This window comes from Paraburkholderia sp. BCC1876 (assembly GCF_902833695.1).
Lineage (GTDB): Bacteria > Pseudomonadota > Gammaproteobacteria > Burkholderiales > Burkholderiaceae > Paraburkholderia.
The window spans coordinates 340,383-564,963 of record NZ_CADFGI010000005.1 but is presented as its reverse complement, the minus strand read 5'-3'; the positions used below and the strand labels follow the sequence as shown (position 1 = coordinate 564,963).

Genomic DNA, 224,581 nt, shown 5'->3' with positions numbered 1-224,581 from the left:
TCGACGACTGGTACGTTTCCTACGTCGAAAATCTATCCACGCAGGCCGTGGAGCAAGCCGTGGATTTTGCTTATATCAACGGCACGCCGGCTCGCATGACGCGCGGCGAGATCCTTCTGCATGTCTGCCTGCACGGTACCTATCATCGCGGCAACGCCGGGGTGATTCTGTTGAAGAACAACGTCATGCCGAATCAGGACCGCATGACAGACTTCCTTGAAACCGTCGCTTGAATGCCGTTGAGTCGATTGTCAAAACGGCTCATCCAATACGAGGAACGAGAAGAATGAATCCGCAACCACTTCATGATGGTCCGACGGCGCTTCACCTGAACGACACCTGTATCTTTCTGGCGCGAGACGGAACCGTGCGCTCCTATGCGAAAACCGCCGAGACCCTGAGGAAATCGGGCAGCGATCCCGAGTTGACAGACGGCCGCATGCTCGCGATGTTTCACGTGAGCAGCCCGCGTGACGTGCACTATCCGACCTGGGAAATGCACCCTGACGGAGACGAACTCCTCATTCTTGCGTCAGGTTCGCTCTCAGTGGAAGTGCGCAATGGAACGACGATACGCTCGGCGCGCTTGCCTTCGCAGGCGGCCTTCGTTGTGCCGGCCGCGCAATGGCATCGCCTGATCGTGCATGAACCGTCGGTGTTGATCGCTATCACGCCGCGCCGCAATACCGTTCACCGGAACTGGGAGGACGATGCGCGAGCGGCAGACTGAAGCAAGCCCGTGCGGACTCACCTGTCGCGGGAAAGCCGGGTCATACGCGTGAGCGTCGCGTCCTGAAACACGAAGTGATGGGCGAGCGCCGCGAACGTGTGTAATCCGATCAGCCAATAGGCGGCGTTACCGATCAGAAAGTGCGCGTTGTGAAGGAATTGATGGGCAACGGGATCGGCTCCAAACAGGCGGATGTGCCATCCGATGCCGGCGAGCGTCACGGCGTTCCCACCGGTATTGACCATCGCTATGCCGAGCAGAGGCTGCACGAAGATCAGCAGATAGAGCGCGAGATGCGTGAGCCGCGCCATGAAGAGCTGAACCGGCGAGTGCGTGAGTTCCGCGGGCGAACCGTGCCAGAGCCGCCACAGTAAGCGCAAAATCGACAGGCTGAGAATCAGCGATCCGGCCCAGATATGAACGGCGTTCCAGACGATGCGGCTATCCGATCCTTTCGGACCGCGTATTTCAATGGCAAAGAGCGCAACGACGATCAGTACCGCCGTCGCCCAATGGAAAAACATGGCGGGCTTCGAATAGGAAGGGGCGCGCTCGGACGACTGCATGGATTCACTCCTGGTGTTGAATGGCTGAAAGACCACGTGAGTGAAGCGCAGCAAGCGTAACAAGCGCCCAAAGCACTACCTTCGACACGATCACACCCGTCGTAAACGCCCATGTCGTTCGACTTATTCCAGCGGGATCGCAATCAGAAGGCGGCTTTTTTGTAATGGATTGTGTTGCGCAGGGAAACGCGTCAGAACGACTCGCCGACCATCGCTTCGCTTTTGCGCCAGAGCGCGGCAGCATGATCCGTGTCGAGCGCATAACGCCGAACGCCTTCGCTGATGGGCGTAATGACCACGTCGTCCGCAACGATTTCGCTGACGTGGCAGTTTTCGCAGTATTTGCCGCCCACCTCGTCGGCTGCCGCTACCACTGCGGTCCATACCGAGGTTGCCGCGCCTTGCGGAACTGTCTTGAACTGGAACGGCTCCTTGCCCTCCGACGCAAGCTGACTGTTGATGTTCTCCAGCATCGCGGTCAACTGGCCTTCGTCCATGTGGCGCGCCAGTTCCGTCATGATTCCGCCCGGATGAACGGCCGCTGCCCGCACACCGCGCGCCTTGTGACGTTGATCGAAGGCCACCGCAAAGAGGATATTCGCGGTCTTCGCGCGACCGTATGCGACGAACGGATCGTAGGGCGTGTGCTCGAAGCTGGGATCGTCGAGATCCACGTCCGCGAAACGATGCCCTGACGACGCCAGCATGACCACACGACCACCCGGGCGGATCAGCGACGCCACGCGATTCACGAACACGAAATGCCCCAGATGATTCGTGCCGAACTGCGTCTCGAAGCCGTCCGCTGTTTTGCCGAACGGCGTGGCCATCACGCCCGCATTGGCGATGATCACGTCGAGCGGTTGGCCTTGTGCGAGTAGCTTGTCGGCGCAAGCGCGAACGCTAGCGAGGCTCGCGAGATCGAGTTCGATCAGCTCGATATTGCCGCCTGCGGCCGTGGCCTCGCGTTGTGCTTCGGCGGTCGCCTGCTGCGCCTTTTTCAGGTCCCGGGCCGCGCCGATCACGTTCGCCCCACGCGCGGCGAGTGCCCGTGCCGTCTCCACGCCCAGCCCCGCGGAGACGCCCGTTACGAGAATTCGCTTGCCGTGAAGGTCGACGCCCGCGAGTACCTCGTCGGTCGTTGTGGTTGCACCCAATTTCTCAGTCATCTTTGCCGCTCCATCACAATAGAGTTGACGTCATTCCCTGCCCGGGATAAAACGGAGTGAGCCTCCGCTTTTAACTATACTAAACGGAGCCAGCCTCCGTTTGCAAGCACTCAAACGTATCGATGAACGAACCGACACCCAAAGAACGAAAACCCAGGGCGGACGCGCTGCGCAATCGCGAGCGCATTCTTGATGTAGCAAAAACGGCATTTACCCATGCGCAAGGCGAGATCAGTCTGGAGGAGGTCGCCCGCCAGGCCGGCGTTGGCGTCGGCACGCTATACCGGCACTTTCCGACGCGCGACGCCCTGCTCGAGAGTGTCTATCGTGCCGAGGTGGAGAAGCTGGCGGAGGAGGCGCGCAAGCTGATCGATTCGCTGCCGCCGCTCGAAGCGCTGCGCGCCTGGATGACGCTTTTCATCGACTACATTGCGACGAAGAAGATCATTGCGCCTGCGTTGAATTCGATTGTCGGCGGGCCGACCAAACTGTTCGAATCGTCGGGGGCGCAGATCATGGGCGCGATCCAGTCGCTGGTCGCGCGCGCCGTCGCGAGTGGTGATATCCGGGCGGATCTCGATCCGCTGGATCTGCTTCGCGCGCTCGTGGGCGTTTCAAATGTCGCGTCCGCGCCGGACTGGCAGCAGAGTGCCAAAAGGCTGATCGATATCCTGTTGCTCGGCTCGCGACCGCAGGATTAGTAGGGGTTTTCAAATCGATGCGCGGACAACCAAAGCGCGGATAGCGTCATGCGACGCGATGCTTTCACTCTGCGCGTCGCGTGGCTCGCATTGCCCAATAGCGTCGGTAGCCCGGACACGCTATGCTTTCTCGCCACCCTCCACGTGCGCAGAGGTGGCCTTTCGACCCGGCAGGCAAGCGCGCCCGCTCAGGTGGAACGCAGCTGGACCCAACCAGCAGTGCGCACCAACGAGTCAGCGATCCGCCGCCCGCCTGTATGCCATTGAGCCACCTGTTGTTAGCGGCCGAGCCGCCCCAGCTTGCACCGGGAATCGTACATAGCAATTTCAGCGTGCAGGGCGACGGCCGTCATAGCTTCCTCGCGTGGCAGGAGCGCATGAGTCCGGTCTACGACATTCAACCTGCCTCAAAGCGCGTCGACGAAACGTTCGACGCAGCGATGTCCCGCTACTCGATCGACGATCTCAGTTTTTTCCATTTCCGCACCGGTCCGAATCTGGCCGTACGCTCACTGGGACGCGTGTCGACGGAGAACATACGCGACGTTTCATTTAGCGTGTTTCTGGAAGGCCGGCCTGGTGAATTTGTGAGCGGCAAGCGAGCGCGCGACGCATCGCCCATCGCATCCGTGCCGAGCATTCTTGCGCTGGATATGGATCAGCCATGTGCCGTTCGGAGCTTTCATGGCCGGATATTGTTGTTCTTCGTGCCGCGCGCGCTGGTCGAAAAAGCCTTCCCCGACGCCGCGTCGCTGCATGGCCGCCGGGTCGAAGCGACAACGCCATTAACCCGCACGCTGATAGCGCATCTGATCGCGCTCAACCGGCAGATCGTCGGCCTGAGTAAAGACGACGCGCGTCAATCCTTTCTCACCGCGGTCGAATTGCTGGCCGCAGCATTTGGCCGGCAAGCGGGCCTATCCGGCAACGCGCGCGCGGCGGTGCGCGCCGCGGTGTACGGACAGGTGCGGCGCTATGTCGAGGCGCATCTGCACGACCCGGAGTTGTCGACGGAGCGCGTATTGGCCTCGCTGCATGTGTCGCGTGCCAGCGTGTACCGTCTGTTCGAGCATGAAGGTGGTCTGGCCACGTATATCGCCAGCCGCAGGCTGCGCATGGCCGCCGATGAACTGGTCCGCTTTCCGCATCTCGACGTGCGGGACATCGCGGCGGGACTCGGCTTCAACAGCGCATCGAGTTTCAACCGCGCATTTCGCCGCGCGTTCGATATCGCACCGCGCGATTTGCACGGCTATGCGCCATTACTCCGGCGAGAACGGGAAGGGTTGGCGCGTCATGCGACCTGGCCGACGACGAGCCAGGCGGCACACGCTACACATGTAGCACACGCGGCGAACGTTCACGCGTAAGCTGAACGTTTGACGCTCGCTGCAGCGGTGCTTATATCGTGGTTCGTGAGCTCGATTGCAGCGTCGAACTGCTGTCGCTCCTGCCCTGTACGATGAAATCCGTTGCCTGAAGCGCAACCGTGTCCGAACCGGCCACTGAACGCTTGATGCCGGCTCGCGCCAGAATGCGCTTCAAGAACTTATAGAAGAGTTCGAGTTGTCTTGCGTCCGTGGCTTTCGGCTCGAGATCGAATACATGCTCGAGCACACGGCGTGACACGTAGAAACGTTGCAGTCCGTGGACGATACGAACCTGGAAGACGACGCCGTCGCTGTTGTGCGGCACCGCTGCCCAAATGAGTGAATGACTACTCATGGAGCCCCCGTAGATCACAATCTTAAGTTCTGAAGCTGGTCAATCCATACTCGCACATCCAAATCGGAGAGCAGTATTTTTCAAAATTGTGACACCCCAAGATTTGACATTTTCACCACAGATTTTTATTGCAATGCAGCAAACAGTCTATAGACTCAATGATGAGCGACCGCATGGGTGCGCTCGCAGTTTTGCCACGACGGGAGAATGCGCCATGACGACGCTTCAGTCTTCATCCACTCCGACCGTCCCTGTACTGCACGTCTTCGAACAAGCCGGTGGCTGGCACTGGGGCATTACGATTCCGCGAGGTCTGGGAAGCGGATTCAAAGTGATCGCGTTCAGTGAGAGTACTTTTCCGGTTGAAGACGCTGCACGCACCGACGGGAGTCAGGTACTCGCCAGCCTTGAGGACACGGCGGCTCACAACTGACTCGTTCCGACACCTGTTCACCGGGAAAGCTGGGCCTGGCCCGCGATCTCCCGGTATTGGGAAAATTTCGACGTCTGCCCGATCCCGGGGTTGAAGCAGTTGCACGGATCGAGTTGCTGATAAAACGCCGCAAGCTGCGGTTTCGCGTGGTACAGGTGGCCCACGTTGTGTTCCGCCGGATATTCGGCGCCACGCCGGTCCAGCAGTGTCCACATCTTGTGTTCGACTTCCAGGCAGTCGTTGCCCTTCCTGACGATGTAGTCCTGGTGGAAGACGTGGCACAAGAAGTGCCCGTAATACAGCTTGATGACGATCGTTTCCTCGATCTCGGGCGGCAGCGTCTCGATCCAGTCGCGATCGTTACGGCGTAGCGCAATGTCGAGCGCGACGATGTCCTCGACCTCGCGGGTATGCACGGCACGATAACGGACGGCTGCGCCAGCGGCGGCGAAGCGATGCAGAAATGCTTTCGTGCCTTCTTCGTCGGTGCATTCGAAAAAACCACCGGTCGCTTTTGCAAAAAAATCCGAGAGAAACTCGCGCGTTTCGTCGACGCTGCCGGCCGCGACTTTCAGCATCAGGTGATGCTCGTATCTGTCGCGGTACTGTTTCATCCGTTGCGGCAGATGACTCGGGAACAGCCGGCTCGCGGCCTGCAACACGCGGTCGGTGAGATGCGAAGGCAGAAAGCCGAGACGATCGAATAGCGCGTCGAAGCGGCTTTTGAGTCCGAACAGCGCGGGCAGTCGCGACGTGCCGAGATAGTTGATCGCCAGAAACGTATCTTTGCCGTATTCCTCGGCAATATCGAAGGCGTCCCGATGGAGATATTCGCCCGAGATCGGCACGGCTTTGAAGTCGTGCAACGCGTGGCGGCGGATCTCGGTGAGTTCGTCCGGGCGGTTGGTGCCGATATAGAACACCTTCGCGTTCTGTTCGATCGGGAACGTGTCGAGCCGCACGGCAAACACCATCAGCTTGCCGGCCGAGCCTGACGCTTCATGGAGGCGCTGCGGGTCGGCGTTGAAACGCGCGGGTGTGTCGGCGTCGATCTCGCGGACGTGGCTCGCGTAGCCATGGTCGGATCCGGCGCCTGCGTCGTGCCGGACGTCGGCGTCCGAAAACGCGCTGCGCTCCAGACGCCCCAGGATATCCTCGGGCGTGTCGCCGAGTTCGATCCCGAGATGGTTCACGAATTGCAGTTTGCCTGCGGCATCCACCTGTGCGAATGCCGCCATTTCCGTATAGGCGGGCCCCCGCTGCACCAGCGCGCCCCCCGAGTTGTTGCAGACACCACCCAACACCGACGCCCCGATACAGCTCGAGCCAATCACCGAATGCGGTTCGCGGCCGAGGGGCTTCAGCGTCTTTTCCAGTTGATCGAGCGTGGCGCCCGGCAGGCAGACCACCTGCTTGCCGCCGTCGATCACCATCACCTTTTTCATGCGGCTCGTACTGACAATCACGATGTCGCGATCATAGTCGTCGCCGTCGGGCGTCGAGCCGCCGGTGAGTCCGGTGTTCGATGCCTGCGCGATCACGATTACGTTCGCCGCGATGCACGCCTGCAGGACTTTCCATTGCTCGACGATCGTGCCGGGCTGGACCACCGCGAGTGCCTTCCCTGCACCAAAACGGAAGCCCGTGCGAAAGCGCCGGGTCGCGGCATCGTCGGTCAAGGTGTGCTTTTTGCCGACGATGGCGCGCAGCTCGTTGATCAACGTATGGGCCACGTCGTCCCGTTCGGCGACTAGCGGTGTGTGCGCTGCGGACATCGAATTCTCCTCATAGGCGTTGGGTGTGACGCGTGTCGATTTCGTCCGATGGTTTGGGCTGCGACCTTTGAGCGCATCAGGTTGACACGAAGGTTAAAATCAGCCCGGTCATTAGTCCAATATCTTGAAGTCGCTATTTGGAGACGAAAAACATATGGAATTTCGCCAACTGCGTTATTTCCTCGCCGTCGCCGAGCACCTGCATTTCACCGACGCCGCGACCCATCTGGGGATAGCGCAACCCCCTTTGAGCCAGCAGATCCTGAAGCTCGAACGGGAAATCGGCACGCCGCTGTTTATCCGGCATCCGCGCCGAGTCGAACTGACTGAAGCGGGGCGGCTCTTTCGCGAACGCGCGCGGCGCATCATCGAAGATACGCAAGAGGCCTTCGTCGAAGTGCAGAACGCGGGACGTGGCGAAACGGGGCGGCTCTTGCTCGGCTTCGCGGGGTCGACGGTGTTTCATCCGGCCGTTGCAATAACCATGCAGCGCTATCGGCATGCGTACGAACGCGTGTCGATCAGTTGCGAGGAGAGCAACAGTTCGCTGCTGCTGGATAAAGTTGCCGAGCGGCAACTCGACGCCGCGCTCGTGCGCATGCCGCTGAACTGCCGGGATCTGATGGTCGAGCCACTCGTGGACGAAGACATGCTGGCCGTGTTGCCGGCGAACCATCGTTTGAGCCGGCGGCGGCGCATCAATCTCGCGGACCTGGCGACTGATCCGTTCATTCTCTTTCCGCGACCCATCGGCCCGGATCTCTACGATTCCATCATTGCCGCCTGCCAGGAAGCCGGCTTCGCGCCGTCGATCGGCATGGAGTCGCCGCAGATTTCATCGGCGGCGAACCTGGTGGCGGCCGGCTTCGGCGTTGCCGTGGTTCCCGCGTCGATCCGGCAGATTCAGGTGGAAAGCGTGTCATATCACGCGCTGCAGGGTAATCCGCTTTCGACGGGTATTGCGTTGATTCACCGGCCGCGCGAAAAGTCGCCGACCGTGCTGAACTTCGTCAGGATTTTGCGGCAGCAGCGAACCGTGGCGCGGACGCGGTGAGGCACATGTAAGCAGAGAATTTTTGATTCGTAAGCATGCGGCGTTCTGATCGTGCGTTGCCTGGATTAGCCTGGGTTTGCCTGGCGCAGGTTCGGAGTTTCCCTGGTGCGTTTTGCTCCGCTTTACCCTTTAGGACCTCGCGAAAAGCGTCGATAACGTAGAGACATGCCGGCATCGAAATCCCGTTCATCGATGGACCGGATTCGGTCGTCGTCGATCACACATGTCCGTCGTCGCGTTGCATATCGAGGTGAAACTATGGGAACGAAATGGCTGCTGGGCGTTTCAGTGGCGCTGGTGTCTTTTGCCGGGCTGCTGCATCCCGTTTCCGCGCGCGCCGACGGCCCGGCATCGGCTTATGGCAAGGGCGCTGCCGATGCCTCGCTCGATCCGGGCGAAGAGCGCATGACCGCCGACGAAGAGAACAACGCGCGCCTGAAAGATCTGAGCGATGCCTATCACAATGGCTACAACGCGCGGGCCAAGGAAGACGCCGAGACGTACACATCGTTGCGCGAGCAATTGAAGCGTCCGCCGAAGGCCGCCGCGGCGCAGGTCATGCCGCCGCTTCCCGAAGGCATGCCGGGCGATGAGGCGGCGCAGGTGACCTCCGTACAGAAGCCGCAGATAGCGCAGCGCGCGTTGCCGGCGCAACCGCAACCGCAACCGCAACTGCAGCTAATGCAACCGCAAGCACAACCGCAACCCCAGCCGCAATACCGCCAGGCGTACCAGCAGCCGCAATATGCGCCGCCACGGGCCATGCAGTATCAGCCGGCGCCGGAATACGCGGAAGCGCAGACCTACGCCGAAGCGCCGGCATACGCTGAAGCCGAGGACGAGTCTCCGCAGTATCAGCAGCCCGCGTATGTCGCGCAGGCTTACGGTGCGCCGCCTCAGGCGCCGCAGCGCGTCGAGTATGTGGCGATGGTTGGACAGCCCGCATACGTGCCGCAGCCGCCTCCCCAGGTCCTCGTGCAGCCGGTCATGATGGTTCGCCGCCCACAGGCCTACGCGGGATATCGGCGCGCTTATTGGGCGCGTCCTTATCGGCAACCGCGTCCGGTTCGCTACGGCTATTCGGTGCAGGCCGCCGACTATAGCGGATGGCAGTAAGCACCTGCTTCACGTTACACGTCCTGACACAGAGAGGCGACGGGGCGCATGCGGAGCGTCGCTTCGATGGCGACGCCTTCCGTCACTCGCTCGACAAACCTTCGTCACGTAAAACCTGCTGCACAGCGGGCCGGTTCCGCACGCGCTCGTACCACGCTTGCAGATGCACGAGCGGGGTGAAATCGATGTCGGCGTTGTACACCGATTTCATCCACGCGGCCTTGCCCCAACCGGTTAGCGCAAACAGATATGCGTCGGCGATCGTGAAGACCTCGCCCATCAGAAACGGCTTGTCCGATAGTTGTTTATCGAGCCACGCAAACCGGCTTTCGAGCTTCGGTTTCGCGGTGTCGACATACTTGCCCGCCGCAACGGCGTAGAGCAACGGAATAAAGCCTTTGTGGATTTCCGACGTCAGAAAGTTGAGCCACTCCAGAAGCCGGTATCGTTCCATGGTGCCGTGGCCCGGCGTCAAACAGGATGCCGGCCGTTGATCGGCCAGATACTGCGCAATCACCGGCCCTTCACGCAGGTAACTGCCGTCGTCCAGTTGGAGTAGCGGCACATAGCCCAACTCGTTCACGCCGTAATAGTCGGCGCCGCCTTCGATCAGATGCCTGCGCGCATCGACCTTGATCATGTCCGCGTGAAGTCCCGTTTCCTGCAGGACGATATGAATCGCCTGCGAACAACTGCCGGGTGCGTGATAGAGCTTCATCGGATTTTCTCTTCCAGGTAAATAGGGTGTTCTGCGCGCTGTCGCGGCAACGCGGCTAATATCCGGCAAGCGGGATAAAAAAGGAAGAAGGCAGAATATTGTGGTGAAGGTACAAAAAATATACTTACCGAGGACGGGCGAATGAAGAGCAGTGCAACCGGATGTTCGGTCGAGGAAGCCATGCGCCTGCTGGGCGGACGGTGGCGTTTGTTGCTGGTTTCCTATCTTCTGGATGGCCCCAAACGCTTCAACGATTTACGCAGGGACGTGCCCGGCATTTCGCAACGCATGCTGACTCTCGACCTGCGCGCGCTTGAAGAAGCCGGCCTCGTACTGCGCACGGTTTTTGCGGAGGTACCGGTTAAGGTCGAGTATCAGCTCACCGAAGACGGCGAACGTCTAAGGCCGGTTGTCGAGGTGATGCGGGACTTCGGCCTTTGGCTCAAAGCGCGGTCTGCGCTACTGGTTTGACGCGTTCGGCGGCTGTTCCGGCGCCGGTTTTGTCGGGCTCTCCCGGCGCGCAATTTAAAACGGACGTTCTTTTGATGAAGTGGAGACGGCGTTGCAAGCGCGTGAGGTTTCGCACCACGCGTGAAAACACGCACCGGCAGAGTGCACCGTGTCGCCGGCATTGATTGCCACCGCACGAACAGCCGGCGCCAACCATGGCACAGTGAGACATGAGCGGACCCGTCGGGGCATTACGATGAAATCGACTGTTTTCAACACGCTGGCGGCCATTGCGTCGCTAGGGGTCACTTTTGTTCCGCTGCCGTGCTACGCCGACGAGCTCGATCGGCAAATGGACTGCACATCGAGCCCGCATGAGTTCATCGGCGCGCTTCTGGACAACCAGTCCATCGACCCGAAACCCATGCGTATCGAAGCCAACTCGGTCAACTCGTTTCGCCCGACGCGCGGGACCAAATTAAGCGCGTTCGGCTTTCACGTCTACGCGGTGTTCGGCTATGAGCAGGACGAGCCGATGTTCAAACGGGGAAGCGGTCAACCCGTCAAACCCTCGACGTACGGCGTGGTGGTGACCGCGCCCGCCACGTCGGTCGAAGCGAGCGTGCGCCGTGCGGGAAGCGAGGCAACCGTTCACGAGGTGATTCCGTTTCTTCTCACGGCCGTCTATTGCAACGGGCATTGAGGTATTGACCTTATTGATGGGAAGCCGCGTTCTCCGAGCGGGCTCGCGTCGGTCCATGCACAGGGCCAACCTGGCGCATGTGCGAAGATAGTCATTGGAAACACCGCCTCCGAACGGTTATTTGCGAGGTGTGTTTTTCGCCCGGCGGAAACCGTCAATGACTGAGCATGGCCTATGAACTCCAATACCTCACATCGCGCCGACGGACCCGCGTGGATGCCTGTTGCGATTGCCGAAATTGGCGTCGCGCGTTTCCCGATCGGCGAGACGAATCCGCGCATCGTCGAGTACAACAATCACACCAACCTGGTCGGCTATGACGACAAGGTGTCCTGGTGTTCCTCTTTTATCAACTGGTGTCTGGCAGGCGTGGGCGTCGATGGCACGCGCTCGGCGTTAGCACGGTCGTGGCTCGAGTGGGGCGCGCCGCTTGAAAATCCCGTCTATGGTTGCATCGCCGTATTGACACGGGACGATCCTAGCAGTTGGAAAGGACATGTCGGTTTTTATGTTCGACATGACGCCGAGTCGATCTATCTGTTTGGTGGAAACCAACTGAACGAGGTTCGCGAGTTGGCTTATCCGCTGGCTTCGGTGCTCGGTTATCGGTGGCCGGCATAGATCCGACCGGGCCGGGGAGTGGGCGACGCCTTCTCAGAACGCGCGCTTCCCCCTCCCCAATTCAAACCCGACTCAAATCCCACTCAACCGCAAGCCGGCTTCGCCTTCTTGCACGCATCCGCAAGCTGCGGCGGCGGATCTTTCTTGAACACCGTCTTATAAGATTCAAGCACGTTCGACTGCACCACCGGCAACGATTGCACGCCGATCCACGCCGGCGGCGTCTGTCCGATCAGCGCTTTCATCATCGCCAATGCTTCGGCGACGCCCTGGTCATAAGGACGTTGCGAGCCCGTCGCCTTGAGCGGTCCGCCCTTGGCGATCTCGATCGCGGATTGCAGACCCAGATCGACCGTCGTCACGGGAATATTCACCCCCTGCGCGCGCATCGACGTCAGCGTGTCGAGCGCCGGCTGATCCCAAACGGCGAACAAACCCTTCACGTCCGGATTGCCCGTCAGAAAGTCGCCCGCGATCTGGCCGACCTTCGACGGATCGGTGAAGTCGACCTGCTTGATCTTCAGGTCCGGACGGTTCTTCTTCATCCAGTCGTTGACCGCCTTGGTGCGTTCTTTCGTGCTGAAGTAATCCACACCGAAATTCACGAGCCCGATAGTCGAGCCTTTCGGCACGCACGAGGCGAGCACTTTGGCCGCGATCTGGCCATTGCCTTCGCTATCGGCCGAAATCATCGACGCATATTGCTCCGGATGCTTCAACCCCGTCGGCACGTTGTCCATGAACACGAGCTTGATACCGGCTTCCGACACCTTCTTGTAGGTGGCGGCCGTCGCGGTGCCGTCGACCGGAATGGAAATGATCCCGTCCGGATGGCGCTGAATTGTGTTCTCGATATCGGCGATCTGCTTGTCGACCTGGTATTCGGCGGATGCCGTGCCGATCACTTCCACGCCGTACTTCTTGAGCGTGTCGGTAATCCCTTGCACCTGCAATTGCGACCAGTCGAGGTTCATGGTCTGCATCGAAATGCCGACCTTGAATTTACCGGCTTTGATCTTGGCGACGTCGGCGGCGCTCAGTTGCACGGCGTCCACTGAAGCGGCTTTCTCGCCATTCGGCCCCTGGCCGACAATCGTCTTCGGACCGATCGAACCGACCGGCAGGCTGGTCACGCATTGCGCGTAAGCCCCCGACGAAACCAGCGTTGCAACGGCGGCCGCTGCGAGGACGCCACCTAATACCCTGTTTGAGCCACGACGATGTTGCTTCATGATTCTCCTCCGTTGGTCTTCACGTTTGTATTACGGCTTAACCTGTCTCCTGCCATTCGCGGACAACACGCGGGCACATCGCGCGGTTTCCGCCCATCACGAGTGGTCGACGTGCCCTCGTCACTTCCTGGTAAACGCCACGGCCGCGACGATGATCGCCCCCTTGATCACCAGTTGCAGCGACGAACTAACGCCAAGCAGCACCAGCCCGTTATTCAGCGTACCGATGATGAGACTCCCCAGCAGTGTGCCGAGCACGAAGCCGCGGCCGCCGAACAGGCTGCAGCCGCCGAGCGTCACCGAGGCGATCACGTCGAGTTCGAGTCCTTGCACCACATCGGGCCGCGCCGCATGCGAGCGCGCGGACAGCACGAGCGCGGCGAGTCCGGCCAGCATGCCGGTGAGAATGAACGCCAGCGTGGTCACGCGGCGCGTGTTGATGCCGGAGTAGAGCGCGGCCGTCGGGTTGCCGCCGGCGGCATAGATCTGCCGCCCGAACACGCTGTAGTGCAGCAGCAGAATGCCGGCGATCACGGCCAGCACCGTCCAGATGATCGGCACCGGTACGCCGAAAAGATCGCCTTCGCCGAAGATCGCGATGAACGAGTCGTTGCTGATGATCACGGGATGGGTGGTCGTCACCATCAGCGCGAGACCGCGTGCGGCGCTCAAGGTGCCGAGCGTGACCAGAAACGAGGGGATGTTCAGCCGCGTGGTCAGCACGCCGTTCAGCGCGCCGACAATCGCACCGGTGCCGATGCCTGCAATCGCGCCGATCATCCAGTTGTCGCCCACATACGCCATGGCGAGCGCCGCCGACATGCCCGACAACGCGAGCGTGGAGCCCACCGACAAATCGATCTGCCGCGCAATGATCACAAAGGTCATGCCGATCGCGATGATCGACACGAGCGCGGTCTGCCGGCCGATATTGAGGAAGTTGTCGATGGAGAGAAACCACGGCGACGCGAAACTGAAGACGACCAGCAGAATCGCGAACGCGCCGTACAGCGCGTACGGGCGGTCGCCTTGCAGGAGAAGTTGCGCGATGCGCCGTGCGCGGCTTTTTTGCGGCAGTGAGGCTTGCCGTTCGGCCGTCAGCGGCGAGACAGATTCATTCATGTTGCGTGCGCTCCGGCGGAAGTCCCTGCGTGGGACTCGAAAGAAGAACGGGAAAGTTGGATCAGGTGATGCAACGCTTCGGCGTTGGCGAGTTCAGCGCGCGCAACGGTCTTGACGATACTGCCGTCCGCGACGATCGAAATCCGGTCGCACAGGCGCAATAACTCGTCGAGATCGGACGACACGACGAGCACGCCGGTGCCCGCTTGTGCGGCGTCGTGGACCACGCCATAGATTTCCTCGCGCGCGCCAACGTCCACGCCGACAGTCGGTTCGTCGAGCAGCAGCAACTTCGGGCGCGGATGATTCCACTTGGCGAAGACCACTTTCTGCTGATTGCCGCCGGACAGAAACTTGACGGGCGTCGACGAGCCCGGCGCTTTAACGGCGAGTTCTTTCATTGAGCGTTTCGCCTGCTGCTCGGCTGCTTGACTGCGCAACCATCCCCAGCGGGAAAATTGCGGCAGTCGCGGCAAGGTCAGGTTGCGTTCGATCGAATGCTCCAGCACGAGCCCTTCGAGGTGACGATCCTCCGGCACTAGCGCTACGCCGAACTGGATCGCGTCGGCGGGTGAGACGCGCGAGCGTGCAAGACCGTCGATCTCGACTGTCCCTGCCTCCACGCTTCTCAGTCCAAAGATGGTTTGCAGAATCTCGGTGCGGCCACTGCCGATCAATCCCGCGAGCCCATGAATCTCGCCGCGTTCAACGACGAGGTCGACAGCGCGGAGCCGGTCGTTGCTCACGCTGGAGAGCTTGAGCACTGCGAAGGCCGTAGCGTTAGAAGCCGTAGCAGGCGCGGCCATAGAAGAAGCCTCATCGCCAGCAACCTCTGCCTTTGCCTGCATGGCAGCGTGCTTCGGACCGACAATCGCCGCGACCAGTTGCTTCATATCGGTCTGCGCGGTCGAGAACATGCCGGCATTCGCCCCATCGCGAAAGACCGTGACGCGCTGCGAAATCCGGAACACCTCATTCAACCGATGCGTCACATAGATCACCCCCACGCCGCGATCCGTTACCGCGCGAATCGCGTCGAACAGAATCTGTTCTTCGCCCCCCGTGAGCGCCGACGTGGGTTCATCGAGAATCAGCACCCGCACGTGACCCATCAACGCCTTGCAGATTTCGGTCATTTGCCGGTACGCGAACGGCAATGCGCCGACCGGTGTTTTCGGATCGAGCGGAATACCATGCGAGCGGAGAAATTCGCTGACCTCGGCCATCAACTGGCGGTTCTTCACAAAGCCGAGCCGCGTGCGAGGCTCGCGCCCCAGCATCAGATTGGCGCCGACCGATAACGACTCGACCAGACTCAGGTCCTGATAAACCACGGCAACCCCCGCCTCGCGCGATCGCGCCGGCGAGTCGAATGCCACCTTCTGCCCATCGATTTCGATGACACCTTCGTCATAAGCGTGCACGCCGCTGAGGATCTTGATCAGCGTGGATTTGCCCGCGCCGTTCTCGCCGAGCAACGCATGGACCTCGCCGGGCAGCACGTCGAGGTTGACGCCGCGCAGCGCTTGCACGCCGCCAAATCGTTTGGTGACGCCCGCTACACGGATCAATGGAACCTGAGGCGATGACGCGGCCGCGACCGCAACCGGTTCACTCATCTGGCATGTCTCCTTCGTCAATGTCGACGATTTTCTTTTCTTTGTGTCGTGCGCTCGGAAAACTCCGAGTTGTGATGCTCGCACCATGATTTTGGTGCGTCAATAACATTCGTTGCAGGAAAACGGGCCTTCTGACCCGCTCATGTGAAGATTTGCTCGTAATGCTTGTTATGATTCTATCAATCGTTGTAGCATAAGTGCGAACAAATTGTCAGCGGCCGTTGTGCGCTGCGCCAAATTTCCGGATGTCTTATGCCTGAAGCTCCTTCGTTGTCTTCATCGGTCGTCGCGCTGCGCGGCGGGCCGCTCGTTCATCCCGTGCGCAATCCCGGCACGCCGTTCGACGCGTCGTGGCTGGACGGCTTGCGCGTCAATCAGTCCGCCGTCGAGCGGCGCACGGCGACGCTGGCCGCGCGCCGCACGGTCAAGAAAGACGCGCAGGCGGCGTGGTTGTTAAAGGCCGTCACCTGCATCGACCTGACCACGCTCAATGGCGACGACACCGAGGGCCGCGTGCGGCGTCTCTGTGCGAAAGCGCGCCAGCCCGTGCGCGCCGATCTTCTGGAAGCGCTCGGTATCGCGCCGCAGGGCATCACGACCGGTGCGGTCTGCGTGTATCACCGCTTTGTCGCGGCTGCCGTGGACGCGTTGCAAGGTAGCGGCATTCCGGTCGCGGCAGTGTCGACCGGTTTTCCGGCGGGCCTGATTCCCCATCCGCTGAAGCTGAAGGAGATCGAGGCGTCGGTCGCGGACGGTGCGATGGAAATCGACATCGTGGTCACGCGCGAATACGTGCTCACCGGCAACTGGCAGGCGCTGTACGACGAGGTGCGCGACTTCCGCGCCGCTTGTGGCCCCGCGCATCTGAAGACGATCCTCGCGACCGGCGACATTAAAACGCTCTCCAACGTGGCGCGCGCGTCGATGGTCTGCATGATGGCCGGCGCCGATTTCATCAAGACGTCGACGGGTAAGGAGGGGGTCAACGCGACGCTCGACGTGTCGCTCGTCATGGTGCGGATGATCCGCGAATACCAGGAGCGCACCGGCGTGCCGATCGGCTTCAAACCGGCGGGCGGCGTGTCGAACGCCAAGACCGTGCTGGCGTATCAGATCCTGATGAAGGAAGAGTTGGGCCGCGCCTGGCTCGAGCCGGCGCTGTTCCGTATCGGTGCATCGAGCTTGCTCGCCGATATCGAACGCCAACTCGAACATCACGTGAGCGGCCGTTATTCCGCTTTCAACCGTCACCCCGTAGCCTGAACAGAAGACCGATCCCATGAGCGTAGCCGAGTATTTTTCATCGATGGAGTACGGTCCCGCACCCGAGGACGATCAAGCCGCGCGCGCCTGGCTCGCGCGCCATGAGGCGGGCTTCGGGCACTTCATCAACGGCGCGTGGCATGCGCCCGCGGCCGGCGAACGTTTCGTTTCGCATGCGCCCGCCAGCGGTGAAATGCTGGCCGAAGTCGCTCAAGGCGACGCCGCCGACATCGACGCGGCCGTCGCCGCCGCGCGCGCCGCGCAGCCGGGCTGGCTCGCATTGGGCGGCGCGGGGCGCGCACGGCATCTGTATGCGCTGTCGCGCATGGTGCAACGTCATAGTCGCCTGTTCGCGGTGCTCGAAGCGCTCGACAACGGCAAGCCGATCCGCGAAACGCGCGATATCGATGTGCCGCTGGTGGCGCGGCACTTCCTGCATCACGCGGGTTGGGCGCAACTGCAGGACAGCGAGTTCGCCGACCATGCGCCTCTGGGCGTGGTCGGTCAGATCGTGCCGTGGAATTTTCCATTGTTGATGCTCGCATGGAAGATCGCGCCGGCGATTGCAACAGGCAACTGCGTCGTGTTGAAACCCGCTGAATACACGCCGCTAACAGCGCTCCTGTTCGCCGAACTCGCGCATCAGGCCGGCTTGCCGGCGGGCGTGCTGAACGTCGTCACCGGCGACGGCAGCACCGGCGCGGCGCTGGTCGAGCATCCGCAAGTCGACAAGATCGCGTTCACCGGGTCGACGGAAGTGGGTCGTCTGATCCGTGCCGCCACGGCGGGCACGGGCAAATCGCTGACGCTGGAACTGGGCGGCAAGTCGCCCTTCATCGTATTCGACGATGCGGATCTGGACGGCGCGGTGGAAGGTGTCGTCGACGCGATCTGGTTCAACCAGGGCCAGGTGTGTTGCGCGGGCTCGCGGCTGCTCGTGCAGGAAGGCATCGAAGCGCGCTTCATCGCGAAGCTGAAGCGGCGCATGGAGACGTTGCGCGTCGGCACGTCGCTGGACAAGAGCATCGATATCGGCGCGATCGTCGATCCGGTGCAACTCGAACGGATTCAGTCGCTGGTGGAAGCCGGGCGGCGCGAAGGCTGTGCAATCTGGCAAGCGGCCGATACGACGATGCCCGCCAGCGGCTGCTTCTATCCGCCGACGCTGGTCACCGGTGTTGCACCGGCCTCGACGCTTGCGCAGGAAGAGATCTTCGGGCCGGTGCTGGTGACAATGAGCTTTCGCACGCCCGACGAAGCCGTTGCACTCGCCAACAACTCACGCTACGGATTGGCCGCGAGCGTGTGGAGCGAAACGATTGGACGTGCGCTCGATATCGCGCCGCGCCTTGCTTGCGGGGTGGTATGGATCAATGCGACGAACCTGTTCGACGCGGCGGTCGGCTTCGGCGGTTATCGCGAGTCGGGTTACGGGCGGGAAGGCGGCCGTGAGGGCATCTACGAATATCTGAAACTGCGTGACTGGCTCAACCTTGGCAAGCGTCAACCGCTTGTTCGCGAAGCCGGCGCAGGCCGCTTCGAGCCGAGTTCGAACGTCGCATTGATCGACCGTACCGCGAAGCTCTTTATCGGCGGCAAGCAGGTGCGTCCGGACAGCGGCTATTCGCTGCCGGTCCACGCGCCGGACGGAACGCCGGTCGGCGAAGTGGGCGAGGGCAATCGCAAAGACATTCGCAACGCGGTCGAAGCAGCGCGAGCCGCGCAGAAGTGGTCGCAGGCGAGCGCGCATAACCGCGCCCAGGTGCTGTTCTATCTGGCGGAGAACCTCGCGGTTCGCGCGGACGAGTTCGTGCGGCAGCTCATGGTGCGCAGTGGCGCGACGGAAAACGCGGCGCGTGCCGAAGTCGACGCGTCGGTCACGCGCCTCTTCACCTACGCGGCGTGGGCCGACAAGTTCGACGGCGCGGTGCACACGCCGCCGTTGCGCGGCGTCGCGCTGGCAATGCATGAACCGCTCGGCGTGATCGGCATTGCGTGTCCGGACGAAGCGCCGTTGCTCGGTTTCGTTTCGCTGATGGCGCCCGCGCTGGCCATGGGTAATCGCGTGGTGGTGTTGCCGAGCGCGGCCTGTCCGCTGACGGTGACCGACTTCTATCAGGTGGCCGAGACCTCGGACGTACCAGGCGGTGTGCTGAACATCGTGACGGGCGAACGCGCCGCGCTGTTGCCCGCGCTTGCCCGCCATGACGACATCGACGCGGTCTGGTGCTTCGGCAGCGCGGAAGACTCGACGCTGGTCGAACGTGAATCGGTCGGCAATCTGAAACGGACCTTCGTCGATCATGGCCGCCAGTTCGACTGGTACGACCGTTCGAGCGAAGGCCGGCCGTTTCTGCGTCAGGCCGTGCAGGTGAAGAACATCTGGATACCTTATGGCGATTGACGGACAGCCTCGTTAAATAGCGTCCGCCAGGCGACCGACTGACCTGCACGCCAACCAGAAAATGGAGGAGACAACGTGCTGAAGAATCTGCAACTGCTACTCGATGCCGACGTGCCGTGCGCACGTCAGGTATCCGCCTTCGTGTCCCCGAGCCGAACCATGCAAGGGGAACGCGCATGAGTGTGAACAACTCGATCGAACGGCGCGGTCGCGTCGTGATTCTGGGTATCTACGTGACCGACCTGACGTTTCGCGCCGAGCGTATGCCGTTGATCGGCGAGACGATCGCCGGCTCCGCGTTCGCGATGGGGCCGGGCGGCAAGGGCTCGAATCAGGCGGTGGCCGCCGCGCGCGCCGGCGCCGACGTGGTGTTCTGCACACGTCTCGGCAACGACGCGTTCGGTGAAATCGCCCGCGCGACGTGGGCCAGGGAAGGCATTACGGCGCGGGCGTCGGTGATCGACGGCGTCTCGACCGGCGCAGCGCATATCTTCGTCGAGGACACGAGCGGCATGAACGCGATCATCGTCGCGTCCGGCGCGGCCGGCACGATGAATGCGGCCGACGTCGACGCGATTGAAGCGGACATTGCCGGTGCGCGAGTTTTCGTTACGCAACTGGAACAGCCGCTGCCGGCCGCGCGTCGCGGACTCGAAGTGGCGCGGCGGCACGGCGTCATTACCGTATTCAATCCCGCGCCCGCGTTACCGCTCGACGACGACATCTTTCCGTTGTGCGACTACATCACCCCGAACGAAACCGAAGCCACTGCGCTGACCGGCGTGCCGATCGCGAACGCCGACGACGCTCGCCGTGCCGCCGACATCCTGCTCGGCAAAGGCGTCGGCACGGTGATCGTGACGCTCGGCGAAGCCGGCGCGCTGTTACATTCGGCGACGCAATCCGTCTTCGTGCCGGCTTATCACTGTGGCCGCGTGGTGGAAACAGCGGGCGCGGGCGACGGCTTCACCGGCGGTTTTGCCGCGGCGCTCGCGCGTGGCGACGATCCGATCGCGGCACTGCGGTTCGGTTGCGCGTTGGCCGGTATTTCCGTTACGCGTCCGGGCACGGCGCCTTCCATGCCGACGCTGGATGAAGTAAATCGCGTATTGAATCAGTCGGCCAGCGACTCGCAGGCATCCTGACCGGCCCGTTGTGAACTTCGGCCAGCGCGTGAAGTTCATGAAGCATGAGGAGAGTGTTGTCACCATGAAGTCCTCGTTCACCGCAGCAAAACTGTTCGGCGACCGGCAACTGAATTTTCTGCTGATCGTCAACGTGCTCGTCGTGCTGATCGCGACGTGGCTCTCGCATGGTCAGTTCGTCGATATCGACAATCTGCAGTCGATGGGCGGGCAACTCCCCGAACTCGGTCTGCTCGCGCTCGGCATCATGCTCTCGATGGTGTCGGGCAACGGCGGTATCGATCTGTCCGGCGTCGGCCTGGCGAACCTGTCCGGCATGGTCGCGGCGCTGATCGTGCCGCATTTTGTTAATGGCGACAATTCGCCCGCGCTCTATACGTCGCTGTTCTGCGTGATCGTGGTGGTGATGGGATTGCTTGGCGGGCTGTTGAACGGCGTGGTGATCGCGCGGCTCAGGCTCACGCCGATTCTCTGCACGCTCGGCACGCAATTACTGTTCACGGGTTTCGCGGTGGTGCTTAGTAATGGCGCCTCGGTCCATGTGGACTATGTCGATCCGCTGTCGGATATCGGTAACGGTACGGTGTTTCAGGTGCCGATCGCGTTCTGCATCTTTATCGCCGCGGTGATCGTGCTCGGCTGGTTGCTCAGGCGCAGCCCGTTCGGCTTGCGTCTCTATCTGATGGGCACCAATCCCAAAGCGGCTTTCTACGCCGGCATTCCGCGTGCGCGCATGCTGATCACCACGTATGCCATGTGCGGCGTGCTCGCGTCGCTGGCCGGACTGATTAGCGCGACGCATACGTCCAGCGCGAAATGGGACTACGGCAACTCCTATCTGCTGATTGCGATTCTGATCGCGGTGATGGGCGGCGTGAATCCCGCCGGCGGTCATGGCCGCATCATCTGCGTGTTTTTTGCCGCGACGGTGCTGCAGTTTCTGTCGAGCCTGTTCAATCTGATGGGCGTCTCGCAGTTCTTCGGCGATTGCGCCTGGGGCTTTCTGTTGCTGCTGTCGCTCGCGTTTGCGAGTGGCGAGCGGGTGCGGACCATTTTCGGATTCGGCGGCGGGACGGGCGCAACGGGGTCAGGCCCAAGCCCAGGCCCCGGCGCCGCGCAGAAACGTTAGCGAGCGCCAGCGCGCTCGATCAGGGATTCAGTACACAGCGGACAACGAGCCCTGGCTGTCCGTCACGATTAAGTGGGCGACATCGAACGAATAAAGGAGACTTGGCATGAAACTGACTCGACTGAGCGCCGCGTTGACAGCCGGCGCGCTTGCGGTAGGCGTGATCGCGGCGGCGCATGCGGCGACCAATGAGACGATCGTGACCGTCGTCAAGGTGACCGGCATCAACTGGTTCAACCGGATGGACGACGGCGTCAAGCAATTCGCGAAAGACAATCCGGGCGTGACCGCCTATCAGACCGGTCCGGGCCGCGCGGATGCAGCACAGCAACTCAAGATCATCGAAGACCTGATCGCGAAGAAGGTCACGGCCATCGCCGTGGTGCCCTACGATCCGCCCACGCTCGAACCCGCGCTGAAGAAAGCGATGGATCGCGGCATCAAGGTGGTGACGCATGAGGCCGACAACGAAAAGAACACGATGGTCGACATCGAAGCGTTCGACAACACCGCGTACGGTGCGGGCCTGAACGAACGGCTCGCTTCCTGCATGCACGACGACGGCAAGTGGGCCGTGCTGGTCGGCTCGCTCGGCAGCCGTTCGCAGGTGCAGTGGGCCGACGGCGGGATCGGCAACGCGAAGGCCAAGTATCCGAAGATGGATCTGGTCGAGCCGAAGCTCGAAACCAATAACGACGGCGAGCGCGCGTACGAAGTCGCGAAAGAAGTGTTGCGCAAGCACCCGGACCTGAAGGGGTTCCAGGGTTCGTCGTCGCTCGACGTGATCGGCATTGGCCGCGCGGTCGAAGAGGCCGGCATGCAGGGCAAGATCTGCGTGTACGGTACGGGCCTGCCGACAGAAGCGGGCAAGTTCCTCGAAAGCGGCGCGATCAACGGCATTGCGTTCTGGGACCCGAAACTCGCGGGCATTGCAATGAACAAGATCGCGCAGATGCTGATCGACGGCAAGACGGTCGAGAACGGCGCCGACCTCGGCATTCCGGGTTACACGAAGGTCACCGTTGCGAAAGGGCCGGGTAAGGGCATTATCGTGCGCGGTCAGGGCTGGGTGAACGTCGACAAGTCGAACTACAAGCAGTATCCGTTCTGAGCGCGTTGCGCAGTTTGCCTTGTCGGTCACGGCGTCCTCAACGGACTTCCTGCGGGGACGCCGCAACAGTTTCACGTCACGATGAATCGCACCATGAATCAAGACGTATCTTCAGCTAGTTCCGACGCAACGCAGCCGTTTCTGCAGGTGGTCGGCGTACATAAGCGCTTCACCGGCGTGCATGCTTTGCGCGGTGTGAGCCTGTCGTTCGAGCGTGGCCAGATCTATCACCTGCTCGGTGAAAACGGCTGCGGCAAGAGCACGCTCATCAAGATCATCTCCGGCGCGCAGCCGCCTGACGAAGGCGAACTCGTGATCGAAGGCGTGCGTCATGCGCGGCTCTCCGCGCTCGAATCGCTCGCAGCCGGCATCGAAACCGTCTATCAGGATCTTTCGCTACTGCCCAATATGAGCGTGGCGGAAAACGTCGCGCTGACCGCCGAACTGGCCGGGCATGCGGGCAAGCTCGCCCGCACGTTCGACCGCCGCGCGCTGGCGCGCACGGCGGCGCGCGCGCTCGAATCGGTCGGCCTGCCCGGCGACGCCGGGTTTCAGGCGACGCTCATCGAACAATTGCCGCTCGCCACGCGGCAACTCGTGGCGATCGCTCGCGCGATTGCCAGCGAGGCGAAGTTCGTCATCATGGACGAGCCGACTACGTCGCTGACGCAAAAGGAAGTCGACAACCTGATCGCGGTGCTCGCCAATCTGCGCGCGCAGGACGTGACGGTGCTGTTCGTGAGCCACAAGCTCGACGAGTGCTACGCGATCGGCGGCGAAGTGATCGTGCTGCGCGACGGACAAACCATGGCACAAGGACCGATCGCGGATTTCACCAAGGCGCAGATCAGCGAACTGATGACGGGCCGCCATTTGTCCACCGAACGTTATCGCGAAGGTGCGGTAGGGCAGGACGTCGTGCTGGAAGTACGTGGCCTTACGCGTAGCGGCCAGTTCAACGATGTCTCGTTCGCGCTGCATGCAGGTGAAATTCTCGGCGTGACCGGTCTGCTCGATTCCGGGCGCAACGAACTCGCGCGCGCGCTCGCGGGCGTGGCGCCGGCGCAAACCGGGCAAGTCGTGCTCGACGGAAAGAGCATCAGGTTGCGCACGCCGTCGGACGCGAAAGATCATCGCATTGGCTATGTGCCGGAAGATCGCCTGAATGAAGGGCTATTTCTCGACAAGACGATCCGCGACAACGTGATCACCGCGATGATCTCCAGCTTGCGCGACCGCTTTGGTCAAATCGACCGGACACGCGCGACGGCGCTCGCGGAACAGACGGTGAAGGATTTGCAGATCGCTACGCCCGGTGTCGATAAACCCGTGCAGTCGCTGTCGGGCGGCAACCAGCAGCGCGTGCTGATCGGCCGCTGGCTCGCCATCGATCCGCGCGTGCTGATCCTGCATGGGCCGACGGTCGGTGTCGACGTCGGCTCGAAAGACATCATCTATCGCATCATGCAGCGTTTGTCGCAACGCGGGATTGGCATTATTCTGATCAGCGACGACTTGCCCGAACTGCTGCAGAACTGCGACCGCATCCTGATGATGAAGAAGGGCCGCGTGGCGAACGAATATCAGGCCGATACGTTGAGCGAAGCCGACCTGTACCACGCGCTGCTGTCGGAAGCGGCATAAGCACACACGCTGCAGAAAGGACGTCCTACTCATGAACTCGCGCATCCATTCGCGCATGAACCAGACCATGACCACACCGACCGTCGTCGAAGTCGCCCCGGAGGTCAAGCCGCCGAGCTTGCGAGCCAGACTCGCGCGTAATCCCGAGTGGTTCACCGTCGGGCTGATCGTGGTGACGTGCGTGATCGTCGGCGCGATCAACCCGCGCTTCTTTCAACTGGCCACGCTGTTCGATCTGCTGCATTCGGCCACCACGACATCGCTGTTTGCGCTGGGCACGCTGGTCGTGCTCGCGTCCGGCGGGATCGACGTGTCGTTCACCGCCATCGCCGCGCTGACCATGTACGGCATCACGAAAGCGGTGTTCGCGTGGTGGCCCGATGCGCCGTTTGCGCTGATCCTGATGACCGGCGGGATTGGCGGTGTGATGCTGGGCGTGATCAACGGCTTGCTGGTGCATCGGTTGAAAGCGCCTTCGCTGATCGTCACGATCGGCACGCAGTACCTGTATCGCGGGCTGTTGCTGACGTTCATCGGCACGTCGTTCTTCATGAACATTCCGCACAGCATGGATCGCTTCGGCCGCATTCCGCTGGTGTCTTTTCAAACGGCGGATGGTTTGCGCGCCGTGTTGCCCGTTTCCGTCGTGGCGCTGGCGGCGGCCGCACTCGTGACGTGGTGGCTGTTGAACCGGACGATGATGGGGCGCGGTGTCTACGCAATGGGCGGCAGCCTCGCGATTGCCGAGCGACTCGGCTACAACCTGCGCGCGATCCATCTCTTCGTGTTCGGCTATACCGGCATGCTGGCCGGCATTGCGGGCATTCTGCATGTATCGAACAACCGGCTCGCGAATCCGTTCGATCTGGTGGGCTCGGAACTCGATGTGATTGCCGCGGTGATTCTGGGCGGCGCGCGCATTACCGGCGGCACGGGGACGGTGGCGGGCACGCTGCTCGGCGTGGTGCTCGTGACGTTGATCAACAACGTGCTGATTCTGGTGGGCGTGCCGAGTACCTGGCAGAAGGTGATTATCGGCGCGTTCATTCTGATTGCCGGCACGCTGTTCGCGTTTCAGCGGAAGAATTGAATGCGGTGGTGTTGAACGCGGTTTGCCGCGCTTGCCGCTTGCCGCTTGCGACGCGACGCGTTATGACGCGCGCCGCGGCAAGCCGGCTTATTTACGCTTGCGCGGCGTTTGACCGGCTTCGGTGATGATCGAATCGAAGTCGTCGACCTGCGAGAAACGCACGGCCTTGACGACGCCGAACTTGCTCTTGTCCACTACCAGATGACGCTCCACGGCACTTGCCATGGCCGCCTGTTTGAGCGCGACTTCATGGAAATTCCAGCAGGTGACGCCGCGCGCGGTGTCTACGCCGCCCGCCGAGATAAACGCCTTGTTGATGCCCATGCGGCGCAGCATTTCCAGGCTTTCTTCCCCTGCGAATGAATCCGAAGAAGGAATGTAGACGCCGCCTAGCAGAATCATTCGCACATTCGGCTTGCGCCGCAAAATCTCCGCGACGTTCAGCGAATAACACACCACGGTCACGTGACGTTCAATGGGAATCAGCCGCGCCAACGTGGTGAGCGTCGTACCGCAATCGATAAACAGCGTTTCGTTATCGCCAATGAGACCCGCCGCCACAGCGGACGCTTCCGCTTTGGCCTGCGCGAAATGGTCTTTCTCTTCTTCGAGTGAGTAGCCGGCGTTATTCGGCACGTCCGTCGCGCTGACGATGTAGCCACCGAGATAGGTGAATCGTTCGGGACTGCCGGCGATGTCGCGGCGGACAGTCATCTCCGAAACGTTCAGCAGGCTCGCGGCGTCGCGCAAGCGCATCACGTTCTGCTTGGCCAGCGCTTCGGCGAGGGCGCGGAGGCGATCGGGTTTCAGCATGGAGTTCCTGTCGCGCGATGTGGGAGGTCGTTATGTTTTGTACGGTTTGATGGGAGAATTATAACAAGGTGTGTGGGTCGCGGCGAGGGCGATTATCAGATTGCCGACTGTTAAATGCGGGGCGATTTTGAATGAATAAACCGTCAACGCCGAACGGCCGGAATGGGCCGATTGGCGATGACGGTTCGGTAAAAGGACGTGACGTTTATTTTGCTGCGGCTGCGCGTTCTATTGCGGCGATGTCGATTTTTTTCATGGTCATCATGGCTTCCATCGCACGTTTTCCGGCTTCGCGATCGGACCCGGTGACGAGTTCGAGCAAGCGCCGGGGCGTGATCTGCCACGAAAAGTCCCAACGGTCTTTGCACCATCCGCAAGGCGCTTCCGCTCCGCCGTTGCCCACAACGGCGTTCCAGTAGCGGTCGGTTTCTTCCTGGGTATCCGTCTCAACCATGAAACTGATCGCCTCGTTCGGCTTGTAGTTGGGGCCGCCGTTCAGCCCCACGAAGCGCCGCCCGAGCACGGTGAACTCGACTGTCAGATCCGGGCCCTGGCCCACACCCGGCATAGGGGAAGGATGACCTGCGGTGACATGACTATCGGGGAAGGTCGCGGCGTAAAACTCCGCCGCCTCACGTGCTCTGCCTTGATCGAACCACAGGCATGTTACTAGCTCGGCCATTGCACTCTCCTTGTAGAAACTCGCACTATCGACTGGTTTCGAAGCAAGCGCCAAAGGTCCATATCGTCGAGACGGTTGGCACTCTTGCTGACACGATCCCGGTTGTCGAGTTCCTGATTTACGGAAAGTCGAGTCCCACCAGGTCCCGCTTGATCGCGACGCACTTTATCTCGACCAGCAAGCCCGCAACGGCGAGTTCGGATACGCCGATGGCGGTCCATGCGTATGTGCCTCGTGGGAACACGCGATTCTTGACCTCGCGGAATCCCGGCATATGCGTGCTCATTTGCACGTGGTACGTCGTCATGTCGACAACGTCCTCGAACGTACAACCGGCCGCTTGCAGTACTACGCGCAGGTTCTCCCAGCAGGCCAGAAATTGCGCCTCGGGATCGGCAATGACGTCGAGATCCGCTGTACGGCCAACCTGGCCGGCGCAGAAAACGGTGGCGCCGACTTTCACGGCGGGGACATAGCCTGCACGCTCGACAATGGGTTGCATCGTCGGCGGGATGATCAATTCGCGGTCTGTCATGGGTTTTTCCGTTGCCGGGTTGAGGCGGTGACTTGAGGTGTTTCGGATTGCGGTTCGTTAGTCTCTGGCGATCATCACTTTGTTCTCGTGTTTGACGCCGCCAAGCTCGAAGTACGTTACGCCGTCCTGCAGCATGCCGCGGGAGTGGTAAAAGGAAATGGCTTTCTCATTGTGTGAGTTGACCATCAGCCAGATTGCCCGATTGCCGGTTCTCTCCAGTGCAATGCTTCTGGCTTGTGTCAGTAATGCAGACCCGATACCGCAGCCGGCGAAAGAGGCCTGAATGTAGAGCGTTTCGATCTCGGTGGACACATCGGCATGGTGCGAATCTAAGCGCATGACGAGATAGCCGGCGAGATTGCCTTCTGCCTCGGCGATCAATAGAACCACTTGTGGGTCGCTTAATAGCGTGAGAACTTTTTCTGGCGTGAATGTCGTCAGCACATAGTGCGCGATGATCTCGGATACGCCACCTGCTGCGTAGGTATGTACCCACACCTGTGCGCCCAGTACCGCGATGCGTGCTGTGTCGGCCGGCTCGGCCGTTCTGATTGAATGCGTCGGTATCATCTTTGTTCTTTTGGGGTAACGCCGTACAGGCGGTTCGTCTGAGCGCTTGCTGACATTTCGTAATGTTGGAGTCTATAAATGGGTGACTGTCAAGCCGATTATTTTCCCCGCCAGTGAGACAGATCGACACAGAACATGTATTAATGACGTCGGCACGACAGTAGCGAAATCGGCTTGCAGGCATGAGCCGCCAGTTGAGACATGCAACTCGAGAGGAAACCATGAAAGTGGTTTTGAGTATAGCGGTCCGCACTTTTGTCACGACCAGCCTGGCTGGTGGTGCATCGGTCATCCAGGCGCAAAGCGTCCTGCCACCGCCGGCTCAGCCCTTCAAGGGCAAAATCGAGTTGCGCGCCAAAGACTCCAAAGTTGACTTTCCGCGCCAGACCACCGCGCCGGCCGGTGCCCCGAATATCCTGCTGGTTCTGCTCGACGACGTGGGCTTCGGCGCGGCCAGTACGTTCGGCGGTCCGGTCGATACGCCCACGCTCGAACAGCTCGCGCAGCATGGTTTGCGCTACAACGAATTCCACACCACGGCCATGTGCTCGCCGACACGCGCCGCGCTGCTATCCGGGCGCAACCATCATTCGGTCCACACCGGCCAGATCATGGAAATGGCGACGGGCTACCCCGGTTACGACTCGCTGGTAGGCCGCGATACGGCAGGGATCGGCGAAATCCTCCGGCAGAACGGCTGGAATACGGCCTGGTTCGGCAAGGATCACAACGTGCCCGACTGGGAAACGAGCCAGGCGGGGCCTTTCGACCGTTGGCCTACGGGCCTCGGTTTCGAGAAGTTCTACGGCTTCATTGGCGGCGACATGAACCAGTGGCGCCCGCTCCTCTTCGACAACACCACACCGATCGAACCGTATGTCGGCAAACCCGACTACAACCTCGACTACGACCTCGCCGATCAGGCGATCAAGTACGTCCAGACCCAGCATTCGATGGCGCCGGACAAACCGTTCTTCATCTACTACGCGCCGGGCGCCACGCATGCGCCGCATCATCCGCGCAAGGAGTGGGTGGACATGTACCGCGGCAAATTCGATCAGGGCTGGGACGTGTTACGTGAGCAGACGCTCGCACGTCAGAAGCAACTCGGTATCGTGCCGCAAGATACCGATCTGACTAAGCGCTCGCCCGGCATTCCGGCATGGAACAGTTTGTCCGCGGACGACCGGAAGCTCTATGCCCGCATGATGGAAATCTATGCCGGCTATCTGGAACAGACGGACTACAACGTGGGCCGCGTGATCAAGGCGATCGACGACATGGGGCTGTCGGACAATACGCTGGTGATTTATATCGTGGGTGACAACGGGGCGAGTGGGGAAGGCGGCGTGGGTGGTTCGACCAACCTCGAAGGTGCGATGAATGGTGTCGTGCCGACCACTGCGCAAATGCTGCCTAAGATCGAGGATCTCGGCACCTGGAAGACCTATAACCATTTCCCGGTTGGCTGGGCGCACGCGCTCGACACGCCGTTCCAATGGACCAAGCAGATTGCGAGTCACTTCGGCGGGACGCGTAACGGCATGGTTATTTCGTGGCCCGCGCATATCAAGGAAGATGGACAGATTCGCTCGCAGTGGCATCACGTGATCGATATTCTGCCCACCGTGCTGGATGTTTCTCACGTGCCGCAACCGGTCGAAGTCAATGGCGTCAAGCAGCGGCCGATTGAAGGCGTCAGCATGGCCTATACGTTCGATCAGCCGAACACGCCTTCAACGCGGCGCACGCAATATTTCGAGCTGTTCGGCAATCGCGCGATCTATCACGACGGCTGGATCGCCGCGACCACGCCGATCGCGCCGCCGTGGGCGACCGAGGTGCCGAATGTCGACGTGATCGACGGTTATAAATGGGAACTGTACGACGTCGACAAGGACTTCAGCGAAGCGCACGATCTCGCGGCGAGCGATCCCGCGAAACTGAAACAGATGCAGAAGCTCTTCTACAGCGAAGCGCGCAAATACAACGTGCTGCCGCTTGATAACGACCGCGTGATGCGCCTCAATCCGTCGAACCGGCCGAGTCTGACGGCGGGCCGCACGTCTTACACCTACTACGCGGGCACTAAGCGCATTCCCGAAGGGGTTGCGCCGGACATGAAGAACCGCTCGTGGAGCATCACGGCCAAAGTGGAGATTCCGAAGGAGGGCGCGCAGGGCATGATCGCGACGCTTGGTGGCCTGTTCGACGGCTGGGCACTGTATCTCGACGAAGGCAAACCGGTCTTCCACTACAACTTTGCCAACGCGGCGCATTACAACATCGAGGGCGCTGAGGCACTGACGCCGGGGCTGCATACGATCGTTTTCGATTTTAAGTATGACGGCGGCGGGATCGGTAAAGGCGGCCTGGGAACCTTGATGGTGGACGGCAAACAGGTCGCCCAAGGACGGATCGAGCACACCGTGGCGGTGCGTTTCACCATGAGCGTGGAGACGCTCGATATCGGCGAAGACACCGGCACGCCGGTGAATCTCAGCTACGACGTGCCATTCACCTTTACCGGCAAGATCGACACCGTCACGATCGATCTCAAGCCGCACGACGCGGCGTCGGCTTCGATGCAGAAGGAAGTCGAGCGCAAGGCGGCCGAGGCGGCCCTGTCGCGCGAATAGAACCCGCCATGATCGACTCGCACGCGGCAGACACACACGCATCGTCCGCCTTTTCCGACGCCGCGAAGCAGAGCTTTCACGCCATGTCGAAGCCGAGCGGCTCGGACTGCAATCTCGATTGCGAGTACTGCTTCTACCTCGAGAAAGAGGCGCTTTATCCGAGCGAGCGCAGACGGCGCATGAGTGACGATGTGCTCAGCGACTACGTGCGCAACTACATCGCGTCGCAGCCGGCCGGCCATGAGGTTGCGTTCACGTGGCAAGGCGGCGAGCCCACCTTGCTCGGGATCGACTTCTACAAACGCGCCATAGCGCTGCAAAAGCACTTTGGCGCCGGCCGCACCATCACCAATAGTTTCCAGACCAACGGACTGCTGCTGGACGATACGTGGTGCCAGTTCTTCGCCGATGAAGACTTTCTGATCGGACTATCGATCGACGGTCCCGCGGACATTCACGACGAGTACCGGATCACGAAGGGCGGCAAGCCGAGTCACGCGCTGGTGGTGAGTGCGCTGGAGCGGCTCAGGAAACATGGCGTTCGCTTCAACGTGCTCGCCTGCGTCAATCGACGCAGTTCGCGCGAACCGCTTAGGGTCTACGAATTCCTGCGCTCGCTGGGCGTGGAGTATGTGCAGTTCATTCCGGTGGTCGAACGGCGCGCGGATCCGGCCAGCGAGGCGATTGGACTCACGCTGCAGGGTCCCGGCGGGAAGGTGTTGCTGAAGGCACAACCGCATACGGCTGAGCGCCTGACGGACTGGTCCGTCTTGCCTGAGGACTACGGCAACTTTCTGAATGCGATTTTCGACGTATGGGTGCGTCGCGACGTCGGCCAATGCTATGTGATGAACTTCGAATGGGCGCTGGCCAATTACATGGGCGAACCCGGCGCCGCGTGCCACCATCAGCCGACCTGCGGCAACGCGGTCGTGGTCGAACACAATGGCGACGTCTATGCGTGCGATCATTTCGTTTATCCGGAATATCGCCTGGGCAATCTCTCCGAGGCGTCGCTGTCCAGCATGCTGGATTCACCGCAGCAAACCCAATTCGGCGAAGACAAACTCACGACGTTGCCGCAGCAATGCCGACAATGCAGCATGTTGCGCGGCTGCTGGGGCGGCTGTCCGAAGCATCGTTTTGCCGTGACGCGCGACGGCGAAGCGGGACTGAATTTTCTCTGCGCGGGGTACTACAGTTTTTTCTCGCACGTCGCGCCTTATTTGCGTGTGCTGGCGGAGTTGATTCGCAGCGGCCGGCCTGCGAGTGACATCGTCAAGGCGACGCTGATGGTGGTGGGCGATTCTGCTGCGGCGAAGACCTCCCGCGTTTAGCGTGGCGATCTGGACGGCCGGTTAGGCCGGCGAATCCGCCGGCCTATTGTCGCAAGTCCGCACGTTCACCTTCGCATTCGAGCCATGAGCGAAACAGCGCGACCAGTTCATCGGCCGACTTCTCATCCGGCACATACGTGCAATAGCTCCGCGACGCCAGTCGAGGACCGGCGAACGGTGTGACAAGCCGGCCGGCCGCGAGATCGTCGGCGATCAGCGCGGTCGGTCCCATCGCGATACCGATTCCATCGACGGCGGCTTGCAACGTCAGATAGAAGTGGTCGAAGGTTAGCGCCGCAGCCGGGGCGAGTGCGGCAATTTCTGCTCTCGCCAGCCAGTCCGGCCAAAGCCGCGGCAGGCTCGACGTATGCAGCAACGTGTGCTGCCGGATGTCTTCGGGTGTTTGCAGCGGCAGTCGCTGCAGCAGCGCGGGACTGCAGACGGGGATCCGCTCTTCGGCCAGGAATGGCCGCATCGAATAGCCGTAGAAAGTATCCGGGCCGCCGCGGATGATGACCTCATAACTCCCCGGCAGACTTTCCACCGGCTCGTTCGACGTTTCTACGTTGACGTCCACGCCGGGATGCGCAGCGCGGAATGTGGCCAGTCGCGGCACCAGCCACCGCAACGTGAATGTGGCGGGTGCGTTGACGGAGAGTGTTCGCGAGACCGGTTGAGGCAGACCGTATTTCGCGGTTGCTTGCGAGATGTGCTCGAACAGCGGACCGATTTCCGCCAGGTAAGCTCTGGCCGCCGGTGTCAGCGCCACGCGCCGGTTGTGCCGCTCAAACAGCAATGCGCCGAGCCATTCCTCGAGCAGGCGCACCTGCTGACTCACCGCGCCGTGCGTGACGTGCAATTCGGCGGCGGCGTCCTTGAAGCTGCCGAGCCGGCCCGCGGCTTCGAAAGCGCGCAGGGCATTGAGCGGAGGCAATAGCCGTTTCATTCGGAGTAGTTTATCTAACGCGAATTGCGAATTTATCTCAGTTGTTCGCGGGTCACAAGATAGATATTCTGTTTACTCGATTGAATCTATCCCTTCTTTTGTGGCCCGGAATTCGCATGCTGAGTTATACCGGCGGCTTCGTCCTCTTTGCCGCCTTGCTCCACGCGAGCTGGAACGCGATGTTGCACAGCAATCGCGACCGCTTCCTTTCCATGACGTGGATGAGTATCGCCATCGCAACGATCGCCACGCTCGCGGTGGTGTTCGTCACGCCGCGGCCGGCCGCCGCGGCCTGGCCATATATCGTCGCGTCGGGGTTCGTGCATACCTTTTACAACGTGACCCTCGTGCGCTCGTATCGCAGCAACGATCTCGCGCGGGCCTATCCGATTGCACGCGGTTCGTCGCCGCTGCTCGTCACGCTCGGCGCGGCGCTGTTCGCGCATGAAGCGATCGGCCTCTTGCATGTGCTGGGGATTGTGATGATATCGGGCGGCATCGTCGCGATTGCGCTGGACGGGAGTCGTGTTTCGCGCGCCGGTGTGCTGGCCGCATTGACGACCGGCGCGACAATTGCTGTCTATACCGTGATCGACGGTATTGGCGTGCGCCTGTCCGACGGCCGGGCACTCGCCTATACCGCGTGGATGTTTCTGTTCTATTGGCTGATGCCGGTACTGTTCGTCGCGATGCGAGGACTCGCGGCGTTGTGGGCGCCGGTGAGGGCGGAGCCTTGGGCGGTGAGCTCGTCGCTGGTCGGCGGCCTCGTGTCGATCGCGGCGTACGGCATCGTGATCTGGGCGCTGCAGTCGGGTGCGATGGGCGCGGTATCGGCATTGCGCGAAACCAGCGTGGTGTTCGCGGTGCTGATCGGTCGACTGTTTTTGCGGGAGACGGTCAGCGCAAAGCGCTGGCTCGCGTGCGTGGTCGTCGCGGCGGGGGCGGTGTGTCTGGGGCTTTGACATTGTCTGAAGCGCATGATGGGGTGCTCTTGCGTCAGCGTTTCGCTGAATGCTCGCAAACTCATGTCCCCTGGCGGCCATTCGAGGCGACAGGCCGGACCACTTCACAAGAAGGATGGCTTCATGCTCAAGAACATTGCAACCGGCCTGCTCGACGTTGTCTATGACGAACAGGGCGACCCCGGCGGATGGCCGGTCGTGCTGCTGCACGGTTTCCCCTACGACATCCGCGCGTACGACGATGTGTCGCCGCGCCTCACGTCACAAGGCGCTCGCGTCATCACGCCGTATCTTCGCGGATATGGGCCAACGCGTTTCCTCGCACCAGCAACCCCTCGTTCGGGTCAGCAGGCGGCGCTCGGGGCCGACCTGTTAGCGCTGCTCGACGCGCTTCAGATCGAACGGGCCGTCCTGGGTGGCTACGACTGGGGCGGCCGGGCAGCGTGCATCGTGGCGGCGCTGTACCCGTCACGAGCGCGAGGGTTGGTGTCGGTTAACGGCTACAACATCCAGAACATCGCCAAGGCCGTGCGGCCGGCCAGCCCTGAGAAAGAACATCGGCTCTGGTATCAATACTATCTGCATGGTGAACGCGGCCGGGCTGGGTTGACTGAGAACCGTCGCGCGTTCTGCCGGCTCTTATGGTCGTTGTGGTCGCCGACCTGGCGCTTTGACGATGCCACCTACGCGAGCTCGGCAGAGGCGTTCGACAATCCGGATTTCGTCGACGTGGTGGTGCATTCCTACCGGCACCGTTTCGGACTGGTCGAGGGCGATCCTCAGTTCGACGACATGGAGCGACGCCTCGCGGCCATGCCGTCGATCACCGTGCCCACGATCACACTCGAAGGAGACGCCGATGGCGTCTCGTCGCTGTCGGAAACCAAGTCGGATTCAAACCGTTTCACCGGACGCCATGAGAACCGCGTCGTGCCGAATGTCGGTCACAACCTGCCGCAGGAGGCGCCAGAAGCGTTCGCTAGCGCGGTGCTCGATATCAACGCCTGGGCCGATTGAGCCGCCGCCCTTCGCTCAGTCTCAGCCTGAATCACTATTTCATCGTCACGTGGAGGTTCGTTCAATGAATGCTGTTTCGCAGACCCCGTTGATTCTGATAACCGGTGGCGCTCGTGGCGTAGGCGCGGCGACTGCGCGGCTTGCTGCCGCGCGGGGCTACGACGTGGCGATAAGCTTCGTCTCCAACGAATCCGCCGCCCTTGCTGTGGCGGCCGATGTGGAAGCCGCCGGTCGACGCGCTTTAGCGACGCGCGCGGACAGCGCAGATCCTGAGCAGGTCGCTCAGCTATTCGCCGCGATCGACCGGAAGTTCGGCCGGATCGATGTGCTGGTGAATAACGCCGCGATCATTGCACGGCAGTCGCGGCTGGAGGATCTCGAATTCGCGCGGATGCAGCGCATTTTCGCGGTCAATTCGATCGGTCCGATCCTTTGTGCACAGCAGGCGGTGAAGCGGATGTCGCGTCGTCACAATGGTCGAGGCGGCGTCGTGATTAACGTCTCGTCGGCATCGGCCCGGCTCGGTAGTCCAAACGAGTATGTCGACTATGCCGCGTCGAAGGGCGCGCTTGAGACGTTCACCATCGGCTTCGCCAAAGAAGTCGCGCGGGATGGGATACGCGTCAACTGTATTCGCCCTGGACACATTTACACCGAAATGCATGCGAGCGGCGGAGAGCCGGGGCGGGTGGATCGTGTCAAAGACTCGATCCCCATGGGACGAGGCGGTCAACCCGAAGAGGTTGCGCAGGCGATTCTGTGGCTGGCGAGCGCCGAGGCTTCGTTCGTCACCGGCACGTTCCTCGATGTCACCGGCGGCAAGTGAGGTGAACGACAACGTGCGGCGTGCGACGTGCAGGGCTTTCATTGACGCAAGGTGTCAGGCATCTAAGCCCGGGTGCTCACGCGCGTTCCGCCACCCTCAGCAGTTGATCGAGAACCGGCGTGAGAAAGTGCACGCTCACGGCGTTGCCCTGTTCGATCGCGGCTGATAAAAGGCCGATGACCCAGAGCGACGCGTAGAAGCCCGTCGCGCGCCTGCGCTCGCCTTGCGGCGCCCAACAGCGTAGCAGCGCTTCGGCGTAGCGGCGGCCACGTTCCCCGACCAGCGTGTCGATGTGCGCGAGCGTCGTGCCCAGCACGAGCAGTGGATCGCCGTAGCACACCGAGTCGAAGTCGATCAGTCCGCTCAGTTCGTTGTCGTCCACCAGGACGTTCTTGATGGTCAGATCGTGGAGAAAGCAGACCGGGCGCAGTGTGTCGAAGTAGTCTTCGAGCGACGCGCGTACGAGGCCCAGTCGCGCGCGAAAGCGGTCGATCGGCGTGGCATCCGCACGCGCGAGTGTCGCGACGTGAGACGCAATCGGGGTAGGCTCGTCGAAGATCTCCGTCCAGCGTGCACGAGGCGCACGGGCGCCGATCGCGGTCCAGCCGAAACCACCCTGCGCGGGGGCGGGCAGTTGTTGCGCCACCCGGCACTGGAAGGTGATCACGGCTTCGGCAATCCGTTCGGCCTGCCGGGCATCGAGCGAGTCGAAGACGTAGAAGAGATCGCGGCCGGGCAGCCAGTCGAGCACCACGAAATCGCCACCCGTGGGCGTGGTGCCTTGGGCCAGCACGGTCTGCACCGGCAGGCCGAGGCCATGCAGCGCCGCGAGATTCGCGCCGGTGTGCAAGAACGTTTGAGCTTTGGGGCTGACGCGTACCGCCAGTGAACGGCCGCCGGCCATGTGGGCGCGGTACACCGTGTTGCTGCTGTGAGCGAACGCCTGGCGCTCGAGTCGCAGCGGCCGTTCGCCGTGTACGTCTGCGATGCATTGGGCGATTGCTGCATCGTCGTTGCCTGGCTGATCGCCCATCTTGCCGCCCGGTGTGCCTTGGTAGCGGCGTATTACAGCAGGCGGGGGCAGGGCTCGGCAATTGACCGATTATTGGAGAATGTTTCGGGCGTAACGGGAGAGGTAAGGTAGGTGGGCGTGTGCTGTTGGTGTTGTCATGCCGCGTAACCCGTCGAAATATTCTGGCTGAGTTTGTGGGGGCGTTGGTGAGGTTAGGCGGGGGGCGCTGATTCAACCGGTTTTTTTCAAGGGTTCCGACTTCACCCAAAGCAGACCGCCGCGACTTCTGACAGCGACGATTCAAAAATATTCGTAGCCGGCGAGGAGAGCGGAGCGCTCCTCCACGAGCCCCGAATAGGTTGCTGCCTATGAAGATGGATGATCGATGAATTGGTATTGGATTATCGCGTCGCGATATCCCAGGATGGTGCCGATAATAATCGCCAGAAACACAACGCCCAGAATGATTGGTTTTTTTGAGCGATGACGGATTCCGGCATCGAAGTAAAATAGGCTAAACGTTGTGACCAACCCCTGGCATGCCAGCGTCGCGAGATATCTCTTCAGGCTTATGCCGTGTTGATACGGCATCCAGTTTTCCCCCTCATTTATTCCAAGATTGAAATCAGTGGGTGTCAAATAATCATAGCAATACCAGGTCGCAATCGAGATCAACGGGACCATCAGACCGATAAAAATGTACGCGTATCGACCAACACGAGGATGAAGAACGCGCGTCATGAACGACTGGGCGATCTGGGATAGTGAAAATACAATAAATATTCCAATCGCCGCTACAAGGCTAAACAACGGCGGAGTTAAAATCATCATCAACACGGCGTTGCTTTTGGATCTGTTCGGATTTCCGTGGATAAAATCGATCAACACCAGGGAGGTGACAATAGATATGGACAAAATCAAGGCAGCGAAAAAGGCGATCCAAAGTAGGCTTTTTGTAAATAAATATCGCGTATCAGTTCCCTTCTCGCTTCTTGTATTCATATTTTGATCGAAAGAGTCGAACGTTATTTATCGTGACAATTATTGTTCCAGAAAAACAGAAAGTCGACATCTCGATCACATGTCGCCGTCTGGCCGCCCTCGGAATCCGACGACGGCCCGCGTGCGACCCATCAAGGGCGGCTTGACCGTCAAAAACGGCCATTTATAGCCCAAGTCCCTGCCCGCTGGCATTCCGGCCAGGCAGGCGATGCAGGGCGATCCAATATGCGCCGGCCGACCTCGCCGCCCAGATTGTGCGATCATTGCGCCCAAAGTCGACAATTGACGCGACGGAAGAGTCTTTGGCCCATGATCGAACCCCCAATCGGGCGCCCGGTATCGGATAGACCACCGTTGCACGTTGCCTGTCGAGTCACCGGTTAACGAGGAGTATTTGCAACATGGCAGTCCCAATTTCGCAGGCCTGGACGGTCGCTACCTACGTCCTGAAACAGAAGCTGATGCGGCGTCGTCGCTATCCGCTCGTCCTCATGCTCGAGCCGCTGATGCGCTGCAATCTCGCGTGTGCGGGATGCGGGAAGATTCAATACCCGGCGCACGTCCTGAAATCTGAGCTGACGCCGGAGCAATGCTTCAAGGCTGTCGAGGAATGCGGCACGCCGATGGTCGCGATTCCGGGCGGCGAACCGCTTCTGCATCCGCAGATGCCCGAGATCGTCGCCGGCCTCGTCGCGCGTAAGAAGTACGTCTATATGTGTACGAACGCGCTGCTCCTCGCGAAGAACCTGCACCTGTTCAAGCCGAGCAAGTACCTGTCGTTCTCGGTTCACGTCGACGGCCAGCGCGAGCATCACGACTTTGCGGTGTGCCGCGAAGGCGGCTATGACATCGCGATGGAAGGCGTGCGTGCGGCCGTGGCGGCGGGTTTCCGCGTCACGACCAATACCACCCTGTTCGACGGCGCCGATCCGAACAGCGTGCGCCTGCACTTTGACGAAATGATGGAAGCGGGCGTCGAAAGCATGATGGTGTCGCCCGGCTACACGTACGACAAGGCACCGGACCAGAAGCACTTCCTCGGCCGCGCACGTTCGAAAAAGCTGTTCCGCTCGATCCTGTCGAACCGGAAGAAAAGCTGGCGCTTCAACGCGTCGCCGATGTTCATGGAATTCTTGATGGGCAAGAAGGAGCTGACCTGCACGCCGTGGGGTATGCCGACGTACAGCATCTTCGGTTGGCAAAAGCCGTGTTACCTGCTTCAGGACGGCTACGCCGACACCTTCGACGAACTGATGGAAAGCGTGAAGTGGTCCGAATACGGCACCGAAAGCGGCAATCCGAAGTGCGCGAACTGCATGGTGCACTCGGGTTACGAGGCGAGCGGCGTGAACTACACGTTCGGTTCGTTCAAGGGCATGTTCCAGACGGTCAAGGCCATGCTGTTCGATCGCTACGAAGACCGCGAGGCGACCGAGATTCTCGCCGGCTGGAAGAAAACCACGCACGAAGTGCCGATTACGTTTATCCCGAAGGCGCAGCGCGCCGACGCCGCGAAGACTGAAGAAGTCCAGGCCGTCGCGCAACCGGTCAAGGCAGTCGCGCCGGATGAGATGGAGAACGCTCCTGGCACGGCACACGAGAAACTCGAAGGCTGGGCGCCCGAACTGACGACCGAAGCGGAAGTGCGCGAGGCGATGGAAAAGGCCTTCGACTACCGTGGCGACGTCACGATCACCCGCAAGGACGGCTCGGCTGTCGCGGGCTATCTGTACGACCGCCAGTACGGCGCGGCCTTCAAGGACTGCTTCGTGCGGATCATTCCGACCGGCAAGAAGGACAAGGAAACCATTCCGTACGCGCAGATCGGTTCCATTGCGTTCACCGGCAAGGACACCGCCGCCGGCAAGACCTTCGAGAATTGGGTCAAGCGATACTGGGAGAAGAAAGCTGCCGGTGAGCAGAACATCCAGATCGAGCCGGAATATCTCGGCGACTAATCGTAAAAGACGGCCAGCCGGCATTCAGACGAATGCGCGGCTGGCGTCTTGCGAACTTCAATCCTGTCGAAGCCAGGTGGGCAATGTGGATGCCATGCACAGCGCCCCGGGCTCACTCGCATAGTGGCAACGGTACTTCAACCGCGGACCGCCACAGTAACCACCACAAGAGCCGAGAAGAGCAGCGCCGGGGCGAGATGCCGGAACGGTTCCCGATTGCGCACCAACGTGAAAAGCGCGCCGATCATGATCGCGCCGGCCAACGCCAGGCCTAACACTCTCGTTTGTTGTCCAGCGAGAAGCGCCGCACTCAACAGTTCAAGCGCGCCACAAAGCAAATGAAACCAGGCTGGGTAACCCCAGCGTGCGAAGTCACGCCTCACCGCGCCGCGTCCCACGAGATTGACCACGCCAGCCACCGCGAACAGCACCGCGACGATCATCGCGAGAATCGATTCTAAAGATGCGGTGTTGAGCGCCATCGTCATGCTCCGTTGCCTTGCTGAAAGTGCGTCTGCACGGAGAGGTCCGCGATCAGTCGTGGGCCGTGGGGTTCCCAGGCAAGAACCCGCCGGGCGTGCTGGCCGCTGACTGTCTGGTCGAGCGCTAGTGCATCAGCAAATGGCCCGAGCGCTTGGCGAGCATCGTCGAGCGGCCAGAATTCGACGCGATCTGCGCCGACCGAGGCCCGGATCGCTTCGCCCATTTCGGCGACGGCAACGGCGTCTTCCGCGACTACGTTGAGGATTTGTCCCGTAACTGGAGCGTCTCCGCTTGCCGCCCGCTCCACCGCGCTCAGATATGCCGTGGCGAGATCGTCGACGTGCACGGCAGGCCAGTGGTTGCGACCATCGCCGACGACTCTCACACTGCCGGTCTGACGGACCATACCGGCGAGCATGCCGAAGACACCGCCACCGTAGCCGTGCACCATCGCCGGTCTGAGGATCACGGCGCCAATCGAGCGGCGTGCTGCCAGCGCCAGCACGTGTTGCTCCACAGCCGGCCGCCACGCGACGAGTGGTGTCGGGTTCAGCGCCGTTGCTTCAGTCGCGCATTCGCCCTCCGTATTCCCGTAGACCCAGGTGCCCGACGTATAGACAAACGCCGCGCCCGGACGCAAATGCGACAGCATTGCCTCAACGGCGGCCTTGTCGGCAGCAGCGGCGGAAGCGTCGTTGGTCGACGCGGCGTGCACCACGCCATCAGCGGCGCCGGCAGCCGCCGCGAAAGACTGCGGCTCACGCAGGTCGCCGGCATGCAGTTTCACGCCGAGACGTGCCAGCGCGCGGGCGGCCGCCGAGCCGTCCTGGCGCACCAGCGCCGTCACTTGATGGCCGAGGCCGATTGCCTTGCGCGCGACCGCTTGCCCGATGTAGCCCGTGCCACCAGTAATGAACAGTTCCATAGCGTTTCCCTCGATGAATGTCTGCGAAGTCGATAAATCACTCGAACGAGACTCATGAGTCTCGTTTCCGCAAATCTAAACGAGACTGACCAGTCTTGTCAACGGTCCGGCGATCTGTTATTTATCGGGGGATGAACACGCCCTCTCTCCCCGATCTGAGCCCGCTGCAACTCCGTAAGCGATCCGCCATCCTCGACGGTGCGAAAACCGTTTTTTTACGCCAGGGTTTCGGCCTGGCAACGATGGACGATGTCGCCGCGGCTGCTGGCGTCGGCAAGCAGACGGTCTACCGCCACTTCAAGTCGAAGGAGGCGCTCTTCGTTGGCTTGGTGAGTTCGATGTGCGCTCAGGTGGGCGGCGCTCTGGTCAGCGCTCAGGACGGGCAATCCGATGGCTCACCCGAAGTCGAGTTGCGCCAATTGGGATGGGTGATGGCACAAAGCCTTATCGAGCCCGATTATCTGCGGCTTTACCGGGCCATCGTTGCCGAGGCCGAGCGTCTTCCGGAACTCGGTCAGGTGTTTCACGAAAACGGCGCAAAGGTCGTGCGCGCCTTCGCCGCAAAAATTCTGCGAAAGAGATTTGATGAATCGACTGCCGCATTGCGGGCAGCGACCTTCGTTCAGTTGGTGCTCGGTGACGCGTATCTGGAACTGTCGATTGGCTTCACGGTGCCCGATGTTGAAGCGCGTTTCGCGCTGCAGATTGACGAGGCGGTGGCGGCTGCGCTTCGCTAGGGAGCGTCGCATCAGGTGTCGAGCCGCCGCATGTGGGGCGCTTAGCCATTCCCGCCGTGCCACAACGTCAGCTTGTTCGACACGACCAGTACGCCGGGGACGGTCCGCGCGATTTGTTCAGCCTGGCGGATCTGATCGGCGCTATGCACCGTTCCGGTCAGGAATACCGCGCCGTCACGAGCACGGACGAACACGCCCGCCACATTGAAACCAGGCGCCCGCGCCAGCGCTTGCCGGACTGCCTTTGACAGATCGCTGTCGGACTGTGCTTCGTTGTCGCCACCGATCATCCGCTGCGGCGCCGGCACGGAGTACGTTGGACCCGTCTGCACGCAAGCCGACAAAGCCGCCGCTGCAACAGCCGCCCACAGGGTCCGTACGGGTTTGCGGATCATGACTTTCGTCCAGTGTGCGGGTTGTCGTTCCCCACGGTCTGAATTATGGAGTGCCAGAAGGCGTGCCGGCACCGATTTTTCTCGTCTGCAGAATCAGCCACATTCATCACAGCCTGGGCACACGCTCGCTAGAAAGAAATCCACGATCAGGTTGGCGTTCTTTGCCTTCCGGTCAGCTTGTTCTCGCCGCGTTCGGTAACGCGTTCAATGCAGACACCATCTGTTCACGCATCCAGCGGTGCGCTGGCGAACCGGCGTGTCGCTTATGAAAAAATACCTTGAGTACGTAGCGCGGAATATCGAACGGCGCAGGGTAAATCGTTAGCGGGATCGCGTTCGCCAGTTGTCGCGCTACCCGTCGAGGCAACGTGATCAGAAACTGCGAATTGGCGACGATGAATGGGGCGGCCATCACGCAAGGCAATTGCACGGCGACGTCGCGAACGAATCCCGACTTCAGCAGCGTCCCGTCAACAACACTGCCTTCGGCGTTCCATGGGGTAACGACGACGTGCCGTTCTGCCAGGTACTGCGCCAGCGACAGCTTTTTCCTGATTCGCGGATGCCCCTTGCGGACCGCGACCACGTAATCGTCCGCCGGGCAATCGAGCGATTCGAGTCCGGATTCGGCATTTTCGTCTTCTTCCGAAAACCCGAGGGCGAACTGAACCCGCCCAGAGGCGAGGTCATCCAACGATTCGCGATGGGTCGAATAGATCACGCGGACGCGGAGTTGAGGGGCGTCGCATTCCAGCGCCGCGATCAACGGAGGTAGCAACGCGAACGCGGTGAAGTCAGTCGCGGCGAACACGAAGGTCTGACTGCTCTCTGACGGAACAAACGGGCCAAAATCCGCCAGACTGCCCGTCAGGTTTCGCAATGCTTCGCTGACGCCCGATGCAATCTGTTCAGCTCTCGCCGTCGGCTGCATACCGTTTCCGTAGCGGACGAAAAGCTCGTCTCCCAAAGCGCTACGCAGACGCGAGAGCGCGTGACTGCATGCCGACGAGCTTAGGCAAAGCTCCTCGGCCGCCGAGATTACGCTCCGATGTCGGAATAGCGCGTCGAAGACCAGCAGCAAGTTCAGATCGATACGGCGAAGGCTGTCATGCATGATGTGCAATGTTGGATGAATGAAATGCAGCATGTGCATATTGCATCTCTTTTATCATCGTGTCTTTCCTACCTTCAGCGACCGGTCTCCGGTCGAACCTTGCAGATGACAACGCCGAGCTTCCGACAAGCGATTCCGTCCGACACCGACCACTGCTTTGAGATCGAAACCTCGGCCTATGAGGGCGACGAGGCTGCCACACGGAATAAGATCGCCACTCGAATTCTCGAATACCCGCAAGGGTTCCTGGTGATGGAACTCGACGGGAAGGTGATCGGCTTTATCAACAGCGGCTGTGCGTTCGACGTGGTCATGTCCGACGAAGCGTTCAAGGAGCTTGTCGGGCACGACCCTGCCGCGCCGAATGTCGTGGTGATGTCGGTGGTGATCGATCCGGCGCAGCAGGGGAAAGGCTACGCGTCGCTGATGATGCAAACCTTCGTCTCGCGGATGGTTGAGATGGGCAAGGAAACCATTCATCTCATGTGCAGGGAGCGTCATGTCGCACTGTATGAACGCCTTGGTTATCGCTATGTCAGGCCGTCCGGTTCCGATCATGGCGGCATGTCGTGGCACGAGATGATGATGGCGATTTGAGTCGCGAATCGATTAACCGCCGGATGGCGCAGAGGCGCCAGGGTCCGGGAGAGCGCTCCATCCCGCAGACGTCCATTTCCCGCTTGCAATCGGCTATTCGATGATCGTTATCCTGACGCGCGACCACGAAAGAATTTGTCAAAGTGCGCGCTGCATCCAGACCGAACTCACGTAGCTACCGTGCTTGACGGCGTACTCAGAAAACGTCCCAACCTCAGTGAACCCCGCCTTCCGATGCATAGCGATTGATGCGTCATTCGGCAAGGCAATGCCAACGACCGCACGGTGTAAGTCGGCACCCGACAGTTCCGTGAATAGTCTTTCATACAATGCCGATCCGATGCCGCGACCTACTGCTCCTGGCGCGACATAAATACTCGTTTCAATCGTTTTGCGGAAGGCCGGATGATTGCGATAGGGTTGGCTCCCAGCGAAGCCGAGCAATCGCTCTGCGTCGGTCGCCACATACAGTCGGTGCGGGCCAGCGTGGCTAAATGAATCCATCCACGTAGTCACTGCCTCCTTGGACATCGGCTCCTCATCGAAGGTCGCATACGAATGAGAGATGTAGTGGTTGCGAAGACTGTGTAGGGAATCGAGGTCGGTAGCGTCGGCAGGCCGAATAATCATGGGTGTTCTTGAGGTCGATTGCATTGGTTTTTTTGCCGCATCTGGGCCGCTTCACACCCGTCGGGTCATGCCTGTGTTCGGTACATGCTGTCGCGGATGGCGAATCGTTGCCACCAGCGGTTCAGTTTTTCGCATCTTTCCATTAACGAAACAGCTTCAGACGCCTGGGTGAAGCAGGCGAAGATTGGCGCGGCGTACAGATCGGCCACGGTTACGCTGTCGCCGATCAGGAATTCACCGTCATCGGACAGCCGGGTCAATTCCGACAAACATATGGCGGCACGCGGCAGCGCCGCGGCGATCTTCTGTTCATCCGCGAGTCGGCCTTCACGAATCGAAACAACGCGTTCCACGTATATTTCCCAAACAAGCGTTCGATACGCATAGGCGTCCAGTATCCCAACGATCTGGTTTGCCCTCGCGCGCGCTTTCGGATCTGCCGGCAGAAGCGCGCATCCGGGGAAAGCCTCGTCGACGTAATGAACGATCGCCGCCGTCTCATAGAGGCTGAAATCGCCATGCTCGAAAGCCGGAATGCGGCCAAACGGGTGACGCTTCAAATGCTCTTGCGGAACACCGGTCTCGGCGAATACATCGATCTCTATCAAGCCGTAATTGACTCGTTTCTCTTCCAGGGCAAGCCGGGCAATCCGCGTATAGACGCTCCACGCGGCTCCGTATAGTTTCACTTCTTCGGTTGTCGGCACAGGATTGCCCCCGTCACGAATGAAACGCGAGGATACGACAGTTCGCAGTCAGGCAATCGTCCCACGAGCGTTCGTCATTGCCTGACTGCGATTCTATAAACTTCCACTAACCTTCTCCGTCTCCGCTTTTTCCCGTCCCCGCAACGACCGATTGCGCCAGATCCAGTACTTTCGGCCTGTCCGGTTCTCCGTCCATATACGGCGCCTCCGCCAACCGGCCGACGGCCTTCAGGCTGCGGATCATCACCTTGCCGCTGTCCGGATAGGTGCAGACCTCGTGCGGATCATTCAAACCGACCGCGAAGTAGACAAGATCCTCGTCGAATGGATTCGCCAATTGGTGAGCGACGCCGGTGCCCGCCGGGCACGAGATGCAGTCGCCCGTCCGGATTTCCTGCACGGTATTGCCATGACGGAACACGCCGCGGCCGGACAGCACGAAGAACACCTCGTCCTCTCGTGCATGCGTGTGAAAAGGGCAGGCCGTTCTGCCCGGAGGCACGCGTGACAGATTGGCGCCGAGACGCCCAGGGCTCGCGGCGAGAGCCGGCGTTAGGGGCTTCCATGCGCCTCCCCAATGATCGCCTTCCATTTGCTCGATTTCCTTAACGTCGGCGACGTTGACGACAAGCGGTGGTGTCACCGGACGCCCAGACTCTTCTTCCATTTTCATCTCCGTCATTGATATCAGGTTCGGACACGACAACACGACAGACAGGACAGGCGTCGTGATCCATTCTCATGCCTTACACGTTCTCACATAACGCCTTTCAACGCGCTTTACTCAAAGTAATCCCCAGCTCGTCGTTTACCCGCCCGCCTATCGCTCGGCGTCTTGCCTGGCGGTCGCCATAACGATCACGCGAATCTCACTATATCGCCCACGCGTATTGCGCCTCGACGCGTGCGGGAATATTTTTCGGCAGCCGCTAGAACCCGATGGCGAACGATCGGCGTCGCGGCGAAAAAGTGCGGTGACTACCCACGATCCGGCCCAACGCGATTGTCCGGTCCGCCATCGCAACGACAATCAAGGAGACGATCAGTGGTTACCGGAACGATGCCGATCAACGTCGGCAATACTGCATTCATGTTGCTCTGTGCGAGCCTGGTCATGTTGATGACGCCAGGGCTCGCGTTCTTCTACGGCGGCCTGGTTGAACGCAAGAACGTGCTGTCGATCATGATGCAGAGCTTCATCTCGCTCGCATGGACCACCGTGCTCTGGTTTGCGTTCGGGTACTCCATGTGCTTCGGCCCGAGCTGGCACGGCATCATCGGCGACCCGACTCACTACGCCTTCCTGCGCGGCATTACCTTGCAGACGATGTACACGGGCAACGACGCCGGTATTCCGCTCGTGGTTCACGTCGCGTATCAGATGATGTTCGCCATCATCACACCCGCGTTGATCACCGGCGCATTTACCAACCGTGTGACTTTCAAAGCCTATTTCCTGTTTCTCACCGGCTGGCTCGTGCTGGTGTATTTTCCGTTCGTGCACATGGTCTGGAGCCCGGATGGCCTGTTCGCGAAGTGGGGCGTTCTCGACTATGCGGGCGGTATCGTGGTGCACAACACCGCCGGATTCGCCGCGCTGGCTTCGGTGCTCTACGTGGGCCGCCGTCACGTGATGACGCACAAACCCCATAACGTGCCGCTCATTGCATTGGGCACGGGCCTCCTGTGGTTCGGCTGGTACGGATTCAACGCCGGCTCCGAACTTCGCGTTGACGCCATTACGGCCTCGTCGTTTCTCAACACCGACGTCGCCGCGTCGTTTGCCGCCGTCACCTGGCTGGTGATCGAATGGCTGAACGCGCGGCAACCGAAGTTCATCGGCTTGCTGACCGGTTCGGTGGCGGGTCTTGCGACGATCACGCCCGCGGCCGGCTATGTGTCGCTCGGCACAGCGTCGATCATCGGGATTATCGCGGGACTGGTCTGCTATTACGCGGTCGCCCTGAAAAACCGGCTCGGCCTCGACGATGCGCTCGACGTGTGGGGCGTACACGGCGTCGGTGGCTTGATCGGTACGATCATGCTCGGGGTATTCGCATCGAAGGCGTGGAATCCGAACGGCGCCGACGGACTCCTGCTCGGCGGTGTCGATTTCTTCTTCAAACAGTGCGTGGCGGTAGTCGTGTCCGGTGTCTGGGCATTCGTGTTTACCTGGGCCATGCTGTGGCTGATCGATCGCGCAACGCCGGTCAAGGTCCATGCCTCAGCCGAGGAGCGCGGACTCGATACCGAATTGCACGGCGAGGCGGCCTATCTCGACTAAGGTTCAGCCGAAACGAAGAGACGGCTGCCGCTTGCTCGAAACCTGCTATTTCGAGCAGGCTGCACCCAGCGTTGGCGTCGTCTCTATTTCGACGCGTTGACCATTGACCTGAATGTCTCGCAGTCGTGGTTCAACGAGCTGAAACGTCCCCTTCGTCAACGCATCGCGAAACGCGGCGCAGTCTGGAGCAATCGAGAACTTGCCCAGCAACTGCCAACCGCCGCCGCTGGCCTGGTCGAAAACGAATCCAATATTTCCGCCGTTCTGGAAGAGCACGACGTTGGTTTTATGATCGCCGGTCAGGTCGACGAGGTAAGCGTCACACTTCATGGCGTCAAAGTTCAGGCAGGTTGGGAGCATCCTGTCTCGCGAGACTCGCCCCCAGTCCGTCGACAGAAATGACGCGGGAACCGGCTGCCCCGGCGTACGTGACACGATGGTGAGAGCGAGCGCCGCGGCATCCGGTTGGCCTGCGCCCAACGTGCCTCTAGCAGACTGATGTGCGGCCTGAGCGCTCAGTTCACGAATGGTCGCGGCATTCGCTGTCTTTGTCTCGCCTTGCAGGCGCGCGAGCGCCTGCACGCCGTATCTCGCCGATCGATATCGCAAGAATTCGTAATCGAACTTCTCGGGCTCGACTTTGTTCGAGAGGAGACGGTCGACCTGGCTGTCGACTGACAGACGTGCCGGGTCCGCCAACGGCGTGAATACAGCAACGAGCACAGCGACCGATACCCACGCCGTGATCACATTCACGGGCGCGATTCCCGCGAGTGTGTCGTTGCGAGAAAGCGCCGCCCATGCATAGCCGATCGCATAGAAGTAAGCCACGAACGTTGCTGCACAGGCCAGAATGCGCGGTGGCGTGAGGCCGTACTGCTCGATACGCAGCGCGAGTGCGTAAGTCGCGAGTATCACCAGCACGGGAAGCATCAGACACGCAATTCTCATGCAGACGCGCAGCACGCGCGGTGCGGGATTGGAACCTGGGCCACCCTTAAAAACGACGTTGACGAGGACGATTTTCAACGCCGCGACGCCGAGCAGGATCCAGGTAGCGGATCGCGTGGCCCACAGCAGTCCAAGTCCGGTGAACGGCAGGGACGCGAGAAATCCGCCGACGATGACCACAAGGACCAGCAGCAGCCAGGAGAGCAGCGACAGAACGAGCGTACGCGAGCCGCGAATGATGTCCGGCCGCACATCGGTAATGTGCAGGGCCGACGCAAACGCCATCGCGCTGACGGGAATGCTGAACCACGATTCGCGTAGCAGTCGTTCGAGAAAATGCAGCTTTAGCAACAGGAAGAGCGCGGCCCCCAACCAGAGCACGAGAAAGAGCGCACAGACGAACAACCCGGAAAGGCAAACCTGAAGCCCGAGTTTCCAACTGAATTCGAAGTACGACTCGTAGGGCGCAAACCACGACCTTGCAGTCTCGCCCGTGAACACGAGGCAATAAGCGATGAATACAATCACACCGCTATGGAAGCTCACTGCCATTGACGGCAGCGGGCTCCCGGTGCGGCCGTACGGCTGCATGCCGACCAGGTCGACGCCTGCCGATCGCCACGCATCGTGATAACCAAGGATCGCGACAACCGCGGCGAGCATGGCGAGCCACATCGCGAGTCGAACGCTCCGCATTTGTTGCAGACCGAGGATAAACGCCGGCGGAGTGAAGAGCGTAACGAGAAGCAGCGGAAAGAACAGAAGCGGGATCGTTGCGATGCCGCTGCGATTGTGCGCAGCGTTCATGAGCAGATACAGGACCAATCCCTGGAAAATGCCGATCACGAGTCGTGGCACGAAAAGCGCTCGACCTGGCGCAGCCTGCAGTGTCCCCTGCGGGTTATCTTGCATCTCCACCCCTCATTCCCGAGTTTGTTTTCTTTTACGGTTGCGCCGGTCTGATGACCTTGTGCGCGAACGCCTTATTCGAGTGCAAGGTCATTATAGGTATTGATCGGGGACACATGGGGAGAAGCCGGCTTGATGCCGGCTTGGGTCTAGCCATCGCTCTTTATTACGCCCAGCAGGCTCAAGTCCGGGTAATCGATGCACCGCCATCGACGAGTGACGCCGTACCGGTCACGAAGGACGAGTCGTCCGACGCGAGATACAGGACCGAGCGTGCCAGTTCTTCCGGCTTTGCAACCCGCTTGAGCGCATGCAGTCCGGTCACGAAGGCCTGCGATTCGTGGCTATCGTTCATGCCGCGATACATCTCCGTGTCCACGGCGCCCGGCAATACCGCGTTGACGCGCACGCCTTGCGCGCCGTACTCGGCGGCGAGCGCCTGGGTCAAGCCGATCAATCCGGCCTTGCTCGCCGCGTAGGCCGCGGTGCCGGGAAACGCGAACGAGTAACCGACGAACGTCGACGTGAAGATGATCGAGCCGCCGCCTTGCTTCAGCATTTCGGGAATCTGATGCTTCGCGCCCAGGAAGGCACTGGTCAGATTGGTGGCCAGCGCGGCGTTCCAGCCGGCTTCGGAAATGCCGGTGGTGGGGCCCATTTCGCCAAGCGTGCCGGCGTTGTTGTAGGCGATATCCAGTTGGCCGAAACGGCTCACGGTGAACGCGACCAGTGCCTTCGCGAAGTCTTCCGACTGCACGTCGCCCGCCAGATACGCGGCTTCGCCGCCTTCGCTGACGATCTCCGCGACGAGCGCTTCGAGTTCCGTCGCACGGCGCGCCGCGATGACTACCTTGGCGCCTTCCTTGGCGAACAGCTTTGCCGTAGCACGGCCAATTCCTGCACTGGCGCCCGTCACGATGGCGACTTTTCCTGTCAAGCGTTGCATGTTCAATCTCCGGTGTCTTTAGTTGGTCAGTGCCCTATGCGTTGACCGTGAAAGGAATATAGGCTTCAGTCCTGATTGCCGAAAGGCCTAAAACATGGTCCTATCGTTCAGCTTTTGTGAATGATAGGAGAGAGGTATGGACCGCCTGCGCGCTTTTGAAGTTTTCGTGACCGTGGTGAGCCGTGGTGGTTTTGCGCGCGCCGCGGACGCGCTCGGCACGTCGCCCGCCAACGTCACCCGTTATGTGAATGAACTGGAGGCGCACCTGGGCACGCGCTTGCTGAATCGCACGTCACGTACGCTTTCTCTCACCGACGGCGGCGAGACGCTTTACGCCCGCTGCAAGTCCATCCTCGACGATGTCGCGGACACGGAGGGGCTGGTGTCGTCCGCGTCGGTCGAACCGCGTGGACGACTGCGCATCAATGCGCCGGTGAGCTTTGGCATTCAGTACCTCGCGCCGCTCTGGCCGGAGTTCATGCGCAGACACCCGGGAATCGAACTCGACGTGGGGTTGATCGACCGCGTCGTCGATATCGTCGACGAAGGCTACGATCTCGCCATTCGCATCTCACGCGCCGGTTCGACCAGCCACGCTGCGCGCAAGCTGGCGACCTCGCAAAACATTCTGTGCGCGTCGCCGGACTATCTGGCTCGCGTCGGCAATCCGGCCTCGCCCACGGATCTGATCGGGCATCGCTGCATCGGCTACACCTATGCGGCCACCGGCGATGAGTGGCAACTGATCGACGGTCACGGCAAGACTCACGCGGTGAAGGTCGACTGTCACATGCATACCAACAACGGCGATACGGCGCGCGCAGCGGCGCTCGCCGGGCACGGCGTGATCTGGCAGCCCACGTTCCTGATCGGCAACGATCTGCGTGCCGGCACACTCGTTCACGTGTTGCCCGAGTATCGCTTGCCGGAGATCGACATACTCGCTATGTATCCTAGCCGTCGGCACCTGAGCGCCAGAGTGCGCGTCATGATCGATTTTCTGGTTGAAGCGTTTGGCGGCGTGCCTCCGTGGGATCGGGATGATTGAGATTAAGTGGTGTCTCCTCTATTAACTTATTCACCGTGCAGTACTCGGCGTGCAGGTTGGCGAACGACACGACGTGCCCGGCAATAAGCCGCCGTTCAGCGCAGAAGCCCGCAACCTAAGGTAGTCTTTCGCAAGCGGTCCAGCAGCAGCGACCTTACGGATCGATTCCCGCTGTATGACAACGTTTTCAGTGACCAGATGGAGGGTACTTACTGTGGCTACGAAGAATGGCGGTACGCTGTATGTCCTGCAGGCACGTCCGCCTGCGATCATCGCTCTGTCGCCCGACGGTTCGCACGAAGTCGTTCTCGCGAACCTGACGCGCACACCCGACGGTATCAAGGTGGATCCTGAAGACCAGGTGGTCTACTGGACCAACATGGGAACCGGCATCCATCTGATCGATGGCGACCCGGCTTCCGGCGCGGTTCCCCCGAACGACGGCACGATCGAAAGCGCGAAGCTCGACGGCAGCGAGCATCGCGTGCTGGTGCCGTCCGGTCAGGCCGGCACACCGAAAGAACTCGTGCTCGACAAGGAAAGCGGCCACCTGTACTGGTGCGATCGCGAAGGCATGCGCGTTATGCGCGCGCGGCTGGATGGGACCGAGGTGACGGAACTCGTCCGCACGGGGAATTTCCCCGACGACACGGCCGACGCGACCCGCCATTGTGTCGGCATCGTTCTGGATAAGGCTAACGGGCATGTCTACTGGACGCAGAAGGGGCCGCCGGATGCCGGCGAGGGCCGCATCTTCAGAGCGGGCATCGATCTGCCGGCCGGTGCGCGACCCGACCAGCGCCCGGATGTGGAATGTCTGCTCGCCGATTTGCCCGAGCCGATCGATCTCGATCTCGATCACCACGAAGGCGTGCTGTATTGGACCGACCGTGGCGACGATGCACATGATGGCAATACGCTCAATCGCGCGAGAATCACGGCTTCGGGATTGATCGATCGCGAAGTCCTGGCCCGTGAATTGAAAGAAGGCATTGGCGTGTCGCTGGACCCACAGGGGCGGCGCGCATTCGTGACCGATCTGGGCGGTAATGTGCGCGAGTTGGACATCGATACGAAGCATGCGTCGCACTTCACCACGGTGGCTCATCTCGGGCCGCTGACGGGTATCGATTACGCTGAAATCTAGGTTGAATCCGTCAAGACTGCCCGGCACATTGCCGGGCAGTTTTTTGATGTCGATGCGATGGTCACGGTGGCGGCCGGCGCGCTTGAGGAGTTTTTACGTTGATCCATGATGTCGTGATTGCCGGAGCCGGCCCCGTCGGCTGTTTTCTTGCCTGTGAGTTGCGCCTTGCGGGTCTCTCGGTGTTAGTGCTGGAGCAAGCCGACAACCCGAGCTCGCCGTTGAAGCGGTTGCCGTTCGGATTGCGCGGTCTGTCGGCGCCTACGCTCGAAGCCTTCTATCGTCGTGCCTTACTGAGCGAGATCGAAGCGCCGCAACGCGCGAAAGAGAGCTCGGGCAGCAGCGCGCCGAATGCCGAGCATTGGATGCAACAGGCGCGTCGACCGGGCGGCCATTTCGCCGGCATTCAGTTCTTTCACGACAACATCGACACGTCGACATGGCAGTATCGTCTGCCGACGCCGGCCGGCACGAGCACGGCGGTGGAGATGGAGTACCTCGAATCCGTATTGGCCGCTCGCGCGATTGCGTTGGGAGCGGAAATCAGACGCGGCCTCCGCGTCGACGGCGTCGACCAGTCGGAAGAGGGCGTAACCGTTCGCGCGGGCAATGAAGTTTTTCGCGGACGATGGCTCGTGGGTTGTGACGGTGGCCGCAGCACGGTGCGCAAGGTGGGCGGCTTTGAGTTCGTCGGCACCGATCCCGAGTTCACCGGTTATTCCGTTCAGATCGAGATGGCCGATCCGGATCAGCTCAAGGCAGGGCGTCATTACACGCCGACCGGCATGTACACCTACCAGAAGCCCGGCACCATCGCGATGGTCGATTTCGACGGCGGCGCTTTCCATCGAACCGATCTGATCACGCTCGATCATGTGCAGGCGGTGTTGCGCCGTGTCTCTAACACGGATGTCATCGTGACGGCGCTCCAACTCGCCACGACCTGGACGGACCGCGCCTATCACGCGACGACTTACCGCAAAGGGCGCGTGCTACTCGCGGGCGACGCCGCGCATATCCATTCGCCGTTAGGTGGGCAGGGCCTCAACCTCGGCCTCGGCGATGCAATGAATCTTGCGTGGAAGCTTGCCGCTACGCTTCGTGGCGACGCGCCGGCGGATCTGCTCGACAGCTACACGAGCGAGAGGCATCCGGTGGGCGCGCAGGTTCTCGACTGGTCACGCGCCCAGGTTGCGCTCATGCGGCCGAGCCGCAGCTCGCGTGCGCTCGAAGCCATCATTCGCGATCTCATCGACACGCGCGATGGCGCCACCTACTTCGCCGAGCGCGTTTGGGGCACGGCGCTGCGCTACGACCTTGGCGGTAGTCATCCGCTCGTGGGCCGCAGCGCGCCCGATTTCGAGTTGATCGACGGGACGAAGCTCGGCCAGCTTCTTTTGAATGGAGGCGGCGTGTTGCTGGACTTTGATTCGCGTCCTTCGCTTCAGGCATTGGCGAGCCGCTGGAATGACCGGATCGCCTACGTCGGCAGTGACGTTAAGGAGCGGCTCGGCTTGAGCGCGGTGCTCGTGCGTCCCGATGGTTTTGTCGCCTGGGTCGCTGAGACGTCTGCTGATCATGACGAGGCCGCTCAGGCTACGTCACGATGGTTCGGTGAACCAGCGAGCGGTGAGTCCGCCTGAGTCCGCCTGAGTCCGCCTGATGGCGTGCATCGCGCTGAAGTAAAAGATTTTCGAAGTCAGCCAAAATATTTGTTCTCCTGAAACGTCTCTCCATGTTCCGGATATTTAATCCGCCAGGTTGAGCCCAAGGAGACCCTATGACGTCGACAACCACGGCACTTCTGCAACGACTTCACGAACAGAGCCTGACGGAAGTCATGGCCCGCGCGCGGGCCCAGTTCCATGGATCGAGCGAGGAGTTCATGACACTCGCTGACGAATACGACATGCTCGCGCCTCGTCTGCGTGGACGATTTCTGGAATCGCATGGTCTGACTACTGAAGATTTCGAATCCTCGCAAGGCACTGCGCTGTCGTTAGCCGTCACGCCGGAAATGGGCGCGTTCTTACGCAACATGGTGCTGGCACACAGGCCGGCCCGGATTCTTGAACTCGGCAGTTCCTGCGGCGTGTCTACGCTGTATTTCGCCGACGCGCTTTGCACGATAGGCCGCGGTATCGTTGTAGCGACCGAGCTTAATCCCGGGAAGTGCGCACAGCTTCGAGCCCATGTGAGCGCCGCGGGTCTGGACGCTTACGTCGATCTGAGAGAAGGCGACGTGTTCCAGACCGTTGCCGAACTGGACGGTACTTTCGACATGGTGTTTATGGACGTCTGGGCCGATGCGTACCTGGATCTGTTCCGGGACGTCGAGCGTCTGCTACGTCCGGGCGCGATCGTTCTTGCCGATAACATGTACACCGCCGAGGACGCCGTCTGGTACTACAAGCAGTACCTTGAAGGCAACCCGCGCTTTTCGACCACGACACTGGGCTTTGAGTCAGGGGTTGAATTTACCGTCGTTGCGGCCTAGTTCGAGGTTCAATCCTTGCCGGGAAATTTTGCTTTCCAGACCGCTCGCCGGTATTGTGTCGGTCATTGCCGGACAGCCGGCTCGACAATCTACGGGAGCCAATAATGGCACCCGTGCAACGAACGAGCACCAAGACGTGAGTGAGCGGGAAGCGAGTGCCATCGATGCGATTAATTACACATTCGGCTATTGCGACGAGCTGAATCCGCTACGCCTGCAACTTCCTTTGCTCCAGGCAGGGTTTGCGGTGCCGAGCGTGCATACCGCTTGCGAACTGGGTTTTGGCCACGGTGTAAGTGTGAATATTCACGCGGCAGGGTCGGCTTCGCGATGGTATGGCACCGACTTCAATCCGTCTCACGCAAACTTCGCACGGCAACTCGCGGGCAGCGCCGAATCGCCTGCGCACTTGTTCGGCGAGTCTTTTTCGGCATTCTGCCGGCGCGACGATTTGCCGGACTTCGATTTCATCGGGTTGCACGGCATCTGGAGTTGGGTCGCCGCGGAGAATCGCGCGCTGATTGTCGAGTTCATTCGCCGCAAGCTTAAACCCGGCGGCGTGCTGTATTTGAGCTACAACACCCAGCCTGGGTGGACTGCGATGCTGCCCGTGCGCGAATTGATGCAGCGCCATTTTCAGGTCGATCCCGCATCCGAGCCGGGCAATCGCGCGGACGCCGAAGCGCCCGTGCAGGCGCGCATTAGCGCCGCCGTCGAGTTTGCGTGGGCTGTATTTGCGACGCAGCCGGGTTATGCGTTGGTCAACCCACTGCTTGCCGAGCGCGTCGACGCGTTGTCCCAGGCGAACCCAAATTATCTCGCGCACGAGTATTTCGCTCGCGACTGGCACCCCATGTCTTTCCTGCAAGTGGCCTCGTCGCTCGAGGCGGCGGGTTTGACTTACGCGGGATCGGCTGACTATCGCGATCATATTGATGAGATCAATCTCACGCCGGCGCAACGTGATCTGCTAGCGAATATTGCAGATATGGGCTTGCGAGAAACCGCTCGCGACTTCTGCGTTAACCGGTCATTGCGGCGCGATTACTGGGTTAAGGAACCACAGACACTCACTGACGATGAGCGTGATGCGGCATTGCGCGCACATCGTGTGATCCTGGCGCTGCCGAGAGATGCCGTGGCGCTGAAGGTGCGCGGCGCGCTTGGTGAAACGACGCTGCCGGAAGCGTTATACAGCCCTATTCTCGACGCGCTGTCCAGCCATCGCCCTACGACGCTCTCCGAGATCGAACACAGCGTCCGCGCATGGGGCGTCGCATTTGCGCAGCTCGTCAAGGCAGTGACGCTCCTGGTCAGCATGGGCGCGTTGCTGAATGTCCAGGACGACGCGCGGATCAGTGCCGCGCGGCCGTTGTCAGCAAGACTGAACGCGGCGATTTGCGAACAGGCACGCCATGGTGAGGACGTTCAGTTTCTGGTGAGCCCGATTTCGGGTTCGGGCGTCTTTATGCCGCGTGTGGCCCAACTCTTTTTATTGGCGAGACTGCACCACCTGCAGCAGCCGGAGCAATGGGCCGAATTCGCCGACGCTGTGCTACGTGCGGATCATGCGGATACCCAGGCTGGCGGGGAACCGACGGCACTGCAGTCTGCCGCGGTTCCATCTGCCGCCGACATGGTCGCGAAAGCGAACCGTTTTGCTCAGGTTCATCTACCGATATTGCAGGCGCTGGGTATCGTTTGACACGAGATTGCGGCGTAGTCCCTTACTCGGAAGCCGCCGAAAAACCCAGGTATTCGAATCCAGCGGTTCTGTTTGCCTCGAAGAGAGAACCGAGCGCGCCCACCGACACAAGCGCGTCGACAGTCGTTTGACGATTGGACACGAAACGCCACGTCGGCGGCTGCGTCGACGCCGCGCGTTCGTCGCTGGCCAGAAGCAACGCCGCGAGCAGATCGATGGGATCAGGCGAATGCGCAACAAAGCCCTCATTCGACACCGCAGCCTGATCAATACCCAGCAACGCACACACCTGCTGCTTGATAGCGAGGTCGCTCTCATCGGACTCGCGTGACTGCTGGATCAACGCGAACGTGTCCGCGTCGACCAGCTTGCCTGCGCGTATCAGCGGCGGTAATCCAGGCGTCCAAGCTTCGGGCGGACAGGCCTTGTGCGTTGGCGTCAGTTCGATGAAAGGATTGATCTCCGCCGGGTAGATGCGGCACACCAACGGCCTTTGTTCATAGATACCGCAACGCATATCGGGCTGGAGATTGGGGCATGGGCCCGCATGCGTGGCCGCCAGTATGGCCACGACCCGCGTCGGCAGCGAGCCGCTCGTCGCAGCAAACGAACGACGACGTTTGTGCGCCGCCTGAAGATTGTCCGCAGGCGGCTCCTCAAGCCATGGCAACGCCTCGCACATTATCTGCACGCTGTCGCCGCGCTCCAGCCAGGCGAAAGCTTCCTTGACCGTCAACGGCAAACGTAGATCGTGACAGCATTTGCCGCACATCGTGCACTCGAAATCGATATCCATACCCTTATTGCCCTTGCGTCGCGCGACGCGGTCCGGTTGTCCAGCAGTCGGGATTAGTCGCGCGACGGCGGCGGATCTGACAGGCGGCTCGTGATTTTTTTTGCCAACGTCGGCCGGATTCCGCGGGATCGGTTCCTCACATGGCTATGCCCTGCGGGAATAGCTGTTATGTGTCGCCGGGGACTACTGCGTGGAAGGCGATTGCCTGACGATGGTTTCCTCGACGTGCCACCCGGCACTCAACCACATCGCTTACGCAAGGAGCAGTCAACATGTCACTGCAAGACAAACTCGACGCCTTCAAGGCAGACTTCAAGGCGGGCAAGGCGCCGTATTTCGCACCGGCCGAGATCCATCCGGTGATGGAGCGCGCCACGGCCGAACTGATCGCCTCAGGGCAGGCCGAACGCGCATTGAAAGCTGGCGACAAGGCACCGGCTTTCACGCTAACCGATCCGGACGGCACGCTAGTTTCCTCGACCGAGCTGCTGGAGAAAGGCCCGCTCGTGATCAGCTTCTATCGCGGCGTCTGGTGCCCGTACTGCAACATGGAATTGCAGGCGCTTGAGGAAGCGTTGCCGGCATTCCAGGCGGCGGGCGCAAACCTGGTCGCGATCTCACCGCAAACCCCGGTGAATAGCCGCAAGTCGGTCCGTCAGAACAAACTCAGCTTTGCCATTCTGAGCGACGCCCACAACGACGTCGCCGCCGCGTTTGGCCTGCGCTTCGCGTTGCCGGATTATCTGGTCGAGTTATACAAGATGCTGAAGAACGACCTGCCGGCCGTCAACGGTGACCCGAGCTGGACGCTGCCGATGCCCGCGCGCTACGTGGTCGGCCAGGACGGCACGATCCTGTATTCGGAAGTGAATCCCGACTACACGCGTCGGCCGGAACCCGCCGATATGCTGTCGGCTTTAGGCCGGTCGGGTGTGAATGCATCCTGAGATGGTGAGGCGGACTTCACCGGCAAGCCGCGCGGCCGCACTAGGCGGTTGGGGCGGTCAATCCCAGGGTCGCCTCAACGAAGGCGACGAACGCGCGCGCCTTCGCACTGGCCATACGACCGGTCGGAAAGACGGCCCACAGATCGACCGGCGGCAAGGTCCAGTCGGTGACCACCGCCTGGACGGCACCGCTCGCGAGCTCTGGAGCAAACATCCATTCGGATGCAATCGCCACGCCCATGTCCGCGAGCACAGCCGCACGGACGCCTTCGGCAGCGGTGACGCGCATCCGGCCGGATACCGCCACCGCCGTCTCCGAACTGCCCCGTTTGAACGACCACGTCGCGCCGCCGCCGCGCTGCTCGTAGATGATCGCCTCGTGCGTAATCAGGTCGGCCGGAACGTTCGGCGTTCCAGCCAATTCAAAGTAAGCGGGCGTGCCGACGACGATCCGCCGACTCTGCCCGATCTTGCGCGCGGTCATGCTCGAGTCGCCGAGTACGCCCATACGCAGTGCGACGTCGATGCCCTCTTCGAGCAAATCGATATGGCGGTCGTCGAGCACGACTTCGAGTGTCAGATCCGGGTGGGCGGCCAGAAATGCCTTCATCGACGGAACAATGCGCAGGCGTGCAAACGTCACCGGCGCGCACACTCGCAGTCTTCCCGACAGACTTGCGCCCGAGATACGCACGGCGAGTTCGGCCTCGTCAGCTTCCTCGATGACGCGCTTGGCCCGTTCGTAAAACTTCTGGCCGGCATCCGTGGGCGTGAGGCCGCGTGTCGAGCGCAGCAGCAAGCGCACCCCGAGCCTTTCCTCCAGTTGCGCAATCGACTTCGATACCGCCGGTTGACCCACGTTCAGGCGGCGCGCAGCAGCGGAAAACGACCCGGCCTCGATCACGCCGATGAAGGTCTCCATCGCAATCAATCTGTCCATTTCGTCATTCCTCCAGGGAATGAATGATATTCAAGGAGTAACAAAGATGGAACTCAAGCAGGAGCTAGTGGCGTTTCGCGCCGACTACGAGCGTACGGCACCGGCCGAGCGGATTGCGCTCTATAACGCCAAGGTGGAAGAACTGAGAGCGAGCTTCCCGATGGACCGGGTCCTCGCCGTGGGACAGGACGCACCTGATTTTGAGCTGCCCGGCGCGTCGGGGAGGGCAGTTTCGCTCGCGGAAGTTCTTCAGAAGGGCCCCGCCGTTCTGGTGTTCTATCGTGGTGGGTGGTGCCCTTACTGCAACATTCAACTCAGAGCGTACCAACAGGCGCTACCGGAAATAGTGCAACTCGGCGCCACCCTGGTTGCCATTTCGCCCCAGTTGCCGGATGGGTCACTCTCCACCGCCGAGCGCCATGCGCTCGACTTCGCGGTTCTGAGCGACGCCGGCAATGGCGTCGCCCAGTCGTTCGGTCTTGTGTATTCGCTTCCGGAGGAACTACGCCAAGCCTTGCGTTCGGTCGACAAAGCGCTGCCGGACATCAACGGTGACGAAAGCTGGGAACTGCCGGTTCCCGCGACCTTTGTGATCGCTAGCAATGGACGCATCGCTTTGTCCCATGTCGACATTGACTACCGGGGGCGCTGCGAACCCGATGTCGTACTCTCAGCGCTTCGCTCGCTGCAATCGACGGCGTCGAACATGCGCTCACCTGCCGCTTGAATTACCCAAGCCGCTCGGCTAATCGTTCGTCGGGCCCGCCCAGGTGCCTGGCGTGCGGCCCGCCCACGGCAAACTCGCTTCGAGTTGACCTGCAATACGGAAGAGCCGATCTTCCCGACCTGCTGACGCGACGAACTGCATGCCGATCGGCAGAGCGCTCGCTTCGTCGTTAAAGAGCGGCATCGACATGGCAGGCAATCCGGCTGCGTTGAATACCGGCGTGAATGGCGAGCTGCTGAATACGCGGTCGGTCCATTCGTGCCCGCTCATCGTCTCCGCGCCGAGTGCGTAGGTGCCGATACGCGGTGCAAGATCAGGCAAGGTCGGCGTCAACAACACGTCGTAGCGGGCGAAAAACGCCGCCACGCTTCGGGTGACGGCATTGCGCAAATCAAGCGCACGAATGATGTCGATGCCGCCGATCTCGCGTCCCGTTCGATACACCGCGAGCGTCTGCGGTTCGAGTGTGGTCGCGTCGATTTTGCGGCCGGTCACCGCCGCCATGTCGTCGATCCATGCCGCGATGTTGACTGCCCACAGTACCGAGCTTGCGTGAACGAACGCTTCCCAGCTCACGCCTAGCGGCATTTCCGCGTCCTCGACCTCGTGATCCAGCGACGCGCAAAGTTGTGCCGTTGCAGCAAGACGTTCGAGGACCACGGGCTGAGTACGCTGGCCGCCCCACGCCTGTGACAGCATGCCGATTCGCAAGCTGCCCGGCGGCGTGCTCACCTGGTCGAGATACCGCGATGTGGGCGGTGCGATCGTGAAGGCTTCTCCACCTGTTGCTCCCTGCACGGCGTCGAGCAACGCCGCGCTGTCACGCACCGAGCGACTGACGCCGAGCTGTACCGCAAGGCCGTTGATGGCTTCGTCCAGCGCGGGACCGTTCGAGACGCGGCCACGCGTCGGCTTCAGACCGAACACGCCGGAACTGGCCGATGGAATGCGAATCGACCCGGCTGCATCGGTTGCATGGGCGAATGGCACGATGCCCGCCGCGACCGCTGCCGCTGCGCCGCCGCTGGAGCCCCCCGCGCCGTGCTCGAGATTCCACGGGTTGCGCGTGGCGCCGCACAGCGCGGATTCCGTCGTGCCGCTCCACGCGAACTCGGGAATTGCCGTGCGTCCGAGCGTGACGAGGCCGGCGTTGCGAAAACGTTGCATCAGAATCGAATCCTCGGTGGGCGTGAAACCTGAGGACAGACGGCTGCCGAATTCGAGTTTCCTGCCCGCCATGGTCACGCCGACGTCCTTGATCAGGAACGGCACGCCCGCGAGCGGCGACCGACGCGCTAGCGCCGGCGCGACATCCGCAATTTCCGGCTGCCATGTTTCGATCACCGCGTTGATCTGCGGGTTCACCGATTCGCAAGCGCGAAGGGCCGTTTCGGCAAGCTCTTGCGGACTGAGTTCGCCGCGACTGACAAGATGGCCCAGACCGACAGCGTCGTAGCTGATGTACTCCGACAGTTTCATCATGGAATGCTCCCAGGCGATGACAAACACGGCGGGGCCGTAGTGCCATCATGTTGAGATACCGGTCGGTATCTTTGTGGGCTGGTATAATGATACCGACCGGTATCACTGTCAAGGCGATATGAAGAAAATACTCGGTAGTGAAAAGCGCGTGAGCGGCTCGGTGAAGTCGGCAACTAGAGCGACGGGGAAGGTGGCCGCCACGGCACCCGTCAAGCTCGCGGTCAAGCGTGGTGCGAAGGCGAAGGCGTCAGGCGCGGTAAAGCAGGATCCACCGCGCGAGCGTGTACTCGCCGCGGCCGCGGAGCTCTTTTATAACGAGGGAATTCGCGCTACTGGCGTCGAAGCGATCGCGGCGCATGCGAGCACCACGAAGATGGCGCTCTATCGTCATTTTCAGTCGAAGGACGCGCTGATCGTCGAATGGTTGCGCCAGGTCACCGCCCACTATTGGGCGGCGTTCGATCGCATCGAAGCGGCTCATGCCGACGATCCGCGCGCGCAGATTCTTGGCTGGGCCACCTTTGCCGCCGACGAAGTGGCGGCGTGGTCGCATCGCGGCTGCCCGTTCATCAATTCGATTGCGGAGTTGCCGGACCGAGATCATCCGGCACGGCAACTGATCGAGGAACATAAGGCACGGCAGTGGACGCGACTCGCCCGACTGTGCGAAGCGGCGGGTCTCGCTTCGCCGGACGATACCGCGGCCGAGATCATGATGGTTCTCGAGGGCGCGCAGGTTGCGGCGCAGAACAAGTCGGTCGCCGAGATCGGCGCTCGACTATTGCGTATTGTTGAGGCGATTGTGACGCGACAAGCGGCTTGGGCGAATGAAGCGAAGCGGAAGCCGAAGAAAAAATTAACTAGAAGTTAATCCGTGCCGGGCGTGGGTTTCCGAAAGCGGTCACTCACGAGTGTGTTTCGACTATGAACATTCGGGCTTGCTGGGCTTCCTGACGCTCGGCCTTGATCGGCGCATACCTCTCGGAATGGTAGAAGGCTTGCGCCTGGGCGAGAGTCGGAAACTCAAACACGCCAGCCATCGGCAACGGCACCTCGTCCCCCTCCAGAATCTGCGCAACAGGACCGAAATGTAGAATCCGCCCGCCTGCCTCTTCCAGCGCGGCCTGAAAGCGCGGCGCGAGCGCGGCCTGCCTGGCGGAGTCGATGACGCGCAGATTGACGTGTACGTAGGCTGGCATTGTGCCTCCACTAATAATGCATATACATTATTATAGGAAGATGAGGTTGTCAACGAGGTCGATATGAAGGGTTTAGATCGCGAATCTTTGATGGGCGTCGAAGCGGAGTGTCCGGGCTTCCAGGCTCGTGTAACGGCGCGTGCACTCACGCGGTACTACAACGCGTGCCTCAAGCCGCTTGGGCTGACGGCCGAGCAATTCAGCCTTCTGGTTGGGATCGGCGCAGCCGAGGGCACGACGCTCGTCGACCTCGCGGATAAAGCCGGGGTCGATCCAACGACCCTCAGCCGAAATGTTCAGAATCTGGAAAGCCGAGATCTGGTCCGCGCTACAGGCGGACGTGGCCGTGCCGGAAAGCGGCTAGCGCTGACGGCATCCGGGCGTCGACTCATGGCCGATGCGTTCCCGGTGTGGAGGATGGCCAAGGCGGAACTCGCCGGTCGCATGGGCGATGAAAAACTTCGTTCGGCAAGGCAGGCGATGGCTGAGCTAGCCCAGGCCGCGGAATCCTCGTGTGTATGACTTCCGTAGTCGACCCGGAGCAGTCCGACGACTCTCTGAAAAGCGGACATTCCATGTCGCGAATCACCCGTTGAACTTGTGGTGCCAAAAGATATCTCGACCCGCGACGTCTAAAGCGTCAGGCTATGAGGGGCTCGTACCGCTCAAGGGGAACGCAACCTACTTTGCGGCACCCTTTGTCGCGTGCGTTATGAACTCGGCTTTGGCGGCTCTCGCCAACTCTTCGGGTATCGGTATGCTACGAACGGATTTGTCCAGTTCTGCCAACTCACTGTTGCTGGCAATCAATGCTGGGTACACCTGGGTCAAGCAATACTCGCCAAGGCGCTTGTATTCCCATACTGCGGTCGCAGCGTCTTGCTCATACATGTCAAACATTGACGCTTCCACCTGCTGCAGCTCGCCTGAATATGCGTCCTTGTCTGTGCCTCGGGCCAAGGCGGTGAAGAAGACTTCACGTAAGCCTGCTTCTTTCATCGCCTCGTAGTCCGCCTCGGCCTGTTGTGTGTTCAAGCCACCTTTCAGTAAAAGATCACGGTCATATGTGAACCAGTTGCGCTCGTAGATCGCTTTCTTGCACGCAACAAGTTTGGTCTGCCCGTCCGCATCTTTGTACGCTCCAAAACCATCCTCAACGTTGACGGCCATGGCCTGGGGCAGCCATATCGCTTGCGCGACGAAGAGCACTGCAAGCAGAGATTTCATCATCCTAATCTTTGTTGGGTATTTCAAAGATCGCAATAGCGACCGACGAATTGGCGAAACTGGCGCCGGCGTTGAAAGGCTGCTCTTGGCCGGACATCGTAGTTTGCCAATCAATCAGATTGAAGGTTGGCTACGCAGTCATGGACTGCCTGCGCGAACTGTGGATGGGATAAATCGATACCGACACGCGCGAGCGAAAGCAACAATTGCTCGATGCCTTCAACGACCCCGACGATGCGCCCGTTTTCGACAGGATCGCTAAAGCTAGGTAGTGCCGCCGGCAAACAGGATTCGATACTTGTGATTCCGTCCTCGACCCTGAGGTCGATTCCGAACGGCAGCAAGAATTCTTGATTCTTGTTCATATTTCGGGTTTCCACGACTTCAGCAACTCAGCAGCCGTATTGTCAACGATCTGGCGGCTTTGGTCGAGTGACCGCACCTGGCCGCACACAGTCCGACGGCGACCAACTCACTCCGACTCTGCCGGCTATTCGGAGTTTTCTACAACGGACGTCGCCGCGAGTCTGCGGACGACCTACGTTACAAGGACAGCCTTCGCACCATTCAGCGGCCCGTAAGCCATGGCGAGTTCGATCTGATCGTGATGGAATTCCTTGCCGGTTCTGGTCGTGAACATGGGATCGTCGATCACACCCTCAAGCGTTTTTAGCGCGGCAGTGAGCTTCGCCTGCTCCTTCACCGTCCGGCTTTCGAAATTGCTGAATCGCCTCATGGTCAGGTTCTTCATCATGAACAGTACGGATGGGACAGAAACCGGCGCAGCGCCGCCCAAAAAGCCATAGAAATAGATCGTCGAATTCATCGGCAAGCCAGGGGCAATTCCCGTTAGCAAGTCGCCGCCGACGCCATCGAATACCGCCGTCGTCCCCAGTTCGGTGGACAGCGCAGCGAGCGTGTCGGTGAACCCCTCGGTGGTGACGATGACATGCTCCACGCCCAAACGGCACAGCGCGTCCCGCGCTGCGGCGGTGCGCACCAGGAAGATCGCCGGTACGTTTCTGCCGCGCGCGAGCGAAGCAAGCGCATAGCCGGTCGCCGAATTCCCGGCCGTGACGATGACGCCCTTGTGACCCGCGTTAGCGATCTCTTCGAGAAAGGCGTAGGCCGTCATGACGTTGACGAGCGAGCCACAATAGTCGCGCGCACGTACATGGTCCGGCAAGATCAGACAGGTCGTATAAGGTACATGAGCCTGTTCGCACCAAAGCCCGACACTCTCCGGGCTTCTGTCGAGCGACCGGTAGACCGCCACCTGCCTGCCCGAACATTCCACGGGGACGCCTGAGCCCACCGCGACCACGCGCCCAGCCCCCGACGCACCCCATACGTCATGCTGACCCAGCGCGAACGCGTTACCGGCCGCTGTGGGCATCCTCAGGAAAGTCTTGTCGCCATGGTTGATCGCCGAAGCATCCATGTCGATCAGCACATGACCCGGCGCAGGCTCACTCCGGGTCGGGATGTCACGTACCTCAAGCTCCCGGGCAGGCGTTACACAAATCGCTTTCATCGTTCAGATCCTTTGGTTTAGGTGTCGGTGATTGCACAGCCCGTACCATAAGCAACTTCATTGATTGCGGAAACGCTGTGTCAGGGCATACCATCCATTCCATTCTGGAATTGATGCGTATAGCCCATATGGACCGAGTGAATGCGATTCGCCTGTTTGTACGCCTCGTCGAATGCGGCAGCTTTTCCGCCGTGGGGCGCGAGGAAGGGATCGGACAGCCTGCGGTTAGCAAGCAGATCGGCGCGCTGGAACGGCATCTTGGTGCTCAACTCGTTTTGCGGACCTCGCGCCAGGTTGTGATCACGGACGCAGGGCAAACCTTTTACGAATCGGCCAGGCAACTGGTGGACGACTTCGACGCACTCGAGTCGTCCGTCGGGGACCGCCAGCAGTCGCCACGAGGCGTGGTGAGGGTCAATACGGCTCCGGCGCATGGTCGGCTTTGCATTACACCGCTGCTACCTGGGTTTTTCCGTCAGTATCCAGACGTCGCGATTGAATTGTCGGTATCGGAGCGGCATGTCGACCTCGTCGGCGACGGCGTCGATCTGGCGGTCCGCCATGGGCGACTGGTGGATTCGTCCCTCACCGCACGGAAGCTGTCCGAGACGGACTTCGTGCTCGCGGCGAGCCCTGGTTATCTTGCGGCTCACGGCGCTCCGACGAGCTTTGCGGACCTCGATGGGCACACCTGCGTCGTCTTTGCGAAAGGCCGCGAGCGCTACCCCTGGTCGCTCAAGGTCGGCGGGGAGCGTGTCTCCTATGTGCCGCACGGCTCGCTGCTGACGGGAGATGCGGAGCATATTCGCGCTGCCGTGCTTTGCGGCCTTGGCATTGCTCAGGCGCCGTTCTGGCTCATGGCGGAAGAGATCCGGTCCGGCGAGATCGAGGTGTTGCTGCCAGATTTGCAGCCCGAGCGAGTGCCTATCCACCTTGTCTATCCGGCGGGCCGTCGAGTACCGATGAGGGTTAGAGTGTTCATCGAATATCTTGTCTCGGCATTTGCGCGTTCAGAACTTTGAAACGCAGTTCAGTCAACTGCGACTGCAAGTCGGCCGACGTCGACACGCTGAATTGTGGGCAATCTACGTGTCGGATGCGAAGGTCTCAAACTGGCCGAGGCTGTGTGAAAACGCAAAAGTACTCGGTTTTCGGGTGTCGCGTTACCCTTCCCGAGTTGCTACCAAGCCAATACAACGCCATCTAAGGGGTCGATTTTTTAGAAGGACCTTTCCAACACGCGTTTTCACACAGGCTCGGCCGAACGGAGACGAATGACGACCGGCCTGGGCGACGAACCCAGTCGTCACGGCATTCAGGCCGAGCCGGTAAATGTCGCAGCGAAACTGAGAAAGAGAACGTACTGGGAAGAAAACCTGCCAGTCCGATCGCACTAACGCCTTTGACGACACGCGAGCAGCGTGGCGTAGCGAGGTGTAAGCCCAGAAACCCACCACCAAATGAGCCAAACCTTGGAGCACGATCTTGTACAACTCGCACAACGGAATCAATGGAACAAGCTGATTCTGGATCGAGCATCACAGCTTGGTTTTTCGGATTGGTGGTTAACCGCCGGTTGCATCGCACAGTCGATATGGAATCTGGCTTCCGGTCGTGACGTTCACGCGGGCATCCGGGACTACGATCTTTTCTACTACGACCCAGATACGTCATGGGAGGCGGAAGACGCCGTGATTGAAAAAGCCCGGCGCCTGTTTGCGGATATCCCCGTCGAAGTACAAGTTCGCAACCAGGCCCGCGTACCGGTCTGGTACCAGACCAAATTTGGCGTTCCGTTCGGTGCCGTAAGCCGTGCGTCGGATGGCATCGATCGATTTCCCTGTGCGACGGTTGCAGTGGGCATCCGACGCCGTGAAGAGGGCCACGAGATTTACTCGCCCTTTGGTTTGCGAGACCTTTTTGAAGGACGCTTGAAGCCGAACAGGCTACTGCCCATACCTGATGTGTACGCCGAGAAAACCGAGCGTTGGCTGCGCGAGTGGCCGCATCTGTTGCGAGACTCCTGGTAGGTATCAGCTAAAATCACCGCAGTTTAGGCGGCCCCAACGCTTAAGGCCGGGAAAACACATTGACGAGATTCCCATCCGGGTCACGCAATAGAAGCGAGCGATTTCCCCACGGCATCATCGTCGTCGGCATCACGACGGGCGTCCCCAACGCATTCATCCGTTCGAACACCGCGTCGACGTCCGCCACTTCGAACTCCAGAATCGCCGACTGATTCGCAGCCGCAATGGCCGCACCGGCATTAAAGCGCTGGATCAGAAGCTCGGACGAAATCGCAAGCACCGCGCCGTCGAATCGCATTTCGGCAAATCCATCGGCCGGCCGTGCGGCTTCGATACCGGAAAGCATTTGATAAAACTCAATTAGCCCATCGAGATTCTGGGTGACGACACGAACAGAGGCAAACTTCATGGTGAGCTCCTGACTAAGAAAGGAGCCTCAGCTTAAAGGCCGACACTGTCAGATTCTGGCAGTATGGTGCGGCTTGCTACATCGTTGGCCTTTCGCCACTCGCGCAGCAGCGTCGATCGTCTTTTCGGGTAACGCTCTTCGATTTGCTCGACGGCCGAGATCCGGTCCGAGCGGAAATTCCGAAAGTCTGCCCGAAGCTCGCACCAGCACATCAGCACGCGAGCCTGGTCGAAATAGACCAGTGCAAAGGGCCAAACTACACGCTGCGAGTGAGTGCCGCCGCCATCCACGTAAGTGATATTGAGCTTTTGCTCTGCGCGGACTGCGGCACGTAGAAGATCCGTGGAAACGTTGTGGGCAGGTCTTTTCAACGGCGCGCCCACTAGCAGCGATGACTCTTCCAACTCGCGACGCAGTTCCATGGGCAGTACGGCAGCAACCTTCGCCAGTGTGCTCAGCGCGCCGGCCGACAACGTCTTGTCGCCGCGATCCGCGACCCAGCGCATGCCAAGAACCAGCGCGTCGAGTTCCTCTGAACTGAACATCATGGGCGGCAGCATGAAACCTGGTTTCATCACATAGCCCACGCCCGGTTCCCCTTCGATCATCGCGCCTTGCGCTTGCAAACTGGCGATGTCCCGATACAGCGTGCGGATGCTCACACCGAGTTCATCGGCCAATACCTGGGCGCTCACGGGGCGTCGATAGCGCCGCAACACTTGCAAGAGGTGAAGGAGACGTTCGGAGCGGGTCATACGTTGATCCTGATATCGACACACGAGCAGATCGACGCCAGCAGTCGGTTACTGCGAACCGACCGCCATAGGCGTTGTTCAGCGGATATCGGATTGTTGACGATCTATGCGGCGCTGTCGAACCCACCCAATCCCCCCGGTTGACGCCATCACACCCCATCGCATAGCATCCTGCTTAGCGGTGCAGGCCGCTTCCGGGTCCGCGGAAAGGGTTGAACCCACCTGTAGGAGCGCTTCAACTATCTCACCATCCTTTGTGCTGGCGGTATTGCGGACCTTCGGCCATCAAATGCACGAGGATCCGTCATGAACAAGTTGCCTCCCAAGGCCAATCTCGACCACTTGAAGAAGCAGGCGAAAGAGTTGTTGCGGCTCTACCGCAACGGCAACGCCACCGCAGTCGAACGCTTCATCCTTCATCTTCCCGCCGCCGCGCGCCGCACTGAGAACGAAGTGCTGGCGCTTCAACTTCGCCTGCACAATGCGCAGTCCTGCATCGCGCGCGAGTACGGTTTTTCTTCCTGGGCGGATCTCGCCGCGTTTGTCGAGGCCAGCGCTTTCGCGCATCACGAACAGGCCATGCTGAACCGCCGCTGGCTGAGCCTGACCTATGGCGGCGATGTGACCGGCAGCTACGACGCGGCACGGCCACGGGTTGCCGCCCAACTCTTACGGGACCACGCCGACTTTCTCACCAGCGACCCCTACGCGGCCTGCGCAATGGGACGTCTCGACGTGATCTCGCGGACGATAACCGCCGATCCCGATTGGATCAACCGCGCGGGCGGCGCGCTCAACCTTCCGCCGCTCGTCGCGGTGACCCACTCATGCCTGGGACGGCTGCCGGAATTCGCCGCAGCACTACGCGAATGTGCACTTTATCTCTTGCGCACTGGGGCTAATCCAAACCAGCGTATCGGCAATCGCTTGCCACCGGCTTCCCTCGCAACGCCTGACGACACGGAACCTTTATCCGCCCTCTACGGCGCGGCCGGCGTGCTCCGCGATCCGGTTCTCACCGAGATGCTTCTCACGGCCGGCGCCGATCCCAATGATGGTGAATCGCTCTATCACTCGCTTGAAAATCCCGACTGCACGCGTCTGCTGCTGCAGCATGGCGCGCGTGTCGCCGGCACGAATGCCGTGTGGCGCGCCCTCGACATGCCGGAACCGGCCGCGCTCGAACTGCTGCTGGCTCACGGCGGCGACGCCAACGAGCCGGCCGGACCGGGCGTGACGCACACCTGGCGAACTCCGCTGCTGCGTGCGATCGCGGTGCGCCGATCACGCGGACATATTGCCGCGTTGCTGACGGCGGGCGCCGATGCGACGGCGCGAACGGGCGCCGGCATCAGTGCTTACCGACTGGCGACGCAAGTGGGCCTACCGGAGGTCACCGAGTTGCTGCGCGCCCATGGCGTGCAGGAAGACCTCACCGCGGATGACGACTTCATCGCCGCCTGTGGCCGCGCCGACGCGACCGAGGCGCGACGGATTCAGGCTCACTATCCGGGGTTGCCGGGCTCGCTGTCGGACGACCGGCTCAGGTTAATGCCCGACGCCGCGGCATGGGGATCGAGCGCCGCGGTCAAGGTCATGGTCGAACTCGGCTGGCCGATTGCCGCGCGTGGAGGAGACTGGGACGCAACGGCGCTCAACCACGCCGTCTTTCATGGCGACGCGGAACTGACCGCTTTTCTGCTCGCGCACGGCGCGAGCTGGCGTGAGCGCCACGGCTATGGCGACGACGTGCTCGGCACGCTGTCCTGGGCTTCGCTCGGCGAGCCGGGCGGCTCGGACAATCCGGATTGGATCGGCTGTGCTCGCGCGCTGAAGGCTCATGGCCTTCCACCTGTGGAGCAGGATCCGGCGGATCCGGAGCGGCTCATCATTGAAGGTCGGGTGAGGCGGTTTTCCGAAGCGGTGACGGAAGTCTTGCTGGGCGACAGCGGCGCGACTTCTGAAGCGAGCTGAATCGAACTGACGCGACTCGCTCTTTGCCAACCACGCCGTAGCAATCGCCATCGTTCAGCACGACGGCGGCGCTGGCCATGCCGCAAAGCATCGGCCAGCGCCGCGTGTCGTCACTACCGCTGCGCAGCTTAGCCGATCGGCCAGTTGAGCACGGCGATGCCGTCGTTGTAGTCGCCGTCGCTACCATCTTCCGAGCCGACCAGCGCGAAATTCAACTTGTTCGTGAGCGTTGTCTGAACCGACACGAGGTCCGACTGCCGGCCGTTGACCGACACCTTGATCTGCACGGCGCCGTGGCCCGAATTGAGCACTTGCGTGCCGATGACCTTGTTGTCGGTGCTTTGACCGTTGAACGTAGCGCGGACCTCGTTATCAACGAAGACCTGGATCGTTTGAACATTGGACGAATTAGCGAAACCCGTCACACCAAAACGGATGTTTGCAGGGAGGTTGAATACGCCTTGCTGAGCCATGTGTTTCTCCAGGAAAGGGAGCGTTTCCCACATTACGCGAGCCGACATCGGAAGCGTCATTCAGGCTCGAACGGGCGCGCGGATCGAAGACCGTCACAGCGTGGAGATCGCGGAATCACGCTGTCGCCGACGTAATGTAGACACGTTGCCTGGGTCACGTAGCTATCAAGGTGAGCAGGTCCGCGGCACTGTCACATTGCCGGGATTCCTGTCGATGCAGCCGAAGCGGGCATTGAAGATGCTTGTGAAGCCGCCTGCATTTCAGGTCGGTTTGTCTCTGCCGGATGGCGACTGTCGATGAGACGCGTGGTCGGCGATCAGCCGTCGCATGGTGGCGAGCAGCAGGGGACCCTCCACTGGCTTACGCAGGAAACCGTCATAGCTGACGAAGGCGGGCGGACTCGGCTCGCCGGAAACGAGGATGAACGCGACGTCGGGTATGTCCGGCAGCGTGCGCAACTGGTGACACAGTTCGCTGCCCGACATGACCGGCATGCGCCAGTCCGCCACCACGATATCGACAGGGAAATCGATGAACTGGGCCAACGCCAACTGGCCGTTGCTTGCCATCGTGACTTCATATCCGTCGGCGGCGCAGCAGGCGCTCCATGCGGCCAACGCTTCCAGATCGTCATCTACCAGCAGAACACTTGCCATACCGAACTCTTCTCCATCTCTGACCTCCTAATTGGTCAGTTTTAAGCGCCGGAAGTTCGGCGCCTGCGCCGATCGACGTTGCCGATTTTCATGCCGCAGCGCGGTCACTCAAGTATTCTCAAAAAAGATCATTTCGATCAGATAAATTCATTTTTTTAGATGGATGGTCGTGCGTATGCTTCAGGCATTGGGAACACCGCAGGCAAACGGCTTCGACCGACACACCGCTCGCGCATCCCGGCAAATTCGAGGAAATACGTCATGTCCATTCCTGCCAACGCCCTCAACGCAGCGTCGCTGCATTCGGATTCGCATAGTTACGCGGCGCGCAACGGCGCCTACTGGCAACGTAACCTGGCGGTCTGCGTGTTTGGGTCGTTCACGACGCTGGTGAGCCTGAGCATGCTGCTGCCGTTTCTGCCGTTGTACGTGGAGCAGCTCGGCATCCATTCGCCGGGCGCGATCGTACAGTGGTCGGGCGTGGCATTCGGCGCGACGTTTTTCGGCACGGCCGTCACCGCGCCGCTTTGGGGGCGTCTCGCCGGTCGCTATGGCCGCAAGCCGATGCTCGTGCGTGCGGCGATCGGCATGGCGGTCGTGATGTCGTTGATCGGCCTCGCTCACAACGTGACCGAGCTCGTCGTGTTGCGTCTCGCGGCCGGGTTGATCGGCGGCTACGCGTCGGCATCGATCGTCATGATCGGAACCCAGGTGCCGCGCGAGCGTGCCGGCTGGGCGCTCGGCGTGCTGTCGACCGGTGCGTTGGCCGGCAATCTGATCGGGCCGCTGGTGGGCGGCTTTCTGCCGACGTGGGTGGGAATTCGCGGCACGTTCTTCGTCGGCGGCGCGATGATCGCCGTGGCGGCCGTCGCGACCATCGTGCTGGTGCGCGAAAATTTCAACAGCGCCGTCGACGCAAAAGCAAAACCGGTCGCGAAAGAACAGTCTGGTGTGAAGCCGAATCGCGCGGTGATTCCCGCGCTGCTTGTCACGGCGATGATGGTGCTGCTCGCCAATATGTCCATCGAACCGATCATCACGGTGTATATCGGCGGCTTGGGCGTGCCGCATGCGGATCTCGCGCGCGTGGCCGGCATCGTGATGGCGTGCTCGGCGTTCGGCAGCATGCTGACCGCGTCGCGGCTTGGGGCGCTCGCGGACCGGGTTGGTAGCTGGAATGTGATTATTGGCTGCCTGATCGCCACGGCGCTGGTGATGTTGCCGCAAGCGTTCGTTACGCGCTGGTGGCAATTGGCCGCGCTGCGCGGAATCATGGGCATGACGATCGCCGGCCTGTTGCCTTCCATCGCGAAACTGGTGCGCCATTCGGTCGACGAACAAAGCTCCGGCACGACCTTGGGCTATCTGCAATCGGCGCAATTCACCGGGCAAGTTGTTGGGCCGTTGATCGGCGGAAGTATTGGCGCGCACATTGGCCTGCAACCGGTATTTTTCGTGACCGCTTCGCTGCTCGTGTTGTGTGCGGGCCTCAATCAGTGGATGCGCAGCCGGGCTGCGTGATGTGAGAGGATAGCCAGCTTGTGAGTCGCCCACCCATTCGAAACGGCCAACAAGCACAGACATGCCCAAGCATTCCATCCACCTGACTGATTCGCCGCAATCCGGCGACATCGAATCGATCTCTCGCAGTCTCAACGAATTCAACATCCAGAAGACCGGTATCGACGACGTTCGTCCGATCGCCGTGCTCATCAAGGACCCTGAAACCGGCAAGGTAATCGGCGGATTGACGGGACGAACCTCGTTGGGATTGCTCTTCGTCGATCTCTTCTATATTCCGGCGGCTCTTCGCGGTGAAGGCCTGGGCAGCCGGATTCTGGGCGAAGCGGAAGCCGAGGCCATCGCACGCGGTTGCCGGGGCGCGGTGCTTTATACGATCAACTTTCAGGCGCCGGAATTCTACTTGCGGCACGGCTGGCGAGTGTTCGGCGACGTGCCCTGCGAGCCGGCCGGCAGCAGCCGCGTGTTCATGAGAAAAGATCTGGTTTGAGGCGACGTTCTGTTCGTCGACGCACGCGAAAAGCTTTAACTCTAACTACCGGATTCCCATGCCGGCGTGCGTCCCAAGGGCGCCTCGATTCCGTATGCCGCGAGCAAGGCCGCGTTGAACCACATGACCCGCCTGTTCTGCTCTCAGACGGTGGGTTGAATCTCACATAGTGAGTTTGAGGGCGCGTTTTCCGAAAGCTTGCCGATAGCGAGCGATACCGCGAAATAGGCCGTAATTTCAGGCATTTCCTGATTCAGGTTATGCGCGTTGATGCCGTTATACAGCGACAACCCTCTGCCGGTCGACGCATTCCGCGCGATGCCAGCGAGGTTGAGCTTGGCGCGGGGGAATGACCTCGCGCTAGCAGGCGACGGAGAAAACCGCGTGAATCGACTTAGCTTGAATACGAAACTGTGGCTGGCCTTGTTGATCACATGGCTCGGCCTGCTGCTTCTAGGCGGTTGGGCGGCGTGGCAATCGCGCAGCACCATGTTGTCGGATCGCAAGGCGGCGGTGCAGAACGTCGTCGAATCCGCGTACGGCATCGTGGCCGATTACGCCAGGCTGGCCGACCAGCACGAACTCACGCTGGATCAGGCGAAACAGCAGGCCATGGCGCGCCTGTCGGTGATGCGCTATCCGGGCAACGGCTACATGATCATCACGACGGCGACGCCGGTCGTCATCATGCATCCGACGCTCGCGGATCTGCGCAACAAGGACGTTACCCATTACGCGGATACCGACGGCAAGCTGCTGTTCGTCGACATGGTCAAAGTCGCTCAGGCTCAGGGGCAAGGTTTCGTCGACTATATGGCGCGGTTGCCGGGCAAAACGGAGCACGTGCCGAAGATCAGCTTCGTCAAACGCTTCGAGCCGTGGGACTGGTATCTGATTTCAGGCGTCTACGTGGACGACATCAACACGGCGTTTCGCAACGCGCTGCTGGGTTATCTGCTCACCATTCTCGTGACCGGCAGCTTCAGCACGATCGCGCTGGTGCTAATCATTCGCAATGTGAAGCGCAGTCTTGGCGGTGAACCGGCCTACGCGGCGCAGGTGGCGGAAACCATCGCCGACGGCGATCTGTCGCGCACGGTTTCGATCGGCAAGGAAGATCAGCAAAGCATGCTGTTCGCGATGCAGCGCATGCAACATCGTCTCGCCGATACGATCCGGCGTATTCGCGGCGGCACCGAAACGATTACGGTCGCGGCCGAGGAAATCGCCGCGGGCAATCTCGACCTGTCGGCGCGTACGGAACAGCAGGCGTCTTCGTTGGGCGAAACCGCGGCCAGCATGGAGCAACTCACCGCGACCGTGAAGCAGAACGCCGACAACGCCGTGCAGGCCAACCAGATGGCGCGCAACGCGTCGAAGCTGGCCGGCGACGGCGGTCATGTCGTGCAGGAGGTCGTCGCGAACATGCAGAACATCGCGACGAGTTCGGCGCGTGTGGTCGACATCATCGCGGTGATCGAAAGCATCGCGTTTCAGACCAATATTCTCGCGTTGAATGCGGCCGTCGAGGCGGCGCGCGCGGGCGAAGAAGGGCGCGGTTTCGCGGTGGTGGCGGGCGAAGTGCGCAATCTCGCGCGCCGCAGTTCCGACGCGGCGAAAGAGATCAAGAGTCTGATCGAGGACTCGGTGGAACGCGTCAACGACGGCAAGGCGCTCGTCGAGAAAGCGGGCGGCACGATGCATTCGCTGGTCGATGCCGTGAAGCGCGTGACCGATATCATCAGCGAGATTTCGGCGGCGTCCGAAGAGCAGAGCCGCGGCATCGAGCAGGTCAACGTTGCGATTGCGCAGATGGACGAGACGACCCAGCAGAATGCCGCGATGGTCGAGCAGGCCGCAGCCGCCGCGCAGTCGATGCAGGAACAGGCGCAGATGCTGCGCGATGTGGTCAACGTGTTCCGCCTGGAAGGCGCGACGGCGTGAAGCCCAAGCGGGTAGTTGCGGGTAGTCGCCGACAGGGGCTTGCCGGCAACTAGCTGCAACTGCCGATCGCTACGGCGCCACGAAATCGTTCTGATCCGCGAGCTTGAGGCTCTGGGCAAACATCGACGAATCGCCGCCGAGCGCCGCGCTCGCGCGGGCCGAAGCGCTCAGTAATAGCTTGCAGGAGGCACGCATCGACTCCACGGCGCCGATCCGTTCCCGCGGTCCCGACACGGTCAGCGCGCCGACCAGCTCTCCTCCCAACGCAAGCACCGGCACCGAAATCGACGCGGTGTCCGGATCGCGCTCGCCGTACGACACCGCCCACATCCGATCCCGCACGTCGTCGAAACCCTTCTTGTAGGGCTTGGAAAACGCAAGCAGCACTTTGCCCGACGCGCCGCGATCGATTGGAAAGCGCTCGCCTTCGCGAATCGATACACGTACCGCACGCGCCGGTTCGACACGATGCAGCACGATCCGGTGGCTGCCCTGACGCACATAAAACGACGACGTTTCGCCCGAATCGATTGCGAGTTGCTGAAGCAGCGGCTCGACGACGTGGCGGACATGAAACGACTCCTGATAGATCTGAGCGAGCCGTAACGGTTCGGGGCCAATCGAATAGCGCCCATCTTCGAGCTTGCGCACGAAGCCGCCATGATCGAGCGCGCCGAGCAGGCGCAACAACGTGCTCTTGTAGTAGCCGGTGCGGCGCGCCAGGTCCGCGAGCGATACGCCTTTCTCGCCCGACTCGAACGCGCCGAGTATCGCGAACGCGCGATCGAGCGCCGCGACGCCGCCACCTTTTTCTGAGTCTTCGTTTTGCATGGGAGAAGATCGTTCTGTAGAGCGGACCATGCTAGAAGGCGGGACGGGCGGCGTCAAGGCGGTGAGACGTGGTTCTAATTTTACCCGGATGTAATTGATTGTCTATATTTATCCGGGTATAAATCACGCATTGCTCATTTCCGAGGTCAATGTGGCGACAAATTCACGCTTGAGTTTCGATCTGAACGCCGGCGCAACGGCGCCGGTTGTCGACGAAGTCGATCTCATCGACTTGCCCGTTATAGGAACGCTGCCGCTGGAACTCAACGGCGTGCTGGTGCGCAACGGCCCCAATCCGCTGAGCGGGCGCTTTGCGGGGAACGACGTGTTGTCGTGGTGGCCGGAAGCCGCGATGCTGCATGCCATTTCGTTTCAGCAGAGGCGTGCCGTGCGCTATTGCAATCGCTGGGCACGCACCAGGCGTTGGGCGCAGGCGCAGGATTTCGCGGACGTGTCGCCGATGCTCGACACAAATCCGAACGTTAACGTGCTCGTTCATGCCGGCGAAATCCTGGCGCTCGCGGAAGGCGGCGCGCCGCTGGCCATCACGGCGGGCCTTGATACGCTCGGCGCGGCCCGCTGTCATCCGGGCCTCGTGCAAGGCATGACCGCGCATCCCAAGGTCGATCCACGAACCGGCGAACTGATGACGTTTCGCGCCGGTTGGGAAAAACCGTGGCTGCGCTACGGCGTGAGCGATGCGCACGGCAACACGACAGTCGAGATGGAAATCGAATTGCCGTCCCGGTCTCCTTCGATGATGCACGACATGGCGATCACCGCGACGCGGAGCATCCTGTTCGACCTCAACGTCGCGTACGACTTTTCGATGCTGTCGCGCAGTTATCGGATGCCTTTGCGCTGGCATGACGATCGGCAGGCGCGGATCGGTGTGATGCCGCGTCATGGTGGCGCGATGCGCTGGTTCGACGTGACGTCGTGCATGATCCAGCACGTGGTGAATGCTTACGATGTGGGCGCAACCACTGTCGTTCTGGATGTTGTCCGGTACTCCGAGTTCCTGCGGTTATCGACTGGCGGAGCGGGTTTTCTAGACAACCCGCTCGGCGTGCTGTGGCGTTACGTGATCGATCTCGATCGCGGTACGGTGCTCGAAACGCCGCTCGACGATACGGGCATCGAACTGCCCCGCATCAACGAAACGCGGACCGGTCAGCCCTATCGGTTTCTATACGCGGTCGAGCAACCGACCAATACGGAAATGCGTGGCGTCGTGCGTTATGACCTGGAACGTGGCTCGCAGCAACGCTACGCAGTGCCGGAAGGGGATCAGAACAGCGAGCCCGTATTCGTGCCGCGTCCCGGAGCGACGAGTGAAGATGACGGCTGGCTGCTTGTATGTGTCTACCGGCAGGCGAGCGATACGACCGACGTGGTGATTCTCGATGGCCGGCAAATAGACGGCGATCCGATCGCGACCGTGCGACTGCCGAGGCGAATTCCCGCGGGGTTTCACGGAGCATGGCTGCCGGGGAACGGTTAGGCCGGTTTTCAGGCCGTGGGGTTTGAGAAATCGCTTGATTTGGAAATATTCATTTCCTATACTACCGCCATGACGACTCACACTCATGCACCGAGAGCCCCCCGTAGTCCTGGCCGTCCTCGTGAATTCGATATGGACATGGCGCTAGACGGCGCCATCAGGATCTTCCGCGAACGGGGGTTCCACGCGACGTCGCTCGGCGAGCTGGGCGCCGCGATGAATCTGACGGCGGGCAGTATCTACAAGGCGTTTGCCGATAAGCGCGCGGTGTTTCTTGCCGCATTCGAGCGCTACACCGAGATTCGTCAGGCGAGCTTGCAACGTTCGATCAATGCGGCGGGGTCCGGCCGTGACAAGGTGCTCGCGGTCCTACATTTCTATGCCGAGTCGGCTCACGGAGTCGAAGGCGAGCGCGGGTGTCTGGTCGTGGGCAGTGCCACCGACCTTGCGACCTTCGATAGTGAGGTGGCCGGTCGTATCACCGCCGCCTTGCAGCGTACGGAAAAGCTGTTGGCGGATCTGATCCGGTCAGGTCACAAAGACGGCTCGATTCCTTCGGCCGTTGAGGTTGCATCCACCGCGCGCTTGCTGCTGAGTGTGACGCAAGGATTCAGAATCGTGGGCAAAGCGGGGCGAACCCGCGCGCAAATGATGGCCGCCGCCGATCAGGCGATGCGCCTGTTGAGTTAGTACAAGCTGACTGCCTCCTTCAGATGCCGGGCGGTTTTTTTTTGCTATTTAGGAAGTGAATATTTCCTAACTATTTTTCTTCATCAAGCACTGATCGGAAAGCTTTCCGCACAGCGAAAATCAGGGAGTTCCCATGTCGACAACGGATTCATTTGCGGCTTTACCGGTCAGCCCAAAACTCGTCAATGCGGCGCCGCCGTCGAGACCGGTTGCCGGCTTAGCCGGATTCGAGCATCGGTACGAGACGGTCAATGGCGTCCGGCTTCATTATGTGCGAGGTGGCAAGCCGAACGGCGATGTCGTCGTGCTGCTGGCAGGCTTTCCCGAGAGCTGGTTCGCGTGGCGCAAAGTGATGTCGCTGCTCGCGCCGGTCTCCCAGATCGTTGCACTGGATCTTCCTGGGCAGGGCGATTCCGATCGACCGACAGACGGCTATGACACGCAGACACTGGCCCAGCAGGTTCATCGTTTTCTTCAGCAACTCGGCATTAGCCAGTACTCGCTCGCCGCTCACGATGTGGGCGCATGGGTCGCTTATCCGTATGCGGCGCTATTCGGCAGTGAAATTCATAGGCTCGCGTTGCTGGATGCGGGCATTCCGGGCATCACCTTGCCCGCTGCACTCCCCACCGCACCGGACCGCGCGTGGCGTACCTGGCATTTTTCGTTTCACACGATTCCTGATTTGCCTGAGACGCTGATTGCGGGTCGCGAGCGGGAATATCTGGACTGGTTTCTGCGTCGAAAGACCGCGAATCCGGATGCGTTTTCCGACGCGGACCTCGACGAGTATCTGCGTATTTTCGTAAAAGACGGCGGCCTGCGGGCGGGGCTGGCTTACTATCGCACCGCATCGCTCTCCGCGCGGCAGAACGGCGAGTTGAGCGCAAACGGCAAGCTGCCGACGCCTTTGTTAGCGCTCGGTTCCGATCAAGGATCTATTGCCGACATGGCGACGCCGTTGCGCGAGTTTTTCGTCGACGTTCAGGGTTGCACGATTAGCCACTGCGGCCACTTTCTTCCCGAAGAGCAACCGCAAATCGTTGCCGACGAGCTTGCCGCGTTTTTCGGACTGGACGCCTTATGCAAGAATAGGGACTCTTCAAATGGAATGGATTGAAGCTATGACCGCAAGTGGCCGCACCCGAGTCAATGTCCGACGCCTTACCCCGACTGAATGGCCGCGCGCGTTTCCCGTCATTGTCCAGTTGCGCGCACTGGATGAGGCGGAGTTCCTGCAACGGGCACGCCGCCAGGCGCACACCGGTTATGAACTCGTCGGCGCATTTGAAGGGGACGTGCTGATCGGCGTCATGGGCATGCGGCCGGTTCATACGCTCGCACGCGGTGCTCACTTGCATATCGACGACCTGGTCGTCGACGCCAGCGTACGAGGCAGCGGCGCCGGCCGCGCGTTGATGGACTATGCCGAAGCCGATGCACAGGCACGCGAAATGACGGCCGTGTTTCTCGACGCGCATCCGGATGCGGTTCCGTTCTATGAGCGGCAGAACTTTGCGCTGCATCTCGCACCGTCGATGAGAAAGCTTATTTCGCGGTAGTTGCCGCCCTGATCTCGTCTAACGCCATTGCCAAACAAATAAAATGAAATTGACGTTCGAACAGAAGTCGACGCTGCCACTCAGCGCACTCGACGTGTGGCGCCGCGTGACGACACCGGCAGGCATCAACGACGAATTGTTCCCCTGGTTGCGCATGACCACGCCGTTCGCATTGCGTGGCAAGACGATCGAGCAGTTACCGCGCGGTCAGTACCTTGGCCGAAGCTGGTTGCTCGCGTTCGGTTGGCTCCCGGTGGACTTCGACGACCTGACGCTAGCCGAAGTGGACGTCGAACCGGACTACCGGTTCAAGGAAACGTCGCGCATGCTGGGTATCCGCACATGGGTACATGAACGGACTGTTCGCGACGCAAGCGGAGGGTGCGAGGTGCATGACCGCTTGACCTTCGAATTGCGTTGGCCCGGCGCAAAAATACCGATGTGGCAGCGCGGCATGCTCGGCATGCTCAAGTTTCTGTTCCGACATCGCCATGCGCGGCTCGTTCGTTGGGCTACGAAATAAGGCGTTTCGTCTCCTCTCCAAGACGTTCTAACCACGACCTCTCACATGCAAAACGCTCGCGCGTTCTTTGACGAACTCAATAAGCACTATCTGCAACTGCTGCGCACGGAAGGCGAACTCTACTGGGCCACTCACACCGGTCAGAGCGACGAGCACGAGGCACTGGGCGCGGCCTCGCTGAGCCGCAAGATGTTCTCTGCCGACGCGGAGCGTCTCGCCCACTGTCGCGAGTATCTGGCGATGCTGGACACCGCCGAATCCTCGCCTGAACGCGATGCACTCGTCAGCGGTTTGCGTGGGTGGGTTGCCCTATTCGAGGTCAATGCGATCGGCACTGATCGCGCCGCTGCGTTGCTGACCGGGTTGGTCGAACGGGACGTCGATCTATACGCGCGACGCCAGGCGTACACCATGAACCATATCGGAGCCAAAGGCCATCGCGAGAACGCTTCGCCAGCGGCGCTCAGGAGCAATCTGGCCTCCAACCCGGACGAGTCCGCGCGTCAAAGTTCTCACGAAGCGCTGCACGGACTCGAGCGCTGGGTGGTGGAGAGCGGCTTCGTCGAGATTGTCGGCAAGCGCAACGAATTGGCGCGAGAGCTGGGCTACCGCAATTTCTTCGAGTATCGCTTGCAGACCAACAGCGGTATGACGCCCGAGCAGTTGTTCGAGATCTTCGACGGCTTCGAAGCCAGTACTCGCGACGCGCATCAACAATCGTTGCATCGTCTGGTGTCGGAGCACGGCGAGCAGGCATTGCTTCCGCGCAATCTGACGTACCTGATGCAGGGCGGTGCGTCACAGCGGCATGAAGCCTACTTTCCATTTGGGAAAGCACTGGAGCGTTGGGCCGAATCGTTTCGCCGCATGGGTGTGTCGTATCGCGGTGCCAGGTTAGAGATAGATCTGCTGGACCGGCAAGGCAAATTCCCGACCGGCTTTTGCATTGCCCCCACACCCGGCTATCACGACGACACCGACGGCTGGACGCCGGCCGACGTTCGCTTCACGTCGACGGCGCGGCCGCAACAGGCGGGCGCCGGTTTGCAGGGGCTCAACGTGCTGTTCCACGAGGCCGGTCATGCCGCGCATTACGCCAACGTCACGCGGAATTCGCCGTGTTTTTCGCAGGAATTCGCACCGAGCTCGCCGGCTTTGCTCGAAGCACAGGCCAAGTTCTTCGACGCATTGCCCGCCGATCCCTGCTGGATGAGACGCTACGCCATGGACGCGGCAGGCAAGCCGATGCCGGAAGAAGCGATTCGCGCACGCGTCGACACTCGCCAGGCTTTTCTGGCCTATATGGAACGGCGTGATCTGGTTCCAACCTATTTCGAATGGGCGCTGTACAACATGGACGACGCGCAGCGCACGCCGGACTCGGTGCTCGAACTTGCCCGTTCGGTGACGAAGCGCATTCTCGGCGTTGCGGGGCATACCAACTACGTGCTGGCCACGCCTCATCCGATCTATCACGACATCGCCGTTTATTACCACGGCTATCTGCTGGCAAAGATGGCCGCGGCGCAAACGCGCGCTTATCTGACCCGCTCGTTGGGCTATCTCGTCGACAATCCGGCAGTCGGGCCGCTGCTTGCTGAACATTATTGGGCGCCCGGCAATAGCGCGACGCTCGATCAGACGCTATTCGCGTTGACGGGGGAGACGTTGAATTCAAGCTATCTCGCCGCGGACTGCAATCGTTCCGCCGACGACGCGTGGCAATTAGCGCAAGAAGTTTGCAAGCGAAGCGAGCAGGTCGCGCCGTCCTCGCAGCAAGGCGATCTCGATGCGTCGATCTCGATCGTTCACGGCGCGCAGCGGATAGCGAGCAATGACGAATCGCTATCCGCGCTGTATGCGGAGTTTGAAGCGTGGGCCGCGCGGTTGGGGAGCGCGGCTTAGTTTTGACAAGGCTTTCGACTCTCGAAAGCCTTGTCGCGGAGAGTAATACGTTGTGGCGGCAAGCGGGTCAGCGTAGCCGCGACCGTGGCACGTCGACCTCTCCGCTGACAACCACGCACTACCAGCGCCCGATCATTTGGCATTGATATACCAAAGCGCATCGGTAGACGGAGCGGGCTTGGCCTTCGCCGCCGGCACAGACGACGGCGCGCTCGGCGGTTCCGTCGCTGCTTGCAGCGGCACCGCCTGCGCCGTGTTCGCCTGCGGCTTGCTCGTCGTCGGACTGCCGACGTACCAGAGCGCGTCCGTCGATGCCGCACGGGCCGTTTTCTGATCGCGGCTAGTCGGCGTAGAAAGCGGGCTTGACGCCGAGGTTGGCGCTGCAGTCGGCACCGCATCGCGGCTCGCAACACTGGCCGTCGACTGCGCCGCGCCAGGCGTACGCGACGCGCGCGCCTCGAACGTTCCGCTCTGGAAAATCAGCGTCTGCTCCGGGCGCGCGATCACGGCATACGGGAATTGCAGATCCCAGCGCAGCAGCACGCGCCCGTTCGGCGTCTCCGCGAAAATGGCCGGAATGTGCTTCATATCGACGAACTGGACGAACACCTTCGAGCCATCGTCGAATACCTGCATGGGCTTTGCCTGATCCGCGCCGGTGACGGTCCAGCCGAAGTTGTACGCCGCCGAGGCCGCAATCGTGGAACTCGCGCCGGTTACGCCGGTTGCGCCATTCGCGGCGGTAGCCGTGCCGGCCGGCGCGGCGGCGCGGGGACGGCCGCTCTGCACGGGCGTGATTTCGAGGCTCGTGAACGGGCTGTAAGTCTGCGGCGGCGTAAAGGAAGGCGGGAGAATAGGCATGGATGAATCCGGCGAAGCGGAGATGGATTGAACCGCATCATAGACCTTGCGCGCATAGCTCAGGCGCTTATCGGGCGACGCCGCGTTGTAGGCCCCGACGGCGTTCCAGTTCGGCCCGAACTGGCGAATGTTCTCCGACAGAATCCACGCGCCCACATAAGCGTTGGTGCAAGGATCGAACAGGCTTTGTTCGCTAATGCCCTCGCGCGCCAGCACCGGCAGCCATGAACTGTTGATTTGCATCAGTCCGATATCGGTCGTGCCATTGCTGTTGGTATTGATGCGATTCGGCTGCATGCCCGACTCGACCTGCGCAATACCGCGCATCAAACTCACGTTGACGTGTTGAAACGCCGCGGCGTCGTCGATGCAATCGGCTAGCGCTGTGCCATGCATAAAGCATAGTGTAGAGATGAATGCAGCGGTCTGGAGCAGCGCATTGACGTTCGGGTAGTGCTTCTGGAGCTGCATGATGAATTGGAATTGATTTTGCAGGCCGCTCGTAGTCGAACGCGGCGTTGGCCAGGAGGCGTCATCTTACCTTTTGCGACCGGCGCGGCTTGCTCGCAGTGTGCCGAACGCCGTGAAGATACGCTCGATGTACGGGTTCTTATGTGTAAGCGGCCCGCCGTTGCGCTCGTAATGCGTGAGCATTGTCGCATTCGCCTCGAAGACGAACACGCGGCCATCGGGCAGCAAGGTGAAATCGACGCCGCCGTAATCCAGATCGAGTCGTTGACCAATCGCCGCGATGGCGTCCCATGCACGGTCCCCGAGCGCGGCGCGCGCGTCGTCGAGAAAGCGGCGTTCTTCGTCGAGTTTCCACGCGTGCCGTTCCATATCGGCCGAGAAGTAATGGACCATCCAGTCCAGCGAAATCGCGAGGTGATAAGGAAACGGCTGACGGTCGACGAAAATTGCCCGGTATTTGCGGTAGTGACCATCCGCCGACTGATAGTCGGTGAAGCCGGTCAGATAGTGCGGACCGGTCAGCGCGTCGGGGCGAGCTTCGAGCGCGGCGAGCGAGTCGCAGCGCAGCACGCCTTCGCCGCCATGTGTTGCGGTCGGACGCACCAGTAACGGAAACGACAGCGTGCCTTCGGTGAGGCGTTGTTCGAGTTCGTCGCGCGACGCGGGTGGTGTGTCGTGTCGCACGCAGGGCGCGACGGCGACATCGTCGAGACCGGCTAGCAAAGCGCCGAGTTGGTGACGAAACGTCTTCGCGACGCTCGAAGGCGGATTGAGCAGCGGACGCTCGCAGTGTCTGGCGAAGCGTTCAAGTCGCGCTGCAAGCGGTGCCGCGACATCGGCGTCGCCGATCGCATTGAAAACGAGATCGTACGGTGGAAGCTGCGCGTCTTCTTCTTCGCCCGCGTGGTCGATCGCGTATTTGATCCGGCAACACACGGTGGTGGGAAACAGCGCGTCGAACGGTATGTTGCCGATGCCGCTGCCCACGCAAAGTATCAACACGTTCAGCGCCGGCGACCCCACGCGTTCGACGTACACGCGCTGCAACGCATACGCGCGCTCGCGGCATGCGTCCGCTTCGGCGAGTTCGCCGGCGTTCGTGTGGATCGCGGCGAGGTTCAGATACGCGATCGCGACGTTCGGATCCAGCGCCAGCACGAGCCGATACCAATGCGCGGCGCGCTCGTCGTCACCTTTCATCATGTAACCCGTCGCGACGTCGCAGAGCGTCGCGGTCGTCGCGTCCGGCTGATTGGCCGCGTAGGCGTCGAGCGTTTGAGCCGCGATCAGATGCGCGAGCGCGCCGAGTTCATCGCCCTCCGCACGCAACGCGTCGGCCATCGTGCGATGCAAGGCCGCGTCGCGCGGCGTGGCGGCGAGGGCGCTGTCGAGCGTCGTTCGCGGGGCGTGGTGGGCGTTGCGTGTGATGTGATCCGGGGCCGTGGGCATGCCGTGTGTTCCTTTCACGCGTTATCGCGCGTTCGCTGAATCCGTCGCTCTTCGCATGGACTGCGCGACGATCGCGTGAGTGTAGCGGGAACGGTCGAGGCGGCGCAGACGTTTAGCCATGCGCGGCTATAGCCGCGCGATCGGCTTGTCAGGAACCTTACGTTCGCGCTGGCGGAAGCAGGAAGTAGAAAGCGGCCGCCCGCGAGCGCCTCTTTTACGACGTGACAAACGCCGGTTCAGTGTCTGCATCGCACCGCACGAAACGATGTTCCAGGCGAACGCGCAACACGTCTTGAAGTGTCAGCAGGTGCTCGCGCAATACCCTGGCCTGTTGCTCGCTGATGTCGTCGAGCGTGATCTTCTGTTCGAGGATTTTGCCGCGCTTGACGACCGCCCAATGATTGACGGGCGCGTGCTTGCTCTTGAGATGCGCGGCGGCCTGAGCGACGACGTCGAGATTGACGTCGGAGACGAGATGGAGAGTGTGGGTCAGTCGAAAACCGGGCAGACAGTGCGACCAGTTGTCTTCCGTTTTCAATGCGGGTGACGAGGAGAGATCCCGTTTCATAGCGACTCCGGATGAAGATTAAATTCGAACCGGTGCAAGCTATGCCGCTCCCGCTTCGTTGCCGACTATCGGCCGCATCGCCTTGAGGCAACCACCTTGCCCGGGTAGGCAGGTTGGCGTTTGTACCGTTTGGTACTAACTCTGGATGCAGGGATAAGTCTAGCAGATTGCCGGGTGACTGTGAAAGGGACCGCACCGTATGCGTCAACGCACTCGCTTGTCGCGTTGCACTTTGCCGAAATGGACTGCCATGTAGGTTCCAATCGCAAGGGCGCCCACGAGGCCCGCTAACGCGTCCACGCCGATCTCCGCCATGTTCGTATGGCGAGCCGCGATCAACACGCCGACGGCGAGGTTGGCGAAGCCCCAAACGACATTGACGATAGGCGAAGAATCGCCGACACCTCTAGGCTTGGCAAACGGCGTAGGAAACGGAAAGCCTTGTAATCCGGAAGCCAGGTGGGGAATGCAATTGCACAAAAGCGCCCCGGCGAGAAACGACCAAACCTGCTGCATGTGATCACCTTGAACGTGGTGGGGAGAAATCGGGTTGAGCCATTGATCGATATTTTGCGAGGGAATCCTCGCAAAATATAGTAGAGGACACCCTCGCATATGTCAAACGACAAGCCCGTGCAAAAATGCAGACTGATAGAAATAGCCTAATTTCAACGGAAATTCTCGCAACCCACATCATGCTAATATGCGAGGAATTCCTATCAAATCCTCGCATATCGGTCCCTCAGCATGATCTCGCCTAAGCCTGCCCCAGACGCCGCCCGCGCTTCGGAACCCAAACGGGAAAGGGGGCGTCTGCGCGTCGCCGCGATCCTGGAAGCCGGGGTCGCCGTGTTCACCGAAAAAGGTTACGACGCCGCCACGATGACCGAGATCGCGGCGCGCTCCGGGACCGCGATCGGCTCGCTTTATCGATTCTTCCCCTCCAAGGAATCGCTCGCCGACGCGCTACTGTTGCGTTACGCGCTTCACGTCCAGGATGGACTGGCCGACATGGCCCGCCAGGTTCCCGACATGACGCTCGAGGGCGTGGCCGACGCGTTTGTTGACTTCATGCTGGTGCTTCAGTCGCAACGCAGTTTTGCGGTGGCTCTCGTGGATGCGCGTGGCGGCAGCGCCGACGAACGTACGCGGTTTCGCGTCGCGATGCGTGGCGGGATCGCGGATATCCTGAGCGAGGCGATACCCGGTCTGAGTGCCGCCAAGGCGAAAGTCATGGCGGTCGTGCTGCTCCACATGCTCAAGAGCGTGGTGATTACGGCCAACGAAGAACCGGCCATGCGGGCCCTGCTACTCGCTGAAATTCGCGACCTCGTGCGTACGTATCTCGGGTCTGCTGCGGGGAAAAAAAACGAATAGCGCGGGGCGTCCTGCCGGTTTCTATCAAGCGCCGGTTTCTATCAGGCACTACGCCGCGCCGTTTTTTTCGCCGGCCGGGTTTTTATGTCACGGGACGTGTCGCGCGCCACGGTGTCGATGCATCGCGCGAGATGGCCGGTCGCGATCTCAATCTCTTCGTCACTGAAGCCGCCCAGGCCCAGGATCAGCCCCGTGGGCCCGTTGCCGCCCGCATACATGGGGGACACCGCCCGCACGGCAACGCCGCTTTCGGCGGCTAGCGACGCGACCCGTTTGTCGTCGACGCCGCCACCCAGCCACAGCACCATATGCATTCCCTGATCGGACGGCTGTAGCCACGCAACGTCGCTGGGCAACACGCGTTCGATCGTCTCGATGATTCGCGCGCGGCGGTCTGCATACACACCACGAATGCGCCGGATATGACGGTCCAGATGACCCTCCGCGATAAATGCCGCGAGCACATGCTGATCGGCATTCGGCGGATGGCGATCCATCAGCACGCGTGCGCCGTAGAACGCCTCGACCAGGTTCTTCGGCACCACGGCGTAACCCAGCCGCAACGACGGAAACAGGATCTTGCTAAACGTGCCGAGGTAAATCACCCGATTCGGGTCGAGCCCCTGGAGCGACGGAAACGGATGTCCCGCGTAACGCAACTCGCTGTCGTAATCGTCCTCGACGATCCACGCATGATTCGCGCGGGCCCAGGCCAGTAACGCGCTGCGCCTGGCCATACTCATCGGCATGCCGAGCGGGTACTGATGCGACGACGTGACGAATGCCGCTCGCGCGTGCGGGTCGAGTTCGATACCGGCATCGACGTTCATCCCTTCGGCGTCGACCGGCACGCGGATCATGCGCTCAGGACGGCCGGTGCTTTCAAGAATCGCGGTGATGCCCCGGTACGCGGGGTCTTCCACCCACGCCGAGTCGTCGGTATCCAGCAGCACCTGGCAAGACAGATAAAGGCCTTGTTGCGTGCCGCTCGTGATGATCACCTCGTCGGCCTCGCAGCGGACCGAGCGCGATTTCCTCACGTAATCGGCGATGGCTTCGCGAAGCACGCGCGCGCCTTGCGGATCGCCGTAACCTGCGGGAGCGCCAGGCCCGCGAGCCCGCAGACGGTTGCCGAGCCGGCGCCAGATATCGTCCGGCGCGGCGGGGCCGACCGGCACTGAAACCGCGAAGGGCGCCGCCGGCACGACCGAAAATTGACGCGCCACCTGAGTGAACAGGCGGGCACGTTCCGTGAGCGGCGCGGGCTCGACGAAGGAAACGCGCTCGCTTGCATTAGCAGCAGGCGCCAGCGCTTGCGCGACGCGCGTGCCGGCTCTCGGTTGCGATGTCAGAAAACCCTCGGCGATCAACTGATCGAACGCCTCGATCACGGTGCCGCGCGCGACGTGCAGCGACGTGGCGAGCGCCCGCGTGGACGGCAGCAGTTCGCCGGGCTTGAGGTCGCCCCGATTGACGGCATGGCGCAGCGCCTGCGCGAGCTGGCGGCCGAGTTGCCCGGCGCTCCGATCCAGCGTGCCGATCGACGGAAGCTCGACGGTTTTAGGCTTTCTGGCCATTGGCGTTCTTTCTGGTTCAAGGAAATTGCTTGAAACTGGCTCTACCAAACAATCCAGCTTACCGCGAAAATTTCCTGAACAACGCAAAACCCTTTCGCCCCGAACGGAGCCTTCATGTACATCCCCAGTCAATTCAACGAACCGCGCGCCGAGGTGCTGCATGCACTGATCGCGGAGCACCCATTTGGCACACTGTTTTCGCACGGCAAGAGCGGCATGGACGCAAATCACCTGCCATTCGAACTGAACGCCGATGAAAAAACGCACGGCGTCCTCAAAGCGCACGTGGCCCGTGCCAATCCACTCTGGCAGGAGTTAAGCAATGGCGACGACGTGCTCGTGGTGTTTCGCGCGGGCGATGCCTATATTTCCCCATCGTGGTATCCGAGCAAGCACGAGTTTCACAAGCAGGTGCCGACGTGGAATTACCGCGTGGTGCACGCGCACGGCCGCATCACGATCCACGACGATGAGCGCTACGTGCGCGGACTGGTCGCTCGCCTGACGCGCGTTCATGAGGCGTCGCAGCCGAGTCCGTGGAAAATGACGGATAGCGCGAGCGACTATATCGATGCGATGCTGAAGGCGATTGTCGGCATCGAGATCGAGATTACGCAACTGGTCGGCAAGATCAAGCTGGGCCAGAATAAAGACGCACGGGATATCCACGGTGCGGGCGCGGCGCTTAGTGAGCAGGGCGAGCATGCGATCGGCGATGCCATGCTGGCCTATGCCGCGAGAAAAGCGGAGTAAGAGGGTGGCGGCTTTCGGCGGGATGTTGATTTGGTTTCGACGTCAGTAGAAACTATCGGCTGGTGAAACACGCGGACATCAAGGCCAGGTTCCCCAGGTCTTTATCGACCGCTCAAAGGATAATCAATGCCTTTCGAATTGAGTCAAAGCCTGTTCGAAATAGAAGGCCATCGCGCCATTGAACTGGTTCCGGCCGACCTACCCGCCGTTCAAACGTTTCTGGAGAGCAACCCCGGGTATTTTTTATCGGCGGAAGGTTGTCCGCCGGTCGCGACGCAAGCCGAGGAAGAGTTGGCGAGCGAACTGCCGGAAGGATGGGCATTCAGTCGCAAGCACGCGATTGGTTTCATCGACTCGAACCACGCGTTGCGTGCGTTCGCCACGATCGTTTCGGATCTGTTTGCCGACGGCGTATGGCATATCGGCTTGTTCATCCTGGCTACCGACGGGCACGGCCGGGGAGAAGCACGCCTCTTGTACCAGGGACTTGAAGCCTGGCTGAAAGCGTCCGGCGCGAAGTGGTTGCGTCTCGGCGTGATAGCCGGCAACGCGCGGGCCGAACGTTTCTGGGAGCGGAACGGTTTCGTTGAAAGCCGCCGGCGGCACGGTGTTGCAATGAGGCATGCCACGCATACCATACGGGTCATGATCAAACCGCTGGGTAAGGCTGGCTTGAGCGAATACAGAACGCTCGTGAGCCGCGATTGTCCCGACGCGCCGTAGTGATCCGTCAACGCAGGCACAACGCCTCTGTCATCAAAGTTCGACTAGCATGAAGCCGTCGCCGCGCCGTCCTTGCAATTCAACTTTCGTCGTGGCTTGACGTCCGCTCGCAGCGTAACGAAGACCAAAGGAACGCCTTATGTCCCGCTTCGCAAGCCACCTTCGCGCCACGATTTCCGCTTTCGCTCTCGTCACGCTCGCAACCCTCGCCATGCTCGGCGCCGACAACGCGCAAAGCTGCACCCGAGTGCTCTATACCGGCGACGAAGGCCTCGTGATCACGGGCCGGTCGATGGACTGGTCCGAAGACATGCGCTCCAACTTGTGGGTTTTTCCTGCCGGCATTGAGCGCGACGGCGCGGCCGGCCCGCGCTCGCCGCACTGGACGTCGAAATACGGCAGCGTGGTGGTGTCTGGGTACGAGATCGGCAGCGTCGACGGAATGAACGAACGCGGGCTCGTGGCGAATGCGCTGTATCTGTCCGAGACCGATTACGGCAAGCCGGACGCGAAACGCGCGCCCTTATCGATCAGTCTCTGGGCGCAATACGCGCTCGACAATTTCGCCACCGTCGCGCAGGCGCTGGACGTGCTGAGCCGCGAGCCGTTTCAGATCATTGCGCCGCCGTTGCCGAACGGCAAACCGCTGACGATCCATCTTTCGTTATCCGACGCGCAGGGCGATTCGGCGATCCTTGAATACCTCGACGGCAAACTGGTGATTCATCACGGCAAGGCGTTCAAGATCATGACGAATTCGCCGATCTACAGCGAACAGCTCGCGCTCGATACCTACTGGAAAGGCGTGGGCGGTCTGACGTTTCTGCCGGGCACAAATCGCGCGGCCGACCGTTTCGTGCGGGCGTCGTTTCTACTCGACGCAATTCCGAAACAACTCGATCCGAACTACATTGCCGGCGTGCCGAACCGGTCGTATGCGTATCAGGCCGTGGCCGGCGTGATGAGTGTGATGCGATCCGTCAGCGTGCCGCTAGGCATTTCGACGCCGGACCAGCCGAACCTGTCGTCGACGATCTGGCGCACCGTGTCCGACCAGAAGAACCTCGTCTACTACTTCGATTCGTCGACGCGGCCGGACACGTTCTGGGTGTCGCTGCACAATCTGAATCTGAAACCGGGCGCGCCCGTGATGAAGCTGACTATCGACGCCGGGCAGGTTTTCTCCGGTGAAGTTTCGGGATCGTTCGTCGCGACGCCGTCGTTCAGATTCATGCCGGCGCCGTGAAACTACACCTGGCGGCGCGAGCCAGGTGCGCCACATACGCCACGCACGTAATCTCTAGCGCTTCAACGCAGCCGGCCGGATCGACCACTGCGTCGGCGTGAACTGCGTCTGAAACCGCGACAGGAACGACTGCCCGAGCAAGCCGTCCACGCCATTTCCCAACGACGACGCCGCCGGGCCGTCCACGGTCAGTTCGACACGTTCAGCCTCGGCTCGCCCCACCTTGATCGACGACGCCGAGCTCAACAGCGCTTGCCGCTGCCCGTTCACCGTCGTCATCTGGATCGGGCGGGCGGTGTCGAGCGGCACCTGGGCGCGGCGCGCGAAGTTGCGCGTCAACAGCACATACGTTGCGCCGGTATCGACGATAAACGTGCCGCTCACTCCGTTCACGAGCGCCTTGACGAGAATCGTCGTGCCGGCCTTGCGTGCGAATGTGTCGTTGCCGGCAGCGTACGAAGACTGGCAGGACTGATGCGCCGCATACGCCGCGATCTGCTGGTTCACCTGCGGGAAGTTCGCATGACTCGGCTCGGAAGTCGTCCATATGCGGATCACGCTGATCGCTTCGCAATAGCGTCCGGCTTTTGCCTGCATGTCCGCGGCCCGCATGAACAGGTCGCCGTTGACTGTCGACAGATCAGGCACGAGCGCGATGGCCTGCATGTAGTCCGCGAGCGCTTTTTCATAGTCTTGCGCGCCTTCATGCGCGCGGCCGCGCGTGAAGTAGAACTGCGGATTGATGTTGTCGGTCCGCACAAGACGGTCGGCGATTGCGGCGGCGGCGCGGTAATCGCTCACGGCAATGAGGTCTTGCGCCGCGGCATCGAGAAAGCCGTCCGCGCGGCCACATTGGTCCACGAATTGGGTCAGTGCGTTGGCCGCTTCGCGCCGGTAGCCGGTGCTTTGGAGTCGTGCGCCCAACACGCCCATGGCGTCCTGATTGCACGATTCCCGCGCTAGCTGCGAGAGCGCACGCGACGTTTCCGGCGTGGTCAGATCGCTCGCCGCCACGGAGCCGAGGTGATAGTGATCGACGGCGGGTTTGATCTCGTCTGGAATGGAAGGGCCGCAACCGGCTATCAGCGCAGCCAGTCCGCTGACGCAGAGGCGCAGTGCGGCGCGGCTCGCAACGCTTCGCTTTAATCCCAAAGCTAAAACTGAATTCGATTCTACGGATGCGTGATCGGTGTTATTTATCATTCTGGGCAAACCGTGATTTTCCGCGACGGCGAATTGTAATCATGCGGCAGCGATTTAAGGAAGCGATTCAGCATGAACTGAAGGATAATTTCTACTCTAAATCCAGCACACGCGAAAACAATGAAACTCCATCGCATGCTTTGCTTTGGCCGTTATGAAGGAACCGGCAACGCGGCTATCGTGGTCGAGCATTCGGCTTTGGCGGAGGCCGAGCGCCTGGCGTTCGCCCGGGAACAGAACGCAGCGGCGACGGTGTTCGTCGAAACCAATGCGGCCGGCGAGACGCAACTGGACTATTTCTATCCGCACATGCGCAGCCCGCTTTGTCTGCATGCAACGCTCGCGGCCAGCGCGGTGTTCTTCGAGCGCAATCCGGCTATTCAGCGAACCCGGTTCGTGACCAGCCTGCGTAAGCAGGTACTTGATGTCACGCATCTCGACCCGAGCCTCTTCGTCGACGTGAATCCGCAGCGTTGCCCGCCGCTGAGTGTCGACGTCGCCGACGCGGCGCGCCTGCTTCAGACCGATCCGGCTAATCTGATCGGCTTGCCGAGGCTCGCGTCGGTGGGCAGCGTCAAGCTGTTGGTGGCAGTAAGCGATCAATCCGTGCTCGACGCATTGCAGCCCGATCTCCCGGCTATCGTCAGTTGGGGACGGGAGCAGGGCGTGTCGGGCTTATACGTGTATTGCCGTCTGCATGACGAGGTCTACGCGGGCCGCAATTTCAATCATCTCGAACCCCACGCGGAAGACGCGGCGACGGGTGTGGCGGCCGGTGCGCTGGCATCTTTACTCGAGCGAAACATCACCTTGCTGCAGGGCGACGCACGTGGCCAACCCTGTACGCTGCAGGCTCGCTACAGGAATGGCATGGTGCAGGTGGGCGGTCGGGCGGAGCGAAGCGAGGTTTGACGGACTAAAAGCCGCCCGCTCCGTTTTGATCAGACCAAAACGCGTTCGCTGATCGATGCCCACGCCCGCCAAGGTTCTCCAGAACGAGCCGCCAATCCCCACCATTGGTCGGATTCTCTGGATGATCTATCCAGGAAACGAGGCCTGATCTATCGACGTCAGGCGATTAGACTCGAACTCCCTACCAATCACAGATGGAGAACCCCATGGCTGACCATTCAATCAAAGGGAAGGTCGTTCTGATCGCCGGTGGCGCGAAAAATCTCGGCGGCCTGATCGCGCGGGATCTGGCCCGGCAAGGCGCCGCCGCGGTGGCGATTCACTACAACAGCGCGTCGAGCAAAGCCGCGGCCGATGAAACCGTGGCCGCCATCGAAGCAGCCGGCGCGCGAGCGGCCGCGTTTCAGGCCGATCTGACCCACGCGAGCGCCGTCGAAAAGCTATTCGCCGACACGATCGCGGCGGTGGGCAAACCCGACATCGCGATCAATACCGTCGGCAAAGTACTCAAGAAGCCTTTCGTGGAAATCACCGAGGCGGAATACGACGAGATGAGCGCGGTCAACGCGAAATCCGCGTTCTTCTTTCTGAAAGAGGCGGGCAAGAACGTCAACGATCATGGCAAGGTGGTGACGCTCGTCACGTCGTTGCTCGGAGCGTACACGCCATTTTATGCCGCCTACGAAGGCACCAAGGCGCCGGTCGAACATTTCACGCGGGCAGCGTCGAAGGAATTCGGGCAGCGCGGCATTTCGGTCAATGCGATTGGACCGGGTCCGATGGACACGCCGTTCTTCTATCCCGCCGAAGGCGAAGAGGCGGTGGCGTATCACAAGACCGCCGCGGCGCTGTCGTCGTTCTCCAAAACCGGTCTGACGGATATTGAAGACGTGATCCCGTTCATTCGTCACCTGGTTAGCGACGGATGGTGGATCACCGGTCAAACCATTCTGATCAACGGTGGCTACACCACGAAGTAAGCCCGGCATGCCGGCGCCGTGGCTGCTCTGGCTAGCCGCGGCGGTTCGCTGCGCCATTGAAGGAAGCACTGATGGATAAACTCGACCAGCTTCGTATCTTCGTCCAGGTCGCGGACATGGGGAGTTTCATCAAGGCCGCTAACGCGCTGGATCTGCCGCGCGCGTCGGTGTCGGCGGCGGTGCAGGAGCTCGAATCGAGCCTCGCGACGCGGCTTCTCCATCGCACCACGCGGCGCGTGCAGCTCACCGCCGACGGCATTCAATTGCTCGATCGCGTACGGCCCTTGCTGGGCGATGTGGAAGACATCTACTCGCTGTTTCAGACGCGCCAGAAAGAAGTGTCCGGCCGCTTGAGCGTCGACGTTCCCAGCCGGATCGCCCGCCGTTTGATTGCCCCCGCGTTGCCCGGTTTCCTGCGACGTTATCCGCGTTTGCAATTGGGACTGGGATCGACCGATCGCGCAATCGACCTCGTTCATGAAGGCGTGGATTGCGTCGTTCGGGCGGGCAATCTCAACGACAGCAGTCTCGTGGTGCATCCGTTAGGCCATTTCGCCGTGATCAATTGCGCGAGCCCCGGTTATCTCCGCGCGAAAGGCGCACCGGGCCTGCCGGACGAACTCGCGCAAGGGCATGAAATGGTGGGCTATGCGTCGCCGACCACCGCGCGGGAACAGCCTTGGGAATTCCTGGTTGAAGGCGAACTCCGTAGCGTTGCCGTGGCTTCGCAAGTCGTCGTTAACAATGCCGAAAGTTATATTGCGTGCTGTCTCGCGGGAGTCGGGCTGATTCAGATTCCGCGCTTCGATGTGCAGCACTTGCTGGATCGTGGCGAACTGGTTGAAGTGATGCCTGACTTTCGCGCGGCGGCCATGCCCGTTTCGTTGTTGTATCCGCACCGGCGTCAACGGTCGCGGCGGCTGAATGCATTTATCGAATGGTTCGAGGCGTTGATTCGGCCGCAGCTCGAAGCGCACACGTAGCGCGCCCGGAATCCGGGCGCGCTACGCTCGTGAAGCGTAATAAGGTAATTCGTTTTAATTTCATTTAATCTAGGATATTCACGCGTACTCGGCGACATGAATGCGGAGTGTTCAACTCATCCGGTAAAAGAACACGAAAAGACCGATAGCGATAATCGCCCAGACGGCCGTCTCCGCCATAAATGCGAATCTGCTTTTCTGGATTCTGCGCTTTCGCCATGAACCCATCGCTTCAAAAAAAACGCCTGCCAGCAGGAATGCGATCAGATTCACCGCCACTTCGGTGCCTGTCAGCTTGCCGGCTTCGTGATATTGAAGCGCCAGATTGATCAGTAGCAAGGGAATAGAAAACATCAAACTGCGTTTGAAAAATGCGGCGCTCATTACGTGATCCATTTTTATTTGTCACAATAATCGATTATAAATTATTAGTTCTGGCGGTCAAGAGGGCCGAATGAACGATCCTTTCAATGTCGCGTCGCTGTAGGCGAATTGTCGGGTATAACTGAATGATGCATAACAGCTAAAGTTTCTCCTGGAATATGCCGAAAGCATGAATTAGGTATTCTGACTTTACGGATCATTCCTATGACGATTAAGTTGAAGCTTCGGCTGCTCATGCTGGTCACGCTGCTTGCCATCGGTTTCGGCACCGTGGTGACGTCGATCGGATTTAGTTCGGTCAGCAATGCGCAAGCTGCCTCGCATCGGCTGGAGAAACAGGCGCGGGGTCTCGCGGAGATCAAGGGCAGCGCGCTGTCCACCATCGAACTCGATCCAACTACCGACGACACCAAAAAAGTATTTACGGATGCCGAACGAAATGTCAGCAAGTGGTCGGGCGTCATCCTGCCGCTGTTCGAATCGCCCGAGCAACAGGATCGATTCAGCAAGGTGATCGCGGCGTGGACCTCGTACGATCAGAAGTCGCGTCAACTGATCGACCTGGCCGCTCACGATTCCAAGGCGGCGAACGACCAGGTGACCGCGCTCTATCACTCCGACTTCCAGCCGCTTCAGGCGTCGATCGAACAGATCATCGACGAGGCGAACAAGCAGGCCGAACAACGCGATGCGGCCGCTACCCTCACCAGCACGAATGCGGTCCGCACGGTGGTCGCGGTGATGGTGCTGGTACTGGCGCTGGTGGTCGGCTGGATCATGGTGCTGTCGCGTTCGATTCAGCGGGCGCTGCTCGGCATTCAGGGCACGCTGCAGCAGGCGAGCGAATCGCTCGATATGACGCTGCGCGCGCCGGTTCACGGCAGGGATGAAATCGGCCAGACGGCGAGCGCATTCAACCAGTTGATGGACCGTATCAAAGGCGTCATGACGGAAGTGCGGGATTCGGTCGCGTCGGTCAGCACCGCGTCGAAGGAAATCGCTGCCGGCAATACCGATCTGTCCTCGCGCACGGAACAGCAGGCGGCCTCGTTGCAGGAAACCGCGGCGAGTATGGAAGAGTTGACCGGCACAGTGCGGCAGAACGCGGAGAACGCGCGTCAGGCGAGCGGTCTGGCGGCGAACGCTTCCAACATTGCGGGCCACGGCAGTCAGGTCGTCACGAACGTGGTCGGCACGATGACCGAGATCAGCCAGAGCTCGTCGAAGATCGCGGACATCATCGGCATCATCGACGGCATCGCGTTTCAGACCAATATTCTCGCGTTGAACGCCGCGGTCGAAGCGGCGCGCGCCGGCGAACAGGGCCGGGGTTTCGCGGTCGTGGCCGGTGAAGTGCGCACGCTGGCGCAGCGTTCGGCATCCGCCGCGAAGGAGATCAAGGACCTGATCCATGCGTCCACGACGCATGTGAGCGTGGGCACTGAACTGGTGGGGCAGGCTGGGGCGACCATGCGCGACATCATCGCCGCCGTGACGCGTGTGACCGACATCATGGGCGAGATTGCCGCGGCGTCGGATGAACAGAGCAAGGGTATCGACCAGGTCGGTCAGGCTGTGACGCAGATGGACGAGGTGACGCAGCAGAACGCGGCGCTCGTGGAGCAGGCGGCGGCCGCGGCGCAATCGCTGGACGATCAGGCGGCCAAGCTGCACTCGGCGGTGACGGTTTTCCGGTTATAGCGCGATCGAAGCAATACGCTGGTAGGTCAGCAATGTATAGGGAGTGGGTCCGTCCACACGGGCTCTCTCGATGCAATCGAAGTCCGCCGCCGGAAGCTCTGGAAATAGCGTGTCGCCCGGTGGCGTCAGATCGATCTCGGTGAGATGGATCGTGTCCGCGTACGGCAAAAACAGGCGGTAGATCTTCTCGCCGCCTGCGATGAACACTTCGTCTCGCTTGTCGTTCGCGATGTGGTCGGCGGCTTCCTGAAAAGAACGGCAAGTCGTCACGTTTTCAGCGGCAACAACAGGTTGAGTGCCGATAACCAGTACATCGCGATTGGGAAGCGGCCGGCCAATCGATTCATACGTGAGGCGACCCATCACGACGAGATGCCCTTCCGTGAGTTGGCGAAAGCGGCGTTGCTCGCCGGGTACTTTCCACGGAATGTCGTTCGCCGCGCCGATTACGCGGTTGGTGGCCATGGCGGCCACCATGGAAATTCGTTTGCCGTTCAACATGGTTGTCTCGCTCGAATCAACGCTCTTTCACAGGCCGCGTCTCCCAGAACAACACCGCCTCGATCGCGACAAATGCAGCGAGCGGCACGACGGCCCCAATCGTCCCCGCGATCTCGTGCCCAAACCGGCTCACGACATAAAGCAGCACGATCATACTGATCGCCATGCCCGGCGCGCCGAGCCCGCGCAGCGCCGCGCTGCGATGATAGCCGAGCCAGAACGCGGCTCGTGCGACGATCCAGAGCACGGTTGTCGCCACGACCGCGCGCATGGACGAGCCGTCGGCAGAGTAGGCGGCCAGTCCGAACAACGCAGCGGCAAACACGACGATCTGCTCCAGCGTGTTTTGCAGGTATCGTTGATTGACACGTAACCGGCGCGTCTCGAAGCCTATTAGTGGATCGAACGCGGGCGACGTCAATCGCTCGTGCGCGACGGCCTCGATGCCCGTCACCAGGCAGAACAGTACGGCGGCGCAGCAGCATTTGAGCGTCAGCAGCATCCGTGCGCCGAGGCTGTCCATGCCAGGCAGTGGCGACACCCCCAGATCGATGCCGAGCCAGAGCCCCGAGGCAAACAGCGAGGCGACCGCGATGCCCGCCATGCCGACAAGGCGCTGCCGCCGAAAGTCGGGCGCGGGAGGGGCAGGGACGCTCATGGGTTTTCCTCCTGGCGATGGTTGCGGTGGCATCGGCATGGATATCGGCCGTGCCCGGCGCGTTGGTCTGTTGCGACGTAGTGTAATGCGCGGCTAACCGAAATCCCTTCGATAGAGAAAGACGGCTTGCGCGCCGTCAGGTGCGGCGACCGGCCAGGTTGCTATTCCCGACGATAGCGGGCAATGTACGCAGTCGACCAGCTAGTCCCTCTACTTCAGGCTTCTCAACAGAAGAAGCCGGCCAATCCGCGAGGTTCATGACATGGACGACCCTTCTGCCCACGGCAACGCTCGCGCCCAGATCCGGCCGCACGATGCGATTGCCGAATTCACGCGGGTTATCTGGCTCCTGCGCCACATTCTGGCCATGCTGCTGGCGCTGTTCTTCTTTCTGTCGATCGCCATGTACTACCTTGGCGGGACCGTCGGCGCGACGTCGAGAGCGCCGTCGTCGATCGGTGAGACCTTTTACTTTTGCGCGGTCACGGCGCTGACCATCGGCTACGGCGACGTCGTCCCGACCTCCGCGCTGGGGCGAATCATCGCCGTCCTGCTCGGACTGCTCGGCGTGTTGCTGACCGGCGTGGTGACCGCTTGCGCGGTTTACGCGATCCAGTTCGCCGCGCAACGGGCCGGCCTGCTACATCGCCAAACGCGAGCCGCGGATAGTGATCGCTAAGCCGCCATGGAAGTTAGCCGCTGTGTGCGGCGCCGCTCCTGCCTCTGCAAAATTCCGACGTAAACAATACAAACCCGCCACAATAGCTGCCAAAATACGACCGCCGCTCAAGAACGGCAGCGCGATGCCGATACTGCGTGAAGCGTGTCCTCGGATCGAACGCGTTATTTAAGCCACCTTCCTTCGCACGATGGAGCCACTGTGATTCGACACGGCCTTGGTGGCCTGCTGCTGGCGCTGAGTTGTCTGAGTAGCGCTTTCGCCGCGGGTCCCGACTGTTCGCGTACCTTTACGCTCGCGTTACACGATCATGGCCTGCTCTATTCCGTGGACACGGACAGCGGGATCGACAAGGATTTCGCCGACGAACTGACGCGCCGCAGCGGCTGTCAGATCCGTGTCAGCCTCATGTCGCGGGCCAGAATCTGGAAGCTGATCGAATCCGGCGGCCTCGATTTCAGCCTGTCCGGCATTGCCAACGACGAGCGCAATCAGTACGCCGACTTCGCCTGGTACTTCAGCAACAAATACTATTTGCTGGTGCGCAAAGACGCCGGCATCCAGCGGCCGGCCGATTTCGAGCGCAACCGTCAATTCCAGCTCGGCGTGATCCGCAGCTTCCGCTATAGCCAATCGGCGAACCGGCTGGTCGACACGCTGGCCGCGCAAAACCGCGTCAGCCAGGCGGGCGGCCTGGATCCGCTGTATCAGGCGCTGATCCTCCGGCGCATTCAAGGCATGATCATCGAGCCTTTCGATTACCCTGCAATCGACGAAAAGAAAATCCGCGACGTGACCACTATCGTGGAGTTCGACGATCCCGCCGTGCCTCACGGCCTGATCATGTCGAAGCGGGCGTTGTCGCCGGTCGAGCGGGCCAAATGGCGCGCGCTGGTCGATGAAATGCGCGCGGACGGCACCGTGCGGCGCCTGTTCGAGAAGTATTTCAAACCCGACCTCGCCGATGCGATGGTCGATTTCCCGACGCCGCCGTGAGTTGGGCGCGGATCGCCGTTCTGCCGGTGCTGGTTCTGACGGCCGCGCTCAGCGTTACGTGGGTGCTGTGGGACCATGAGCGGCAAGCCGCGCGTCATGAACTGCTCACGCAGTTCGACTTCTCGCTGGGCGATGCCGTCAGCCGCATCGAACAGCGCATGGGCACGTATGAGCTGCTACTGCGCGGCGTGCAGAGCCTGTTCGCCGCCGGCGGCGAGATGGACCGCGAGCGCTTTCGCGACTACGTCGACACGCTCAATCTCGACGCCAACTTCTCCGGCATTCAGGCCATCGGTCTGGTTGCGTGGGTGCCGGCGGCGCAAAAGAACGATCACATCGGCGCCATGCGCCGGCAAGGCCTGCGCGGCTACACCATTCTCCCCGAAGGCGCGCGCGACGATTACGCGCCCGTCATTCAGCGCTCGCCGTCGGTCGGCCTGAACCGCATGGAGCCCGGCTTCGATGCATGGGCCGACCCGGTGCGCCGGCGCGCCATGGAGCAGGCGCGCGATTCCGGTATGGCGACCGTCTCCGGCAAAGTCAGTCTGGTGGTGGACACCGAGACCAACGCGCGCCCCGGTTTCATCATGTATCTGCCGGTTTACGCGCGCGGGCAGTCGCAGGAAAGCGTCGCCCAGCGCCGCGCGCACCTGGTCGGCTGGGTCTACGCGTCGTTCCGCATGCACGACGTGATCGCCAGCCTGTATGGCGAGCAGCCGCCGGGGCTGTCGATTGCGATATACGACGGCGTCGAACCGTCGTCCGCAGCGCTGCTGCATAGAACGCCGGGGTCGGCCGGGCATCTGCCTACCGACATGTCGGCCAATGAATACCTGGTGGTCGGCGGCCATGACTGGACGCTGACAATGAGCGCTCAGGACGACTTCAAAGCCCGTTTCGGCCGCAACGCCGCGCTGCAGATCGCCGCCACCGGCACGGGCCTGAGCCTGCTGCTGGCGCTGCTCACCTGGCTCATGATGACCGGCCATGGCCGTGCGCTGCGGCTCGCTTCGTCGATGACCCGCGAACTGCGCGAGAGCGAAGCGAAGTTTCGCGCGATCGCCGATTGCACGGTCAACTGGGAAGTCTGGTGGGGCCCGGACAGCAAGCCGCGCTGGATCAATTCGTCCGTGGAAGAGTACATCGGCTATACCGTCAGCGAATGCATGGCGATGCCCGACTTTGCCGGCACGGTGATTCATCCGGCGGATATCGCGCGCGTCGTACCTGAAATTCAGAAGGGCCTGCGGGGCATTCGCGGCGACGACCTCGAATTTCGTTGCGTTCGCAAGGATGGCGCGTTGATCTGGCTGTCCGTTTCGTGGGTGCCGATCAGCGACTCCCGAGGCAATGGCATCGGCTTTCGCACCAGCGGCCGGGACATCACCGAACGCAAACACGCGGAGGCCGAACTTCGGATCGCGGCGGTGGCATTCGACTCGATGGAGCCGATGATGATCACCGACTTCGGCGCCAAGATCCTGCGCGTGAACACGGCCTTCACCGAGTGCACCGGCTACACGCCCGAAGAAATCGTCGGCAAAACGCCGCAGGTGCTCCGCTCGGATCGTCACGACGTCGCGTTCTTCCGCACCATGTGGGAAACGATTCATCGTGCCGGCGGCTGGCAGGGCGAAATCTGGGACCGCCGCAAGAACGGCGAGGTTTACCCCAAATGGCTGACGATCTCCGCCGTGATGGGCGAGAACGGCATTGTCAGCCACTACGTTTGCACCCACCACGACATTACCGAGCGCAAGATCGCGGAAGAGCGCATCAAGGAACTCGCGTTCTTCGACGCGCTGACCCGTTTGCCGAACCGCACCTTGTTGCTGGAGCGCCTGAAGCAGGCGATGACGGCGAGCGCCCGGAGCGACGCATGCGGCGCGCTGCTGTTCATCGATCTGGATCACTTCAAGACGTTGAACGATACGCTGGGTCACGACAAAGGCGACCTGCTGCTTCAACAGGTGGCGCAGCGTCTCGCTGTCAGCGTCCGCGAGACCGACACGGTGGCGCGGGTGGGGGGCGATGAGTTCGTGGTGGTGCTGGGTAATCTGCACGAAGACCGGCAGCAGGCGGCCGAACAGACCGAAGCGCTCGGCGAAACGATTCTCGCCGTGCTGGGCAGTCCGTATCAGCTCGGCGAGATCGAATACCGCAGCACCGCGAGCATTGGCGCGACCGTGTTCATCGGTCATCAGGCGTCGATCGACGAACTGCTGAAACAGGCCGATCTGGCCATGTACAAATCCAAGGAACGAGGCCGCAACGCGGTGCGGCTGTTCGATCCCGACATGCAGACGGTCGTCATGGAGCGGGCCGCGCTGGACGCGGGGCTGCGCACGGCGATTGAAGAGAACCAGTTCCTGCTGTATTACGAGGCGCAGATCGACGCCGACCGGATCACCGGTGTCGAAGCGCTGGTGCGCTGGCAGCATCCGCAGCGCGGCATCGTGATGCCGGCCGATTTCATTCCGGTCGCGGAAGAAACCGGCTTGATCCTCGCGTTGGGGAGCTGGGTCCTGGAGGCGGCCTGCGCGCAACTGGCGGCGTGGGCAACGCAAGCGGACATGGCGCATCTCACGATCGCGGTCAATGTCAGCGCCCAGCAGTTCCGCGAGCCGGACTTCGTGGACAAGGTCGTGGCGATCATCGCTAGAACCGGCGCGCGGCCCAACCGCCTGAAGCTGGAGTTGACGGAAAGCGTGCTGGTGGACAACGTGCAGGACATTATTCAGAAGATGGCGGCGCTCAAAGCGAGAGGCGTCGTGTTTTCGCTCGACGATTTCGGCATTGGCTATTCGTCGCTTTCGTACCTGAAGCGCTTGCCGCTGGACCAGTTGAAGATCGACCGCTCGTTCGTGCGGGACGTGCTGGTCGACCCCAACGACGCCGTGATCGCCCGGACCATCGTGGCGCTCGCGCACAGCCTCGGCTTGGGCGTGATCGCCGAGGGCGTGGAGACCGAGGCGCAACGCGACTTCCTTGCGGCGGCCGGATGCCACGCGTACCAGGGTTATTACTTTTGCCGCCCGCTGCCTGTCGAGGGCTTCGAAGCGCTATTGAGGCGGCGCGAAGCGCGTCCTTGCGTGGCCGAATAAACCTGATACCTGTCATTCAACACGGCTAGCCGGATTCGCGGATGAATGTAAAGCTCGCGATACGGACGCCGGTCGAGGTCGGCGCCCGTGCCTGATGGTGCGGATTCAGTCGCCGGTCCACACCGTGGTAGCTGTCATTTTCCTTTCGTCGAGAATGTGACGGGACGTAGTAACGTATGGGAGACTTGATCTCTTCCGCCCGGCCACATTGATTTTGAGGCATTTATGTCCAGGGACGTAGACACAATCACCGATGAGCGGGTCGCCGCGATCGCCGATCGCATGGTTGACGAAGACAAACGCGTCTCGCCCGTCGCCATCTGGAAAGAACTCGAAGGCGGTTCGCTGGTTGCGATCGTCGAGGCTTTGCAACGCTGGCGCGAAGCGCGTGTGCCCAGCACACCCGACTTGCAGGTCCAAAGCGGCTTGCCGACCGGCGTGGCCGAAACGATCATGAGCGCCGCGGATCGTATCTGGAGCGCCTCGCAGGACGAAGCGGAGAAAGCGTTCAACCAGCGCCTCAGCGCGCTCAGCGAGCACCTCGACGCCGCGCTCTCCGAACGCGACGAGGCGTTCGCCGAGTATCAGAAGACCATCGAAGAAGTCGAAGCGGGCCGCGAGCGGCTCGCCGCACAAACACGTGCGCTGGCCGCGTCGGAAGACACGGCCTTGAGCCTCGGCGCGGAACTGGTGGCGGCAAGCCGTCGCGCGGAAGCGTGCGACGCGCGCATCGAGGAACTGGAGCAGCGCGCGCTGGCGGACAACGCCAGGCTCGAAACCGTCCATGCGACGCTCGACGCGGAACGTCTGGCGCGTGAAGAACTGGTGGCGGCCGCGGCAGGCAAAGACGACGAGATAGCGCGGCTCACGCAGGAGCGCGATCACGCGCAGCAGCAGATCGTGACGTTGGGCGAGGCGTGTCAGGCGAAATCGGACGAAGCGGACCGATGGTCGCAGGACGCGGTTGCGGCAACCTCGCGCGCGCAAACCGCCGAGGCGCGCATCGAAGACCTGGAGCAGCGCGCATCGGTTGAAAACGCCGCGCTGGAAGCGACCAAAGCGACGCTGGACGACGAACGTCAGGCGCGCGAAAAGTTGATCGCGGTGGTGTCGGGCAAAGACGCCGAGATCGCTCGCGTCACGCAGGAACGCGACCACGCGCAGCAACAGGTCGCCACGTTGGACGACGCGTGTCAGGCGAAGTCGCAAGAGGCGAGCCGCTGGTCGCAAAACGCGGCGGCGGCCACGGCGCGCGCGCAAGCCGCCGAGACGCGCATCGAGGAACTGGAGCAGCGCGTGTCGGCGGAAAGCGCCGCGCTGGAAGCCACCCGCACGACGCTTGAAGAAGAGCGTCACGCGCGTGAAGCGCTGATCGTGGTGGTCGCGGGTAAAGACGCAGAGATCGCGCGCGTCACGCAAGACCGCGATCGCGCGCAGCAGCAGGTCGCCACGTTGGACGAGGCGTTGCGGGCGAAGTCGGAAGAGGCGGACAAGTGGTCGCTGGACGCCGCCGCGGCGACGACACGCGCACATACCGCCGAGGCGCGTATCGAGGAACTGGAGCAACGTGCGTCGGTGGAAAGCGCCACGCTCGCGGCCACGAACGCGATGCTTGAAGAAGAGCGCCAGGCTCGCGCGGCATTGATCATGGTGGTGGGCGGCAAAGACGCGGAGATCGCACGCGTCACGCAGGACCGCGATCATGCGCTGCAGCAGGTCGCCACGTTAAACGACGCATGTCAGGCGAAGTCGGAAGAGGCGCAACGATGGTCGCAGGACGCGGCGTCGGCCACGTCGCGCGCGCACACCGCCGAGGCGCGAATTCAGGAACTGGAGCAGCGTGCGTCTGAAGAAATGGCAACGCTTGAGGCCACCAGGGTCACGCTCGAAGAACAACGCCAGGCGTATGACGTATTGAACGAACTGGTCGTAAGCAAAGACGCTGAGATAACGCGAGTCACGCAGGAACGCGATCACGCGCAGCAGCAGGCTGCCACGTTGAGCGACACCGGGCAGGCCAGGTCGCAAGAGGCGGAACGCGCCGCGCAGGACGCGGCGACGGCCACGTCGCGCGCGCTAGCCGCCGAGGCACGCATCGAGGAACTGGAGCAGCGCGTGTCGGCGGAAAGCGCGGCGCTCGCCGCCACCCAAACCACGCTCGAAGAAGAACGCCAGGCGCACGAAGTACTGACCGAGCGTGTCGCCAGTAAAGAGGCCGAGATCGCGCGACTCACGCAGGAACACGATCACGCGCAGCAGCAACTCACCGCGCTGGACACCACCCGTCAGGCGCAATCGGCGGAACTCGACGCGAGCCGCGAACACGTCGGCACGCTGACCGCGGCCGCTGAAGCCGCGAGTGCCGAGCTGACGCGACTGTCGCAGGAAGCCACCGCCGCGAAGGAACGCGCGGACGCCGCCGAACAGCATGCCGCCCAATTGCAGCAACGCATTGCGGAGCGGCCGCACGCCGCCGCCAAACACAATCGACGCCACCCGCAGCCTGGCGTCAAAGAGGACGAGACCGACAGCGCCGAGGAAATCGCCGCGCTGCAGCGTCAGGTGGCAGCGCAAGCCAAAGCGCACACCAAGGCCTTCGACGAGCTTCACGCGAATGCCGAACAATGGGTGGCGCATGCGAAGGATCTCAAGCAACGCCTCGGTCTCGCGAGCGAGCGGATCATCTTCATCGACGCGCGCAGCACCGGAGAAGTGGTGCTGGTTCGTCGGCTCGCGTCGGAACTGGAGCGCCTCAAGCCGGATCACGAGTTGATATCGCGCGACATGCAGCAAAAACTGATCGGCGCGACGATGGCGCAGCAACTGGCGCAGAAGGGCTACCGTTACGACGCGACCACGGCGGTCATGTCGAAGATTGAGCGCTGATCGATCTGCTTATGTGTCCGTCTTCCCTTAGCGAACCTTCCCGTTCGGCTCAAGACGAGCCGGTAGCGCAGCCGGATCCGTCGGCGAGATTTGTCGACGCGCTGAACAAGGTGAAGCCGCTGCTCGACTTGCAGCCGCCGTTGCCGCCCAAGGAACTAGCCGAGGCGTTGCAACTCGCGGCCGTCAGTTCGCTTGGTCTGGGCGATCTCGCCGACGCCGAGGCTTACTGGCGTCGCGCTATCGAAACGAATCCGCGTTTCGCGGACGCGTACCTGAACCTCGCCACCTTGCTGAAGGGCCTCAACCGCCTGGCTGACGTGGAAGCGTTATTGCGGCAATTGCTCGACGTGTGCCCCGATCTCGCGGACGTTCACAACCAGCTCGGCTCACTCCTTCAGGACCAGGCGCGCATGGCCGAAGCGGAAGCGGCGTATCGGCAAGCGTCGCGCATTCTGCCTGATCGCCTCGAGTTTCATTACAACCTCGGCACTGTGTTGAGACCGCTAGGCCGCTGGAGCGAAGCCGCCGATGCCTATCGGCGCGCTATCGCACTGCGTCCCGATTTCGTGATGGGGTACAGCAACCTCGGCAACATCCTGAAGGAACTGGGCCGTCTGACGGATGCGGAGGCCGCCTACCGGCAGGCGCTTGCCGTTAGCGATGACTATCACATGGCGCGGTTCGCGCTGGCCACGCTGCTGCTGAGCATGGGGCGCTTCGACGAAGGCTGGCGGTTGCATGACGCGCGTCATGCGGACCCTGGGTCGATGCAACATAAGACGCAGAAGGTCGTCGGGCGTCCGCGCTGGCAAGGCGAATCGCTGGTGGGGAAAAAACTGCTGGTCTGGCAGGAGGGCGGACTCGGCGATGCGATTCATTTCGGCCGCTATCTGCCGCTGCTGAAGGCGCAAGGCGCGGCGCAGGTCGCGTTTGTCTGCGCTGCGTCGCTGCATCGGCTGTTCGCCACGGTGGAGGGCGTCGACGTGGTGTGGACGCACGAGGCGGGCTGGGCCGCGGCGTCGAGTTACGACTACTGGACGAGTCCGTTGAGTGTGCCGTTTTACCTGCGGACAACGACGGAAACGATGCCGCCGCCTCTTCGGCTGAACCTCGATCCCTCACTCGCCGACGTCTGGCGCGAGCGCCTCGCAACACTTCCCTCGGGCCGCAGAATCGGACTCGTCTGGAAAGGCAATGCGCTCCACCAGAACGACGCGAACCGCTCACTGTCGTCCCTCGCGATGCTCGCGCCGCTTTGGCGTTTGCCTGGTGTGAGCTTCGTGAGTCTGCAAAAAGGCGACGGAGAGGACGAGGCGCAATCGCCGCCCGCCGAACAGCCGCTGCTGCATCTCGGTTCTGCAACGAAGGACATGGCCGATAGCGCCGCGATCGTCGCGCAACTCGATCTGGTGATCTGCGTGGATACGGCGATTGCGCATCTCGCGGCGTCGGTCGGTACGCGCTGCTGGGTGATGTTGCCGGAGCAGTCCGTCGACTGGCGCTGGATGCTCGAACGCGACGACTCGCCGTGGTATCCGGAGACGATCCGGCTGTTTCGTCAGCCTTTGGGTGGACGTTGGCCTGCGGTGATCGAACGGGTACGGCAGGCCTGTGCCGAGGTGTTTGAAGCGTAATTCAAGGGACGGCCCGAAAACTGTCCCAAGGCGGCTCGTCGCCAAACGCGTCGACCAGGCAATCGATAAACCGCCGCACCTTCGAAGGCACGTAACGCGCGGACGGATACACCGCGTGAATCGTCAACTCGGGCGCTCTGAAACCCGGCAGCAGCACGACGAGATTGCCCGCCTTGATGTGCTCGCCGAATACGAAAGTGGGACCGTACGCAATGCCGATACCGGCGAGTGCGCCCGCCACCAGCATCTGCATGTTGTTGGCCTGCATTCGCAGCGGGCCGCCGATCACGTGATAGCGATCCTGCTCGTCCAGCAACGTCCATTCGCCCGCCGACACGGCCTCGCTGAACGCGAGACGCGGCGCACGAGCCAGATCGCCGGGCGTGTGCGGCACGCCTTCGCGCGCGAGAAAAGCCGGCGACGCGCAGATCACCATCCGGCAGGGCGCCAGCCGACGTGCGACGAGTTGCGAGTCCGGTAATCGGCCAATCCGGATCGCGACGTCGATGCCGTCGTTTTGCAGATCCACGTAGCGATCGTCGAGCGCAATGTCGATGTCGACGTGAGGGTGGTCGCTCAGATACCGCGTGACGACATCCCCCATATGCATCGCGCCGAACGTGACCGGCGCGGCGACGCGCAGCATGCCGCTCGCGACCCGCTGCGCGTCGCTCGCCTCGCGGTTGGCGTCGTCGAACTCGTCGAGAATGCGCTTGCAGCGGGCGTAATACGCGCGGCCGGCGTCCGTCAGGCTCAGGCTGCGGGTACTGCGTTGTAACAGGCGCACCTTGAGTTCGGCTTCGAGCCCGCTCAAATGCTTGCCGGCCATCGACGCCGATAAGCCGAAGCGCCGGCCTGCCGCGACAAGGCTGCCTTCGTCGACCGCGGCGACGAACACCGCGATGCTGGCGAAACGATCCATGGCGACTCCAGTCGATAGTTTTACGATCGAATCATGATAATGCAACCGGGATTATCGCGAGACACGATTAAATCTACCATCGAACTCAATGCCTGACGACGGGCAGAGACAGGCTCAACGCGCAGGGAGTTTCAAATGAAAATCGACTCGAATGGTGTACGGATTCACGTGAGGGAACTGGGTTTCGACGACGGCGGCGACACGCCCGCTCTTGTGTTTCTGCATTACTGGGGCGGCTCGTCGCGCACGTGGCACGACGTGATCGCCGCGCTGCCGAACGTGTACCGAACGGTCACGCCGGATCACCGCGGCTGGGGCGATTCGGACAAGCCGGCCGCCGGATACGCACTCGCCGATCTCGCCGACGACGCTCAGCGCGTGATCGAAGCGCTCGTGCTACGGCGCTTCGTGCTGGTCGGCCATTCGATGGGCGGTAAGGTGGCGCAGTTGCTGGCGGCGCGCCGTCCGCAAGGTCTGGCCGGTCTCGTGCTGGTCGCGCCGTCGCCGCCGGTGCCGTTGCAATTGCCGGCCGAAGCGTTGGCGCAGATGGAAAGCGCTTATGCCACGCCGGCTTCGGTCGAAGCGTCCATTGACGGCATGTTGTGCGCGAAACCATTGAGCCCCGCGCATCGCCGGCAAGTGATCGAAGACAGCTTGCGTGGCGCGCCCGAAGCGAAGGCCGCGTGGCCGCGAGCCACGAGCCGTGAAGACATTACGCGTGAAGTCGCCTCGATCGATGTGCCGACCACGATCATTGCCGGCGAACTGGATCGCGTGGATAGCGTGGCGGTGCTGCAGCGGGAAGTGCTCGGCCGCATTCCGCACGCGGTGATGCATGTGCTGCCCGGTGTCGGGCATTTATCGCCGCTCGAAGCACCGGCTGAAGTCGCAGAGCGGATTCACGACTTCGTTCGGCGTCTCGCGCGCGTTGAGCACGACGCGTAACGGGTAGGCGGGAGTACCGGGGCGCTTTTTCGCCAGCCCCGGCTGCTCTTTTACTTCACGCCGTGTTTCGCCTGCCAACGTTGCATGAACGCGATTTCATCGTGCTGGGCCTTGATGATGTTGCGAGCCAGGCGCTTCAACTCCGGGTCCTGGCCGTATTTCAATTCCACTTGCGCCATTTCAACCGCGCCCTGATGGTGCGGAATCATATGCGCGACGAAATCCTTGTCGGTGTCGCCGGTGTAGGCGGGCGCGCTCATGCCTTGCATCATCTTGTCGTCGGCGGCCTTGAACGCTTGCGTCGAATCGCTCGAGCCGGCGCCTGTCGAAGCCGGCATTTTCATGCCCGGCATGCCGGGCATCGTGCCGCTCTGCTGCGCGTGAACCGGCGCGGCCGCGACGGCAAACGCCAGGCCGCTGAACAGACAGAGGGCGCGAAAGGCGCGAAGGTTTTTCATGATGGATGTCCGTTAGGAAAAGGGTGTCCTGGTCGATGCGTTTATCGGCAGCGGTTCATTTCATTCAGGCTCTCGCCAACGGATGAAAACCCGCTGCCTCGATGACCTCGATGATCCGCTGCGACGATTGCGTCGACGTGACCTTGACGATTTTAACGGGGACGTCGACGTCGAGCTTCGCGGCGGGGTCGAGTTGGGTGACCGCGCGCTTGATCGCATTGGCGCATCCGCCGCACGTCATATCCGGGATTTCGAATTCCATTTGCTGCCTCCAATGAGTCGTTAATGAGTGGCCAGGACTCAAGCGTGGACCTTCCCACCGCAGTAAGGTCAAGCGTATTGGTTCATGTAGTCGACTGATATTGGGCATCACTGTATCTCGTCGCGCGAGACGCGCTTCTGGCCTTACAGTCGCCTTAATCAGCGTGCTAGACTCCGTTCCATGTCTTACTGGCGCAAACTCCTCATCGTCGTGCTGCTCGTGCTGAGCCTTCCGGTTCAGTCGTTCGCGGCCGTCTCCATGAAATGCGATTCCTCGTATTCCATCGGCGAGAGAGCGCCCGTGCGTCATGAGCCTGTTGCGAGCCAGCTTCAACATCATGACCACGCCGCGATGATGGCCGCGCAAGCCAGTGACATAGGCCATAGCGTCCATCTTCCGCATCACGGCACCGTTGGCGGCGAGCATCACGCGCACGCGTGCTCGACGTGCGCCGCGTGCTGTTTCGGCGGCGCGTTGCCGAATACCGCGGCGGCGTCCCTGTCGGTCGAGCCGATTCATTTCACCGTTCCCCTGCCTCCCGCTGTTCGTGTCGCGTCGTTTCTGACGGACGGCATCGAACGGCCTCCGCGCCTCTCACTCGTCTAGTTCTTTCGCAGCCTCGCGCTGCGTGGTTCCCATTCGCTCCGGCGGCCGGCTGCATGTCGGCGGCCGGGACGACATACGACGAGACAATTCATGCGAACGTTTATTGCGGCGCTGCTCGCCGCGACGGCAAGCTTGCCGTCGCTCGTGCACGCCCAGGCCCCCTCAGTCATTCCCGACCCGGCGGATGCCGCGGCGTCGACACCCGCGCTCAGCGCGCCGTCCTTCTTCGCGGACTACGTGAGTTACCGCGAGCCGGACGCGCCGACCTGGCAGGCGCTCAATCGCGCGGTCACGAAACCGTCGTCCGGTGACGCCGGCATGCATCACGACATGATGCATTCCATGAGCGCCAGCGCCGGCGCAGGGCATGACATGCACGGTGCTTCCCACGAGGAGCCGATGAAATGAGTCGGCCCATGTTTCCCACTTCCCGTGTATTGGCCATTGCCGCGGCGGTTTTATTGCTCGCCGGCTGCACGACGTTTTCGAAAGACGGCGGATTCGCGACCGTTTCCAGCACAGCCTCGGAACGGCTCGGCAAAGAGGCCGCGTTAATCACCACGGATCAGGACCGCAGCGCGGTCGCCAAACGCACCGATGAACTGCTGGCCAAACCGCTCGACATGGACGACGCGGTCCAGATCGCGCTATTGAACAATCGCGGCCTGCAAGGCGCGTACAGCGAGCTAGGTATCGCCGAAGCCGATCTGGTTCAGGCAGGGCGGCTGCCGAATCCTGGCTTCACGTTTAACCGCACGCACGGCGGCAACGACCTGAGCATCAGCCGCACGTTCACGCTCGGCCTCATGAACGTGCTGACGATGCCGCTGGCCACGCGGATCGAAAGCCGTCGCTTCGAGCGGACCCGTTTGCTCGCGGCGGACGCGATGCTAAAAGTCGCGGCCGATGCGCGACGCGCGTACATCAACGCGGTGGCAGCGAAGCAATCCGCGGCCTACGCGGTGCAGGTGACGGACGCCGCGCAAGCGAGCGCCGAACTCGCGTTGCGGATGCAGCAGGCCGGTCATTTCAGCAAGCTGGAATACGCGCGCGAGCAGGCCTTCTACGCGGAAACCATGGCGCAAGGTGTGCGAGCGCAGCAGGTGTCGGTGGCGGGGCGAGAGAAGCTCACCCGCGTGATGGGCCTGTGGGGCTCGCAAGCGTCGCAATACGCGCTGCCCGAACGCTTACCCGATCTTCCTCGCGAGCGTGCCGGGTTGCCCGACCTGGAGCGCTTCGCCATGACCAACCGCCTCGACGTTCAGGCGGCGAAACTGCAAACGCAAAGCGTCGCGAGTTCACTGGGCTTAAGCCAGGCCACGCGCTTCATCAATGCGCTGGACGTCGGCTATCAGAACAATTTCACCACCTCCGACGGCCGCGAGCAGGGCTACGAAATCAGCGTCGAAATTCCGGTGTTCGATTGGGGCGGCGCGAAGGTGGCGCGCGCCGAGGCGATCTATCTGCAATCGGCGAACCGGCTTGGCGAGACGGCGATCGACGCGCGTTCCGAGGTCCGTGAAGCGTATTCCGCCTATATGAGCGACTACGAGCTCGCCAGGCACTACCGAGACGAAGTCGTGCCGCTCCGCAAAACCATTTCGGACGAACTGCTGCTTCGCTACAACGGCATGCTCGCGAGCGTGTTCGAACTGCTCGCCGATTCGCGCGAGCAGATCGGCGCGGTAAATAGCGCGATCGACGCGTTGAAAGATTACTGGCTCGCCGAAACCGATCTGGAACTAGCGCTTGGCGGCCGTTTGCCGCCTGCCGCGCTGGCCGCGACACCTCTCTTACCGGCGACGCAAACCGCCTCGTCCAATGAATCCAAAGGTCAATGACATGGTGACACGTCGACATTTTCTCGGCGGCTCGGGCGCCGCTTTGCTGGGCGCGGCACTGGTCAGCAAGGCTGGTGCGGCGTCGTTGCCCGAAGCGCCCACGATGGCCACCGCCACGATGCAGCCGCCGCTCGCGCCGGCCAATGGCCGGCCTTATACACCCGTCGCCACGCTAAACGGCTGGTCGTTACCGTGGCGCATGAAGAACGGCTGGAAAGAGTTTCATCTGATCGCCGAACCCGTGGTGCGGGAAATGGCGCCGGGCATGAGCGCGAATCTGTGGGGTTACAACGGGCAGGCGCCCGGCCCGACGATCGAGGCCGTGGAAGGCGACAAGGTACGCATCTTCGTGACGAACCGGCTGCCGGAACACACCACGGTTCACTGGCACGGCATGCTGTTGCCGTGCGGAATGGACGGCGTGGGCGGTCTCACGCAGCCGCATATTGCGCCGGGCAAGACCTTCGTTTACGAGTTTCAGTTGGAGAAACACGGCACCTTCATGTATCACCCGCACGCGGACGAAATGGTGCAGATGGCGATGGGCATGATGGGCACGTTCATCGTCCATCCGAAAGACCCGGGCGTGATGCGGGTGGATCGCGACTTCGTGTTCATCATGTCCGCGTACGACATCGATCCGGGCAGCTTCACGCCGCGCGTCAACGAGATGACCGACTTCAATCTGTGGACGTGGAATGCGCGCGTGTTTCCGGGCATCGACGCGTTGCCGGTGCGCGCCGGCGACCGGGTGCGGATCCGCGTCGGCAATCTGACCATGACCAATCATCCGGTTCATCTGCACGGTTACCACTTCGAAGTGGTGGGCACGGACGGCGGCTGGATTTCACCGTCCGCGCGCTGGCCCGAGGTGACCGCGGACGTCGCGGTCGGGCAGATGCGCGCGATCGAGTTCACCGCGAACCGCCCCGGCGATTGGGCGTTTCATTGCCACAAGTCGCATCACACGATGAACGCGATGGGACACCAGGTGCCGAACCTGATCGGCGTGCCGCAGAAGGACCTCGCGCAGCGCATCAACAAACTGGTGCCCGGCTACATGGCGATGGGCGGCACGGGTGGCGCGATGGGCGGCATGGAGATGCCGCTGCCCGACAACACGCTGCCGATGATGACCGGCACCGGCCCGTTCGGCGCGCTGGAAATGGGCGGCATGTTCAGCGTCGTCAAAGTGCGCGAGGGACTCGGGCGCGACGACTATCGCGATCCGGGCTGGTTCAGGCATCCGAAGGGGACGGTGGCCTATGAGTACACCGGCGAGTTGCCGGAGGGTTGAGGTTAGGCGTCGCTTCCTGTCGATCGGCAACCTGTGATTCCAGGCCGCTGCCAAGCCCGGCTTTCACAGGTTTTTTACACCGCCGACCACGATCGTTGCCTGCTTTTTACGGCCTCTTGCGTATCGTCTGGGGTTGGCGGTTCGCCGCAACTACGATGAAATTCGCTGGAGGCTGTATGGCATTCAAACAAACGAAGGGCAACGTGACTGTCGAGGCTTGCGTGTTTCCCGCGCCGGGGCAGATGTTCAAAGGCGCGCTACGCGTGACGACCCGACGCGGCGACAAGGAGATTCAGCAAGTCATCGGGCGCGGTTGCGGCCGGCCGATGCGTAGCGCCGCCCAAGCGCTCGAACTGGCCGAAGTCGAAGCGCGCCGGATGCTCGGAGTCTGACATGGCCGCGACACCGTCAAAACAGGCCATGATGTTCCGCGGACTGTGCAAGGTCGTGGCGATTGCCTTCGTCACCAACCAGGTGCTCACGACCATTTTCACGTATGTCGCGCAGCAACTCGATTCGGCGCTGCCTCATGACACGATCTGGCTGTTTAGCTGCGTGACCTGCGGCCTGCTGACGCTCTGGCTGCAGTCCGACGCGCGCCGCGCGTTCGGCTTCGCACGCGAGAAGGGCTTCGTCAAGAAGACCGGCGACGGTAAGCAGGAACTGCGGATCGCGGAGGATTGTCCGAAGCGCTGGCTGGTGATTCTGCATATCGAGTTGAACCCCGCCGCGATCCAGGCGTAACCCGATCATGAACACCGGCCGTGAGCCGGCCTGAATCGCGCATTGCAAGATCCTCGTTAAAACCGGCCGATACTTTTACGCGCTTTTAACGCGGCATTGGATAAGCTCAAGGTATCGAATAGCGGCTACGGGTGCCCCATGATACGAATGCTGATCCCTGTCCTCGACAATGGCGGCGCGGTCGAAGCCGCACGTTACGCGGCGTTCCTGTTTCTGGAGCGCGGCGTCACCGAGGTGGAATTGCTGGAAGTGCTCGAACCCATCGATCAGGGGAGAGCGGCGGCGTTCCACTCGCGCAGCTCGCTCGTGCGGGAAGAAAAACGCGCCATGCTGAAGGCGTTAATCGACGTCCGTACGATCCTCGAAGAAGCCGGCGTGCCGTATCACTGGAAACGGATATTCGGTCACCGCACCAAAGCGATCGCCGATTACGCGGCGCTGACGCAACCCGACGTCATGGTGATCGACGCCAGCCATATGAGCTTTTTCCGCAGAATGGTCACGCTGGCTTCGCTGGCGCGCCGCACGGTCACGCCCGTGACGATGGTGCATTAACTACGTAGTCGACGCTGCTTCGTTCAACGCGTCTTTCGACGAATCGCAGTAGCGTCCCCCCGCTTTATTGCCCTGCAATTGCAGGCGCGTCGCTTTCTACTCCGTACATTCCCTCGTTTTAACACTGCTTCAACCTTCCGTCACTTCGCTTGACATTGCTTGACTGTCCCCGCTCATCGTTCTCCTGATAATGAGCCCCGGCGCGGTCGGTTGAGCGCAACGCCATCGCTGAACCCGCCACACAGGCAGTTTTTCAAATACGACGTATTACTTATCATCAACGGGACTCACCATGAAAATCACGCGCTCAGGCGTTCTCGCCGCGGCTATCGCTGCCGCTGCCGCCGTGCCGGCCGTTTCGCATGCGGCCGACGGCACGATTACCTTCACCGGTCAGATCACTAGCCAGACCTGCACGATCAGCGGCAATGGCGGCGGCAAGAACTTCACCGTCACGCTGCCGACCGTCTCGACCTCGGCACTCGCCACCGCCGGCACGACCGCGGGCCGCACGCCGTTCAACATCGCGTTGTCGAACTGCACGCCGAATTCCGGCAACGTGTCGACCTATTTCGAGCCGGGCGCCACCGTCGACACGACGACCGGCCAGTTGATCAACGCATCGGGCACGGCGACCAACGTCGAAATCGGTCTGCTCAACGGCGACAGCAGCGTGATCACGCTCGGCGCGGCACAAGCTTCGCAAAACTCGAAGGCCGTTGCGCTGGCAAGCGGTGCAGCGACGCTCAAGTATTTCGCGCAATACGTTGCGACGAATGGCGCGTCGACCGCCGGCACGGTGAATACCACGGTGCTGTATTCGATCGTCTATCAGTAAGAAAAAAACGCTACGGGGTGGCAGTCGGCGTCCTTGGGACGCCGGCTGTCGAGGAGATCGAGGCGAGTCGCGAGTTCGCCTCCAGCATCGTGCTTCAGATCGGGATTGCAGAATGACAATGCGAAAGAAAATATCAAAAGCGATGACGGTTTTCGCGTTGTCATGGTTGGCAGGCAGTGCGCAAGCGGGCGTGGTGATCAGCGGCACGCGGGTGATCTATCAGGCGAAAGAGCGTGAAGTCACCGTGAAGCTCAGCAACGAGGGCGACGCGCCGGCACTGGTTCAGGTATGGCTCGACACGGGCAATCCGAATGCGTTGCCGGACGAGTCGAAGGTGCCGTTCACGTTGTCGCCGCCGCTGTTCCGTCTCGATCCGAAGAAAGGGCAGAGCCTGCGTTTGATATACACGCAGGAGCCATTGCCGCAAGACAAGGAGTCGTTGTTCTGGCTCAACGTGCTGGAAGTGCCGCCGCGCGCAACCACGGGCACGACCGCGGACCAGCCGAATTCGCTGCAATTGGCATTTCGTTCGCGCATCAAACTCTTCTTCCGTCCGGCGGGATTGCCGGGCAATGCGGATGACGCGGCCGCACAGGTGCGCTGGAAATTCGTCCGCAAGGACAACGGCGCTTACGCGCTGGAAGCGACCAACCCGACGCCTTATCACGTGACGTTCAGCAAGATCGTCGCCACCGAGGGGGCGAGCAACTGGACGAGCGAGAAGGGCGGCATGGTCGATCCAGGCGCGAGCGCGGACTTCGACGTCGGTCGTGTGGCGCCGCTTGCCGAGGTGCCCGCGCAAGTCGATTACACCTTCCTCAACGACTACGGCGCCGGTGTCGGCGGTAAGCGTCTTCGCGACCAGACCGGCCAGTAAATCATGCGCACCCGGAAACCCTCTGCGCGACCGCGTGCCGGAACATGGTTCGCGCTCAGGCGCAGCCATGCCGTGATGCTCGGTGCGCTCGCCGCCTGGAGCACGACGCCGGCATTCGCCGACACCACCACGCTCGCCGACGTGCAGTTCAACGGCGATTTTCTGATGAAACCCAAAGGCGAGAGCGTCGACGTGTCGCGTTTCGAGCGCGGCAATCCGGTGCCGCCAGGCCAGTACACGGTGGACCTCTACGTGAACGGCAATTGGGTCGGTCACGACACGCTGCGCTTTGTCGCACGCGAAGGCGCGACGAGCGCCGCGCCGTGTTTCGATAAGCCGCTGATCGAACGTCTCGGTCTCGACTTTTCGGCACTGTCCGACAAGGGCCGCGGCGAACTCGCGAAAGCGCAGGCGGGTCAATGTGCGAACGTGGCGGCATTGGTCGACGGAGCCTCGCAATCGTTCGATCTGTCGGATTTGCGGCTCGATTTGAGCATTCCGCAAGCGGCCTTGTTGCGTAATCCGCAAGGCTATGTGAGCCCCGAATTCTGGGACGAAGGGGTGACGTCGGCCACGCTGGGCTACAACCTGAATTCGTTTCGCGTGACCGGTTCGGGCTCGGTGGCGGCCAACACGCAGACGTATCTGGGCTTGAACGGCGGCGTCAATATCGGTAGCTGGCACTTCAGGCAGAACTCGGCGCTGACGTGGCAATCGAACGGGCCGCGCACGTATCAGAACATCGCGACCTATGTGCAGCACGATTTGCCGTCGATTCGTAGCCAGTTGACAATCGGCGATGCGTTTACTGACGGCGCCGTGTTCGACAGCATCGGCATTCGCGGCGTGGAACTCGCGAGCGACGACCGCATGCTGCCCGATTCGCTGCGCGGCTACGCGCCGCTGATTCGCGGCGTGGCCATGACCAATGCGCGCGTGAGCGTCACGCAGAACGGCAACAAGCTTTACGAAACCACGGTCGCGCCGGGGCCGTTCGAAATTAACGATCTGTACGCCACCGGCTACGGCGGCAATCTGCTCGTCACGGTCACGGAAGCGGACGGCAGCCAGCATAGTTTCTCGGTGCCGTATGCGTCGGTCGCGCAGTTACTGCGGCCGGGTATCACGCGTTTCAATGTGGCCGTGGGGCAGTTGCGCGACGCGCAGATCGGCCAGCACGACAATCTGCTGCAGGGCACCGTGCAACACGGCTTCAACAACCTCATTACCGGCTACGCGGGGACGATCGTCGCCGACGGCTATCTCGCGGGCCTGCTCGGCGCGGCGGTCAATACACCGTTGGGCGCGGTCGCCGTGGACGTGACCGAAGCGCGGGCGCAGATTCGCGGCGCGACGAATACCACGGGCCAGAGCGTGCGCGTCAGCTACAGCAAGCTGGTGCCGGCCACCAATACGAATTTCACGGTCGCGGCGTATCGCTATTCGTCGAGCGGTTTCTGGGCGTTGCGCGACGCGATGCTCGCGCGCAGTCTGGTGGCCGCCGGGCAGGACCCAGACGCGGTAGACCGGCAGCGCAACCAGATTCAACTGACGATGAACCAGAGCTTCGGCAACGGCTGGGGCAACGCGTATGTGGTGGGCACGACACTCGACTACTGGAATCGCGGCGGCACCACCACGCAGTTTCAGGTCGGCTACAACAACGTGCTGCGCGCACTCGGCACCAACTTCAGCTACAACGTCTCGCTGTCCCGACAACGCGACGGCGTGACCGGACAAATGAACAATCAGATTTTCGCGAGCGTGTCGATTCCGCTCGGCACCGGCCAGCATGCGCCGACCCTGTCGACCAGCTTCACGCACAACAATCAGAGCGGTTCGTCCGAACAGGCCATGTTGAACGGTTCGGCCGGCGTGGACAACGAATTCACCTACGGCGTGACCGCGAATCATGCGCCGGGCGCGAGCACGGGCGGCGTGAACGGCCAGTATCGCAGCCCGTATGCGACGCTCGCCGGCAGCGCAAGCGGCGGCTCGGGCTACTCGCAGGTTTCGGCGGGTGTGACCGGCGCGATCGTCGCGCATCCGGGCGGCGTGACGTTCGCCAACGACCTTGGTGACACGATCGGCGTGGTCGAAGCGAAAGACGCGAAGGGCGCGCGCATCACGAACTCATCGGGCGTGCGGATCGACAACTTCGGTTATGCGGTGATTCCTTATCTGACGCCGTACAGCCTGAACACGGTCGACATCGATCCGAAGGGAATTCCGCTCGACGTCGAATTCAAGTCGACCAGTCAGCAGGTCGCGCCGCGCGCGAACTCGGTGGTGATGATCCACTTCGGTACCGTCACGGGCCGCGCGGCGGTGATCTCGGCACACTTGCCGAACGGTGCGCCGTTGCCATTCGGCGCAACGGTGTTCGACGCGAAGGGCGCGAGCGTGGGTGCGATCGGCCAGAACAGCCGCCTCTTCGTGCGCGGCGTGACCGACGACGGCGCGCTCACGGTGAAGTGGGGCGACGCGGCCGACGAACAGTGCGGCTTCGGCTATCACTTGCCGCCGAAGGGTGAGGACCGCGGCGCGTACGCGCACATCGACGCGGTATGCGGGGCCATGGCAGGCGTGGCGAACGAAGCAGGCGCGGCTTCGTCCGCGGGAGGAAAGACGCAATGAACCGGTTTCTGTCACTCGGTCTGCTGAAGAAACTGCTCGGCATGCTGACGCTTTATATCGCGGGATGCCTGGTGTTGATCTTCAGTGTGCCGGCTCACGCGGCGGCGCTGCAATGCACGATCAGCGGCTCGGCCGCGATCAGTTTCGGCACGCTGACGGTGCCGCGCGATACGCCCGTTGGCACCGCGATCGGCCCGGTGCAATCGTCGACGGTCGCGGTCAACTGTCCGTCGAATCCCGGCACGGTGCCGCCGTACAACAACGGTTGGTACATTCAGTATTACCCGCAACTGACGGGTAGCCCGGTGGCCGGCGTATGGAATACCGGCATCGCGGGTATCGGCATTCGCGTGGTCGACGTGACCTACGGCAACCGGACGCTGTCGACGCTCAACGTGGGCAGCTGGAGCGACTTCGGCGCGCCGATCACCACGACCGCGGCGTTTCAGGGCAATTTCACGTTTAGCTATCAACTGGTCAAAACGGCCGCGCAGGTGACGAGCGGCGGCGCGATCAACATTCCGCAGTTGTTCACGCTGGTGAGTCACAACATTCCGTTGAACGTGACGTCGGCGGCGCTGGTGACGATTTCGGTGAACAACACCTCGATCGTGGCGACCACCTGTACGGTCACGACGCCGTCCGTCAGTGTGACTTTGCCGACCGTCAACGCCAGCGCGTTCACGTCGACCGGCACGACGGTGGGCAATACCGCCCTCAGCATCGGGCTCTCTTGCCAGGCCGGCGCGAACGTCTACGTGACCTTGACCGATGCGACCAATCCCGGCAATACCACCAGCAATCTGACGCTGGCGAGCGGATCGACAGCGACGGGCGTGCAACTGCGTGTGTTGAACAGCGGCGGCACGGCGGTCAGCTTTGGACCCGACTCAGCGGTAGCGGGCAATCCGAATCAGTGGCTGGTGGGCGCATCGGCGAGCACTACGCGGATTCCGCTGACAGCGCAGTATATTTCGACGGGGACGGTGGGGCCGGGTACGGTGAAGGGGCTGGCGACCTTTACGATGAGTTATCAGTGAGCGTGCGTGCGCTTGCCTGACGGGTAGACCGAACACACCGTTGGACTTCCGCCCCGCCTAACCCGCCAGGTCGGAAAACTGAATGCTGGCCGCCTGGCAAGCTTCGGTAAAGACCGTGTCGTAGCTGGAGAAAAACACCGTGCGGGTTTCGCCCAGCAGGGTGAACAATTCCACCAGCACCGTACGCGCGGAGGCATCGAGTCCGCCGACCGGCTCATCCGCAATCAGCACGCTGGTTTCACCCAACACCGACGCCGTGAGGAAAATCTTCTTGCGCGTGCCGAACGACATCTGCTCGAAGCGTTTGTCGAGATGCGGCGTCAGTCCGAAACGGTCCGCCAGATCCAGCGTAGTGGCGCCGACCGTGGTTTTTCTCGCGGTTGCCACGTCGTTCAGATAGGCGCGGCCGGTTTGATCCGGATACGTCATGCAGTCTTCCGGCACATACGTCAGCGCGGTTTGCGCGGCAAGCGGCGCGCTGTGCAGCGCGTGACCACCCATCCAGACATCGCCCGAATCGGCTTCGATCGTGCCGGCCAGCACGCCGAGCAGCGTGGATTTGCCGCTGCCCGATTCGTCGTTCAACGCGACGCAGCCGGCCTGACTCTCGTAGTGCAGTCCCTGAAAAATGACGCGTTCGCCGTAGCGCTTGCTGAGGTTGTCGAATCGGAGCATGGATTAAAACGGAGTCGGAGAAGAAGGGGGGCTTCGCAGCGTATCGGGCCGCGCAGTCTCTTCATGAAGTCGGCGTAGCCGGCGTGGCGCAAGTTTAGCAGCGCGGGCGGACGGTACTGGCGTGTGAGTATGCGAACACTTGCCGGCGCGGCACGGCGAATCGCTTCACGCGGTGTAAAGTTGCGCAACGTCCCGCCGTTAAAGAAGTAAAGTTCGCCTTTGTTTTCCGCCTTCCCTGACTTTCCCGACGACTCCGTCCACCCGACCTCATGCAAATTGCTGCCGGCAAAACGGCTCCGCCATCCCGCGCCGAACTCAGGCGTATCGTCGCCGCCATCGTGATCGGCAACGGCTTCGTTGCGTACGACTTCACGGTTTATAGCTTCTCCGCCGTGATAATCGGCAATCTGTTCTTTCCGTCGCATAGCCCTGCGTCGTCGTTGTTGCTCTCGCTCGCCACCTTCGGCGCCGGCTTCGTGATGCGTCCGCTCGGCGCGATCATGATCGGCCATATCGCCGACAGCCGCGGTCGCAAAGCGGGGCTCACGGTCTCGCTCACGCTTATGACGCTCGGCACGTGGCTGATCGCCTGCCTGCCGGACTACGCGTCGATCGGGCCCGCCGCGACTGTGCTGATGGTCCTCGCACGGCTAATGCAGGGGCTCGCGGCGGGCGGCGAGATCGGTCCCGCGTCGGCTTCGCTGATGGAATCGGCTGCTTACCGGCAGCGTTGTTTCATGGTGAGCTGGCGCGGCGCGAGCCAGGGCGCGGCCGCCTTCGCCGCCGCGCTGGTCGGCGCGAGCACCACGATGCTGCTGTCGCCCGCGGAAATGCATGCGTGGGGCTGGCGCATTCCGTTCGTGCTGGGCGGCCTGATCGGCCCGGTCGGCTGGTATCTGCGCCGCCGCATGCCGGCGGCCGCGCCGCAGAAACGCGCGCGGCTCTCGCCGGCGCGTATGTTCGCCGAGCATCCGCGTGCGCTGGTCTGCGGGCTGCTGATGATGGCCGCGCCTTCGGTGGGGATTTACCTTACCGTGTTTTACATGCCGGCCTACCTGGTCCGAACACTGCAGCGGCCGCCGGCGATCAGCCTGTGGACCGCCTGCCTGTCCGGCCTCGTGATTCTCGTGGTGACGCCGCTCTTTGCGCGTGCAGCCGACCGGCTCGCGAGCCGCAAGACGCTGCAATACGCGTCGCTTGCGGCGTCGCTCGTTCTGGCGTGGCCGGCGTTCTGGGCACTGACCCACGGCGCGGCCAATCTGGTTGCGCTGGCAATCATCACGACTTACGTCGCGCTGGCCGTTAACAATGCCGGCCCCAGTTCGGTGCTGATGATGGAAGCGCTGCCTGTGCACAGGCGCGCGGCCGGGCTAGCGGTGATTTACAGCTTTGGCGTGGTGCTGTTCGGCGGATTTTCGCCGTTCATCGTCACCTGGCTGATCAACCGGACCGGCGATCCGATGGTGCCCGCGTGGTATCTGATGGCGGCGACGCTGCTGACGCTGGCCGCGTTGAAGGGCTTTCCCGAGCCGGCGACGCGCGGCGCGTGCAGCGCCTGCCCGTCGCAACCGTCGGCCTGATGGCCGGTGAACGGATGAACGCTACGCCGCGTTGCGCAGTTGCAGGTCCAGCGCGCGCAGGCGCATGTCCTGCGGACTCATGTCGAAGGCGCGGCGAAACGCGCGGGTAAAGTCGGACGCGCTCTGAAAACCGAGCCCGTAAGCGATTTCCGCGATCTGAAGGCCCGGAAAACGGACTAGTTCGTCCGCCGCCTCGCGCAACCGGCGGTTGCGAATCACCGCGCCTAACCCGCCTTCGTGCTCGAACCAGCGATAAATCGTTGCGCGTTTCAATTGCAGCGCCTGAACCACGCTGGTGGGCGTGAGCTCGCTCTGGTGCAGGTTCTTGTCGATGTAGCGGCGCACCTGTGCCATCACCGCGGTCTGCAGCGCGGCGCGGCTCGCGCCGGTCAGCCGGGCGTGCTTGCCAAACGCGGCCACCAGCAACTGGCCGCCGGCCTGCAAGGCTTCGATCGCGCCGGCGGGGTCGAGCGTGGGCATTTCGCGGGCGAGCGCCGTCATATGGTCGAGTACGAGGCCGGTCAGCGGCGAGCCCTGTTCGACGATGCGGCCGTGAATGGCCGGGCCGTCCAGCTCCTGATCGACGAGCGCGGCCGGCACGAACAGGCTCAGCAGGCGCGACGCCGGGCGGTCGGCGCGAAACGGCTGGTTCAGGTCGAACGCCACGATGCCTTGTACCGAGCCCGTGGCACTGCGTTTCTTCTGCATGCCGGTGACGTGACCGACTTCGCCCTCCACGAACAGTTGAAACACGTAATCGCGCCGTGTGTCGGTAGAGACGCGGGCGACCGAGCGCTCCAACTGCATCGAATCGGTGCGGCAGTCGGTAAACACCATGCCGCCGACCGCATACAAATCGATTTCACCGCGAAATCCGCGGCCAATCTGTTCTTTCGACGGCGGCGCGTCGACCACGTGCCCCACCCGCTCGCGCCACGCCAACGCCTGCTTCTGCATGGCGACGCCGCGCGTGCTGAAACGGCTCGTGGAAATCGACGAGCGCGAATCGGCTGCGGCGGCCGCGGCCAGATGCGGGGGCAAGGAGCGCTGATTCATGAATAGCTTGCTGCGAACGGGAAAAGCATTTCCGGCGGGGAGACGGCGGCGAACACGTATTTTTGCACACCGTCGGCCAAAACTGAGACGTATGGTAAAGCGTGTCAAAAATTTTGCCTTATCGTCACATGATTAGATGCAGATCGTTTTCGCTGATGGCGCGGCAGATTGATCGACCGTTGCCCCGTGCTGGAACCGCAGCTGCGCGTGAAGAAAGCGCCGTCCGCCATACGCGGCGCAATGGGCGCGAGGTCCATGCTTTGCCGGCTGGCATTTCACGGGGAACGAAAGATGAGCGGCACGAACAGGCAATCCTCCGCGCAACGCGGCGGTCTGCGTCCGTCCAGTTTGGTGGACAGCCAATTGCAGCATCTTGAGAACGTGGTGGAGTTTGTGACGCGTGGGGACGCGTCCGGCGCGCAGCACACGCTCGACCACGAGTACTGGGAAAAGCGCATTCGTGCGCTGGAAGAAACCCACGAGTTGATTAACAGCCAGCGGCAGCGCATCACGAAGCTGCTTGCCCGGCTGGTGACTGAAGCGCAGGTGGGCCGGCAAAACCGGTCGGCCGCCTGAGCTACGAAATAACAGAGTCGCAAAGACCGGGGGCAGTAGCTGTGTAGTAGGGGACCAAACGATGCTCACGGGCATCGGTAGTACAAGTCGAGGAACCTGAGAGAAAGTGGCGATGATGCGAACGGGCCCAAAGAGGCCCGTCGCACATCGACCCCATCATTCGCCCATCGTGGCACCGTGCCCCAATAAATAAAAAATCCACGCGTGCAGTAATTTCGACCGCTTTTAAATAGGGCGCGGACTAATAGTAAGTATCCAGAGTACGCGCTGAATTTAGCGCTGATAAACTGTGCGCCGGAGCAGGACGCCGGGCCTTGACAGGCGCCGTTCGCTCCCCGAAATCCGGCCGCCTGAAATCGCCGGATAGACGGTAGAAACAGGCTTTTTCCCCGATTTTGAACGCGTGCCGACACGGCATACTAGCCCGTGTCCGAAGCGCAAAAAGGGACGCATGATTGGTTGTCCTGTCTTCCATTCATGCACGGTGTCGTATCGATCGATTCCCCTCGCCAACCTCTACCCACCTGATTTTGGCCAGTATCAGGGCTCGCCTGAGCCCGTTTTTGGAAGTGACTCATGAAGCCGGGAAAGAACTCGCTTGAGAAAAAACGCGCACACAGAACCGCCATGGCGATCGGCGCGGCGTTGATCGTGGCATTGCTCGCGTTCAGTGTGTGGCATTTTCAGCAGCGCACCGCGCAGGCCGTGCCGGCGCTGACAGGCGTCGCGAAACAGATGCGACAGGACCCGTCCGCATGGGCTCACGAAGAGAAAGACGCTTCGCAAATGCTGCGCGACGTTCGCGATGGCAACGTCGCGGCGGTGGGCGTGAGTCCCAGTGCGATTCTGGTGTCGAGGCGCGACGGGGCGAAGTATTTCGTCACCGACCACAACGCGACTTTCTCGCACGCGCTGCTGCTCGGTGAGCCCAGCTCGAATCAGGCCGCCGCGTATCAACTCGTCTGGCTACCCGACGCGGACATTCGCACGGGGGCGTCGCGCTGGATTCCGGTTTTCGATCAGGTGCGCGACGCCATTAGTCTGCTGCTGCCGTTGCTGCTGATCGGCGGCATGGTGTGGTTCATGCGCCGCGAAATGCGCGGCGGTGCGTCGCTGCTGAACAAGGCGCCCACGCTGCGCTTCGACGACGTGATCGGCGCCGGCGAAGCGAAGGCGGCGCTCGCCGATATTCGCGGCTACCTGTCCGACCCGAAGCAGTTCACGTCGATGGGCGTGCGCGCGCCGTGCGGCATTCTGATGGTAGGCGGCCCGGGCGTTGGCAAGACGCGGCTCGCGCAGGCGCTGGCCGGCGAATGCGGCGCGAGTTTCATCTCGATCACGGGCAGTTATTTCAGTGCGAAGTACTACGGCGTTGGCATTCAGAAGGTCAAGCATCTGTTCGAACTGGCGCGCAAGAATGCGCCCACGGTGATCTTCATCGACGAAGCCGACGGTCTCGCCAAACGCACCGATACCGGCGGCGGTCCGGTCGAAGCGGAGAGCAACCGCATCATCAATCAACTGCTGGCGGAGATGGACGGCTTCGCGTCGAACGAAGGTGTCATCATCGTTGCGGCGACCAATCACCCCGACAATCTCGACGAAGCGTTGCGCCGGCCGGGCCGTTTCGACCGCACCGTGCAGGTCCGTTTGCCGGATCGCGAGGACCGCGCGAAGATTTTCCGCTTCTACGCGGAGCGGCTGAAATCGAAGTCCGCCGACATCGACTACGACCAGCTCGCGCGACTCACTACCGGCCTGTCGCCGGCCACGGTCGCGATGGTGGTGAACCAGGCGGGGCTGGTCGCGCGCAAAGCCGGCGACGTCGAAATCGCGTCGAAGCATTTCATGGAAGCGATCAAGATTGCCCGTATCGGCGACGTGAGCGGCGCCGAGCGCGCGTTGAGCGAAGACGAACGCACGCGCATTGCCGTGCATGAGGCGGGGCATGGCCTGGTCGCCGCGCTGCTCGGCACCGGCGTGCTGGAAGAGGTCACGATTCTGCCGCGCGGCGGCGCGTTGGGCGTCGCGCTGATCACCAAGGCGCAAGACAAGCATCTGTATCGCGAGACCGAGATTCGCAATGAAATCCAGGTGTTGCTCGGCGGCCGCAACGCTGAAATTTTGAGGTTTTCCGAAGCATCGAGCGGGGCCGCGTCGGACTTGCAGGAGGCCTCGCGCATCAGTCTCGACATGGTGTCGAAGTTCGGCTTCAACCGCGATGGCGATCTGTTCAGCCTCGCGGCGCTGCCGTCGCAGTACGCGGGCCTGCAGATGAAGAGCGCGATCGAACACGCGAACGTGCTGCTCAAGGAATTGAACGAGTTGTGCTTTGGGCTATTGCACGCGTATGAACCCGTGCTGCGTGCTATCGCCGACGAATTGCTGGAACAGGAGACCGTTCCCGGAGAGACGGTTTACCGGCTGATCCGGGAACACAAAAGCACGCTCAAGATCGTGCATGAGCCGGCTGCGGCTTAACCGGTCTCTACTTTTCAGGCGAAGTCGGACGGACCCGGCGATGGCACGCCAGCGGGCGTGTCGGTTTCACCTAACGGGTTGCCGTCGTCGTCACCATCGCCTTTGGCTGGCGGCGGCGTTTCACCCTTTGGCGGCAGTGGCTGATCGAGGCCGGGCTCGACGGGCGTGGGAATGGCGTCGCCGATTGGCTTGGAGATCTCCGTAGGCGGGCTGCCGGGGTCTTCATCGGCCCGGCGTTCGGGCTCGTTCGGAAATTGGGTCAGGTTGGTCACGACGACTCTCCTGCTGGTCAGGGCAATACCCATTAGTCAGCAAGGCGTGTACCAGACACATTCGTCTAACCAACCCGCGCAGTTCGAAGCCGGATATAAAAACAGCCTATAAAACGCCGGATTTCCAGATCATCTGCGCGGCGGCTGCCACCACGAACACCAGCACCAGCGCTCGGAACGCCGTGGGCGGCAGCCGGTCGCGCAACGGCCGCACCAGCAGCATGCCCACGATTACCGGCACGCTCGCGCACGCCGAGATAAGCAGATCGGTCCAACTGGCATGTGCGCCGCCGCTCAACGCGAGCACCAGCGTGATGATCGACACCACCAGAATGATCGCGATCTGCTTGGTGAACACTCTCCCCGTGGCGCCCGTGGCGATCAGATACATCGCCAGCAAAGGGCCCGGCACCGACGCAATGCTCTCCATCAAAGCCGCACCGAAACCCAGCACGAACCCGGCGGGCTTCGCCCACCGCGGCGACAGCGTCAAACGCGGCGTAGCCAGCAGCAACAGCGCGGCGATCATCAGAAACGCGCCCGCGGCCGCCTGCGCGCGATGCGGCGCCAGCGAAATCAGCACGGTTACGCCGACGATATTGCCGATCACCGTGCCGACCAGCGGCGCCGCGATGCGCCGCACCGTGGGCAGCAGATTGCCGCCTTCCAGCGCCTGCGGGATATTGCCGAGAATGATCGGCATCGACAGCAGCAGCACCGCGCTTTTGATAGGCAGAAAGTGGCTGAGAATCGGCATCGCGACGAGCGGCACGCCGATGCTGACCACGCCCTTGACCATGCCGCCCAGCAATAGCGCGACGACGATACCCAGCAACGTGTAGAAATCGAGCGCCTGCAGGCTCGGGCCAAGCACGCCGTCGGCGAAATTGAAATGGAACATCGTTGAGGTCCGCGAGCCGGCCGCGTGCAGACGATCACAGGATGTCGCGCGGGCAGTGGCGTGTTGTTATCGGTCGGCCGGTTCGATGCCCGCGGATCGCGCAAGAGAGGAAGCAGCCGTTCAGTGAGGCCGCATGATACCGCGCCGTTGCTCGCGTCGCTTGCAAGTGAAACGTAAGCCAGGCTTGCGTCAAATGGCGTCTGAAGCGGTGTTGGTGTCGCGGCTTTGTTCGCGTGATTCGTCGCTTCGAGCCCGCTCGCGACGGGTGGCCGAAGCGATCGGCGTTTGCGGCGAAACCGGAACCGAAGCCGCCGCCGAAGCTGTGCCCGCTTCAATCGGCTTCACCTCAAGCCGGGTCTTCAACCGAAGAATCGGCGCTTCGATCCAGCGCCACGACAACATGGCCATGGCGATTGAAATTGCAAACGACGCCACGATACCGATCGCGTGCGCCCACAACGGCACCGTGCCGCCGAACAGCGCCGCCGCGTGACGGTTGCGGGTCAGGTCGGGGATCAGATTGTGATAGAGATAAAAGCCATAACTGATGCGCCCGAGCCCCGCCAGCCAGCCGGTTTCGAGCAAGCCGATCACCACCGCATTGCGGCAGCACGCCACCGAACACACCAGCGCCGCGATACAAACGCCGTACAACGCGCTGATCGCGGTGAAGAGAAGCGGATTATCCAACTGAGTCCACCTCGGCTCGCTTGCGCACAAGCCCGCTAGTGCAAGACTCAAACCGAACAACGTCGCGCCATGTCCGAGAAAGGCGCGCAATGCGCTCTGCTTCCGCGCAATCGTCAAGCCGCCGATTCCACCCAACGCCAGCAGCCAGAAATTGGTCAACGGATGCGTGTAAATGGTGATTTCCTGCCAATGCGCGGCACGCATGACCAGCAATGCGACAAGACCCACCGCGACGATCACCCAGCACACCACGCGATGCCGGCGCGCGGCCAGCAGTAGTAAAAGCGGCGCGAACACGAGATAAAACTGCTCTTCGATCGCGAGACTCCACAAGTGCGAGTAACGCCCGGGCCAGAAATGCAGCACCGAACCGATCCAGATATTCGACAGATAGGCAAAGTGATACGGCATGCCGCTCGCGAGTTCCGGACTCGCGATCCCGAACGCCATCAGCACGCTCATCACCACGAGCATCAGGTAGTAGATCGGAAAGATGCGCAGCGTCCGGCGAAACAGAAAGCGCCTGAGCTCGGCGCCGAAACGGCCGCCGCCGGTTTCGATCCGCGTGCGTTGCGCCGACAGAATGCCGATGATCAGAAAGCCACTGAGCGCGAAAAAAATCCATACGCCCAGATGACCGATCTCGCCGGCGTCGCCGAATAGTCGGTGCTGAAAAAATACCATCAGGACTGCAATCGCTCGCAGTCCGTCGAAGCCGGCAATCCGGTTGTTCATGTGATTGTCTTCCAGAGCGAAGGCGGCGCGCGCAACGCAGCCGGACTGGGCGGTAACGGAAGGTAGTCCATCGTACGATGAAAAAAACCGAAAAAAATCGCACGGCCTATTCGATGATTTATTTTTCGCGCGGATTACCGATTGCTTTTGCGAACCACGCCTGAAGCCGCAAAACTTGCCGCGAACTGAATTCACGACATCTCCGCATTACCGCATGCCAACAGCGGCATTTCAGATCGCCACTTTGCGCGCTGCGATTAAAGGCCACTTGTCAGCGCGCGGGAGATTGGCGCACGACATGGGTGGGAACGTTTTATTGTCATGGGGTTCCTACGAACAACAGCGGCGGCCGGCCGTCTGTCATTACGCGCCGCTTGCGCGTGTCATCCTGAGAGAAGCCGAATGGAAAACCGTCACGGGCGTTCCGAAGGCAGTCCGCATGGCGGACGTTCGATCGAAGTGGACTTCTTTCGCGGCGTCGTGCTGATCGTCATCGTGCTGGATCACATTCCGGGCAGCACGTTGTCGCATCTGATGTTGCACGCGTACGCACTGTGCGATTCCGCCGAAGTGTTCGTGTTTCTCGGCGGCTATGCGTCGGCGGCGGCGTACACGGCGGTGCTCGCCGGCCGCGGCGAAAGCGCGGCGAAGCTGCGCTTTGTCAAACGGTGCTGGGAGATCTACCGGGCCTATCTGCTGACGGCGGTGTTGACGCTGGTGTCCGGCGCGCTTCTCGCGCTGCTGCATCTGAATCCGCCGATGGTCGACCTGACCGGCTGGGCGCCGTTCTCGGCGCAGCCGCTGCACACAGCGTTCGATATCGCGGTGCTGCGGCGTCAGCCGTATCTGTCGAGTGTGCTGCCCATGTACGTGATTTTCGCGCTATGCGTGCCGTTCGCGGTGCCGCTCGCGCGCCGTTCGTGGTGGCTGGCGCTTGCCCTAAGCGTGGCGATCTGGGCGTTTGCGCGGCCGCTGGCCGCGTTTTTCAGCATTGACGACATGGCCGACTGGGCCTTTAATCCGTTTGCCTGGCAACTGATGTTCGTGCTCGGTATTCTGTGCCGGGTGCAGCCGATCAGCGAGCGCTTTCACACCAGCCGCACCTCGCGCTGGCTGACCCGGTTCGCCGTGATCGCGGTGCTGACATTCGCCGTGGTTAAACTATTCGTGCTGACGCAACCCTTGCCCGGCGCACTTAAACAGAACCTCTCTCCTGACCGCGTGATCAATTTCATCGTCATCGCCTGGCTCGCCGCGCAGTTCGTGCGCATGGGCAGTATCGCGTGGCTCGCGCAGCGGTTGCCTGCCGTCGTGACGGTCGGCCGCACCGGGCTGGTGTGTTTCGTCGCGGGCACGCTGGTGTCGCTGATCGTCGATACGGCCACGCCGCACACGTTCCATGGTTTTCGCGGTGTGCTGATCGGGCTGGGCGGCGACCTGGTCGCGATCGGCGCGCTGCTGATGATCGCGCGCGGCTGGCATGGCTGGAAGCGCCAGCCGCAGCGCGCGGCCGCCAATGGCGCGGGCTGCGGATGATGACGTGGGGGCGCCGGCTGAGTCGAGCGCGTGATCGGCGTCTGGCCGCTGCGGTCTCGGTCGGTGCCGCCGCGTTTTGGCTGGGTGCCCAGCCGGCGCTCGCCGCGCCCAAGGAAGCCCCGCTCGCCATGCGCTGCGCCGAACTCGCGGGCGCGGTGCTGCCGCCTGAACTGATCGCGTTGCCGACGGCCGGCGTGCTGATCGAAAGCGCGAACATGGTGGGCGCCACCGCACCCGGTAATCAGCAGGGCGGCGAGTATTGCCGTATCACCGGCCGTATCAAGGCGCTCAAAGCCACCACACCCGATATCCGTTTCGATCTGAATTTGCCGCGCCGCTGGAACGGCCGCGCGTTGCAGATTGGTGGCGGCGGATATAACGGGGTGGTGGTGAGCGGCACCGGCGTGATGCCGTTTTCACCGGATCGTGCGCCGCTCGCGCAAGGCTATGCGACCTTCGGCGACGACTCGGGGCATGTGGGCGATTCGTCGCTCGCGGTGTTTGGTCTGGTCGACGAGGCGGTGACGAATTTCGGCTACGCGCACCTGAAGAAAACCCACGACACGGCGCTCGCCTTGATTGCGCGCGCGTACGGCCGGCCGCCGCAGCGCATGTACTTTGCCGGCGGCTCGACCGGCGGGCGTGAAGGCTACACCGTGATGCAGCGCTATCCCGACGACTACGACGGCGTGATCGCCAATTCGCCCGCGCTCAATTTTTCCGGCGTGCGTCTGCTCGGCCTGAAGCTCGGCCAGGCCGAATATGCGACGCCAGGCGGCTTCATTCCGCCGTTGCTGCTGGAGCATGTCTATCAACGGACGCTGGCCGTTTGCGACAAGCTCGACGGCGTGGTGGACGGCATTGTCAGCGACGTCGCCGCGTGCCGCGAGCACGAGGCGGAGATCATCGCGTCATTACGCTGCGAGGGGCACACGCCGGTGCACGACGAATGCCTCACCGACCCGCAGCTCGCCACCTTGCTGGTGATGCGCGACGGACTCTCGTTGCCGTACAAGCTGGCGTGGGACGTTGGCGGTTATCGCGGCTACAACCTCTTTCAGGGTACACACCTGACGGGCATGCTGGGTCTCGCGCATCAACCGGAGCGCCTGCCGGTGCCCACGTTCTTCGCCAACGGCTATCTGTTCGCGCAGGGCGACGGCTATATCCGCTATTTCGTCGCACATGACGCGGCGTTCGACTCGCTCAGATTCGATCCACAGCATCCGGGGAAATATCGCGCGCAACTGGTTGCGTTGTCACAGACCATCGGCTCGATGAATCCCGATCTGTCGCGCTACATTGCGCACGGTGGCAAGCTCATCACGCTGCAAGGTCTCGCCGACGAAGTCATCAGCCCGAACCAGACCATCGCGTATTACGAGGCGCTGAATGAGCGCTTCGGCAACGATCAGGTTAACGGTTTCATGCGGCTCTACATGGTGCCGGGTTTTCAGCACGGCAGCGGCGTGTTCATTCCGTCGGTGGATCTGCTGGGCGCGCTCGACGCCTGGGTGACGCGCGGCGTGGCGCCCGAAACCTTGACCGCGACCGATATCGCACCGGCGACCAACGGACGCTCGCGGCCGTTGTGCCGATACCCGCTGTTTCCTCGCTATGTGGGCAAGGGGAGTGTCAATCTCGCCAGCAGCTTCATGTGCGCAGAACCGTGAAGTGATGCCGGGTCGTAGTGCTTGTGTTTGCAACGTTGGTAGAGGGTTTGAAGGGTTTGCAATTGCCACCTGCACCTACGCACCCCACACCCCATGTGAACAGAGCGGCAGCGCCCTTAATGAGCGCCACGAACGCCACCGCCCCCTTCCGCAGATCAAATCAGAAGCGCGACGCAAGCCCCGCATTACTGACCGTTCTGCATCGTCCCGCCGTTGACGCCATTGCCGCGAATACCGTTATTCGTTCCGTTGTTCATATTCGCCCCGTTGTTCATGCCGCCCTTCGAACCGTTCATCGGCGCGCTATTCGGCGACGCTCCCGTGCCGGTGCCCATGCCGCCACCGGTGCCGGTCACGCCCGGCGAACCGTAGCCCGAACTACCCGGGTTCTTCATCGAATTCGGACCGACACCCGGCGTAGCCGTGCCGCCTGCGCCGCCGGTCGTGCCGCCGCCGGCGCCGATGCCGTTACCGCCTCCGTTGCCACCACCATTGCCACCACCGGCTCCCGCACCCGCGCCGCCGCCGGCCTGTGCGTAAACCCCACCCGAGAGCGCCATCACGAGCGCCGATGCAAAAATCGCCTTGGTCATGTGTTTCATGGTCCACCTCCATCACAGTCGGTTAATGTCACGCGAGCGATGTCGCTCGCATGATGAATCTCGCGCAAGCGGTGTGCCTTGGCGACGCCGATCTTTGCGCATGAGGCGTTCCCGGCGACGTCTGCAAGAGTGGGTGCAAAGGTAGTTATCCCAAGCAATGACGACCGGACAGGGCGGCACGAAAAAGGAGGCGATCTGTACCGGGCAAAACCCAGATCAACCCAGGCAAACGTTTGCCTTGCGGCGCAGCCAGTGCGTCCAGGCCGACGCTCGACAGGTGTCGCCGCGACGTTCGGAGAAGGCAATAGTTACCTTATTTTTCCAAGATATTTGGACCGCTGAAGTAAAAGAATCCGATTCAGATCAAGGCACGTGATCGGTCCACTTGCACATCGGGTAGAAGGTGCCGATGAATCGCGGTAGCGGCACTGTTAAGGCGCTAAGACACATGCTAGAGTCCAATTCGCCTACCGGCAGCATCAGTGATTGCCACCAGAAAATACGCGGACCGGCCCGTCGCGCCGTCCGCTGAAAACGACTAGGGATATCCGTATGGAAACGCTTGGCGGAACGCGTCTCGCCCAACTCTTCAACGATCGGCAAACCGAGTTGCTGGGCGAGTGGATCGCTCAGCAATACGCTATCGCGTCGCGCCGCGGTGGCGTTGCCGAAGCGCAATTGCGCAATCAGTTCGTCCAGTTTGTCGCGTTGACCTGCGCAGCGCTGGGCGCTTCCGATCGTGTCGAATTCAAAACGCCTTTGTGGGACGAGGTCCGCGGTTTCCTGGCCGAAGTATCCACACAGCGCGCGCGGCAAGGATTCACGCCGGTCGAAACGGCCATGTTCGTGTTCTCGCTGAAAGAGCCGCTTTTTTCGCGCCTGCGCGTGGAGCTGCTGAACGATCCCGCCAAGCTGGCGGAACTCACGTGGACCGTCAGTACCTTGCTGGATGCCCTCGGCCTGTACACCACCGAGGTCTACCAGACGAGCCGCGAACAGGTGATCGTGCGTCAGCAGCAGGAACTGCTCGAACTGTCCACGCCGGTCGTGCAACTGTGGGACGGCATTCTCGCGCTGCCGCTGATCGGCACGCTGGACTCGGCGCGCACCCAGGTGGTGATGGAAAGCCTGCTGCAGAAAATCGTCGAAACGGGCGCGGCGATCGCGATCATCGACATTACCGGCGTGCCGACCGTCGACACGCTCGTCGCCCAGCATCTGCTCAAGACCGTGGCGGCCGCGCGGCTGATGGGCGCGGACTGCATCATTAGCGGCATCCGGCCGCAGATCGCGCAAACCATTGTTCATCTGGGCGTCAATCTGTCGAACGTGATCACCAAGGCCACGCTCGCCGACGCCTTCGTGATCGCATTGCAGCGCAGCGGCAAGTCGTTGCAGGTCGGCGCGTCACGCACCGAGGGCCCCGGCGCTGCGCCGGTCAACCCGTTTGCCGGCGTTTGACGCCGGTTCCCGCGCACATTAACCGGACCCGGCGATGGAACGCATTCCGATTTTGCGGATGGGCAAGTTTCTGCTCGTCACGATTCAGGTAGACATGCACGACCGTCTGGCCATGACCTTGCAGGACGATCTGACCAGCCGCATCGTGAAAGACCGTGCAAAAGGCGTGCTGATCGATATTTCGTCGCTCGACGTGGTGGACTCGTTCATCGGACGGATGATCGGCGACACCGCCGCGATGGCACGCGTGCTCGACGCGCAAACCGTGGTGGTCGGCATGCAGCCGTCCGTCGCGATCACGCTGGTCGAACTCGGGCTCGCGTTGCCCGGCGTGCGCACCGCGCTGAACGTCGAGAAGGGCATGGCGTTGCTAACCGGGTCGGACACGTTTTGAACGCGTTTGCCGGCGGACCTTCCGATACCGCGCCACTATCCTCCATGACGAGCCCTTCTTCGCTGCCAGGCGCTCAGGCGCCGTACGAGGTCCTGCCGATCCGCTCGGACGAGCAGATCGTACGGCTGCGTCGTCAGGTGCGCGAGAAGGCGGTGGCACTCGGTATGTCGCTCATCGATCAGACGAAATTCGTCACCGCGGCGAGCGAGCTTGCTCGCAATACCCTCACGTACGGCGGCGGCGGTGACGTACACTTTTATCAGGTTCAACAGAACAGCCGTAGCGGCCTGCGACTCGAGTTTATCGACCACGGGCCGGGTATCGCGGACATCCCGAGAGCATTGACCGACGGCTTCACCAGCGGCAATGGTCTAGGTCTGGGTCTCGGCGGCGCGAAGAGGCTGTGCGACGAGTTCGAGATCCGCTCGTCGCCAGGCGAGGGTACTCACATTTCGATTACTAAATGGAAGCCGTTCTAAACCGGTCGAGCGCCACCCAGCAGCGCTTCGAAATTGGCGATCCGAGCCAGGTCTCGTTCGCGCGGCGCGGCATCAGCGAAATCGCACAAGCCGTGGGCTGCAGCGAAACGATTGTCGGCCGGCTGGCGATCATCGTGACCGAGTGCGCCACCAATCAGCTCAAACACGCGCAGCGCGGCGAATTGCTGGTGCGCGCGCTCAGCGAAGTCGTGCCGCCCGGCTCGGGCCTGGCATCACGTTACGGCGTCGAGTTGCTGGCGATCGACAACGGTCCGGGCATTCATGACCTGCACGCCTGTTTCGTCGACGGTTATACGACGGCCGGCAGTCCCGGCAACGGCATGGGCGCGATCCAGCGGCTCGCCGACCAGCTCGATATCTGGAGCGCACCGGCTCGCGGCACGATTTTGCGCGCCGTGGTGTGGGCGGAAAGCGGGGCTTCGGCGGCGGGTTCAGTGGGCGCAAGAGACCCGAGCCATACCCGCGACACGGGCGCCTCCAGCGACTCCGCGCCGATCGAATTCGGCGCGATCAATCTGCCTCTTCAGGGCGAGTGGGTGTGCGGCGACGCGTGGTCATGCGGCTACGCGGACGGCGAATTCTCCGTGATGATCGCCGACGGACTTGGCCACGGTGAATTAGCCAATACCGCTGCGATTGCCGCGACCGATACCTTCGCCCAGCTCGGACCGTCGAGCCTCGAACAGATCGTCGAAGCCTCGCACGAAGCGTTGCGCGCTACGCGCGGCGCGGCGCTCGGTGTCGCGCGGATTCCCGCCGGCGGCGTCGCGCAGGGCGCGCCCGCCACGGCACGCTTTTGCGGCATCGGCAATATCGCCGCGAGCGTCTGGACGCCGCAAGGTCATCGCCATCTGGTGTCGCACGCGGGCATTGTCGGCCATCAGATGCACAAGGCGCAGGCCTTCCAGGTCGACTGGCCGCATGGCGCATTACTGATCCTGCACTCCGACGGTCTGGCCACGCGCTGGGATCTGAGTCCGTATCCCGGCCTGGCGCTACGTCATCCGGCGTTGATCGCGGCGGTGCTCTATCGCGACTTTGCGCGCGGCCGCGACGATATCACCGTGGTCGTCGCACGCGCCCGGCACAGCGAGCCCCTGTGATGATCGAACCGCTTCATATCGCCGTGATCGACAGTGAGCTTGCGGTGGTCGCCGCGCGGCGCAGCGCGCGCGAACTCAGCGAGGCGCTCGGTTTCGCGGTACAGGACCAGACGCGGATCGCGACCTCCGTGCTCGAAGTCGCGCGCGCCGTGCTGGGCGCTACGCGCGCGGGGCGCGTCGAGTTTCTGTTCGAAACCGCCGGGCGGTCGCATAGCCTGCTGATCCGTTTTGTTGCGCCCGCAACGGGCGTGGACCGGCTCACCGGGCGTTCGTCGAGCGCAGCCGGTGGACGCGCCGCGCAAGAACCGGCCGCCACGGTCGACGCATTGGGAGTCCTGGCCGCCCAACGTTTGATGGACGTCTGCACGTTCGACAACGCCGCAAGCGACGCCGTCATCACGCTGACGAAGCATCTGCCGGAGCAGGCGGCGCGGGTCGCGAGCGCGGCAGCGGTCGCGGCCGCCGCCGCGCTTGCCGCCACGCCGGCAGCGAGCGCGCAGGCTCCGTTCGACGAAGTGCAGCGGCAGAACCGCGAACTGGTGGACGCGCTCGGCGACCTGCAGGAACGGCAGGACGAACTGGTGCGGCTCACGCGCGAGCTCGAGGACACCAATCGCGGCGTCGTCGCGCTGTACGCCGAACTGGACGAGCGCGCCGTCCATTTGCGCCGTGCCGACGAAGCGAAATCGCGCTTCCTGTCGAACATGAGCCACGAGTTTCGTTCGCCGCTGTATTCGATCCGGGCGCTCTCCAAACTGCTGATGGACCGGGTAGACGGCGAACTGACCGAGGAGCAGGTCAAACAGGTGCGCTTTATCCGCAAGGCCGCGGAGGAGTTGTCGGAAACCGTCGACGACCTGCTCGACATCGCCAAGATCGAGGCCGGCAAAATCGAATTGCGGCCCGCCGAATTCGAAGTCGCCAATCTGTTTTCGGCGTTGCGCGGCATGCTGCGCCCCTTGCTGCCGGCCAGCGGCGTCGATCTGCTGTTCGACCCGTGCGACGACATCCCGCCGGTCTACACCGACGAAGGCAAGGTTTCGCAGATTCTGCGCAACTTCATATCCAATGCATTAAAGTTCACCGAACGGGGCGAAGTGCGGGTCCACGCGCGATACGACGACGCGGACCGCCGCCTGATCTTCTCGGTGAGCGATACCGGCATCGGCATTGCGCCCCAGCACCGTCAAAGCGTCTTCGAAGAATTCGAGCAGGTGGAGAATCAGTTGCAGACCCAGGTGAAAGGCACCGGGCTTGGACTGCCGCTTTGCGACAAGCTGTGCAAGCTGCTGGGCGGCACGGTCGGGCTCGAGAGCGAACTGGGCAAGGGCTCCACGTTCACGGCGACGATCCCGGCCTTTCTTCCGTATCTCGCGGCCGCACCGCAGGCCGCAACCGCACCGGTGGATGCAGGCAACGCGAGCGGCCCGGCCTACACGAGCGACATGAACGCCAGACCACACGGACACGATTTCTCATGACCGACTCGAGCGCAAGCCTGATTCTGAACGTCGACGACAACGAGGGCGCGCGTTACGCGAAAACGCGCATTCTGGCGCGCGCCGGGTTTGTGGTGATCGAAGCCGGCAACGGCACGGACGCGATCGAGCAGACCCGCATCGCCCAGCCCGACCTCGTGCTGCTCGACGTCAAACTGCCCGACATCAACGGCTTCGAGGTGTGCCGGCGCATCAAGGCCGCGCCGGAAACGTCCAGTGTTCTCGTGCTGCAGACCTCGGCCGCCGCGGTGCGGAGCATGGATAAAGTGCGCGGTCTCGACGGCGGCGCGGACAGCTATCTGATCGAACCGATCGAGCCGGCCGAACTGATCGCGCAAGTGCGCGCGCTGTTGCGGGTGCGTCGCGCGGAAGGCGCCTTGCGCGAAAGCGAAGAACGCTTTCGCCAGATGGCGGAAAACATCGACGACGTGTTCTGGATGCTCGATCCGGCCACCGCGCGTTTGCTCTATGTGAGTCCGGCCTATCGTCGCCTGTGGGGTGACGCGGCCCAGGAGCCGACGCCCGGCGCGAGCCACTGGGCAGGCCATATTGATCCCGAGGATCAGGCGCAGGTCGAGGCCGCCTACCGTGCGCTCGCCACTGGCGTGCCGTATGAGATCGAGTACCGCATCGTGCGGCCGGACGGCGAGACCCGTTGGGCGGCGGAACGCGGCTTTCCGGTGCGCGACGCGGGCGAGCGGATTTACCGCCTGGCCGGCATCGTCAACGATATTTCGGAGCGCAAGGCCAACGAAATGGTGTTGCGCGACGCCGATCGCCGTAAGGACGAATTCCTCGCCATGCTCGCGCACGAACTGCGCAACCCGTTGGCGCCGATTCGCAACGCGATCGAATTGCTCGATCCGAGTCGTTCACCCTCGCTGCAGAATTTCGATGCGATGCGTGCGGTGATCGGGCGTCAGGTCAAACATCTGAGCCGGCTGGTCGACGATCTGCTCGACGTGGCGCGCATCACGCAGGGCAAGATCACGCTGCGCCAGGAAATCGTGGAACTTGCCGCCGCGATCGAGGCGGCGATCGAGACCGCGCAACCGTCGCTCACCCGAAAAGACCATACCCTCAGAACCGATCTGCCCGACGAGCCGCTTTTCATTGTCGGCGACGGCGTGCGCCTCGCCCAGGTGCTCGGCAACATTCTCTCCAACGCGGCGAAGTACACCCCGCAAGGCGGCGAGATCCTGATCGAGGTTCGCGAGTTGCAGGACGACGTGCGGATCAGTGTGCGCGACAACGGCGTCGGCATGGCGGTCGACACCATTCCGCACATCTTCGACCTGTTCGTGCAATCGCAAAGTTCGCTCGAACGGTCCGACGGCGGACTCGGGGTCGGCTTGCCGCTGGCTCGCACGCTGGTCGAGTTGCACGGTGGACAAATCGAAGCGTTTTCAGCGGGGGCGGGACAGGGCAGCGAGTTCGTCGTGCGTCTGCCGCTGACCCGGCTCGCGCGTCCCGACCAGCCGCTCGCCGCGCCTTCCTCGGGCGCGTCGCGAGACGCGGGTCCGGCGTTGCGTTTGCTGCTGGTGGACGATAGCGTCGACGCGGCGCTGGCCATGTCGCTGGTGCTCGAATCGGACGGCTACGAAGTCCGCGTGGCGCACGAAGCGACGGGTGCGCTCGAGATTGCCGCGCAGTTCGAGCCTGAAATCGTGCTGCTCGATCTGGGCCTGCCCGGCATGGACGGCTTCCAGCTCGCGCGGGAAATGCGTGCGAGCCCGGCCACGGCCACGGCGTTGCTGATCGCGGTAACCGGCTACGGCCAGGCTGCCGACCGCCAGCGTTCGCACGAAGCCGGCTTCGATCACCATCTGGTCAAGCCGGTGTCCTCCGAGGAAATCCAGCAGGCGATCACCGCCCGCTTCCCCGGCGGGCGGCGCGACGCGTAGACGCCGCGCCGTGGCGGTCTGCTGCAAGCATCGCCACTTTCCATTACATTGCGGGGGCGGTGGCGCTTCTGCACCGTTCCCTCTAATCAAACAACGGTGTCTGCCATCGTCGAATCCATGCAGCCAATCGTCTCGGTCACGAATCTGTCGAAAACCTACGCCACGGGTTTTCATGCACTCAAAAACATCAATCTGGCGATCAACCGCGGAGAAATTTTTGCGCTGCTCGGCCCCAATGGCGCGGGCAAGACCACGCTCATCAGCATCATCTGCGGCATTGTCAACGCGAGCACGGGCAGCGTCACGGTAGACGGCCGCGACATCGCGACGGACTATCGCGGCGCCCGCTCGCTGATCGGTCTGGTGCCGCAGGAGTTGACCACCGACTCCTTCGAAACCGTCTGGGCCACCGTCTCGTTCAGCCGTGGCCTGTTCGGCAAGCCGAAAAACCCCGCTTACGTCGAAAAGGTCCTGCGCGACCTGTCGCTGTGGGAAAAGCGCGATAGCAAGATCATCACGCTGTCGGGCGGCATGAAGCGGCGCGTGCTGATCGCCAAGGCGCTTTCGCACGAACCGCGCGTGCTGTTCCTCGACGAACCCACGGCCGGCGTGGACGTCGAATTGCGCCGCGATATGTGGAAGCTGGTGCGCTCGCTCGCCGAGAGCGGCGTGACGATCATTCTCACCACGCACTACATCGACGAAGCCGAGGAAATGGCCGACCGCATCGGCGTGATCAGCGGCGGCGAGATCATGCTCGTGGAAGAAAAAACGGAGCTGATGCGCAAGCTCGGCAAGAAGCAGTTGACGCTGCAACTGGAGAGCCCGCTCGCGGCGGTGCCCGCTTCGCTCGCCGGCTACACGCTGACGCTGGAGAAGAGCGGCAACGAGCTGATCTACACCTACGAAGGCGAAGGCGGCCGCACCGACATCATCGCGTTGCTGAAAGCGCTCGACGACGCCGGCATCCGCTTCAAGGACCTGCACACCACGCAGAGTTCGCTGGAAGACATCTTCGTCAGTCTGCTCCGAGGTGATCAATGAACATCTACGCAATTCGCGCGATCTACAAGTTCGAGATGGCGCGCACCTGGCGCACGCTGATGCAGAGCATCATCGCGCCGGTGATTTCCACATCGCTGTATTTCGTCGTGTTCGGCGCGGCGATCGGCTCGCGCATCAAGGAGGTGGACGGCATCAGTTACGGCGCGTTCATCGTGCCGGGTCTGATCATGCTGTCGCTGTTGTCGCAGAGTATTTCGAACGCGTCGTTCGGGATTTACTTTCCGCGCTTTACCGGCACGATCTACGAGTTGTTGTCGGCACCGGTGTCGTATCTGGAGATCGTCGTCAGTTATGTGGGCGCGGCAGCTACCAAATCGATTCTGCTCGGGCTGATCATTCTCGCGACCGCGGGCCTGTTCGTGCCGCTGCAAGTGCAGCACCCGTTCTGGATGATTCTGTTTCTGGTGCTGACGGCGGTGACCTTCAGTTTGCTGGGGTTCATCATCGGGATATGGGCGGATAGCTTCGAAAAGCTGCAACTCGTGCCGCTGCTGATCATCACGCCGCTGACCTTTCTGGGCGGCAGCTTCTACGCGATCAATATGCTGCCGCCGTTCTGGAAGGTCGTGACGCTGTTCAATCCGATCGTCTATCTGGTCAGCGGGTTTCGCTGGAGCTTTTATGGACTCGCGGACGTGAATGTCGAAGTGAGTCTCGCCATGACCGGGTTGTTCCTTGCCGTGTTTCTGCTGATCGTGGCGTGGATCTTCAAGACCGGCTACCGCCTCAAGTCGTGATGGGCTGGTGAGCCGATGACCTGCTGGATCGTGCTCGTCGCCGCGCGAAGCTGACCGACATTCTTCACCACGGAGCCGAGAGTCAACATGTCCGTCGATTTGAGTCTGATAGAGCGAAGCGCGTGCGAAGTCGTCGATCTGCTGCGCGAAGAGGCCGTGAGTCCGCACGATCTGCTCGACACGCTGGCCGCGCAGGTGGCGCGTGTCGAACCGCAGGTGAACGCGCTGCCCACGCTGTGTTTCGAACGCGCGCATGCGCATGCCGACGCGCTGCTGAAAAAACCGGTCGCCGAGCGTGGCCTGTTGTGCGGCTTGCCGGTGCCGATCAAGGATCTGACGGACGTGGCCGGTGTGCGCACCACACGCGGCTCGCTGGTGTATCGCGACCGTGTGCCGGAAACCTCGGATATCGGCGTGACCTTGCTCGAAGCGCGTGGCGGCGTGGTCTACGCCAAGTCCAATACGCCGGAGTTCGGTTCGGGCGGGCATACGTACAACAGCGTGTTCGGCATCACGCGTAATCCGTGGGACCTGTCGCGTTCGGCGGGCGGGTCGTCGGGTGGCGCGGCGGCCGCGTTGGCGTCGCGCACCGCGTGGGTCGCGCAGGGCTCCGATCTGGCGGGCTCGCTGCGCACGCCTTCGGCGTTCTGCGGGGTGGTCGGTTTGCGTCCCACGCCGGGACGCGTGTCGTATGGACCGGTTGCCAATCCGTACGACACGCTCGGTATTCATGGGCCGATGGCGCGCAACGTCACCGACGCGGCGTTGCTGCTCGACGCGATGTGCGGCGAAATCGACGGCGCGCCGTTGTCGGTTGGCGAACCGGCAACGTCGTTTCTGACGCATGCGCGCAGGCCGCAGCGGCCAGCCCGGGTGGCGTTCAGCGAAGGGCTCGGCGTCGCTACCGTCGAGCCGGAGATTATGTCGATCTGCCGCCGGACCATGGACCGGCTGACCGCGTCCGGCGTCGGCGTGGATGACAGCGACCTCGACCTGAGCGGCGCGAAGCAGGCGTTCCATACGCTGCGCGGCCTCGCGTACGCGACGAATTACGAAGACGTGCTCGCGCAGCATCGCGACGTACTGAACCCGAACGTGGTCTGGAACATCGAGTTCGGTCTGCAACAGGACAACCGCGCGATGCTGTCGGCGCAGCGCACGCGCAGCCAGCTGTTCTACAAGCTGAATGCACTGCTGCAACGCTACGACGTGCTGATCTGTCCGGCTTCGATCGTGCTGCCGTTTCCGGTCGAGGCACGCGATATACGCGACGCGGTCGGCCAACATTTCGACACCTATATCGACTGGCTCGCGATCACTTACGCGCTGACGCTCACCGGCATGCCGGTGATCGCGATTCCGTGCGGGATGAGCGCGTGCGGCCTGCCGGTCGGTATCCAGATCGTCGGCAAACCGCGTGGCGAGGCGGCGTTGCTGTCGGCGGCGCGGGCCATTGAAGAGACCATCGGCACGTGGGCCACCGGCACGTCGCAAGCTTTCTGAAAGTACGGGCCGTAGCCTCTCTGCATGCCTGAACCGGCGTGGCGGCGTCCTGCCGCCACGTCCTCCGCAGTCCCTTCACGCCCTCCGCAATCCCCCTTAGTCCGTCCGGACGATGCCCATGCACGCCGAATCGCCGTCAATGGCGGTATGCGCCGACAAGGCGCGGACGTCGATCGTCACACACGACGACGCGATGCGGCAGCCGCCAGGGCCGCCGACAGAGGGAGACACGCATGAGAGCAGGAGGGCTGCAAATGAAATCCAGAGTTCAGCGCGATGGACTGATTGCCGGTTTGCTGGTGGCGATCGGCGTGATCGGCGTATCCGTGCGGCAACTCTACGCGTGCGCGTGGAGCGACGAGTTTCCCGGCATGGTGTGCACGGCGGGCTCGTCGTTGTCGCTGTTTCTCGGCATTACCGGCATTGCCGCGCTGGCCGGACGAATCTGGGCGCGCCGCTCCGGCGCCGACGAGCAATGCTTCACCTTCCTGGGGGCGGTAGGCGGCGCGGCGGTGGTGTTCGCGATGGTCGTGAGCGGGTTCTAGTTGCGGGCCCGGTGACGGGCCTGTAGTCGCGTGCAAACAGGTACCTCGACGGCGCGCGCGAAGCGGGCCATCGATGTCACCCGTGCAACCTCACGCGACGATCGCCGGATGCGCCTGCACCGGCCCGCCCAACGCTTCACGATGCGACGGCGGCTGCCGTCCGTCGAGATCGGTGATGCCGTACTCATGCGCGAGTTCGGCGCCCACCAGCACCAGGCCGGACTTGCTCATTCGCTGCGGGTCGCGATACAGCGCATCGATCAGGCGCCCCGTGAATTGCGGCGTTTCCGCGAGTTCGCTGAAGCCCGCATATTGCTCGGGATTGGCGGCAATCACGCGCGCGGTGCGTTCGGTTTGCAGCATGCCCATCCAGATCGATAAGGCGGCCACGCCGTACGGTTTCAGATCGACGGCCATGTCTTTGGCGAATTTGTCGACGCCCGCTTTCTGCGCGCCATACGCCGCGCCGTGCATATAGCAGCTCGCACCGAACGACGAAGTGAACGCGATCAGTCCGTCGCCTTGCGCGGCCATCATCCGCGCGGCGTGCCAGCTCGCGACATAGGCGGAGCGCAAACCGACGTCGAGAATATCGACCAGATCGAGCGGTTTCTCCCAGAACGGCGCGGGACGTATCAACTCGTCATGCAGGACGGTCGCGTTATTGACGAGAATATCCAGCCGCCCGCTCGCCTGACGGATGTGCTCGAAGACTTCAGCGACTTGCGCGTCGTCGGCATGATCGCAGGTGAGGGCGATGCCTTTGCCGCCCAGCTTGTCGATTTCGATCGCGGTGGCGTGTACCGTGCCGGGCAACGGCGCGTCGCCTTCCCGTTGCGTGCGGCCGGTGACGTAGACGGTCGCGCCGGTGGCGGCGAGCGCGAGGGCAATGCCCTTGCCGGCACCGCGCGACGCGCCGGTGACGAGCGCGACGTAGGGTTGATTGCGCTGAGTGATTGCTTGAGTCGTGTCTTGAGTCATGGGCAGTTCGTCAGGAAGTGGCCTGGAGTTCGTACGAAGCGGTTTGTGGTTCGGCATGAACCGAAGCAACCGATACAGCCGCCGCAACCGCCCCACGTGACGTATTCCCACGCGCAGCGGAATACGCGCGCGCGAGCGGCGCGGTAGTCATGGAGTCGAACGTGTGCGGATTGTCGGGATCGGCTTCACCAAGCGGAATGAACGCCATGATTTCCAGTTCATGCCCCGACAGCGCCGGCAATCTGAACGGACTCGACAACACGTTCAGGCGACGCACGCCGAGGTCGCGCAAAATCTGCGAGCCGATTCCCGAGAGCCGTCCATCCTTGCGCGTCGCCGTACCGTGATTGCGCTGGCCGCGGCCCGCATCGGCATGCATATCGCAATCGAGCAGCACCGCTACACCGCAACCGGCCGCGTCGATCTTTTGCAGCGCCGCGTGCAACGGCCACGAATGCGCGGACGGTTCCGCATCGAGCAGATCGAGCAGCGAGAAGCATTCATGCACGCGCGTCAGCACCGGGACATCGGGCGAGGGTTCGCCGCGCACCAGCGCGAGATGCGTGGAAGCGCGCACGGTATCGCGATACTGGATCGCGCGAAACGGTCCCCACGGCGTGTGAAGCGGCCGCTCGCCGACGCGTTCCACGAGCGACTCGTTGACGCTGCGATAGTGGATCAGATCGGCGATGGTGCCGATTTTCAGCCCGTGGCGCGCGGCGAATTCGATCAGTTGCGGCAGGCGCGCCATCGTGCCGTCGTCGTTCATGATTTCGCAGATCACCGCGGCGGGCGTCAAGCCGGCCAGCGCGGTGAGATCGCAACCGGCCTCGGTGTGGCCGGCGCGCACCAGCACGCCGCCCGGCCGCGCCGCGATCGGAAACACGTGGCCCGGCTGCACCAGATGCTCGGCACGCACGTCGGCGTGAATGGCAGTGCGGATCGTATGCGCGCGGTCGGCGGCGGAGATGCCGGTGGTGACACCGTGCGCCGCCTCGATGCTGATCGTGAACGCGGTACCGTATTGCGTGCCGTTCTGTCTGGCCATCGGCGCGAGTTTGAGGCGCTCGCAATGGTCGGCGCTGAGCGTCAGGCAAACGAGGCCGCGTCCGAAGCGCGCCATGAAATTGATCGCTTCGGGCGTGACGTGGTCGGCGGCGATCAGCAGATCGCCTTCGTTCTCACGGTCTTCCTCGTCGACCAGAATGATCATGCGGCCGGCTTTGAGTTCGGCGACGATTTCGTCGGTGGTGGCCAGTTTCATCGGTGTGGTCCCGTGCTGGGGTGAAAAGGGGAAGTGACGCGCGGGCGTGTCGTCAACGCGCGCCGGAGCCGAAAACGGGGGGACGTCGGTCGAAAAACGCATCGATGCCTTCGCGGAAATCGTCGCTGGCCGCGCAGTGCAGGAAGCTGCTTTGCTCGGCGTAAAGATGATCGGCGAAGCTGCGTTGTGGCGCCTGGAGCAGCAGCTCTTTGGTTTGCGCAAACGCATCCGGGGCAAGCGCGCCCATGCGCTCGAGCAGCGAACGCGTCTGTTCGGCGAGCTGATCGTCGGGCACGACCCAGTTGACGAGGCCGGCGCGCAACGCTTCGTCGGCGCTATGACGCTCGTCGAGATACAGCCATTGTGCGGCTTGCCGTACGCCGAGCGCGCGCGGCAGCGTATAAGTCGCGCCGCCGTCGGGCGAGGTGCCGATACGGCCGTACGCCGAGGTGAACGTGGCGCGCTGCGCCGCAATTGCGAGATCGCAAGCCGCGACGAGGCTTAGACCGAAGCCCGCGACCGCGCCGTTGACACTCGCGATCACCGGTTTGCGCGAAGCGGCGATGGCCTCGACCGCGCTCTGCGCGAGCCGCACGAGTGTGCCGATCGCACGGTCGCGAACCGCCGGCTTCTCGTCGAGCGCCGTGCGCATGCTGTGCAGGTCGCCGCCCGCCATGAACGCGTGGCCGGCGCCGGTCAGCACGATCGCGCGGATGTCGTCGTGATGCGCGAGCCTCGCGAGCTTGGCGTTCAGTTCGATCGCCATCGCTTCGTTGAGGGCGTTCAACGCGTCGGGGCGGTCGAACGTGAGCGTCGCAATGCCGTCTTCGGCCGCGAGGCGGATCAATGCAGTCATGTCGTGTCGGGTTAGCGGAGTCGGAAAGGCTCGACGTGCAGCGCGTGGCGCAACGCGTGCGCTGCCGTCGTGAGCGCGTGGTCGGCGGCGTCGAGCACGCCGAGCAGGCTCGCGAAACCATGAATCTGGCCGGGCCAGCGCACGTGCGTGGTCAGCACGCCGGCTTGCGCGAGGCGTGCCGCGTAGTGCTCGGCCTCGTCGTGCAACGGGTCGTATTCGGCGCTGATGACGGTGGCGCTCGCCACGCCGCTCAGATCGTCGGCGGCGAGCGGGCTGGCGAGCGGATCGGCGCGCTGGGCGCGGTCGGCGGCAGGGCCGAAATACTGGTCCTTGAACCAGCGCATCTGGTCCGCGCTCAGAAAGTAGCCGTCACCCTTCGATTCGTATGACGGATGTTCGGTTGCGCAATCAACGACCGGGTAGAGCAGCAGTTGGTGCGCAATCACCACACCGCCAGCCACGCCGCTATGACGCAACTGCTGCGCGGCCACTGCGGCAAGATTGCCGCCGGCGCTGTCGCCGGCAACGGCCAACGCGCCGGGTCGCACGCGCAGGTCGGCCGAATGGGCGGCGGCCCAGCGCACGGCGTCGAGCGCATCGTGCACGGCGGCGGGGAAAGGCGCTTCGGGCGCGAGCCGGTAATCGACCGATAGCACGACCGTTTGCGCCCGCTGCGCCAGACAGCGGCAGATATTCGCGTGCGTATCGAGCCCGCACGAAACGAAGCCGCCGCCGTGGAAAAACACCGTGAGCGGCAGCAGCGCGTTGCTGTCGCCGCCGTCGACCACCGGCCGATAAACGCGCGCGGCAATCGAGCCGTTCGCGGTGGGAATCAGCAGGTCCTCTTCCGCGGCGATCGGGTCGCCTGGCGCAAAACCACCGCCCGCGGCGAGGATCGCGCGATAAGCCGGCGCCGTGAGTTGCGTGAAATCGAGCGCGGGCATGCCGGCGAACGCGGCGAGCAGGGCTTGCGCCTGGGGATCGAGCGCCATCGGGTCTCCTTGGAATGGTTCAGCAGCGGCTATAGCCGGTATTTGAAAACGCTCGTACGCCCCGCAAAACGCGAGCGGCGGCGTATCGGACACGGCACTGAATGCATTGAAGCGCGGCGCTCTGGCCGGGGCATCGTCCGATTGGACGAGAGTTCGTTCGCACGCTCTGCGAAACTTTCCCCGGCTAAGTACTTCCACCGATGCCAGCGGACGGAGCGGCCCGTAAGCTTGGCGTCGCGATGCTAAATCGCATGGAGGACGGAGCGTGTTGATGGAGACAAAATGGGCCCCTGAAGAGGGCCAGGCCGCGAGTGAATTGCCGGACATGAACGTCGCGCAATTCAGCGAGCTTGCCGCGCGTATTTATCAGGGCCCGCTGGAAAGCACCCCCTGGGCCAGCGCACTTGAACTGATTCGTACCTCGCTCGGCGCGAGCTACGTGACGCTGATTCTGCGTTCGCCTTCGAGCGACCGGCGCGGGCTGATGGTGCATGCGTCGGAAATGGGCACGGGCGTGCCGGGCGAAGCGTCGTACAACAACTACTACTATTCGCTCGATCCGTTCGTCGGTTTGCCTGCGGATCGCGTGGTGACCGTCGACGAGGTATTCGGCGACACCGGCTGGCTCACCAGCGAGTTGTACAAGCAGTTTCTGAAGCCCGCCGATATCCGCTACATCATGGGCGCGGATCTGCGGACGGAGTCGGGCGTCGAGTGTCGTTTCCGCGTGTGCCGCAAGCACAGCGCGACGCATTTTTCCGCGCGCGACAAGGCGTTTTGCGCGTTGCTGTTGCCGCATTTGCGGCGCGCGGTCGAATTGCATTCGCGGCTCGATATCGTCGAATCGGAGCGCACGCTGTACGCGAGCGCGATAGACCGGATGCTGGTGGGCACGGTCACGCTCGACGAGAGCGGCGCGATCATGCGCACCAATAGCGTGGCCGACGAAATCCTCGCGCAAGGCAATGGGCTGCGTATCACGCACGGCAATGTCGAGGCGACGGACGCGCAGGAGAACCGCAATCTGCAACGCCTCGTGCGTCATGCGCTGATGGGACACTTCGGCACCGCTGCGCCGATCGTGGAAGCCATGCCGATCACGCGCGGTTGCGACAAGCCGAAACTCGGCGTGCTGGTGCGCACGATTCCGCTGTCGGACTGGTCCGAGGACAACAAGCGGCGGCCGGCGACCGTGCTGTTCTTGCGCGACCCCGATCGCAAGTCGCAAGGCTCGCAGGAGATCGTGCGCAAGCTGTTCGATCTCACGCCGGCGGAGACGTCGCTGGCGTTGCTGCTGACCAATGGTTTGACGCTTGAAGAGGCCGCTGACGAGTTGGGGATCAGCAAGAACACCGCACGGGCTCATTTGCGGGCGATCTTTTCGAAGACCGGCGTGACGCGTCAGGCGACGCTCGTGCGGATTCTGCTGGGTAGCGTGGTGCCGCTCGGTTAAGGAAGCACGAGACACACGAGACACAAGAGAAACACAAGTTGCTTGCGGCTCGCAGTGCCTGTTTCGGCAACGCACTGCGGGCAGTTTCGACTGAACTTCAATTCTTCAATTAACTGACGCGCGCGTATCCGGCGCGCGTCAGTTAAACCTCAACCCACGCGCTTCTGCGACAGCACCAGCAGCGCACCGTTTTTATCTTCCAGCACCGCGCGCAATTCATGCGGACCTTGCTGCACCGGCACCCGCACTGAAGCGCCAGCCGCCACGACGCGCGCCATTGCCGCATACAGGTCGTCGTTCTCTTCCACGCGAAACACCAGCGCCGGGCGTTCGACGATCCGTTCCTCGCCCGCGACCAGGGCGATGGTCAGCCCCACGCCATCGAGCGCGCAATAGCGCTCGCCGTCACGGAATTTCACCGCCAGTCCCAGCCCGTCGACAAACAGCGGCAGTGCCGCGTCGATCGAGTCGACCGGGTACAGCATTATCGAAGCCTTCATTGCATGGCACTCCCATCGTTGAGCGTTGTCGTTCGCGTTGTTTTTGATTGACCGCGCTTCGATCGTAGCGCCGCGCGCACGCGTCGCACGAGGTCCAATCGGACTAGCCGCCACGCAAAAAACGGCCTTAAAACAGGCCTGAAAACGCTGCCGATAAAAACTTCCCCGCCAAACCCTCGCCGTTAATCCAAACAGACGATGCCGGCAAGCACGCGCGATCTGAAACTGCGTTTCGTGGACCGTCACGATTCCGACCAGGTTCAGCGCCGGATCGCGGGCGGACCGCCCGATTCAGCACAGTCCAAAATTCATGGAGACGCACGCAATGAAGTTTTCTCTGATTTACGAAGCCCAGACCACGGACGCTTCGCGGGAAGGCGATCACCGGGTATTCAAGGAGACCGTCGAGCAGGCCCTGCTTGCCGAGCAGATGGGTTTCGACACCGTCTGGTGCGTCGAACACACGTCGCTGACGAACTACGCGCACATGAGCGCGCCGGAAACCTTCCTCGCCTATCTGGCCGGCCGCACCACTCGCATTGGCCTCGGCCACGGCGTGATCTGCCTGCCGCCCGCGATGAACCATCCGATCAAGGTCGCGGAGCGCGTGGCGATGCTCGACATTCTATCGGGCGGCCGCGTGCATTTCGGCGTCGGCAAGGGCGGCAGCCAGCAGGAGGCCGGCGCGTTCGGCTATGACCTCGCCGAACTGCAGCCGATGATCGACGAATCGATGTACCTCGTGCCGAAGATGTTCGTGCAGGACGAGATCGAGCACGACGGCAAATACATCAAGATCCCCAAACGGCCGATTCACCCGAAGCCGTTCCAGGACCCGCATCCGCCGATGTACATGGCGTGCACCAACAACGACGGCCTGTTGCGCGCCGGACAACGCGGCCTCGGCGCGCTGGTGCTCGGCTTCGGCGGCCCCGATGAAGTGGCGAAGAAAAACGCGCTGTATCGCGAAGCGTGGGCCACCCGCAAGCCGGAAGACCAGGTCGGCTTCCGTCCGACCCAGCATCTGGCCGCGCTGTGCCCGGCGGTGGTGATGAACGACGGCCAGCAGGCTCGCAAGATCGGCATTCGCGGACAACGCTATTTCATGGAATCGCTCGCGTACTGGTACACGGGCGGCGAGCGTCCCGATCCGTCGAGCTGGGGCGACGACCTCGTGAAGGGCAACACCGGCGAAATGGTGATCCGCTCGCGCTTCGCGTCGGAAGAAGTGGTGGTGGACTTCAGCGACCCGGCGCTCTCGATGATGAACCCGAATCACGCGTACGGCACGGTCGACGATTGCATCGGCTACGTGGGCCGTCTGATGGAAGCGGGTGTGGACGAAGTGCTGTTCCTGTGCCAGATGGGCACCGTGTCGCAGGAAGCGCAGCTCGAAACGATCCGCAATATCGGCGAGCACGTGATCCCTTACTTCAATCGCGTCAAAGCGGAGAAGCAGGCTCAAACGCAGGCTCAAGCCGTCGCCTGACGCAACGCGAGCGTGCACCGGCCGCGCGCGGGCCGCTAGTCTCTTCAGACGATGCGACGCGCCGGCCGGCCCTCGAAGATGACCCTGACAGAACAAGCGCGAACTCAGTCGCGCGTAAGACTGGAGCCAGCGCCAACGCGCACGCTCCGCTCGACCTAGGAGACAGCCGTGCATCGAGACAACGATTCGAATACGCTTGCAGCCGAACTGATTGCCCGCGCCGAAGCCCTCGCGCCGGTGCTGGCCGGGCGCGCCGCGCAGGCCGAGGAAAACGGGCGCATTCCCGCCGACACCGTGGCCGATTTTCAGGCGGCCGGTTTGTTCAAGGTATTGCAGCCCAAACGCTATGGCGGCTACGAACTCGATCCGCAAACCTTCTTCGAGATTCAGATGGCGGTGGCGCGCGGCTGCATGTCGAGCGCGTGGGTGTACGGCGTGGTCGGCGTGCATAACTGGCAGCTCGCGCTGTTCGACGAACGCGCGCAGCAGGACGTGTGGGGCCAGGACCCGAGCACGCTGATCGCCTCGACCTATATGCCGGTGGGACGCGTCACGCCGGTTGAAGGCGGCTTCCGCCTGTCGGGTCACTGGAAATTTTCCAGCGGCAGCGAACTGTGCGACTGGGTGTTTCTCGGCGCATTGGTGCCGCCCGCGAAAGACGGCGAACCGCCCGAATACCGCACGTTTTTGCTGCCGAAAAGCGATTACACGATTCAGCAGGACTGGGACGTGCTCGGTTTGCGCGCGACCGGCAGCCACGACATTCTCGTCGACGACGCGTTCGTGCCGGACTACCGCACGCACAAAGCGATAGACGGCATGATGGGCACGAGCCCCGGTCTCGCGGTGAACGACGCGGCGCTGTTTCATCTACCGTTCGCACAGATTTTCGTGCGGGCGGTTTGCACGGCGTGTATCGGCGCATTGCAGGGCGCGCTCGACGATTTCACCGGCTACGCCGCCACGCGCGTGAGCGCCAACAGCGGCGCGAAAACGACCGACGACACCGGCGCGCAAACAGCGTGCGCCAACGCGTCGGTCGCGATCGACGAAATGAAGGTGCTGCTCAAGCGCAATTTCGCCGAGCTGATGGCGGCGGCCAACGGCGGCCCCGAGGTATCGATCGAACGTCGCGTGCTGTTCCGCTATCAATCCGCGCAAGTGGCCGAACGCTGCGCGCAGGCGGCCAATGCGCTGCTGCGTTACGCGGGCGGCAACGGCATCTATCACCGCAATCCGCTGGTGCGGCGCTTCCTCGATCTGCATGCGGCGCGCGCGCACTACGCGAACAACGTCGACCGGTTTGGACAGAACCTCGGCGCGGTGATGCTGGGACGTCCGAACACCGACTTCTTCGTCTGACGGGCGCCGCCATGAGCGAACAGCAAACGCAGACGCAGGTGTTCGATGTCGTGGTGGTCGGTTCCGGCGCGGGCGGCATGCTGGCCGCTTGCCGCGCGGCCGACCGCGGCCTCTCGGCGGTGGTGCTCGAAAAGAGCGACGTGTACGGCGGCACGACGGCGGTGTCGGGCGGCGGTATCTGGATTCCGTGCAATCACCATATCGCCGAACTCGGCGCGACCGATACGCGCGCGGCGGCGCGTACCTATCTCGACGCCTGCACGCAAGGCGTGACAGCCAGCGACAAGCTCGACGCGTACCTCGACGTCGCGCCGGAGATGCTGCGCTATGTCGAAGCGAATACGCCGGTGCGCTACGAATCGCTGCCGAAGTATGCCGACTACTTTCAGCACCTGCCGGGCTCGATGCCGGGTTATCGCGCGCTCGATCCGTTGCCGGTCGACGGCGCGTCGCTCGGTGCCGAATTCGCGCGGCTGCGGCTGCCTTCGCCGGGCACGCTGATCGGCGGACGCGTGGCGGTGACGTCGAAAGAAGCGCATGTGCTGCTGTCGAAGGCACCCGGTTATATCGGCCTCGCGTTGAAGCAGTTCGGCCGCTACTGGTTCGATATCGGTTCGCGGATGCGCTCGCGGCGCGATCGTCGCCTGACGCTGGGGAATGCACTGGCCGGCGGCTTGCGCCGTGCGTTGCTCGACCGCAAGGTGCCGCTGTGGCTGAACGCGCCGATGCGTGAACTGCTCGAAGCCGACGGACGCGTAACGGGCGTCGTGGTCGAACGCGACGGCCAGGCCGTGCGTGTGCTGGCCAGACGCGGCGTGATTCTCGCGGCGGGCGGCTTTGAACGGAATCAGGCCATGCGCGAACGCTATCTGCCGCATCCGACGCAAGCGGATTGGAGTGCCACGCCGCCCAACAATACTGGCGACGCTATCGCGGCAGGCCAGCAACTCGGCGCACGCATCGCGCTGATGGAGCATGTGTGGGGCGCGCCGACCGTGCATGTCGATCGCGAGGAAAAGCAGCGCGCGCTGTTCGTGGAGCGCAACTTGCCCGGCTGCGTGATCGTCAACGGACTCGGCAAGCGCTTCGTCAACGAAGCGGCGCCCTATTCGGAGTTCGTTCCCGCGATGTATCGCGACCATGCGCAAACGGGCGCGTGCGTGCCCGCGTGGATGGTGTTCGACGCGCGCTTTCGCCGCAACTATCCGTGCGGGCCGATCATGCCGGGTTCGATGATGCCCGACTCGCGGATTCCCGCGGCGTTTCGCTCGCTGCTGTACAAGGCCGACTCATTGGACGCATTGGCCGCGCTGATCGGCGTGGACGCAGCGGGCTTGCGCGACACCGTGGCGAAAATGAATCGCTACGCCGCCAGCGGCGTGGATGAAGAGTTCGCCAAAGGCGGCAACGCATTCGACACCTACTACGGCGACCCGAGCGTCAAACCGAACCCCTGTCTCGCGCCGCTCGACACCGGCCCGTTCTACGCGGTGCGTGTCGACGCGGGCGACATCGGCACGAAAGGCGGGCTCATCACCGACGCGTTCGCCCGCGTGCTGCGCGAGGATGCGTCGCCGATTGCCGGTCTCTACGCGATCGGCAACACCAGCGCGTCGATGATGGGCGCGAGCTATCCGGGCGCGGGCTCGACGCTCGGCCCGGCGCTGACCTTCGGCTACATCGCCGCCAATCATCTCGCCGACGGTAAAGCCGAAGCGCGCGCCGAAGCGAATACCGAAACCAACAGCGAACTCCGCGGAGTCACACCATGACCGAACTCAATGCCCATCCGCTGCGCGCCGACATGCTGCTCGCCATGCGCCGTCTCGCGCGCTCGGTGGCCGTGATCAGTTGCAGCGACGGCGAGCGCCGCTATTCGATGTCGGCCACCGCGGTCGATTCGCTGTCCACGGAACCGCCTTCGCTGCTGATCTGCATCAATCGCAATTCGTCGATCTTTCCGCCGCTCGATCAGGGCGCGGCGTTTTGCGTGAACGTGCTGTCGGCGCAGCATCAGCACATCGCGATCGATTGCAGCGGCCGCCTGAAAGGCGAGGAGCGTTTCAGCACCGGCGACTGGCAACGCTCGGCGAACGGCGTGCCGTTTCTGCTCGACGCGCAGGCTAGTCTGATCTGCACGCAGGACGGCCGGTTCGACTACGGCACGCATGCGATTTTTATCGGCCGTGTGGAGCAGGTGCTGATCAGCGGCGAGGTCGATCCGCTGGTGTATGTGGACGGCGTCTATACGACGGCCACGACGCCCGCGCGTTGCGCGACGGCTTGAACGAGGCACACCGCGCCATGCACGAATCCGCAACCGCCCAGCACGACTTCGCGACACCGGTGGACGCGCCGCTCGTCGTCGACGATGCGGCGCTGATGCGCTGGGACGATGTCTGCGACGTGCTGATCGCGGGCTTCGGCGCGACCGGTGCTTGCGCCGCGCTCGAAGCGGCGGCGGCCGGCGCGAAGGTGCGCATTGTCGAGCGTTTCGAAGGCGGTGGCGCGAGCGCGAAAAGCGGCGGCGTGGTGTACGCGGGCGGCGGCACGCGTTATCAGAACGAAGCGGGCTATAGCGACACGCCCGAGGCGATGTTCGCGTACCTGCAACAGGAAGTGGGCGACGCCGTCTCCGCCGCGACGCTCGAACGCTTTTGCGCGGGCAGCGTCGAGATGCTGCGCTGGCTCGAACGGCTCGGCGTGCAATTCGGCGCGTCGGTGCCGCCGCGCAAGACCTCGTATCCGCAGAATCGCTACTACCTGTACTACTCCGGCAACGAATCAGTGGGCGACGCCGAGCGCGAACATGCGCCCGCGCCGCGCGGTCATCGCGTGGTTGGAGACGGTATGTCGGGCCGCGTGCTGTACGACACGCTGCGTCGCGCGGTCGAGTCGCAACCGTTTATCGACACGATGTGCCACGCCAGCGTGCGCCGCCTCGTGACCGACCGCAGCGGTCGCGTGATCGGCGCGCAGGTCTGGCAGGTCGCGCCGGGTCAGGCGCAGCGCGCGCATAAGCGGCTCGCGCGGTGGGCCGAACGTTTGCATAACGGCATGCCGGCGTGGGCGGATCGCTTGCGCGCCGCGCTGCATCGTATCGAGTTGCGCGAAAGCCGGCTCATCACGATCAAGGCCGACGCGGTGATCCTCAGCACCGGTGGTTTTATCTTCAACCGGCCGATGATCGCGCGCCACGCGCCGCGTTATCTGCCGAACTGGCGGCTCGGCACGACCGGTTGCGACGGCGCGGGCATCCGGCTCGGGGTGTCGGCGGGCGGCGTGGCGACGCGGCTCGAACGCGTGTCCGCATGGCGCTTCATCAATCCGCCGTATGCGTGGGCGCAGGGCTGCGTGGTGGATCGTCGCGGCGCGCGCTTCTGCAACGAGGAAGTGTATGGCGCCGCGCTCGGCCACGCGATGTGCGAAACCCGCGACGGCCACGCGTGGCTGATTCTCGACGCGCGTCTTGTCAGGCACGCATTGCATGAGTGCCGGCGCGGCAAGCTGTGGGCATTTCAAAGCGTGCCCGCAATGCTGCTGATGCTCGCCGGCCGCAAGCGCGGCAAGTCGCTGGACGAACTTGCCGCACGTATGCGCTGCGATCCGGCGGTGTTGAAGCAAACCGTCGCCACTTACAACGCGGCTGCGGTGAGCGGTGTCGATCGCGAGTTCGGCAAATCCGCCGCCATGTTGCAGCCGCTCGCGCACGGTCCTTACTACGCGATCGATATCTCATCGGACAGTCGCATTTTCCCGTGCCCGTCGATCACGCTCGGCGGCTTGCGGGTCGACGAAACGAGCAACGCGGTGCTGTCGGCGCAAGGCGAACCGGTCGCGGGCCTGTTTGCCGCCGGCCGCGCCGCGTGCGGACTCGCATCGAATCATTACGTGAGCGGCCTCTCGCTCGCGGACTGTATCTGGTCCGGCCGCCAGGCGGGCCGGGCCGCAGCGGGCGTGGTTCTCGCGAACCGCACCCATTCCCTGACTGAAACTGACTGACACTGAAAGAGAGAATGAAGATGGGAGACAGACTCAAAGGCAAGATCGCCGTCGTGACGGGTGCGGCGAGCGGCGTCGGCAAACAGGACGCGCTGCTGTTCGCGCGTGAAGGCGCGCGCGTCGTGCTGACCGACGTCAACGAAGAAGCGGGTCGTGCGGTGGCGGCGGAAATCGGCGACGCGGCGCGTTTCGTGCGTCACGACATCACGTCGGAAGCCGGTTGGAACGACGTGTTCGGCGCCGCGCAAACGAACTTCGGCACGCCGGACGTGCTGGTCAATAACGCCGCCGTGCTGTTGCTCGGCAGCATTGAAGACACCACGCTTGAAGAGTGGCAGAACGTGCTGCGCATCAACGCGGAAGGCTATTTTCTCGGCTGCCGTGCGGCGGTGAAGGCGATGAAGGAGAAGGGCGGCTCGATCGTGAACATGTCGTCGGTCGCGGCGTTGGGCGGGCTCGGCGCGTTTTGCGCGTATTCGGCGAGCAAGGGCGCGGTCACCGCAATGACCCGTGCGATCGCCGCGCATTGCAAGACCCAGGGCTATAAGGTTCGCTGCAACACAATCCATCCCGACGGCATTCTCACGCCGATGACCGCGCCGTTCTTCGGTTCGGCGGAAGGCACGCGCGACGCGCTGACGCAATCCATCGATCCGCAAGCGCGCATGTGCCTGCCGGAAGACATCGCGAATCTGGTGCTGTTCCTCGCTTCGGACGAATCGCGCTTCATCAACGGCAGCGAGTATCGGATCGATAACGCGCAGTTGATCATGGGCGTGGCCTGAGTTCGCCCGCCATGGCTGATGCGCGTTTTCACCGGCTCAAAGTGGCGGACGTGATCGCGGAGAGCGCCGACGCGCGCTCTTTCGTGTTCGACCTGCCGCAGGCGCTGCGCGAGGCGTTCAGCTATCGCCCGGGGCAGTTTCTGACGCTCAAGGTGCCGTGCGCCGACGCGAACCTGCAGCGTTGTTATTCGCTGTCGAGCGCGCCGGGTATCGACCTCGCGCCGAAGATCACCATCAAGCGGGTGCGCGACGGCCGCGTGTCGAACTGGATGTGCGACAGCGTGCAGCCAGGCGACGAGCTCGACGTGATGGCGCCAGCGGGCGTCTTCACGCCGCGTTCGCTCGACGGCGATCTGCTGCTGTTCGCAGGCGGCAGCGGTATCACGCCGGTGCTGTCCATTCTGAAATCGGCGCTGGTGAATGGACGCGGCATGCTGACGCTGATCTATGCGAACCGCGACGCGCAGTCGGTGATTTTCGCCGATGAACTGCGGCAACTCGGGCAGCGGCACGCGGGGCGTTTGCGCGTGATTCACTGGCTCGATAGCGTGCAGGGGATTCCGCAGCAGCGTCATCTGGAAGAACTGGCGCGGCCGTGGAGCCAGCAGGAATGCTTTATCTGCGGACCGGCGCTGTTCATGGAGAACGCGTTGGCGACGATGCTGGCGCTCGGCTTGCCGCGTGCGAAGGTGCATGTGGAGCGGTTTGTTTCGCTGCCGGATCTGCCGGATTTGCCGGTAGCCGAGCGTGGCGGCAACGGCGAACCCGGTGTTGCCACCAACGCGATCACCCCGCCCACTGTCGCCGCTACCGCCGTCACCACCGTCACCACCGCCTCCATCGAAACCCAACTCGACGGCGCCACCTTCCACCTCACCAGCGAGCCCGGCGAAACCCTGCTCGACGCGATGTTGCGCGCCGACGTCCCCGCGCCGAACTCGTGCCGCAGCGGCTTATGCGGCGCCTGCATGTGCCGGGTCGTGGCCGGTAGCGTGACCCTGAACGCGAACCACGTGCTCGACGCAGCCGATCTCGCCGACGGCTGGACCCTCGCGTGCAGCGCGACCCCTGCCAGCGCGACGCTGCGCGTGGCTTTCCCCGACTAGGTTCGCGGCGCGTAGGCGCGCCGTTCGTGCGTACGCGTGCCGCGAACCCTCTTCATCGAATTCATCATGACGCTGAACCACATTCTGACGACGCCCGCGTTGATCGCGCACGGCGCCGCGCGCCACGGCACGCGCACCGCGATCGAAACGGCGCAGGGCAATCTCAGCTACGCGCAACTCGACGCCGCCCGCATCACGGCGGCGCGCGCGCTGATCGGCTGCGGTATCCAGCCGGGCGAGCGGGTGGCGATCTGGGCGCCGAACGTGGCGTCATGGATCGTCGCGGCGCTGGCGATTCATAGCGCGGGCGCTGCGCTGGTGCCGATCAACACGCGCATGAAAGGCCTTGAAGCGGGCGCGATTCTCGAAGACAGCGGCGCGCGGCTGTTGTTCTGCTGCGGCACCTTCCTCGGCGACTCGTATCCGGCGATGCTGGCATCGCACCGTCCTGCGTCGCTGGAGCGGATCGTCGTGTTCGACGGAGAAGCGGAGCCTGGCGCGAGCGAGCATCACGGCCGCGACGAAACCTGGAATGCGTTTCTGTTGCGCGCGGCCGGTACGTCGATGGAAACCTTCCGCAGCCGCGAGGCGATGGTGCGGCCCGATACGCTGATGGACATCATGTTCACGTCCGGCACCACGGGCCGGCCGAAAGGCGTGATGACCACGCACGGCCAGAATCTGCGCGCGGTTCACGACTGGGCGCAGATCGCGACGCTGCGCGGCAGCGACCGCTATCTGATCGTCAACCCGTTCTTTCATGCGTTCGGTTACAAGGCCGGCTGGCTCGCGGCGCTGGCGAGCGGCGCGACGGTGTTGCCGCATCTGGTGTTCAACCCGGAGCGCGTGCTCGAACGGATCGTGCGCGACAGGGTTTCGGTTTTGCCGGGACCGCCCACGCTGTATCACGCGTTGCTCGACATGCCGGATCTGGCCGCGCGCGATCTGTCGTCGCTGAGGGTGGCGGTAACCGGCGCGGCGGCGATCGCGCCGAGCCTGATCGAAAGGATGCGCGCGCAACTGGGTTTCGACACGGTGCTGACGGGCTACGGTCTGACGGAATCGTGCGGATTCGCGGCGCTCTGCCGGCGTGGTGACGACGCCGAGACCATTGCGCACACGTCGGGCCGCGCGATGCCGGGCGTCGACATCCGCATTGCCGACAGCAACGGCGCGGCGCTTGCCCCGGGCGAAACCGGTGAAGTGCAGATTCGCGGCTACAACGTGATGCAGGGCTATTTCGGCCAGCGCGAAAACGCCGTCGATACCATCGACGCCGACGGCTGGCTGCACACCGGCGACCTCGGCACGCTCGACGTCAACGGTTATCTGCGCATTACGGATCGCATCAAGGACATGTTTATCGTCGGCGGCTTCAACTGCTATCCGGCGGAGATCGAGCGGCTGTTCAGCGGACATCCGGCGGTCGCGCAGGTGGCGCTGATCGGCGTGCCCGACGAGCGGCTCGGCGAAGTGGGGCACGCGTTCGTCGTGCTGCGCGCGGGCGAGCACGCGAGCGTCGAAGAACTGACCGGGTGGGCGCGCAAGAACATGGCCAACTACAAGGTGCCGCGCTTTCTGTCGCTGGTCGAGCGGTTGCCGGTCAGCGCGGCCGGCAAGGTGCTCAAGTACCGTCTGCGCGAAGGGGCGGGAAATGACGCTGGAAGCGACGCGGAAACCAACGCCGTCAACCACGCCAAAACCCCGGAAAACAGCGCCGCAAGCTAGTCCCAACAGACGATGTAACGCCGCCCCCGCAGCGCCAGAATAAGCCTGACAACAACAGCTTCTGGAGGAGTCGGAGATGATCGAAGTGCGGGCTTTAGGCTACGTCGTCGTGCAGTCGGCTGCGGTCGACACGTGGCGCGATTACGCCGAAAACGTGCTGGGCATGCAGACGCAGAACGCCACGAACGGCGCGCTGTATCTGAAGATGGATGAGCGCGATTTCCGCTATCTGATCGTGCCCGGCGACACCGATCGCTACTTCGCGTCCGGCTGGGAACTGGCCGACGCGGCGGCGCTCGACAACGCGATCCGCGCGCTCGAATTGTGCGGCGTGGAAGCGGTTCGCGCGAGCGCCGACGAAGTCGCGCTGCGCCGCGTGCAGGCGATGGTGTGGTGTGTCGATCCGTCCGGCAACCGGCACGAGTTTTTCTGGGGCATGCGCGCCGATTTCCGCCGCTTCGCATCGCCGCTCGGCGTGCCCGGTTTCGTCACCGGCGCGATGGGTCTCGGCCATACGGTGCTGCCCGCGCCGCAGTTCGACGCCACCGATTCGTTCATGCGCAACGTGATGGGCTTCGAGCTCTCGGACATTTTCCGCGTGCGTTTCACCGACGACCCCGCCGAACCCGAAAAGCGCATCCACTTTCTGCATTGCAGGAACGCGCGTCACCACAGCCTCGCGATCATGGAGATGGCCGTGCCGTCGGGCTGCATTCACGTGATGGCCGAAGTCGATTCCATGGACGAAGTGGGCCGCGCGCTCGACCGTGTCGCCGCGCAAGGCGTGAAGCTTTCCGCCACGCTCGGCCGCCATTGCAACGACCACATGACCTCGTTCTACATGAAGACGCCGGGCGGCTTCGATCTGGAGTACGGCTACGGCGGCCTGACGGTCGACTGGGCGCAGCACAGCGTCTACGAAGCGACCCGCGTGAGCCTGTGGGGACATGATTTCAGCGTGGGATTCCGCTAGACCGATATGAAAACTCTCGACAAACAACTCAGCGCGCGCGACGTCGTCGCGCAACTCGCCGACGGCATGACGATCGGCATCGGCGGATGGGGGCCGCGCCGCAAGCCGATGGCGCTGGTGCGCGAAATCGTCCGCTCGGATCTGAAGGACCTCACGGTGGTCGCCTACGGCGGACCCGACGTCGGCTTGCTGTGCGCAGCGGGCAAGGTGCGCAAGGTGGTGTTCGGCTTCGTCTCACTCGACGTGATTCCGCTCGAACCGCATTTCCGCCGGGCTCGCGAAACCGGCGCGATCGACGTGCTGGAACTGGACGAAGGTCTGCTGCAACTCGGCTTGCGCGCCGCTGCCGCGCGTTTGCCGTTTCTGCCGACGCGCGTCGGGCTCGGCACCGATCTGCTCAAACATGCGCCGCATCTGCGCACGGTGCAGTCGCCATACGGCGGCGAGACCTTGCTCGCCATGCCCGCGCTGGAACTTGACGCCGCGCTGCTGCACGTGAACGCGGCGGACAAGTTGGGCAACACGCGGATCGACGGCCCGGATCCTTTCTTCGACGCATGGTTCGCGCGGGCGGCGGCGAAATGCTTCGTCAGCAGCGAGACGGTGGTCGATTCGCTCGCGAGCAGCGACCTCGATCTCGCGCGCCGCAATACCTTCGAGCGTTCGCTCGTGAGCGGCGTGGTCCACGCGCCGTGCGGTGCGCATCCTACATCGTGCGCGCCGGCTTACGGCTGGGATCTGCCGCAGTTGAAGACGTATTGCGCGAGCGCCGAGGACCCGGCGCAAACGGCGGCCTATCTGCGCGACGTAGTGGGCGCCGACGAACCTGGCTATCTGCAACGCGCAGGCGGCCGGTCCCATGTGGCGGCTTTGCCGTTGCCGATTCTGTAATGGAGCGCAAATGAGCGACTCTCTCGATTATTCCCTCGCGGAACTGATGATTGCCGCCGCCGCGCGTGTCTGGCGCGAAGACGGCGAAGTGCTGGCCACCGGTATCGGCACGGGGCCGCGCCTCGCGGCGGGTCTCGCGCGGCTGGCCTATAACGCCGGCCTGATGCTGACTGATGGCGAGGCGTATCTGGTGGAAAGCCCGGTGCCGCTCGGGCCGCGTGAAGCGGGCTATCGCGTCGAGGCAAGCGGATTGATGACCTACGAGCGCGTGTTCGATTGCGTGTGGCATGGCAAGCGTCATGCGCTGGTCATGCCGACGCAGATCGATCGCTTCGGCCAGGCCAACATCTCGTGGCTCGGCGACGACTACGCGCGCCCGAAAACGCAATTGCTCGGCGCGCGCGGTTTTCCCGGCAACAGCATCAATCACGCGAATTCGTTTTTTGTCAGCGGACATGGCAAGCGCACGTTCGTGGCCGGTGAAGTGGACATGGTGTGCAGCGTGGGCTACAACCCGGCGCGTGAAATTGCCGGCATGCGTGCGTTCACCGATCTGCGCAGCGTGATTACCGATCTGTGCGTGATGGACTTCGGCGGCGCGGATCACGCGGTCCAGGTGCGTTCGTTGCACCCCGGCGTGAGCTTCGACGAAGTGCAGGAGCTGACCGGTTTCGCGTTGCTGGCGCACCCCGAGATGCAGGTGACGCCGCCGCCCACCGCGGACGATCTGCGTATCGTGCGCGCGCTCGACCCCCACAACCTGCGCGCGAGCGTCGTGCGCAATAACCCCGCGCCACGCAGCGTGTGAGGGACGTCATGTCGATCAATCCATCCACGGCGACGACCGACGCCGCCGACGAAGTTGTCGAGTATCGCGTGAGCGACGGTATCGCGACCATCACGATGAATCGCCCCGAGTATCACAACGCGCAGAACTCGAAGATGACGTACGCACTCGACGCGGCGTTCAAACGCGCGTCGAACGACGACGCCGTCAAGGTGATCGTGCTGGCCGGCGCGGGCAAACATTTTTCGGCGGGGCACGATATCGGCACGCCGGGCCGCGATATTCATCAATCGTTCGAGCGCGCCTCGCTCTGGTACGACCACGTCGGCAAGGAAGGCGGCGAGTTTCTGTATGCCCGCGAGCAGGAGGTCTATCTCGGCATGTGCCGCCGCTGGCGCGATCTGCCCAAGCCGACCATTGCGATGGTGCAGGGCGCGTGCGTAGCCGGTGGTTTGATGCTGGCGTGGGTCTGCGATCTGATCGTCGCGTCGGACGATGCGTTCTTCTCCGATCCGGTCGTGCGGATGGGGATTCCCGGCGTCGAATATTTTGCCCATGCGTATGAGCTGAATCCGCGCATTGCCAAAGAGTTTCTGTTTCTCGGCGAACGGATGGATGCGGCGCGCGCGTATCAGATGGGCATGGTGAACCGGGTCGTCCCGCGCGAGCGTTTGCAGGACACCACCACGGAAATCGCCGCGAAGATCGCGCGCATGCCGCGACTCGGATTGACGCTCACCAAGCAGGCGGTGAATCACGTCGAGGAATTGCAGGGCAAGCGCGCGGCCATGGACGCGGCTTTTGCGTGGCATCACTTCGCGCATGCTCATAACGAGCTGGTGAGCGGCGACAAGCTGGGCGGTTACGACGCCCGCAAGATGGCCGACTCGCAACGCACGGACGCGGCCTCAAACGGAGAAGCCGCATGACCGCCGCGCTGCACACGCCGCTGTGCGACCTGCTCGGCTGCCGCTATCCGATTGTGCAAACCGCAATGGGTTGGGTCGCCGACGCGCGGCTCGTCGCGGCCACCTGCAACGCGGGCGGCTTCGGTTTTCTCGCGGGCGCGACGCTCGAAGCCGAGCGCGTGGAAGCGGAGATTCTGCGGGTGAAGGAACTGACGGACCAGCCGTTCGGGATCAACTTCCACATGTTCCAGCCGAACGCGGCGCAAGTCGTCGATCTGGCGATCAAACACAAACTGCGCGCCGTGAGCTACGGCCGTGGACCCGACGCAAAGACGATCCGCCGTTTCAAGGACGCGGGCGTGATGTGCATTCCCACCGTCGGCGCGCCGAAACACGCGCAGAAAGCGGTCGAACTCGGCGCCGACGCGGTCACCGTACAAGGTGCGGAAGGCGGCGGCCACACGGGCTCGATACCCACCACGTTGCTGTTGCCGCGCGTGCTCGACGCCGTCAACGTGCCGGTGATCGCCGCAGGCGGTTTCTTCGACGGACGCGGCCTCGCCGCCGCGCTCGGCTACGGCGCGGCCGGTATCGCGATGGGCACGCGTTTTCTGATGACCGAAGAATCGCCGGTGCCGCGCACGACGCTCGAACGCTACGTGTCGGTCGACGACCCTGCGCGCATTCGCGTTTCGGCCGCGCTCGACGGGTTGCCGCAACGCATGATCGACAACCCCTACCTGCTGCGTCTCGAAGCATTCGGGCCGCTACGCCGCACGCTGTTCGCGCTGCGTACCGCCGAAGCGTGGCGTCGTCAGAGCGGCATGAGTTTCGCGCAGATGGCGTCGCTCGGTTTCAAGGCGTTGCGCGAGCACAGCTACACCGCGAGCCAGACGCTGATGGCGGCGAACGCGCCGTTTCTGATCCAGCGCGCGATCGTCGACGGCGAGCCGGACGAAGGCGTGCTGCCGAGCGGCCAGGCCGCCGCGATGATCGGCGCGCTCGAGTCGTGCGACAGCGTGATTGCACGCATCGTCGACGAGGCCTCGGCGCGGCTCGACACACTCGCCGCGATGCGCGGCATTCCGGTTCACGCGTGAGCCGGCCGAGTCTACAGACACCATTCACCAGGACGGAGACCATGACAGAACCCCTCGACAGCGTCCGCTCGCTGCCGTTCAGGATTGAACGCGAAGGCGGTATCGGCGAGCTGGTGATCGATCAGCCGCCGGTCAATGCGCTCGACACGCGCGGCTGGCAGGCGCTGGCCGATGCGATCGACGCGCTCGGCCGCGACGACAGCGTGCACGTGATCGTGCTGCGCGGCGCGGGACGCGGCTTTTGCGCGGGCGTCGACATCAAGGAACTGGCCGCGCATCCGGAGCGGATCGTCGCGATCAACGCCGGCAATTACGCGACGTTTCGCGCCGTGCACCGCAATCCGAAACCGGTGATCGTCGCCGTGCACGGTTTCGTGCTGGGCGGTGGCATCGGCATCTGCGGCGCGGCGGACGTGATCGTCGCGTCGGACTGCGCGCGCTTCGGCGTGCCGGAAATCGATCGCGGCGCGATGGGCGGCGGCGCGCATTTGCAGCGCATGTTCGGCGTGCAGAAAGTGCGCGCAATGTATTTCACCGGCGACATGGTCGACGCCGCCGAAGCCTATCGCCTCGGCGCGGTGGAACGTGTCGTGCCGCGCGAGCAGTTGCGCCATGCCGCGCTCGAACTCGCGCGCAAGATCGCCGCCAAAAGCCCCGCGATGCTGCAACTCGCGAAAGAGGCGCTGAACGGTGTGGAAGACGGCGACCTCGAAGACAAATACCGCTGGGAACAGGGCTTCACGCTGCAGGCGTATATGACGAACGATTCGACCGAAGCGCGTTCGGCGTTCGTCGAGAAACGCGACGCACAGTTCGATGCCGCCGCATCTCAAGGTGAATCCAAAGGCGGACCACAAGCCGAACCGCAAGCCGGAGCGCGCGCATGAAGCTCGACTACACGCCGGCGCAACGCGCGTTTCGCGCGGAGATTCGCGACTGGCTCGCCGCGCATGTGCCGCGCGAACCGCTGCCGAGTTTCGACACGGAAGCGGGTTTCGCCGCGCATCGCGCGTGGGAACGCACGCTGCATTCGGGCCGCTGGAGCATGGTCACGTGGCCGCGCGAGCTGGGCGGACGCGGTTGCGATCTGATCGAGTGGCTGATCTTCGAAGAGGAATACTGGCGCGCCGATGCGCCGATGCGCGTGAATCAGAACGGCATCTTCCTGCTCGGGCCCACGTTGATGGACTTCGGCACGCCCGAACAGAAAGCCCGCTTTCTGCCGGCCATGGCCGCCGGTGAGCACGTGTGGGCGCAAGGCTGGTCCGAACCGAACGCGGGCTCGGATATGGCCGCGATACGCGCGAGCGCGATCCGCACCGACGGCGGCACGGGCAACGAATACATTCTCAACGGCCAGAAAATCTGGTCGACGCGCGCCGTCTGGGCCGACTGGCTGTTCGGCCTGTTTCGCAGCGACGCGCAATCTACCCGTCACCACGGGCTGACGTTCCTGATGGTGCCGCTGTCCACGCCCGGCATTACCGTGCGGCCGATCCGGCAGTTGAACGGCCACACCGGTTTCGCGGAAATCTTCTTCGACGACGTGCGCGTGCCGGTCGACAACCGTCTTGCGGGTGAAGGCATGGGCTGGCAAGTCGCGATGGCAACCGCCGGTTTCGAACGCGGCCTGATGCTGCGCTCGCCCGCGCGTTTTCAACGCACCGCCGAAGCGTTGCGCGATCTCTACCTCGCGCATCGTGCCGAGGCCGACCGCGATCCGACCTTGCGCGACCGCGTGACGGCCGCATGGATGGACGCGCAGGCCTACGCGTTGTCGACCTATGCCACCGCCAGCCGTCTGCAGAAGGGCGGCCATATCGGCGCGGAGTCGAGCACCAACAAGGTGTTCTGGTCCGAACTCGATCTGCGCATGCATCAGACCGCGCTCGACATTCTCGGCGCGCGCGCCGAGGTGGTGCCGCAAACGCGCGAGCAGCACGCCGCGCTCGGCAACTGGCTCGACGGTTTTCTGTTCGCGCAGGCCGGGCCGATTTACGCGGGCACCAACGAGATCCAGCGGAACATCGTCGCGGAACGGATGCTGGGCATGCCGCGCTCGTGAGGCCGGCGCCGACCGCCGCCGACCGCCGCAACGAGCCCGCCTGCGGGCGCTTAAAGGATTGAGCGAGGAACTATGGATTTCGTATTCAACGAGGATCAGGAAGCACTGGAGAGCAGTGTCCGGCGTTTTCTCATGACGGAGATGACGCCCGAACTGATCCGCGAGTTATGGCACACGCCGACCGGACGCTCGGACGCGCTGTGGCAGATGATCGCCGCGCAAGGTTTGACGGCGGTGTCGGTGCTCGAGGCTCACGACGGCCTCGGTCTCGGCGAAGTGGAATGGTCGCTGCTCGCGCAGACCTACGGCTATTTCGCCGGACCCGAGCCCCTGCTCGATACGGCGCTGGTGGCCGTGGGCCTGCTCGACGGTTTGCCCGCGAGCGGGCCGCGCGACGCGTTGCTGCGCGATATCGCGGCGGGCTCGGCGCGGGTGGCGGTTGCGCATCCGGTGAATCCGTATGTCGCCGACGCGCACGTCGCGCAGGTTCTGCTGGCCGAGCGCGACGGCGAACTGCATTGGCTCACGCCGCACGCGTGCCGCTTGAATGCGGTGGAAAGCGTCGATCCTTCGCGGCGTTTGTTCGAGGTCGACTGGACGCCTTCCGCCGCGACGCGGGTAGCCTCGCGCGAAACGGCCGCGCCGCTGCTGGCCAGCGCGCTGGATCGCGGCGCGTTCGCCGTGGCCGCGCAACTGCTCGGGTTGACGCAGCGCGTGCTCGACGTCGCGATCGACTACAGCGCGCAGCGCAAGCAGTTCGGCAAACCGATCGGCTCGTATCAGGCGCTCAAGCATCTGCTTGCCGACGTCGCGATTCGCTACGAGTTCGCGCGGCCGGTGGTGTATCGCGCGGCCTGCGCGATTGCCGACAACGACCCGCAACGCGCGCTGTACGTCTCTCACGCGAAGCTTGCCGCCACCGCCGCCGCGCAGCTCGCCGCGCGCCACGCCATGCAGGTACATGGCGCGATCGGCTACACGTGGGAACTCGATCTGCAAATTTTCATGAAACGCATCTGGGCGCTCGCGAATAGCTGGGGCGACACGACGTTTCACAAGGCCCGCGTCGCCGCTGCGCTGATCGAAGATCGCGCACCGATCGGCCCGGCCCGTACTTTCGAACTGGAGTCGTGATGAGACAGGCTTATATCGTCGACGCGCTGCGCACGCCGACCGGCCGCCGCAAAGGCGGCCTCGCGCAGGTGCATGCCGCGGACCTCGGCGGCTTTGTGCTGCGCGAACTGGTGGCGCGCAACGCGATTCCCGCCGACGACTACGACGACGTGGTGTTCGGCTGCGTCGATACGATCGGCCCGCTGGCGGGCAATATCGCGCGCACCTGCTGGCTGGCCGCCGGTTTGCCGCTGACGGTGCCGGGCGTGACGGTGGACCGTCAGTGCGGATCGTCGCAACAGGCCGTGCATTTCGCCGCGCAGGCGGTGATGAGCGGCACGCAGGATGTGGTGGTCGCCGGTGGTGTGCAGACCATGACGCAGATTCCGATTTCGTCGGCCATGACGGCGGCCGTGCCGCTCGGTTTCAGCGATCCGTTCTCCGGCAGCATCGGCTGGCGCGCGCGTTTTGGCGATGCGCCGGTCTCGCAGTTTCACGCGGCGCAGCGGATCGCGGATCACTGGAATCTGTCGCGCGAGGACATGGAGCGCTACGCGCTCGAAAGTCATCGGCGTGCGCTGGCGGCGATCGAAGGCGGTTATTTTGCGCGTGAGATCGCGCCGTTCGCGGGCGTCGTGCATGACGAAACGCCGCGCAAGGACACCACGCTCGCGAAAATGGCGTCGCTCGAACTGCTGATGCCGGGCGGCGCGTTGACGGCTGCCGTCTCCAGCCAGACGTGCGATGCGGCCGCCGCGCTGCTGATCGTTTCCGAAGACGCGCTCAAGCGCTACGGCCTGACGCCGCGTGCTCGCATTCACCATTTGAGCGTGCTCGGCGACGACCCGCTGTGGATGCTCACCGCGCCGATTCCCGCGACCCGTCATGCGCTGAAAAAAGCCGGCCTCACGCTCGACGATATCGACGTGGTCGAACTCAATGAGGCGTTCGCATCGGTCGCGCTGGCCTGGCTCGCTGAAACGCGTTATCCGCACGAACGCACCAATCCGAACGGCGGCGCGATCGCGCTCGGCCATCCGCTCGGTGCAACCGGCGCGCGGCTGATGACCAGTCTGCTGCACGAACTCGAACGCACGCAAGGCCGCTACGGCCTGCAAACCATGTGCGAGGGCGGCGGGCTCGCCAACGTCACGATCATCGAGCGCTTGTAGGCGCATAGCAAGCACGTCGATAAGCGCATCACTGTCTACAAGGATCAAGCATGGGAATCTGCAACGGCCGCACGGTGATCGTCACCGGCGCGGGAGGCGGGTTGGGCCGCGAATATGCGCTGGCGTATGCCGCCGAAGGCGCGGCGGTGGTCGTCAACGATATTCGCGAGGACGCCGCGCAAGCGGTCTGCGACGAGATCGCGCGAGCAGGCGGACACGCGCTCGCCAACGCGGACGACATTACGCGCATCGATACCGCACAACGGATCGTCGATGCTGCGCATCAGACGTTCGGCGAGATTCATGTGCTGGTGAACAACGCGGGCATTTGCCGCGACCGGATGTTCGCCAGCATGAGCGAAACCGATTGGGACGACGTGATGCGCGTCCATCTGCGTGGCCATTTCTGCCTTGCGCAGTTGCTGGCGCGTGAATGGCGCGAGGCGTCGAAGGGCGGCGCCGAGGTGGACGCGCGGATCGTCAACACGAGTTCCGGCGCCGGGCTGCAAGGCTCGATCGGGCAGGCGAACTATGGCGCGGCCAAGGCCGCCATCGCGGCACTCACGCTGATGCAGGCCGCCGAGCTGCAGCGCTACGGCGTTCGCGTGAACGCGCTGGCGCCGGCCGCGCGCACGTCGATGACCGAAGGCGTGTTCGCCGACATGATGAAAAAGCCTGCGGATGGCTTCGATTACTTCGATCCCGCCAACGTCGCGCCGCTGGTGGTGTGGCTCGGCAGTGCCGCGTCGCGCGATGTGACCGGCCAGGTGTTCGAGGCCGCGGGCGGCATGATCGCGGTGGCGGAAGGCTGGCGCACCGGCCCGAGCATCGACAACGGCGCGCGCTGGCACGTCGCGGAGATCGGCGGCGCGGTCGCCGCGCTGGTCGCGCAGCGCGAGCCCGCGCAGCGCGTCTACGGAAGCTGATGCGATGAACCTCGCTCTTTCCGAAGAACAGATCATGATTCGCGACGCGGCGGCCGAGGTGCTGACCGAGTGCAGCGCGTCGGCGGCGGTGCGGCACGCGATCGAACAGGGCGCGGGTCGTGATGAGGCGTTGTGGCGCACGGTCGCGGGCGAACTCGGCTGGTGTGCGCTCACGGTGCCGGAAGACGCGGGCGGCGCCGGTCTGGGCGCGACGGAACTGGTGCTGATGATGGAACAGCTCGGGCGGCGGCTCGCGTGCGTGCCGTACTTTGGCACGGTCTGTCTGGCGGCGACGGCGTTGGCGGTGGTGAGCGACGGCGTGGATGACGGTGTGGGCGATGCGGAGGCTGCGCGTGAGCACCTTGCACGGATCGCGAGCGGTGAATTGAGCGCCACGCTCGCGTTGCCGCTGTCGGCGGGTTTCGACTTCGATACGCGAGCGCTACCGGTTTCAAGCGGATTCGGATTCGGATTCGGATTCAACTTCGACGCACGCACGGTGCCGCTGCACGCGGAAGAAACCGGCGGCGGTTACCGTCTGTCCGGCACGCTCGATCAAGTGATCGACGGCGCGAGCGCCGGACTGTTACTGGTGCCGGCGCGTGTTGCCAACGAAGCGCAGACGCTCGCACTGTTCGAGCTGCGTGGCGCGGACATCGCGGGGCTGACCCGCACGCCGCTCGTCACGCTCGATGCGACGCGTCCCCTCGCGCGGCTCGAGCTGCATGACGTCGACGTCCCGCGTCCCGCCGTTCTGGCTCGCGGTCGCGAAGCCGAACGCGTGCTCTCGCACACCGCGTGGTTCGCCGCGCTGGCGCTCGCCGCCGAACAGGTCGGCGGCGCGCAGCAATGTCTCGATCTCACACTGGCCTACACCGCGGATCGCGTGCAATTCGGCCGCGCGATCGCATCGTTTCAGGCCGTCAAACACCGCTGCGCACAGATGCTGGTCGAGATCGAAGCCAGCCGCTCCGTCGTTTTAGGCGCCGCGCAAGCGTGGGATCAGGCGAGTGTCGCTGCGTCACCCGGTGCCGACGTCTTCGCGGATATCGCCGCAGCCAAAGCGACCGCTAACGACGCGTTCCGCTTCTGCGCGCAGGAAGCGATCCAGTTGCACGGCGGCGTCGGTTTCACCTGGGAATACGACCCGCAGTTGTATTTCAAACGGGCTCAGGCGTCGAGCGCGCTATTCGGCACGAGCTCGCAAATGTTGTCGTGGATCGCGCAACGATTGGTGGATCGCCGTGATCCGCAGTCTGAGGCGCCTGCCGACGCGCACACCGACCACGCGCAAAACGTGCTCGCGGGAGTCCTGTGATGAATAGCGAAACACACTACGAGCGCTTGCGTGTCGAAGTCGCCGACTGGATGCGCACGCATCTAACGGGCGAATTCGCGTGCCTGAAATACCGTGGCGGTCCCGGCGACGAAGACGCCTATCCGGCGCTGCGCAAGCAATGGGAACGCGAACTGGCGGACGGCGGCTGGACGGGACTCGGCTGGCCCACAAGCGAAGGCGGCCGCGCCTTGACGGTCGCGCAGCAGGTGATCTTCCACGAGGAATACGCGCGCGCCGGCGGCCCCGGCCGCATGGGACATATCGGCGAAGGCCTGCTCGGCCCGACGCTGATCGCGTGCGGCACCGACGATCAGCGCAAGCGTTTCCTGCCCGGCATCCTGAACGGCACGCAGTTCTGGTGCCAGGGCTATTCGGAACCCGGCGCGGGCTCCGATCTCGCGAACATCCGCACCCGCGCCGTTCGCGACGACCACGGCAACTGGCGCGTTTATGGCCAGAAAGTCTGGACCTCGCTCGCGCACGATTCCGACTGGATCTTCGTCGTTGCGCGCACCGATCCCGATTCGCGCGGCAATCGCGGCCTGTCGTTCCTGTTGCTGCCGCTCGATCAACCCGGCGTCGAGATCCGGCCGATCCGGCAGATGAACGGCGGCGCCGAATTCAACGAGGTGTTCTTCGACGGCGCGCTTGCCGCCGCGGACGATCTCGTCGGCGCGCCTGGCGACGGCTGGCGCATCGCGATGACCTTGCTCGGTTTTGAACGCGGCATGTCGACGCTCGGCCAGCAGATGCAGTTCATCCGCGAACTGGACTGGGTGATCGACGCCGCGCACGAAGCGGGCGTTGCGCACGACGCCGTGATCCGCCAACGGATCGCGCGGGCGTGGGCGGGCTTGCGTGTGATGCGCTACAACGCGCTGCGCATGCTGGCCGGCGCCGACGATGCCAACGCGGCCAACACGGCAAACGCGGCCGCCGCTACCGCGCCGGGCCGCGAGGCGCTGATCTACAAGTACTACTGGTCCAACTGGCACCGCGAACTCGGCCAGCTGGCCATGGACGTGCTCGGCCCCAACGCCAACCTGCTCGACGCCGATCAGGAGAAACGCAGCCGTCTGCAAGGCGTTTTCCTGTTCTCGCGCGCCGACACGATCTACGCGGGCACCAACGAAATCCAGCTCAACATCATGGCCGAGCGCGGGCTCGGCATGCCGAAAGAACCCAGAGGAACGCTATGAACGAGTCTCAAACGGTGCGCAGCGCGCCCGCGTATGTGCCGGGTCATCAGTTGCTGGCCGGCAGGTCGGTGCTGATTACCGCCGCCGCCGGCGTCGGCATCGGCTTCGCCGCCGCGAAGCGCTGCGCGGAAGAAGGCTGCCGTGCGCTGTTCATCTCCGACATTCACGAACGGCGGCTGGCGCAGGCGGTCGAGACGCTGCGCGCCGAAACCGGTTTGCAGGCCATTTACGGGCGCCTGTGCAACGTCTCGGTGGAAGAGGACGTGCGTGCGCTGGTGGCCGACGCCGAGGACAAGCTGGCCGGCGTCGACGTGCTGATCAACAACGCCGGGCTCGGCGGCGCGCGCCGCATCGTCGAAATGGACGATGCCGAATGGTCGCGCGTGATCGACATTAGCCTCACCGGCACGTTCCGGATGACGCGGGCGATGTTGCCGCACATGCAGCAACGCGGCCATGGCGTGATCGTCAACAACGCGTCGGTGCTCGGCTGGCGCGCGCAGGCGGAACAGGCACATTACGCGGCGGCGAAAGCCGGCGTCATGGCGCTGACGCGCTGTGCGGCGCTCGAAGCCGCGCCGTACGGCGTGCGCATCAACGCGGTCGCACCGAGTATTGCGTTGCACGATTTTCTGAAGAAATCGGCTTCGGCCGATCTGCTCGATCAACTGGCGTCGCGTGAAGCATTCGGACGCGCCGCCGAAGTGTGGGAGGTGGCGAACGTGATGGTCTTTCTCGCAAGCGACTACGCGTCGTATATGACCGGCGAAGTGCTGTCGGTCAGCAGCCAGCACGCGTGATGGAGCGCGCCATGGCTGAGATCGACGACAACCCGCAACCCGCGTGCGTGTTCGCGCATCCCGGCGAACTGATCGCGGCGGTGGGGCAAACGCTCGGTGAAAGCGCGTGGCTGCAGGTCGATCAAACGCGTATCGACCGTTTCGCGGACGCGACGCTCGATCATCAATGGGTCCACGTCGATGCCGAACGTGCTCAGCACGGTCCGTTCGGCGCGTGCATCGCGCACGGTTTTCTCACACTCTCGCTGGTCAATTTCTTTTTGCCGCAAATCGTGCGCATCGACGGCGCGCGGCTCGGCGTCAACTACGGCTGCGACAAGATCCGCTTTCCCGCACCGGTGCGCGTCGGCACGCGGATTCGCGGCGTCGGCCAGTTGCTGCGTGCCGAAGCGTTCGAGGGCGGCGTGCAGGCATGGATTCGCGTCACCGTGGAAATTGACGGTGAGCCCAAACCCGGCTGCGTGGCCGACACCATCAGCCGTTACTACCTGTAGCCATTTGTAGCAGCAGAACCCGTAGAGGAAATAGCTCATGAACGAAGCGGTCATCGTATCGGTTGCACGCACACCGATCGGCAAAGCGTATCGCGGCGTGTTCAACGATACCGAAGCGCCCGCGTTAGGCGGCCATGTGGTGCGTGCGGCCGTGGAGCGTGCGCAACTCGACGGCGCCGAGATCGACGACGTGCTGATGGGGTGCGCCGCGCAGCAGGGCACCCAGGGTTACAACATCGGCCGGCTCTCCGCGGCGGCGGCGGGCTTGCCGTCGTCGGTGCCGGGCATGGCGATGGACCGCATGTGCTCGTCGGGCCTGATGACGATTGCGAGCGCCGCGCAAAGCATTCTGTGCGGCGACGCGCGGATCGTGGTGGCAGGTGGCGTCGAATCGATCACGCTCACGCAGAACAAGTACAAGAACAGCTATCGGGCGCGCTCCGAAGCGGTGCTCGCGAATCAACCCGCCGCGTATATGGCGATGATCGAAACGGCCGAGGTCGTCTCGCGCCGCTACGGCATTACGCGCGAAGCACAGGACGAGTATGCGTTGACGAGTCAGCAGCGCACGGCGGCCGCACAAGCGGCAGGGCGCTTCGACGAAGAAATCGTTGCGCTCGACGTGCAACGCGCGCTGTTCGACAGGGAAGGCAAGCAGACGGGCAGCGAAAACGTGCGCGCCACACGCGACGAGTGCAACCGCGCCGACACCACGGCCGCGAGTCTGGCCGCGTTGAAACCGGTCTGGAGCGGCGGCGAAGCGGTCGCGCAAGGCGAGTTCATCACGGCGGGCAACGCGTCGCAATTGTCCGACGGCGCGGCGGCGGTGGTCGTGATGAGCGCGGCCGAGGCTAAACAGCGTGGCCTCGCGCCACTCGGTATTTTCCGCGGCCTCGCGGTGGCCGGTTGCGACGCGGACGAGATGGGCATCGGCCCGGCGCTCGCGGTACCGACGCTGTTAGGGCGGCATCGGCTCACGGTGAACGACATCGGTCTGTGGGAAATGAACGAGGCGTTCGCGTGCCAGGTGATTTATTGCCGCGATCAACTGGGCATTGCGCAGGACCGTCTGAATGTGAACGGTGGCGCGATTGCGGTGGGGCATCCGTTCGGGATGTCGGGCACGCGTATGACGATGCACGGTTTGCTTGAAGCGCGGCGGCGCGGCGTGCGCTATGTCGTCGTGACTATGTGCATAGGCGGCGGTATGGGTGCGGCGGCGCTCTTCGAAACGGCGGCGTAGATCGCGGATCGGAGCGTTGCATGGGATCGGAGATAAGTGCTGTGCATGGGACCAGAGTAACGCGCTGAAGCGCGAACTCTGGTCGACAGCTTTGCATGGGACCAGAGTAAGGCGCTAAAGCGCCAACTCTGGTCGACAGGAGACAACATGAAAACGACATTACCTGGCTTGCTGCTGTCGGCGGCCGTGCTCGGCGCGGCGCTGTTCGCGTTCTCGCCGCGCCCGCTACCGGCGTTCGCGGCGACGACGCTTCAGGCCGATCGTCTGCAGATCAATGGACTCGCAAAGGCCGGCACGCGACTCGTCGCGGTCGGCGAGCGCGGCGTGATCCTGCTCAGCGACGACAGCGGCGCATCGTGGCGGCAAGCTACGGTCGCGACCGATGAAGCGTCGGCGCTCACGCAAGTGTTCTTTATATCGCCGCAGATCGGCATCGCGGTCGGCCACGACGGCTGGATCCTGCGCAGCGTCGACGGCGGCGCGCACTGGAGCGAGGTCCATTTCGACCACAAGCATTCGGACCCGCTGCTGTCGGTGTGGGGCAACGCGGACGGCCTCGTGTTCGTGACCGGCAGCTTCGGCCAGCTCTTCGTTTCGCACGATGCGGGCGCAACCTGGGCTCAGCAAAAAACGCCCGCCGACGACCGCCATCTGAACGCGATTGCCGGCGACGCTAACGGCAACCTGATCATCGCCGGCGAAACCGGCACGTTGCTGCGTTCCACCGATCGCGGCGCGACCTGGGAAAAGCGGCCGGTGCCGTATCAGGGCTCGCTATTCGGCGTGCTGAAACTGGCCGACGGTGACTGGCTCGCATACGGCATGCGCGGCAACGTGCTGCGCAGCACCGATCAAGGCGAGACGTGGACGCATGGGGATAGCCGCGTGGGCACGTCGTATTTCGGCGCGGTGCAACTGGCCGATGGCGAACTGGTGCTGGTGGGGCAAGGCGGCGCGATCGTCACGTCGCGCGACGACGGTCTGACCTACGCGGTGCGCAAGGTCGGCGGCGTGCAGAGTCTCGCGGCTGTGGTGGACGTGGGGCATGGCGAGTTGGCGCTGGGCGGCGAAGCGGGTGTGTCGCTGTTGCCGGTGTCGCCGATGTTGCCGAAGTCACCGCCAGCGTCTCCACCGCGTGCGAAACAGGCAGCGGCCAGCGCGCCGTCTTCCTGATCCCGCAGCCCAGCTAGCCAGTCGCCAGACGATCTTTCGCCGCGCGTTCGCCCGCCGTATCTCGGCCGCGTTCGCGGGGCATTCCGTTGCCTTGCCGTGAGAAGCCTCATGAACGCTCCGTCCCGTCCTTCTTCGTCCCGCGCGCCGTCGCGCCTGTCGCGCTTTGTCGATCGTTGCGCCGACACCATCATGCGGCACCGTCGCATTCTGCTGACGCTCTGCCTCGCGCTGACTGTCGCGTTGGGTTGTTCCGCGACGCGCTTGCGGCTCGATCCCGGGTTCAACAAGATGATCCCGATGCAGCACCCGTACATGCAGGTGTTCAACCGCTACGCGAGCGCTTTTCCCGGCGCCAATACCATACTCGTGAGCCTGCGCTGGAAAGGTCACGGCGATATCTACAACCAGGCGTTCATGGACGACCTGCGCCACGCCACCGACGACGTGTTCTTCATTCCCGGCGTGAATCGTTCGCGGGTGTTCTCGCTGTTCACACCGAACGTGCGCTACACGGAGGTGACCGAAGCCGGGTTTCGCGGCGACGTGGTGGTGCCCGGCCAGTTCAGCAGCGCGAATCCGAACGATCTCGCCACCGTGCGTCGCAACGTCGCGCGTTCGGGGCAGATCGGCCGGCTGGTCGGCAACGATCTGCATTCCGCGCTGATCCGCGCGGAGTTGCGCGAGACCGATCCGACCACCGGCAAGCATCTCGACTACGGCGCGGTAGCGCGACAGCTCGACCAGATTCGCGCGCGCTATTCGAATCAGGACGTCGAGGTCGACATTATCGGTTTTGCGAAACTCGTCGGCGATGTCGAGTCCGGTATTAGCGGGGTGATCGGGTTTTTCGCGTTAGCGTTCGTGATTACCGCCGGGTTGCTGCTGCTTTACACGCGTTCCATCAAGACCACCGCGCTCGCGCTGTTCGTCGCGTTGCTGCCGGTGGTGTGGCTGCTCGGCGCGCTGCCGGTGCTCGGACTCGGCATCGATCCGATGTCGATCCTCGTACCGTTCCTGATCTTTTCGATCGGCGTCTCGCACGCCGTGCAGATGACGAATGCGTGGAAGCAGGCGCTGGTGACCGGCATGCCGCCGGTGGATGCCGCGCGCGACGCGTTTCGCAAGCTGTTCGTGCCGGGCACCGTCGCGTTGCTGACCAATGCGCTGGGCTTCATGGTGATCATGCGCATCCAGATCGAGATCGTGCGCGAACTGGGCGTGACCGCGTGCCTTGGCGTGCTGTTGATGATCCTCACCAACAAGGTGTTTCTGCCGATTTTGCTGTCGTACACGCAGCTGGAAAAAATGACGTTGGCGCGCGCGCAGGCCCACGCGGCGGCCGGGGGTAGCCGTCTGTGGACGCGTTTCGCGGTGTTTGCGCGGCCCGCGCCCGCTTTAGGCGTGTTCGTTGTCGCGCTGGTGCTGCTCGGCTTCGGCGCGAAGGCGTCGCGCGATCTGCAGATTGGCGACATTGGCTCCGGCGCGCCGGAATTGCGCGCCAACTCGCGCTACAACCTCGACAACGCGCGGATCACGAGTCAATACGACATTGGCGTCGACGCGCTCTCGGTGTTCGTCGAGACGACGGGTTTCGACGATGCCTGTCTGCACTATCCGGTGATGAGCGCGATTGAACGCTTCGAAATGGAGATGCGCGGCGTGGCGGGCGTGCAGTCGGTGGTGAGCGTGCCGTCGCTGGCGAAGATTTCGATTGCCGCGTTCAACGAAGGCAATCCGCGCTGGGGCGCATTGCCGCGTTCGAGCGATGGCTTGACCCAGGGCGCCAACGCGTTCGATCCCGACAACGGCATGAACACCGAAAACTGCCAGGTGATCCAGGTGTTGATTTACACCACGAATCACGAGGGCAAAACGATTGCGCACATTGTCGACGAGATCAAACGGCTGGCCGCGGAGGATCACACACCGAACGTGGCGTTCCGGCTCGGCGGCGGCAATGTCGGTGTGATGGCGGCGACCAACGAAGCCGTGGCCGATGCCGAAGTGGCGATGCTGCTGTCGATCTTCGGCGCGATTGCGCTGCTGTGCGTCGTGACGTTCCGCTCGTGGCGCGCGGTGTTGTGCATCGTGGTGCCGCTGACGGTGGTGTCGATTCTGTGCAACGCGGTGATGGCGTGGCTCGGCATCGGCCTCAAGGTCGCCACCTTGCCGGTGATTACGCTGGGCGTCGGCGTGGGCGTCGATTACGGCATCTACCTCTACGAACGTTTGCAGCATGAGGTGCGTGACGGCGCGAGCCTGCCGGATGCGTTCGCGGCCGCGATGCGCCAACGCGGCACCGCTGCGTTGTTCACGGCGGTGACGATGTTTATCGGCGTGGGCACGTGGGCGTTTTCCGCGCTGAAGTTCCAGGTGGACATGGGCGTGCTGCTCGCGTTCATGTTCCTCGTCAATCTGTTCGGCGCGGTGTTCCTGCTGCCGGCGCTGGCGGCCTGGCTCGGTGTGGAGCGTGCGGAGCGGCGTGCGGGTCGGGTGGAGAGCACCGGCGCCACCGTTGCCTCGCCTGACGGCGGCGCACGAGCGACTGCCGTTGCGGTGAAGGCGAACGAAGCCGCGACGTTCGAACACGGCAATTCGGCGCGCCAGGGCTAGCTGAAATACCTAGTCCGTCGAGACGATGAACGAAGCGATGGCGGCGTCTATCGTCAGGCGTAAGCGCGCGGGTCCGCGCGCGGTCCAGACAGACCTATGACGGCGGCGGGCTGGTGGCGCCGCCTTTTCCATCGGAGGAGATAAGAGATGTCCGCACGTCCCTACAAAATCGAAGCGCAACCGCTCGTGCAGCGCTATGCGCGCGGCTGGCATTGCCTGGGTCTCGCGAGCGACTACAAGGATGGCAAGCCGCACACGCTGAATATTTTCGGCCGGCGTCTCGCAGCGTTCATGGATTCGCACGGTCGCGTCAACGTGGTCGATGGCTTTTGTCCGCACATGGGCGGTGATTTGAGCGCCGGCCGCGTGGATGGCGATACCTTGGTGTGTCCGTTTCACGGCTGGCAGTGGGACGGCGACGGCAATTGCCAGTCGATTCCGTATTGCAAGCGGATTCCGCCGAAGGCGAAGATCGGCACCTGGCAGACTTGCGAGCAGAACCAGTTGCTGTTCGTCTGGCACGACCCGGAGGGCAATCCGCCGGACGAGGCCGTGACGATTCCGCGTATCGAAGCGTGCTTTTCCAGCGACTGGTCCGCGTGGGTGGTGGACCGGATGGAGATCGGCACGAACTGTCGCGAACTGGTCGATAACATTTCCGACATGGCGCACTTTTCGACCGTGCATGGCGCGCCGGTCGATTACTTCGCCAACCTGTTCGAAGGCCACAAGGCGACGCAACTGCTGGTGGGTCGCAGCGAGCGCCTGGGCGACGACGAACTGATTGCGCTGTCGACGTATTTCGGGCCCGCGTATCACATTACCGAAATGACAGGGCAGAGCGGCGGGCATCCGATTCATTCGATTCTGCTGAACTGTCATGTACCGACCGACATGAACAGTTTCGAGCTGCGTTATGGCGTGATGGTGAAGAAGGTGCCGGGACTCTCCGACGAGCAGAACATGGAGATTGCGCGCGCGTATGCGAAGCAGGCGCAGGCCGCGTTCTACGAGGACGTCGCGATCTGGGACACGAAGACGCGGATCGACAATCCGTTGCTGTGCGAGGGCGATGGGCCGCTGTATCAGATGCGCGACTGGTACTCGCAGTTCTATCTGGACGCGGCGGATGTGCGTCCGTCGAGCACAGCGCGCAAGGTGGTGGAAATCAAGGTGCGCGAGGGCGGTACGCCGCCGCCGTTGAGGCATGTGTTTGAGGCTTGAGGTTTGAGGCTTGATGATTGAACGGAGGGCGGTGCATGCACCGCCTTCTTTCTTTTGCGGGTTCAGTTCGTGATGGGTTGCGCGGGCGGGGTGAGATAGTTGGCGCGGATCTTCGCGATGTCGATGTGGAGTACGTCGACGAGGTAGTGCTGCATGCCGCCGTATTGCTGGTCGATGACTTGCATGGATGCGCCGATGTAGTCGGGGTCGACGGTGAGGAGCGGGGCGGCGACGTCGGGGGCGATGCCGAGTTTTTGCAGTTGCTGGGTGGCTTGGGCGTTGCTTGCTGCGTTGTAGCGGTTTGATTCGAGGTAGTTGGCGATGGTGGTGGGGCGGTCTACGCCGAGTGCGGACAACAGCAGGACTGTGGCGAAGCCGGTGCGGTCTTTGCCGGCGGTGCAGTGGTAGAGGATGGTTTTGTTGTCTTCGGCCAGTTTCAGGAAGTGGGCGAATTGGGGTTGGTAGTTGCTGGGGAACTGGCGGTAGAGGTTGAGCATGAAGTCGTGCATTTGCTCAGGGGTGGAGCGCTTGAGGAGTGGGATGATGGCTGAGGGCGCCAGGTTGCCGGCGAGGACTGGGTCGGATTGCCAGGGGAATTGTTCTGCGAAGGCTTTTTCTGATGGCTGTTTTTCGCTTGCGGCGCGGAAGTCTACTATTGCGTCGAGGTGCATTGCCTGTAGGGTTTTTATGTCCTGCTTCGAGGCTTGGGAGGGGTTGCCGCTGCGGTAGAGGCGGTGAGGGGTTATTTGACTGCCGTCTTTGGTTTCTATGCCGCCCAGGTCTCGCGTGTTCTGGATCTTTTCTAACTGAATGTACTGGTCGGTGGGGTGCGCGTTCGCGCTGATTGATATTGTTAGCAGTAAGGTCGGTAGAAGTTTTGATTTGGGCATTTTTTTGTTCCGTTTAGAGAGGTTTTTTGCCTGCGTGGCGCTTCTTTTCTGGGCTCTCTTTGGTGTTGGCCTTTCCTTGTGTTCACGGTGGTCTATTAGTGATCCCCCTGTGCGGGGGGGCACCTACTTTTCTTTGCCTGCCGCAAAGAAAAGTAGGCAAAAGAAAGCGGCTCACACCGCCAGCTCTTAAGTGGGTTTCGTGGTACTCCACCAGTAGTGGTGCATCTGGAATCCGCGCTCTCGCGCATTTGGCGTTAGTGACAAAGGCGTCATTCTTCCGGCGGCGCTTCGCGCGCCGCGGCGGTTGTTCACGCAAGACCCCTGCTAAGCGGGTCTCCCGCGCAGCCACGGTAGTGGTGCATCTGGAATCCGTGCTCTCGCGCATTTGGCGTCAGTGACAAAGGTGTCATTCTTCCGGCGACGCTTCGCGCGCCGTGGCGCCTGTTCGTCAAATCGGCGGTCTTTACCGGTGGTGGCACCTGATTCGGCAATCAGTCTGGGCATCTAGCCGAGGCGAAGCCGAGGGCCCCCGCCGCGCGAAAACGAGCCGAGTGTTGCAAAGCCGACCGTTCCGCGAGCGCGTAGCGCGACGCGGGATGAATGACTGCTGTGTCACGAGCGCGGAGTGTGCGGGGGCACGGATTCCAGATGCACCACTACCGGTGGTAAACCACGAAACCCACTTAAGAGCTGGCGGTGTGAGCCGCTTTCTTTTGCCTACTTTTCTTTGCGGCAGGCAAAGAAAAGTAGGTGCCCCCCCGCACAGGGGGATCGCTAATAGACCACTAACAACACAAGGAAAGGCCAACACCACAGAGAGCACAAACAAGAAGCGCCGCGCAGGCAAAACACCTCAACCCGCCCGCAATTTAGCAAGCGTAAGCGCCGTATCTTCAATCATATCCTCCTGCCCCCCCACGAGCCTCTGCCTCCCAAGCTCAACCAGAATATCCCTGGCAGGAACCCGATACTTAGCCTCAGCCCGCTTAGCAAAAAGTAAGAAAGACGAGTAAACCCCAGCATACCCAAGCGTCAGCGCATCTCTATCAAGCCGAATAGGCGAATCCATAATAGGCACAACAAGATCCTCAGCCACATCGGAGATGCGAAACACATCCACCCCGGTATGAATCTCCATCCGCTCGCAGACCGCGACAAACACTTCCATCGGCGTATTCCCCGCCCCAGCCCCAAGCCCGGCGGCAGCCGCATCAATCCGATTAGCTCCAGCAGCCACAGCAGCAATAGAATTCGCCACGCCCATCGCGAGATTGTGATGCCCATGAAACCCAAGCTCAGTCTCAGGACGCAACGCCTCGCGCACCCGGCTAATCCGCGCAGTCACATCGTCGGGCAACATATGCCCCGCGGAGTCGGTGATATAGATGCAATTCGCCCCATACGACTCCATCAGCTTCGCCTGCGCAACCAGCTCCCCAGCCGGCGACATATGCGCCATCATCAGAAAACCAACCGTATCCATGCCAAGCTTGCGCGCTAACCCAATGTGCTGCTCGGACACATCCGCCTCGGTACAGTGCGTCGCCACCCGTATCGTATGCACGCCAAGATCGTGCGCCATCCGCAAATGCTCGACCGTCCCAATGCCCGGTATCAACAACGCGGAGACCTTGGCCTGCTTCAACTCGGCAATCACCGCACTCAGATAAGCCTCGTCGGTATGCGCCGGAAAACCATAATTCACCGACGCACCGCCCAAGCCATCGCCATGCGTGACTTCAATCAACGGCACACCGGCTGCATCGAGGCCGCGCGCAATGCCGCGCATCTGGTCCAGCGAAATCTGATGACGCTTCGGATGCATGCCGTCGCGCAACGTCATGTCGTGTACGGTAATTCGCGTTCCTGCTAATGACATGGTCGCTCCTTAGGCGGTGGTGGATGCGGCGAGCATCTGTTGGGCGAAGACTTCCGCCGTGCGCGCGGCAGCGGCGGTCATGATGTCGAGATTGCCGGCGTATTTGGGCAGGTAGTCGCCGAGACCTTCCACTTCCATGAACACGGAAACGCGTCGGCCGTCGAATACGGGGCCGTTTTTCAGCGTGTAGCCGGGCACGTATTGGCGCACTTCATCGACCATCGCATGCACGGACGCGGTGATCGCGTCGACGTCGGGATCGCTCTCGGTCAAACAATGAATCGTGTCGCGCATGATCAGCGGCGGCTCGGCCGGATTAATCACGATGATCGCCTTGCCCACCGCCGCGCCGCCAATCTGCTCGATCGCCAGCGACGTGGTACGGGTGAACTCGTCGATATTCTTGCGCGTGCCGGGACCGACCGAACGCGACGACACCGTCGCGACAATCTCGCCGTACACCACGCGCTGCACACGCGACACGGCATGCACCATCGGAATGGTCGCCTGGCCGCCGCATGTCACCATGTTGACGTTCATCACCTGCTGGTCGTTCTGCGCGGCAAGGTTCACCGGCGGCACGCAGAACGGGCCGATTGCGGCAGGCGTCAGGTCGATCACGCGCACGCCGCGCGAGGTCAGCTTGTCGGAATGCTCGCGGTGGACGTAGGCGGAAGTGGCGTCGAACGCAATGCGGATGTCGTCGGCGGCGAGATGCGGCAGCAAGCCGTCTATGCCGTCGGCGGTGGTCTTCAATCCCAGCTCGCGGGCGCGTGCGAGACCTTCGGACGCCGCGTCCACGCCGACCATCCAGACCGGTTCGAGCACCGCGCTGCGGCGCAGCTTGTACAGCAGATCGGTGCCGATGTTGCCGGGCCCGATCAACGCGCATTTGATCTTGCTCATTCAATGCATCCTTTAGTGAAAGACGGTCAAGCAATCAGACGAAGCGCACCGAACAACCGCCGATGCCTTCGATATGCATCTCCAGCACGTCGCCGCCAGCAACGGGAATCAACGCCGCGAGCGAACCCGACAGCACGACCTCGCCGGCGAGCAGCGGCACGCCGAGTTCGCCGAGCGTATTCGCGAGCCACGCGACGGCGTCGGCGGGGTGGCCGAGCGCGGCGGCGCCGACGCCCTCCGCGACGCGCGCGCCGTTTTTGTCGAGCGTCATGCGGCAGGCGGCGAGATCCAACGCGTCGGGCGATACGCGTTCGTGGCCGAGCACGTAGACGCCGCACGACGCGTTGTCGGCGACCGTGTCGCCAATGCGGATCGCCCAGTCGCGAATCCGCGAATCGACGATTTCGAAGCACGCGCCGACGGCGTCGGTGGCGGCGAGCACGGCCTCGCGTGTCACGCCTGGGCCGCGCAGATCGTGTTTCAGGTAGAACGCGATTTCACCTTCGGCGCGCGGCGCGATCAGCGTGTCGATCGGAATCGCCTCGCCGGCGACGTAGTGCATGCCCGACAGCAAAATGCCGAAGTCCGGCTGATGAACGCCGAGCATGTTCTGCACGGCCGCGCTCGTCAGCCCGATCTTCTTGCCGATGACGGTCTCGCCCGCATCGATCCGGCGCGCGATGAAATGCTGTTGCACCCGGTAAGCGTCGGCGAGCGGCAAGCCGTCCGCGCGCGCGGAGAACGGTGCGATCGGCGCGCGGTCGAGCCAGGCGCGATAAAGCGTGTCGCCGAGTTCGGCGTGAAGGGTCGAGGTCATCGCAGTGTTGAATGGCTGGGTTAGAAGCGGGCCGTTGGCGTCACACACGAACTGAGTCGCAACGGCCCGGCTCCCATGCGCCCGAAAGCGCAGGCGGGGTTAATTGCCCGCGCCGCGAATCGCGTCGGGCGAGAAGTACGCTTCGGTCAGTTGCGAGCCGCGCGTAAGCACCGGCATCGGTTCCTGATTCGACAGACGGTCGGCGTAATAGGCGCCCGAAATCAGATCGTGATAGAACACCGCAGTCGAATAGAACGACCTGGCGTCGAACGCATACAGCGTCGGCGCGAGGTTCGTGCGCCACAGCGTGCCGCGTGCGTCGTAGTTGTCGGCGGCAACGGCATTCCATGTGTCTTCGTCGAGATACAGCACACGTTTCGCGTATTGATGGCGATAGCCGGACTTCAGCGTCGCCTGCAATACCCACACGCGATGCAGTTCGAAGCGCATGTACTGGGTGTTCTCGTGACCCTTGGTCAGCAGATCGGTGTACTTGATCGACGGGTCCATCAGCTTGTAGTTGTCGTACGGCACGTAGACCTCGCGCTTGCCGACGATCTTCCAGTCGTAGCGTTCGCCCGAGCCGTTGAACAGGCGGTCGTCGTCGACGGTGCGGAAACCGCCGGGGCCTTCGGGCTGGTCGAAACCGAATTCGGGCGCCTGGCGCACGCGTCGCGTGCCGGGGTTATATGACCAGGTACGGCGCGTGTCGGAGCCTTCCTGGTCCCACATTTCATAGCCGGTGATAATCGTGCCGCGGTCGGACAGCGGCAACATGGTGGTCTGACGGAAGAAGCTCTTCGCGTTCAGTGCATTCTTCGGATCGAAATGGTCCGCGCTGCGCGGCCCGTAAATCGCGTATTGCACCTTGCCCCATGCAATATTGCCGTCCGGATAGACGACCGCCTGGTCGTAGGTCGCGGTTTCGCCTTCAATCGCCGACGCGAAGCGCAGATCCCACATCGCTTCCACGCCACTCTTCGGCACCGGGAACGGCGTGACCGGCGGAAAATCCTTCAGGCCGTTCTGGTCTTTCGTCATCGTCGTGTTCGGCGCGTACTGGCGAATGTCCTTGTACACGGCGTCGCCGTAGCTGAAGTCGCGGTGGCTCGGATAGACCGGAATCTTGAACGTGTCGGGATATTTCTTCAGCAGCGCTTTTTCGCCGTCGGTCAGACGCGCTTCGTATTGCTGCATGTTTTGCGCGGTAATCACAAAGAGCGGCTTCTCGCTCGCATACGGATCGGGGAAGCGTTGCCCCGCTTTATAGTCGACGCCTGGCGGCGTGCCGAACCATTTGCCGCTCCACGCGGGGATCGTGCCGTCGGCGTTGCCCGCGCGTTCGGCACCCATCGGCGTGAGGGGGCCTTCGAGTTTGGCGAGATCTTCCGGGCTGGTTTTGGCGAACGACGGGGCGCCTAATGAGGCAGCGAGCGCGGCGCCCACGGCGAACACGCAGACACGCAGGGCGGGATTGAAAATTCGACTCATGACCAAATCCTCTTGCAGTAAAAAGACGGCTGATTCAAAGGGTGATGCAGGTTCTGACGCACCGGCGCGTCATGTTGACGACGCGGGCCGGCGCGTTAAAGTCAGAACGGTCAGAACGAGTACTTCGCGGTGGCGAGCACGTAGTCGCGATCGGCCAGCGGACGGTTGACCGGGTCCGGCGTGCCGAGGAACTTCGCGTAGACCAGCGCGAGCTGCAGGTTGCTCAGGCGCGTGAAGGTCACGCCGACCGTCACGCGGTGGTCGCCCACGCCGGTCATCGAACCGAGCGCGCCGGCCAGCGACGACTTGCCGGTGAAGTCGTCCGAGTAGGTGAGCGGCACGTCGACGTCCCAACCGTTGAAAACGTTCTTGTAGCTGAGCGTCCAGGCCACCTCGAACGCAGCGGCATTGCGCGTGTTGGCGAGCGTGGTGGAGCCGAGCAGCGGCGTGATGTTGCCGGCGTGAACATACGAGACTTCACCTACCAGCGTCTGCGAGGCGGCGAGGAAGGTCGGGCCGATCGAATAGATCGCGGACAGGTTCGATTGCCAGACGTCGCCGCGCGTGGACTGCGCGCCGAGCGGCGTGTTGACGAGCACGGCCGCGCCCTGGCGGTACGAGGTTTCGCCCGCGACGTTCACGCCGTTCAGATCGGTCGAGAAGCTCAGGCCGGTGAGCTTGATGTTGTCGAAGAACTTCTCCTGATACGACAGCGTGGGGAAGTACGTCGTCACGACACTGGGATTCATGTCGTTGTAGTGCAGGTAGTAAGCGCCGATCTCGGTGTCGCCGAGTACTCGCCAGCGTGCGCCGAGACCCCATTGGCCGCTATTGCCGGGACGACTGTCGGGAGCACGCGGGATCTGCACCCCGCCGGGTCCGATGATGTATTCGGCGCCCGGGCCGACCACGTCGGAATAGCTCATGTAGCTGCCCGGCGCGCTCAGTTGATTGGGCTGGAACGAGAACTGGTAGTAGCCGAGCAGGCTGAAGTTCGGCGCGATCTGCCATTGCGTCGAGATCTGCGGCACCGGCAACAGAATGTCTTTGACTTCCGCGCCGGCGACGAACGATTTGGTCGCGTCGGCCGGGCCTTGCGCGCCCGCGATGTTCGGGAAAAACACGCTCTCGCCCCACGCCACGACCTGATCGCCGACCTTCACGTTCAGGCTCGTGCCGCCCAGTTTGAAGGTGTTGTAGACGTAAGCGGCGAGCAGTTGCGTGCGGCCGCCCGCCCAGTAGTTGGCCTGTTCGGTGAAGTTGTTGTACACGCCGCCGTGATTCACGGTGCCGGGCGCGTCGTTGTAGTTGGAGTGCTGATACGCCTGATCGTAGAACGTGTCGGCGCGGACGAAGACGCCCCAGTCGTCGTGCTTCAGGTTCACTTCGCCGAGCACGCTCACCTGGTTTTCAATCAGCTTGTTCTTGCCAAAATTGCGGTCGCCGTCGTCGCCGTTGATGTTCGCGGGCGTCAGCAGATTGCCGCTCGGCGCACGCGTGCGCATGCCCAGACCGTAACCGAGCGTGAAGGTGTAATCGAGCGTAGTGTCGACGCCGAGATTGACCGTGTCGCCCGCGTAAGCGGGTGCGACGGTTAGCGTCGCCGCTGTCAGCATGGCGAGTTTGCATGCCGCGCACACCGCGCGCAGTGCCGGTGCGCGCTCCTGTGTTCCGTTGATCTGCATCCTGTCTCCTCTGTGGTCACGTCTGAAATTTGTTGTGATCAGAGGTTAGGGGCCACGTGCGGGGCGGGAATCGTCAAAACGGACTAGTCGCTTGTCCTGGGGGACGCAGGCTGTGTGCGCGTGTGCTTTACGCGGTCGACTGGCGAAGCTGGCCGCTCGCGGCGAGAAAGGCCGGCACTTCGCCACCACCTTCGAGAATCAGGTTGCTGCCCGATGCGTAGGTCGCGTGCGGCGAGGCGAGGAACAGGCAGGCGGACGCGATATCGGCGGGCTGCGCGAGGCGGCCGGCGGGAATCGTCGCGGTAATGCCGGCGAGTGCGTTGTGCGCGTCCGCCGCCGACGAACCGGTGTGGCCGCTGGTGGCGGCTTCGGTTTCCACCAGACTCGGGCTCACCGCGCAGACGCGCACTTTCGGCGCCCATTCGACGGCGAGCGAGCGCACCGCGTTGAGCAGGCCCGCTTTGGCCGCGCCGTAAGCCGCCGTGCCGGGCGACGCACGCAAGCCGCTCACGCTGCCGATGAACAGCAGCACGCCGCCTTCGCTTTGCCGCTGCATGCGTGTGTTAGCGCGTTGCGCGAGTTGCAGCGGCGCGAGCAGGTTCAGGCGGATCACCGCCTCGGTGAAGCGCGGCGAGGCGTCGGCGGCGAGTGCGAACGGCGCGCCGCCCGCGTTGTTGATCACCACGTCGAGGCGGCCGGTTTCGTGTTCGATCTGCGCGAGCAGGGCGTCGATCGCGTCGATGTCGCGCACGTCGGCGGCGATGAAACGGGAGGCTAAATCGGGTGCGTGTGCATCGGTGCGTCCGCACACATAAACCGTCGCGCCTGCTTCGACAAACGCCTGCGCGATGCCTGCGCCGATCCCTTTCGTGCCGCCCGTCACCAGCACGACCTTGCCGCTGTAATCGAATCCCGTCATTGCCGCTGTCTCCATTCGTTCGTGTGGGGCCGATGGTAGGAGAAATGCGGCGGCGCCTCGTAGTCTGAAAAGACGATGCCGACGCGCGCCCGCGCGCCGATGATGGTTGCGCTGGTGATGTTCCTACCATCGGCCGCGCCGGAGAGCGCGGCGCGAGACCGCAACCGTGTTGCATGGACCGCAGTAGGCGCAGGAGCGCCGAGCCCGGTCGAAGGAGACAAGCGCGCATGACCGCAACGCCCACCGGCTTCCAGGAAGCCACACCGAAAGCCCACACGCCTTCGGAAGCGCCCGTCGGGATTTTCACGGAGGCGCCCGGCGGCCTCACGCTCCATCACTTCGAAGCCGGCAGCGGCGCGCCCGTCGTGTTCATTCACGGCAGCGGACCCGGCGCAAGCGGCTTCAGTAATTTCAAACACAATTACCCGCGTTTCGCCGCGGCCGGACATCGGGCGATCGTGGTCGATCTGCCGGGTTACGGCGCGTCGTCGAAACCTTCGGACGCGCTCTATACGCTCGACTTCTTCGTCAAAGCGTTGCGCGCGCAACTAACCGCCAACGGCATCGGCCGCGCCACGTTGCTCGGCAATTCGCTCGGCGGCGCGATCGCGCTGCAATACGCGCTCGACTATCCCGACGACGTCGACAGTCTGATCATGATGGCGCCGGGCGGTGTCGAAGAGCGCGAAACGTACTTCAAAATGGACGGCATCCAGAAGATGGTGTCGCTGTTCACGAACCGGCAGATGAACCGGTTGACCCTGCGTCAACTGCTCGAAATGCTGGTGTACGACCGCAGCCTCGTGACCGACGCGCTGGTCGACGAACGCCTGCGCGTGTGCGAACAACAGCCGCCCGAAGTGCTGTCGACCATGCGCGTGCCGAATCTCACCGGACGTCTCGCCGAACTGCAATGTCCCGTGCTCGGTTTCTGGGGCAGCGACGATCGCTTCAATCCGGCCAGCGGCGCGATGCGTTTTCTCGAACACTGCGCCGACGCGCGCTTTGTGCTGATGAATCGCTGCGGCCATTGGGTGATGGTCGAGCATCGCGAGTACTTCAATCGCGAATGTCTGGAATTTCTCGCGGACAGGCGCGCCGCTTGAGGCATCCTGCAGGCTGCGGCGCTGCATAGTTCAACGCGCCGGGCAATCCCACTACAACACGAAGGAGACGGTATGGCATTTCCCCATCAACTGTTCGACATGAGCGGCAAGGTGGCCGCGATCACCGGCGGCGCGCGCGGCATCGGCGCACAAACGGCGCGCACGCTGGCGGCGGCCGGTTCGGCTATCGCGGTGCTCGACGTGCTGACGGAAGCGGGCGAGCAACTGGTCGCCGAGATCAACGAGTCGGGCGGCAAGGCGGCATTCTGGAAGATGGACGTCACGCAGGAAAACGACGTGCAGCGCGTGTTCGGCGAAATCGCCGCGCGCTTCGGCCGGCTCGACGCACTGGTGAATAACGCGGGCATTGAAGGCGCGAATCTGCCGACGCACGAAATGACGCTGCAGCAATGGCAGAAAGTCATCGACGTGAACGTGACCGGCGTGTTCCTCTGCACCAAGTACGCAATTCCGCACCTGCTGACCGCGGGCGGCGGGTCGATCGTGAATCTCTCGTCGATGTACGGGCTGGTCGGCGGACCGGACGTGCCCGCGTATCACGCGTCGAAAGGCGCGGTGCGTTTGATGGCGAAGACGGAAGCGATGCTGTACGCGACGCAGAACATTCGCGCGAATTCCGTGCACCCCGGCTTTATCCGCACGCCGCTGCTCGAAGAAGCCTTCGCCAAACTCGGCGACCCGGAGCAGATTTTCGCGCATATGAAAACGCTCGTGCCGCTCGCGAAGATCGGCGATCCGCAGGATATCGCGGCGGGCATCCTGTATCTGGTGTCGCCGGCCGGCCGCTATGTGACGGGCACGGAACTGGTGATCGACGGCGGCTACACCGCGCGCTAAGGAGGACGGATGAACACCAGCGAAACCATGAAGGCGCGTCTGCTCGACTATATCGAAGCGTTCAATGCGGCCGACGCCGCGCGCGTCGCGGCGCTGTTCGCCGATAACGCGACGATCGAAGATCCGGTCGGCACGCCGCTCAAGGAAGGCCGCAGTGAGGTCGACGCGTTCTACGCGTACGCGACCTCGGTGGGCGCGCGGCTCGAACTGATGGCGCCGCCGCGCGGCTCGCATGGCCAGAGCGCGTCGATCAGCTTTCGCGTGCATATCGCGACGCAGGACGGGCAGCCCGCTCATATCGACGTGACCGACGTGATGGATTTCGACGCCGCCGGCAAGATCGTGCGCATGCGCGCGTATTGGGGCGCCGACGATTATCACCTGACGGAGCGCGCGGCTTGATGCGCGGGCTTATGCGCTCAGGTCCGTGTTCACACCCACACCGGCATTCACATCCGCATTCACGCCATGGCGCTCTTTGAGTTCAACGGCAAGCGGCCGCGCGTCGACCCGTCCGCGTATGTGCATCCCAACGCGGTACTGATCGGCGACGTGACGATCGGCGCGTGCTGTTATATCGCGCCGTTCGCGAGCCTGCGCGGCGATTTCGGCGCGGTGGTGGTGGAGCGCGGCAGCAATGTGCAAGACGGTTGCGTGCTGCACACGGGCGTCAATAACCACTGCTGGCTCGGCGTCGACAGCCATGTGGGTCACGGTGCGATCGTGCACGGCGCGACGCTCGAGCCGAATACGATGATCGGCATGCACGCGGTGGTGATGGACGGCGTGGTGGTTGGCGAGGCCAGCATCGTGGCGGCCTGCGCGTTCGTCAAGAAGGACTGGCGGGTGCCGCCGCGTGTGCTGGTGGCGGGTGTGCCGGGGCGCGTGGCGCGCCTGCTGAGCGACGAGGAGATTCGTGCGAAGTCGTCGGGAACGCGGATGTATCAGCAACTCGCGGCGGACTGTTTGCGCACGCTGCGCGAAGTGGTGTGACGGCGCGCGGTTCTGTGTTGCGCGCATGCCGCGCGAAATGGGCGTGCTACGTGTTGCCGCTTTGAACGCGCGGCTTTGCGGCCGGGCACCTTGCTGCCAGTGTCCGGCGAATTCGCCGCGGCCGACCCGCCAATCGGGCCGGCCGCGACTCTACCTGCTTCAGCTTTACTGCTTTACTGCTTTACTGCTTCAGTACTTTATTGCTGCGCTGCTGGTCTCCACCCGACGCCTGCCCCTACGACACATAGCCCTGCGCGACATTGATCAACTGCACGCGGTTGCGCACGTTGAACAACTGCCGCAAGCGGCGCAAATGGTAGTCGACGTTATGCGGCGACAGTCCAAGGAAATACGCGATCTCCTTGTCCCGCTGCCCCTGCACGACCGCCCGCAACACCGCATGCTGCAACTCGCTCAGCGTCACGCGCCGCTGCTGCTCGGGCGCGAGGCCGATCACACTCTTCGCGTGCGTCCAGATGAATTCGTGGATCGTGTGCGCGAACATCAGCGTTTCGGCCACGATCGACTCGGTCATCCAGCGCGGGTTGCCGATCTCCGCGTTGAAGCACAGGCTGGCGGACAGCTCCGGCTCGGGCAGCGGCATCTGCGTGAGAATCCCGCTTTTACGGCCGGTTGCCTCCAGCATGTCGATCAAACCGCCGAGCCGCTCGCTGCGCATTTGCGCGCGCGGCAGGTCGGCGCGCATGTCGGCCGTATTCCAGAGGAACGGCAGACCGGTCGGCGACGCCGACGCCACGCGCGGATCGAGCTCGAAATAACGCTCGCGAAAATAACGCGTGAGCCAGGTCTGCGACTCGTAGCTCGTCAGCACGAACATCGTCTTGTGATGCGCCGACGTGCGCGTAGCCGTATAGCTGAACGAATCGAAGCCCAGTTGCTTGATGCGCTGCCGCACAAATTCAATGCGGTCCTGCGCACTGCCAAAACGCACCAGCGGACTGATGACCGGCGCCGCTCGCCGTGCGGCGGGCGAGGGCGTGCCGATCTCCTCTTCGGTGAAGAGCGTGAGAAAACCGGTGGGCGCCGCGCCTGCCGCGGTACGGCTTGACGCCCTGGGTGCTTCGGCCGCGTGGGCCGACTTTCCGGGTTGTCGCGTGCCGGCCGGGTAAGCCGGTTGTGCGGACACCACGGAGTTGTATGCCGCCGGCGTATGCCCGGTTTCGCCTGACGGCGAGCCGGTCAGCCAATGCGGCAGCGCATCGCATTCGTGTTCCATGAAACGGTAGCTCCAGCGTTCGAAACGCGTGAAAGACGACAACCTGAATGATTAGCTATTTCCAAAAATTACGGTAGCCGGTTCCTTGCTATCATTTTTGATTTCTTGCTCCGATAGTTGACCGGCAACTCGGGTGTGGCGGGCTTCTTTCATTGGCATACGGCACCTCCTGGGAATAGACGTCATGGCACGAATTCCAAAGCTGACAACGACGCTCGCCGACGATCGCTACATGGCGGGCCAAAACCTGGTGTCGAGCGTCGACCGCCCGTGGCGGCATCGGGTGTTGCGCTCGTATCTCGAACCGAACGAGCAGGCACTGCTGGAGGCGCCCGGCTTGCAGGACCTCACGCCGATGAGGCTCGCGAGCGGCGCCGAGCATCTCGAACGCAATCTGAACGGACGCTGGGAGAGCGCGGATCTGCGGGTGGGCGACGTCTGGTTCGTGCCGCCCGTGCCGATCTCGCGGCGCTGGCGCTCGATCAGCGACGCGCCGCTGTCGACCGTTCACCTGCATATCGAGCGCAGCCTGATCGACAGCGTCGCGCTGGTGCCGCGGCGGATTCGCCGTGTGACCGACTACATTCGCGCGAACCTCGTCGGCGATCTGGCGATCTGGCGATCAGCGAACTGGCCGCGCAGGCCGGGTTCAGCAGTTTTCATTTTGCGCGGGTGTTTCGCCGCGAGACCGGCGAGACGCCGCATCAGTTCGTGACGCGTTTACGGCTCGAGGAAGCGGCGAGACTGCTGCGCGCCACCGATCAGACTGTGCTGCAGATTGCTCTTGCGGTTGGTTTCGAGAACGCCAGTCATTTCTCCGTGCAGTTCAAGCGTGGCTACGGCGTGACGCCGCTTGCTTACCGGCTGCGCGGCTGATGGTACGGATTGCGCGGCGGCAGGGGTGACCAGCGGGCCGGCGTTCCGGCGGGCCGGCAGACAAAGTCCGGGTCGCCGCCGACGCTTAAGTACACTAGTTGAAGGCGCCGGCTATCAACCGGTGTCGCCGCCGGGCGGCATGACGATTTTGCGCTGCCGCACCGCGCTGCCGCCATGAGTGTGGCGGCGGGCCGTGGGTCGCTCACCGGGGCAAGCAAGCCGATGAATCGTCCTGAGGGTAATCACGCACCTTGCGCAGTGTGCTGTGCATTGCGCGGCTTGCAAACTACGAACTTTCGTGGCCGAGGATGCTTGAAGCTGGCATGGGGCGGGCGTCCCACGATTTAGGCCGCATAGCGGACAGGTCGCGTCAACTGGTCCAACTGGCCTGACCAGATGGCGGGCAACTGTATCTGTCGAAGCCTTGCATCGGACGACAGAATAGGCCGCCTGCAGCATGGCCCCTTTGCCTGCGTCCGACCGACCCTTTCATCAACCGTCTCACCGGATATCTAGCGATGACCCGACTCCGAATCACCTCCTGCGGCCACGTTTTTACCGCCGAAACTCATCCCGACGCGCCGGCAACCGTCGCCGCTTTTCTGAAGCTGCTGCCGTACCGTCAGAAGATCATTCACGTGCGCTGGAGCGGCGAAGGCTGCTGGGTGCCGCTCGGCGATTTCAAACTCGAGAACGACGGCGCGGCGGTCGGCTTCGAGAATCACACGAGCCATCCGTCGGTTGGCGACATTCTGTTTTACCCCGGCGGCTATAGCGAAACCGAGATCATTCTCGCGTACGGCTCGTGCTGTTTCGCGAGCAAGATGGGGCAGCTCGCGGGCAACCATTTCCTGACCATCGTCGAAGGACAGGACAAGCTGCGTGAGCTCGGCACCAAGGTGTTGTGGGAAGGCGCACAGGACGTGCTGTTCGAGAAGATCTGAACGCGCGATAAAGCACAACGCCCCGCGTGTGAAAACGCGGGGCGCCGGAACGCGACTTAGTGGAACAGCTTCATCGCTTGCGTGAGCGTGTTGAACACGCCCCACGCGAGGGGCAACGTCACATACAACCAGAACACGGCGAGCTTGCCCTTGTTGGTCGGATGCGCGGTTTGAATGGTCGACATGCGAGTCTCCTCAGGCGCCTTTGGCGAGTTGTGCGTCGGTCATGTGGTGCTTGTCGTCCACACGCTTGACCAGCAGATTGCAGACGAAGCCGACCACCAGCAGCACGGCCATGATGTGAACCGTCATCGTGTAGGCATCCGCCTTGGCCACGCCGTGCGCCACTTCATACGCGCGGATGTAGTTCACCAGCACCGGACCGGCTACGCCGGCCGCCGCCCACGCCGTCAGCAGACGGCCATGAATCCCGCCCACGAACGCCGTGCCGAACATGTCCGCGAGATACGCGGGCACCGTGGCGAAGCCGCCGCCGTACATCGTCAGAATCACGCAGTAGGCGAGCACGAACAGTGCGATCTGGCCGGATGCCGCGAAGCCCGGCACCAGGTAATACAGCACTGCGCCGAGCGCGAAGAAGATGAAGTAGGTGTTCTTACGGCCGATCCAGTCCGACGCCGACGCCCACACAAACCGGCCGCTCATGTTGAACAGCGACAGCAGGCCCACGAAACCGGCGGCCGCGGACGCGGTGACCGTGTCCTTGAAGCTCTCCTGAATCATCACCGACGCCTGGCCGAGAATGCCGATGCCGGCCGTCACGTTCAGGAACAGTACCAGCCAGATCAGATAGAACTGCGGCGTCTTCAACGCCTGATCGATGTGCACGTGATTGCGCGAAATCATCTTTTTCTGATTGGTCGCGGGCGGCGTCCAGCCGGCCGGTTTCCAGTCCGCCGGCGGCACGCGGATCGCGAGTGCGCCGATCGACATCGAGATGAAATACGCAATGCCGAGCACCACGAAGGTCTCGGCCACGCCGATGCTGGTCGCGCTCTGGAAGTGCTTCATCAACGCCACCGACAACGGCGCGGCGATCATCGCGCCGCCGCCGAAGCCCATGATCGCCATGCCGGTCGCCATGCCGCGGCGGTCCGGAAACCAGCGGATCAGCGTCGACACCGGCGACACGTAACCGAGCCCGAGCCCGATGCCGCCGATCACCCCGTAGCCGAGATACAGCAACGCGATCTGATGCAGATGCACGCCGAGCGCCGACACGAGGAAGCCGCCGCCGAAGCAGCACGCCGCGGTAAACATCGTGCGGCGCGGGCCGACATGTTCGAGCCACTTGCCGGCGAACGCCGCCGACAAACCGAGGAACACGATCGCCAGCGAAAAGATCCAGCCGAGCGAGGTCAGCGTCCAGTCGTCGGCCGTGGATTGCGTGATGCCGATCACTTTGGTCAGCGGTCCGTTGAACACGGAGAACGCGTACGCCTGGCCGATACAAAGGTGGACAGCGAGTGCTGCGGGCGGAACCATCCAGCGCGAAAAACCCGGTTTCGCAACGGTGGCCTGTTTGGAAAAGAAGGGGGCAGAGCCTGAACTCCCGCTCGGCTCGGTGATGCTACTCATGGTCGGTCTCCAGTTACGAATTCTTTGTTATCGGCTGCCATACAGAATGCTTTAGGTCTCACGGCGTAAAAATTACAGGGTTGTAGGGCGTCAATATATGTATTTGTATTTCATATGACGTAGGCAAATCCTGGAGCGGACCCGCTTCGTGGAACGATAGGTCGCGAAGTATGCGTTTGCAATATGAGATAGAAAGACATAAGGCATTAGCCTGGTGAAATGCGACCGTAATCTGTCGAATTGCGGCGGCGCGCGGTAGAAACCCGCGGAACGCATTACCGGATGCCCAAAGCAAACGGGCCGGCGGTGGCAATAACGCCACGCCGGCCCGGCTCGACAGTGAAAAGGAGAAACTCAGGCGACGCCGCGTCCCGTCTTCATTTTTGCGGCAACAAGTACCGAGATCAGGCAGCCGCCCGCGAGATACGCGGCCACCGGATGCCACGAGCCGCCCGCGAAGTTGACCAGCGCGACCGCGATGAACGGCGTGAAGCCGCCGCCCACCACGCTCGCCACCTGATAGCCGACGCCCGCGCCGCTATAGCGGTACTCGGTGCCGAACAGCTCGGTGAACATTGGCTGCTGCACGCTGACCACCATGTCGTGCGCGACGTTCGCGAGCATCACCGCGAAGATCACGATCCAGACCGTCGCGCGCGCTTCGAGCGCGAGGAAGAACGGCACCGCGCTCAGCATGCCGATCAGCGCACCGATCATATACACGCGGCGACGCCCGAAGCGGTCCGCGAGCAACGCGAAGCACGGAATCGTCACGCAACTCAGCGCGCCGACCAGCAGGCCGATGGTGAGGAAGAATTCGCGCGGCATGTGGAGGTTCGCGGTCGAGTAGTTCAGCGCGAACGCGGTCACGATATACATGGTGAACAATTCGGCCAGACGCAGCGCGATGATCAGCAGGAACGCCTTGGGATGCCGCAGCAACGCTTCGACGATCGGCAGACGCACGCTGCGTTCGCCGTGCTGGCCGACCTTCTCGACGAACTCCTTCGACTCTTCCATGCTCGAGCGGATCCACAGTGCGATTAGCACCAGCACCACGCTGAACAGGAACGGCAGGCGCCAGCCCCAGTTCAGGAACGACGCGTTGTCCATTGAGCGGCTGATGATCGCGATCAACCCAGTCGACAGTACGAGGCCCACGCCGTAGCCGACCTGCACGCCGCTGCTGTAGAAGGCCTTCTTCTTCTCCGGCGCGCTTTCCACCGCCATCAACGCCGCGCCGCCCCATTCGCCGCCCACCGCGAAACCCTGAATCGCACGCAAGGTCACGAGTAGCACCGGCGCCCACCAGCCGATCGTTGCGAAGGACGGCAGCAGGCCGATTGCCGCGGTGGATAAACCCATCATCATCACGGTGAGCACCAGCATGCGCTTGCGTCCGAGCCGGTCGCCGTAATGACCGAACACGAAGCCACCGAGCGGCCGGAACAGAAAGCCGACGCCGAAGGTGGCGAAGGCGGCGAGCGTGCCCATCGCCGGGCTGACCTTCGGAAAGAACTCAGCGTTGAAGACCAGCGCGGCGACGATGCCGTACAGCAGAAAGTCGTACCAGTCGACCACGGCGCCGATGAAGCTGCCGAGCGCGGCCTTGCGGGCCTGGCTGCGTGCCGTGCGGTTATCGGCCGGCGCGGCCGTCGGAAGGGTAGTGCTCATGACGGTGTCTCCTGGAAACTTTCGAGCTGCTGTGAGGTGGCCGGCGGCGTGGCCGCGGTTGTCACATGGCAGGATTTCCCCGAAGGTTAATGATGCGCGACAGATCTCACAATCCGCATTGAAGGCAAATTGCGCGATTATCGGACGCTACTGCGCGCATAGCGCGCGTTTTGCGCGTTTACACCGAGCGTGGACCGAGTGTCGAGCGTTTGAACGGCGGGGGCGAACCATCGGCGATTCCCGCGTGCTACCTTGAGGATGTCATCTTGAAAACAACAATCGCTGATATACTACATACGGAATATTGATAAATGCGGCGCTGCAGCATATGATTGAGGCATTCGATTACTCAATCATTCGGAGTTGCAAAATGGAATTTGTTCCTCTCGCGCTGCTGGCCGTCTCGGTCGTTGGTTTGGGCGCTGCCGCCACGGTTCTGCTGACACGCTGGATTCCGCAACCGGTCGCGCAACTCGCGGCGCAGCATGGCCGGTTCGTCGGTTTGGGTGAACAATACGGGGGCGCAGTGGCCGCACCGTATCGTGCGCACGGTCAACACGAGGCGATGAATGTCGTCAGAACTTCAAACTGAAGCAGTGGGTACACCGCTGACTTTGTCGTTGCAGCCGATCGGCGCGAGCGTGAGCTTGCGCGATCAGGCGTATGCGATGCTGCGCCAGGCGATCGCCGACGCGGACATTTACCAGAATCGCGAAGAAATCCGCCTCGACGAACGCGTGCTGAGCGAATCGCTCGGCGTGAGCCGTACGCCGGTGCGCGAAGCGATGACTCTGCTCGAACAGGAAGGTTTTCTGCGCATGGTGCCGCGGCGCGGCATTTACATCGTGCGCAAGAGCAAGCGTGAAATCGTCGAAATGATCCAGATGTGGGCCGCGCTCGAAAGCATGGCAGCGCGCTTGGCCACGCTGCACGCGAGCGACGAGGAAATCGCCCGTCTGCGGCACATGTTCGACCATTTCCGCGACGCCACGCCGGCCGAGCATATCGCCGAGTACTCGGACGCCAACATCGCGTTTCATCAGGCGATCGTCGAACTGTCGAAGTCGCAGATTATTCTCGACACGATCAAGAACATCTTCATTCACGTGCGCGCGATCCGCCGCATGACCATCTCGCAGAGCGATCGCGCTTCGCGTTCCATCGTCGATCATTTGCGCATTATCGAGGCGCTGGAGCAGCGCGATACCGAACTGGCCGAACGTCTCACGCGTCAGCATTCACTGGATCTGGCCGCGTTCGTCGAGGCGAATTGCGACTTCCTGGATTGATGCCTCGAACGGTTTCCTGACCGGTTTCAGCGGATTGAATCAAGCCCGCGGTGTGCAAACACCGCGGGCTTTTTTGTTGCCGCGCAGCGGAGGCGCTACGGGAAAAGCCGCGCTTGACGGTCTTTAAAATATGGTATGTGATATATCAACTGCCGCGCTGGGCACCAGAAATCAAACGATGCACAAAAAAGACGCACCTTTTCGCAACTATCTTGGATAGGACGAGAGTCAGCGCTGAAGCGCCAACTCTGGCCGAACGGAGACACGACATGAGCAAGGCACTCGACGGTGTGCGCATTCTCGACTTCACGCATGTGCAATCGGGCCCGACCTGCACGCAATTGCTCGCGTGGTTCGGCGCGGACGTGATCAAGGTGGAACGGGCGGGCGCCGGCGACATCACGCGTGAGCAGTTGCGCGATATTCCGGACGTGGACAGCCTGTACTTCACGATGCTGAACCACAACAAGCGCTCCGTCACTATCGACACGAAGAACCCCGAAGGCAAGCAGGTGCTCGAAGCGCTGATCCAGAAGTGCGACGTGCTGGTGGAGAACTTCGCGCCGGGCGCGCTGGATCGCATGGGCTTTACGTGGGAGCGGATTCAGGAATTGAATCCGCGCATGATCGTCGCGTCCGTCAAGGGCTTCGGTCCTGGACCCTACGAGGACTGCAAGGTCTACGAGAACGTCGCGCAATGCGCGGGCGGCGCGGCCTCGACCACCGGTTTCGACGACGGCCCGCCGGTGGTCACTGGCGCGCAGATCGGCGATAGCGGCACGGGTCTGCATCTGGCGCTCGGCATTGTGACCGCGCTGTTCCAGCGCACGCAAACCGGACGCGGTCAGCGCGTGCTCGCCGCCATGCAGGACGGTGTGCTGAATCTGTGCCGCGTCAAACTGCGTGACCAGCAGCGGCTAGAGCGTAACGGCCAGATGAAGGAGTACCCGCAATATCCGAACGGCACCTTCGGCGAAGCGGTGCCGCGTGCGGGTAATGCGTCGGGCGGTGGACAGCCGGGCTGGATTCTGAAGTGCAAGGGCTGGGAGACCGACCCGAACGCGTATATCTACTTCATCACGCAGGCGCCGGTGTGGGCGAAAATCTGCAACGTGATCGGCAAGGAGGAGTGGGCCACCCATCCCGATTACGCGACACCCGCCGCGCGCTTGCCGCATCTGAAGGACATCTTCGCGGAGATCGAACGCTGGACCATGACCAAGACCAAGTTCGAGGCCATGGAGATCCTCAACAAGTACGACATTCCGTGCGGCCCGATCCTGTCGATGAAGGAAATCGCGGAAGAGCCTTCGCTGCGCAAGACCGGCACGATCGTCGAAGTGGATCATCCGACCCGCGGCAAGTATCTGACGGTCGGCAATCCGATCAAACTGTCGGACAGCCCGACCGAAGTCAAACGCTCGCCGCTGCTCGGTGAACATACCGACGAGGTGATGGCGGAACTCGGTTATTCGCCCGAGCAGATTAGCGCATTGCGTACGGCCGGCGCGATCTAGGAGCGAATGATATGGATACGTGGATGCGTTTCATGTCGAGCGACGGCGGCATTGTGTTCGGCCGCGTCGAAGGTGGCTATCTGCACGAATACGCCAGTCTCGAACAACCGGCGCCAACCGGCGCGGTCCTGTCGACGCGCGCGCTCACGCCGCTCGCGCCGTGCGCGCCCGGCAAGATCGTTGCGTTGTGGAACAACTATCACGCGCTGGCCGCGAAGCTCGATAAGCCCGTGCCGACGCACCCGCTGTTTCTGCTGAAGCCGGCGGGCTCGGTGATCGGTTCGGGTGAGCCGATTCGTCGGCCGCTCAGTTACGCGGGCAAGATCGTCTACGAAGGTGAACTCGGCATTGTGATCGGACGGCGTTGCCGCGATGCGAGCGTCGAGGAAGCCGAAGCCGCGATCTTCGGCTATACGCTCGTCAACGACGTCACTGCTGCGGATCTATTGAGCGAGAACCCGCATTTTCCGCAATGGGCGCGCGCGAAAGGCTTCGATACGTTCTGCTGCATCGGCCCGGCGATCGTCTCCGGTTTCGATTGGCGGCAAGCACGGCTCGTGACCTTGCTCGATGGGGTCGAACGGCAGAACTATCCGCTCGACGATATGGTGTTCTCGCCGGCGGAGCAGGTGAGTCTTCTGTCGCAGGATCTCACGCTCGAACCGGGCGATGTGATCGCGTGCGGCACGTCGGTGGGCGTCGGCTCGATCAAGGACGGCGCAACGGTATCGATCACGATCGACGGAATCGGCACGCTCAGCAATACATTGACCGCCATACAGGCGGCAACGCAAAACGCCTCGACAATAGCAGCGGTCTGAATGGCGGAATAGAAGATCGCGCGGTCAATTGACCGCGCGTGATGGCGTCGCAACACGGGGAGTACGCATGCCGCAAGGTACGATCGACTCGACCGGTTCTATTGGCTCGAGCGGCTCAAGCGACTGCCGCGGAGAATTCGCCGTAGTAGTACTGCGCCTGCTTTTTCAGGCTCAGTCGCATGGCCATCGCCTACTGCTTATACACACTCAGTTCCTTCACGCGCGTGATCTTCTCGATCAGATTCGCGCCTTCCTCCATCAGGAAGCGCTTGAATGCGACGGCGACGGGCGGCAGCCGTTTGTTCTTGCGATGCACGACGTACCAGTTGAGCATGACCGGAAAGCTCTCGACGTCGAGCACCACCAGATGGCCGAGTTGCAACTCGAGGCTGATGGTATGCGCGGACAGAAAAGCGATACCCATGCCGGCAATCACCGCCTGCTTGATCGTCTCGGTACTCTTGATCTCCATTGCGATCTTCAGATTGGCGAGACGTCCCGCGAAACCTTCTTCCATCGAATTCCACGTGTCCGAGCCGCGCTCGCGCACGATAAACGCTTCGCTCGCCAACTGGCTCATCTTGATGTTGCGCTTGTGCGCGAGCGGATGCGTGGGCGCCGCCACGATCACGTAGGGATGCGGCGCGAACGGTTCGTTGGTGGCGTCGGTTTCGTGCGGCGGACGCACCATCACCGCGAGATCGGTTTGATTAGTGGCGAGTTGATGCAGCAGTTCGGCGCGGTTGTGTACCGCGAGATTCAACACGACGCCCGAGTAGCGGCGCGTGAATTCAGCGAGCACGCGCGGAAAGAAGTAGTCGCCGGCGCTAATCACCGCGACGTTCAGCTTGCCGCCGGAGACGCCTTTGAGCTGACTCATGGCCTCGTCGACTTCGTGGAACTGCTGAATGATCGCGCGGCTGTAGTGGAGCATTTCGGTGCCGGCCGGCGTCAGGTAGATCTTTTTGCCGAGCTGTTCGAACAGCGGCAGGCCCGCATGTTCTTCGAGTTGCCGCACCTGGGTGGAGACGGCGGGCTGCGTGAGATGCAATTCCTCCGCGGCGCGCGAGAAGCTCAGGTGGCGCGCCACCGTTTCGAAAACCTTCAACTGCCGCAGAGTCGCATTGCGCATCGTCATGGCCGATGTATAAGCAAACGTGAATCGACATAATAACAAACTTTAATTATTCGTAATTCAGCAATGACCCTAGCATGGGTTCGTAAAAGAGGCGGAATGGCCACTGCGGTATTGGGAGAAGTACTCGGCGGTAGTGGGCGTGTCGGTGTAGTCGGTGTAGTCGGGTTAACGCTTGGATCAAGGCACTAAACGGCAAGACAGGCAGAAATGACCTGCCGCATGGGCCATTAATTGATACGAATAAAGTACTTCCCGGAAAGCGATGCAATTCAGGCGATCCGGCGAAATAAAAAGCAGGCGGATTAAAGACGCAAATATTAAACATTCCCGAATGGCAAGGCTTTTCGGGTCATAACCATAAGGTGGGACGCATACAGTGCGGCAGGTTGAACCGCAGCACTGAATAAATGGCGGAGACAGGTCTCATGGACGATATAACTCAGCAGGCCCCCAAGGGCGCCTTCTGGACGAACCGCTGGTGGCAGCTCGTCATCGGCATGGTGTGCATGGCGCTGGTGGCCAATCTGCAATACGCATGGACGCTGTTCGTCACGCCGATGAATTCACGCCACCACTGGGGCGAAGCGTCTATTCAACTCGCCTTCACGATTTTCATTCTCACTGAGACGTGGCTCGTGCCGCTCGAAGGCTGGCTGGTCGACAAGTTCGGCCCGCGGCCGGTGGTCGCGTTCGGCGCGGTGTGCGCGGGACTCGCATGGGTGATGAATTCGTATGCGACCACCTTGCCGATGTTGTATGTCTCCGCAGTGATTGCGGGGATCGGCGCCGGCGGTGTGTACGGCACGTGCGTCGGCAATGCGTTGAAGTGGTTTCCCGATCGTCGCGGTCTCGCGGCGGGGCTCACCGCAGCCGGCTTCGGCGCGGGCGCGGCGGTGACGGTGATTCCGATTGCCAACATGATTACGCGTACGGGTTACGAGCATACGTTCTTCTTCTTCGGCATTCTGCAAGGCGTGTGCATTCTGGCGCTCGCGCTGTTGCTGAAGAAGCCGACCTTGCGTCAGCAGGTGACGGCGCGCAAGAAGTTCGCGGTGTCGAAGGTCGACTACACGCCGGGGCAGATGATCAAGACGCCGGTGTTCTGGGTGATCTACGTGTCGTTCGTCGCGGTGGCGGCGGGCGGCTTGATGGCGACCGCGCAGATTGGCCCGATCGCGAAAGACTGGGGGCTCGCGCGCATCCCGATGACGATGTTCGGCATGACCTTGCCGCTGCTCACCATGACATTGTCCATCGACAATGTCTGCAACGGCTTCACGCGTCCGCTGTGCGGTTTCATTTCCGACAAGCTCGGCCGCGAGAACACGATGTTCGTGATCTTTATCGGCGAAGGCCTCGCGTTGCTCGGCTTGATGCAGTACGGCAGCAATCCCTATGCGTTCATGACGTTCGCCGCGCTGATCTTCCTGTTCTGGGGTGAAATCTTCTCGATCTTTCCGGCCATCTGCGCCGATACGTTCGGCAGCAAATACGCAGCGGCCAATGCGGGCACCTTGTACACCGCGAAGGGCACGGCGTCCCTGATCGTACCGATCGCTTCGGTGCTGGCCGCTACCGGCGGCTGGAATCTCGTCTTTATCGTCTCGGCGGTCGTGACGATCGCCGCCGGCGTGTCGGCGAAATTCATTCTCGCGCCCATGCGCTCGCGCTGGATCGAATCGCACAATCAGCCGCAAGGTGTGGTGGCGGCAGCCAGCGGCGGCAACGCTTCGCGTCTGAGCCACTGGCCTGAGCAGACAGGGGAATAGGGTGAATCGACCGCATTGGGCCGTGACGTCATGAACGTTTCGCTGCAGCAGCTCAAGGTGTTTGTCGCCGTTGCGCGTGAACGGAGTTTTACGCGCGCGGCGCGCGAGTTCGATCTCACGCAGTCGGCGGTGAGCCGTTGCGTGCGCGAACTCGAAGACGCCGTCGAATTGAAACTGTTCGACCGAACCACGCGCCAGGTCGAATTGACGAATGCGGGCGCGAGTCTCGAACGAAGAATCGGCCGCCTGCTCGACGAAATCGAGCTGACGCTGCGCGAAGAACGCGCGGCGTTCGACGGTCACACCGGTGTGGTTGTGGTCGCCAGCAATCCGGTGTTGTCGTCGGGCTGGGTGGCGCAGGGATTGGCCGTTTGCGCGGCGGCGTTTCCCGGGTTGATCGTGTCGGTCAGGGATCAGCCACAGAGCAGCGTGCTTGCGAGTGTGGAGCAGGGAGAGGTGGATTTCGGCGTGGTGTCGTCGGCTGAACCGCTGGACAGCGATCTGTTGCACGCGCAAGCGATTTTCTCGACGCCGCTGCACGCGGTGTTGCCGTCCTCGCATCCGCTGGCCCGGCAGAGCAATGTTGCATGGACACGATTGAGCGAGTCTCCGATCGTCACGCTGAACGCCGATGCCGGAGTGCGCGCGGCACTCGAACTCGCGTTGAGTTCGAATGGGATGAAGCGGCGGCCGATGCAGGAACTCGGACATGTCGCGGCGGTGCTGCGCATGGTCGAACTCGGCCTTGGCGTCGGCGTGTTACCCGTCGATACGCGCTGGCCTGGCTTGAGTGCCGGCTTGGTCAGCCGGCCGCTCGTGCCTGAGATGAACCTGACCACGTGGCTCGTGCATCGCCGCAATCGTTCTCTTCGGCCGAACGCCTCGGCGGCGTGGGCGCAGTTTGCCGCGGCCGCCGCGCCTTCGCATGAGGACGCGGCTACGTCTTCGCACACCGACAGTGCTACGCCGTTGCATGTTGCGGCCGTGTCTTCACATTCTTCCGCTGCTATGACTTCGCCTGCCACCGGCGCACAGTCTGCCGCTTCTTCCTCGGAATTCAAACGCTCAGCCACGCTGCGCGGCGGCGCCGCTCTGCACGAGCCCTAGCCTCGACCTCACACTTCGCACTTCGCCTCAGCCGACGCGCCGCCAGTCAGCCCACGCAACATGCCATGCAAGGAGCTTCACCATGGACACCGCAACCGAACTCCAGCGCCACGATCTGCTGATTGATGGCAAGCGCTTGCCACCGGGCACCGGCGAGTACTCCATCGATATCAACCCCGCCACCGAAGAGCCGATCGCGCTGGTCGCGCAAGGCAGCGCCGCCGACGTGGACGCCGCGGTGAAGTCGGCGCGTGCCGCGTTGAAAGTGTGGAACGGTATTCGCGCGGCGGATCGCGGCCGCATCCTGGCGCGTCTTGCCGGACTGATGCGCGCCAATCTGGAAGAACTCGCCGCGCTCGAAAGTCTCGACGCCGGCAAGCCGATTGCCTCGGTGATGCGTCAGGACATTCCCGCCGCGATCGATACGCTCGAGTATTACGCCGGCTGGTGCGACAAGATCAACGGCCAGGTCGTGCCGGTTCGCCCCGACGCGTTGACGTACACGCTGCGTGAGCCGGTCGGCGTAGTCGCCGCGATCGTGCCGTGGAATTTTCCGTTGATGATCGGCATGTGGAAGATCGCGCCGGCGCTCGCGTGCGGTTGCACGCTGATCGTCAAACCGGCGGAGATCACGCCGCTCACCGCGTTGCGGATTGGCGAACTGGCGCTCGAAGCCGGTGTGCCGCCCGGCGTGCTGAATATCGTCACCGGCAAGGGACGCGTGGTCGGCGACGCATTGGTCGCGCATCCGGGCGTCGATAAGGTGACGTTCACCGGTTCGCCATCGGTAGGGCGAGGCATTCTGCAAGGCGCGGCCGGCAATTTCAAACGCGTGACGCTGGAGCTTGGCGGTAAGTCGGCCAATCTGATTTTCCCCGACGCGAATCTCGACAATGCGGTGCGAGCCGCAGCCTCCGGCATCTTCTTCAACACCGGCCAGGTGTGTTCGGCGGGCTCGCGGATTCTCGCGCATCGCGATGTCTACGACGAAGTGGTCGAGCGGCTGGCGGTGCGCGCCAAATCGATCAAGGTCGGCGATCCGTCGGTACGCGAAACGTCGATGGGTCCACTCATCTCCGCCGCGCAAATGAAGACGGTGCTCGGCTATGTGGAAACCGGGCGCGCGGAAGGGGCGTCGCTCGTCACCGGCGGCGCGCGTATCGGCGAGCGCGGTTTCTTCGTCGAGCCCACGGTGTTCGCGAACGTCGAGCATGAGATGCGTATTTCGCAGGAGGAGATTTTCGGGCCGGTGGCCAGCGTGATCCGTTTCAACGACGAAGCCGACGCGCTGCGTATCGCCAACGGCACGCTGTACAGCCTCGCGGCGGGCGTGTGGAGCGCGGACATCGGCCGGGTGCATCGGGTGGCGCGCGACCTGCGAGCGGGCACCGTGTGGATCAATACGTACGGCTATACCGACGTGCGTTTACCATGGGGCGGCTCGGGTGATTCCGGTTTCGGCCGCGAGCACGGCGATGTGGCGATCGAGAACTTCACCGAGCCGAAAGCGGTGTGGCTCGCTATTGACCAATAGCCGCCAGACAACAGATTCACGGCAACCGAATCGCACAAGAAAAAAGGATCGAACGCCCACGGCGTTCGATCCTTTATCGCATCAACAACTCAAACCTGAAAGTACTCAGGCGCCCTGCAACGCCATCCGTTCACGCAGTTTGATCAGTGCCAGCACGACATCGATAGTCGGCGTCGGTTCGGCGACGAGGCGGCCCATCTCCTGCACGACCGTTAGCAGCGGATCGATCTCCATCGGCCGGCGGTTTTCCAGGTCGACCAGCGTCGACGTCTTGTGCGCACCGACCGCGCCTGCGCCGTCGATGCGCCGCTCCACGTCCACCCGGAAATGCACGCCGAACTGCTCCGCGATGCGTTTGGCTTCGAGCATCATGGTGCGCGATACCGCACGCGTGCCGGGGTCGCTGGTGAGCACGTCGAGCGTGGCGTGCGTCAATGCGCTGATTGGGTTGAAGCACAGATTGCCCCACAGCTTGAGCCAGATCTCGTCGCGGATATTGTCACGGATCGGCGCTTCGAAACCCGCCGCCTGCATGATCTCGTGCAACTGCTGAATGCGCGGCGTGCGTTCGCCGTCAGGCTCGCCGATCGGGAATTTTTTGCCGTACACATGCTTGATGACGCCCGGTTCGACGATCTCGGCCGCCGGATAAAGCACGCAGCCGATCGCCCGCTCAGGGCCGAGTTTCGTCCATTGCGAGCCGTCCGGATCGACGCTGGCGAGACGCGTGCCGGCGAACTTGCCGCCGTGTTGATGGAAGTACCAATACGGAATGCCGTTGACGCCCGTGACGATCGCCGTGTGCTTGCCGAGCAACGGTTGCATCGCATCGACCACGCCGGGCAGCGAGTGCGCTTTCAGCGTAATGATCACGAAGTCCTGCACGCCGAGTTCACTCGGGTCGGACGTGCAGCGCACCGGCGCGCTGATCGTTTCGCCGTCCATGATCAGCCGCGCGCCATGCTCGCGCATGGCCGCCAGATGCGCGCCGCGCGCGACGAAACTCACGTCGGCGCCGGCGCGTGCCAGTTGCACGCCCATCAAACCACCTATTGCTCCCGCTCCGAAGACGCAGATCTTCATGGTGCCGCTCCTGTGACGATGAAAAGTCGCTGAACCGATGCCGGAAACACGTCATGCGCGGCGGCGGGTCTCAGCATGAGCATACGGATTCGGGGACGATACGGATAGTTAAAGTTTCTCGGTTCATGCATTCGGTATCGGTTATAGAAAGAGCGACGCGGGTCAGGGCGGCTTACATTCAGATTGCTCATCAGCAGGTCGAAGAGCGCCCCGGCGAATGCTGCGACGAATTGGGAAATTTCTCGGGCCTAAGTGGCGGACGCGAAGGCAGAATGCGAGTCCTTCTGAACAACGAAGTATTCGTTAGCCGCCATGCACACAGTGATTCGTCAAACCACGGGCCGTGATTTCGCCGACATGGAAAGCGCTCTCGCGCGCCTGCTCGACGTGATGCTGATCGCGCTGGGTGCGGCGCTGGCTTCGTTGCTCTGCTTCGTGGAGCCGGCGCTTTCGATCGTCGCAACGTCTTTCGTAGCGTTCGACATGGGCTTCGCGATCTTGCTGTTGCCGTGGTTCGGTGTGTACGACTCGTGGCGCGGGCGTTCGACATGGCGCTTGAGCTTGCGCATCGTGTTCGGCTGGATCGTGGTTCAGGCGTGCGGCGTGGCCGTCATGTTTCTGCTGCATCGCACCGCGTCGTTGTCGCGGCTCTGGTGCGTGACGTGGACTGCGCTCACGGCCTGCGCGCTGGTGGGTTCGCGCTTGCTGGTGCATGCCGCGCTCGGCCGGATGCGGCGTGCCGGCCGCAATCTGCGCACGGTCGCCGTGGTGGGCGCGGGCGCACATCGCGACGGCGTGATCGCTCATATCGCGGCTTCGCCCGATGCGGGTTTTCGCGCCGTGGCGACCTTCAACACCTGGCCCGACAGCGAGCCGGACATTGCGGGTTTGCCCGCATTCCGGCAACTGCGTGAATTTGCCGACTGGGTGCGCCGCGAACAGATCGACGAGGTATGGCTCGCATTGCCCATGTCCGAGGAGGACACCGTGTTGCGAGTCCTCGCGGAGTTCAGCAGCGACCTCGTCAACGTGCGTTTCCTGCCGGACGTACGCAGTCTCGTGATGTTCGATCGCAATGTGGTCGATCTGCTCGGCTCGCCAGCCATCAACCTGATGGCCTCGCCGATGACACCCTACGCGCTGCTGCAGAAAGCGCTGTTCGACCGGTTGTTTGCCGCTGTGGCGCTGCTCGCGTTGGCGCCGTTGATGCTGTCGATTGCGCTTGCGGTGAAGGCAACATCGAAAGGGCCGGTGCTGTTTACCCAGCGACGCAAGGGTGCCGACGGTCGCGTCTTTCACATCTACAAGTTCCGGTCGATGCGCGTACACGCGCAGCAACCCGGTGTGGTTCACCAGGCCACCCGTGGCGATCTGCGAATCACGCGCGTCGGCGCATTCTTGCGGCGCACGAGTCTCGACGAGTTGCCGCAATTTCTCAACGTGCTGCGTGGGGAAATGTCGGTGGTCGGGCCGAGGCCCCACGCTATAGAACATGACGATCAATACCGCAGCCTCGTCGACGGTTATATCCACCGCTACCGGATCAAACCGGGCATTACCGGTTGGGCGCAGGTGAACGGCTTTCGCGGCGAGACCGATCGCATCGAAAAAATGCAGAGGCGTGTCGAACACGATCTGTACTACTTGCGCAACTGGTCGTTCGGACTGGACATGCGGATCGTCGTCGCGACGGTCGTGAAGGGTTTTCTGAATCGCAATGCTTATTGACCTGAGATTTCCACGAAAGCTGCGGTGGAGTATTGGCACTCGGCATTGCTGAGCCTGTAGGGATTACGTCTCGTCACATCATGAATCTGCCTGCCACGGCGTGGCGGGCGAGAGTCGTGCTTCGGCACGCTCGTTTGAGGAGTAGGTTGAACACGATGTTTGCTTTAATGAAGAACCGGTCCCGCTATCGGCTTGCTTTACTGACAATGGCGGTGACGCTGTTGAACAGCGCATGTGCGGTGGCGCCGGGCATGCGTATGCAGACCTCGGCGACGGCAGCAGTGGATACGACCGATGCGGCGCAGTCCGTGGAGAAAAGCAGTCAGCCCGCTGCGAGCGAGAAAGTCGACGCAACACCCGCCACGCCCGAAATCGAGATCACCGAAGTCGACGCGGCGTTGATTTCGCAACTGGCCCAACGCCGTCAACAGCAACAACTCGAACTCTCGCAACTGCTGTCCGGCACGCCGCGCGAATACGTGGTCGGCGCGGGTGATGTGCTGCAAATCGTGGTTTGGGATCATCCGGAATTCGCGGCCGCGCTCGGGTCGTCGCAGATCCAGTCGTCGGCGCGGCCCGGCGATCCGCTCGCCGGTTTCATCGTCGATCAGAACGGCAGTCTGACGTTTCCGTATGCGGGCACGCTGCAAGTGGCGGGCTTACGCACCGACGAGATCCAGCAACGCTTGAGCATCGCGCTCGGCAAATACTTCGTCAAGCCGCAGGTGACCGTGCGGATGGCGTCCTATCGCGCGCATCAGGTTTACGTGGACGGTGAAGTGCATAGCCCCGGCGCGTTGTCCGTGAACGACGTACCGATGACGCTGTACGAAGCACTCAGCCGCGCCGGCGGCTTCAGCGAAACGGCGGATCAAAGCGATCTCGTGCTGGTGCGCGGTGGCCAGTCGCATCGCGTGAATCTGACTCAGTTGCTCGCACAGGGCGTGAGTCCGTCGCGGCTGTTTCTGACTACCGGCGACGTGCTGCGCGTCATGCCGCGCGATGAAAACGGCGTGTATGTGATGGGTGAAGTGAATAAGCCGGTCTCGGCCGTACCGCGCAGAACCGGTGTGATCACGCTGGCCGATGCGCTGTCGCAGGCCGGCAGCGTGAACGCTTCGACCGCGGACGCCGCGCAGATGTTCGTGATTCGCGGTTCGTTGACGGGTACGCCTGAAGTGTTCCATCTCGACGGCCGTTCCCCCGTCGCGATGCTGCTCGCCAAAGACTTCGCGTTGCAGCCGAAAGACGTCGTCTATGTGGACGGCAGTGGTCTGGTTCGCTTTAACCGCGTGTTGACGCTGTTGATGCCGCTGATCAGTTCCGGTCTGACCGCGGGAGTGATCGCGAAATGACCGGCGTTCTGATGGTCTGTGAAGGCAACGTTTGCCGTAGCCCGATGGCGGCCGCGCTGCTGACCAAAGCGTTGCCGCAAGTCCCCACGCGCTCGGCCGGCACGCGCGCGCTCGCGGGTCATCGCGCGGCGCCGTTAGCCGTGGAGTTGATGGACGTGCAGGGAATCGACCTGCGACCGCATGTGGCGACGGCGTTGACATCGGCTCAGGTGCGTGGCGCGCCATTGATCCTGGCCATGACGCGAGCGCAATGCGGCCTGATCGAACGCGTCTTTCCGTTTGCGCGGGGCAAGGTGTACCGCCTCGGCGAGCACGATCAACTCGACATCGTCGACCCGTATCGACGCGGTCGATTCACCTTTGAAATGGCGGTGGCACAGATCGAGCAGGGCGTGCAGCGCTGGCTGGGTGCGATTGCCGGACTGCAGCACTGAATCATGAGTATTCACACTAATCCTGTTCCCGTCGCGGCGCGCCACGACGATGAAATCGACCTGTCCGAAGTCACGTCCGTGATGATCGAAAACCGTGTGCTGATCGCGGCGATGACCGCGGTGATCCTCACGCTCGGCATCGCCTATGCCTTGCTTGCCACGCCGGTTTATCGGGCCGACGCGACGGTTCAGGTCGACGACGAGAACGGCGCACTCAACGACAAGCTGGGCGATCTCGCGCAGATGTTCAATGGCAAGGCGAGCGCCGACGCCGAGATTGAACTGATCCGCTCGCGCGGTGTGGTGGACGACGCGGTCCGGCAATTGCACCTCGATATCGACGCACGGCCGCGCTATTTCCCGCTGATCGGTCGACGGATCGCGCGCAGCGCGTCCGCCGACATGCTCGCTGAACCGATGTGGGGATTGGCGCGTTTCGGCTGGGGCGGCGAAGCGCTGCGCGTGTCGCAATTCGACGTGCCGCCAAGTCTCTACGACAGGAAATTCACGCTGATCGCCGGCGACGGCCAGCAATTCGACTTGCTGGACCCTCACGGCGACCCGGTGCTGAAGGGGCGCGTCGGCGAACTGCTGGACGGCATGACGCCGGACGGACCGGTCCGTCTGCGGGTGGACGGCGTAGTCGCGCGAAGCGGAACCGAGTTCAGGTTGAGCCGCGCGTCGACGCAACTCACCACGGCGTTACTGCAAAAGACCCTGGACGTCGCCGAGAAAACCAAGCAGTCGGGTGTCATCGGGATTCGGCTCGACGGTGACGACAGTGCGCGTACCGCCGCGACGGTCAATGCGATCGTGCACGGATACGTGCGCCGCAACGTCGGCTGGAAATCCGCTCAGGCGCAGCAGATGCTCGGCTTCCTCGGCAATCAGCTGCCGCAATTGAGGGGCGACCTGGAGCAGGCGGAGCAGCGCTACAACACGTTCCGTAACCGCAACGGCACCGTCGACCTCGACGCGGAGAGCCGCTTGTTGCTGCAGGCGATCGCCGATGGCAAAACGCAAACCGCCGCGCTGCGACAGCAACGCTTGGAACTGCTGCAACGCTTCACGCCGACGCATCCGTCGGTGACTGCAATCGATGCGCAACTGGCCAGTCTGCGGCGTCAGCAGGCCGACCTGGGTGCGAAGGTCGCCGCGCTGCCGGATACGCAGCAATCGGCCGTGCGGCTGATGCGCGACGTCGACATCAATTCGGGCCTCTACACCAGTCTGATGGACAGCGCGCAGCAGCTAGGCGTGATGAAGGCGGGACAGCAGGGCAACGTGCGCGTGGTCGACTACGCGGTGACGGCCGAAGAACCGGTGAAGCCGAAGCCGGCCATTGTGATCGCGGCCGCCGCGGCGCTGGGTTTGATGGCGGGTATCGCGGCCGCCTTCGTGCGCCGTGCGTTGCTGAACGGCCTGGACAGTCCGTTCGAGATCGAGCAGATCGCCGACGCACCGGTCTATGCGGTCATCTCGCACAGCGAGCGGCAACAGCGCCTGCAGCGTGCCGCCGACCGGAGCGAACCGGGTGCTCACATTCTGGCGGTCGCCGCGCCCGACGATGTTGCTGTCGAAGGCGTGCGCAGCCTGCGCACGGCGCTGCAGTTCCGGCTTGCCGGCGCGCCGAATAACGTCGTGATGATCACGGGGCCGCGGCCCCACATCGGCAAGTCCTTCCTGTCCGGCAATCTCGCCGTGGTGCTGGCGTCGGTGGGCAAGCGCGTGCTGATCGTCGACGGCGACATGCGGCGCGGCAAGCTGCATCAGTACTTCGGACTGTCGCGCGAACGTGGGCTGCCGGACATGATCGGCGGCGCGAGTCTCGATAGCGTGGTGTGCCGTGAGGTGTTGCCGAACCTCGACGTGCTGACGCGCGGCGGCGGCTCGCCGATGCCGGCGGAAATGCTGTTCGGCGAGCGCCTCGGCATTGTCGTCGAGCAGTTGGCTAAAGCGTACGACATCGTGATTCTCGATACGCCGCCGGTGCTCGCGGTGACCGACTCGGCGCTGATCGGCAAACACGCCGGCACGACGCTGCTGGTGATGCGCCACGCGCGCCATAGCGTCGCGGAACTGCGCGAGACCACCCGGCTGCTCGGCGCGGCCGGCGTGCCGGTCGACGGAATCGTGCTGAGCGACGTGCCGCAACGCGCGTCCGACTACGCGTATTCCCCTTACCACAGCATGCCGGAGACGGCGGCTTAAGCCCGCGTCGCGTTGGAGACGAATCGATGAGAAGAAGAGTTTTGCTGACGTTCGGCACGCGGCCCGAGGCGATCAAGATGGCGCCGCTCGTCAAGCGGCTGCAGCGTGCCGCCGGGATGGAGTGCCTCGTGTGCGTGACCGGCCAGCATCGCGAGATGCTCGATCAGGTGCTCGACCTGTTCGACATTCGCCCGGACTTCGATCTGAATGTGATGAAGCGCGGCCAGGATCTGTACGACGTGACCGCGTCGATCATGCTCGGCATGCGCGACGTGCTGAGCGCGTGCCGACCCGACATGGTGCTGGTTCACGGCGACACGACCACGACCTTGGCCGCGACGCTCGCGGCGTTCTATCAGCGGATTCCGGTCGGCCATGTCGAAGCGGGTTTGCGAACCGGCAATTTATTGTCGCCTTGGCCCGAGGAGGCCAACCGCAAGATAACCAGCGTGCTGGCCTCGCTGCACTTCGCGCCGACCGACCGGGCGCGAGACAACCTGCTGGCGGAAGGCGTCGCCGCGCAGCGCATCGTGGTGACGGGCAACACCGTCATCGACGCGTTGCTGCAGGTGCGCGGCAAGCTCGCGACGGATGCCGCGCTGTGTCACGCCGCCGAGCGGCTGCTCCCACGATTGGCGCCTGAACGGCGCGTGATTCTGGTGACGGGGCATCGGCGCGAAAGTTTCGGCTCGGGCTTCGAACAGATTTGCGCCGCCTTGCTGCAGATTGCACGTACGTATCCGGATGTCGACATCGTGTACCCGGTGCATCTGAACCCGAGCGTGCGCGAGCCGGTGAACCGGCTGTTGACCGGCGTGGCGAACATCCATCTGCTGGAGCCCCTCGACTATCTGCCGTTCGTGCGGTTGATGGATCGCGCGTCGCTGATTCTGACCGACTCGGGCGGCGTGCAGGAAGAAGCGCCGTCGCTCGGTAAACCGGTGCTCGTGATGCGCGACACGACCGAACGTCAGGAAGCGGTCGACGCCGGCGTCGTGCGGTTGGTGGGCACGCACGCGCAGCGTATCGCCGACGGCGTGGCGCACCTGCTGGACGACGCCGACGGTTATCGCGCCATGACGCGCGGCGGCAACCCATACGGAAACGGCCAGGCCAGCGAACGCATTGTCGATGCGCTCGCAACGTTCTGGAACGACGCGATCGCGGCCTGAAAGAAGCCAAACAATAGAAGGAAGAGAAGAGTAATGAGTTTCGAAGTCATCTCAGTGATCGGCCTGGGCTATATCGGATTGCCGACCGCGGCGGTTTTCGCGGCGCGCAGAAAGCAGGTGATCGGCGTGGACGTGAATCAGCACGCGGTCGACACGATCAACCTCGGCGAGATTCACATCGTGGAGCCCGAGTTGGACATGCTGGTGCACGCGGCGGTGACGCAGGGCTATTTGCGCGCGACCTCGACGCCGGAGCCGGCCGATGCCTTTCTGGTCGCGGTGCCGACGCCCTTCGCCGACGGTCATAAACCCGACCTCAGCTATATCGAAGCCGCGAGCCGGGCGATTGCGCCGGTACTGAAGAAGGGCGATCTGGTGGTGCTCGAGTCGACCTCGCCGGTCGGCGCGACCGAGCGGATGGCCGCGTGGATGGCCGAGGTTCGTCCGGATCTGACGTTCCCGCAGCAGGCCGGCGAAAACTCGGATATCCGCGTCGCGCATTGTCCCGAGCGTGTGCTGCCGGGGCACGTGCTTCGTGAACTGGTCGAGAACGATCGCGTGATTGGCGGCATGACGCCGAAATGTGGCGAGCTGGCGCGCGATCTGTACCAATGCTTCGTACGCGGTGAATGCATTCTGACCGATGCTCGCACCGCCGAGATGTGCAAGCTCACCGAGAACTCGTTTCGCGACGTGAATATCGCGTTCGCGAATGAGATGTCGGTCATTTGCGACAAGCTCGACATCAACGTGTGGGAGTTGATCCGGCTCGCCAATCGTCATCCGCGCGTGAGTATTCTTCAGCCGGGGCCGGGTGTGGGTGGGCACTGCATTGCGGTGGACCCGTGGTTCATCGTCGATTCGGCGCCGGAGCAGGCGCGTCTGATCCGCACCGCGCGCAATGTGAACGACGACAAGCCGCGCTATGTGATCGAGCGGGTCGAGCGTGCGGCGAAGCGCTTCAGGGAGCCGGTCATTGCCTGCCTGGGGTTGGCGTTCAAGGCGAATATAGACGACCTGCGCGAGAGTCCGGCGCTGGAAATCGCACGCGAGCTGGCGGAGCGGTTTGCCGGGCAGGTGCTGGTGGTCGAGCCGAATATCAGAACACTGCCGGGCGTGCTGGAGGGTAAGGCCCGGCTTTGCGAGCTGAACGATGCGCTCGCTGAAGCGGACGTGATTCTGGTGCTCGTCGATCACGCGCCGTTCAAGCGCGTCGATCCGGTGCGATTGCAGGCGAAGGTGGTGATTGATACGCGTGGATTGCTGGCGAATGGTTAAAGGACAGAAGCTGTGTGTGGCAGCGCCGGGATCGGACCATGCGTAGCGTTGTGATCAAACGGTTCGAAGCGCTTTTATGCACCGGTTTGCCGGGACTGTATCGCGTGGTGACGTTCTTCGCCGTGCAGCATATCTACTCGCTGGCGGAACTGGGACACGTCGCGTCGACGATGTCGGTCGCGCAGATGGCCGGTTTTTTTACGGCGATCGGCTGGGCCACGCTAATTCTGGTGCGCCTGCCCGGCGCGACCGACGAGCAGGCTGCGATCGACGCGTTCTATCCGCTCGCGGGCATGGCGGTCGCGACGACGCTGGCGGTGACATTGGCAGTGACGTTCGCGAGTAGGGCGTTAGCGCTGTCCGGTCGGCTCCATTTCGACGTGTCGGGCTTCGTTTTCCTGCTGTGGGGATGGACGGCGTATCAGGTCGCGCGGCACTACTTTGTCGCGCACAAACGCTATCGAACGGCGGTCCTGTTCGACGTGGCGCTGATCGCGGGTTCTGGTTTATTGCTGTATCTCGGCCATTGGAGTGGATGGCCGCCCTCGTACGCCCTGGCCGCGGCGCTCGGCCTCACGGCCGCCGGCATGTTCGTCGCAATCGGTCTGCCGTCGCACGGCGCGTGGTGGCAAGCATTCGACGTGAAAGGCCTGCAGTTTGGCCTGACGAACTTTCTGTCCGGTGGCATTTCGCTGGTTCTCGTGCCGACGGCAACGCTGATGTGCGGCGCGTCGTTCGCGGGCATGTTGTCGCTGCTCGCCTCGCTGACGGCCGTCGGCATGCTGCTGCCACGCGCGATTTCGATCGCGCAATTGCCCGAGCTGGCGAAGTGCAAATCGGCGGGGCGGCCGTTCGACGACACGCTGCGTGACATGCGTCGAAACATTGGGTGGTCGAACGTCGTGGTGCTGGCGATCAACGTGGCGATGGTCGTCGGCATGACCGTTTGGCGTCTGAACGACAACGGCGAGCGCATGGCTGTGATCGTGGCCGGATTGCTGCTCGCGATTCAGTGCGCGGTCGGCATGATGGGCATGGTCGGCAGCAGCGTGATGATGGCGTTCGAAAAAGGTGCCGACACGGCGAGGATCAACCTGGCGACCACGGGGACCTTCGCCGTGCTGTTCGCGCTTTGCATCGGGTGGGGTGGTCAGGTGGGATTTCTGCTGGTGCTGGTGTCGGCCATTGCAGTGATCGCTGTTCGCAACTGGCTTGTCTGCGGCAAGGCAGCCCAGGTGTACCGCCAATACGCGATGCAGCGTGCCGGCGCTCAGGCCAACGGCGTGCACGCGGCGTCCATCGCGCAGGGGGGGCGTTCATGAGCGCCGCGCGATGGGCTCTATACGACGCTGCGGCAAGGCGACCGTTGACGCTCCATTCAATCGGCGCATGGGCAGTCGCGCTGGCTTATCTGGCGTTCTGCATCAGCGACACGATGCTCACGCTCGAAAGCGAGCGCGCGCAACTCGTCAAGATTTTCGCGTTCGGTCTTCTGCTGCTGGCGATTTCCCTCAGGCCGCGATTTCATCGCCTGATCGTGCTGGCCGCGCCGCTGCTGTTCGTACTCTGTATTGGTCTCGTGCGGTCGTTCAACGCAGACGCGGGAATGGAAGAGTTCCTCCGCTTTCTGTTTCCGATCGTTATCACGGTTGCGCTGTTTGCCTATCGCGACCGGATCGATACGGTGATGACCGTGTTCTTCGTGGTTGTGCTCAGCAACGATCTCTTTCAATGCTATTTCTATCTGGCTTATCTCACCGGTCTACCGGTGCTGTTGCCGATCCGTATCGATTCGGGTTTGTTCCTGCGGGCGCAGGGTTGGATGGGGTTCTTTTCGGAGTTCAGCTTCATCAACTTCTGTGCGTTCCTGCTGTGCCGACAGTACAGGCCGACGGAGCGATCCCGTGCCATGTCGTGGCTATTCGTTCTGTTCGCGCTTCTTGGCTTCTCGTTCAAGATGTTCGCGACGTTGGCGGTTTATCCGCTGATCGCGAGGAAGGTGAGTCCGCGTGTCTGGCTGATGGCGGGCGCAGTGGCAGGCGTGGCGCTTTGGGTGATGGCCAACGGCTATCTGGACTCGCTGTTCAACGTGGCGTCGGCCAAGATCTCGTTCTATATCGTCGAAGGCAATTCGGCGCGGGCCGAGTCTTACCGGGTGATGGCCGAGTCGCTGGCCAAAGGTAACTTCTTCGGAGAAGGGCTCGGGTCGTTCGGCGGCCCCGCATCGGTCAAGTATGGCTCGCCGCTTTATGGCGTCTATCACTTCAACTGGTACGGGCTCGGTAGCATCCTGAAGACAACCGACACCTTCTATCCGCACCTTTTTGTCGAAATCGGCTTGCTGGGCGCGCTCGTTTGGCTTGGGTTCGTGTTGCGCTACGGCCAGGGGCAACGTGTCGGCATGCCGTGGATGTTCCTTGTCGCGGCGTTCTGTTTCGACAACATTTTTTCAATGGCCTTTGTCTCTCCCTCCTATGTCTTTTCGGCGTTGCTCGTCATGCACGCCTTATCGCGGTCCGGCGACAAAGGTCTTGTTTCAGGCAGGGTCCGCTCACGCAACAACTTCGGGACACGCCGATGAAGATTCTCGTAGTAACGAACATGTACGCCGGATGCAATGCGGCTCATCCCACGCAGGGCGTGTTTGTGACCGAGCAGGTCCTGGCGTTGCGTGCACTCTACGGCGATGTGGTTGACGTCCTGGTGATCGAAGGCTGGCGCGGCCAACTCGCGTACCTGAAGTCTCTTCTCCGTGTGGTAAGCCGGGTCAGGGGTGACGCGTACGACGTGGTTCATTATCACTTCGGCCTGAGCGCGTGTTCGGCGCCGCTGGTCAGACTCTTCTCCCACGCGAAAATCGTCGTGACGTTTCACGGTTCCGATGTGATGGGGCGCGGCTGGATCAGAGCGATATCGCTCGCCGCGGCACGCTTCGCGCACGCTTGCATTGGCGTGAGCGATGAGATTTCCGCGAAGGTGAGCCGTGCGTCAAGACACTGCTCGACCCTTCCCTGTGCCGTCAACGAAACGTTGTTTGCGGAACCGGTCGACAAACATGAGGCCGTGGCTCGCCGGAAAATCGTGGTCTTTCCTTCATCGCCGAAACGAGTGGAGAAAGACTATCCGCTTTTCAGTGCGGTCATTGCGCGCTTGCCGGTGTCATTTGGATGCGACGTGGAGGAGCGATATATCGACGGCCTCGATCGCCATGATGTACGCGATCTACTCCTGCAGGCCGATTGCCTCGTCATGACCTCGAAAAGGGAAGGCTCGCCGCAATCGGTCAAGGAGGCCATGGCGGTCAATCTACCCATCGTGTCCGTCGACGTGGGCGACGTCAGGCACCTGCTTCAAGGCGTATCGAACTGCGCGGTGATCGAGGGCCGCGACGCGGGGACGCTCGCGCGCGCCACGGCCGATGTGCTGAAACATGCGAAACGCTCAAATGGAAGACAGCGGCTGAAGTCGCTCGGCTATTTCTCAGCGGACGTAGCGGCGCAAATTGACCGCCTATATCGATCGATTCTCGGCGACGGTCACGACGATCGGCAACGCCCGTCTTCCGACACGTCCGACACGACCACACAACCGGCTCACCACTCGAAGCAGCAGGAACCGTCATGAAACGCGTCGAACTCTTCTCCTGTCCCGTGGACATTGCAACGATGAACGAGACCGTCGACTGGATCGGCGGGCGGATCGAACGCAAGCAGTTCACGCAGCACGTCGTGGTCAATGTGGCGAAGCTCGTCCATCTGCAGACGGACGCGGAACTGGCCGCTTCGGTACGCGCGTGCGACATCGTCAATATCGACGGCATGGGCGTGGTGTGGGGCGCACGGCTGTTGGGGCAGCCGGTGCGCGAACGGGTGGCTGGTATCGATCTGTTCGAGCGCCTGTTACAGATGTCGGCGCAACGTTCGCTGCCGGTGTTCCTGCTCGGCGCGACGGATACCGTGGTGACGCGCACGGCCGCGGCGGTTTCGGCGCGCTATGCCGGGCTGCGGATCGTCGGCTATCACCACGGCTACTTCTGGGACGATGAAGCCGCGATCGTGGACATGATCCGTCGTTCGGGCGCGCGACTGCTGTTTGTCGCGATCACGTCGCCGAAAAAAGAGGCGTTCATCAACCGCTGGAAAGCGCAGCTTGGGGTCGATTTCGTGATGGGTGTGGGCGGGACGTTCGACGTCGTCGCCGGCAAGGTGCGCCGTGCGCCGCCCTGGATGCAGCGCAGCGGTCTCGAGTGGGCTTATCGTGTCGCGCAGGAACCGCGCCGTATGTGGAAGCGCTATTTCGTCACCAACAACCGCTTCGCACTGATGCTGCTCAAAGCGCGTATTGCCATGACGCTGGGTCGCCTGCATCGCGGTTCGGCAGGTGGATATGGCAAATAGACTGAACTGGGTCGCAGGGATGGGGATCGTGTTGGCGGCGTGCGGTACGTCGTCGCCCGACCGGCATGACAGCGGCGCTTACACGGTTTTATATCGCAGCGCATGGCACGACGGCATCGATCCTCGTTTGACGATTCAAGCCCCCGAACCGGATTCCATGTCGACCGTCGCGATGCCGCAATTCAACGGTGTCGCGCTGAAAACGACGATGCGTCGCTCGGAAAATTTCTCTCGTGTCGCGAATGGGACGCCTCGCGTGGAAATGGTCTTTGCGCCGGTCGTGCATTTCGCGGTGGGTAAAGCATACGAAGTTCGGTGGTCCACCATGATCCCCGCCGGTTATCGATTCGACACGCGGCAGCCGGAGATCATTACGCAATTGCATCAAGGCGGCTTCACCGGATCGCCGCCCTTCGCGCTGATGCTGGCGGGCGGCCATTACCAGGCCGAGGTGAGAAGTGGCCCGGGCGAGGCGAATCAATCAGTCACGTTCGGTACACCCGCAGCCGACACCGGCAAGGCCGTGAGCTGGCTCCTGCGCTATCGCCCTGACGACGAAGGCACGAATGCATTGACGGAGTTGTACAAGGACGGCGTGCGCGTGATGCACAGCGCCGGCGTTGCCAACGCCTATCCCGGCGACAAGGAGGCTTATCTGAAGATCGGCATTTACAAATGGTGGTGGAAAACGCGACCGTCCGATGTCAGCGAACGCACGCTGTATTACGGCGACGTGGAAATCGCGGAACGTGGCGAAGTCAGGCGTGCCGGACCAGTAGAAAGCTCACGCCGATAGCCGCCAGAAACGCGCCGCAGCAGCGATTGAAGCGGCGGCGAATCGGGCGCTAAAACTACGCGTATCCCGCTCAATTCACGCTTTTGACAAAGCCCGGATCGCCGATCAACGCATCGACGCTCAGCTTCACGGTATCTTCGATCGCAATGGTGTTGCTGGTGAATTTCGGCGACTTTTGCCTGACCGTTTTGGTGGTTGAAAACACCACTTTCTGGGTTGCGGCGTCGGTGACTACGTAGCGCATTTTCAGCGTCCAGGACGCGGGTGAGCGTTCGTCGTCTACCGTGAATTTCTCGATGCTGCCGCTCAGAATCCGTTTGCCCGTGTCGAGATGAAAGCCCGACATCTGCAGGCTACGCACGATCCCGTTGCGCACGGCTTCATTGATATCGTCCTTGAGCACGATACCGGTCATGGCGGTGTTTTCTATCCGGTTTGGCGAGACCTTGCCGCTGCGCGCCGCCATGTAGGCGAAATCGTGGGCAGGCGCCACGCTCAATGAACCGGTGGGATGCGCGGTACTCGCGCGCGGCGCGCAATTCAGACCGAACCAGGACCAGGAGCAGGCGGACAGCATCAACGGCAGCGCGATCACGCCGCAGCCTTTGAGGACCGTGGACCGGCGGGGCGAACGCAGGGAACGAAGCGACGGCAGGCTCCGTCGCGGCGTCTGAGGCGCTGTGCTGGAATGAGCGGCGGTCGAAGTCAGAAGATTTGCCTCTTAAATGAAGTCATCCGGTACAGAGCAGCATGGTAACAGCGAGTCGGGCCCGGCCATATTCTCCGTGCCTTGACGGCTGGATTCCCGCTGTTCGCACGAGGGTGTTCATCATAACGAGGCGGTTCGCCGATCGACACCGTGTCATTAGAGCGCCGCTGCTACAGCGGAATCAGTCGCGCGGATTCGAGGCGGGCAGGCCGCGTGGTTGCGTTGTCTGTATTGTTGCTCAGAAGAAGCCGGCTTTGCCCTGTGTCATATCCACCAACGCGCGCCGCGCATCGTCGAGTGCGTTGACGGGCAGGCGGATCGTCATCCTCACCAGCATGGCGTGGGCGGTGTCGGTCAGCGTATAGCCTTCGGCGTCGATCCAGCGGCGCACTTTGGCCTCGTCGGCGTAACTCACCTCGACGGTGAGCGTGATCTGCGCGATCCGTTCGACGCGCGGCGCGTCCAGCAAAGCCGATGCGATCGCGTCGGTGTACGCGCGCACCAAACCGCCTGCGCCGAGCTTCACGCCGCCGTAATAACGCACGACGGCCGCCAGAACGCCGTCCAGATCGTGATGCCGCAGCACTTCGAGAATCGGCCGTCCTGCGGTGCCGGACGGCTCGCCGTCGTCGGACATGCCGGACTGGCCGCCGGCCAGCAACGC

The 224,581-nt window shown here is 62.6% G+C and carries 210 protein-coding genes, 4 pseudogenes and 1 riboswitch (2 of these 215 only partly in view); of the genes and pseudogenes, 139 read left to right on the top strand and 75 right to left on the bottom strand.

Annotation, left to right across the window (positions count from 1 at the left end; genetic code table 11):
- Nucleotides 1–233, top strand: the end of a protein-coding gene (locus HWY05_RS21575; RefSeq protein ID WP_176059537.1) for a DinB family protein. The gene continues 253 nt to the left of window position 1, outside the view; only the last 233 of its 486 coding nucleotides appear in the window; its start codon lies off the left edge, out of view; the stop codon is at nucleotides 231–233.
- A gap of 53 nt (nucleotides 234–286) precedes the next feature.
- On the top strand, nucleotides 287–730 hold the full coding sequence (locus HWY05_RS21570) for a hypothetical protein (RefSeq protein ID WP_176059536.1): 444 nt from the start codon (nucleotides 287–289) through the stop codon (nucleotides 728–730).
- Between the two features lie 17 nt (nucleotides 731–747).
- Here the strand turns inward: HWY05_RS21570 and HWY05_RS21565 are convergent, their stop codons facing one another.
- Together HWY05_RS21565 and HWY05_RS21560 are read right to left on the bottom strand one after the other, a co-directional pair.
- Nucleotides 748–1,296, bottom strand: coding sequence for a cytochrome b/b6 domain-containing protein (locus HWY05_RS21565; protein ID WP_176059591.1), 549 nt, complete (start codon nucleotides 1,294–1,296; stop codon nucleotides 748–750).
- Between the two features lie 191 nt (nucleotides 1,297–1,487).
- A complete protein-coding gene (locus tag HWY05_RS21560) occupies nucleotides 1,488–2,465 on the bottom strand; it encodes an SDR family NAD(P)-dependent oxidoreductase (protein ID WP_176059535.1) in 978 nt (325 codons plus the stop codon).
- 122 nt (nucleotides 2,466–2,587) lie between these two features.
- On the opposite strand from HWY05_RS21560, the gene HWY05_RS21555 reads away from it, so the two are divergent.
- Nucleotides 2,588–3,166, top strand: coding sequence for a TetR/AcrR family transcriptional regulator (locus tag HWY05_RS21555; protein ID WP_176059534.1), 579 nt, complete (start codon nucleotides 2,588–2,590; stop codon nucleotides 3,164–3,166).
- 257 nt (nucleotides 3,167–3,423) lie between these two features.
- Entirely contained in the window at nucleotides 3,424–4,536 is a 1,113-nt protein-coding gene (locus HWY05_RS21550) for a helix-turn-helix domain-containing protein (protein ID WP_176059533.1), read from the top strand.
- 31 nt (nucleotides 4,537–4,567) lie between these two features.
- Here HWY05_RS21550 and HWY05_RS21545 read toward each other — a convergent pair whose 3' ends face one another.
- Complete coding sequence (locus HWY05_RS21545; RefSeq protein ID WP_051981283.1) at nucleotides 4,568–4,891, bottom strand: hypothetical protein; 324 nt, start codon at nucleotides 4,889–4,891, stop codon at nucleotides 4,568–4,570.
- Nucleotides 4,892–5,105: 214 nt separating this feature from the next.
- Here HWY05_RS21545 and HWY05_RS21540 point away from each other — a divergent pair, with 214 nt between their 5' ends.
- Nucleotides 5,106–5,324, top strand: a complete 219-nt coding sequence (locus HWY05_RS21540) for a hypothetical protein (protein ID WP_081936046.1) — start codon at nucleotides 5,106–5,108, stop codon at nucleotides 5,322–5,324.
- A 17-nt stretch (nucleotides 5,325–5,341) separates the two neighbouring features.
- Here the strand turns inward: HWY05_RS21540 and dld are convergent, their stop codons facing one another.
- A complete protein-coding gene (gene dld / locus HWY05_RS21535) occupies nucleotides 5,342–7,099 on the bottom strand; it encodes a D-lactate dehydrogenase (protein WP_176059532.1) in 1,758 nt (585 codons plus the stop codon).
- Between the two features lie 154 nt (nucleotides 7,100–7,253).
- Between dld and HWY05_RS21530 the strand changes: the two genes are divergently transcribed.
- Together HWY05_RS21530 and HWY05_RS21525 are read left to right on the top strand one after the other, a co-directional pair.
- Nucleotides 7,254–8,153 (top strand): LysR family transcriptional regulator, encoded by a 900-nt coding sequence (locus HWY05_RS21530; protein ID WP_176059531.1) that lies wholly within the window; start codon nucleotides 7,254–7,256, stop codon nucleotides 8,151–8,153.
- Nucleotides 8,154–8,411: 258 nt separating this feature from the next.
- Nucleotides 8,412–9,269: a hypothetical protein gene (locus HWY05_RS21525; protein ID WP_176059530.1), complete on the top strand. Its 858-nt coding sequence runs from the start codon at nucleotides 8,412–8,414 to the stop codon at nucleotides 9,267–9,269.
- 82 nt (nucleotides 9,270–9,351) lie between these two features.
- On the opposite strand, the gene gstA is transcribed toward HWY05_RS21525, so the two are convergent.
- Nucleotides 9,352–9,987: a glutathione transferase GstA gene (gene gstA / locus HWY05_RS21520; protein WP_176059529.1), complete on the bottom strand. Its 636-nt coding sequence runs from the start codon at nucleotides 9,985–9,987 to the stop codon at nucleotides 9,352–9,354.
- 141 nt (nucleotides 9,988–10,128) lie between these two features.
- Here gstA and HWY05_RS21515 point away from each other — a divergent pair, with 141 nt between their 5' ends.
- The 3 genes from HWY05_RS21515 (at nucleotide 10,129) to HWY05_RS21505 (ending at nucleotide 11,761) form a co-directional block, all read left to right on the top strand.
- The gene (locus HWY05_RS21515; protein WP_035555447.1) at nucleotides 10,129–10,458 is read left to right on the top strand and encodes a helix-turn-helix domain-containing protein; all 330 of its coding nucleotides are present in this window, start codon (nucleotides 10,129–10,131) and stop codon (nucleotides 10,456–10,458) included.
- Nucleotides 10,459–10,693: 235 nt separating this feature from the next.
- The gene (locus tag HWY05_RS21510) at nucleotides 10,694–11,140 is read left to right on the top strand and encodes a hypothetical protein (RefSeq protein WP_176059528.1); all 447 of its coding nucleotides are present in this window, start codon (nucleotides 10,694–10,696) and stop codon (nucleotides 11,138–11,140) included.
- Between the two features lie 216 nt (nucleotides 11,141–11,356).
- Nucleotides 11,357–11,761 carry a TIGR02594 family protein gene (locus HWY05_RS21505; RefSeq protein WP_176059527.1) on the top strand — a complete coding sequence of 135 codons (405 nt, stop codon included), beginning with the start codon at nucleotides 11,357–11,359 and terminating at the stop codon, nucleotides 11,759–11,761.
- Between the two features lie 83 nt (nucleotides 11,762–11,844).
- Here the strand turns inward: HWY05_RS21505 and HWY05_RS21500 are convergent, their stop codons facing one another.
- The 3 genes from HWY05_RS21500 to HWY05_RS21490 all read right to left on the bottom strand — a co-directional run bounded on the left by HWY05_RS21500 (nucleotide 11,845) and on the right by HWY05_RS21490 (nucleotide 15,734).
- Nucleotides 11,845–12,993: a substrate-binding domain-containing protein gene (locus HWY05_RS21500; RefSeq protein ID WP_035555451.1), complete on the bottom strand. Its 1,149-nt coding sequence runs from the start codon at nucleotides 12,991–12,993 to the stop codon at nucleotides 11,845–11,847.
- Between the two features lie 120 nt (nucleotides 12,994–13,113).
- Nucleotides 13,114–14,115: an ABC transporter permease gene (locus tag HWY05_RS21495; protein WP_035555453.1), complete on the bottom strand. Its 1,002-nt coding sequence runs from the start codon at nucleotides 14,113–14,115 to the stop codon at nucleotides 13,114–13,116.
- Nucleotides 14,112–15,734, bottom strand: a complete 1,623-nt coding sequence (locus tag HWY05_RS21490) for a sugar ABC transporter ATP-binding protein (protein ID WP_176059526.1) — start codon at nucleotides 15,732–15,734, stop codon at nucleotides 14,112–14,114. Before HWY05_RS21490 ends, HWY05_RS21495 begins: the two co-directional genes overlap by 4 nt.
- Nucleotides 15,735–15,986: 252 nt before the next feature.
- On the opposite strand from HWY05_RS21490, the gene deoC reads away from it, so the two are divergent.
- The 7 genes from deoC to HWY05_RS21455 all read left to right on the top strand — a co-directional run bounded on the left by deoC (nucleotide 15,987) and on the right by HWY05_RS21455 (nucleotide 25,520).
- The gene (gene deoC, locus HWY05_RS21485; protein ID WP_176059525.1) at nucleotides 15,987–16,997 is read left to right on the top strand and encodes a deoxyribose-phosphate aldolase; all 1,011 of its coding nucleotides are present in this window, start codon (nucleotides 15,987–15,989) and stop codon (nucleotides 16,995–16,997) included.
- Between the two features lie 16 nt (nucleotides 16,998–17,013).
- On the top strand, nucleotides 17,014–19,401 hold the full coding sequence (locus HWY05_RS21480; RefSeq protein WP_176059524.1) for an aldehyde dehydrogenase family protein: 2,388 nt from the start codon (nucleotides 17,014–17,016) through the stop codon (nucleotides 19,399–19,401).
- A gap of 176 nt (nucleotides 19,402–19,577) precedes the next feature.
- The gene (rbsK, locus tag HWY05_RS21475; protein WP_176059523.1) at nucleotides 19,578–20,546 is read left to right on the top strand and encodes a ribokinase; all 969 of its coding nucleotides are present in this window, start codon (nucleotides 19,578–19,580) and stop codon (nucleotides 20,544–20,546) included.
- Between the two features lie 64 nt (nucleotides 20,547–20,610).
- Complete coding sequence (locus HWY05_RS21470) at nucleotides 20,611–21,675, top strand: ABC transporter permease (protein ID WP_176059522.1); 1,065 nt, start codon at nucleotides 20,611–20,613, stop codon at nucleotides 21,673–21,675.
- A 106-nt stretch (nucleotides 21,676–21,781) separates the two neighbouring features.
- The gene (locus tag HWY05_RS21465; RefSeq protein ID WP_035555464.1) at nucleotides 21,782–22,786 is read left to right on the top strand and encodes an autoinducer 2 ABC transporter substrate-binding protein; all 1,005 of its coding nucleotides are present in this window, start codon (nucleotides 21,782–21,784) and stop codon (nucleotides 22,784–22,786) included.
- Nucleotides 22,787–22,879: 93 nt separating this feature from the next.
- Nucleotides 22,880–24,430: a sugar ABC transporter ATP-binding protein gene (locus HWY05_RS21460; protein WP_176059521.1), complete on the top strand. Its 1,551-nt coding sequence runs from the start codon at nucleotides 22,880–22,882 to the stop codon at nucleotides 24,428–24,430.
- 31 nt (nucleotides 24,431–24,461) lie between these two features.
- On the top strand, nucleotides 24,462–25,520 hold the full coding sequence (locus HWY05_RS21455; protein WP_176059520.1) for an ABC transporter permease: 1,059 nt from the start codon (nucleotides 24,462–24,464) through the stop codon (nucleotides 25,518–25,520).
- Nucleotides 25,521–25,607: 87 nt separating this feature from the next.
- Here the strand turns inward: HWY05_RS21455 and HWY05_RS21450 are convergent, their stop codons facing one another.
- The 4 genes from HWY05_RS21450 to HWY05_RS21435 form a co-directional block, all read right to left on the bottom strand.
- The gene (locus HWY05_RS21450; RefSeq protein WP_035555470.1) at nucleotides 25,608–26,333 is read right to left on the bottom strand and encodes a DeoR/GlpR family DNA-binding transcription regulator; all 726 of its coding nucleotides are present in this window, start codon (nucleotides 26,331–26,333) and stop codon (nucleotides 25,608–25,610) included.
- Between the two features lie 205 nt (nucleotides 26,334–26,538).
- Nucleotides 26,539–27,015, bottom strand: a complete 477-nt coding sequence (locus HWY05_RS21445; RefSeq protein WP_176059519.1) for a VOC family protein — start codon at nucleotides 27,013–27,015, stop codon at nucleotides 26,539–26,541.
- Between the two features lie 118 nt (nucleotides 27,016–27,133).
- On the bottom strand, nucleotides 27,134–27,550 hold the full coding sequence (locus HWY05_RS21440; protein WP_176059518.1) for a RidA family protein: 417 nt from the start codon (nucleotides 27,548–27,550) through the stop codon (nucleotides 27,134–27,136).
- Between the two features lie 57 nt (nucleotides 27,551–27,607).
- Complete coding sequence (locus HWY05_RS21435) at nucleotides 27,608–28,120, bottom strand: N-acetyltransferase (RefSeq protein WP_176059517.1); 513 nt, start codon at nucleotides 28,118–28,120, stop codon at nucleotides 27,608–27,610.
- Nucleotides 28,121–28,341: 221 nt separating this feature from the next.
- Between HWY05_RS21435 and HWY05_RS21430 the strand changes: the two genes are divergently transcribed.
- Complete coding sequence (locus HWY05_RS21430) at nucleotides 28,342–30,759, top strand: arylsulfatase (protein ID WP_244146664.1); 2,418 nt, start codon at nucleotides 28,342–28,344, stop codon at nucleotides 30,757–30,759.
- A gap of 8 nt (nucleotides 30,760–30,767) precedes the next feature.
- Nucleotides 30,768–32,096: an anaerobic sulfatase maturase gene (locus HWY05_RS21425; protein ID WP_244146663.1), complete on the top strand. Its 1,329-nt coding sequence runs from the start codon at nucleotides 30,768–30,770 to the stop codon at nucleotides 32,094–32,096.
- A gap of 43 nt (nucleotides 32,097–32,139) precedes the next feature.
- Here the strand turns inward: HWY05_RS21425 and gcvA are convergent, their stop codons facing one another.
- Nucleotides 32,140–33,042: a transcriptional regulator GcvA gene (gene gcvA, locus HWY05_RS21420; RefSeq protein ID WP_176059515.1), complete on the bottom strand. Its 903-nt coding sequence runs from the start codon at nucleotides 33,040–33,042 to the stop codon at nucleotides 32,140–32,142.
- 116 nt (nucleotides 33,043–33,158) lie between these two features.
- Here gcvA and HWY05_RS21415 point away from each other — a divergent pair, with 116 nt between their 5' ends.
- From HWY05_RS21415 to HWY05_RS21405, 3 genes are all read left to right on the top strand, one after another.
- Entirely contained in the window at nucleotides 33,159–34,004 is an 846-nt protein-coding gene (locus HWY05_RS21415; RefSeq protein ID WP_176059514.1) for a DMT family transporter, read from the top strand.
- A gap of 123 nt (nucleotides 34,005–34,127) precedes the next feature.
- Nucleotides 34,128–35,021: an alpha/beta hydrolase gene (locus HWY05_RS21410; RefSeq protein WP_176059513.1), complete on the top strand. Its 894-nt coding sequence runs from the start codon at nucleotides 34,128–34,130 to the stop codon at nucleotides 35,019–35,021.
- Nucleotides 35,022–35,085: 64 nt separating this feature from the next.
- Nucleotides 35,086–35,847, top strand: coding sequence for an SDR family oxidoreductase (locus HWY05_RS21405; RefSeq protein ID WP_176059512.1), 762 nt, complete (start codon nucleotides 35,086–35,088; stop codon nucleotides 35,845–35,847).
- 76 nt (nucleotides 35,848–35,923) lie between these two features.
- Here the strand turns inward: HWY05_RS21405 and HWY05_RS21400 are convergent, their stop codons facing one another.
- Nucleotides 35,924–36,880 (bottom strand): aminoglycoside phosphotransferase family protein, encoded by a 957-nt coding sequence (locus tag HWY05_RS21400; protein WP_035555489.1) that lies wholly within the window; start codon nucleotides 36,878–36,880, stop codon nucleotides 35,924–35,926.
- Nucleotides 36,881–37,225: 345 nt separating this feature from the next.
- Complete coding sequence (locus HWY05_RS21395; protein WP_035555493.1) at nucleotides 37,226–37,861, bottom strand: hypothetical protein; 636 nt, start codon at nucleotides 37,859–37,861, stop codon at nucleotides 37,226–37,228.
- A gap of 401 nt (nucleotides 37,862–38,262) precedes the next feature.
- Here HWY05_RS21395 and hpnH point away from each other — a divergent pair, with 401 nt between their 5' ends.
- Nucleotides 38,263–39,819 (top strand): adenosyl-hopene transferase HpnH, encoded by a 1,557-nt coding sequence (hpnH, locus tag HWY05_RS21390; protein ID WP_197070233.1) that lies wholly within the window; start codon nucleotides 38,263–38,265, stop codon nucleotides 39,817–39,819.
- Nucleotides 39,820–39,956: 137 nt separating this feature from the next.
- On the opposite strand, the gene HWY05_RS21380 is transcribed toward hpnH, so the two are convergent.
- Nucleotides 39,957–40,301 (bottom strand): DoxX family protein, encoded by a 345-nt coding sequence (locus tag HWY05_RS21380; RefSeq protein ID WP_176059511.1) that lies wholly within the window; start codon nucleotides 40,299–40,301, stop codon nucleotides 39,957–39,959.
- Between the two features lie 2 nt (nucleotides 40,302–40,303).
- The gene (locus HWY05_RS21375; RefSeq protein WP_035555497.1) at nucleotides 40,304–41,227 is read right to left on the bottom strand and encodes an NAD-dependent epimerase/dehydratase family protein; all 924 of its coding nucleotides are present in this window, start codon (nucleotides 41,225–41,227) and stop codon (nucleotides 40,304–40,306) included.
- 131 nt (nucleotides 41,228–41,358) lie between these two features.
- On the opposite strand from HWY05_RS21375, the gene HWY05_RS21370 reads away from it, so the two are divergent.
- Nucleotides 41,359–41,964: a TetR/AcrR family transcriptional regulator gene (locus tag HWY05_RS21370; protein WP_035555499.1), complete on the top strand. Its 606-nt coding sequence runs from the start codon at nucleotides 41,359–41,361 to the stop codon at nucleotides 41,962–41,964.
- A 41-nt stretch (nucleotides 41,965–42,005) separates the two neighbouring features.
- Here HWY05_RS21370 and HWY05_RS21365 read toward each other — a convergent pair whose 3' ends face one another.
- Together HWY05_RS21365 and HWY05_RS21360 are read right to left on the bottom strand one after the other, a co-directional pair.
- Nucleotides 42,006–42,359 carry a BON domain-containing protein gene (locus HWY05_RS21365; protein WP_035555501.1) on the bottom strand — a complete coding sequence of 118 codons (354 nt, stop codon included), beginning with the start codon at nucleotides 42,357–42,359 and terminating at the stop codon, nucleotides 42,006–42,008.
- A gap of 172 nt (nucleotides 42,360–42,531) precedes the next feature.
- On the bottom strand, nucleotides 42,532–43,512 hold the full coding sequence (locus HWY05_RS21360) for a LysR substrate-binding domain-containing protein (RefSeq protein ID WP_176059510.1): 981 nt from the start codon (nucleotides 43,510–43,512) through the stop codon (nucleotides 42,532–42,534).
- Between the two features lie 66 nt (nucleotides 43,513–43,578).
- On the opposite strand from HWY05_RS21360, the gene HWY05_RS21355 reads away from it, so the two are divergent.
- Nucleotides 43,579–44,070: a GNAT family N-acetyltransferase gene (locus HWY05_RS21355; RefSeq protein ID WP_035555506.1), complete on the top strand. Its 492-nt coding sequence runs from the start codon at nucleotides 43,579–43,581 to the stop codon at nucleotides 44,068–44,070.
- Nucleotides 44,071–44,208: 138 nt separating this feature from the next.
- Here HWY05_RS21355 and HWY05_RS21350 read toward each other — a convergent pair whose 3' ends face one another.
- The 3 genes from HWY05_RS21350 to HWY05_RS21340 form a co-directional block, all read right to left on the bottom strand.
- Complete coding sequence (locus HWY05_RS21350) at nucleotides 44,209–44,700, bottom strand: GNAT family N-acetyltransferase (protein WP_176059509.1); 492 nt, start codon at nucleotides 44,698–44,700, stop codon at nucleotides 44,209–44,211.
- A gap of 65 nt (nucleotides 44,701–44,765) precedes the next feature.
- The gene (locus HWY05_RS21345; protein WP_176059508.1) at nucleotides 44,766–45,407 is read right to left on the bottom strand and encodes a glutathione S-transferase family protein; all 642 of its coding nucleotides are present in this window, start codon (nucleotides 45,405–45,407) and stop codon (nucleotides 44,766–44,768) included.
- 106 nt (nucleotides 45,408–45,513) lie between these two features.
- Nucleotides 45,514–46,074, bottom strand: coding sequence for a cupin domain-containing protein (locus tag HWY05_RS21340; RefSeq protein ID WP_176059507.1), 561 nt, complete (start codon nucleotides 46,072–46,074; stop codon nucleotides 45,514–45,516).
- A 378-nt stretch (nucleotides 46,075–46,452) separates the two neighbouring features.
- On the opposite strand from HWY05_RS21340, the gene HWY05_RS21335 reads away from it, so the two are divergent.
- Entirely contained in the window at nucleotides 46,453–47,691 is a 1,239-nt protein-coding gene (locus HWY05_RS21335; protein WP_197070235.1) for an ammonium transporter, read from the top strand.
- Nucleotides 47,692–47,736: 45 nt separating this feature from the next.
- On the opposite strand, the gene HWY05_RS21330 is transcribed toward HWY05_RS21335, so the two are convergent.
- Both HWY05_RS21330 and HWY05_RS21325 read right to left on the bottom strand, forming a co-directional pair.
- Nucleotides 47,737–49,554 (bottom strand): DUF4153 domain-containing protein, encoded by a 1,818-nt coding sequence (locus HWY05_RS21330; RefSeq protein WP_176059506.1) that lies wholly within the window; start codon nucleotides 49,552–49,554, stop codon nucleotides 47,737–47,739.
- A gap of 178 nt (nucleotides 49,555–49,732) precedes the next feature.
- Entirely contained in the window at nucleotides 49,733–50,497 is a 765-nt protein-coding gene (locus HWY05_RS21325) for an SDR family oxidoreductase (RefSeq protein ID WP_176059505.1), read from the bottom strand.
- A 136-nt stretch (nucleotides 50,498–50,633) separates the two neighbouring features.
- Between HWY05_RS21325 and HWY05_RS21320 the strand changes: the two genes are divergently transcribed.
- From HWY05_RS21320 to HWY05_RS21300, 5 genes are all read left to right on the top strand, one after another.
- On the top strand, nucleotides 50,634–51,545 hold the full coding sequence (locus tag HWY05_RS21320; protein WP_176059504.1) for a LysR family transcriptional regulator: 912 nt from the start codon (nucleotides 50,634–50,636) through the stop codon (nucleotides 51,543–51,545).
- A 214-nt stretch (nucleotides 51,546–51,759) separates the two neighbouring features.
- Nucleotides 51,760–52,692 (top strand): hypothetical protein, encoded by a 933-nt coding sequence (locus tag HWY05_RS21315; protein ID WP_176059503.1) that lies wholly within the window; start codon nucleotides 51,760–51,762, stop codon nucleotides 52,690–52,692.
- A gap of 98 nt (nucleotides 52,693–52,790) precedes the next feature.
- Complete coding sequence (locus HWY05_RS21310) at nucleotides 52,791–54,332, top strand: FAD-dependent monooxygenase (protein ID WP_176059502.1); 1,542 nt, start codon at nucleotides 52,791–52,793, stop codon at nucleotides 54,330–54,332.
- A 137-nt stretch (nucleotides 54,333–54,469) separates the two neighbouring features.
- Complete coding sequence (locus HWY05_RS21305) at nucleotides 54,470–55,186, top strand: class I SAM-dependent methyltransferase (protein ID WP_176059501.1); 717 nt, start codon at nucleotides 54,470–54,472, stop codon at nucleotides 55,184–55,186.
- A 136-nt stretch (nucleotides 55,187–55,322) separates the two neighbouring features.
- Nucleotides 55,323–56,891, top strand: coding sequence for a class I SAM-dependent methyltransferase (locus HWY05_RS21300; protein WP_176059500.1), 1,569 nt, complete (start codon nucleotides 55,323–55,325; stop codon nucleotides 56,889–56,891).
- A gap of 22 nt (nucleotides 56,892–56,913) precedes the next feature.
- Here the strand turns inward: HWY05_RS21300 and HWY05_RS21295 are convergent, their stop codons facing one another.
- Nucleotides 56,914–57,663 carry a YkgJ family cysteine cluster protein gene (locus HWY05_RS21295; RefSeq protein WP_279614182.1) on the bottom strand — a complete coding sequence of 250 codons (750 nt, stop codon included), beginning with the start codon at nucleotides 57,661–57,663 and terminating at the stop codon, nucleotides 56,914–56,916.
- Nucleotides 57,664–57,959: 296 nt separating this feature from the next.
- On the opposite strand from HWY05_RS21295, the gene HWY05_RS21290 reads away from it, so the two are divergent.
- Nucleotides 57,960–58,634, top strand: a complete 675-nt coding sequence (locus HWY05_RS21290) for a peroxiredoxin-like family protein (RefSeq protein ID WP_176059498.1) — start codon at nucleotides 57,960–57,962, stop codon at nucleotides 58,632–58,634.
- A gap of 40 nt (nucleotides 58,635–58,674) precedes the next feature.
- Here HWY05_RS21290 and HWY05_RS21285 read toward each other — a convergent pair whose 3' ends face one another.
- Complete coding sequence (locus HWY05_RS21285) at nucleotides 58,675–59,574, bottom strand: LysR family transcriptional regulator (protein ID WP_176059497.1); 900 nt, start codon at nucleotides 59,572–59,574, stop codon at nucleotides 58,675–58,677.
- Between the two features lie 46 nt (nucleotides 59,575–59,620).
- Here HWY05_RS21285 and HWY05_RS21280 point away from each other — a divergent pair, with 46 nt between their 5' ends.
- Nucleotides 59,621–60,301 (top strand): peroxiredoxin-like family protein, encoded by a 681-nt coding sequence (locus HWY05_RS21280; protein ID WP_176059496.1) that lies wholly within the window; start codon nucleotides 59,621–59,623, stop codon nucleotides 60,299–60,301.
- A gap of 18 nt (nucleotides 60,302–60,319) precedes the next feature.
- Here the strand turns inward: HWY05_RS21280 and HWY05_RS21275 are convergent, their stop codons facing one another.
- Nucleotides 60,320–61,780, bottom strand: a complete 1,461-nt coding sequence (locus HWY05_RS21275) for an amidase (protein WP_176059588.1) — start codon at nucleotides 61,778–61,780, stop codon at nucleotides 60,320–60,322.
- Between the two features lie 121 nt (nucleotides 61,781–61,901).
- Between HWY05_RS21275 and HWY05_RS21270 the strand changes: the two genes are divergently transcribed.
- On the top strand, nucleotides 61,902–62,654 hold the full coding sequence (locus HWY05_RS21270) for a TetR/AcrR family transcriptional regulator (protein ID WP_176059495.1): 753 nt from the start codon (nucleotides 61,902–61,904) through the stop codon (nucleotides 62,652–62,654).
- Nucleotides 62,655–62,688: 34 nt separating this feature from the next.
- On the opposite strand, the gene HWY05_RS21265 is transcribed toward HWY05_RS21270, so the two are convergent.
- The gene (locus HWY05_RS21265; protein ID WP_035555548.1) at nucleotides 62,689–62,982 is read right to left on the bottom strand and encodes a DUF1330 domain-containing protein; all 294 of its coding nucleotides are present in this window, start codon (nucleotides 62,980–62,982) and stop codon (nucleotides 62,689–62,691) included.
- 63 nt (nucleotides 62,983–63,045) lie between these two features.
- On the opposite strand from HWY05_RS21265, the gene HWY05_RS21260 reads away from it, so the two are divergent.
- Nucleotides 63,046–63,504, top strand: coding sequence for a MarR family winged helix-turn-helix transcriptional regulator (locus tag HWY05_RS21260; protein WP_176059494.1), 459 nt, complete (start codon nucleotides 63,046–63,048; stop codon nucleotides 63,502–63,504).
- Nucleotides 63,505–63,663: 159 nt separating this feature from the next.
- Here the strand turns inward: HWY05_RS21260 and HWY05_RS21255 are convergent, their stop codons facing one another.
- The 3 genes from HWY05_RS21255 to HWY05_RS21245 form a co-directional block, all read right to left on the bottom strand.
- Complete coding sequence (locus HWY05_RS21255) at nucleotides 63,664–64,212, bottom strand: hypothetical protein (RefSeq protein ID WP_176059493.1); 549 nt, start codon at nucleotides 64,210–64,212, stop codon at nucleotides 63,664–63,666.
- Between the two features lie 107 nt (nucleotides 64,213–64,319).
- On the bottom strand, nucleotides 64,320–64,574 hold the full coding sequence (locus HWY05_RS21250) for a hypothetical protein (protein WP_176059492.1): 255 nt from the start codon (nucleotides 64,572–64,574) through the stop codon (nucleotides 64,320–64,322).
- 173 nt (nucleotides 64,575–64,747) lie between these two features.
- Nucleotides 64,748–65,743, bottom strand: coding sequence for a Zn-dependent oxidoreductase (locus tag HWY05_RS21245; protein WP_176059491.1), 996 nt, complete (start codon nucleotides 65,741–65,743; stop codon nucleotides 64,748–64,750).
- Nucleotides 65,744–65,820: 77 nt separating this feature from the next.
- Between HWY05_RS21245 and HWY05_RS21240 the strand changes: the two genes are divergently transcribed.
- Nucleotides 65,821–66,765, top strand: coding sequence for a LysR family transcriptional regulator (locus tag HWY05_RS21240; RefSeq protein ID WP_244146661.1), 945 nt, complete (start codon nucleotides 65,821–65,823; stop codon nucleotides 66,763–66,765).
- Nucleotides 66,766–67,203: 438 nt separating this feature from the next.
- The gene (locus HWY05_RS21235) at nucleotides 67,204–67,773 is read left to right on the top strand and encodes a nucleotidyltransferase family protein (RefSeq protein ID WP_035555569.1); all 570 of its coding nucleotides are present in this window, start codon (nucleotides 67,204–67,206) and stop codon (nucleotides 67,771–67,773) included.
- A 40-nt stretch (nucleotides 67,774–67,813) separates the two neighbouring features.
- Here HWY05_RS21235 and HWY05_RS21230 read toward each other — a convergent pair whose 3' ends face one another.
- Complete coding sequence (locus HWY05_RS21230; RefSeq protein ID WP_035555571.1) at nucleotides 67,814–68,182, bottom strand: VOC family protein; 369 nt, start codon at nucleotides 68,180–68,182, stop codon at nucleotides 67,814–67,816.
- A gap of 32 nt (nucleotides 68,183–68,214) precedes the next feature.
- Nucleotides 68,215–68,937 (bottom strand): YafY family protein, encoded by a 723-nt coding sequence (locus HWY05_RS21225; protein ID WP_176059490.1) that lies wholly within the window; start codon nucleotides 68,935–68,937, stop codon nucleotides 68,215–68,217.
- 306 nt (nucleotides 68,938–69,243) lie between these two features.
- On the opposite strand from HWY05_RS21225, the gene HWY05_RS21220 reads away from it, so the two are divergent.
- Nucleotides 69,244–70,911, top strand: coding sequence for an ankyrin repeat domain-containing protein (locus HWY05_RS21220; RefSeq protein WP_176059489.1), 1,668 nt, complete (start codon nucleotides 69,244–69,246; stop codon nucleotides 70,909–70,911).
- A 128-nt stretch (nucleotides 70,912–71,039) separates the two neighbouring features.
- Here HWY05_RS21220 and HWY05_RS21215 read toward each other — a convergent pair whose 3' ends face one another.
- Both HWY05_RS21215 and HWY05_RS21210 read right to left on the bottom strand, forming a co-directional pair.
- Complete coding sequence (locus HWY05_RS21215) at nucleotides 71,040–71,384, bottom strand: fucose-binding lectin II (protein WP_035555579.1); 345 nt, start codon at nucleotides 71,382–71,384, stop codon at nucleotides 71,040–71,042.
- A gap of 261 nt (nucleotides 71,385–71,645) precedes the next feature.
- The gene (locus HWY05_RS21210; RefSeq protein ID WP_035555582.1) at nucleotides 71,646–72,041 is read right to left on the bottom strand and encodes a response regulator; all 396 of its coding nucleotides are present in this window, start codon (nucleotides 72,039–72,041) and stop codon (nucleotides 71,646–71,648) included.
- A 261-nt stretch (nucleotides 72,042–72,302) separates the two neighbouring features.
- Between HWY05_RS21210 and HWY05_RS21205 the strand changes: the two genes are divergently transcribed.
- The 4 genes and pseudogenes from HWY05_RS21205 (at nucleotide 72,303) to HWY05_RS21195 (ending at nucleotide 75,996) form a co-directional block, all read left to right on the top strand.
- Entirely contained in the window at nucleotides 72,303–73,562 is a 1,260-nt protein-coding gene (locus HWY05_RS21205; protein ID WP_176059488.1) for an MFS transporter, read from the top strand.
- Between the two features lie 61 nt (nucleotides 73,563–73,623).
- On the top strand, nucleotides 73,624–74,052 hold the full coding sequence (locus HWY05_RS21200; protein ID WP_176059487.1) for a GNAT family N-acetyltransferase: 429 nt from the start codon (nucleotides 73,624–73,626) through the stop codon (nucleotides 74,050–74,052).
- A gap of 54 nt (nucleotides 74,053–74,106) precedes the next feature.
- Nucleotides 74,107–74,187: pseudogene (locus HWY05_RS38385) on the top strand (short-chain dehydrogenase); the annotation flags it as partial.
- 249 nt (nucleotides 74,188–74,436) lie between these two features.
- Nucleotides 74,437–75,996, top strand: coding sequence for a methyl-accepting chemotaxis protein (locus HWY05_RS21195; RefSeq protein ID WP_035555592.1), 1,560 nt, complete (start codon nucleotides 74,437–74,439; stop codon nucleotides 75,994–75,996).
- 69 nt (nucleotides 75,997–76,065) lie between these two features.
- Here HWY05_RS21195 and HWY05_RS21190 read toward each other — a convergent pair whose 3' ends face one another.
- A complete protein-coding gene (locus tag HWY05_RS21190) occupies nucleotides 76,066–76,827 on the bottom strand; it encodes an IclR family transcriptional regulator (protein ID WP_035555595.1) in 762 nt (253 codons plus the stop codon).
- 151 nt (nucleotides 76,828–76,978) lie between these two features.
- Between HWY05_RS21190 and HWY05_RS21185 the strand changes: the two genes are divergently transcribed.
- The 6 genes from HWY05_RS21185 to HWY05_RS21160 all read left to right on the top strand — a co-directional run bounded on the left by HWY05_RS21185 (nucleotide 76,979) and on the right by HWY05_RS21160 (nucleotide 83,011).
- A complete protein-coding gene (locus HWY05_RS21185; protein WP_244146660.1) occupies nucleotides 76,979–78,331 on the top strand; it encodes a carotenoid oxygenase family protein in 1,353 nt (450 codons plus the stop codon).
- Nucleotides 78,332–78,463: 132 nt separating this feature from the next.
- Nucleotides 78,464–79,021 carry a TetR/AcrR family transcriptional regulator gene (locus tag HWY05_RS21180; protein ID WP_035555598.1) on the top strand — a complete coding sequence of 186 codons (558 nt, stop codon included), beginning with the start codon at nucleotides 78,464–78,466 and terminating at the stop codon, nucleotides 79,019–79,021.
- 133 nt (nucleotides 79,022–79,154) lie between these two features.
- The gene (locus tag HWY05_RS21175; RefSeq protein WP_051980673.1) at nucleotides 79,155–80,141 is read left to right on the top strand and encodes an alpha/beta hydrolase; all 987 of its coding nucleotides are present in this window, start codon (nucleotides 79,155–79,157) and stop codon (nucleotides 80,139–80,141) included.
- Between the two features lie 4 nt (nucleotides 80,142–80,145).
- Nucleotides 80,146–80,583, top strand: coding sequence for a GNAT family N-acetyltransferase (locus HWY05_RS21170; protein WP_176059486.1), 438 nt, complete (start codon nucleotides 80,146–80,148; stop codon nucleotides 80,581–80,583).
- Nucleotides 80,584–80,626: 43 nt separating this feature from the next.
- Complete coding sequence (locus HWY05_RS21165; RefSeq protein ID WP_176059485.1) at nucleotides 80,627–81,106, top strand: hypothetical protein; 480 nt, start codon at nucleotides 80,627–80,629, stop codon at nucleotides 81,104–81,106.
- 45 nt (nucleotides 81,107–81,151) lie between these two features.
- Nucleotides 81,152–83,011: a M3 family metallopeptidase gene (locus HWY05_RS21160; RefSeq protein ID WP_176059484.1), complete on the top strand. Its 1,860-nt coding sequence runs from the start codon at nucleotides 81,152–81,154 to the stop codon at nucleotides 83,009–83,011.
- A 132-nt stretch (nucleotides 83,012–83,143) separates the two neighbouring features.
- On the opposite strand, the gene HWY05_RS21155 is transcribed toward HWY05_RS21160, so the two are convergent.
- From HWY05_RS21155 to HWY05_RS21140, 4 genes are all read right to left on the bottom strand, one after another.
- A complete protein-coding gene (locus HWY05_RS21155) occupies nucleotides 83,144–84,268 on the bottom strand; it encodes a transglycosylase SLT domain-containing protein (protein ID WP_244146672.1) in 1,125 nt (374 codons plus the stop codon).
- 141 nt (nucleotides 84,269–84,409) lie between these two features.
- On the bottom strand, nucleotides 84,410–85,792 hold the full coding sequence (locus HWY05_RS21150; protein ID WP_176059482.1) for a hypothetical protein: 1,383 nt from the start codon (nucleotides 85,790–85,792) through the stop codon (nucleotides 84,410–84,412).
- A gap of 214 nt (nucleotides 85,793–86,006) precedes the next feature.
- The gene (locus tag HWY05_RS21145) at nucleotides 86,007–86,360 is read right to left on the bottom strand and encodes a hypothetical protein (RefSeq protein ID WP_176059481.1); all 354 of its coding nucleotides are present in this window, start codon (nucleotides 86,358–86,360) and stop codon (nucleotides 86,007–86,009) included.
- 44 nt (nucleotides 86,361–86,404) lie between these two features.
- Nucleotides 86,405–86,514: riboswitch (SAM-I-IV-variant riboswitch) on the bottom strand.
- Between the two features lie 50 nt (nucleotides 86,515–86,564).
- Nucleotides 86,565–86,876, bottom strand: a complete 312-nt coding sequence (locus HWY05_RS21140) for a hypothetical protein (RefSeq protein ID WP_035555611.1) — start codon at nucleotides 86,874–86,876, stop codon at nucleotides 86,565–86,567.
- Between the two features lie 231 nt (nucleotides 86,877–87,107).
- Between HWY05_RS21140 and HWY05_RS21135 the strand changes: the two genes are divergently transcribed.
- The gene (locus HWY05_RS21135) at nucleotides 87,108–87,737 is read left to right on the top strand and encodes a TetR/AcrR family transcriptional regulator (protein ID WP_035555614.1); all 630 of its coding nucleotides are present in this window, start codon (nucleotides 87,108–87,110) and stop codon (nucleotides 87,735–87,737) included.
- 41 nt (nucleotides 87,738–87,778) lie between these two features.
- On the opposite strand, the gene HWY05_RS21130 is transcribed toward HWY05_RS21135, so the two are convergent.
- Nucleotides 87,779–89,314 (bottom strand): PLP-dependent aminotransferase family protein, encoded by a 1,536-nt coding sequence (locus HWY05_RS21130; RefSeq protein ID WP_176059480.1) that lies wholly within the window; start codon nucleotides 89,312–89,314, stop codon nucleotides 87,779–87,781.
- Between the two features lie 114 nt (nucleotides 89,315–89,428).
- Here HWY05_RS21130 and HWY05_RS21125 point away from each other — a divergent pair, with 114 nt between their 5' ends.
- The 3 genes from HWY05_RS21125 to HWY05_RS21115 all read left to right on the top strand — a co-directional run bounded on the left by HWY05_RS21125 (nucleotide 89,429) and on the right by HWY05_RS21115 (nucleotide 92,036).
- Entirely contained in the window at nucleotides 89,429–90,067 is a 639-nt protein-coding gene (locus HWY05_RS21125; RefSeq protein ID WP_176059479.1) for an FMN-binding negative transcriptional regulator, read from the top strand.
- A 126-nt stretch (nucleotides 90,068–90,193) separates the two neighbouring features.
- On the top strand, nucleotides 90,194–90,790 hold the full coding sequence (locus HWY05_RS21120; RefSeq protein WP_035555621.1) for a GNAT family N-acetyltransferase: 597 nt from the start codon (nucleotides 90,194–90,196) through the stop codon (nucleotides 90,788–90,790).
- A gap of 211 nt (nucleotides 90,791–91,001) precedes the next feature.
- Entirely contained in the window at nucleotides 91,002–92,036 is a 1,035-nt protein-coding gene (locus tag HWY05_RS21115) for a linear amide C-N hydrolase (protein WP_244146671.1), read from the top strand.
- A gap of 54 nt (nucleotides 92,037–92,090) precedes the next feature.
- Here the strand turns inward: HWY05_RS21115 and HWY05_RS21110 are convergent, their stop codons facing one another.
- Nucleotides 92,091–93,188 carry a retroviral-like aspartic protease family protein gene (locus HWY05_RS21110; protein ID WP_176059477.1) on the bottom strand — a complete coding sequence of 366 codons (1,098 nt, stop codon included), beginning with the start codon at nucleotides 93,186–93,188 and terminating at the stop codon, nucleotides 92,091–92,093.
- Nucleotides 93,189–93,359: 171 nt separating this feature from the next.
- Between HWY05_RS21110 and HWY05_RS21105 the strand changes: the two genes are divergently transcribed.
- From HWY05_RS21105 to HWY05_RS21095, 3 genes are all read left to right on the top strand, one after another.
- Nucleotides 93,360–94,151: a PhzF family phenazine biosynthesis protein gene (locus HWY05_RS21105; protein ID WP_176059476.1), complete on the top strand. Its 792-nt coding sequence runs from the start codon at nucleotides 93,360–93,362 to the stop codon at nucleotides 94,149–94,151.
- 206 nt (nucleotides 94,152–94,357) lie between these two features.
- Nucleotides 94,358–95,131, top strand: a complete 774-nt coding sequence (locus HWY05_RS21100; RefSeq protein WP_035555628.1) for an SDR family oxidoreductase — start codon at nucleotides 94,358–94,360, stop codon at nucleotides 95,129–95,131.
- A gap of 71 nt (nucleotides 95,132–95,202) precedes the next feature.
- Nucleotides 95,203–96,114: a LysR family transcriptional regulator gene (locus tag HWY05_RS21095; protein WP_176059475.1), complete on the top strand. Its 912-nt coding sequence runs from the start codon at nucleotides 95,203–95,205 to the stop codon at nucleotides 96,112–96,114.
- Nucleotides 96,115–96,225: 111 nt separating this feature from the next.
- On the opposite strand, the gene HWY05_RS21090 is transcribed toward HWY05_RS21095, so the two are convergent.
- Nucleotides 96,226–96,498, bottom strand: coding sequence for a hypothetical protein (locus HWY05_RS21090; RefSeq protein ID WP_176059474.1), 273 nt, complete (start codon nucleotides 96,496–96,498; stop codon nucleotides 96,226–96,228).
- Nucleotides 96,499–96,702: 204 nt separating this feature from the next.
- On the opposite strand from HWY05_RS21090, the gene HWY05_RS21085 reads away from it, so the two are divergent.
- A complete protein-coding gene (locus tag HWY05_RS21085; RefSeq protein ID WP_176059473.1) occupies nucleotides 96,703–98,199 on the top strand; it encodes a methyl-accepting chemotaxis protein in 1,497 nt (498 codons plus the stop codon).
- Here HWY05_RS21085 and HWY05_RS21080 read toward each other — a convergent pair.
- Together HWY05_RS21080 and HWY05_RS21075 are read right to left on the bottom strand one after the other, a co-directional pair.
- Complete coding sequence (locus HWY05_RS21080; RefSeq protein ID WP_035555639.1) at nucleotides 98,194–98,700, bottom strand: dihydrofolate reductase; 507 nt, start codon at nucleotides 98,698–98,700, stop codon at nucleotides 98,194–98,196. The two genes, HWY05_RS21085 and HWY05_RS21080, sit on opposite strands and share 6 nt — an antisense overlap.
- A gap of 16 nt (nucleotides 98,701–98,716) precedes the next feature.
- The gene (locus HWY05_RS21075; RefSeq protein WP_176059472.1) at nucleotides 98,717–99,358 is read right to left on the bottom strand and encodes an MAPEG family protein; all 642 of its coding nucleotides are present in this window, start codon (nucleotides 99,356–99,358) and stop codon (nucleotides 98,717–98,719) included.
- A gap of 262 nt (nucleotides 99,359–99,620) precedes the next feature.
- Between HWY05_RS21075 and HWY05_RS21070 the strand changes: the two genes are divergently transcribed.
- From HWY05_RS21070 to HWY05_RS21050, 5 genes are all read left to right on the top strand, one after another.
- Nucleotides 99,621–100,037 carry a potassium channel family protein gene (locus tag HWY05_RS21070; protein WP_051980677.1) on the top strand — a complete coding sequence of 139 codons (417 nt, stop codon included), beginning with the start codon at nucleotides 99,621–99,623 and terminating at the stop codon, nucleotides 100,035–100,037.
- 201 nt (nucleotides 100,038–100,238) lie between these two features.
- Nucleotides 100,239–101,033: a transporter substrate-binding domain-containing protein gene (locus HWY05_RS21065; protein WP_035555644.1), complete on the top strand. Its 795-nt coding sequence runs from the start codon at nucleotides 100,239–100,241 to the stop codon at nucleotides 101,031–101,033.
- Complete coding sequence (locus HWY05_RS21060; RefSeq protein ID WP_176059471.1) at nucleotides 101,030–104,137, top strand: EAL domain-containing protein; 3,108 nt, start codon at nucleotides 101,030–101,032, stop codon at nucleotides 104,135–104,137. The genes HWY05_RS21065 and HWY05_RS21060 overlap by 4 nt, the downstream gene beginning before the upstream one ends.
- Before the next feature lie 225 nt (nucleotides 104,138–104,362).
- On the top strand, nucleotides 104,363–107,023 hold the full coding sequence (locus HWY05_RS21055) for a DNA-binding protein (RefSeq protein WP_176059470.1): 2,661 nt from the start codon (nucleotides 104,363–104,365) through the stop codon (nucleotides 107,021–107,023).
- Nucleotides 107,024–107,034: 11 nt separating this feature from the next.
- A complete protein-coding gene (locus HWY05_RS21050) occupies nucleotides 107,035–108,657 on the top strand; it encodes a tetratricopeptide repeat protein (RefSeq protein ID WP_176059469.1) in 1,623 nt (540 codons plus the stop codon).
- A gap of 1 nt (nucleotide 108,658) precedes the next feature.
- Here HWY05_RS21050 and HWY05_RS21045 read toward each other — a convergent pair whose 3' ends face one another.
- Nucleotides 108,659–109,579: a LysR family transcriptional regulator gene (locus tag HWY05_RS21045; RefSeq protein WP_176059468.1), complete on the bottom strand. Its 921-nt coding sequence runs from the start codon at nucleotides 109,577–109,579 to the stop codon at nucleotides 108,659–108,661.
- A 135-nt stretch (nucleotides 109,580–109,714) separates the two neighbouring features.
- Here HWY05_RS21045 and HWY05_RS21040 point away from each other — a divergent pair, with 135 nt between their 5' ends.
- A complete protein-coding gene (locus HWY05_RS21040; RefSeq protein ID WP_176059467.1) occupies nucleotides 109,715–110,524 on the top strand; it encodes an alpha/beta hydrolase in 810 nt (269 codons plus the stop codon).
- Between the two features lie 50 nt (nucleotides 110,525–110,574).
- Here HWY05_RS21040 and HWY05_RS21035 read toward each other — a convergent pair whose 3' ends face one another.
- Together HWY05_RS21035 and HWY05_RS21030 are read right to left on the bottom strand one after the other, a co-directional pair.
- The gene (locus HWY05_RS21035; RefSeq protein WP_176059466.1) at nucleotides 110,575–110,982 is read right to left on the bottom strand and encodes a DUF305 domain-containing protein; all 408 of its coding nucleotides are present in this window, start codon (nucleotides 110,980–110,982) and stop codon (nucleotides 110,575–110,577) included.
- Between the two features lie 64 nt (nucleotides 110,983–111,046).
- Entirely contained in the window at nucleotides 111,047–111,244 is a 198-nt protein-coding gene (locus HWY05_RS21030) for a heavy-metal-associated domain-containing protein (protein ID WP_035555664.1), read from the bottom strand.
- Between the two features lie 180 nt (nucleotides 111,245–111,424).
- Between HWY05_RS21030 and HWY05_RS21025 the strand changes: the two genes are divergently transcribed.
- From HWY05_RS21025 to HWY05_RS20975, 11 genes are all read left to right on the top strand, one after another.
- Nucleotides 111,425–111,850 (top strand): hypothetical protein, encoded by a 426-nt coding sequence (locus tag HWY05_RS21025; RefSeq protein WP_176059465.1) that lies wholly within the window; start codon nucleotides 111,425–111,427, stop codon nucleotides 111,848–111,850.
- Nucleotides 111,851–111,940: 90 nt separating this feature from the next.
- Nucleotides 111,941–112,258 carry a hypothetical protein gene (locus tag HWY05_RS21020; protein ID WP_176059464.1) on the top strand — a complete coding sequence of 106 codons (318 nt, stop codon included), beginning with the start codon at nucleotides 111,941–111,943 and terminating at the stop codon, nucleotides 112,256–112,258.
- Nucleotides 112,255–113,691, top strand: a complete 1,437-nt coding sequence (locus tag HWY05_RS21015; RefSeq protein ID WP_035555677.1) for a TolC family protein — start codon at nucleotides 112,255–112,257, stop codon at nucleotides 113,689–113,691. The genes HWY05_RS21020 and HWY05_RS21015 overlap by 4 nt, the downstream gene beginning before the upstream one ends.
- Nucleotide 113,692: 1 nt before the next feature.
- Entirely contained in the window at nucleotides 113,693–114,988 is a 1,296-nt protein-coding gene (locus HWY05_RS21010) for a copper oxidase (protein WP_176059463.1), read from the top strand.
- Between the two features lie 176 nt (nucleotides 114,989–115,164).
- The gene (locus tag HWY05_RS21005) at nucleotides 115,165–115,380 is read left to right on the top strand and encodes a hypothetical protein (RefSeq protein ID WP_035555684.1); all 216 of its coding nucleotides are present in this window, start codon (nucleotides 115,165–115,167) and stop codon (nucleotides 115,378–115,380) included.
- A gap of 1 nt (nucleotide 115,381) precedes the next feature.
- Complete coding sequence (locus tag HWY05_RS21000) at nucleotides 115,382–115,732, top strand: hypothetical protein (RefSeq protein WP_244146659.1); 351 nt, start codon at nucleotides 115,382–115,384, stop codon at nucleotides 115,730–115,732.
- 138 nt (nucleotides 115,733–115,870) lie between these two features.
- Nucleotides 115,871–116,287: a universal stress protein gene (locus HWY05_RS20995; RefSeq protein WP_176059462.1), complete on the top strand. Its 417-nt coding sequence runs from the start codon at nucleotides 115,871–115,873 to the stop codon at nucleotides 116,285–116,287.
- Between the two features lie 292 nt (nucleotides 116,288–116,579).
- Complete coding sequence (locus HWY05_RS20990; protein ID WP_176059461.1) at nucleotides 116,580–117,125, top strand: fimbrial protein; 546 nt, start codon at nucleotides 116,580–116,582, stop codon at nucleotides 117,123–117,125.
- Nucleotides 117,126–117,237: 112 nt separating this feature from the next.
- On the top strand, nucleotides 117,238–118,002 hold the full coding sequence (locus HWY05_RS20985; RefSeq protein WP_176059460.1) for a fimbria/pilus periplasmic chaperone: 765 nt from the start codon (nucleotides 117,238–117,240) through the stop codon (nucleotides 118,000–118,002).
- Between the two features lie 75 nt (nucleotides 118,003–118,077).
- Complete coding sequence (locus tag HWY05_RS20980) at nucleotides 118,078–120,639, top strand: fimbria/pilus outer membrane usher protein (RefSeq protein WP_244146670.1); 2,562 nt, start codon at nucleotides 118,078–118,080, stop codon at nucleotides 120,637–120,639.
- On the top strand, nucleotides 120,636–121,679 hold the full coding sequence (locus HWY05_RS20975) for a fimbrial protein (protein WP_176059458.1): 1,044 nt from the start codon (nucleotides 120,636–120,638) through the stop codon (nucleotides 121,677–121,679). Before HWY05_RS20980 ends, HWY05_RS20975 begins: the two co-directional genes overlap by 4 nt.
- Nucleotides 121,680–121,736: 57 nt before the next feature.
- Here HWY05_RS20975 and HWY05_RS20970 read toward each other — a convergent pair whose 3' ends face one another.
- Nucleotides 121,737–122,354 (bottom strand): ATP-binding cassette domain-containing protein, encoded by a 618-nt coding sequence (locus tag HWY05_RS20970; RefSeq protein WP_176059457.1) that lies wholly within the window; start codon nucleotides 122,352–122,354, stop codon nucleotides 121,737–121,739.
- A 269-nt stretch (nucleotides 122,355–122,623) separates the two neighbouring features.
- Between HWY05_RS20970 and HWY05_RS20965 the strand changes: the two genes are divergently transcribed.
- Nucleotides 122,624–123,934 (top strand): MFS transporter, encoded by a 1,311-nt coding sequence (locus tag HWY05_RS20965; RefSeq protein WP_176059456.1) that lies wholly within the window; start codon nucleotides 122,624–122,626, stop codon nucleotides 123,932–123,934.
- A 21-nt stretch (nucleotides 123,935–123,955) separates the two neighbouring features.
- Here the strand turns inward: HWY05_RS20965 and HWY05_RS20960 are convergent, their stop codons facing one another.
- Nucleotides 123,956–124,990, bottom strand: coding sequence for a helix-turn-helix domain-containing protein (locus HWY05_RS20960; protein WP_176059455.1), 1,035 nt, complete (start codon nucleotides 124,988–124,990; stop codon nucleotides 123,956–123,958).
- 186 nt (nucleotides 124,991–125,176) lie between these two features.
- On the opposite strand from HWY05_RS20960, the gene HWY05_RS20955 reads away from it, so the two are divergent.
- Together HWY05_RS20955 and HWY05_RS20950 are read left to right on the top strand one after the other, a co-directional pair.
- Nucleotides 125,177–125,566, top strand: coding sequence for a hypothetical protein (locus HWY05_RS20955; RefSeq protein WP_231585013.1), 390 nt, complete (start codon nucleotides 125,177–125,179; stop codon nucleotides 125,564–125,566).
- A gap of 576 nt (nucleotides 125,567–126,142) precedes the next feature.
- The gene (locus tag HWY05_RS20950) at nucleotides 126,143–128,047 is read left to right on the top strand and encodes an AAA family ATPase (protein WP_176059454.1); all 1,905 of its coding nucleotides are present in this window, start codon (nucleotides 126,143–126,145) and stop codon (nucleotides 128,045–128,047) included.
- 14 nt (nucleotides 128,048–128,061) lie between these two features.
- Here HWY05_RS20950 and HWY05_RS20945 read toward each other — a convergent pair whose 3' ends face one another.
- The 3 genes from HWY05_RS20945 to HWY05_RS20935 form a co-directional block, all read right to left on the bottom strand.
- Entirely contained in the window at nucleotides 128,062–128,352 is a 291-nt protein-coding gene (locus HWY05_RS20945) for a hypothetical protein (protein WP_176059453.1), read from the bottom strand.
- Nucleotides 128,353–128,425: 73 nt separating this feature from the next.
- Nucleotides 128,426–129,220 (bottom strand): sulfite exporter TauE/SafE family protein, encoded by a 795-nt coding sequence (locus HWY05_RS20940; RefSeq protein ID WP_176059452.1) that lies wholly within the window; start codon nucleotides 129,218–129,220, stop codon nucleotides 128,426–128,428.
- Nucleotides 129,221–129,409: 189 nt separating this feature from the next.
- Nucleotides 129,410–130,645: an acyltransferase gene (locus HWY05_RS20935; protein WP_176059451.1), complete on the bottom strand. Its 1,236-nt coding sequence runs from the start codon at nucleotides 130,643–130,645 to the stop codon at nucleotides 129,410–129,412.
- Between the two features lie 402 nt (nucleotides 130,646–131,047).
- On the opposite strand from HWY05_RS20935, the gene HWY05_RS20930 reads away from it, so the two are divergent.
- Entirely contained in the window at nucleotides 131,048–132,181 is a 1,134-nt protein-coding gene (locus tag HWY05_RS20930) for an OpgC domain-containing protein (RefSeq protein ID WP_035555710.1), read from the top strand.
- Nucleotides 132,178–133,854 (top strand): tannase/feruloyl esterase family alpha/beta hydrolase, encoded by a 1,677-nt coding sequence (locus HWY05_RS20925; protein ID WP_176059450.1) that lies wholly within the window; start codon nucleotides 132,178–132,180, stop codon nucleotides 133,852–133,854. Before HWY05_RS20930 ends, HWY05_RS20925 begins: the two co-directional genes overlap by 4 nt.
- Before the next feature lie 185 nt (nucleotides 133,855–134,039).
- On the opposite strand, the gene HWY05_RS20920 is transcribed toward HWY05_RS20925, so the two are convergent.
- Nucleotides 134,040–134,456 carry a hypothetical protein gene (locus tag HWY05_RS20920; RefSeq protein WP_176059449.1) on the bottom strand — a complete coding sequence of 139 codons (417 nt, stop codon included), beginning with the start codon at nucleotides 134,454–134,456 and terminating at the stop codon, nucleotides 134,040–134,042.
- Nucleotides 134,457–135,008: 552 nt separating this feature from the next.
- Between HWY05_RS20920 and HWY05_RS20915 the strand changes: the two genes are divergently transcribed.
- The 10 genes from HWY05_RS20915 to HWY05_RS20870 all read left to right on the top strand — a co-directional run bounded on the left by HWY05_RS20915 (nucleotide 135,009) and on the right by HWY05_RS20870 (nucleotide 145,167).
- Complete coding sequence (locus HWY05_RS20915) at nucleotides 135,009–135,917, top strand: STAS domain-containing protein (protein WP_176059448.1); 909 nt, start codon at nucleotides 135,009–135,011, stop codon at nucleotides 135,915–135,917.
- Nucleotides 135,918–135,951: 34 nt separating this feature from the next.
- Nucleotides 135,952–136,311, top strand: a complete 360-nt coding sequence (locus tag HWY05_RS20910) for an STAS domain-containing protein (RefSeq protein WP_035555716.1) — start codon at nucleotides 135,952–135,954, stop codon at nucleotides 136,309–136,311.
- Between the two features lie 44 nt (nucleotides 136,312–136,355).
- Nucleotides 136,356–136,790 carry an anti-sigma regulatory factor gene (locus HWY05_RS20905; RefSeq protein ID WP_051980683.1) on the top strand — a complete coding sequence of 145 codons (435 nt, stop codon included), beginning with the start codon at nucleotides 136,356–136,358 and terminating at the stop codon, nucleotides 136,788–136,790.
- On the top strand, nucleotides 136,775–137,914 hold the full coding sequence (locus tag HWY05_RS20900; RefSeq protein WP_176059447.1) for an ATP-binding protein: 1,140 nt from the start codon (nucleotides 136,775–136,777) through the stop codon (nucleotides 137,912–137,914). The genes HWY05_RS20905 and HWY05_RS20900 overlap by 16 nt, the downstream gene beginning before the upstream one ends.
- The gene (locus HWY05_RS20895) at nucleotides 137,914–139,395 is read left to right on the top strand and encodes a sensor histidine kinase (RefSeq protein WP_176059446.1); all 1,482 of its coding nucleotides are present in this window, start codon (nucleotides 137,914–137,916) and stop codon (nucleotides 139,393–139,395) included. Before HWY05_RS20900 ends, HWY05_RS20895 begins: the two co-directional genes overlap by 1 nt.
- Nucleotides 139,392–141,317 carry a response regulator gene (locus HWY05_RS20890; protein ID WP_176059445.1) on the top strand — a complete coding sequence of 642 codons (1,926 nt, stop codon included), beginning with the start codon at nucleotides 139,392–139,394 and terminating at the stop codon, nucleotides 141,315–141,317. Before HWY05_RS20895 ends, HWY05_RS20890 begins: the two co-directional genes overlap by 4 nt.
- A gap of 117 nt (nucleotides 141,318–141,434) precedes the next feature.
- Entirely contained in the window at nucleotides 141,435–142,361 is a 927-nt protein-coding gene (locus HWY05_RS20885) for an ABC transporter ATP-binding protein (protein WP_035555726.1), read from the top strand.
- Entirely contained in the window at nucleotides 142,358–143,119 is a 762-nt protein-coding gene (locus HWY05_RS20880) for an ABC transporter permease (protein ID WP_035555728.1), read from the top strand. The genes HWY05_RS20885 and HWY05_RS20880 overlap by 4 nt, the downstream gene beginning before the upstream one ends.
- A gap of 87 nt (nucleotides 143,120–143,206) precedes the next feature.
- The gene (locus HWY05_RS20875; RefSeq protein ID WP_176059444.1) at nucleotides 143,207–144,622 is read left to right on the top strand and encodes an amidase family protein; all 1,416 of its coding nucleotides are present in this window, start codon (nucleotides 143,207–143,209) and stop codon (nucleotides 144,620–144,622) included.
- Between the two features lie 254 nt (nucleotides 144,623–144,876).
- On the top strand, nucleotides 144,877–145,167 hold the full coding sequence (locus HWY05_RS20870) for a hypothetical protein (protein WP_035555733.1): 291 nt from the start codon (nucleotides 144,877–144,879) through the stop codon (nucleotides 145,165–145,167).
- A gap of 90 nt (nucleotides 145,168–145,257) precedes the next feature.
- Here the strand turns inward: HWY05_RS20870 and HWY05_RS20865 are convergent, their stop codons facing one another.
- From HWY05_RS20865 to HWY05_RS20850, 4 genes and pseudogenes are all read right to left on the bottom strand, one after another.
- The gene (locus HWY05_RS20865) at nucleotides 145,258–146,124 is read right to left on the bottom strand and encodes an SDR family NAD(P)-dependent oxidoreductase (RefSeq protein WP_176059584.1); all 867 of its coding nucleotides are present in this window, start codon (nucleotides 146,122–146,124) and stop codon (nucleotides 145,258–145,260) included.
- 199 nt (nucleotides 146,125–146,323) lie between these two features.
- A pseudogene (gene ribBA, locus HWY05_RS20860) lies at nucleotides 146,324–147,412 on the bottom strand (bifunctional 3,4-dihydroxy-2-butanone-4-phosphate synthase/GTP cyclohydrolase II); the annotation flags it as partial.
- A 52-nt stretch (nucleotides 147,413–147,464) separates the two neighbouring features.
- Nucleotides 147,465–148,268, bottom strand: coding sequence for an enoyl-CoA hydratase-related protein (locus HWY05_RS20855; RefSeq protein WP_176059442.1), 804 nt, complete (start codon nucleotides 148,266–148,268; stop codon nucleotides 147,465–147,467).
- An 11-nt stretch (nucleotides 148,269–148,279) separates the two neighbouring features.
- A complete protein-coding gene (locus HWY05_RS20850; protein ID WP_176059441.1) occupies nucleotides 148,280–149,260 on the bottom strand; it encodes an alpha/beta hydrolase in 981 nt (326 codons plus the stop codon).
- A gap of 271 nt (nucleotides 149,261–149,531) precedes the next feature.
- Between HWY05_RS20850 and HWY05_RS20845 the strand changes: the two genes are divergently transcribed.
- On the top strand, nucleotides 149,532–150,713 hold the full coding sequence (locus HWY05_RS20845; RefSeq protein WP_035555771.1) for a helix-turn-helix transcriptional regulator: 1,182 nt from the start codon (nucleotides 149,532–149,534) through the stop codon (nucleotides 150,711–150,713).
- A gap of 149 nt (nucleotides 150,714–150,862) precedes the next feature.
- Here the strand turns inward: HWY05_RS20845 and HWY05_RS20840 are convergent, their stop codons facing one another.
- Entirely contained in the window at nucleotides 150,863–151,213 is a 351-nt protein-coding gene (locus HWY05_RS20840) for a VOC family protein (protein ID WP_035555784.1), read from the bottom strand.
- Nucleotides 151,214–151,538: 325 nt separating this feature from the next.
- On the opposite strand from HWY05_RS20840, the gene HWY05_RS20835 reads away from it, so the two are divergent.
- The 26 genes from HWY05_RS20835 (at nucleotide 151,539) to HWY05_RS20710 (ending at nucleotide 181,705) form a co-directional block, all read left to right on the top strand.
- Complete coding sequence (locus HWY05_RS20835; RefSeq protein ID WP_035555801.1) at nucleotides 151,539–152,702, top strand: LLM class flavin-dependent oxidoreductase; 1,164 nt, start codon at nucleotides 151,539–151,541, stop codon at nucleotides 152,700–152,702.
- A 168-nt stretch (nucleotides 152,703–152,870) separates the two neighbouring features.
- The gene (locus HWY05_RS20830; protein ID WP_176059440.1) at nucleotides 152,871–154,064 is read left to right on the top strand and encodes a flavin-dependent monooxygenase; all 1,194 of its coding nucleotides are present in this window, start codon (nucleotides 152,871–152,873) and stop codon (nucleotides 154,062–154,064) included.
- A gap of 11 nt (nucleotides 154,065–154,075) precedes the next feature.
- Complete coding sequence (locus tag HWY05_RS20825) at nucleotides 154,076–155,836, top strand: FAD-dependent oxidoreductase (RefSeq protein ID WP_176059439.1); 1,761 nt, start codon at nucleotides 154,076–154,078, stop codon at nucleotides 155,834–155,836.
- A complete protein-coding gene (locus tag HWY05_RS20820) occupies nucleotides 155,833–156,351 on the top strand; it encodes a flavin reductase family protein (protein WP_176059438.1) in 519 nt (172 codons plus the stop codon). Before HWY05_RS20825 ends, HWY05_RS20820 begins: the two co-directional genes overlap by 4 nt.
- 17 nt (nucleotides 156,352–156,368) lie before the next feature.
- The gene (locus tag HWY05_RS20815) at nucleotides 156,369–158,066 is read left to right on the top strand and encodes an FAD-binding protein (RefSeq protein ID WP_176059437.1); all 1,698 of its coding nucleotides are present in this window, start codon (nucleotides 156,369–156,371) and stop codon (nucleotides 158,064–158,066) included.
- Nucleotides 158,067–158,086: 20 nt separating this feature from the next.
- Nucleotides 158,087–158,851 carry an SDR family oxidoreductase gene (locus HWY05_RS20810; RefSeq protein WP_176059436.1) on the top strand — a complete coding sequence of 255 codons (765 nt, stop codon included), beginning with the start codon at nucleotides 158,087–158,089 and terminating at the stop codon, nucleotides 158,849–158,851.
- Nucleotides 158,852–158,862: 11 nt separating this feature from the next.
- Complete coding sequence (locus HWY05_RS20805; RefSeq protein WP_176059435.1) at nucleotides 158,863–159,957, top strand: ferredoxin--NADP reductase; 1,095 nt, start codon at nucleotides 158,863–158,865, stop codon at nucleotides 159,955–159,957.
- Nucleotides 159,958–160,023: 66 nt separating this feature from the next.
- Nucleotides 160,024–161,685, top strand: coding sequence for a FadD3 family acyl-CoA ligase (locus tag HWY05_RS20800; RefSeq protein WP_176059434.1), 1,662 nt, complete (start codon nucleotides 160,024–160,026; stop codon nucleotides 161,683–161,685).
- Between the two features lie 76 nt (nucleotides 161,686–161,761).
- Complete coding sequence (locus tag HWY05_RS20795; protein ID WP_176059433.1) at nucleotides 161,762–162,658, top strand: VOC family protein; 897 nt, start codon at nucleotides 161,762–161,764, stop codon at nucleotides 162,656–162,658.
- 6 nt (nucleotides 162,659–162,664) lie between these two features.
- On the top strand, nucleotides 162,665–163,549 hold the full coding sequence (locus tag HWY05_RS20790; RefSeq protein WP_176059432.1) for a CoA transferase subunit A: 885 nt from the start codon (nucleotides 162,665–162,667) through the stop codon (nucleotides 163,547–163,549).
- A gap of 10 nt (nucleotides 163,550–163,559) precedes the next feature.
- The gene (locus HWY05_RS20785; RefSeq protein ID WP_176059431.1) at nucleotides 163,560–164,357 is read left to right on the top strand and encodes a ketoacid CoA transferase; all 798 of its coding nucleotides are present in this window, start codon (nucleotides 163,560–163,562) and stop codon (nucleotides 164,355–164,357) included.
- Between the two features lie 8 nt (nucleotides 164,358–164,365).
- A complete protein-coding gene (locus tag HWY05_RS20780) occupies nucleotides 164,366–165,265 on the top strand; it encodes an enoyl-CoA hydratase (protein WP_176059430.1) in 900 nt (299 codons plus the stop codon).
- Nucleotides 165,262–166,344, top strand: a complete 1,083-nt coding sequence (locus tag HWY05_RS20775; protein WP_176059429.1) for a nitronate monooxygenase — start codon at nucleotides 165,262–165,264, stop codon at nucleotides 166,342–166,344. The genes HWY05_RS20780 and HWY05_RS20775 overlap by 4 nt, the downstream gene beginning before the upstream one ends.
- A gap of 41 nt (nucleotides 166,345–166,385) precedes the next feature.
- Nucleotides 166,386–167,231, top strand: a complete 846-nt coding sequence (locus tag HWY05_RS20770) for an enoyl-CoA hydratase family protein (protein ID WP_176059428.1) — start codon at nucleotides 166,386–166,388, stop codon at nucleotides 167,229–167,231.
- A complete protein-coding gene (locus tag HWY05_RS20765) occupies nucleotides 167,228–168,409 on the top strand; it encodes an acyl-CoA dehydrogenase family protein (RefSeq protein ID WP_035555823.1) in 1,182 nt (393 codons plus the stop codon). Before HWY05_RS20770 ends, HWY05_RS20765 begins: the two co-directional genes overlap by 4 nt.
- A 72-nt stretch (nucleotides 168,410–168,481) precedes the next feature.
- Nucleotides 168,482–169,543, top strand: a complete 1,062-nt coding sequence (locus tag HWY05_RS20760) for an acyl-CoA dehydrogenase (protein WP_176059427.1) — start codon at nucleotides 168,482–168,484, stop codon at nucleotides 169,541–169,543.
- Nucleotides 169,543–170,694: an acetyl-CoA C-acetyltransferase gene (locus HWY05_RS20755; RefSeq protein ID WP_176059426.1), complete on the top strand. Its 1,152-nt coding sequence runs from the start codon at nucleotides 169,543–169,545 to the stop codon at nucleotides 170,692–170,694. The genes HWY05_RS20760 and HWY05_RS20755 overlap by 1 nt, the downstream gene beginning before the upstream one ends.
- Nucleotides 170,695–170,744: 50 nt before the next feature.
- Nucleotides 170,745–171,620, top strand: coding sequence for an SDR family oxidoreductase (locus HWY05_RS20750; RefSeq protein WP_176059425.1), 876 nt, complete (start codon nucleotides 170,745–170,747; stop codon nucleotides 171,618–171,620).
- Nucleotides 171,621–171,624: 4 nt separating this feature from the next.
- Nucleotides 171,625–172,938 carry an acyl-CoA dehydrogenase family protein gene (locus tag HWY05_RS20745; protein WP_176059424.1) on the top strand — a complete coding sequence of 438 codons (1,314 nt, stop codon included), beginning with the start codon at nucleotides 171,625–171,627 and terminating at the stop codon, nucleotides 172,936–172,938.
- On the top strand, nucleotides 172,938–174,158 hold the full coding sequence (locus HWY05_RS20740; RefSeq protein ID WP_176059423.1) for an acyl-CoA dehydrogenase family protein: 1,221 nt from the start codon (nucleotides 172,938–172,940) through the stop codon (nucleotides 174,156–174,158). The genes HWY05_RS20745 and HWY05_RS20740 overlap by 1 nt, the downstream gene beginning before the upstream one ends.
- Nucleotides 174,155–174,958 carry an SDR family oxidoreductase gene (locus HWY05_RS20735; RefSeq protein ID WP_176059422.1) on the top strand — a complete coding sequence of 268 codons (804 nt, stop codon included), beginning with the start codon at nucleotides 174,155–174,157 and terminating at the stop codon, nucleotides 174,956–174,958. Before HWY05_RS20740 ends, HWY05_RS20735 begins: the two co-directional genes overlap by 4 nt.
- Nucleotides 174,959–174,969: 11 nt before the next feature.
- Nucleotides 174,970–175,452, top strand: a complete 483-nt coding sequence (locus tag HWY05_RS20730) for a MaoC family dehydratase (protein ID WP_176059421.1) — start codon at nucleotides 174,970–174,972, stop codon at nucleotides 175,450–175,452.
- A 37-nt stretch (nucleotides 175,453–175,489) separates the two neighbouring features.
- On the top strand, nucleotides 175,490–176,695 hold the full coding sequence (locus tag HWY05_RS20725; protein ID WP_176059420.1) for an acetyl-CoA C-acyltransferase: 1,206 nt from the start codon (nucleotides 175,490–175,492) through the stop codon (nucleotides 176,693–176,695).
- 147 nt (nucleotides 176,696–176,842) lie between these two features.
- Nucleotides 176,843–177,868 carry a YCF48-related protein gene (locus tag HWY05_RS20720; RefSeq protein ID WP_176059419.1) on the top strand — a complete coding sequence of 342 codons (1,026 nt, stop codon included), beginning with the start codon at nucleotides 176,843–176,845 and terminating at the stop codon, nucleotides 177,866–177,868.
- A gap of 108 nt (nucleotides 177,869–177,976) precedes the next feature.
- A complete protein-coding gene (locus HWY05_RS20715) occupies nucleotides 177,977–180,481 on the top strand; it encodes an MMPL family transporter (protein WP_176059418.1) in 2,505 nt (834 codons plus the stop codon).
- Nucleotides 180,482–180,628: 147 nt separating this feature from the next.
- Nucleotides 180,629–181,705 (top strand): Rieske 2Fe-2S domain-containing protein, encoded by a 1,077-nt coding sequence (locus tag HWY05_RS20710; RefSeq protein WP_176059417.1) that lies wholly within the window; start codon nucleotides 180,629–180,631, stop codon nucleotides 181,703–181,705.
- Nucleotides 181,706–181,767: 62 nt separating this feature from the next.
- On the opposite strand, the gene HWY05_RS20705 is transcribed toward HWY05_RS20710, so the two are convergent.
- From HWY05_RS20705 to HWY05_RS20675, 7 genes are all read right to left on the bottom strand, one after another.
- Nucleotides 181,768–182,595 carry a tyrosine-protein phosphatase gene (locus HWY05_RS20705; protein WP_176059416.1) on the bottom strand — a complete coding sequence of 276 codons (828 nt, stop codon included), beginning with the start codon at nucleotides 182,593–182,595 and terminating at the stop codon, nucleotides 181,768–181,770.
- Nucleotides 182,596–183,448: 853 nt separating this feature from the next.
- Nucleotides 183,449–184,474, bottom strand: a complete 1,026-nt coding sequence (dmpG, locus tag HWY05_RS20700) for a 4-hydroxy-2-oxovalerate aldolase (RefSeq protein WP_176059415.1) — start codon at nucleotides 184,472–184,474, stop codon at nucleotides 183,449–183,451.
- Nucleotides 184,475–184,483: 9 nt separating this feature from the next.
- A complete protein-coding gene (locus HWY05_RS20695; protein WP_176059414.1) occupies nucleotides 184,484–185,380 on the bottom strand; it encodes an acetaldehyde dehydrogenase (acetylating) in 897 nt (298 codons plus the stop codon).
- Nucleotides 185,381–185,414: 34 nt separating this feature from the next.
- Nucleotides 185,415–186,197, bottom strand: coding sequence for a 2-oxopent-4-enoate hydratase (gene dmpE / locus HWY05_RS20690; RefSeq protein ID WP_176059413.1), 783 nt, complete (start codon nucleotides 186,195–186,197; stop codon nucleotides 185,415–185,417).
- 99 nt (nucleotides 186,198–186,296) lie between these two features.
- Complete coding sequence (locus tag HWY05_RS20685) at nucleotides 186,297–187,688, bottom strand: DUF1329 domain-containing protein (RefSeq protein ID WP_176059412.1); 1,392 nt, start codon at nucleotides 187,686–187,688, stop codon at nucleotides 186,297–186,299.
- A gap of 110 nt (nucleotides 187,689–187,798) precedes the next feature.
- The gene (locus HWY05_RS20680; RefSeq protein WP_035555845.1) at nucleotides 187,799–189,373 is read right to left on the bottom strand and encodes a DUF1302 family protein; all 1,575 of its coding nucleotides are present in this window, start codon (nucleotides 189,371–189,373) and stop codon (nucleotides 187,799–187,801) included.
- Between the two features lie 127 nt (nucleotides 189,374–189,500).
- Entirely contained in the window at nucleotides 189,501–190,292 is a 792-nt protein-coding gene (locus HWY05_RS20675) for an SDR family oxidoreductase (RefSeq protein ID WP_176059411.1), read from the bottom strand.
- A 227-nt stretch (nucleotides 190,293–190,519) separates the two neighbouring features.
- Here HWY05_RS20675 and HWY05_RS20670 point away from each other — a divergent pair, with 227 nt between their 5' ends.
- From HWY05_RS20670 to HWY05_RS20655, 4 genes are all read left to right on the top strand, one after another.
- Nucleotides 190,520–191,398 carry an alpha/beta fold hydrolase gene (locus HWY05_RS20670; RefSeq protein ID WP_176059410.1) on the top strand — a complete coding sequence of 293 codons (879 nt, stop codon included), beginning with the start codon at nucleotides 190,520–190,522 and terminating at the stop codon, nucleotides 191,396–191,398.
- 72 nt (nucleotides 191,399–191,470) lie between these two features.
- Nucleotides 191,471–192,256 (top strand): glucose 1-dehydrogenase, encoded by a 786-nt coding sequence (locus HWY05_RS20665; protein ID WP_035555849.1) that lies wholly within the window; start codon nucleotides 191,471–191,473, stop codon nucleotides 192,254–192,256.
- 9 nt (nucleotides 192,257–192,265) lie between these two features.
- Nucleotides 192,266–192,658: a nuclear transport factor 2 family protein gene (locus HWY05_RS20660; protein WP_176059409.1), complete on the top strand. Its 393-nt coding sequence runs from the start codon at nucleotides 192,266–192,268 to the stop codon at nucleotides 192,656–192,658.
- Nucleotides 192,659–192,724: 66 nt separating this feature from the next.
- Nucleotides 192,725–193,249, top strand: a complete 525-nt coding sequence (locus tag HWY05_RS20655; protein WP_035555853.1) for a transferase hexapeptide repeat family protein — start codon at nucleotides 192,725–192,727, stop codon at nucleotides 193,247–193,249.
- A gap of 235 nt (nucleotides 193,250–193,484) precedes the next feature.
- Here HWY05_RS20655 and HWY05_RS20650 read toward each other — a convergent pair whose 3' ends face one another.
- Nucleotides 193,485–194,486, bottom strand: a complete 1,002-nt coding sequence (locus tag HWY05_RS20650) for a LuxR family transcriptional regulator (RefSeq protein ID WP_035562845.1) — start codon at nucleotides 194,484–194,486, stop codon at nucleotides 193,485–193,487.
- Between the two features lie 184 nt (nucleotides 194,487–194,670).
- Here HWY05_RS20650 and HWY05_RS20645 point away from each other — a divergent pair.
- Both HWY05_RS20645 and HWY05_RS20640 read left to right on the top strand, forming a co-directional pair.
- A pseudogene (locus tag HWY05_RS20645) lies at nucleotides 194,671–195,362 on the top strand (AraC family transcriptional regulator).
- A gap of 518 nt (nucleotides 195,363–195,880) precedes the next feature.
- Complete coding sequence (locus HWY05_RS20640) at nucleotides 195,881–196,306, top strand: DUF3830 family protein (RefSeq protein WP_035555855.1); 426 nt, start codon at nucleotides 195,881–195,883, stop codon at nucleotides 196,304–196,306.
- Between the two features lie 56 nt (nucleotides 196,307–196,362).
- On the opposite strand, the gene HWY05_RS20635 is transcribed toward HWY05_RS20640, so the two are convergent.
- From HWY05_RS20635 to shiA, 3 genes are all read right to left on the bottom strand, one after another.
- Nucleotides 196,363–196,491 carry a hypothetical protein gene (locus HWY05_RS20635; protein ID WP_035555857.1) on the bottom strand — a complete coding sequence of 43 codons (129 nt, stop codon included), beginning with the start codon at nucleotides 196,489–196,491 and terminating at the stop codon, nucleotides 196,363–196,365.
- Between the two features lie 10 nt (nucleotides 196,492–196,501).
- Nucleotides 196,502–197,905, bottom strand: coding sequence for an OFA family MFS transporter (locus tag HWY05_RS20630; protein ID WP_176059408.1), 1,404 nt, complete (start codon nucleotides 197,903–197,905; stop codon nucleotides 196,502–196,504).
- Between the two features lie 354 nt (nucleotides 197,906–198,259).
- A complete protein-coding gene (shiA, locus tag HWY05_RS20625) occupies nucleotides 198,260–199,579 on the bottom strand; it encodes a shikimate transporter (RefSeq protein WP_176059407.1) in 1,320 nt (439 codons plus the stop codon).
- 370 nt (nucleotides 199,580–199,949) lie between these two features.
- Here shiA and HWY05_RS20620 point away from each other — a divergent pair, with 370 nt between their 5' ends.
- From HWY05_RS20620 to HWY05_RS20605, 4 genes are all read left to right on the top strand, one after another.
- On the top strand, nucleotides 199,950–200,171 hold the full coding sequence (locus tag HWY05_RS20620) for a hypothetical protein (RefSeq protein WP_035555863.1): 222 nt from the start codon (nucleotides 199,950–199,952) through the stop codon (nucleotides 200,169–200,171).
- Nucleotides 200,149–200,868 (top strand): GntR family transcriptional regulator, encoded by a 720-nt coding sequence (locus HWY05_RS20615; protein WP_035555864.1) that lies wholly within the window; start codon nucleotides 200,149–200,151, stop codon nucleotides 200,866–200,868. The genes HWY05_RS20620 and HWY05_RS20615 overlap by 23 nt, the downstream gene beginning before the upstream one ends.
- A 269-nt stretch (nucleotides 200,869–201,137) precedes the next feature.
- Nucleotides 201,138–202,385, top strand: coding sequence for a formyl-CoA transferase (gene frc, locus HWY05_RS20610; protein ID WP_035555866.1), 1,248 nt, complete (start codon nucleotides 201,138–201,140; stop codon nucleotides 202,383–202,385).
- A gap of 11 nt (nucleotides 202,386–202,396) precedes the next feature.
- Entirely contained in the window at nucleotides 202,397–203,206 is an 810-nt protein-coding gene (locus HWY05_RS20605; RefSeq protein ID WP_176059406.1) for a fumarylacetoacetate hydrolase family protein, read from the top strand.
- 190 nt (nucleotides 203,207–203,396) lie between these two features.
- Here HWY05_RS20605 and HWY05_RS20600 read toward each other — a convergent pair whose 3' ends face one another.
- Nucleotides 203,397–204,344, bottom strand: a complete 948-nt coding sequence (locus HWY05_RS20600; RefSeq protein WP_105508741.1) for a LysR family transcriptional regulator — start codon at nucleotides 204,342–204,344, stop codon at nucleotides 203,397–203,399.
- 425 nt (nucleotides 204,345–204,769) lie between these two features.
- Here HWY05_RS20600 and oxlT point away from each other — a divergent pair, with 425 nt between their 5' ends.
- The 3 genes from oxlT (at nucleotide 204,770) to HWY05_RS20585 (ending at nucleotide 208,754) form a co-directional block, all read left to right on the top strand.
- Nucleotides 204,770–206,113 carry an oxalate/formate MFS antiporter gene (gene oxlT / locus HWY05_RS20595; RefSeq protein ID WP_176059405.1) on the top strand — a complete coding sequence of 448 codons (1,344 nt, stop codon included), beginning with the start codon at nucleotides 204,770–204,772 and terminating at the stop codon, nucleotides 206,111–206,113.
- A 30-nt stretch (nucleotides 206,114–206,143) separates the two neighbouring features.
- Entirely contained in the window at nucleotides 206,144–207,220 is a 1,077-nt protein-coding gene (locus HWY05_RS20590; RefSeq protein ID WP_176059404.1) for a LysR family transcriptional regulator, read from the top strand.
- Between the two features lie 82 nt (nucleotides 207,221–207,302).
- Nucleotides 207,303–208,754 carry an aldehyde dehydrogenase family protein gene (locus tag HWY05_RS20585; protein ID WP_176059403.1) on the top strand — a complete coding sequence of 484 codons (1,452 nt, stop codon included), beginning with the start codon at nucleotides 207,303–207,305 and terminating at the stop codon, nucleotides 208,752–208,754.
- 105 nt (nucleotides 208,755–208,859) lie between these two features.
- Here HWY05_RS20585 and HWY05_RS20580 read toward each other — a convergent pair whose 3' ends face one another.
- A complete protein-coding gene (locus HWY05_RS20580) occupies nucleotides 208,860–209,837 on the bottom strand; it encodes a 2-dehydropantoate 2-reductase (protein WP_035555877.1) in 978 nt (325 codons plus the stop codon).
- A gap of 312 nt (nucleotides 209,838–210,149) precedes the next feature.
- On the opposite strand from HWY05_RS20580, the gene HWY05_RS20575 reads away from it, so the two are divergent.
- From HWY05_RS20575 to HWY05_RS20525, 11 genes are all read left to right on the top strand, one after another.
- The gene (locus HWY05_RS20575) at nucleotides 210,150–211,565 is read left to right on the top strand and encodes an undecaprenyl-phosphate glucose phosphotransferase (RefSeq protein WP_176059402.1); all 1,416 of its coding nucleotides are present in this window, start codon (nucleotides 210,150–210,152) and stop codon (nucleotides 211,563–211,565) included.
- 167 nt (nucleotides 211,566–211,732) lie between these two features.
- Nucleotides 211,733–212,920 (top strand): polysaccharide biosynthesis/export family protein, encoded by a 1,188-nt coding sequence (locus HWY05_RS20570; RefSeq protein ID WP_244146658.1) that lies wholly within the window; start codon nucleotides 211,733–211,735, stop codon nucleotides 212,918–212,920.
- On the top strand, nucleotides 212,917–213,354 hold the full coding sequence (locus tag HWY05_RS20565) for a low molecular weight protein-tyrosine-phosphatase (RefSeq protein WP_176059401.1): 438 nt from the start codon (nucleotides 212,917–212,919) through the stop codon (nucleotides 213,352–213,354). Before HWY05_RS20570 ends, HWY05_RS20565 begins: the two co-directional genes overlap by 4 nt.
- Before the next feature lie 3 nt (nucleotides 213,355–213,357).
- The gene (locus tag HWY05_RS20560) at nucleotides 213,358–215,565 is read left to right on the top strand and encodes a polysaccharide biosynthesis tyrosine autokinase (protein WP_176059400.1); all 2,208 of its coding nucleotides are present in this window, start codon (nucleotides 213,358–213,360) and stop codon (nucleotides 215,563–215,565) included.
- Nucleotides 215,566–215,591: 26 nt separating this feature from the next.
- On the top strand, nucleotides 215,592–216,737 hold the full coding sequence (gene wecB / locus HWY05_RS20555) for a UDP-N-acetylglucosamine 2-epimerase (non-hydrolyzing) (protein ID WP_035555884.1): 1,146 nt from the start codon (nucleotides 215,592–215,594) through the stop codon (nucleotides 216,735–216,737).
- Nucleotides 216,738–216,770: 33 nt separating this feature from the next.
- Nucleotides 216,771–218,015: a UDP-N-acetyl-D-mannosamine dehydrogenase gene (gene wecC, locus HWY05_RS20550; protein ID WP_176059399.1), complete on the top strand. Its 1,245-nt coding sequence runs from the start codon at nucleotides 216,771–216,773 to the stop codon at nucleotides 218,013–218,015.
- A 38-nt stretch (nucleotides 218,016–218,053) separates the two neighbouring features.
- The gene (locus HWY05_RS20545; RefSeq protein WP_176059398.1) at nucleotides 218,054–219,337 is read left to right on the top strand and encodes a hypothetical protein; all 1,284 of its coding nucleotides are present in this window, start codon (nucleotides 218,054–218,056) and stop codon (nucleotides 219,335–219,337) included.
- Between the two features lie 44 nt (nucleotides 219,338–219,381).
- Complete coding sequence (locus HWY05_RS20540; protein WP_244146657.1) at nucleotides 219,382–220,596, top strand: hypothetical protein; 1,215 nt, start codon at nucleotides 219,382–219,384, stop codon at nucleotides 220,594–220,596.
- Nucleotides 220,593–221,639, top strand: coding sequence for a glycosyltransferase (locus tag HWY05_RS20535; RefSeq protein ID WP_176059396.1), 1,047 nt, complete (start codon nucleotides 220,593–220,595; stop codon nucleotides 221,637–221,639). The genes HWY05_RS20540 and HWY05_RS20535 overlap by 4 nt, the downstream gene beginning before the upstream one ends.
- Nucleotides 221,636–222,412, top strand: coding sequence for a WecB/TagA/CpsF family glycosyltransferase (locus HWY05_RS20530; protein WP_176059395.1), 777 nt, complete (start codon nucleotides 221,636–221,638; stop codon nucleotides 222,410–222,412). The genes HWY05_RS20535 and HWY05_RS20530 overlap by 4 nt, the downstream gene beginning before the upstream one ends.
- Entirely contained in the window at nucleotides 222,402–223,208 is an 807-nt protein-coding gene (locus HWY05_RS20525; protein WP_176059394.1) for a heparin lyase I family protein, read from the top strand. The genes HWY05_RS20530 and HWY05_RS20525 overlap by 11 nt, the downstream gene beginning before the upstream one ends.
- Here HWY05_RS20525 and HWY05_RS38375 read toward each other — a convergent pair.
- From HWY05_RS38375 to HWY05_RS20515, 3 genes and pseudogenes are all read right to left on the bottom strand, one after another.
- Nucleotides 223,171–223,251 (bottom strand): annotated as a pseudogene (locus HWY05_RS38375) (LysE family translocator); the annotation flags it as partial. The gene HWY05_RS20525 and the pseudogene HWY05_RS38375 overlap by 38 nt on opposite strands.
- A 27-nt stretch (nucleotides 223,252–223,278) precedes the next feature.
- Nucleotides 223,279–223,785 carry a hypothetical protein gene (locus HWY05_RS20520; protein ID WP_081936362.1) on the bottom strand — a complete coding sequence of 169 codons (507 nt, stop codon included), beginning with the start codon at nucleotides 223,783–223,785 and terminating at the stop codon, nucleotides 223,279–223,281.
- A 370-nt stretch (nucleotides 223,786–224,155) separates the two neighbouring features.
- On the bottom strand, nucleotides 224,156–224,581 hold the 3' portion of the coding sequence (locus HWY05_RS20515; protein ID WP_176059393.1) for a YigZ family protein. It continues 156 nt past the right edge of the window; 426 of the gene's 582 nt are visible here — the last part of the coding sequence; its start codon lies beyond the right edge, outside the window — the gene reads right to left on this strand; the stop codon is at nucleotides 224,156–224,158.

What these genes read in the sequence shown, in the direction of transcription:
- HWY05_RS21305 (WP_176059501.1), top strand. Translation starts at nt 54,470, where the DNA reads ATGACGTCGACAACCACGGCACTTCTGCAACGACTTCACGAACAGAGC.
- HWY05_RS21150 (WP_176059482.1), bottom strand. Translation starts at nt 85,792, where the DNA reads ATGCCCACGGCCCCGGATCACATCACACGCAACGCCCACCACGCCCCG.
- HWY05_RS21470 (WP_176059522.1), top strand. Translation starts at nt 20,611, where the DNA reads ATGAAGTCCTCGTTCACCGCAGCAAAACTGTTCGGCGACCGGCAACTG.
- shiA (WP_176059407.1), bottom strand. Translation starts at nt 199,579, where the DNA reads ATGAGCACTACCCTTCCGACGGCCGCGCCGGCCGATAACCGCACGGCA.
- HWY05_RS21245 (WP_176059491.1), bottom strand. Translation starts at nt 65,743, where the DNA reads ATGAAAGCGATTTGTGTAACGCCTGCCCGGGAGCTTGAGGTACGTGAC.
- HWY05_RS20695 (WP_176059414.1), bottom strand. Translation starts at nt 185,380, where the DNA reads ATGAGCAAGATCAAATGCGCGTTGATCGGGCCCGGCAACATCGGCACC.
- HWY05_RS20920 (WP_176059449.1), bottom strand. Translation starts at nt 134,456, where the DNA reads ATGAAACACATGACCAAGGCGATTTTTGCATCGGCGCTCGTGATGGCG.
- HWY05_RS21025 (WP_176059465.1), top strand. Translation starts at nt 111,425, where the DNA reads ATGTCTTACTGGCGCAAACTCCTCATCGTCGTGCTGCTCGTGCTGAGC.
- HWY05_RS21175 (WP_051980673.1), top strand. Translation starts at nt 79,155, where the DNA reads ATGTCGACAACGGATTCATTTGCGGCTTTACCGGTCAGCCCAAAACTC.
- HWY05_RS21070 (WP_051980677.1), top strand. Translation starts at nt 99,621, where the DNA reads ATGGACGACCCTTCTGCCCACGGCAACGCTCGCGCCCAGATCCGGCCG.
- HWY05_RS20755 (WP_176059426.1), top strand. Translation starts at nt 169,543, where the DNA reads ATGAGACAGGCTTATATCGTCGACGCGCTGCGCACGCCGACCGGCCGC.
- HWY05_RS21050 (WP_176059469.1), top strand. Translation starts at nt 107,035, where the DNA reads ATGTGTCCGTCTTCCCTTAGCGAACCTTCCCGTTCGGCTCAAGACGAG.
- HWY05_RS20820 (WP_176059438.1), top strand. Translation starts at nt 155,833, where the DNA reads ATGACCGAACTCAATGCCCATCCGCTGCGCGCCGACATGCTGCTCGCC.
- hpnH (WP_197070233.1), top strand. Translation starts at nt 38,263, where the DNA reads ATGGCAGTCCCAATTTCGCAGGCCTGGACGGTCGCTACCTACGTCCTG.
- wecC (WP_176059399.1), top strand. Translation starts at nt 216,771, where the DNA reads ATGAGTTTCGAAGTCATCTCAGTGATCGGCCTGGGCTATATCGGATTG.
- HWY05_RS21500 (WP_035555451.1), bottom strand. Translation starts at nt 12,993, where the DNA reads ATGAAGCAACATCGTCGTGGCTCAAACAGGGTATTAGGTGGCGTCCTC.
- HWY05_RS20705 (WP_176059416.1), bottom strand. Translation starts at nt 182,595, where the DNA reads ATGCCCAAATCAAAACTTCTACCGACCTTACTGCTAACAATATCAATC.
- HWY05_RS21045 (WP_176059468.1), bottom strand. Translation starts at nt 109,579, where the DNA reads ATGGATCGTTTCGCCAGCATCGCGGTGTTCGTCGCCGCGGTCGACGAA.
- HWY05_RS20850 (WP_176059441.1), bottom strand. Translation starts at nt 149,260, where the DNA reads ATGGCGCTCGATCCCCAGGCGCAAGCCCTGCTCGCCGCGTTCGCCGGC.
- HWY05_RS20810 (WP_176059436.1), top strand. Translation starts at nt 158,087, where the DNA reads ATGGGAGACAGACTCAAAGGCAAGATCGCCGTCGTGACGGGTGCGGCG.
- HWY05_RS20580 (WP_035555877.1), bottom strand. Translation starts at nt 209,837, where the DNA reads ATGAAGATCTGCGTCTTCGGAGCGGGAGCAATAGGTGGTTTGATGGGC.
- HWY05_RS20680 (WP_035555845.1), bottom strand. Translation starts at nt 189,373, where the DNA reads ATGCAGATCAACGGAACACAGGAGCGCGCACCGGCACTGCGCGCGGTG.
- HWY05_RS20760 (WP_176059427.1), top strand. Translation starts at nt 168,482, where the DNA reads ATGGATTTCGTATTCAACGAGGATCAGGAAGCACTGGAGAGCAGTGTC.
- HWY05_RS21530 (WP_176059531.1), top strand. Translation starts at nt 7,254, where the DNA reads ATGGAATTTCGCCAACTGCGTTATTTCCTCGCCGTCGCCGAGCACCTG.
- HWY05_RS21055 (WP_176059470.1), top strand. Translation starts at nt 104,363, where the DNA reads ATGTCCAGGGACGTAGACACAATCACCGATGAGCGGGTCGCCGCGATC.
- HWY05_RS20640 (WP_035555855.1), top strand. Translation starts at nt 195,881, where the DNA reads ATGACCCGACTCCGAATCACCTCCTGCGGCCACGTTTTTACCGCCGAA.
- HWY05_RS20775 (WP_176059429.1), top strand. Translation starts at nt 165,262, where the DNA reads ATGACCGCCGCGCTGCACACGCCGCTGTGCGACCTGCTCGGCTGCCGC.
- HWY05_RS21080 (WP_035555639.1), bottom strand. Translation starts at nt 98,700, where the DNA reads ATGTTGAACGGCAAACGAATTTCCATGGTGGCCGCCATGGCCACCAAC.
- HWY05_RS20660 (WP_176059409.1), top strand. Translation starts at nt 192,266, where the DNA reads ATGAACACCAGCGAAACCATGAAGGCGCGTCTGCTCGACTATATCGAA.
- HWY05_RS21145 (WP_176059481.1), bottom strand. Translation starts at nt 86,360, where the DNA reads ATGAAACGGGATCTCTCCTCGTCACCCGCATTGAAAACGGAAGACAAC.
- HWY05_RS21340 (WP_176059507.1), bottom strand. Translation starts at nt 46,074, where the DNA reads ATGGAAGAAGAGTCTGGGCGTCCGGTGACACCACCGCTTGTCGTCAAC.
- HWY05_RS20720 (WP_176059419.1), top strand. Translation starts at nt 176,843, where the DNA reads ATGAAAACGACATTACCTGGCTTGCTGCTGTCGGCGGCCGTGCTCGGC.
- gcvA (WP_176059515.1), bottom strand. Translation starts at nt 33,042, where the DNA reads ATGAAACGGCTATTGCCTCCGCTCAATGCCCTGCGCGCTTTCGAAGCC.
- HWY05_RS20825 (WP_176059439.1), top strand. Translation starts at nt 154,076, where the DNA reads ATGAGCGAACAGCAAACGCAGACGCAGGTGTTCGATGTCGTGGTGGTC.
- HWY05_RS20780 (WP_176059430.1), top strand. Translation starts at nt 164,366, where the DNA reads ATGTCGATCAATCCATCCACGGCGACGACCGACGCCGCCGACGAAGTT.
- HWY05_RS21295 (WP_279614182.1), bottom strand. Translation starts at nt 57,663, where the DNA reads ATGTGCGGCAAATGCTGTCACGATCTACGTTTGCCGTTGACGGTCAAG.
- HWY05_RS20710 (WP_176059417.1), top strand. Translation starts at nt 180,629, where the DNA reads ATGTCCGCACGTCCCTACAAAATCGAAGCGCAACCGCTCGTGCAGCGC.
- HWY05_RS20970 (WP_176059457.1), bottom strand. Translation starts at nt 122,354, where the DNA reads ATGCTCCGATTCGACAACCTCAGCAAGCGCTACGGCGAACGCGTCATT.
- HWY05_RS21415 (WP_176059514.1), top strand. Translation starts at nt 33,159, where the DNA reads ATGCTGAGTTATACCGGCGGCTTCGTCCTCTTTGCCGCCTTGCTCCAC.
- HWY05_RS20845 (WP_035555771.1), top strand. Translation starts at nt 149,532, where the DNA reads ATGGAGACAAAATGGGCCCCTGAAGAGGGCCAGGCCGCGAGTGAATTG.
- HWY05_RS20735 (WP_176059422.1), top strand. Translation starts at nt 174,155, where the DNA reads ATGAACGAGTCTCAAACGGTGCGCAGCGCGCCCGCGTATGTGCCGGGT.
- HWY05_RS20960 (WP_176059455.1), bottom strand. Translation starts at nt 124,990, where the DNA reads ATGAATCAGCGCTCCTTGCCCCCGCATCTGGCCGCGGCCGCCGCAGCC.
- HWY05_RS21455 (WP_176059520.1), top strand. Translation starts at nt 24,462, where the DNA reads ATGAACTCGCGCATCCATTCGCGCATGAACCAGACCATGACCACACCG.
- HWY05_RS20740 (WP_176059423.1), top strand. Translation starts at nt 172,938, where the DNA reads ATGAATAGCGAAACACACTACGAGCGCTTGCGTGTCGAAGTCGCCGAC.
- HWY05_RS21510 (WP_176059528.1), top strand. Translation starts at nt 10,694, where the DNA reads ATGAAATCGACTGTTTTCAACACGCTGGCGGCCATTGCGTCGCTAGGG.
- HWY05_RS20675 (WP_176059411.1), bottom strand. Translation starts at nt 190,292, where the DNA reads ATGACGGGATTCGATTACAGCGGCAAGGTCGTGCTGGTGACGGGCGGC.
- HWY05_RS21040 (WP_176059467.1), top strand. Translation starts at nt 109,715, where the DNA reads ATGAAAATCGACTCGAATGGTGTACGGATTCACGTGAGGGAACTGGGT.
- HWY05_RS21170 (WP_176059486.1), top strand. Translation starts at nt 80,146, where the DNA reads ATGACCGCAAGTGGCCGCACCCGAGTCAATGTCCGACGCCTTACCCCG.
- HWY05_RS21205 (WP_176059488.1), top strand. Translation starts at nt 72,303, where the DNA reads ATGTCCATTCCTGCCAACGCCCTCAACGCAGCGTCGCTGCATTCGGAT.
- HWY05_RS21540 (WP_081936046.1), top strand. Translation starts at nt 5,106, where the DNA reads ATGACGACGCTTCAGTCTTCATCCACTCCGACCGTCCCTGTACTGCAC.
- HWY05_RS20795 (WP_176059433.1), top strand. Translation starts at nt 161,762, where the DNA reads ATGATCGAAGTGCGGGCTTTAGGCTACGTCGTCGTGCAGTCGGCTGCG.
- HWY05_RS21160 (WP_176059484.1), top strand. Translation starts at nt 81,152, where the DNA reads ATGCAAAACGCTCGCGCGTTCTTTGACGAACTCAATAAGCACTATCTG.
- HWY05_RS21230 (WP_035555571.1), bottom strand. Translation starts at nt 68,182, where the DNA reads ATGAAGTTTGCCTCTGTTCGTGTCGTCACCCAGAATCTCGATGGGCTA.
- HWY05_RS21360 (WP_176059510.1), bottom strand. Translation starts at nt 43,512, where the DNA reads ATGCACATGCTGCATTTCATTCATCCAACATTGCACATCATGCATGAC.
- HWY05_RS21490 (WP_176059526.1), bottom strand. Translation starts at nt 15,734, where the DNA reads ATGAGTGAACCGGTTGCGGTCGCGGCCGCGTCATCGCCTCAGGTTCCA.
- HWY05_RS21215 (WP_035555579.1), bottom strand. Translation starts at nt 71,384, where the DNA reads ATGGCTCAGCAAGGCGTATTCAACCTCCCTGCAAACATCCGTTTTGGT.
- HWY05_RS20815 (WP_176059437.1), top strand. Translation starts at nt 156,369, where the DNA reads ATGCACGAATCCGCAACCGCCCAGCACGACTTCGCGACACCGGTGGAC.
- HWY05_RS20940 (WP_176059452.1), bottom strand. Translation starts at nt 129,220, where the DNA reads ATGTTCCATTTCAATTTCGCCGACGGCGTGCTTGGCCCGAGCCTGCAG.
- HWY05_RS21010 (WP_176059463.1), top strand. Translation starts at nt 113,693, where the DNA reads ATGGTGACACGTCGACATTTTCTCGGCGGCTCGGGCGCCGCTTTGCTG.
- HWY05_RS21370 (WP_035555499.1), top strand. Translation starts at nt 41,359, where the DNA reads ATGAACACGCCCTCTCTCCCCGATCTGAGCCCGCTGCAACTCCGTAAG.
- HWY05_RS21465 (WP_035555464.1), top strand. Translation starts at nt 21,782, where the DNA reads ATGAAACTGACTCGACTGAGCGCCGCGTTGACAGCCGGCGCGCTTGCG.
- HWY05_RS20585 (WP_176059403.1), top strand. Translation starts at nt 207,303, where the DNA reads ATGGACACCGCAACCGAACTCCAGCGCCACGATCTGCTGATTGATGGC.
- HWY05_RS20765 (WP_035555823.1), top strand. Translation starts at nt 167,228, where the DNA reads ATGAAGCTCGACTACACGCCGGCGCAACGCGCGTTTCGCGCGGAGATT.
- HWY05_RS21410 (WP_176059513.1), top strand. Translation starts at nt 34,128, where the DNA reads ATGCTCAAGAACATTGCAACCGGCCTGCTCGACGTTGTCTATGACGAA.
- HWY05_RS20565 (WP_176059401.1), top strand. Translation starts at nt 212,917, where the DNA reads ATGACCGGCGTTCTGATGGTCTGTGAAGGCAACGTTTGCCGTAGCCCG.
- HWY05_RS20985 (WP_176059460.1), top strand. Translation starts at nt 117,238, where the DNA reads ATGACAATGCGAAAGAAAATATCAAAAGCGATGACGGTTTTCGCGTTG.
- HWY05_RS20945 (WP_176059453.1), bottom strand. Translation starts at nt 128,352, where the DNA reads ATGGGTATTGCCCTGACCAGCAGGAGAGTCGTCGTGACCAACCTGACC.
- HWY05_RS21165 (WP_176059485.1), top strand. Translation starts at nt 80,627, where the DNA reads ATGAAATTGACGTTCGAACAGAAGTCGACGCTGCCACTCAGCGCACTC.
- HWY05_RS20935 (WP_176059451.1), bottom strand. Translation starts at nt 130,645, where the DNA reads ATGAACAACCGGATTGCCGGCTTCGACGGACTGCGAGCGATTGCAGTC.
- HWY05_RS20995 (WP_176059462.1), top strand. Translation starts at nt 115,871, where the DNA reads ATGATACGAATGCTGATCCCTGTCCTCGACAATGGCGGCGCGGTCGAA.
- HWY05_RS21075 (WP_176059472.1), bottom strand. Translation starts at nt 99,358, where the DNA reads ATGAGCGTCCCTGCCCCTCCCGCGCCCGACTTTCGGCGGCAGCGCCTT.
- HWY05_RS20915 (WP_176059448.1), top strand. Translation starts at nt 135,009, where the DNA reads ATGGAAACGCTTGGCGGAACGCGTCTCGCCCAACTCTTCAACGATCGG.
- HWY05_RS21495 (WP_035555453.1), bottom strand. Translation starts at nt 14,115, where the DNA reads ATGAATGAATCTGTCTCGCCGCTGACGGCCGAACGGCAAGCCTCACTG.
- HWY05_RS20890 (WP_176059445.1), top strand. Translation starts at nt 139,392, where the DNA reads ATGACCGACTCGAGCGCAAGCCTGATTCTGAACGTCGACGACAACGAG.
- HWY05_RS21255 (WP_176059493.1), bottom strand. Translation starts at nt 64,212, where the DNA reads ATGATGAAATCTCTGCTTGCAGTGCTCTTCGTCGCGCAAGCGATATGG.
- HWY05_RS20870 (WP_035555733.1), top strand. Translation starts at nt 144,877, where the DNA reads ATGAAATCCAGAGTTCAGCGCGATGGACTGATTGCCGGTTTGCTGGTG.
- HWY05_RS21000 (WP_244146659.1), top strand. Translation starts at nt 115,382, where the DNA reads ATGGCCGCGACACCGTCAAAACAGGCCATGATGTTCCGCGGACTGTGC.
- HWY05_RS21320 (WP_176059504.1), top strand. Translation starts at nt 50,634, where the DNA reads ATGGACCGCCTGCGCGCTTTTGAAGTTTTCGTGACCGTGGTGAGCCGT.
- HWY05_RS20685 (WP_176059412.1), bottom strand. Translation starts at nt 187,688, where the DNA reads ATGAGTCGAATTTTCAATCCCGCCCTGCGTGTCTGCGTGTTCGCCGTG.
- HWY05_RS20770 (WP_176059428.1), top strand. Translation starts at nt 166,386, where the DNA reads ATGACAGAACCCCTCGACAGCGTCCGCTCGCTGCCGTTCAGGATTGAA.
- HWY05_RS21180 (WP_035555598.1), top strand. Translation starts at nt 78,464, where the DNA reads ATGGACATGGCGCTAGACGGCGCCATCAGGATCTTCCGCGAACGGGGG.
- HWY05_RS20895 (WP_176059446.1), top strand. Translation starts at nt 137,914, where the DNA reads ATGATCGAACCGCTTCATATCGCCGTGATCGACAGTGAGCTTGCGGTG.
- HWY05_RS21275 (WP_176059588.1), bottom strand. Translation starts at nt 61,780, where the DNA reads ATGAAACTGTCGGAGTACATCAGCTACGACGCTGTCGGTCTGGGCCAT.
- HWY05_RS20885 (WP_035555726.1), top strand. Translation starts at nt 141,435, where the DNA reads ATGCAGCCAATCGTCTCGGTCACGAATCTGTCGAAAACCTACGCCACG.
- gstA (WP_176059529.1), bottom strand. Translation starts at nt 9,987, where the DNA reads ATGAAGCTCTATCACGCACCCGGCAGTTGTTCGCAGGCGATTCATATC.
- HWY05_RS21480 (WP_176059524.1), top strand. Translation starts at nt 17,014, where the DNA reads ATGAGCGTAGCCGAGTATTTTTCATCGATGGAGTACGGTCCCGCACCC.
- HWY05_RS21085 (WP_176059473.1), top strand. Translation starts at nt 96,703, where the DNA reads ATGACGATTAAGTTGAAGCTTCGGCTGCTCATGCTGGTCACGCTGCTT.
- HWY05_RS21100 (WP_035555628.1), top strand. Translation starts at nt 94,358, where the DNA reads ATGGCTGACCATTCAATCAAAGGGAAGGTCGTTCTGATCGCCGGTGGC.
- HWY05_RS20855 (WP_176059442.1), bottom strand. Translation starts at nt 148,268, where the DNA reads ATGACTGCATTGATCCGCCTCGCGGCCGAAGACGGCATTGCGACGCTC.
- HWY05_RS21515 (WP_035555447.1), top strand. Translation starts at nt 10,129, where the DNA reads ATGAAGAGCAGTGCAACCGGATGTTCGGTCGAGGAAGCCATGCGCCTG.
- HWY05_RS20575 (WP_176059402.1), top strand. Translation starts at nt 210,150, where the DNA reads ATGCACACAGTGATTCGTCAAACCACGGGCCGTGATTTCGCCGACATG.
- HWY05_RS21550 (WP_176059533.1), top strand. Translation starts at nt 3,424, where the DNA reads ATGCCATTGAGCCACCTGTTGTTAGCGGCCGAGCCGCCCCAGCTTGCA.
- HWY05_RS21130 (WP_176059480.1), bottom strand. Translation starts at nt 89,314, where the DNA reads ATGGCCAGAAAGCCTAAAACCGTCGAGCTTCCGTCGATCGGCACGCTG.
- wecB (WP_035555884.1), top strand. Translation starts at nt 215,592, where the DNA reads ATGAGAAGAAGAGTTTTGCTGACGTTCGGCACGCGGCCCGAGGCGATC.
- HWY05_RS21405 (WP_176059512.1), top strand. Translation starts at nt 35,086, where the DNA reads ATGAATGCTGTTTCGCAGACCCCGTTGATTCTGATAACCGGTGGCGCT.
- HWY05_RS21155 (WP_244146672.1), bottom strand. Translation starts at nt 84,268, where the DNA reads ATGCATGGCACAGCGCTAGCCGATTGCATCGACGACGCCGCGGCGTTT.
- HWY05_RS20630 (WP_176059408.1), bottom strand. Translation starts at nt 197,905, where the DNA reads ATGAGTAGCATCACCGAGCCGAGCGGGAGTTCAGGCTCTGCCCCCTTC.
- HWY05_RS20880 (WP_035555728.1), top strand. Translation starts at nt 142,358, where the DNA reads ATGAACATCTACGCAATTCGCGCGATCTACAAGTTCGAGATGGCGCGC.
- HWY05_RS20980 (WP_244146670.1), top strand. Translation starts at nt 118,078, where the DNA reads ATGCTCGGTGCGCTCGCCGCCTGGAGCACGACGCCGGCATTCGCCGAC.
- HWY05_RS20670 (WP_176059410.1), top strand. Translation starts at nt 190,520, where the DNA reads ATGACCGCAACGCCCACCGGCTTCCAGGAAGCCACACCGAAAGCCCAC.
- HWY05_RS20900 (WP_176059447.1), top strand. Translation starts at nt 136,775, where the DNA reads ATGGAAGCCGTTCTAAACCGGTCGAGCGCCACCCAGCAGCGCTTCGAA.
- HWY05_RS21560 (WP_176059535.1), bottom strand. Translation starts at nt 2,465, where the DNA reads ATGACTGAGAAATTGGGTGCAACCACAACGACCGACGAGGTACTCGCG.
- HWY05_RS20835 (WP_035555801.1), top strand. Translation starts at nt 151,539, where the DNA reads ATGAAGTTTTCTCTGATTTACGAAGCCCAGACCACGGACGCTTCGCGG.
- HWY05_RS21450 (WP_035555470.1), bottom strand. Translation starts at nt 26,333, where the DNA reads ATGCTGAAACCCGATCGCCTCCGCGCCCTCGCCGAAGCGCTGGCCAAG.
- HWY05_RS20615 (WP_035555864.1), top strand. Translation starts at nt 200,149, where the DNA reads ATGTCGTCAGAACTTCAAACTGAAGCAGTGGGTACACCGCTGACTTTG.
- HWY05_RS20590 (WP_176059404.1), top strand. Translation starts at nt 206,144, where the DNA reads ATGAACGTTTCGCTGCAGCAGCTCAAGGTGTTTGTCGCCGTTGCGCGT.
- HWY05_RS21035 (WP_176059466.1), bottom strand. Translation starts at nt 110,982, where the DNA reads ATGAAAAACCTTCGCGCCTTTCGCGCCCTCTGTCTGTTCAGCGGCCTG.
- HWY05_RS21365 (WP_035555501.1), bottom strand. Translation starts at nt 42,359, where the DNA reads ATGATCCGCAAACCCGTACGGACCCTGTGGGCGGCTGTTGCAGCGGCG.
- HWY05_RS20520 (WP_081936362.1), bottom strand. Translation starts at nt 223,785, where the DNA reads ATGCTGTCCGCCTGCTCCTGGTCCTGGTTCGGTCTGAATTGCGCGCCG.
- HWY05_RS21125 (WP_176059479.1), top strand. Translation starts at nt 89,429, where the DNA reads ATGTACATCCCCAGTCAATTCAACGAACCGCGCGCCGAGGTGCTGCAT.
- HWY05_RS21380 (WP_176059511.1), bottom strand. Translation starts at nt 40,301, where the DNA reads ATGGCGCTCAACACCGCATCTTTAGAATCGATTCTCGCGATGATCGTC.
- oxlT (WP_176059405.1), top strand. Translation starts at nt 204,770, where the DNA reads ATGGACGATATAACTCAGCAGGCCCCCAAGGGCGCCTTCTGGACGAAC.
- HWY05_RS21005 (WP_035555684.1), top strand. Translation starts at nt 115,165, where the DNA reads ATGGCATTCAAACAAACGAAGGGCAACGTGACTGTCGAGGCTTGCGTG.
- HWY05_RS21330 (WP_176059506.1), bottom strand. Translation starts at nt 49,554, where the DNA reads ATGCAAGATAACCCGCAGGGGACACTGCAGGCTGCGCCAGGTCGAGCG.
- HWY05_RS20910 (WP_035555716.1), top strand. Translation starts at nt 135,952, where the DNA reads ATGGAACGCATTCCGATTTTGCGGATGGGCAAGTTTCTGCTCGTCACG.
- HWY05_RS21105 (WP_176059476.1), top strand. Translation starts at nt 93,360, where the DNA reads ATGAAACTCCATCGCATGCTTTGCTTTGGCCGTTATGAAGGAACCGGC.
- HWY05_RS21235 (WP_035555569.1), top strand. Translation starts at nt 67,204, where the DNA reads ATGAGCCAAACCTTGGAGCACGATCTTGTACAACTCGCACAACGGAAT.
- HWY05_RS20570 (WP_244146658.1), top strand. Translation starts at nt 211,733, where the DNA reads ATGAAGAACCGGTCCCGCTATCGGCTTGCTTTACTGACAATGGCGGTG.
- HWY05_RS21140 (WP_035555611.1), bottom strand. Translation starts at nt 86,876, where the DNA reads ATGCAGCAGGTTTGGTCGTTTCTCGCCGGGGCGCTTTTGTGCAATTGC.
- HWY05_RS20535 (WP_176059396.1), top strand. Translation starts at nt 220,593, where the DNA reads ATGAAGATTCTCGTAGTAACGAACATGTACGCCGGATGCAATGCGGCT.
- HWY05_RS21120 (WP_035555621.1), top strand. Translation starts at nt 90,194, where the DNA reads ATGCCTTTCGAATTGAGTCAAAGCCTGTTCGAAATAGAAGGCCATCGC.
- HWY05_RS21200 (WP_176059487.1), top strand. Translation starts at nt 73,624, where the DNA reads ATGCCCAAGCATTCCATCCACCTGACTGATTCGCCGCAATCCGGCGAC.
- HWY05_RS21555 (WP_176059534.1), top strand. Translation starts at nt 2,588, where the DNA reads ATGAACGAACCGACACCCAAAGAACGAAAACCCAGGGCGGACGCGCTG.
- HWY05_RS20620 (WP_035555863.1), top strand. Translation starts at nt 199,950, where the DNA reads ATGGAATTTGTTCCTCTCGCGCTGCTGGCCGTCTCGGTCGTTGGTTTG.
- HWY05_RS20805 (WP_176059435.1), top strand. Translation starts at nt 158,863, where the DNA reads ATGGCTGATGCGCGTTTTCACCGGCTCAAAGTGGCGGACGTGATCGCG.
- rbsK (WP_176059523.1), top strand. Translation starts at nt 19,578, where the DNA reads ATGAGTGTGAACAACTCGATCGAACGGCGCGGTCGCGTCGTGATTCTG.
- HWY05_RS21225 (WP_176059490.1), bottom strand. Translation starts at nt 68,937, where the DNA reads ATGACCCGCTCCGAACGTCTCCTTCACCTCTTGCAAGTGTTGCGGCGC.
- HWY05_RS21015 (WP_035555677.1), top strand. Translation starts at nt 112,255, where the DNA reads ATGAGTCGGCCCATGTTTCCCACTTCCCGTGTATTGGCCATTGCCGCG.
- HWY05_RS20730 (WP_176059421.1), top strand. Translation starts at nt 174,970, where the DNA reads ATGGCTGAGATCGACGACAACCCGCAACCCGCGTGCGTGTTCGCGCAT.
- HWY05_RS20785 (WP_176059431.1), top strand. Translation starts at nt 163,560, where the DNA reads ATGAGCGACTCTCTCGATTATTCCCTCGCGGAACTGATGATTGCCGCC.
- HWY05_RS20635 (WP_035555857.1), bottom strand. Translation starts at nt 196,491, where the DNA reads ATGTCGACCATTCAAACCGCGCATCCGACCAACAAGGGCAAGCTCGCC.
- HWY05_RS21265 (WP_035555548.1), bottom strand. Translation starts at nt 62,982, where the DNA reads ATGCCAGCCTACGTACACGTCAATCTGCGCGTCATCGACTCCGCCAGG.
- dmpG (WP_176059415.1), bottom strand. Translation starts at nt 184,474, where the DNA reads ATGTCATTAGCAGGAACGCGAATTACCGTACACGACATGACGTTGCGC.
- HWY05_RS21135 (WP_035555614.1), top strand. Translation starts at nt 87,108, where the DNA reads ATGATCTCGCCTAAGCCTGCCCCAGACGCCGCCCGCGCTTCGGAACCC.
- HWY05_RS21290 (WP_176059498.1), top strand. Translation starts at nt 57,960, where the DNA reads ATGTCACTGCAAGACAAACTCGACGCCTTCAAGGCAGACTTCAAGGCG.
- HWY05_RS20600 (WP_105508741.1), bottom strand. Translation starts at nt 204,344, where the DNA reads ATGACGATGCGCAATGCGACTCTGCGGCAGTTGAAGGTTTTCGAAACG.
- HWY05_RS21280 (WP_176059496.1), top strand. Translation starts at nt 59,621, where the DNA reads ATGGAACTCAAGCAGGAGCTAGTGGCGTTTCGCGCCGACTACGAGCGT.
- HWY05_RS21210 (WP_035555582.1), bottom strand. Translation starts at nt 72,041, where the DNA reads ATGGCAAGTGTTCTGCTGGTAGATGACGATCTGGAAGCGTTGGCCGCA.
- HWY05_RS20990 (WP_176059461.1), top strand. Translation starts at nt 116,580, where the DNA reads ATGAAAATCACGCGCTCAGGCGTTCTCGCCGCGGCTATCGCTGCCGCT.
- HWY05_RS21250 (WP_176059492.1), bottom strand. Translation starts at nt 64,574, where the DNA reads ATGAACAAGAATCAAGAATTCTTGCTGCCGTTCGGAATCGACCTCAGG.
- HWY05_RS20800 (WP_176059434.1), top strand. Translation starts at nt 160,024, where the DNA reads ATGACGCTGAACCACATTCTGACGACGCCCGCGTTGATCGCGCACGGC.
- HWY05_RS21425 (WP_244146663.1), top strand. Translation starts at nt 30,768, where the DNA reads ATGATCGACTCGCACGCGGCAGACACACACGCATCGTCCGCCTTTTCC.
- HWY05_RS21325 (WP_176059505.1), bottom strand. Translation starts at nt 50,497, where the DNA reads ATGCAACGCTTGACAGGAAAAGTCGCCATCGTGACGGGCGCCAGTGCA.
- HWY05_RS21260 (WP_176059494.1), top strand. Translation starts at nt 63,046, where the DNA reads ATGAAGGGTTTAGATCGCGAATCTTTGATGGGCGTCGAAGCGGAGTGT.
- HWY05_RS20925 (WP_176059450.1), top strand. Translation starts at nt 132,178, where the DNA reads ATGATGACGTGGGGGCGCCGGCTGAGTCGAGCGCGTGATCGGCGTCTG.
- HWY05_RS20965 (WP_176059456.1), top strand. Translation starts at nt 122,624, where the DNA reads ATGCAAATTGCTGCCGGCAAAACGGCTCCGCCATCCCGCGCCGAACTC.
- HWY05_RS21270 (WP_176059495.1), top strand. Translation starts at nt 61,902, where the DNA reads ATGAAGAAAATACTCGGTAGTGAAAAGCGCGTGAGCGGCTCGGTGAAG.
- HWY05_RS21350 (WP_176059509.1), bottom strand. Translation starts at nt 44,700, where the DNA reads ATGATTATTCGGCCTGCCGACGCTACCGACCTCGATTCCCTACACAGT.
- HWY05_RS20725 (WP_176059420.1), top strand. Translation starts at nt 175,490, where the DNA reads ATGAACGAAGCGGTCATCGTATCGGTTGCACGCACACCGATCGGCAAA.
- HWY05_RS21400 (WP_035555489.1), bottom strand. Translation starts at nt 36,880, where the DNA reads ATGGGCGATCAGCCAGGCAACGACGATGCAGCAATCGCCCAATGCATC.
- HWY05_RS21395 (WP_035555493.1), bottom strand. Translation starts at nt 37,861, where the DNA reads ATGAATACAAGAAGCGAGAAGGGAACTGATACGCGATATTTATTTACA.
- HWY05_RS20665 (WP_035555849.1), top strand. Translation starts at nt 191,471, where the DNA reads ATGGCATTTCCCCATCAACTGTTCGACATGAGCGGCAAGGTGGCCGCG.
- HWY05_RS21115 (WP_244146671.1), top strand. Translation starts at nt 91,002, where the DNA reads ATGCTCGGCGCCGACAACGCGCAAAGCTGCACCCGAGTGCTCTATACC.
- HWY05_RS21570 (WP_176059536.1), top strand. Translation starts at nt 287, where the DNA reads ATGAATCCGCAACCACTTCATGATGGTCCGACGGCGCTTCACCTGAAC.
- HWY05_RS20560 (WP_176059400.1), top strand. Translation starts at nt 213,358, where the DNA reads ATGAGTATTCACACTAATCCTGTTCCCGTCGCGGCGCGCCACGACGAT.
- HWY05_RS21030 (WP_035555664.1), bottom strand. Translation starts at nt 111,244, where the DNA reads ATGGAATTCGAAATCCCGGATATGACGTGCGGCGGATGCGCCAATGCG.
- HWY05_RS20930 (WP_035555710.1), top strand. Translation starts at nt 131,048, where the DNA reads ATGGAAAACCGTCACGGGCGTTCCGAAGGCAGTCCGCATGGCGGACGT.
- HWY05_RS20875 (WP_176059444.1), top strand. Translation starts at nt 143,207, where the DNA reads ATGTCCGTCGATTTGAGTCTGATAGAGCGAAGCGCGTGCGAAGTCGTC.
- deoC (WP_176059525.1), top strand. Translation starts at nt 15,987, where the DNA reads ATGCCTGAAGCTCCTTCGTTGTCTTCATCGGTCGTCGCGCTGCGCGGC.
- HWY05_RS20840 (WP_035555784.1), bottom strand. Translation starts at nt 151,213, where the DNA reads ATGAAGGCTTCGATAATGCTGTACCCGGTCGACTCGATCGACGCGGCA.
- HWY05_RS20650 (WP_035562845.1), bottom strand. Translation starts at nt 194,486, where the DNA reads ATGGAACACGAATGCGATGCGCTGCCGCATTGGCTGACCGGCTCGCCG.
- HWY05_RS21505 (WP_176059527.1), top strand. Translation starts at nt 11,357, where the DNA reads ATGCCTGTTGCGATTGCCGAAATTGGCGTCGCGCGTTTCCCGATCGGC.
- HWY05_RS20975 (WP_176059458.1), top strand. Translation starts at nt 120,636, where the DNA reads ATGAACCGGTTTCTGTCACTCGGTCTGCTGAAGAAACTGCTCGGCATG.
- HWY05_RS20530 (WP_176059395.1), top strand. Translation starts at nt 221,636, where the DNA reads ATGAAACGCGTCGAACTCTTCTCCTGTCCCGTGGACATTGCAACGATG.
- HWY05_RS21375 (WP_035555497.1), bottom strand. Translation starts at nt 41,227, where the DNA reads ATGGAACTGTTCATTACTGGTGGCACGGGCTACATCGGGCAAGCGGTC.
- HWY05_RS21565 (WP_176059591.1), bottom strand. Translation starts at nt 1,296, where the DNA reads ATGCAGTCGTCCGAGCGCGCCCCTTCCTATTCGAAGCCCGCCATGTTT.
- HWY05_RS21545 (WP_051981283.1), bottom strand. Translation starts at nt 4,891, where the DNA reads ATGAGTAGTCATTCACTCATTTGGGCAGCGGTGCCGCACAACAGCGAC.
- HWY05_RS21445 (WP_176059519.1), bottom strand. Translation starts at nt 27,015, where the DNA reads ATGGCCGAGCTAGTAACATGCCTGTGGTTCGATCAAGGCAGAGCACGT.
- HWY05_RS21430 (WP_244146664.1), top strand. Translation starts at nt 28,342, where the DNA reads ATGAAAGTGGTTTTGAGTATAGCGGTCCGCACTTTTGTCACGACCAGC.
- HWY05_RS20525 (WP_176059394.1), top strand. Translation starts at nt 222,402, where the DNA reads ATGGCAAATAGACTGAACTGGGTCGCAGGGATGGGGATCGTGTTGGCG.
- HWY05_RS21095 (WP_176059475.1), top strand. Translation starts at nt 95,203, where the DNA reads ATGGATAAACTCGACCAGCTTCGTATCTTCGTCCAGGTCGCGGACATG.
- HWY05_RS20655 (WP_035555853.1), top strand. Translation starts at nt 192,725, where the DNA reads ATGGCGCTCTTTGAGTTCAACGGCAAGCGGCCGCGCGTCGACCCGTCC.
- HWY05_RS21220 (WP_176059489.1), top strand. Translation starts at nt 69,244, where the DNA reads ATGAACAAGTTGCCTCCCAAGGCCAATCTCGACCACTTGAAGAAGCAG.
- HWY05_RS21525 (WP_176059530.1), top strand. Translation starts at nt 8,412, where the DNA reads ATGGGAACGAAATGGCTGCTGGGCGTTTCAGTGGCGCTGGTGTCTTTT.
- HWY05_RS21460 (WP_176059521.1), top strand. Translation starts at nt 22,880, where the DNA reads ATGAATCAAGACGTATCTTCAGCTAGTTCCGACGCAACGCAGCCGTTT.
- HWY05_RS20745 (WP_176059424.1), top strand. Translation starts at nt 171,625, where the DNA reads ATGAACCTCGCTCTTTCCGAAGAACAGATCATGATTCGCGACGCGGCG.
- HWY05_RS21190 (WP_035555595.1), bottom strand. Translation starts at nt 76,827, where the DNA reads ATGCAAAACGAAGACTCAGAAAAAGGTGGCGGCGTCGCGGCGCTCGAT.
- HWY05_RS20545 (WP_176059398.1), top strand. Translation starts at nt 218,054, where the DNA reads ATGCGTAGCGTTGTGATCAAACGGTTCGAAGCGCTTTTATGCACCGGT.
- HWY05_RS20750 (WP_176059425.1), top strand. Translation starts at nt 170,745, where the DNA reads ATGGGAATCTGCAACGGCCGCACGGTGATCGTCACCGGCGCGGGAGGC.
- HWY05_RS21090 (WP_176059474.1), bottom strand. Translation starts at nt 96,498, where the DNA reads ATGAGCGCCGCATTTTTCAAACGCAGTTTGATGTTTTCTATTCCCTTG.
- HWY05_RS20605 (WP_176059406.1), top strand. Translation starts at nt 202,397, where the DNA reads ATGGATACGTGGATGCGTTTCATGTCGAGCGACGGCGGCATTGTGTTC.
- HWY05_RS20715 (WP_176059418.1), top strand. Translation starts at nt 177,977, where the DNA reads ATGAACGCTCCGTCCCGTCCTTCTTCGTCCCGCGCGCCGTCGCGCCTG.
- HWY05_RS21355 (WP_035555506.1), top strand. Translation starts at nt 43,579, where the DNA reads ATGACAACGCCGAGCTTCCGACAAGCGATTCCGTCCGACACCGACCAC.
- dld (WP_176059532.1), bottom strand. Translation starts at nt 7,099, where the DNA reads ATGTCCGCAGCGCACACACCGCTAGTCGCCGAACGGGACGACGTGGCC.
- HWY05_RS21285 (WP_176059497.1), bottom strand. Translation starts at nt 59,574, where the DNA reads ATGGACAGATTGATTGCGATGGAGACCTTCATCGGCGTGATCGAGGCC.
- HWY05_RS21440 (WP_176059518.1), bottom strand. Translation starts at nt 27,550, where the DNA reads ATGACAGACCGCGAATTGATCATCCCGCCGACGATGCAACCCATTGTC.
- dmpE (WP_176059413.1), bottom strand. Translation starts at nt 186,197, where the DNA reads ATGACCTCGACCCTTCACGCCGAACTCGGCGACACGCTTTATCGCGCC.
- HWY05_RS21435 (WP_176059517.1), bottom strand. Translation starts at nt 28,120, where the DNA reads ATGATACCGACGCATTCAATCAGAACGGCCGAGCCGGCCGACACAGCA.
- HWY05_RS20790 (WP_176059432.1), top strand. Translation starts at nt 162,665, where the DNA reads ATGAAAACTCTCGACAAACAACTCAGCGCGCGCGACGTCGTCGCGCAA.
- HWY05_RS20905 (WP_051980683.1), top strand. Translation starts at nt 136,356, where the DNA reads ATGACGAGCCCTTCTTCGCTGCCAGGCGCTCAGGCGCCGTACGAGGTC.
- HWY05_RS20950 (WP_176059454.1), top strand. Translation starts at nt 126,143, where the DNA reads ATGAAGCCGGGAAAGAACTCGCTTGAGAAAAAACGCGCACACAGAACC.
- HWY05_RS21020 (WP_176059464.1), top strand. Translation starts at nt 111,941, where the DNA reads ATGCGAACGTTTATTGCGGCGCTGCTCGCCGCGACGGCAAGCTTGCCG.
- frc (WP_035555866.1), top strand. Translation starts at nt 201,138, where the DNA reads ATGAGCAAGGCACTCGACGGTGTGCGCATTCTCGACTTCACGCATGTG.